We start from the raw sequence: 230686 nt of genomic DNA, 5'->3' as shown, positions 1-230686 counted from the left end.
GCGATTTATAATAAAAAGGAGTTGTTTATATTGGAAAAATTATCTAATTATTATACTAAACTTATTGTTCTGATATTAATATCAATATTTAGTATTTTTACTTATTCTAAACAAGAAATACCTGAAAATAAAACAAAAATTATTGTACATTATCAAAAATCTGAAGATAAAAATTGGGATTTATGGATATGGCCTAAAGATATGGGCGGGAAAGAATACAAATTTACAAAAAAAGATAAATTTGGAGAAGTTGCTGAAATTGAATTGGACGGTAGATTTGATAAGGTAGGTTTCATAGTTAGAATACCTGACTGGAGTAAAAAAGACGTTGACAAAGACCGTTATATAGATGTAAAAGATGGTTTTGCAGAAGTATGGTTAAAATCAGGAGATGAAAAAGTATATACGACTAATATTGATAGAGTATTAAAACCTGAAAAAGATAAGACAAAGTTATTAATCCATTATCAAAAATCTGAAGATAAAAATTGGGATTTATGGATATGGCCTAAAGGTCTGGATGGTAAAGAATACAAGTTTGATGATGTAGACAGTTTTGGATTAATTTCTGAAATAGTATTAGATGGTAATTATAAAGAAGTTGGATATATAGTAAGAACTCCTGATTGGAGCAGTAAGACTGCTGATAGATATATAAAAGTAGAAAATGGAGTAGCAGAGGTATGGTTAAAATCAAAAGATCCTAAAACTTATTATGAAAATCCTGATGCTAAACCTAAAAGTTATGATAAATTAAGTGCAGTTGTTATTTATAAAAGATATAAAAAAGATTATAGTAATTTAAAACTTAAAATTACAGGAAGTAAGAAAGTATTTAACTTTAAAAAAGTTAAAGATTATGCAAAAGCAGAAGTTGAAATTAGTGGAAAAGATTTACAAAAATTAGAATTTTCAATTTTTTCTATAAATAAAAAGAAGATAATTTCAGATTTAGATACTAGAGTTATTACTAAATTTGATGATAAAGGACATGCAACAGTTTATATAAACCAAGATGATAAAACAGTTTATTATTCAAAAGAAAAAGCTGATAAGAAAAATGAAATTCTTAGTGCTACAATAGATGATTTAAACAGTATAACAATTGAAACAAATAAACCATTTAGTTTACCTAAACAAATTAAAGTTGGAAATAAAAAAATAAAAAGTGTAACAGTTGTAAAAGGTAATAACATTCAAACAAATAAAATTAAAGTAGTTTTTGCAAAAGAATTAGATTTATTTGAGAATTTAACTGTAAAATTAGAAAATTTTGGCACTAAAAAAGTAATTTTAGGACGTGTAGTAGAAAGTAAATCATTTGACGAAAAGTTTTCATATGATAAGGAATTGGGAGCAATGTATACTGAAAACAGTACAACATTTAAAGTATGGGCTCCAACTGCTACAAAAGTAAATTTATTAATTTATGGAAATGACAAAAAAGTTAAAAATACAATTAGTATGAAAAAAGAAGAAAAAGGTGTATATAGTGTAACTCTTGATGAAAATCAATTAGGAACTATATATAACTACGAAGTATATTTTGGTGAAAAATCAAATATAGCAGTAGATCCTTATGCAAAATCAACAACAGTTAATGGAGAACACTCAGTTGTTGTAAATCCAAAACCAAGTGATATTAAATTTACTTCTTCTAAAAACCCTATAATTTATGAACTACATGTAAGAGATTTATCAAGCTATAGTGATAGTGGCATAAAAAATAAAGGTAAATTTTTAGGTCTTACAGAAAAAGGAACTAAAACAAAAGATGGTCAAATAACAGGTTTAGACTATATTAAATCTTTAGGTGTAACTCATGTTCAACTTTTACCTATCTATGATTTTAGTAAGTATTCTGTTGATGAAAATAATCAATTTGAAAAATATAACTGGGGATATGATCCTGTAAACTATAATACACCTGAGGGAAGCTACAGTACAAATCCTAATAACCCTAATACAAGAATTAAAGAGTTACAACAATTAGTAGATGAGTTACATAAAAATAATATTGCTGTAATAATGGATGTTGTATATAATCATGTGTTTAGTGTAGGAGAACATAGCTTTGACAAAATAGTTCCTAATTATTTCTTTAGACATAATGAAGATGGTACATTAACTAATGGAACAGGTGTAGGAAATGATGTTGCAAGTGAAAGAGCAATGGCAAGAAAATTTATAGTTGATAGTGTTAAATATTGGGCAAGCACATATAATTTAGATGGATTTAGATTTGATTTAATGGGTATTCTTGATGTTGAAACTATGAAAACTGTAAGAGATGAACTATTAAAAATTAATCCTAATATCATAATTCTTGGAGAAGGTTGGGATATGGGAACTTTACCTAAAGAAGAAAAAGCTGCACAATATAACGCAAATAAACTTGACAATATTGCATTCTTTAATGATGACATAAGAGATGCGGTTAAGGGTTCAACTTTTGGTAAAATAGGAAAAGGATTTGCAAGTGGAGAAAAAAATCTTGAACAAAGAGTGTTAAATAATATTAAAGGTGGAGAAGGTATAAAAACATATATATCAGCTAATCAGCTTATACAATATGTTGAAGCACATGATAATTTAACTTTATGGGATCAACTTGAAAAAACAAATTCTGATGAAAGTGTTCAAGTAAGAATTAAAAGACATAAACTTGCTTCAAGTATAGTACTTCTTTCTGAAGGAATACCATTTATACATGCAGGTCAAGAGTTTGCAAGAACTAAACAAGGAAATGAAAATTCATATAATGCTTCTGATGAAATAAATAAACTTGATTGGAATAGAGCAAAAGAAAATAACGATATAGTTGAGTATATAAAAGAACTTATTGCAATTAGAAAAGATTATGATTTGTTTAATTTAAGCGATTATAAGAAAATAAATAAAGTATTTAAAACTATAGTTGCACAAGATCAAGTTGTAGCATATAGATTAAGTGATGATAAAAATAATATATATGTAATACATAATGCAAGCTTTAATGAAAAAGAGATAAATATAGAAAATGGTAAATATATAGTTCTTGTTAAAGATAATAAAGCAAATGCAAATGGAATTGAAAAGATAAATGTTAAAAATTCAAAAATTAAAATCAGTCCTATTTCAACTTTAGTTATTAAAAAAGTAAATTAATAAAAAAGAGTTACTCTCCTTTATTTTTAGGAGGTAACTCTTTTTACTTATTATTAACGAGTTCTATATCCTAATTCTAACCCTATATTTCCTTTACCATATCCTAGGAAACCACCAATATAAAATCCGTTTCTGTATTCAACACCTGTATTTATCTTAAATATTCCACTTGTTGTAGGTAGTTTTCCGTTAGTTCCATTGTTAGTTAAATAAAAATCTTTTTGAAACTTAAGTCCTCCTTCAGCTCCAAAATAAATCTTTTTATTATAATTTAATTTTTTCTTAGCATCAAATCTTAAAGTAACTCCTGCACCAACAGATGCAAAATGAATGGAACCATAATAACCTGCATTAATATCAAAAACAGGACCAAATCCTATTTCCCAATCATTACTAAATTTTGCAGTCCATTCAGGTTGTATTCCTATAGAAGCATCAACTCCAAGAAGTGAAGACAGTCCAAGAGAACCTGAAATTTTAACATTAGGTCTTCCTGTTTGTATATTTGCAAAAGATGCAAAAGTAATTAATATAGTAGACAATAATAATAATGTTTTTTTCATTTTAACAACTCACTTTCTATGTTAGTTTGTAGTATTTTATCATACTTATAAAGTAAATTTCAATTTTGCACGCTATACACTGAAAATCAATGAATAAGCGTGAAAATACAAAATAATTATGAATTTTTTATATTTTTTTATAACAAATATATACACCATAAAAGTTGTTGATAATTAGATATTATGTTGATATAATGAAAATAAAAAAGGAGATTTTTATGTATAATTTAGTTATGTTTACCAATGACAAATACAGATTATTAAAATTTCTATATGATAATCAAATACAAGTAAAAAAAGACAAATATATTCCATTATCACAACAAGAAATTGCAGATATGTTACATATTTCAAAAATGAAAGCAAATGGAATTATTAAAGAATTAAAATTAAATGATTGTATTGGTGTATATAAATCAATAAAAGGAAAGTATATTATTACTAAAAAAGGATTAGAAATTATAAACATCATTGAAGAAAAATTAGAAAATGAATAAGTTTATAGATAAATGTAAATAAAATTGATTTTTACTTTTAAAAGTAGTAGAATAAATGTGATTTTATTAATTTAGGAGAAATAATGGAACAATTTGATGTAATAGTTGTAGGAGCAGGACATGCAGGTGTTGAGGCTGCCCTTGCAAGTGCCAGATTGGGAGCCAAAACAGCACTTTTTAGTATTTATTTAAATACTATAGCTATGATGAGCTGTAACCCATCAATAGGCGGTCCAGGTAAAAGCCATTTAGTAAGTGAAATTGGTATACTTGGCGGACAAATGGCAACGCATATAGATAAATATAATTTACAGCTGAAACACTTAAATCATACGAAGGGACTAGCAGCAAGAATAACTAGAGCTCAAGCAGATAAATATTGGTATAGAATAAAAATGAGAGAAGTTTTGGAACATCAGGAAAATCTATCTATAATTCAAGGAAATGTATCAGAACTTTTAGTTTCTGAAAATAAAGTATATGGAATTGTTGATGAACTTGGTGTTAAATATATGGCAAAAGCGGTTATACTTTGTACCGGAACATTTTTAAATGGTCAATATATAATTGGAGATGTTAAATATAGTTCAGGTCGTGTTGGAGAAGTTGCAAGTGTAGATTTACCGACATCTCTTCAAAAACTTGGAATAGAACTTGATAGATATCAAACAGCCACACCTCCAAGACTTTTAAAATCATCAATAGATTTTAGTAAAATGACAAAACTTTATGGAGAAAAAGATCCAAGATATTTTTCTTATGAAACACAGCAAAAAGAAGAAAATCCATTGCCAACATATCTTACTTATACTACAAAACAAACTATTGAAGTAGCAAAAGAATTACTTAAGTATTCTCCTATAGTAACGGGGATAGTAAGTACAAAAGGACCAAGACATTGCCCGTCTCTAGATAGAAAGGTTATGAATTTTCCTGATAAATATGATCATCAAATCTTTTTGGAACAAGAAAGTATTGAAAGTGATGAAATATATGTAAATGGATTTACAACGGCAATGCCACCATTTGCACAGGAAAAAATGTTACATACAATATCAGGGCTTGAAAATGCTAAAATTGTAAGATATGGTTATGCAATAGAATATGACTATATTCCAGCACATCAGTTAAATTATACGATGGAATCAAAAATAGTAGAAGGACTTTATACCGCTGGAACTATAAATGGAACAAGTGGATATGAAGAAGCGGCAGCACAAGGATTTATTGCCGGAGTAAATGCAGTAAGAAAAATTAAAGGTCTAGATGAAATAATAATAAGAAGAAATGAAGGATATATTGGAGTTTTAATAGAAGATATTATAACAAAAAAGACGCCTGAACCTTATAGAGTATTGCCATCAAGGGCAGAATATAGACTTACTTTAAGACAGGATAATACTTTTTTAAGACTTCTTGAAATTTCTAAAAAAATTGGTCTTTTAAATAAAGAAGAAATTGAAAAGTTAGAAAAAATATCAAAAGACATTGATGACGAAATAGCACGATTAAAAGAAATTAAAATTTACCCAAGTCAAAGTACAAATGAAAAATTAGATAAAATATTAAAAGGAGCATCTCAAAGCGGTGTAGTAAGTGCTTTTGAGTTTTTAGCAAGACAAGAAATAAACTATGATAATTTATCTAATTTTATTGAAACAAAAAAATTACATACTTTAGCAATAGAACAAATAGAAATAAATGCAAAATATAGGGTATTTATAGAAAGAGAAAAAGAACAGATAGAAAAGTTTAAAAAACTTGAAAATACACCAATACCTGAAAACTTTAATTATGATAAAATACAAGGTTTAAGTAATATTGCAAGATCAAGCCTTAGTTATCATAAACCCAAAACAGTAGGACAAGCAAATAGAATAAGCGGTGTTACATATAACGATATAGTGTTACTTGTAGCGGGGTTAAAATAATAAATTTTGAAAGGAAATTACATTATGAAGTTAAATTATACTTATACAAGAAATTTTATTAAAGAAAGTGAAATTACAGCAATTAAACCTTTTGTAGAAAAAGCAAATGAGATATTGGAAAGTGGAACAGGAGCTGGATTTGATTTTTTAGGTTGGATAGATTTACCTACAAATTATGGTAAAGAAGAATTTAGTAGAATAAAAAAAGCAGCTGAAAAAATAAGAAAAGATTCTCAAGCTTTAGTAGTTATAGGTATAGGAGGATCATATTTAGGTGCAAGAGCTGCTATTGAATTTATAAAACCTACAGGATACAACCAAGTGGAAAAACCTGAAATATACTTTGTAGGAACAAATATTAGTGGTAATTATTTATCAGATATAATAAATTTAGTTAAAGATAAAGATTTTTCAATCAATGTAATTTCTAAATCAGGAACAACGACAGAACCTGCTATTGCATTTAGAATATTTAAAAAATTATTAGAAGAAAAATATGGTCAAGAAGAAGCTGCAAAAAGAATTTATGCAACAACAGATAAATCACGTGGGGCTTTAAAAACACTTGCGACACAAAAAGGTTATGAAACATTTGTTGTACCTGATAATGTTGGAGGAAGATTTTCAGTATTAACAGCAGTTGGATTATTGCCTATTGCTTGTGCAGGAATAGATATTGATGCTTTAATGAATGGTGCAGCAGATGCAAGTTATGATATGAAAAAAGATTTTTGTAATAATCCTTCTATGCAATATGCTGCAATTAGAAATATTTTATATAGAAAAGGTAGAGAAATTGAAATATTTGTAAATTATGAACCAAGACTTCATTATATCTCAGAATGGTTAAAACAATTATTTGCTGAATCTGAAGGAAAAGATTTTAAAGGTATTTATCCAACTTCTGCTGACTTTTCAACAGATTTACACTCAATAGGTCAAGCAATACAAGAAGGTAAGAGAACTATGTTTGAAACTGTAATATCAATAGACAGTCCTGAACATGAAATAGTTATAGAAAAAGATGATGAAGATTTAGATGGATTAAACTTTTTAGCAGGAAAAACTGTTGATTATGTAAATAAAATGGCAGCTAAAGGAGTAATGCTTGCACATGTTGACGGACAAGTGCCTAATATTGAAGTATCTATTGAAAAAGCAGATGCGTATAATCTTGGATATTTATTCTATTTCTTTGAAAAAACAGTAGGAATATCAGGATATCTAAATGGAGTTAATCCGTTTGATCAACCGGGAGTAGAAGCATACAAGAAAAATATGTTTGCACTTCTTGAAAAACCTGGTTACGAAGAAGAAACTAAAAAAATATTAAAACGTTTGGAAGAGGAAAAATAGTGGAACTTTTTATTGTAAAAGATAATAAGCCATATAAAAAGGTAGATCTTGTAGGAATTAATGATAGAGATATATATAAATGGTTAAATGTTGAAAAAGGTGCATATTCTTTTTATATAGTACATGACAATAAAAGACAAAACGTTACGTATACACATACAGCACCTTTTGTAAAAAACTTTGAAGCATTTTTAGATGAAACAAATATTCCAAGAATGATAACGGGATTTCAAAATGGCATAGATATTTTAATTGAAATTAATTTAAATTTTAAAGAATTTAAACTATTTAAAACAAAGTTTACAAAATTAAATTTTAATTTGAAAAATCATATTAACAATAAAATACAAAAATTAGAAATAGCTGGAAGTTTTAATAATTGGATACCGGATGAAGAGCCTGTAATAATAAAAAATGAAACAGAAGCTGAAGTAGTATTAAATTTAAAAAACGGATATTATGAATATAAATATATAATAAATGGAATGTGGGAAGACGGGGGCAACAGAACATTAATTGTTGGAGAAAATGGTAAACTTTTTCCTAAAGGTCAATTAGGTACAGGAGTATTTTCATATGATGCTTTTGATGAAAATACTGAAATAAAAGCAATATCACATAAAATAAATAAAATATCAAATACTGAATATGAATTTACTTTAAGAACACAAATAAATGACGTTTCAAGAGCATATATAAGTATAATTGAAAATGATGGCATTGAGCAAGTAATGGAGCTTGAAAGATTATCAGATACTACAAATCAATTTGACTATTTTAAAAGACATGTAGTTTTTGATGATTCAACAGGAGATTTCAGTATTATATATATCTTAGAAGATGGAAATCAAAAAGCATATTTTAATGGAGATAAATTAAGCTATAAATGTAATATAGATAGAATAAAAGTTGATAAAATTTCAGATATGGAACTTTTTTACATACCATCTTGGACTAAAGAAGCTATATGGTATAATATATTTCCTGAAAGATTTTATAATGCTAATGTATATAATGATCCAATATTTAATGAGTTTGGACCTGAAAGTTTTGGAATAAATATTTTACATGAACATAATTTTATACAAGACTATAAGTGGAGAGTTAATAATGTCCAACTATCTAAGTTTGATAGAAACAGATGGACTTCAGATTTTAGTGATAGAACAAGTTGGGAAAAATTAGGAGAACAAGGTTTAAGCTATAGTCTTAAGTATGCTCGTATGTATGGAGGAGATATACAAGGAATAAAAGAAAAAATACCTTATTTAAAAGAATTGGGTGTAAATGCTGTTTGGCTTAATCCTGTATTTTTCTCATATCAAAATCACAAATATGGTGCAAATGACTTTAGACATATTTCACCTGATTTTGGAACTATAAGAACATCAGGAAGTAAACATAATGTTTATGTTAATGAAAATAACAAAACATATATAGATGTATTGGGGACACAAGCAAAAAATAACAGTGAATTAAAACTTTTAGAAGTAAATTTAAGTGGTGAAAATCAAGGTAAAAATGGATATTTTGAAACACAAGATCCAAAAACTTGGGTATGGACAGAATCAGATTTAATAATGGTAGATTTAATAAAAGAGCTACATCAAAATGGTATAAGAGTAATATTTGATGGTGTATTTAATCATAGCAGTGATAGACATTGGAGCTTTAATTTAGCTTTAGCACAAGGTCCAACATCTCCATATGCAAGTTGGTATAAGTTTTTATCATTTAATAATCACATACCAATAACTGCTGATATGGACGAAAAAAAAGCTTATGAAACACTTATACATAATAAAAATAACGCGGAATATATTGGTTGGGCAGGAGTACAAACTCTACCAGAATTTGACACATTTAACGTGGAATATAAAGAATATATATTTAATATTGTAAGAAAATGGATGTATGGTCCTGATGGCGTTGCAAGCGATGATTTTACTTTTGATGATGGGATAGACGGATTTAGACTTGATGTTCCGAATTGTCTTGAAAATCAAGATTTTTGGAGTGAATTTAGAGAAGTAGTTAAATCTGCAAAAAAAGATGCATACATAACGGCTGAAATATGGGGAAATGCAAGTTCAGATGTTAATAATACAAAATTTGATGCAGTAATGAATTATGAATGGTTAAAAACTACTGTTGGATATTTTATTAATCATTCAAAAGAATGGGGAACTTGTTATAAATTAAAAGCACAAGATTTTTTCAATGAGCTTCGTGAAAAAAGAACATGGTACCCTTATCAAGCATTACAAGCAATGCAAAATTTAAATGGTTCACATGATACGGATAGACTTTATTCAAGAATTGTAAATGATGCTTTAGGTAGAAATATGGAAGAAGGTAAGCAACTTGAAAAAGGATATAACGGAATAAGACCAGATCTAGCTTCTATATATCATCCAAATACGAATATAGACTGGATAAATAGTAAAATTAAACCTAAACAAATATTAAAATTAATATCTGTGTTCCAAATGACATACATAGGAGCTCCTATGCTTTATTATGGAGATGAAGTAGGTATGTGGGGAGCAACAGATCCTTATTGTAGAAAACCTATGTTATGGGATGAATTTTTATATGATAATGAAAAAAATCCGTCATATATAAATAGGGGAGAAATATATGAGCAAGAGCCTGATTTAGAGCTTTTTGCATGGTATAAAAAAATAATATCAATAAGAAAGAAAAATAAAGTTTTAGTTTATGGAAAATTCAAAGAACTATTCTTTGATAATGATAAAGATGTAATAGCCTACGAAAGATATGATAAAAATACATCTATAATAGTAATAATAAATAATTCATTCGATGAACAAAACGTTTCTTTCAATGTGTATCATAAAAATAAAGAAATGATCGATTTATTATCAAATAATAAGATAAAAATAGGTATTGAAGGTGAACTTAACATAACATTAAAAGGCAAAAAAGCAGTTATATTAAAAATAAAAAAATAGGAAGGAAGATAAATGAGTATAAATAGAGAATTAATAAAGGATGATTTATATCAAGCGGTAAATGGAGAATGGTTAAAAACAGCAGTTATACCTGACGATAAACCATCAACAGGAGGATTTAACGATTTAGTAACAGAAATTGAAACTAAATTAATAAAAGAGTTCAATGAATTAAAAAATACAGATAATGACCAAATGAACGAGTTTTTAAAATTTTATGAAATTATAAAAGATGTAAAAAAACGTGATTTAGATGGTGTTGGATCTGCACTTGATATTATTAAAAATATAGAAAATACTAATTCATATGAGGAATTGCAAAAAAAATTAAAAGATTTTATACTTATGGATTTACCTTTACCATTTAATTTTTCAATATATGCAGATATGAGTGAAGCAACAAGAAATGTACTTTATTTGGATCCAGCAGGAATAATTTTACCAGATAAAACTTATTATGGTACTGAAAATGAAAAAGTTTTAATTGACAAATACAGCGAAATGGTAAGATTGTTATTATCTAAATTTAACTATAACAAAGAACAAATTGAAAAATTGTTATCAGATACTATAAAATTTGATTCATTAATTTATCCTAACGTTAAAAGTTCAGAAGAATCAGCAGATTATGTTAAAATGAATAATCCAAGAACTCTTGAAGAAGTAGCAAACTATTCTAATGTAATTGATTTTAAAGCATTAATAAAAGAGTTAGTTGGAGAAAACCCAGAAAAAATAATAGTAACAGAGCCTGTTTTCTTTGAACACTTTAATGAAATTGTAACAAAAGAAACTTTTGAAATCTTAAAATCTTGGTTAATAGTAAAAACAGCACTTGGATTTAGTAATTTCCTTACAGAAGAAATTCGTGAAATTGGCAGCATTTATAGTAAATATTTATCAGGAATTGACAAAATTTTATCAGTTGAAAAATTTGCTTATTATTTCGCAACAAAAGTATATAGCCAAGTTATAAGTGTTTACTATGGTACTAAACATTTTGGAGAAAAAGCAAAAAAGGATGTTTATGATATGGTAACAAGTATGATTGAGGTTTATAAAAAAAGACTTGCAAATAATACTTGGTTAAATGAAAAAACATCAAAAAGTGCTATTAAAAAATTAGAATCTCTTGAAATCCTTGTTGGATATCCTGATACATATAAGAATATTTATAAGAAATTAATAGTTGATGAAACAAAAAGCTTTTTTGAAAATAATATGACTTTTACAAAAATAATGACAGAATACTCATTATCAAAATGGAATAAACCTGTTGATAGAAAAGAATGGGGTATGAGTTCAAATACAGTAAATGCTTATTATAGTCCTACAGATAATTTAATCTGTTTTCCAGCAGCAATACTTCAAGCACCTTTTTATAGCTTAGACCAATCAAAGAGTGCAAATTATGGTGGTATAGGTTCAGTAATAGGACATGAAATATCACATGCTTTTGATAATAACGGAAGTAAATTCGATGAAAATGGAAATATTAATAACTGGTGGACAGAAGAAGATTACAAGACATTTGATAATCTTGCAAAAAATATGATAGCTCAATTTGACGGATTAGATTTTGCAGGACATAAGGTAAATGGAACTTTAACTGTTTCAGAAAATATTGCTGATGCAGGAGGATTAAGCTGCTCACTTGAGGCACTTAAAAATCATAAAGAATATAATTTAGAAGAATTTTTCATTAATTTTGCTAAAATATGGTGTAGAAAAGCAAGACAACAATATATGGAATTATTACTTAAAACAGATGTACATGCACCTGGAGAATTAAGAGCAAATATTCAACCAAGAAATCTTGATGATTTCTATGAAACTTTCGGAGTAAAAGAAGGAGATAAAATGTTTATGCCGAAAGATAAGAGAGTAAATATTTGGTAAAAATAAATTTCCATAAGTAGACATGCTAAAAACAAGGCTACTTATGGATTTTTTTTATAATTTAAAATAAAACTTGACATTGAAGATGAAAATATATAAAATAGTAAAAATGAATTTATAATAAGGAGGAAGTAATGGATATATTGGAAGCTATAAAAAATAGAAAATCAATAAGACAATTTACAGGTGAACACGTAAAAGAAGAAGATTTAAAAGCAATTTTAGAATTGGCAAGTAGAGCACCAAGCTCGGTAAATGGACAACAAGTTAGTTTAGTATATACAACAGATAAAGAAAAAATCGCTAAAATAGCTGAATTAGCTGGTGGACAAGCTCAAGTTAAAAATAGTGATGTATTTATTACAATTATTGGTGATTTTTATAGAGCATCAACTTATTTAGATTCAAAAGGATTAAGTTTAAAGGATAATGAATCTGAACTTAAGAATATAGCATCTGTAGATGCTGGAATAATGGTTTATTTACTGAATATGGCAGCAATGGCATATGGTTATGGTTCTACTATTATTGGAGGTATAAAGCAAGCTTCAAAAGAAATATCTGAGTTATTAGAATTACCGGAACATACATATGTAATGGTAGGAATAACTTTAGGTGTACCAACAAAAGAATCTTTAGAAGGAACTTTAAAACCTAGAATATGTTCTAAGGCTTTTGCAATGAAAGATAAATATGATAGGGAAGCACAAAAAAATGCGATTTCAGAATATGAAGTTAAACTTGATGAATGGTTCAAGTCTATTGGTGTTTCACAACCGTTATTTGGTGATGTTATTAAAAGATTTTATAGTAAATAATAAAGACGAGTTTTATACTTGTCTTTTTTTTGAATAATTTTTAGGAGGAATTATGAGCAGTAAAAAAAGAATTATTGGAATTGAAGAGAAAGTACCGTTTAAATGGTTAGTACCACTTAGTTTACAACATACTTTCGCTATGTTTGGAGCATCAGTACTTGTCCCAATTTTATTTGGAATAGATCCGGGTATCGTTTTATTTATGAATGGTATAGGAACATTATTATTTATCTACATTACTAAAGGTAAAGCTCCTGCTTATCTTGGTTCAAGTTTTGCATTTTTAGGACCTGCACTACAGATTATAGGAAATAGTGATTATGGTTATAAATATGCATTAGGTGGTTTTTTCGTTGTAGGTCTTATAGGTTGTATATTATCGTATATAATAAAGCATTTTGGAACTGATTTTATAAACATAATACTACCTCCAGCTGCAATGGGCTCAGTAGTATCGTTAATAGGATTTGAATTAGCTGCACTTACAATAAATGGTGGAAAAATAGGTGCTGATTTAACAAGTCTTAATGGTAGAATAGTATTTGGAGTTACACTTGGAACAGCAATATTTGGTTCATTTTTATTTAGAAAATTTTTCTCAACTATATCAATACTTATTGCAATGATACTTGGATATGCTACTTCAATATATTTAGGAATGGTTGATTTTACTCCAATAGTTACTGCAAAGATTATTACTATACCACACTTTCAAATGGCAAAATTTGCCGTTAAACCGATATTAACAATATTACCTGTAATTCTTGTAATAGTTTCTGAACATATAAGTCACCAAGTTGTTACAAGTAATATAATCGGAAAAGATTTATTAAAAGAACCAGGACTTAATAAAACACTATTTGCCGATAATTTCTCTACGATGTTGTCTGCTTTAGTTGGTGGAGTTCCAACAACAACTTACGGTGAAAATATAGGGGTTATGGCAATTACAAAAGTATATAGTGTGTATGTAATTGCAGGAGCTGCGGTAGTTTCTATTATGATGGCATTTATTGGTCCTTTTTCTGCCCTTATAAACACAATACCTGGAAGTGTAATAGGAGGAGTAACATTTTTACTATATGGAATGATAGGAGTTTCAGGACTTAGACTTTTTGTTGAAAAAAATGTAGACTTTAATAAAGCACAAAACTTAATATTAACATCAGTAATATTTGTTACAGGTCTTAGTGGATTATCAGTAAATATATCATCAATAAGCCTTAAAGGAATGAATCTTGCAAGTGTTGTAGCAATTGTAATTTCATTATTGTTTTATGTATTTAATAAATATAACTTACTAAATGATTAAAAAAATATATTTTTAATAGTAAAAAAATAAGACATAGTAGGATTTTAAATATGAAAAGTTAAAATTTTTACTTGTCTTTTTATATTACATTAGTATATTATTATGTCATAAAAAAATTTTATTAATAAGGAGATAAAATGAAAAAAATATTATTTGCTATATTAATTATGTTGGCAAATTTACTTTTTGCAGCCAACAACAAAGAAGTTAAAAATATAATGGGGGGGGGGGTTATAGTAGTAAATATAATGAAATTAAACTTGGAATTAATATAGGTTTAGTTAGAGATGGTGCTTGGTATTATGACAGTATAATAAATACAACTAAAGTAAATAAAGAAGCGACACTTGAAAGATATGCAATGTCAGGAGAATTACAAGCTAAATATTTGAAAAGCTTCATATTAAAAGAAGATCTTAAAATTAAAATAGGGGTAGGTTCAAGTATATATATCCAATATGATAAACCATTAACTACAGGATTTAAACCTAAGAAAAAAGATATAAATAATGATTCTCTTGGAGATAATAATCCTTCAATACCAACTATTGGAAGTGGTGTTGCGAGTTATTTATCAGAACAAATAAATTTATTATATCAATTACAACAAGAGGAATCAGTATCACATAATACATATTTTAAAAATCTTACAGGCATGGTAAATTTAGCAAAAGGGCATTTTGATGCAAATTTTACAATATTTGGTACACTAGAAATTGAAAAAATAGTAAATCCAGATTTTTCAATTTATGTAGGATCAGATTTAGGAGTAGATATAGCACTTCATCATTGTATTGCTGAATCAGATAGCCAACCAAATACATCTTCAAATTTTAAATATGTTCTTGAAAGAAGAAAATTCGTACTTCCACATGCAAGAGGCTATTTTGGAATAGACTACAAAAATTTTGAAATTGAAGTAGGTGCAGGATACCCTAAATTTATTACATTAGGTTTTGGATATAGATTTAAATTTTAATATTATGAAATAAAACATAGTGAAATTTTCACTTGTTTTTTTTATATTATATAGGTGTATTATAAAGTGAAAAAATTATTTTATTAATAAGGAGATAAAATGAAAAAAATATTATTTACTATATTGATATTATCAGTAAATTTACTTTTTGCGTCATCTAAAAATAAAGAAGTTAGGAATAGAGAAAATATAGGTAAAAATGTAACTGGGGGGGGGTTATAGTAGAAAAGATAAAGTAAAAAAACTTGAAAAATATACGGTGTCAGGAGAACAACAATCAAAATTTTTAAAAGATTTTGAATTAAAAAAAGATAAAGAAATTAAGATTGGATTAAATATAGGTTTGGTTAGAGATGCCGCTTTATATAGCAGTAAAGGTGACACAGATAGTACATATAAAGAGGCAACTCTTGAAAGATATGCTATGTCAGGAGAATTACAATCAAAATTTTTAAAAAGTTTTGTAGTAAAAAGAGATCTTAAAGTTAAACTAGGGGCAGGAACAAGTATATATACAGTATGATAAGCCATTACGTACAGGATTTAAAGTTAAGGAAAAAATTAAAAATGATAAATTAGGAAATAATAATCCAGAAATACCAACTCTTAATCCTGCACATGGAGGTCATTTAACTAAAGAAAGAGACTTATTGAATCAATTACAACAAGAAGAACAAGCTGAAAAAACTGAAAAAAAGGAACATTTTACAAATCTTAAAGGTATGGTAAATTTAGCAAAAGGACATATTGATGCAAACTTTACTATATTTGGTACAGTTGAAATTGAAAAAATAGTAAACTCAGATTTTTCAATTTATGCAGGAGCAGATTTAGGATTAGATATAGCACTACATAATTATATTGCTGAATCTAATGCTAACAAAGAAAAAATTGGATATAGTAGGAAATATATTCTTGAAAGAAGAAAGTTAATACTTCCACATGCAAGAGGTTATTTTGGAGTAGATTACAAGAATTTTGAAATTGAGTTAGGTGCAGGTTATCCAAAATTTATTACATTTGGTATTGGGTATAGATTTAAATTTTAATATAAAACAATAATAAGGAGAGGATATGAAAAAAGTATTTTTTATTATCTTACTTTTATCGACAAATTTAATTTGTACAGCTAAAGACAAAGAAATTAAGATTGGAGTTAATATAGGGTTAGTTAATGATTCAGCTTGGTTTTATAATGGTGTAGCATGGAATAAATATATATATAGAGAAGCAACACTTGAAAGATATGCAATGTCAGGAGAGTTACAAACTAAATTTTAAAAAGTTTTTCACTAAAAAAAGAGCTTAATATTAAAGTTGGAGTAGGATCAAGTATATATATTCAATATGATAAACCATTAAATACAAGTTTTAAATCTAATGAAAACAAAATAATGATAGATAAAACAAGAGATCCAGAATTACCAATAACAAATAAGGAGCATTTATCGGGGAGTACCGATTTATTAAATAAATTAGAAACAGAATCAAAATCATCAGGTAGTTCTTTTTTTAATGTTGATGGTATGGCGAATTTAGCAAAAGGACATATTGATGCAAACTTTACTTTATTTGGTACACTTGAAGTTGAAAAGATAGTAAAACCCGATTTTTCAATTTATGCAGGAGCTGATTTAGGTGTAGATATAGCACTTCATCACTGTATTGCTGAATCAAGTAAAAAAGTTGCTACTGGTACGAGATATGTACTTGAAAGAAGAAAATTCATACTACCACATGCAAGAGGCTATTTTGGAGTAGATTACAAAAATTTTTAAATTGAAGTAGGAGCAGGATATCCAAAATTTATTACACTTGGTTTTGGATATAGATTTAAATTTTAAATATAAATAAAATAAAAACAAAGTGGGATTTTAAACGTAGACTTTGAAATTTCCGCTTGTTTTTTTATATTATCTAAGTGTATAATATAATGAAAAATTTTATTAATAAGGAGATAAAATGAAAAAAATATTATTTGCTATATTAATTATGTCAGCAAATTTAATTTTTGCGTCATCTAAAAATACACTGGGGGGGGGTTATACTAGGAAAGATAAAGAAGTTAAAATTGGAATAAATATAGGATTAGTTAGAGACGCAGCTTGGTATTATGATAGTGAAAAAAATACAAATAAAGTAAATAAAGAAGCCACTCTTGAAAGATATGCTATGTCAGGAGAACTACAAGCCAAATTTTTTAAAAATTTTTCATTAAAAGAAGATATTAAAATTAAAATCGGAGTAGGTTCAAGTATATATATACAATATGATAAACCGTTACATACAGGTTTTAGACCTAAGAATAAATATAAAAATGATACAACTGGAAAAAATAATCCTTCACTACCTAATCTGGGAAGTGGAGAGAGTAGCTACTTATTAGAAAATACAGATTTATTAAGAAAATTAAAAGAGGAAGAACAAGAAGAAAAAAGAGCAAAAAAAATATATTTTACAAATCTTGACGGTATGGTAAATTTAGCAGAAGGACATATTGATGCAAATTTTAGTGTATTTAGTACACTAGAAATCGAAAAAATCGTAAATTCAGATTTTTCGGTTTATGTAGGAGCAGATTTGGGAGCAGATATAGCACTTCATCATTGTATTGCTGAATCTGATAGTGAAAAATCAACAGGAATAGATTTAAAATTTGTTCTTGAAAGAAGAAAATTTATCCTCCCACATGCAAGAGGCTATTTTGGAGTAGATTACAAAAATTTTGAAATTGAGTTAGGTGCAGGTTATCCTAAATTTATTACTTTTGGCTTTGGTTATAGATTTAAATTTTAATACTGTATAAAATTTTTTAGTAATAATTGATAAAAACTTCACTATAATGTATAATGAACTATGTAAAAGGGGGAAGTTAAATTATGAATGAAAGATATGAATTAAATAAAAATTTGGCACAAATGCTAAAAGGTGGAGTTATAATGGACGTTTCTACACCTGAACAAGCAAGAATAGCTGAAAAAGCAGGTGCAGCAGCAGTTATGGCTTTAGAAAGAATACCTGCTGATATACGTGCAGCTGGTGGCGTGTCAAGAATGAGTGACCCTGCTATGATAAAAAGCATACAAGAAGCTGTTAGTATACCTGTAATGGCAAAAGCAAGAATAGGACATTTTGTTGAAGCACAAATATTAGAAGCAATAGAAATTGATTATATTGATGAAAGTGAAGTGTTGTCTCCAGCAGATGACAGATTACATATAAATAAAAGAAAATTTAATGTTCCATTTGTATGTGGTGCAAAAGATTTAGGAGAGGCTTTAAGAAGAATAAATGAAGGAGCTTCAATGATAAGAACAAAAGGAGAACCTGGAACAGGAGATATTATTCAAGCTGTACGTCATATAAGAAAAATGAATGAAGATATTAGAAGAGTTCAATCAATGACTGAAGATGAACTGTATTTTGCAGCAAAAGAATTACAAGTACCATATGATCTAGTTTTATATGTTCATGAAAATGGTAAACTACCTGTTGTTAATTTTGCAGCTGGAGGAGTTGCTACACCTGCTGATGCGGCACTTATGATGCAACTAGGAGCTGAAGGAGTATTTGTAGGTTCTGGAATATTTAAATCAGGTGATCCGGAAAAAAGAGCTAAAGCGATAGTTGAAGCTGTTACGAATTATAATGACCCTAAAATTTTAGCTAAAATATCTGAAAATTTAGGAGAAGCTATGGTTGGAATAAATGAAAATGAAATAAAAATACTTATGGCTGAAAGAGGAATATAATGGTAATAGGAGTATTAGCATTACAAGGAGCATTTATTGAACATGAACAAATTCTTAATAAATTAGGTGTTGATTACTTTGAAATTCGTAAAAAATCTGATATGCAAAAACATATGGATGGTATAATTTTACCAGGTGGAGAAAGTACAGCAATAGGAAAACTGTTAAGAGATTTAGATATATATGATGAACTAAAATCAAAAATAGAAAAGGGATTACCCGCTTTTGGAACTTGTGCAGGTATGATACTTTTAGCTAAAAAAATATTAAACGACGATAAAGTACATTTAGCAGTTATGGATATTGAAGTTAAAAGAAATGCTTATGGTAGACAATTAGGAAGTTTTGTAACTAGAGATAAATTTGAAGATGTAGGTATTGTTCCTATGGTATTTATCAGAGCTCCTTATATTGAAAAAATAGGAGAAAATGTAAAAATAATGTCAACAGTTAATGGTAATATTGTTGCAGCAAGACAAAATAATATATTAGTTACCTCATATCATCCAGAGTTATCTGATGATACGAGTGTACATAAATATTTTATTGAAATGATTGGAGAAAATAAATGAGTATAAGTGCAAAAATTATTACAAATAAAGGTGAAATAAATTTAAATTTAATGCCAGAAATTTCTCCTATTACAGTGGCAAATTTTGTGAGTTTAATTAATAAAAAGTTTTATAATGACATAATTTTTCATAGAGTAATAGAAGATTTTATGATACAAACTGGAGATCCAACAGGAACAGGTATGGGAGGACCGGGTTATAAATTTACTGATGAATTTGTTGAAGGTGTAGTTTTTGATACTCCTGGAATACTTGCTATGGCAAATGCAGGTCCTAATACAAATGGTTCACAAATATTTATAACACATGTTCCAACACCTTGGCTTAATTATCATCATACAATTTTTGGAAAAGTTGTATCACAAGAAGATCAAGAAGTTGTAAATAGTATAAAACAAGGCGATAAAATAGAAACAATAGAACTTTTTGGAGATGTAGATAAATATTTAGAAGAAAACGAAGAATTAATTAAAAAGTTCAATATTTAATAATATTTTGAGAGCACATTTTAAGATCTATTTCATAGGTTTAAAAATGTGTTTTTTTATATAATAAAAAGTTTTAAAAGCAAAGAAAAACAACAAAAGTTTTTTTTATTTAAGAATAATTGAAGCAATATGATGAAATGAGTTAGAGTAAAAATAGACTATACATAATATATAAAACGTTGTATAATAAATTACCTTTGGTACTTGAGTTAATCGCAGATTTTCCTGAGGAAAGTCCGAACTTCACAGGGCAAAGAGGCATCTAACGGATGCTAAAAGTAATTTTAAGGAAAGTGCCACAGAAAAGAAACCGCAATTTGTATTGTAAGGGTGAAACGGCGAGGTAAGAGCTCACCATTAGATTAGGAGACTAATTTAGATAGGTAAACCCCTCTTGAAGCAAGAATGTATTAAAGACTTATATAGTTGCCCGCTATGTCTTTGGGTTATTCGCTTGAGTTCATATGCAAATATGAAATTAGAAAAATGATTAACAAACACAGAATTCGGCTTATTAAGTGCCAAAGGCAAATAGCTTTTTAGCTATTTTTTTTATTAGAAAGGAACTTTTTGATGGTTAATAGTATATATATTCATATTCCTTTTTGTAATAGAAAATGCAGTTACTGTGATTTCTATATTTTAACAAATATGTCAAATATGTATGATAAATATGTGGAATACTTAATTAAAGAAATTAATCTTTACCCAAAATATAAATATGACACAATATATTTTGGTGGAGGAACGCCTTCGGTACTAAGTGTTTCACAAATAAAGCAAGTATTATCAAATCTTGATTATGATAAAAATACTGAAATAACACTTGAATTAAATCCAACGGACATGGACTGTGAAAAATTAAAGGAGTTAAGAAAAATAGGAATAAATAGACTTAGCATAGGTATGCAAAGTTTTAATGATGACATACTTTCTTTAATGAATAGAGAACATAATTCAAGTGATAGTATAAAAACATATTATGATGCCAGAAAAGCAGGATTTGACAATATATCAATAGACTTAATATTTGCTGTACCTAGTCAAAGTATGAAAGATTTGGCATATGATTTGGATAAAGTGAAAGAGCTTAACCCAGAACATATTTCCATATATTCTTTAATTTGGGAAGACGGGTCAAGATTTTCTAAACTTTTAAAAGAGAAAAAAATAGAAAAATTGGACGATGATACGGAAGCGAATATGTTTGTATATGTAATGGATAATTTAATAAAACAAGGTTATGAACATTACGAAATATCAAGCTTTTGTAAAAATAAAAAATATGGTAGACACAATATGAAGTATTGGAATAATGAAGAATTTATTGGTGTAGGTATTAGTGCTTCAAGTTTTTATAACAATAAAAGATATGAAAAAGAAAGAAAATTATTAAGTTATTATAAAAAAATTGATGAAAATATTATACCTATAAATGAAAGAACTGTTGAAAATGTTAATAAAAATGATTTGAAAGAACTTGAGTATATGCTTGGTCTTAGAAGACTAAATAAAGGGATAAGATATTATGAAGAAGATAAAGATAAGATAAATAAATTGATAAAAGAAGGTCTTATTGAAAAAAAAGAAGATAGAATTTATTTGACGAAAAAAGGGATATTGCTAGGTGATACTGTTATACTTGAGTTAATATAAGGTGGGATATGGATAATTTTTTTAGTCAGGATACAATTTCTCTTGCTAAAAATTTACTTGGTAAACTTCTTTTGATAAAAACAGAAGGTAAATTAATAGGTGGATATATTGTAGAAACTGAAGCATATTTAGGTATAAAAGATAAAGCTTGTCATAGTTATATGGCAAAAAGAAATAAAAAAAATGAGGCTATGTATAAAAAGTGTGGAACTATATATATTTATATTATGCATACACACAAAATGTTAAATATTGTTTCGTGTGAGGAGAATAACCCACAAGCAGTATTAATAAGGGCGATTGAACCTGTTTATGAAATTGAGATAATGGAAAAGAATAGAGGAAAAAAAGGAATTCTAATTAGTAATGGTCCTGGAAAACTTACAAAAGCAATGGGGATAACAGATGAGCTTAATATGAAGTTTATGCAGGAAAATGAGCTTTTTATTGACTTTGAAAATAGTAAAAAGCCTTTAAAAATAGATAGTTCTGCAAGAATTGGAATACCTGATAAAGGAATTTGGACTAAAAGAAAATTAAGATTTTTTGTTTATGGGAATAAATATGTTTCTAATATGAGATGCAAAGAACTAAAAACAAATACTTGGCTTGAACACTGAAAACATCTATGTTAATAGGTGTTTTTTTATTATATTCCAATGAAAAGGTTTGCATAAAAAAGATTTTTGAAAGAAATGAGAAAAATGCATTGATTTTAACTGACCTAAAGTGATATAATTTTGCAATTATATTAAAAGGGGATTGAAAAAACATGATTAAAAATTTAAAAGGAGTTCTGTATAGAAACAGAATCAGTTTTGATAGAAAAACTTTGATAATGTTTCTTATTACAGGAATGGTGTGCTTTGCACAACCCACCACTGGCAAGACTAAAGATGGAGAAGGAAATGTTCAATTTGGAGATGGCAGTAGTATAACTACGAGCACTGTCGGTGTAACTCTTGTAGGTGCAAAATCTAAAGCAACTCAAAACTATATAGGAATATTTGGATACAACTCAGAAGTAAAATCTGTATTAGGAAATGCGATGGGATATGGAGTTAGTATAGGTGAACAATCTGTATCTGCATATGCTTTGGGGACACAAGCGTCAATTGGGAATAATGCGAAAAATTCTTATGCTTTAGGACAAAAAGCAACTGTTGGTACAGGTTCTGAAAGTGCTTATGCAATAGGAGATGGAGCTTCTATAGGAAATATGGCACTTTTTTCATATGCTATAGGAACAGATACTAAAGTTAATGTGTCGAATTCATATGCAATAGGAAATTTTACAACAGTATCCGGAGAACAAACTATAGCATTAGGAAATGAAATAACAGCTACTAAGGAAAACTCAGTTTATTTAGGACATAGCAGTAGTTATACAGATACTGGATCTATTTCAAAAGGTCTGGAACAAACATATAGTAGTCAAAGTGTTGACGGATTAGAATTAAAAAACTTTGCAGGTACAACTAATGGTATAGTAACTATCGGATCACAAGGTAGCGAAAGAAGATTGCAAAATGTATCAGCGGGATTAATAGATGAACAAAGTACAGATGCTGTAAATGGATCTCAACTTTATTCTGCAACAGTTGCGTTAAATAGTAAAATTAAAGAACTTGATGAAATTGTAGTAAAATATACAGATAAAAACAAAACGAAGGTAAAACTTGGTAAAGATAATGGAGATAAAGTTACATTAAGTGGTATTAAAAATGCTACTCAAGATGATGAAGCTGTAAACTTAAAACAATTTAATGACAAAATTAATGAATTAACAGAAAAAGGTTTAATATTTGCTGGAAATACGGGAACACATAAGGTTAAATTGGGGGAGACTGTAACTATTAAAGGTGGTCATACAACATCAGATGTAGATGCTAAAAATGTGAAAACGGAAATAAGTGACGGTATTTTGACTATTAAATTTGCTAATTCTCCTGAATTTACAAAAGTAACAGCAGGGACAGGGACAAACAAAGTTGTAATTGGAGAAACAGGAGTACAATTTGGTGATTTAGTATATATTAATGGTTCTGGACTTAATGCAAATAGTAAAAAAATAACAAATGTAGCAGATGGAACGGTGGATACTAATTCTAAAGATGCCATAAATGGAAGTCAATTGGATAAGGTAAAAACAGAGTTAAGTACTAAAATAGATAAAAATGAAAAAGCTATTAAAGAGTTAAAAAATGATATAGAAGGTAATAACTCTCAAATGGAGGAAAATACAAGAGCTATTGCTGATAATAAATCAAAAATGGAAAGTAATACACAAAAAATTAAGAAAAATAAAGAAAGTATAGATAAAAATAAACAAAAAATAGAAGAAAATGAAAATGGTATATCAAGTAATAAAACGAGAATTGGTGTAAATGAACAAAATATACAAACAAATAAAGGTGATATTGTAACAAATAGAGAAGAAATAGGTAAAAATAGAACATCTATTTCAAATAACATGATAGCAGTAGCTAATAACAAAGATCAAATAGATAAAAATAAACTAGCTATTGATGAAAACAAAAAAACGATTGCTGAAAATAGTAAACAAATACAAGAGAATAAAACGAAAATAGAAGATAATACCAATAAAATAGCTAAAAATACAGAGAATATTGCTAAAAACGCAGAAGATATAAAAGCAAATAAAGAAAATATAGCCAAAAACGCAAAAAGTATAGAAGACAATAAAGCAAATATTGCAAAAAATGCTAAAGCTATTGATGAAAATAAAGCGAAAATAGAAGCTAATAAAAATCAAATAGACAAGAATAAGCAAGATATAAAGAATAACAAAGAAAAAATAGACAAAAATGAACAAGAAATAGAAAAAAATAGAAATAATATAGATGGTAATAAAAAAGAAATTGCTGTAAATAAAGAAAACATAAAAACAAATACAGACAGTATTGAAAAAAATAGAGGTGAAATAGATAAGAATAAAACTTCTATTGCAAATAATATGACTAAAATAGCTGAAAATAATGCAAAAATAGTAAATAATACATCTAAAATAAATACAAATGAAGCAAAAATTAAAAATATTGAAGAAGAAATTGCTAACAAAGGAAGTGTAAAATCACAAACATTAACGCTTTCAGGTAATAATGAAAGACTATTTGGAAGTGCAGATCTTACAATAGAGTTAAAAGATGATTCGATAGATGAGAAACATTTAAATAAAAATCTTAAAGATAAAATAAATAATGCAGCAACAAAGGAAGAACTTAAAGAAGTTTCTAATAAAGTTACAAAAAATACGGAGAAAATAACCGAAAATACAGAATCAATAAATAAAATAGAAAAAGAATTGAAAACAACAAATGAAAAGGTAGATAAAAATACAGAAAAAATACAAAAATTAGATGATATAGCTGTAAAATATGATAGTATTACAAAAGATAAAATAACATTAGGTGGAAATGGACATAGTGCTGTAAAAATAACAAACTTGGCAGATGGAAAAGAAAATAGTGATGCGGTAAACTATAGTCAATTAAAAGACATAGTAAATGGAGATATAAAAGCAGGAGAAAAAAGAGGAGTATCAGGAGATAAGATACATAAAGAATTTGTAAAAGTAAGAGAAGAAGCAAAAGAGATGTCAAAACAACTAAGTGGAGGAATAGCAACGACAATGGCAATGGCAAGTATTCCACAAGTAGGAGATAATAAATTATTTAGTATAGGAGCAGGAGCAGTCTATTACAATAAACAAGGAGGATTTGCACTTGGAATAAGTGGAACAGAGCCATCAAATACCTTTGTATATAAACTAAGTGCAGGTATAGACACACAAAAAACATTTGGAGTATCAGCAGGATTTAATTTAAACTTTATTCCAAATAAAAAAGCACTTACATTAAATAATAATACAACATATGGTGCTGATAAGATTTCAAAACTTGAGGATAAAATATCAAAACTTGAAAAAGAAAACAAGGAAATAAAAGAAATTGTTAAAGAACTTAAACAAAATGGTGGAGTAGGATTTAAAGAAAGACTGTATGTTATAGATCAGTTTGTGAATGATAAATTTATGCCAACAAAAGCTCAGATTGCAAAACTTAAGGCAATAGTAAAAGAAATTAATGAAAAATATCCTGATAGAATAATAGATATAACAGGGCACACTGATATAAGTGCTGGAGAAAAATATAATTTAAGATTAGGATTAGCTAGAGCAAATAAAGTATCTGAACTAATGATAAGTTTAGGTTTAACAAATCAACAAAATATAAGAAAAGTTTCGAGCTTAGGATTTAATAATCAAGTAAATAATGGGAATTTTGCAAATAGAAGAGTTGAAATAGTTGTTAAATAGTTTAAAATTGGAGAGTTTAACTCTTCAATTTTTTTTATTAAAAACTATTGACAATAATTAAGAAAGTGATATAATAAATTTATTAGCACTCTAGTGCATTGAGTGCTCAAAAAAGGAAAGGTGATAATTTATGAATAAAAAGTTTACAGAAAAAGCTAATTTATCTTTATCTGAAGCAACAAATTTCGCCATAAAATATTCAAATCCTGAAATAAGGTTGGAACATTTGATGCTTGCTTTAGTTGGTCAACCTTCAGGTTTAATACCAAATATACTTACAAAAATGGGATATGATATAAAGGAATTTATTGATAAACTTCAAGATGCTATAAATAGATTTCCAAAGGTTAATGGAAATGCAAATCCAAGTCCTAATGGAGAACTTAGTCGTGCTATTGTTAAGGCTGAAGAAATAGCAAGTGACATGGGCGATGAATATATAAGTGTAGAACATTTATTTTTATCTTCATTGAATATTAAAGATATGGGTGTAGATAAAAAACAGTTTATGAACGCATTAAAGAACATAAGGGGAAATAAAAAAGTAACTAGTGAAAATCCAGAAGATAGCTATGAAGTGCTTGAAAAATTTGGAAGAGATTTAGTTGAACTTGCAAAATCTGGTAAAATTGACCCTATAATCGGTAGAGATGATGAGATAAGAAGAACTATACAAATCTTATCAAGAAGAAATAAAAATAATCCTATATTAATTGGTGAACCTGGAGTTGGTAAAACAGCTATTGCAGAAGGTATAGCTTGGAGAATATTAAAAGGTGATGTGCCTGAAAATTTGAAAGACAAAACTATATTCTCTCTTGATATGGGAGCTTTAATTTCAGGAGCTAAATATAGAGGAGAATTTGAAGAAAGATTAAAAAATGTAATTGATACACTTGAACAAAGTCAGGGTAAAATCATCTTATTTATTGATGAAGTACATAATATTGTAGGTGCAGGGTCTTCTGAAGGTTCAATGGATGCCTCAAATTTACTAAAACCTATGCTTGCAAGAGGTGAAATAAAAGTAATAGGAGCAACAACTTTAGATGAATATAGAAAATATATTGAAAAAGATGCGGCTCTAGAAAGAAGATTTCAGCCTGTATTAATTAATGAACCTACAATAGATGAAACTATATCTGTTTTAAGAGGTTTAAAAGAAAAATTTGAACAATTTCATGGGGTGAGAATATCTGATAATGCTGTAGTTAGTGCGGTTACTTTAAGTGATAGATACATATCTGACAGATTTTTGCCTGATAAAGCAATTGATTTGATTGATGAAGCTTGTGCTAAATTAAAAACTGAACTTGATTCAATGCCAACAGAACTTGATGAACTTACAAGACAAGTAACTCAACTTGAAATTGAAAAACAAGCATTGAAAAAAGAAGATGATGAAGCAAGTAAAAAGAGATATGTTGAACTTGAAAAAGATTTGGCAAATAAAAAAGCTAAAAAAGATGAATTATTATCTCTTTGGGAAAATGAAAAAAAACAAAGTGAAAAATTAAAGGAAGTTCAAACTAAACTTGAAAAAGCTAAACTTGATTTTGAAGAGTATACAAGACAAATAAATTATGAAAAAGCAGGAGAGATAAAGTATAAAGTAATTCCTGAACTTGAAAAACAATTGGAAGAATACAAGAAAAACGAAAATGAAGCAATGCTTAAAAAAGTTATAACAACAGAAAATATTACTCAAGTAATTGCTAAATGGACAGGCATTCCTGTATCAAAATTAATGGAAGAAGAAAAGGAAAAAATATTAAAATTAAATGAAAATATTAAATCAAGAGTTATAGGTCAAGACGATGCAGTTGATACGATTTATAAAACAATATTAAGATCAAGAGCAGGACTTAAAGATCCTAATAGACCTATAGGTTCTTTCATATTCTTAGGACCTACAGGAGTAGGTAAAACATATCTTGCAAAAACTTTGGCATACAATTTATTTGACGATGAAAATAATATAGTAAGAATTGATATGAGTGAGTACATGGATAAATTCAGTGTAACAAGATTAATTGGGGCACCACCAGGTTATGTAGGGTATGAAGAAGGAGGACAATTAACAGAAGCTATCAGAAGAAAGCCTTATTCAGTAATATTGTTTGATGAAATAGAAAAAGCACATCCGGATGTATTTAATTTATTACTACAAGTATTAGATGATGGTAGACTTACTGATAGTAAAGGAAAAATAGTCAATTTCAAAAATACTATAATAATAATGACATCTAATTTGGGAAGTCAAGATATATTAAGTAAAAATGAACAAAATGTTCAGGAAATTTTGAAAGCACATTTTAAACCTGAATTTTTAAATAGAATAGATGATATTGTTGTATTTAGAGCACTTGATTCACAAAATGTTAGAAAAATTGTAGAATTATGTATAAAAGATGTTGCAAAATTATTAGAAGATCAATTTATTGAGCTTGAATATACAGATGCAGCATTAGATAAAATTGCTAAAGATTCATATAATGAAGCATATGGTGCAAGACCAATTAAAAGATATATTCAAAGAGAATTAGAAACTGAATTGTCTAAAAAAATATTAAATGGTGAACTTAAGCAACATGGAAAAATATTACTTGATTCAAAAAATGATGAATTAATATATATTGTTAAATAAAAAAATAACCTTATAAAGTTTAAATTAAAGGCTTTATAAGGTTTTTTTTATAAAATTAAAAACAGTTTGTTTTGATTAAAAAATAGAAATAAGTTAAAAAAAGATTAGATGAGGAAGATGTTGAATGGTCCAATTTATAGTTAATTATCAAATGTTCTTTGCGTTATATTTATTAAAATTAATATATATTTTTTGATACAATTTTTTTAACAATGTTATTAAAAAATTTAATTTTGGAGGTGATGAAATTACCCTGAAATAAATGTTATTAAAAAAAATATATACCTTTAAATTTTTTTAATCATGAAACGCAATTATTAAAGATAAGACGAAAAGAGAAAAAATATGAAGAGAAATAAAAAATTACTGCTGTCATTAGCAGCCCTAAGTGCGTCAATAATGACATATGCAAAGGTAGAAGATAAAATAAAAGCAGAAGTGACATTTGGAATTGATACCCATTTTGGAGCAGATGGGGCAGAAAAAGCATCAAGAATGGCACTTCCAGCAATGGATCTAATATTTGCCAAAAAAGTACAAGACTATGACAAAAAGAAAGAACCTAAAAATCAGAGTATAGAAAAACAAGTAGAGAAAAAAACAATAGATTATTATGTACCTAAATATCCAGAGAATAGAGACTTAGAGTTAGCAATAAGATATATATCAAAAGAATACAAGTTTAGAAAAAGACTTGGAATAAAACTTAGCGAAGATTATTTTGGATTAAGATTAGGATTAGATGTAATAGGAAAAGATAATGATTACGAAAATTTTATTGAAAAAAATGAAATAGATAAGTTAAGATTAACATTAACATCAGAGAACAAGTACTTAAATGGAACATTAAAGTATTATGTAATAGGAGAAGAAAAGAAAAAGTATGGAATAGATAAAATAGAAGAAGAAAAAGAAAAAATAGGAAACAAAGAAGTAGACTACAATGTAACATTTAATCCATTAGCAGATTATCCGATACAAGCTTTTGTAAATGTAAGAGGTCAAGGTAAAAGAGCAGAGATAAATCCAAGCTTGGGAGGCTCATACAAAGGTTTTTACTTTAACGCAGGACCGGTGTTTGCGACCAATAGAGAGAAGTTAGATATAAATGAAGAAATAGAAAATATATCATATGCAGCTCCAGGATACGATAAAATAGAATACTTTAAGAAATGGAAGAAGAAAGAAAGAGTAGATTTAAGTACAAAAGAAAAATATGATGCAGATCACGCAGATTTAGAGAAGGCAGAGGTATCGGGATACAAAGGGACATACAGACTACTTGGATATTATTCAGGCTCACTATTTGGAGACAGTCCTGTAAAGTTAGCAGTAAATACTTTTTTAGATGAGATACATAAAAATTCTGAAACTAAAAAGATTTCAAAACTTTTAGAGGAACTTGAAAACGGTATAACTCTTAGTGGACATCTTATTTGGGATGGGATAGCGTTACTTAAAAACAAAAGTATTATACAAGATGCAGTTACAGAAGGAACAAGTCTATACACTTCAAAAAAAGAAGTATTAAATGGAATACTAACAACAGTGACTAGCAAATTATTAGACAGAGCAGGAATAGGGTATGGAAGAAAGACATCACATTTAGGACTAATAAAACAAGTTCCCAATGACTTTAAACAGCTATTTCCAGGATTAACATCCAATTTTGATTTTTTTGAAATAAATCCAGGGATACTAGATCCAACTTATCTATATTTTAATGGATTTACATATAATGATCCCAATATACCAGGAACCTTAATTAATAAGCCTAAAACGCTTGGTTTAGCAAATGAAAGATCAAAAACAGAAATGCCACAAGCATTAACTGTATCTAACAAAGATTATGAACTAACAAATCGTTGGCATTATCTTGGAGAAGATTTATTTAATTATTCACTTCCAGATTTTGATAAATATTATAGACTTAGTAAGTTAAAAAAAGAGTTTCCAAATTCAAGTCCAGGTGCAAGTGAAATATTGGGATACATTTTTCGTGCGAGTAAGAGAATACTGGTTGCTGATGCAGTAACAAAAATATCAAATATATTAAAAAATCCTTATGAAATGAGAGGAATAGACCTTACAAGAGCAATGTATTTTCACGCGAGTGAAAAAGAAAAGAATATATTTAAAGTAGAAGAAACACTTGCGAAAATAAAAACAGAGTTAGATGAAATAAAAGAGTTAAAACAAACAAATAATATATCAGCAAAATTAAATGCAGGTTATGTTGGAAATGGATATAGAATTGATTTACATTCAAGAATAAATGATAGAACAGATATTAAATCATCAGATGACAAAAAATTAGACTTTACAAAAATCCAACACACAGCAGGAATAAATGTACAAGGAATGTATAAAGGCTTCATAGCTCAAACAAGCTTAGATACAACTTATACTGATGTTAGTTTAAAATATACTAAAAATGGAAAAGATAATAATGCAAAAGAAACAGTATTAAAGTATAAAGATATTAATTTAGTAAGCCAAACATATTTAGGATATAGAATAAAAGTAGGTTCAAAATGGGATATAGATTTAGGATTATCACATTATGGTGAATATGGGTATATAATGCCAGAAACATTTAAAGTGAATGGAGAAGACTACAAACTTAATGTTGTTAAAAGGGATAAAGATGGAAAACCTATAGATTTAGAAGGAAAATCCGTAGATATAAGCACAATGACAGAGAAAAAGCTTGTAGATAAAGCATTTGAGAAAAAAAGTCAAATAAATGATAAAAAAGATGAAAAATCAAAAAGAAAGTTTAATGCAGATGATGCGTTACAAAAAGAGAAGAAGCCATTAGAAAATTCATGGAGAAGCATATACAATATACTATCACCAAAAATAGGAGTAACATATAGACCATATAAAAGTTTTGAGGTAAGAAATGAGTTTCAATTACCAGTAGCATTTAATAAAAGTGAGTTTTCAGGTGTAAATATAATGTATAAGACAGAGTTTAAATATCTGTTGGGAAGCTCAGACTTTGATATATTTACAGACATGAATAAAGCATTTAACTTAAGAACAAAAGGTAAAGTAGACGCAGGAGTAGAATTAGTAGAAAGAAACGGAGTATATGCAAATTATGATATATTTGCAGATTTATCAGCAGCAAAAGTAAGCTTATACGGAAAAGATCTAGATCCCAATATAGATTTATCAATAAACCCATTAGTAGTGAATTTACCACTAAAACCAAGAGTAATAATATCAAAAGAGAATAAAGATATATACTTAAAATATGGAACAGAATTAGAACTAAATAAAGAGACAAGTATAGTAGCAGGAGTACAAAAACAAATAAATAAAGATAAACAAATCTTTAAAAATGACCTACAAAGTACAATAAAAGAAGTATTAGTACATAGAAATAAAAAAGATGAAATAACAGCATTTGATAATAAGTTAAAAGACTTTAAGTTTGAAAATAACTTAAATTACACACTGACACCATTTGTAAATGTAGATAAGATAAGTGATAATTTAACAATAAGAACAGGGTTTTCATCAAAAAGTGGAGAAGCTGTAGTTAAAACCACGAGTATAACAGATTCTGAGTATAGAATAAAAGATGAAGATTTAAAGGCATTAGGAGATTATAAAAATTCAAATTCATATATAACTTATGCACAAGATAAGAATAGAAGTTTTTGGCAAATTCTTGGTGATGCTTGGGTATATTTTGTACCATTAAAAAAATATTCTGATCATAGAGAAATAAATAAAACTGAAATTTTGTTTGATAAAAAGTATAAAGTATATCTTAATTTAGATTATGATAATGAAATTGGGTTTAATGTAAGAACAAATGTTGATTTGGAGTATAACAATGTTAAATATACTTCTAAAGCATTTGAAAAGCATATTGAAAAGATTAAACAAAATGTATATGCTTTGCAAATTAGAGCAAGTAATAAATATATTGATCCACAAGTAAAAGAACAATTTGTTGATCAAAATATTGTATCTTTTGGAAGTAGTGACAATAAACAAAATAAATATGATAAAATAAAGAAAATTATTGAAGAGAGAAATGGAAAAGATTTTGATAATTCATACAAAGATCAAATTATTAAAAAAGTAGAAGAAAAAGTTGAGGATAAAGTTATTCCTGAAAAACCTGTGAGAAATAATTTACAATACAAAAGTATAAACATTAATAGTGATATTCATTTAGGATATAATTTTAAGGTTATAGATGAGTTCTTTATTGGAGTTGGAATAAATCATAAATTAGAGCTTAAGTATGTAATGGTTGACAATGTATTACTAGATGATTTAAAATTATTTGGAAGTAATATGTTGAAAGCAAAAAATATATTATCACCAGAAGTATCGGCAAAATACAATATAATAAAAGGAATATCATGGACATCAAGTATAAATGTGCCGGTAAGTTTTGAAAATGCTAAATATAAGAGAACAAATGTAAATATTAAGACAGGATTTGAGTTTAAATGGTAAAAATAACAACAAAAAGGCTTATATTAAGACCTTTTACTTTAGAAGATTTAGATGATTTTTATGAGTATGCCAAAGTTAAAGGCGTAGGAGAACTTGCAGGTTGGGTACATCATAAGAATAAAGATGAAAGTTTAGAGATACTAAAAATTTTCATAAATAGTGAAGAATATGCTATTGTTTGTAAAGAAAACAATAAAGTTATAGGTTCAGTAGGTGTTAGAGACTGTAGTATTTATGACAATAAGTTTGGTAAAGAAATAGGGTATGTGCTTAGTAAGGATTACTGGGGTCAAGGTTTAATGCCAGAAGCTATAAATAGTATTGTTGAATACTATTTTAAGCAGTTTGATATAGAATATATTAGCTGTAATGCATATAAAAGAAATAAACAGTCACAAAGAGTTATGGAAAAAGCTGGGTTTAAATATTACAAAGATACAAATTTGAAAACAAGATATAATACGGTAGAAGATGCAATAATAACCATAAAATTTAATGTTTACAAAAATAAATAATTGTGATAGTATATATAGGATAATTTGAAAGAGAAAGGAGTCGACAAATGAAAAAAGGATTACACCCTGAATACAGATTAGTTGTATTTGAAGACACAAGCAATGGAGAAAAATTCTTAAGTAAATCAACAAAAGTTACGAAAGAAACAGAAACTTTTGAAGGTGTTGAATATCCAGTTGTTAAAGTGGCTATAAGCTCAACTTCACATCCGTTTTACACAGGAAAATCAAAATTTGTTGATGAAACTGGAAGAGTTGATAAATTTAAGAAAAAATACAATTTATAGTATTGGCAGAGTTTTTTGCTCTGCTTTTTTTTAGAGAAATTAGAAAGAAAGAGGGATTACAATGGCAGTATTTGAATTTAATCATCCTTTGATAGAGCATAAATTAACAAATCTTAGAAATGAGGAAACTGATACAAAACTTTTTAGAGAAAGTTTAAATGAAATAGCAGGACTTATGGTGTATGAAGCAACTAGAGATTTAGAACTTAAAGAAGTGGATATTAAAACTCCAATAATGCAAACAAAAGCTAAAGTTTTAAGTAAACCTGTTACAATAGTACCTATACTTAGAGCAGGTCTTGGAATGGTTGATGCTTTATTAGACTTAATACCTATTGCCAAAGTTGGACATTTAGGAGTTTATAGAAATGAAGAAACTTTTAAACCTGTATATTATTATGCAAAAATGCCAACAAATGTAGTTCAAAGTAAAGTTATAATAATTGACCCTATGCTTGCGACAGGAGGTTCAATTGTTTATACAATAGACTATTTAAAAGAATTAGGTGTTAAAGACATTACAGTTATGTGTATTATTGCTGCACCTGAAGGGATAAAAGTTGTAACTGAAAAACATCCTGATGTTTCAATATATGTAGCAGCTATTGATAAAGGATTAAATGAACATGCATATATTTATCCTGGACTTGGAGATGCAGGGGACAGAATTTTTGGAACTAAATAAAAAAATTAACTTAATACGGTGTAATTACCTAAAAATAAAGTAGGGTTTAATCCTACATTTTTTATGGTATAATATAGGGGAGATGATTCTAGGAAAGTGGAATTTAGAAATAAAAGGTTAAATTTTAATGAGATAAATGAAATTATAGATAATTTGTCTAAATTAGTGTGTGCTAATAATAAAAAGAGTTTATGTATAGCACTTATTGGTGATCTTGGCACCGGGAAAACAGCATTTACAAAAAGATTACTAAAAGGTTTAGGTATAGAAGAAAATGTTAAGAGCCCTACTTTTACATATATGATTGACTATAAAACAAAAGATATGAATATATATCACTTTGATTTGTATAGAGTATCAAATGAAGATGATTTATACAATATAGGGTATTTTGACTATATTGATCAAAAAGGATTAGTTATATTAGAATGGGCGGACTTAATTAAGGGAAATGTACCTGAAAATGCCTTATATTTTGAAATTAAACACGATGATATAGATAGCAGATATATTTCAATATATATAATGAAAGACGGTGAAAAAAGATATGTTGATATTAGCACTTACAACTTCGACTAAACTTGCGAGTATTTCTATTTTTGAAAATGATACAATGCTTGGCAATGTCAATATGAATATGCACAAAACACATTCTACTACAATAGTTGAACAAATAACTGACCTATTTGAATGGTCAGAAAAAAGTATAGATGATGTAGATGTAATACTTTTGTCTAAAGGTCCCGGCTCTTTTACCGGCGTTAGAATAGCAATGTCATTAATTAAAGGCATGTATAGTTTATCAAATAAGGTAAAATTATATACGGTTTCAGAATTAGATGCTATATACTACTTAGCTAAAAACTATGCAGATATAGTTGTTGCAGGGATCGATTCCAGAAAAGGAAAAATTTATTATAATATTCATTCAAATGGTACCAAAATAGTTGAAGACAGTATTGGTAATATATATGATTTAATTCAAGAAATGGAAAAATATGATAAAAGCATAGTATATGCCGGAGATATAGCACTTAATTATACAAAAGATATAAAGCATAATAAATTAGTGGAGATAGATCCTAATAGGTTATTGATTGATTCAAGAGTTTATTTTGAAATGTATAAAAAAAATCTATTAAAAGAAGAGAAAATAGCTGAAGTAGTTCCGTATTATTTAGAAAAATCTCAGGCTGAAAAAGATTTTAATTGAATTTAGTAGCTATTTTATAAAGCAAAAATATATAAAGAAAGGAGATGTGTGATATATATTTTATATCATACAAAATAAGATGTCTTTATTAAAACCTAAAAAAGGCTTTTTTGCTAAATTGAAAGAATTTTTTGTTGGCAAACCTATAGACGATAATTTATATGAAGAACTTGAAGAACTTTTAATAAAATCTGATATGGGTATAAAAACAAGTATGAATATTATTGAAAAGTTAGAAAATAATGTAAGTAAAAAAGGATTAAAAGATTCAAAGGAAGTTTATGAAGAAATAGAAAATATTTTAATTGAAAAACTAACAAGTTTTGATAATCAAAATCTTAATATCGAAAATGGTAAACTTAATATTATACTTGTAATAGGTGTAAATGGAGTAGGAAAAACCACATCAATAGGAAAAATTGCAAATATGTTAAAAAAACAACAAAAAAAGGTTGTAATAGGTGCAGCGGATACATTTAGAGCAGCTGCAATAGAACAACTTGAACAATGGGCTGAAAGAGTTGATGTGAAATTAATAAAACAAACAAAAGGTACAGATCCGGCAGCAGTTGTATTTGATACTTTAAATTATGCAATAAACTCAAAAGCTGATGTTGCAATAATAGATACCGCAGGAAGATTACATAATAAAGTTGATTTAATGAATGAGCTATCAAAAATAAAAAAAGTAGTTGAATCAAAACAAGATATTGCAAATATTGAGACACTTTTTGTAGTTGATTCAACAACTGGTCAAAATGGATTAGAACAAGCTAAAGTATTTAATGAAGTTACTAAACTGACGGGTATTATTTTAACAAAATATGATGGTACGGCAAAGGGAGGAATAATATTTCCGATAATAGATGAGATAAAACAACCTATAAAATATCTTGGAGTCGGAGAAGGCATTGATGATTTAAAACCATTTAATGCAGTAGAATTTGTAAAAGAAATATTTGATAAATAAAGGAGTAATAAAATGGCTAAAAACTTAATTGAAGAATTAAAGTTTAAGGTAAAGCAAAATATAAAAACAGTAGTTTTACCAGAAGCAGAAGATGAAAGAGTAATTAGAGCTGCTGCCCAAGTTATTAATGAAGGTTTTGCAAACATAATACTTGTAGGTGAAAATGAAAAAATAAATGCAGATGCAAAAAAATATGGTGTTGATATTTCAAAAGTAACAATTATAAATCCTAAAACATTTGATAAAATAGAAGAATTTTCACAAGAATTACAAGAATTAAGAGCAAAAAAAGGAATGACTTTAGAACAAGCAAGAGCAACAATGCTTTCAGAACCTAGATTTTTTGGAGCAATGTTAGTTAGAAAAGGTTATGCTTCGGGTATGGTTGCAGGTTCAAACTCTCCAACAGCTTCAGTTTTAAGAGCTGCTATACAAGTAATAGGACCTAAACAAGGATTAAAAACGATATCAAGTTCTTTTATTATGTTATTAAACGATGATACTTACGGACAAGATGGTATTTTAATCTTTTCAGATTGTGCAGTAATACCTAATCCTACAGCACAACAAATTGCAGATATATCAATATCAGCAGTTGAAAAAGCAAGAAAAATAGCGGAAATAAAAGATCCGAAAGTAGCCCTACTTACATATTCAACAAAAGGAAGTGCAGAGGGTGATGTTGTAACTAAGATGAGAGAAGCTAGACAAATATTGGAAGAAAGAAATGTAGATTTTGATTTTGATGGTGAGCTTCAACTAGATGCTGCAATAGTTCCTGAAGTTGCAATGTTAAAAGCAAAAGATTCAACAGTTGCAGGTAAGGCAAATGTATTAATTTTCCCTAATTTAAGTGCTGGAAATATAGGATATAAATTGGTTCAAAGACTAGGAAAAGCAACGGCTTTAGGACCATTTGTTCAAGGACTTGCAAAACCTGTACATGACTTATCAAGAGGTTGTAGTGTAGAAGATATAGTAGGTGTAGTTGCTGTAACTACAAGCGAAGGAGAGTAAAATGAAGATATTAGTTATAAATAGTGGAAGTTCATCATTAAAATTTGAACTTATAAATACACAAACAAAACAAAGTTTAGCAAAAGGTATATGTGAAAGAATAGGAATAAAAGATCAAATTTTTACTTATAAAAATCTAGTAAGTGGATTTAAAATAGAAGAAAAACCTGAAGATATGCCAAATCACAATAAAGCAATAGAAGTTGTACTTAAAGCATTACAATATAGTGAACATGGAGTGTTAAAAACTATTGATGAAGTTGATGCTATAGGGCATAGAATAGTTCATGGTGGAGAATATTTTGATGATGCAGTAATAGTTGATGATTCAGTAATAGCAAAATGTGAAGAATTAATAGAGCTTGCTCCGTTACATAATCCTGCAAATGTTATGGGTATAAAAGTAATGCAAGAATTACTTCCATCAAAACCTAATGTAGCAGTATTTGATACATCATTCCATCAAACTATGCCAGATTATGCATATACTTATCCTATACCATTAGAGGATTATAAAGATCTTAAAGTTAGAAAATATGGAGCACATGGGACATCTCATAAATATGTAAGTATGGAAGCAGCGAAAGAATTAAATAATCCAAATTCTAAAATTATTGTATGTCATTTAGGAAATGGAGCTTCAATATCAGCTGTAAAAAATGGAAAAGTAATAGATACTTCAATGGGACTTACTCCTCTTGGAGGTATAATGATGGGGACAAGATGTGGGGATTTAGATCCGGCTGTACCTTTATTCATTATGCAAAAAAGAGAACTAGATGCAAAACAAATGGATCATAGATTAAATAAACAATCAGGATTTTTAGGGATTTTTGGAGAAAGTTCAGACTTTAGAGATATACAAAAAGCTATGGAAAGTGGTAACAAAAGGGCAAAACTTGCATATGAAATGTTTTGCTATAGAGTAAGAAACTTTATAGGAGCTTACACAATGGCTTTAGAAGGTGTAGATGCAATCGTATTTACAGGAGGTATAGGAGAAAATGCAGCTAAGGTTCGTGAAGGAGTTTGCAAGAATTTAGAATTTTTAGGTGTAGAATTAGACTATGAAAAAAATAATCAAAGAATTTCAGGAACTGTTGAATATTCTAAACCAAACTCAAAAGTTAAGGTATACAAAATAGAAACAGCAGAAGAATTGATGATAGCTCTTGATACTGAAAGATTGGTAAAAGGACTATAAAGATAAATATATTGACAACTTTTTATATACAGTGTATTATTTATTTGAAATTTAATATTAAATAAAAAAAGCAAACACCCCAACTAATGTTTAAAAGCACAGATACGTTCTGAATAGTTGGGGTTAATCATTATTTTAATAAATTATGAAAATTAAATATATAAATAAAAATAATTTTATATCCCCAAAAAGTTTGATTTTTGGGATTTTTTATTATATAACAGTAGAAAAAAAAGCCTAAATATACTATAATATCTACATAAATTAAATTATTAGCTTAAGGAGAAAAATGGATAAAATCATAGGAATTAATCCAGTGACGGAAGTATTAAAAACTTCAAAAAATATTGAAAAACTTGAAGTGTTTAAAGGCATAAAAAAAGAATCAATAAAAGAAATATTAAGACTTGCAAGTAGTAGAAATATTAAAATTTTTTATACAAATAAAAGAGAAAATAACTCACAGGGTGTGGTTGCATATATAACAGACTATAATTACAATATAAGTCTTGAAAGTTTATTAGAAAAAGAACTCAAGAAAGAAAAATCAGTTATAGTAATATTGGATCAAATACAAGATCCTAGAAATTTTGGAGCGATTTTAAGATCGTGTGAATGCTTTGGAGTTGGCGGTGTTATTATACAAGACAGAAATAATGTTAGAGTTACTGAAACAGTTGTAAAATCATCAGCCGGAGCTATTGAGTATGTTGATATAACAGAAGTAACAAATATATCAGATACAATTGACAAATTAAAAAAATATGGATATTTTGTTTATGGAACAGCAGCAGATGGAGAGTACTTGTATTCTAAAATAGATTACCCTGATAAAGTTGCAATAGTTTTAGGTAATGAAGGTAGTGGAATGAGAAAAAAAGTAAGAGAACATTGTGATACAACGTTAAAAATACATTTAAAAGGTGTAATAAATTCACTTAATGTATCTGTTGCATGTGGAATACTTCTTTCACAAATAAGTAAATAATTAAAAGGTGGATATAATGAACGAGTATAAATCAAGTATAATAGAAAAAAAGTGGCAAGAAAAATGGGAAAAAGATAATATATTTAAAACATATAATGAAGTAGAAAATAAAAAGAATTATTATGTTTTAGAAATGTTTGCATACCCATCAGGTAAACTTCATGTAGGTCATTTAAGAAACTATACTATTGGAGATGCGATAGCAAGATACAAGAAAATGAAAGGATTTAATGTATTACATCCTTTTGGTTGGGATAGTTTTGGACTTCCTGCTGAAAATGCAGCTATTGATAATGGAGTACATCCTGAAAAGTGGACAAGTAAAAATATTGAAAATATGAAAAAACAGTTAAAACTTATGGGAATATCTCATGACTGGGATAGAGAAATAGCCACATATAAACCGGATTACTATAAATTTAATCAAAAGTTATTTATTGAAATGTACAAAAAGGGTTTAGTTTATAAAAATAAATCATATGTAAATTGGTGTCCAGATTGTAATACTGTACTTGCAAATGAACAAGTAGAACAGGGTAAATGTTGGAGACATGGGAAAACAGATGTTGTACAAAAAGAATTAGAACAATGGTATTTAAAAATAACTCAGTATGCACAAGAATTACTAGATGGACATGAAATGTTAAAAGCAGGGTGGCCTCAAGAAGTAATTGCAATGCAAAAAAACTGGATAGGTAAATCACAAGGAACAAGTATATTTTTTGAACTTGACGGTATAGATGAAAAAGTTGAAGTATTTACCACAAGACCTGATACAATTTATGGAATTACATATTTTGTTATTGCTCCAGAGCACCCTATAGTTGAAAAATATGTATTGAAAAATAAGCCAGAGTTAAAAGAAATAGTAGATTCTATGATAAATGAAGATACTATTTCAAGAGAAGCTGAAGATAAAGAAAAAGTTGGAGTATTTACAGGTCTTTATGGTAAACACCCAATAACAAATGAAAAAGTAGAAATATGGATAGCAAATTATGTATTAATGAATTATGGTACTGGAGCTGTAATGGCTGTACCGGCTCATGACAAAAGAGATTTTGATTTTGCTAAAAAATATAATTTAAGTGTTAAACAAGTAATTGAAGGAGAAGAATTACCTTACGTAGGAAATGGTAAATTAATAAATTCAGGAGAATTTAATGGTGTAGAAAATGAAAAAGCTAAAAAGCTTATTACCGATTATCTAAAAGAAAAAGGTATAGGAGGATATAAGGTAAATTATCGTTTACATGATTGGTTAATTAGTAGACAAAGATATTGGGGAACACCTATTCCTGTAATTTATGATGAAAATAACGAAATAATACTTGAAAAAGAAGAAAACTTACCTGTAAAATTACCTTTAGATATAGAGTTTACAGGTAATGGTAATCCACTTGAAACATCAAAAGAATTTAAAAACGTTGATTTAGGAAATGGTAAAATAGGTAGAAGAGAGACAGATACTATGGATACCTTTGTAGATTCATCTTGGTACTATTTAAGATACACAGATCCAAAAAATCAAATAAAACCTTTTGAAAGTTCAATAGCAAATAAATGGACACCAGTAAATCAATATATAGGTGGAGTAGAACATGCTGTAATGCACTTGTTATATGCAAGATTTTTCCATAAAGCATTAAGAGATTTAGGCTATGTAAATTCTGATGAACCATTTGAAAGACTACTTACTCAAGGTATGGTTTTAGGAAACTCTTACTATTCAAAAAATGAGAGAAGATACTTATTCTCTAAAGAAGTAAAATGGGAGAAAAATAAAGCATATAGTATAAAAACTAATGAAGAATTAGTTGTTAAATTAGAAAAAATGAGTAAATCTAAAAATAACGGAGAAGATCCGGCAGAAATTGTAGCTAAATATGGTGCAGATGCTGCAAGACTATTTGTATTATTTGCAGCTCCGCCTGAAAAAGAACTTGAGTGGAATGAAAATGGTCTTGGTGGAGCATATAGATTTATAAACAGAATATTTTTACTTTTAAATGAAACATCAAGTTTTACAGATAAAAATGAAATAGTATTAAAAAATAGAACAAAAGAAGATGAAAACTTACAAAGAAAATTACATAAAACTATAAAAAAAGTAACTCAAAGTATGGAAGATAATTTCCACTTTAATACTGCAATAGCATCACTTATGGAACTACTAAATGATATGACAACATATAAGCAAGAAGTTATTGATAAATCTAATTTTGGTACTGAATCTAAAAAGATTTGGTATGAAACATTATATAAAACAAGTCTTATGATATCTCCTTTTGCACCACACGTTGCAGATGAAATGTTAGAGGAACTTGGAGAAGTAAAAACAGCATTTGAACTTGATTATCCTATATATGATGAAACTTTTACAAAGGATACGAGTATAACACTTGTTATACAAGTAAATGGTAAAGTTAGGGATAATGTAGTAGTTGATATTAATACAGATGATGAAAAAATAAACGAAATTGCATTATCGCTTGATAAAGTTAAATCACATATTGAAGGTAAACAAGTAGTAAAAATAATTAATGTAAAAAACAGACTAGTAAATATAGTTGTCAAATAGGTTTTACTGATGTAGTCTTTGCTGCATCAGTTTTGCTTATATACCATTTTTAAGGGAGAAAGATTAATGAAAAAGGTTGCTTTAATAATGGCTGGTGGTTCAGGAACAAGATTTTGGCCTTTATCAACAAAAGATAAACCTAAACAATTTTTAAAATTAATTTCAGATAAAACTATGCTTGAGCAAACTATTGATAGAGTAGCTTTAGTTACTGAAAAAGAAAATATATATATTGTAACAAGTAAAAAGTACAGTAAAATAATAAATGAAATTTTACCAGATTTTACTAATATTATAATTGAGCCAATGGCAAAAGATACAGCAGCTTGTATTGGATATTCAGTTATGAATATACTAAAAAAATATAAGGAAGATGTAATTGTAAGTATTTATCCTTCAGATCATTTGATAGAAGATATGGATAAATTTAAAAATTATGTAAAAAAAGCATATGATATAGCTGATAATGGCTATATAGTAACTATGGGAATTAAACCCACTTATCCTGAAACTGCGTACGGATATATTGAATATAGAGGAGAAGATGTTTTAGCATTTAGAGAAAAACCTAATATAGATATTGCTGAAAGATATTTTGAATCAAAAAATTATTTATGGAATAGTGGTATGTTTTTTGTAAAAGCAAGCGTAATGTTAGATGAGATAAAAAGATATCTACCAGAACATTATTACTTACTTTATGATGATAAATTTGAACAATTAAATCCTGTTTCAATAGACATTGCAGTTATGGAAAAAACAAAAATTGCCAAAGTTATAGCTGTTGATTTTAAATGGAACGATGTTGGAAGCTTTAATTCACTTGAAAAAGTATTTGATAAAGATGATACAGGTAGTATAGTAAGAGGCGATACAAAATATGTTTCATTAAACAGTAGTAAAAATATTGTTATAAATGAACAAGAAGGTAAAATTATAGCAGTAGTAGGTATTGATGATTTAATAATTGTAAATACTGAAGATAAATTATTAATATGTCCTAGAGAAAAAGGACAGGAAATAAAAAAAATATCAGGACTTATAAATGAATAATAAAGATAGCCTTTTAAAAGGTACATTAGTTTATACAAGTGCAAATGTTATAACAAAACTTGGTGGACTTGTTTTTCTACCTATAATGACCAGAATTTTAACAGCACAAGAATATGGAATTATAGGGATTTTATCACCAATTACAACAATATTTACAATAATTTTGGGTTTAGGTTTTTATAACGTTTCCATGAAAAAGTATGTTGATTTAAAAGATAATGAAAATGAATTAGGCTCTTTTAATTTCACAATAATATTTAGTATATTTATACTTTGCCTATTTGTTATGGCAATATTATTTTTGCCAATATCAAAAAAAATATTTTTATACATAGTATCAGTAAATTATACATTAATATTAATATCAATAATGATTTCAATGGTAAATGCGTTTAATAATATTGCATTAACTTTGTTTAGAATGAAAAGAAATTACTTTAGAGTGGCTGTTGGATCATTAATATCATTTTTTACTAATTATTTTTTAGCGATATTTTTTATTAAAAAACTAGGACTTGGAGTATTTGGCAATCAACTGGCTAATTTAATAGCTGTTTTTACGTTGTTTGTATATTTTTATATTGAATATTTTAAAACAGTAAAACCAAAATTTTCAAAAAATTATTTGACTTATTCTTTGTATAACGGGATTCCGTTAATATTTATAGAACTTACAGATCAATTAGTAAATTTTAGTGATAGATTGATACTTTCAAAATTTAACATTTCACTTGCAGTTATAGGAGCTTACACTTTAGCATATACTGGTTCAAGAGTTTTAGGAATTATAACAAGTTCTTTTGTGGGTGCTTTTACTCCTGTTTTATATGAGAATATAAAAGCATCAAGTAAAAAACTTGAAAATTTCTTAGCAATATTAATGTTTTTTTGTGTAATTGGTACACTTTTTGCAAATGAAGCAATAACTTTAATATTTCCACCACACTATAAACAAGCAGTATTATATATGCCGATAGTTTTAACAGCTGTTATGGCACAAGCACTTTATGCACTTGATTATTATTTTCATTATAATGAAAAAAGTGCATATATAATATATTTTACTTTATTATCTCTTGTAATAAACGTTGTTCTTAATGTGATATTTATACCTATATATCCACAATATGCAGTAATAATTGCATCACTTACAACACTTATTGCATTTTTAATAAGGGATATATTAGAGCTTTATTTAATAAAAAAATGGTTTGATATAGAATTTAATTATTTTAATTTATTAAAATACCTATTTATTGCATTTAATCCATTAATTTGGTATCTTGCAATTGCTAAAATAAGTATAAATATTATTTTATTAAAATTAATATATATTGTAATTGCTGTTTTATTAACATATAAGGAGGTAAAATCTTGGATAAAATATTTACAATCTTTACTCCTACGTATAATAGAAAAGATAAGTTAAAAAGACTTTATGATAATCTTCTTGAGCAAACGTATAAAGATTTTACTTGGCTTATAATAGACGATGGTTCAAGAGATGGTACAAAAGAAATTATTAAAGATTTTATAGGACTTGATGTTAAGTATATTTATAAATCTAATGCAGGAAAACAAAGAGCATATAACGATGCAATAGAAATTGCCGATACGAAATATTTTATTTGTCTTGATTCAGATGATTATTATACAAGCGATGCTCTTTATAAAATAAAAAAGATACTTGATAAATCCGATGAAAAAATTGCAGGACTTGCCTATTTATCAAAATATGAAAACGGGGATATTATAGGCACAAAATTTAATGTAAAAAGAGCTAATCATTTTGATATATATAATAAATACAAAGTAACTGGGGACAAAGGTTTATGCTTTAAATTGGAAATACTTAAAAAATATAGATTTAAAGTATTTGAAAATGAAAAGTTTACAACGGAAGCATATTTATATAATAAAATAGCAAGAGATTATGAAATGCTTTGCTTAAATGAATATTTAGAAATAAAAGAATACTTAGAAAATGGTCTAACATCAAAATATGACAAACTTCTAACTTCAAATCCTAAAGGTCAAGCACTTTACTATAATGATATGTTTTACCATAGTAAAAATATAGTAATTGCCGCAAGATATATTAAATTCAGTTTAATAGCTAGATATAGTTTTTTTAAGATTTTAAAAGATTCCAATGCAAAACTATGTACTATATTGGCACTACCTGTAGGGATATATATGTATTTAAAATATAAAATGAAAAGGTAAAGGAATACAATGACTAAAAAACAAAGTTTATATGGGCATATAATAGTAATTATTTTATCAATTTTGGTATTTAATTTATTTTCAGAAATAAAACATTTAGAACTGTTGGTTTCGGCAGTATATATATATACTTTAATACATACAAAATATTATTTATCATTTCTTAATGTTTATATGATATTTTTGTATACATTAGGTTTATTTAATTTTAGCAGAATGTTTTTAGATTTATTGGGGCATTCAAGTTTTGGTTGGGCTACGAAATTTGCAAATTATTATTTTACCGAGAGTGTAAAAATTGAAATATTACATGTTTTTCTTTTAGTAATACTGTTTGTTCAACTTGGATTTTTAATATTTGTAAATACAAATGACATAAAATTTAATTTTACTATTTCAAGAAATGAAAGAGTAATAAAAATATCAAAATTAATATTTTTAATATCAATGCCAATGCTTGTTATTAAACTTTTAATACAGTTTAGATACATATTAAGTTTAGGTTACAGTGCATATTATACAGGTGTTTTAAAAAATATAGAATATCCTATTTACACAATGGGTAGTGGAACACTTATGACTATAGCATTTATCCTATTTTTAACGGCTATCCCTACCAAAAACGAATTTAAAATATATTCTACTATATATTTATTGGTAAAATTTGTAGATTCCTTAAAAGGAGCAAGAGCCATATTTTTAACTCAACTTTTATTTATACTTTGGCTATATAAAAGACAGTATGGAATTAAAATAAATTTTAAATACATGTTAAAATTATTTTCATTTGTTGCTATATTTTCACAAATATTAGTAAATTTTAGAGAAAAAACAATATTTTCTTTTAAACTTATACAAGGATTTTTAGATTTTCTTTTTTCACAAGGAGTAAGTTATTTAGTTTTAGGTTATACAATAGATATACATGAAAAAATACCTAACAAACCATATATATTACAGGGGTTATTCGGATTTAAAGGTCAAGGTTTTGAAGCATTAAATACGACAAATTCTCTTGCAGATGTACTGACATATAATTTGGATAAAGTATCATATTTAAAAGGTGAAGGGATAGGTTCAAGTTTTATAGCAGAATCTTATCTTTTAGGTTATGTTGCTATGATCCTAATATTTATATTATTAGGATATTTTATAACTTACTATGAAACTAAAGTAGGTCAAAATAGATATTTACTTATGTTATCTGTGTATATAGTGCCAAATATTTTCTATATACCTAGAGGTTCTCTTTTTGGCGGTGGATTACTTATGTTTTTATTAACTTATTCAATAATATATATAATATTTTATAAGGTGGTGTATAAAAATGGAAACAATACCTAAAAAAGCTTATTATGTTTGGATAGGAAATGCTAAAAAACCTGAAATTTTTAATAAATGTTATGAGTCATGGAAAATGTATCTAAAAGACTATGAAATAATAGAAATTAATGAAAGTAATTTTGATATTGAGTATCATAGAAAGAAAAATAAGTTTTTTAATGAATGTTTTGAAAAAAAAATGTGGGCATATTGTAGTGACTATATACGAACAGTGGTACTTTATGAAAATGGAGGTATATATTTAGACATAGATATGCAACTTTTAAAGCCTATTGATGAATATTTAAAATATGATTTTTTTATAGGATATGAAAGTGATGAATATTTAGGTGTTGGATTATATGGTGCTAAAAAAAATAGTGAAATTTTAAAAGAACTACTTAATTTTTATAATGATAAAATATATAATTTTGCACTTTGGACCATACCTAAAATATTAACTACAATTATCAAAGAAAATAATTTTGATAAAAATGAAAAAATATTATTGTTTGAAAAAGAATATTTTTATCCATTTGGATTAAATGAAATATTTACGCCTAATGTTATTACAAATAAAACTGTAGCAATACACTGGTGGAATGCGAGCTGGAGTAATTTAAAAAATAAATTGTTTTTAGAAACCAAGCATTTAAAAGGTATAAAAAAAGTTTTAAAAAAAGCAAAGATAATACTTAGAGTATGGATAAAAGGGTATTAGAGTTTATGAAATAAAAAAAAGAGAGCACCATATATTTGGATTTGAAGATAAATATAACAAAAAAATTATTTAGAAAATGAGAATGTACATGTTATACAATGATAAAATTTTGGCGAGATTATTCTCGCCATTATCGATTTATCTAAGCTAAATTTGATATAATGGCTGCGATAAAAGGAGAATGTCATAAGGATATAGATGTGTACTAGACATTATATATGAAAATTATGACTACATAGTAAACTTTACTATTATTGGAAATGGCCGTTTAACAAAATATATTAAAATAAATTAATCAAAATGGTGCAAGCTATTGAAAAAAAATTTACACAGTGTATAATATAGTAAAATAAAAAGGACGGGATATATAATGAAAATTTCACTTATTTTACCTACTCTTAATAGAACAGACGATTTAGAGTTATTTCTTGATAGTTTACTTTCTCAAACATATAAAAATTTTGAATTAATTGTAATTGATCAAAATAAAAGTAATGAGATAAAGGAAATAATTGATAAATATTTAGGTAAAATAGAAATAAAATATATAAAAAGTGATGTATTAGGAATAAGTATAAATAGAAACAAAGGTTTATTTTATAGAAGCGGAGAAATAATAGGTTTTCCTGATGATGATTGTACTTATGCTCCCGATACACTGCAAAAAGTAGTAAATTATTTAATAGATAAACAAAGGCATATTTATTCTTGCAGAACTCTTGAAAAAGGTAAAAATTATGGTACAGGAGTAATGTTTGAAAACGACTGTGAAATAAAAATAGGAAATGTTGAAAAGACTGTTAAATCAATAACTTTTTTTGTGAATATAAAAGAAGATGATATATATTTATTTGACAATAAATTGGGAGTAGGCTCTATTTTTGGAAGTGGAGAAGAAACAGACTATATTTTAACTCTACTTCATAAAGGATATAAGGGAGAGTATTTTGCAAATGATATAATTTATCACCCTGCAAAAAAAGGAAATTATGATGATTTAAATAGAGCGTATAACTATGCAAGAGGCTATGGAGCTCTTTGTAAAAAAGAAGTTATTTACAGAAAAAATTATTTATACATTTTTAAATTTTTAAATAAGATAATTAGAAGTATAGGCGGTTGTTTAATTTCAAAACATGGTAAATATCACGGAGAAGTTTTAAGGGGAAGGCTATCAGGCTTTTTTGGTTATAAAAATGATTAGAAAAATATTTAATATGATACTTGCATTTGTCACTTATCCTTTTTGTAAAATTAAAGAAGATATTTGGCTTGTAGGTGGAAATGCTGGTCAACTTTATGTTGATAATGCCAGAGCAATTCACGAGTTTTTATTAAAACGTAGAAAAAATGTTTACTGGATTGTAGAAAAAAATAGTAATTTAAGAAATTATTTTGAAAAAAATAATATACCTTATTTAATTAAAGGTTCATATAAATCTTATTTATACTTTATGAGTTCAAAGGTAAGTTTATTTTCTCATTCAATATCAGCGGATATAGTACCATATTTATGTGCTGTTCCTTTTATTAATTATTTTCATTATAAGAATTACAAAGTATTTTTAAATCATGGAACTGTTGGGCTAAAAAAAAGAGCTGCAATGAATAAAAAATATGAAAAATTAATAGATAAATTACTTAAATCATATAATCTTAATCCTTGTGACAGCAAACTGGAAAAAGATATAAAAGTAAACGATTGGAAAATGAATGAAGAAACTATGTATGTTTGTGGTTATCCAAGATATGACAGATTATATGGAAAAATAAATGTAAATTCTGATATTTTATATATGCCTACTTGGAGAAATTATAGTGATATTAGTGGATATATTAATAAAATAAATGAGTTTATTAATAATAAAAAATTACTAAATTATTTAAAAACTAATAATAGATATTTAAAAGTATATATACATCAGTTAATGCAAGATAAAATAGAGATTTTAAATAATAATGACAGAATAGTTTTACTTGATAAAAATGAAGATGTAACAAATTTATTGAAAAAATCAGATATTCTAATAACGGATTATTCAAGTGTTGCTTATGATTTTTATTTTATGAGAAAAAAAGTTATTTTTTATCAGTTTGATCAAAAAGAATATTTAGAAAAAATAGGTTCTTATGTTGATTTAAATAATTTATTCGGTGAAGTTGTGTTTAATGCTGACGATGTAGTTGAAAGTATTATTAGTAGTAAACAAATAGAATATGGAAAGTATTTTTCATATGTAGATGATAAAAATTGTGAAAGACTTTATAAGAGAATATTAAAGGATGTGTATAATGGAAAAGGTTAGTATTATAACACCCGTATACAATAGTGAGAAATATATAAGAAATACAATAGAAAGTGTTTTAAATCAAACATATAAGAATTTTGAACTAATATTAATAAATGATAAATCAAGTGATAAAAGTCTTAAGATTTGCCAGTCGTATGATGATGAAAGAATAAAAATAATAGATTTAGAAAAGAATGTTGGAGTATGTCGTGCAAGAAATATAGGAATTGAAAAAGCTTGTGGAAGATACATTTCTTTTCTTGATTCAGATGATATTTGGTCTGAAAATAAGCTTATGGAACAAATTGAGTTTATGAAAAAAAATAGTGCTGAAATTTGTTGTACAGAATATGAAAGAGTAAATGAAAATTTAGAAAAAATAGGATATATACATATTAAGGAAAAAATCAGTTATCAAGATATGTTAAAAAATAACTATGTTGGTTGTTTAACGGTAATATATGATACATTTTCAATTGGAAAAATGTATTTTGATGAAATAAACAAAAATGAAGACTATTTATTATGGCTTAAAATAATAAAAAAAACAGGATATATTTACGGTTTACGTAAAAATCTTGCAAAATATAGGGTTATTACCGGCTCAAGATCAAGTAATAAATTTAAAGTTATACTGGCAAGATGGGAAATATATAGAAAGTATGAAAAATTAAATATACTTTCATCATTTTATTACATAATAAATTATGGTATAATTGCAGTAGTTAAAAATAGGAGAATTAGCAAATGAAAAAGACTATTGATAGAAAAAGTTTTATGTATTTATATGTTATACTTAATATACTAATTTTTGTTTTAGGATTGGTTGTAGTCAATAAACCTTTGAATTATAAAAGCTTTATGCTGCTATCTATTTCTTTTGTTTTTTATTATATATTTAATGTATTTAACATGGATTACTTAAAATATAGTTTGAAGCAATTATTGGTAAATATAGTTTTAAATGTTTGTCTATTTTTCATGAGTAATTTAATATTTTTTAGACAAAATGAGGGGATTATATTCTTCGGTCTTATGATGTTTTATCAAATTGTTGCAAAATATTTAATATTAAATTATTCAAAATTAAGACCAAGACTTTTATTTGTCGGAGAAAATGAATATAAAGAAGAAATAAAAGAAGAGGTAATTAAATCAAAATTATTTCATTTAGCTTTAGAATTAACAGAAGATCAAGATATTCAAAATTTAATTGAACACATAGAAAAATATAGAATAGATGTAGTTGTAGACTTTGATTCAGGTATACTTAAAAATGAATTAATAGCAAACTATTTATTTAATAAAAAATTAGAAGGATTCAAATTTTTTAATTTTAAAGGTTTTTATGAAAAAACTTTATACAAATTACCTATAAAAGTATTGAAAAAAAAATATTTTTTATTGGAAGACGGCTTTATTTCATATCAGGATCAACTTAAGAAAAATCTTAAAAGATTATTTGATTTATGTTTTGCAATAGTTATACTTATACCTTCAATTCCTATAATGATAATAGCTGCAATAATAATTAAATTGGAATCAAAAGGACCTATTATTTATTCTCAGGAAAGAATAGGAGAAAATAATAAGGCGTTTAAAATATATAAATTTCGTTCTATGAGAGTAGACTCTGAAAAAAATGGTCCTGCTTGGGCTAAAGAAAAAGATAATAGAGTTACAAAATTTGGTAATATAATGAGAAAAACAAGAATTGATGAATTGCCACAATTGTATAATGTTATAGTCGGAGAAATGAGTTTTGTAGGTCCAAGACCTGAAAGACAATTTTTTATAGATACTTTAGAAAAAGAAATACCTTACTATAATTTAAGACATATTGTAAAACCTGGATTAACGGGTTGGGCTCAAGTTAAATATCCATATGGTGCAAGTGTTGAAGATGCTTATAGAAAATTACAGTATGATTTGTATTACATAAAAAATTATTCTTTGTCATTTGATATATTAATAATATTAGATACTATAAAAATAGTAATATTTGGAAAGGGAAGATAATGAAAGAAGTTCTGATTTTAGGTGGAGCAGGATTTATCGGTTCGCATATAGCGGATGTTTTTTCGCAAAATGGGTATAAGTGTATAATAGTTGATAACTTAAGCAAAGGAAATCTTAAAAATATTGAAAGTGTTAAGAATAAAGTTTTTTATCAAATAGATATATGTAATAAAAAAGATTTAAAAGAAGTTTTTGAAAAGCATAATATAGAATTAGTTTATCATGAATCTGCACAAATAAGTGTAACTGAGTCTATAAAAGATCCATATTTTGACGCAAAGGAAAATATAATGGGTCTTATAAACGTTCTTGATTTATGTGTTGAATATAAAGTAAAAAAATTAGTATTTGCTTCTTCAGCAGCAGTTTATGGAGTGCCTTCTTCTGAAATTTCAAAAGAAAACGATAGTTTATGTGCATTATCATTTTACGGACTTACAAAAAAAACTGGAGAAGAATATATTAGGTTATATCATGATATATTTGGACTGGATTATGTAATATTTAGATATTCAAATGTATTTGGACCTAGACAATCAGTTGAGGGTGAAGCTGGAGTTGTAGCAATATTTAGTAACAATATGATAAACGGACAAGATGTATATATAGATGGAGATGGTCTACAAACAAGAGACTTTATTTATGTAAAAGATGTAGCATATGCAAACTATATTGCCGGTATAGAAAATATTAAAAATAATACTTTCAATTTATCAAATAATAGTAAAACTAGTATATTGGAATTATATAATATTATGAAAGAAGCATTTTTATTTAAAGGTAAGCTTATATTCCGTGAAGCCAGAAAAGGTGATATAAGAGATAGTAGACTTGATAACACTAAATTACTTGAAAATACATCATATAGAGCAGAATATAGTGTAAAAGAAGGTATTAACGAATATGCAAGGAGTATAGAATGTATTTAAAAGGATTGGAATTAAATGGATTTAAGTCATTTTCCAATAAAGTTTGTTTGGATTTTACAAAAGGTATAACAGCTATAGTAGGTCCCAATGGTTCAGGAAAAAGTAATATTTTAGATGCGATACTTTGGGTTTTGGGAGAACAAAGCTATAAATCCATACGTGCTAAAGACAGTACAGATGTAATATTTTCAGGTGGTAAAAATAAAAAAGCAAGATCATCTGCAACTGTTAGTCTAATAATTAGTAATGAAGATAGATTTTTAGATTTAGATAGCGATAATATCGTAATTAGCCGTACTATAAATAGAAATGGTGAAAACGAATATAGTTTAAATGGAAAGAAAACAAGATTAAAAGATATAAATGCTTTGCTTATGGATACTGGTATAGGTAAGCAAGCTTATTCTGTTATAGGTCAAGGTAAAGTTGAGAGAATAATCGCCTCATCTCCTGCTGAAATTAGGGCTGTAATAGATGAAGCTGCCGGTATAAAAAAGGCAAAAACTGAAAAAGAATTATCAAATAAAAAACTAGAATCTGTTCAAAATGAAATAGAAAAAATAGAATTAGTTGAAGAAGAATTAAAAAGACATTTAGACAGATTAGAGCAAGAATCAAAAAAAGCAAGAACATATATGGCATATACAAAAAAGATAAATGTATTGAAATATATGCTTTTTTGTTATGTAAAAAATAGTGTTCAAACAAGACTTGATAATTTAAATGAAAATAAAAAAAATCTTGAAAAAGAATTAGAAACACTAAATAATGATTTAGATAATCTTTTAATGGAATTAAAAAATATTAATGAAAGCAAAAATAAAATAGAGCAAGATATAAAAGAATTAACTCTTGATAATGAAAATCAGACACAAAGAGTTAAGCAACTTCAACAATTAGAGTTTGAATATATAACGAAAAAAGCAAATTTTAATGCACAAATAAGTTCAAAACAAGAAAGAGTAAAAGAACTTGAAGATAAAAAAACGCAATTATCAAAAACTTTGGAGCAATATGATGCAGAGCTTAAAAGTAAAAAAGAAGAAATAGATGGATTAAATTTACAAAGAGAAAAATTGGATAGAGTCATTAATCTTAATATTGAAATGAAAAAAGATTATAACGAAAAAATAAAGCTTTGTGAAGAAAACTATAAGAAATATGATGTAGATAAATTAAGGCTAAAGTTTGAAAATGAAGATTTGGAAAAAAGAATAGAAAAATCAAAAATAAAACTTGAGCAAGTAACAAAAGAAAAAGAAGAAAGCATAAAAAAATTAGATAGTATAGGTTCTGAGTTCAGTGAAAAAGAAAATCTTTTACAAAAAGAACAAGAATTTGAAATTTTAAAAAATACGATAGAAGATTTAAAAAAACAAAAGCATAATTTACAAGTTCATTATGATGAAATAAGTAGTAAATATACCAGCTTATATAGCATAATTGAAAATCAAAAAAATATGAGTGCGGGTATACAATTTGTTTGTAAAAATTCTAAAAATGATAAAAAAGTTTTAGGTCCATTAGTAAATATGTTAGATATACCTAAAAAATATCAGATGGCATTATCGACTATAGGTGCATATTCATTTAATGATATAATTGTTGAAGATAGTCAAACTGCAAATAAGTACATATCTTTGTTAAAAGAAAGTAAAATTGGGACAGTTTCATTCATACCTATTGATAATATAAAGGTAAAAGCTATAAATACTAAAAAATATGATGGTAGTATAGACTATGCAAGAAATTTGGTTAAAAATATTTCTGGTAATAAAAATGTTGATAAAGTAATAGAATATGTATTTTCAAATTCTTTAGTCGTTGAAAAACTTGAAAATGGTGTTAAACTATCTAAATTTGTTAATGATAGAATTGTAACTTTAGATGGAGATATTATTTCTGCGACAGGAAGAATGACCGGAGGTTATAACACAAGAAAAATTGATAATTCATTACTTAAAAATACACAGTTAAAAGAACTTGAAACAGAAAAAGAACAAAGTTTTAAAAATCTTGAAAATATAAATAGTAAAATAGCTGAAAATCAGGAAGTTTTAGAAAAATTAAGAGTTATACTTGATGATTTGAAATCAAATTATGAAACATATAAGTATGAAAAACTAAAAATTCAAAGAGAGCAGGACACATATACTTTTGAAATAGAAGAAAATGAAGAGTTTATTAAAACAAAAACAACAGAAATTGCCGAAAATGTTAAATTAATTAAAGCAATTGAAAAAAATATAGTTGATAATGAAAAACATTTAAAAGAATTAATTTCTAAATTAAATGGTATTGAAGAAAACGAAGAGTATGAAAAGCAATTAAAAGAGATAGATATTGAGCTTGCAATATTAAATGAAAAACAATTATCAAAGTATGCAAGATATGAAGAAATAAATGAAGAATATGTTTTAGTTAATGATGAGTACAATACAATATCAATATTTTTAGATAAAAAAGATGAATTATACAATGATATTGAAAATGAGATAAACAAGATAAAAAATGAAATAGAAAAAATAGAAAGTAATGATATTAAGTTAAAAGAAAATATAAAAAATCTTAATGATCAACATAAAAAACTTTCTGACGAACATATAAGTTCATTATCTAATAAATCTGATTTAGAAATTAATATAATGTCTATTGAAAATAATCTTAATAATATATGTGAAAATATAAGAAGAGATGAAGAAAAATTAAGTTCAAATAATGAAAAATTATCAGAACTTGAAGATGAAAAAGAAAGTATTATAAGTAATTATGAATATCAAGAAATTTTAGATGAAACACAAGCAAAATCCGTTGAGAAAAATATAAACCTTAACGAAAAAAGTAGAGCTAATATTGGAAGTGTTAATTTAGAATCAATAGAAGAATTTGAACAAGAACAAAGCAAATATGAAAAATTAACAAATGATAAATTTGATTTATTAAGAAGTAGAGAATCAATTTTAGATTTAATTAATGAAATAAATAATGATATTATGACTAAATTTAGCGATGCAATAACAAATATTACAAGTAATTTTGAATATATGTGTAAGGAATTACTTCAAAATGCCAAAGGAACAATAAAATTACTTGATAAAGACGATTTATTAGAAACAGGTGTTGAACTTAGTATAAAATATAAAAATAAACCGGAACAAACTCTTACATTGTTATCAGGTGGAGAAAAATCAATGTTGGCTTTATCGTTTATAATGGCAATATTCATGTATAAACCATCACCATTTACATTTTTTGATGAAGTTGAAGCAGCACTTGATGAAGCAAATACTAAAAAAATAATAAAGGTTTTAAAGGAATTTATAAACAAATCACAATTTATATTAATAACTCATAATAAGGAAACTATGAAAGGTTCAAATAGGCTTTATGGAGTAACTATGAATAAAGAAATTGGAGAATCAATGATAGTAAATGTAGATATTTAAAGGGAGGAAAAATTTTGAAAAAATTATTTTTAATGTTTTTTGTTTTCTTATACACATTTTCATATTCAATTGAGTATATAGAAAAATTTAGTGATGAAAGATCAGAACACATAGATTTTAATTTTCAATTTGATAAGTATGTTCCAAAAGATAAAGATCATTATGTGTTTGCTAAAAAATCAGTAAATTTAAGAGCTAAACCAACTGTAAAATCAAGTATAGTATCAAAACTAAATTTTCATAAAACAATAAAAGTAACAGCATTAGTTGAAAATAATAAAAAAGAAAAGTGGTATGAAGTTACAACTGAAAAAGGGAAAGTTGCTTATGTAAGAAAAAATTTAGTTATAAAAAGAGAATTTGATTTTAAAAAAGCTGTTGAAAGAGCCGAACGATTTAATAAATTTATTGAAAAAAACTTAGGTAATATAAAAGTTGTAAATAAATATACTCCCCTTTCAGAAGAGGTTGTATCATTTAAAAAAGATAAATTTGGTAATAGAGGTAGTCAAAGTATACAAATATATACTGATAAAGATTTTAAGGATTTTATATACCTTCCCGATAGATCTTTATTTGTAATATTAAATGAAACTGATAAATATTTTGAAATAATAACAAGTGCATATGGAGAAAAAATATACTATATGCCAAAAACAAATGCAAAATATATAAGAAATAGTGGTATAATAGATTATATAAATAAATTTGTATTTGTAAGTAAACATAGCCAAAATCAAATAACTTATGAAAGAGATACTCAATCAGGAAGATACAATATGCTATCCGTTGGTTATGTTACTACAGGTAAAGACAGTGAATTTGGATATGCTACACCAAAGGGAGAATTTTTAGTAGCTATATCTAAACCTACAATGTTGTATACTTCAGATATTGAAAAAGATACAATAGTAGGGGATGCTCTTTATGCAATAAGGTTTTCAGGAGGTGCATATTTGCATGGTATACCATCAATGTATGAACCGAAAGAAAATAGAGAAGAAAGAAAAAAAGTAACTGCATCTAAACTTGGGACTTATCCGTTATCTCATAAATGTGTTAGAAATGAAGATGACAGCATTAAATTTATATATCAATGGATAGGGTCAAAATCAGTAAATAAAGCAGGGCACAGAACGCCGCAAGAACCTGTGATTGTTATAGTAGATTAAAAATATATAAAGTAATTGGAGGAACACATGGAAACTTATATGACCAAATATACCAATTGGTTAAATTATGGGGGGCTTGATGAGGATTTAAAAGCTCAATTAGAAAATATAAAAGGAGACGAATCTGAAATAAAGGACAGATTTTATCAAGAATTAGTATTTGGTACAGCTGGACTTAGAGGAAAACTTGGAGCCGGAACAAACAGAATGAATAGACTTGTTATTGCAAGAGCAACAAAAGCCTTAGCTGAAGTAATAAAATCACATGGAGAAGAAGCAGTAAAAAAAGGGATAGTAATTGCATATGATTGTAGAATAATGTCTCCTGAATTTGCAAAAGAGGCAGCTACAATAATGGCTAGTGAAGGAATTAAAACATATTTATTTGAAAGTTTAAGACCTACTCCTGAATTATCTTTTGCAGTTAGATATTTAAAATGTACATCAGGTATTAATATTACGGCATCACATAACCCCAAAGAGTATAATGGATATAAGGTGTATTGGGACGAAGGTTCTCAAATAAAAGATGACATAGCAAGTCAAGTATTAGAACAAATGCAAAAATTAGACTTATTTTCAGATTATAAAAAATTATCTTTTGAAAAGGCTAAAGAAAGTGGAATTCTTGAAATCATTGGAGCAGAAGTTGACAGAGCATATTATGAAGAAGTAAAAAAACAATCTTTAAGATCTGATGAATTATTAGATAAAAGTATAAGAATAGTATATACTCCACTTAACGGAGCAGGAAATAAAGGTGTAAGAACAGTATTAGATGAAATGGGATATAAAAATATTTTTGTGGTTCCTGAACAAGAAAATCCGGACGGACATTTTCCTACAATAGGATATCCAAATCCTGAATTTGTTTCTGTTTTTGAATATGCAGATAAACTTTGCGAAAAAGTTGATGGTGAAGTAATAATTGCAACAGATCCTGATTCAGATAGACTTGCAGTTGAAGTAAATCATAAAGGGGAAATTATACCTTTAAATGGAAACCAAACAGGAGTTTTATTAATTCATTATTTAGTTTCATCTCTTGCAGAAAATGGACAAATGCCTAAAAATCCAATAATAGTTAAATCAATAGTTACAGGTGAAATGGGAACTGCTGTTTGTAAAAAATACGGTGTTGAAATGGTTAGCGTTTTAACAGGATTTAAAAATATTTGTGCATTATCAAATCTATATTCAAAAACTAAAGAAAAAACATATATATTTGGGTATGAAGAAAGTGTAGGATATAATATAGGGACATTTGTAAGAGATAAAGATGGAGTTACAGCATCATTAATTCTTGCTGAAATGGCTGCTTTTTATAAAAAACAAGGTAAAACACTTATTGATGTTTTATATGAATTATTTGAAGAATTTGGATATTATAAGGAAAAAGGAATTTCAATAGTTCTAGAAGGTGTTGAAGGTCAACAAAGAATATCAAGAATGATGAAAGAATTTAGAAATATTTATCCTAAGCAAATACTTGATACTCAAGTTAAAGAAATAACAGATTATGAAATGCAAGTAGTAATAGACTATAAATCAGGAACAAAGAAAGCTATTGACACTGAAAAACAAAATGCTTTTAAAGTTACTTATGAAGATGGAAGTTGGTATACATTAAGACCATCAGGAACAGAGCCAAAAATCAAACTTTACCTTTATGTCAAAGATGAAAAGGAAGAAGTTTCTCAACATAAATTAGAAGAATTTGAAAGGGTTGTACTTGAAGTAGTACATTCAATTAAATAATGGATATAATAAAAACAATCAAAAAAAATATACTTAAAATTTTAATTTTATCAACGATATTAACAGTATTAGCTTATTTAGTAGTAAGTTATATACAAGTACAAAAAATAACTGTAAATATTTATGTAAATGAAAAATATATAAAGGAAATGAATGATGATGCAAAATATATTTTAAGTTCACATAATTTTAATTCGTATCTTATAGCTAATTCAAAAATGATTAATAAAGTATTTTCTAAGGTAGATGAAAATGAATTATCAAAAAATATTTTAGTTGAAAAACCTATTAGCAATGAAAGTACATTAAAAATTACTTTTACAACTAAGGATAAACAATTAGGAAAAGAATTTGCTTATGAACTTGTAAACTTATCTAATTCATATATTAAAGATATTCAATTTTCTTACTTTTCAAAAATGAGTGAAAATCTTGAAAAACAATATAATGAATTGAACAAGAGAACAAATATTATAGAATATAGAGATGCACAAGCAGACACAACTATATCAAAATTAGTATTCTATAAACAAATAAAAGAAGATAAAAATGATGTTGTAAGACTGACAAATGTAATGAATAAAGGGAAATACAACAAAAAAATTATACTTTTAGCAGCATTTTTACTAGGTTTTGTATTAATAATTTTTAAAGAAGAAATTGAAAAATAGAAAATACACGACAAATTGATGCAATTTTTTGTAAGAATTAAAGCCTTCTGTGGTAAAAGAGATTATCATAGAAGGCTACTTTTATTTTTTACGAGTTTTAAGTTAGCATAAAAGTTTTTGACTTTATAAAAAATGTTACATATGATATAATAATATTGCTAAAAAAAGTATAAAAATAGGGAATAAATATGTATTTTAAAGTACAAATTAATAAAAATAATATGACGTTTACTTACTCTTATCCTACTGAAATTCTTAAAGGAACATTTTGTGTAGTAAATTTTAGAAATAAAGAAACCATTGGGATAGTTGTAGGAAAAGAAGAAAATATAAGTACAGATTATGAAATAAAAGAAATTCTTAAAGTACTTGATAAAAGATTAGATAGTACTCTTTTTGATCTTATAACTTGGATGTCTTCTTATTATATGGAACCTTTTGGTTCTCTTATTCCTTTAATTACTGAACCGGAGGATAAGGAAACAAAACCTAGAAAAAATACAACTGAGAAAAAATATATACAAAAAGAAGAAATAAAATTGACTGAAAATCAAATGCAAGTTGTAAATGATATAGAAAATTCTACTCAAAAAATTCACTTAATAAATGGTGTTACAGGTTCAGGTAAAACTCAAATATATATATCACTAATTAAAAAAGCAATTAAGGAAGATAAATCTTGTATTATTTTAGTTCCTGAAATATCTCTTACGCCACAGTTAGTATCAAAATTAGAGGAAGTTTTTGGTAATAAAGTTGCATTATGGCACAGTAAACTTACAGATTCTAAAAAGAAAAAATATTATGATGAATTAGTATGTGGAGAAAAAAAAGTTGTTTTAGGAACAAGATCTGCTCTATTTTGTAAACTAAAGAATTTAGGGTATATAATAATAGATGAAGAACAAGAAAGTTCATATAAACAAGAGGAATCGCCAAGATATCACGTAAAAAATGTAGCAATCAAAAGAGTATTACTTGAAGATGCAAAATTAATACTTGGGAGTGCAACACCATCATTTGAAACATATAATCAAGTTAAATCAGGTTTAATAGTTGAGCATAAACTTACAAAAAGATATAATGATTATAGTATGCCAAGCTTTGAAATTGTTGATTTAAACAATGAAAAAGACTTATTAACACCGACTTTAATTGAAAAAATAAATGATAGAATTATTAAAAATGAGCAAGTAATAATATTATTAAATAGAAAAGCTCATTCAGTAGTTATTAAATGTGAAAATTGTAATAACGTTTTAGAGTGTAATAATTGCAGTACCAAACTTGTTTATTATAAATCGGATATATTAAAGTGTAATCAATGTGAAACTAAGTATAAATATAAAAATGCTTGTGATAGTTGTGGTGGAAGTAAATTAATAAAAGTAGGAATGGGAACCGAAAAGCTTGAGGATAAACTTTGTGAATTATTTGATGAAGAAAAGATTTTAAGAATGGACTCTGATTCAATGAATACAAACAAAAAATTGAATAAAGCTTATGAAGAATTTTTAGAAGGTAAATATAATATACTTATTGGTACTCAAATAGTCGCAAAAGGATTTCATTTTCCCAATGTAACATTAGTTTGTGCAATAAATGCAGAGGGGATAAATATAGTTCCGGATTATAAATCAATTGAAAAAACATATCAACTAATAGTTCAAGCATCAGGTAGAGCAGGAAGAGAGAGCAAACATGGAGAAGTTTTAATTCAAACATTAAATCCTAATTCTACGTTGATCGAATCAATAGTTAATAATGATTATGAAAAAATTTTTGAAGAACAGATGAATTTTAGAAAAATTTTAAATTATCCACCATATTCAAAGCATATAAAAATATTAATGACAGCATTAAATGAAGAAAAACTTACCAAAGCTTCATATGATTTGTACACAAATATAGATAAATATTTAAAGGATTTAGCAACAGTTTATCCTGTAGCTCATTCTGGAATATACAGGATAAGTAGACGATACAGAAATGTTATAAACATAATTTTTGAAAGAGAAAATGAAAAAAGAGTAAAAAGTAGATTAAAAAAAATATTAGATAATATAAATTATGGCTCACAAATCAGAATACTAGTTGATGTAGATGCCAATTCAATGTTTTAGAAGGAGAGAGAAATGGAATTACAAATATATGGAGCAAAAATATTAAGAACGGTAACAAGAGCTTTGGAGCCAGAAGAAATAAATGATGATTTAAGAAAAGTTTTAGATGACATGGTAAGAACTATGCGTCTTGCAAATGGTGTAGGGCTTGCTTCAACACAAGTTGGAATAGATAGAAGATATTTTGTTATGGAAATAGATGAGATAGTAAAAAAATGTATAAATCCTGAAATACTTGAAATACTTGATAAAAATGTATCAGTAGATGAGGGATGTTTATCTATACCAGGAATTTTTAAAAAAGTTTCTAGACCTGATAAAATAAAAGTTAAGTATTTAAATGAATATGGAGAAGAAGTTATTGAAGAGATGCAAGGATTATGGGCTAAGGCATTTCAGCATGAAACAGACCATATAAATGGTATGATGTACATTGATCGTTTAACGCCTGTAAATAGAAATTTAATTAGAAAAAAATTAGAAATAATAAAGAAAAACAGTAAACCCAAAAAATTTGATTAGGGAGTGTAAAATGATAAAAACAGTATTTATGGGAACACCTGATTTTGCAATACCAAGCCTTAAGGTGTTAAAAGAAAATACAGATTTAAAATTAATATTTACTAAAGAAGATAAAGTAAATGCAAGAGGAAAAAAGATTCTTTTTTCACCGGTTAAGCAGTTTGCTTTAGAAAATGAAATAGAATGTATACAACCTACAAGTTTAAAAAAAGATGAAATTTTAGATAAAATAAAAGAGATTAATCCTGATTTAATCGTTGTTGTTGCATATGGTAAAATTATACCTAAAAGTATAATTGATATACCAAGACTTGGAATTATAAATGTACATTCATCAATACTTCCAAAGTATAGAGGGGCCTCACCTATACATTCTGCCCTTATAAATGGAGATAGTGAAACAGGTATAAGTATTATGTTTATAAACGAAGGTCTTGATACAGGAGATGTACTTGAAGTGTTAAAAACAGAAATACTTGAGGAAGACAATTTGGGTACACTTACTGACAGATTATCTAAGCTTGGAGCACAAGGGTTAGAAAATACAATACCTAAATTAATTAATAATACATATATAGCAACAAAACAAGATGATAGTAAAGCAACATTAGTAAAGCCTATAAAAAAAGAAGAAATGCAGATAGATTTTGATAAGACAAAAGAACAAATTTTTAATTTAGTAAGAGGGCTTAGTCCAAGTCCTTGTGCATATACAATTAAAAATGGAGAACATATTAAAATATATAGTGTACAAAAATTAGAAAAAAAATATGACCTAGCCAATGGAGTAGTTGCAGAACTTACAAAAAAAGGACCTGTAATAAGTTGCGCGAATGGTTCAATTCTTATCAGCTCTGCTAAATTTGAAGGTAAAAAGTTAATGACCGGACAAGATATAGTAAACGGTAGAAAACTTTTAGTAGGAGATATTATTTATGATAGAAAATAGTGGTATAAATGAACAGTATATGTTAAATGACATATCAAATATGATGATTGCAAGACTTACACAATATCTAAGTATTTTACAGGAAGTACAAAAACAAAAAGAAAATATTAATTCAGGTGAATTAGCTACTAAAATGAAAAGTACATCTGCTCAAGTAAGAAAGGATTTATCAACTTTTGGAGAATTTGGAGTTAGGGGTAAAGGGTATAGTGTAAAGAAATTAATACAAATAATAGAACATATTTTAGGTGTAGATAGCGAAAATAATGTAATACTGATAGGGCATGGAAAAATGGGAGCCATGATCAGTAATAATATGGCAGTTTTGGGAAAAGGATTTAAAATAATAGGTGTTTTTGATAAAGATTTATCAAAGGTTGGAAAAAAGATTAATTCACTTGGGTTAACAGTAAATAATGTTGATATGCTAGAAAGTTTTATACATGAAAATAAAGTAGATGAAGTAATATTAGCTGTAACTAGAGAATATGCTCAAGAAATGGCTGATGAATTAATAAGACTGGGTATAAAAGCTATATTAAATTTAACTGCATATAAATTAGATGTTCCAAGTAATGTTGTTGTTATAAACGTAGATATATCTGCAAAATTACAAGAACTTAATTTTTGGAAAAACCATATTTCAATCTGGAGCGATGAAGAAAAAAATGACTAAAATTATAGACGGAAAAAGTATTTCGGAGAAAATACTTAGTAATTTAAAAAATCAGCATGATGAAATAATAGAAAAGCATAATACGCATGCAGGTTTAGCAGTAATATTGGTTGGAAATGATAAAGCATCTCAAGTTTATGTGAGAAATAAAGAGCGTGCTTGTAGTAAAGTTGGAATTAAAACAATCACTATAACAATGCCTGAGACTTCTACAAAAGAAGAGATTATAAATAAAATAAAAGAATTAAACGCAGATGAAAATATAGATGGTATTTTACTTCAAATGCCATTACCAAAACATTTAAATAGTGTTGAAATAATAGAAAATATTGATTTTAGAAAAGATGTAGATGGACTTACAGCTAAAAGTTTAGGGAATTTAGTATTAAATCTTGATGGTTTTAAACCATGTACAGCACAAGGAATAATAAAACTACTTAAAGAATATAACATAGAAATAGAAGGAGCTAATACCGTTATTGTCGGAAGAAGTAATATAGTAGGTAAACCACTTGCAAATATGCTTATTAATCTTTCCGCTACAGTACAAGTTTGTCATACTAAAACAAAAAATTTATACGAAAAACTAGAAAATGCTGATATAGTAATAGTTGCAGTTGGAGTAAAACATTTAATAAAAGCAGAGCATTTAAAAAAAGGTGCAGTAATTATTGATGTAGGTATCAACAGAGTTGAAAGTAAGTTATATGGAGACGTTGATTTTGAAAATGTAATACAAAAAAATGAAGTTTCATATATCACTCCTGTACCTGGTGGAGTAGGACCAATGACTATTGCTTGTCTTATGGAAAATATAATAAATAGTAAATTGACAAGTATTAATAAATATAGTAGGATATAATGTACTAAATATTAAAGGAGAATGATTAATATGAACGGGGAATTAGTCCTCTTGTTTATAGCAACCTTACTTTTAATTGTTTTTAAGATAATTGAAGAACAATTAGATAAAAAATATAAAGAAATAGTAATATTATACAGATATATATTTATATCTAGTATTTTATTTGCTTTAAAGGATTTTCATATAAATGCGATAATTTCTACAATATTATTGCTTTTAATTTGTGAATATATACCAAGAATTATAAAAAATAAATATAGTGAATTGGTATATGAATATGTAAAATGGTTAATTATCTTACTTTCTTACATAATATTTCCGGTTTATTACATACTAAAATTAATATTTAGAGAACAGGTAGAACAATTTTCCGAAGAGGAAATTTATGAAGAACCTGAAGAAGATCAATTTTCACAAACAACAGTAAAAGAAATAATGACTCCAAGAACATCACTTTTTGCACTTAACATGGAAGATACAATAGGAGCACATTTATCAGAAATAGCCGAGCAAGGATTTTCAAGAATACCTGTATATACTGAAAGTATAGATAATATTGAAGGAATATTGTATATTAAAGATATACTTACTGCAAAGCATAGTACTAAAATAAAAGATTTAGCAAGAAAAGCAGTATATGTTCCTGAAGCAAAACCTATTGAAAAGATGCTTGAAGAATTTAAACTTAACCAAAGCCATATAGCAGTAATAATTGATGAATATGGTGGAACATCCGGAATTGTAACTATAGAGGATATTTTAGAAGAAATTGTCGGTGAAATAAGGGATGAGTACGACATTGAAGTTGATAATATAATAAAATTGACAGATAATATATTTGAAGTCATGGGTGAGACATCTGTTGAAGAAATAAATGAAGAAATAGGAATTGAAATACCTTTATCGGAAGAGTATGAAACTATTTCAGGATTTGTTCAATATAAGCTTGGAAAAGTTGCACAAGAAAATGATCAATTAAATGAACCTTTATATATTATTAGGGTAATAGAAGTTGAGAATAAAAAAATAATTAAATTAAAAATTATTTTATTAGATATGGGAGGAAGTAAACAATGAATAAAATAGATAAAGAAAAAGTTGATAAACTAATAAGAACAATTCCTGACTTTCCTGAAAAAGGTATACTATTTAGAGATATAACAACAGCATTAAAAGATAAAGAAGGATTAAAATTAATTATTGAAGATTTTACAAATAGATATAAAGATAAAGGTATTGATTATGTATTAGGAGCAGATGCCAGAGGATTTATATTTGGTGCAGCAATAGCATATAATATAGGTGCAGGTTTTGTTCCTGCAAGAAAAGTTGGTAAATTGCCAGCTGAAACTATAAAAGCAGAATATTCATTAGAATATGGTAAAAATACTATTGAAGTGCATAAAGATGCTTTTCATAAAGGAGCTAATGTACTTATCGTTGATGACTTATTAGCTACAGGTGGAACAGCACAAGCCATGGTTCAATTAGTTGAAATGATTGATGCAAAAGTACATGAACTTGCATTTTTAATTGAACTTGAAGATTTACACGGTAGAGATTTATTAAAAGAATATGAAGTATATTCAATCTTAACATATTAGAAAGGGTCAGTAGTGATAAAAGAGTACAATCATTCAACATTTTCATTACATTATGAATTAGTATTAGTTAGTAAAAATAAAGCACCTATATTTACAGATGAGATAGCACAATTTGGTATAAATATTTTTAAAAATATTTCAAGTCCTTATCAAGTTACTTTAAACGATGTGCATTATGAAAAAGATCATATGCACTTTAAATTTGAAGCTTATCCTACAACTAATTTATATAAGTTTATAAACGCATATAAAAGTGCTAGTAGCAGAAAGATAAAAAATAATTATCAGCAAGTAGTAGATATGTTAAATGGAACAGCTATGTGGGAAGGTAGTTATTTTTTAATGACTGTAGGTATAAGTTCAAAAGATTTAGTGTTACACTATATTGAAGAGTACATTAAATGTGATGAAATACATCATATACACCAAGAAGGCTGCTTAGAATGATAATAGGATTAACTGGTAGTATCGGTGTGGGGAAATCTAAAGTTTTAGAAATTTTAAAAGAACTTTCATACGATACACTGGATTTAGATAGTATTTCTCACAAACTTTTAAAGCAAGATGATATAAAAAAAAAATTATGTGATAATTTTTCATATAATATATTAACAGATAATGAAATTGATAGAAAAAAGCTTAGAGAAATAGTATTTGAAGACAAAGAAAAAATAAAAATATTAAATAGTATAATGCACCCAAAAATTATATCTGAAATGAAAAAATATATTGAAAATAACAAATCTGATATTTTAATAATTGAAGTGCCATTATTATTTGAATTAAAACTTGAAAAATATTTTGATAAAATATTACTTGTTTATGCTGATCCTAATATACAATTAAAAAGAATTATGGAAAGAAACAATATTAATAAAAAAGATGCGTTAAACTTAATAAATGCACAGATTGATATTAGAGAAAAAGCAAAAAAAACAAAGTATATAATATTTAATGAAACGAATATGAAAGACTTAAAAAATAACGTTTTGAAAGTTATGGGAAATATAAAATTAAAATAATAAACCTTTTATGGTAAATTATATTATCATAAAAGGTTATTTTTATTTGTAAAAAATGACTATAACAAGTATCATTTTCATGATAAAATAATATAAAAAGTAACTAGGAGCTAAATTATGAAAATAAATAAAGCAGAATTTTTAAAATCTGTAGTTCAAAAAAAAGATTATCCTGAAGTTTTTAATAAAAAAGAGTTTGCATTTATAGGAAGATCAAATGTAGGTAAATCTTCTTTAATTAATTCATTAACAGGAAGAAAAAATCTTGCAAGAACAAGTAAAACACCAGGTAGAACACAACTTATTAATTTTTTTGTAATAAATGATAATATGTTTTTTGTTGATTTACCTGGATATGGATTTGCAAAGGTTCCTGCAAATGTAAAGAAAAATTGGAGAAATATAATTGAGACATATTTATCAAGTGACAGAGATAAAATAGTATTTTTATTACTTGATATTAGAAGAATACCAAGTAATGAAGATATTGAAATGTTACAGTGGTTAGAACATTATAATATAGACTATTACATTATATTTACCAAAACTGATAAACTATCAAATAATGAAAGGTTTAAAGCCTTAAAAGATATAAAAAAGAAATTAGAATTTACAAATGACGACGTATTTTTTTATTCATCTTTAACTAATAAAGGCAAAGATGAATTGTTAGAATTTATTAGTGAAAGGGGATAATATGAAAAAGATATTAATAACTATATTTTTAATATTTTCAACTTTATCTTTTTCAAGCAAAATAGATCTTTTTGAATATAGTGTGTCACTTAATAAAGACAAGAGTATACATATTAAAGAACGTATAATTTTTAATACTTTAGGAGAAAAAAAGCATGGAATTATACAAGATATAATAACAAAATCAGCAAATTCAAAATTTTTAAAATTTGAAGATAGAACATCAATAAAAAATTTTAAAGCTAATTTTGATTTTACAACTAAGAATTTTAGTAACTATGTGAGATACAAAATAGGTGATAAATATAATTACTTAGATGAAATAACTGAATTTTTAATAGAATATGATATATACAATGTAATAAGAACTGATGAAAAAAATACTCAAATATACTTAAATGCCATAGGTCAATATTGGGATATGCCAATTGAAAAAGCTAGAGTAATTTTAAATTTTGATGTTGCTTCATTTAATAAGTTAGAGGTATATACTGGTTCTTTAGGTCAATCTGGAGATAACTATGAAATAAATTCTAATGTAATAACTACACGTAATACTTTATTAGCTGGTGAAGGTCTTACATTTAAATTAAATTTAGATAAAAATAATTATCCTTTTACAACAAATGATAAAATACATAATATACTACAGGCTTATCCAAGTTTAATTGTTAATATAGTTGTAATAATACTATTAATATTATTTCTTTTAATTACCTTAATATATAAATCAAAACAAAAAGATAGGAAAGCAGTTATACCTGAATTTAAAATTGATGATAAGATAAGTCCTGCACTATGCTATGAAGTTTATTTAAAAGATATTAAAAAACTTTCTTTTAGTGAGTATAATGTTTTGACTATAATATTTTTAAGTTTAATAACAAAAGGTATTATTAAAAATGAGAATGAAAAATATGTTTTAGCAGATAATATTGACATATCAAAAATGTCTCCAGAAGAAAAACAAGCATATCTAGTATTAAAAAAATCAGAAGAAGATTTACTTGATGATGAAGATATTGTTTATGAAGCAAGTAATGTTTCAAATGAATATTTACATAGAATATATAAGTCAAATGTTGGTTCTGAAATTTTAATACATAAAATTATAGCGATAATGTTTATAGTAATTACATTAATTTTTGGAATAACGCCGTTTATTTTTTCTTTATTTCAAGTAATTCTTATACTTTCTATTATAATTTTTATGATAAAAATAAAAAAATATAAAGAAAGTGGAAGAGAAATAATAAGAAATATTAAAGGATTTATTATGTATTTTAATACGGCTGAAAAGAATATATTTAAAAGCTTTACGACACAAAAAGAAATTCTTGAATATTCAAAACAAATGTTACCTTATGCAGTAGCAGTAGGTGTTGAAAAACAATTTATAGATAAATTAGATAGTGAACTTACTATAAGAAATTATGACAAAGAATTTGTGTATTCATATATTTATTATGATTTTTATACTAGAAGAAGTATTATTAATAATGCGATAAATTCAAATGTTGAAAATTACTATGAAAAAAACTATAAATCAGATTCTCATTCATCAGGTGGAGGTTTTTCAAGTGGAGGCGGATTTTCTGGTGGAGGATTTTCCGGTGGTGGAGGAAGTAGTTGGTAAAATACTATTTCAATAATTTAAGAATAAAAATAAATTTCAATAAATTTTTAATAATTTATGATATAATATTATTGATATTTTGAACAAAGAAAGGTATAGGTATGGCAAAGAAAAAGGAAGATACAAATACTAATGCAAATGAAGAAAAATTAAAAGTTTTAGATGGTACGATTAAAAATATACATAAGCAATATGGAGACGGTTCTATTATGAAACTTGGGGAAAATCAAGGAATGAATATTAGTGCTATCTCAACAGGAAGTATGAATCTTGATATGGCACTTGGAGTAGGAGGAGTTCCAAGAGGTCGTATAATTGAAATTTATGGTGCAGAATCTTCGGGAAAAACAACAATAGCATTACATATAATAGCACAGGCACAAAAAAGTGGAGGAATAGCTGCGTTTATAGATGCCGAACATGCTCTTGATCCTGTATATGCAAAAGCACTAGGTGTTAATATTGATGAACTATTAATATCACAACCTGATAATGGGGAACAAGCACTTGAAATAGCAGATATGTTAGTTAGAAGTGGAACTTTAGATGTAATAGTTATAGATTCAGTTGCTGCATTAGTTCCTAAGGCTGAAATTGAAGGAGAAATGGCAGAACAACAAATGGGACTGCAAGCAAGACTTATGTCAAAAGCCTTAAGAAAATTAACAGGGTCAATTGCCAAAACTAATACTGTTATGATATTTATAAATCAAATAAGAGAAAAAATAGGAGGATTTAGTTTTACTCCTGGAGTTCAAACAACAACATCAGGAGGAAGAGCATTAAAATTCTTCTCAACAGTAAGAGTTGAAATAAAAAGAGTTGGACAAATAAAACAAGGTGAAGAAATAGTTGGAAATGATATAGTGGCAAAAGTAACAAAAAATAAGGTTGCACCACCATTTAAAGAAGCAAAATTCAGTATAATGTATGGTAGTGGTATATCATCTACAGGAGAAGTACTTGATTTAGCAATAGAGCTTGGAATTTGTAGTAAAAGTGGTTCTTGGTTTAGCTATGGAGAAACAAGGCTTGGTCAAGGTAAACTTAATGTTGAAAAATCACTAAAAGAAGATGAAAAATTATTTGAAAAAATAAAAGAAGAGGTTTTACTTAAAATAAATGGAAAAAATGATAATACAAAGGCTTAATAGTAATAAAATGTATTTATCAGATAATGAAATAATTGATATTAGTCCTGATATTATACATGAATATAAGTTAAAAGAGGGTATGGATATTAGTAATATTTACAGTGATATACTTTTTGATTCCATAAAGCAAAAAGCATTTTTCTATTTGTATTTAAAATCAAGAACAAAGTATGAATTAATATCAAAATTAAAATTAAAGTATAAGAATACTGAGATTATCAAAGAAGTAATAAATTATCTTGAAACTGAACTATACATAAATGATGTAGATTATGCAACAGCATATATATTATCGCATAAATATAGTAGACAAAAACAGTATTTAAAACTTATGCAAAAAGGTATAATAAAAAAAGATATTGATTTAGCATTTGAAAATATACCTAATGATTTGGAAGAAGATCTTATTGATAAAGAAATAATAAAAATGCTGGAAAAAAACATTGAACCACCCCAAATAATAATAAAACTTACTAGAAAAGGGTATGAATATACAAAAATTGTAGAAGCATTAAACAGATTGAAATAATTGCACACCCATTGTGGTGTGTTTTTTAAAATATACAATATAATAGGAGAAATCATGAAAGAATACATATTAGCCACTACTAATAAAGGTAAACTGGCAGAATTTAATGAAATGGGTAAAAAAATAGGTATTAAGTTTATAACAATAGACATGCCTGAAATTATAGAAGATGGAGAAACTTTTGAAGCAAATTCATTAATAAAGGCTAAAGCTATAATGGAACTTACTAATATGCCTGTTGTTGCCGATGATTCAGGGCTTTGTGTTGACTGTTTAAATGGAGGACCTGGTATACATACAGCAAGATTTATGAATCATTTGCCAGATTTTAAAGATCGTTGTATGGCTTTAGTACAAAAAGTTGATGAAAAAAATAGTACAAGGGTAGCTCATTTTGTATGTGTAATAACATTAATTTTTCCTGATGGAAAATATTATCATTTTAGAGGAGAAACATACGGAAGCATTATAAAAGAATGCATAGGAAATAATGGACATGGATATGACCCTGTATTTTATAGTGATGATTTACAAAAAACTTTTGGTCAAGCAAGTATGGAAGAAAAGGATAGTGTAAGTCATAGAGGAAGAGCATTTAAAAAATTCGAGGATTTTTTTTATGATAAGTTATGAGTTACTGTATTCTGATATAGATGATTTAAAAATAAAAGGACTTACTCAAAATTTAAAAAAAATATTAAAAAAACTTGGTATAAAAAATATTTATGATATTTTGTACTACTTTCCAAGAACATATGAAAATAGTGCTAAATTAAAAGGCATATCTCAAGTTAAACATGACGAAAATGTTGTTCTTTATGGTAATATTGTTAATATAACAAGAAAAATGATAGGGCCTAGAAAAGTCATGGTAACTGCCTATCTTCAAGATGATAGCGGTATAATTGAGCTTATTTGGTTTAATAATAATTATGTATATCATTCTATTAAAATGGGAGATAACATAAGTGTTTTTGGAAAAGTAAATAAAAAATTAAAGCTTCAAATAATAAATCCAAGTTATAGAAAAGGCAAATTAGAAATATCAAGCGGATATGAATTGGAGCCTGTTTATCCACTTACTAATGGCATAACGCAAAAAAAATTAAGGGATTTTATATCTAATATAATAGATAAATATGGATATCTACTTTTTGAAAATATGCCGTCTGAGTTTATAACTTCAAATAAGATTGTTGACAGATTAACTGCAATATCAAATATTCATTTTCCTAAAAATAAAGTGGCACTTGATATGGCAATAAGAAGATTTACGTTTGAGGAAATAATAATTCTTGAAATGTGCATATTAAAAAATAGATATTTTATAGATAAATTAAACAATAATATATATAAATTAGAAGGTAACAAAGAACTTGTAAAAAAATTTATTAAAAGTTTACCTTATGAACTTACTAATGCACAAAAAAAAGTTATTACAACAATATATAAAGAAATTAATAGTGGTAAAGTAATAAATCGTTTGATACAAGGAGATGTAGGTTCAGGAAAAACAATTGTTGCACTTATTATTCTTTTATATATGGCTGAAAATAAATATCAAGGTGTAATAATGGCACCAACTGAAATACTTGCAAAACAGCATTATATAAATGTTGCTAAAAGTTTTGAAAATTTAGATATAAGAGTTGAACTTTTGACAAGCTCTGTAAAAGGTAAAAAGAAAGAAAAACTATATCAAGATATAGAAAATGGAAATGTTGATGTAGTAATAGGAACGCATTCATTAATAGAAGATGGAATCACTTTTAAGAAATTAGGTTTAACTATAATTGATGAACAACATAAATTTGGAGTTGATCAAAGAAATAAAATGCGTGAAAAAGGAACAATAACTAACCTTATAGTTATGAGTGCAACGCCTATACCACGTTCTTTAGCATTAACAATTTATGGAGATGTTGATGTAAGTATAATAGATGAGTTGCCAACAGGTAGAAAGAAAATAATAACAAAATGGGTTTCTAATAAAGCTCAAGAATATGAAATGTATAAATTTATTGAGAAAAAATTGGAAAAAGGTGTTCAAGTATATATTGTAGCTCCGTTAATAGAAGAAAGTGAAAAATTAAAGATTTCATCAGCAATTGAAGTTTTTGAAAAAATAAAACAAAAATTTCCAAAATATAGTGTAGGACTTCTACATGGAAAGCAAAAATATAAAGAAAAAGATGAAGTAATGCAAGATTTTAAAAATAGAAAAATAAATATATTAGTATCAACAACAGTTGTTGAAGTTGGAGTTGATGTACCTAATGCAAGTATTATGTTAATTAAAAATGCAGAAAGATTTGGACTTTCATCACTTCATCAATTACGAGGAAGAGTAGGAAGAGGAGATGCTCAGAGTTATTGTTTTTTAGAATCATATACTGAAAATGAGTTGTCTTCAAAAAGACTTGAAATAATGGAAAAAGAAACAGACGGATTTAAAATAGCTGAAGAAGATTTAAAGCTTAGAAATGTAGGAGAAGTTTTTGGTACAAAGCAAAGTGGACTACCTGATTTTAAGATATTAGATATAGTTAAAAATATTAAACAAATAGAGCAAGTTAAAAACTATGTTCAAAAATATTTAAAAATGAATGATGGAGAAATAAAAAATAAGTATTTGTTAATTGACATGAAAAATAAAGTTGGACAGGAGAAAAAATGAAACGAATAACAGCAGATTTTGGATTAATTTTAATAGGTTTTTTATGGGGATTTGGATTTATTGTAACTAAACTAGGTCTAAATTCTGGGTTTGGACCTTTATATATGGTATCATTAAGATTTTTAATTGCTTCAATAATATTATCAATAATATTTTTTAAAGATTTAAAACAAATAAATGTGAAAAATATAAGAAAAATGTTATTAATTTCAACAATATTGTTATTTGCTTACTTATTTCAAATAATAGGAAGTAAATATACAACAGCTTCAAAATCTGCTTTTTATACAGGTGTCAATGTAGCGTTTGTTCCATATATTTCTTGGATGTTAAATAGAAAAGCACCTGATATATATACTTATATAGCGACGTTATTCTGTCTTTTGGGAGTAAGTATAATTTCGTATACTCCTAGTGATAATTTATTTATGTTTAACATGGGAGATGCATTAGTCATACTTTCAGCAGTATTTTTTGGAGCACATATTGCACTTACAGGCTATTATTCAAAAAAATATTCAATTGAAAAAATGCTTTTAATACAAAATTGGTATGTTGCAATATTTTCAAGCATTATTTTTATATTTTCTACATTTATCCCAAATTCAGGTGAAACTTTAAGGTTTTTAAATGGTAAGGAAATTATGACTATACTTTATTTAGGAGCAGTAACAACGGGAATATGTCTTTATTTACAAGCACTATTTCAAAGATATACCAGCTCTGTGAGAAGTGCGATTTTTCTTTCAACAGAATCACTTTTCGCACCGGTATTCGCTTATTTTGTGCTTAAAGAAGATTTAAGCTCTAAAATATATATAGGAGGATTTTTCATATTGCTTGCAGTAATTTTATCTGAAAGTGGTTTAGAAATAACAAAATATTTAAAAAGAAAAAAATAATTATTTATTATTAAAACATAATATGGTAGAATAATGTGTATTTTAATATAGGAGGTTATAAAAATGAAAAAAATAATAGGACTTTTTGTTGTATTAGCTACAATAGTGTCTTGTTCAAGTACATCAAAAGATCAAAAATTTTCATGTAAGAGTGGGGTGTATTATAAAGTAAGTGAAAGTGATTTAAATGGTAAATCATTCAGACTTAAAAATACTGCATATTCTAATGATTATGTAACTTTAAATTTCAAAAATGGTAAAGCTTATGGAAACAGCGTAGTAAATAACTACTCAGGTAAGTATAACATAATAGATGGAAATAGAATAATAATTGACAATATATCACTTACTCTATTAGCTGGAACAAGTGACGACCTTAGAAGAGAAAATGAATTTATAAACTTATTAGGTTCAGCTACTAAGATTAGTTACTGTACAGGTAAATTAGTTCTTACAACATTAAATAATAAAGAATTAGTATTTGTTGAAGTTGAATAATAAAAAATCCCCGTATTGGGGATTTTTTTTAGAATAAATCTTGATCAGATAAATCAGATAATTTCATTTCTTTTTGTTTAAACATATTTAATAATTTTTCAACAGTTAATTCTTCTTTTTCTTTACCTTTTATATCAAATATAATTTCACCACCATGAAGCATTAGAAGTCTGTTTCCATATTTTATAGCATCTTGCATATTATGTGTAATCATAAATGTTATAATATGATGTCTTTTAATAACTTCTTCTGTTTTATCAAGTATTATTTGTGATGTTTGTGGATCAAGTGCAGCTGTATGTTCATCTAATAATAAAACTTCAGGACTTCTTAAAGTAGACATTATAAGTGAAAGACATTGTCTTTGTCCACCTGATAGAGAACCAACTTTTGTATATAATTGGTTTTCAAGTCCTAATCCTAAATTTTTTAGTTCTTTTTCAAATAAATCGATATGCTTTATATCAAGTCCAAATCCTAAATTAAATTTTTTCCCCTTGTTCATAGCCATTGAAAGATTTTCTAAAACAACCATTGATGGAGCAGTTCCAAGTGTAGGATCTTGGTATACTTGAGAAATCCATTTAGATCTTTTATATGCTTCAAGTTTTGTTATATCTATTCCATTTAATTCAATACTTCCTTCATCAGGAATTATTTTTCCGTTTATTATATTAAATAAAGTTGATTTACCTGCACCGTTACTACCGATTATAGTTATAAAATCTCCTGGATTTGCTTCAAGATTTAAATTTTTAAATACTTCTTTTGTTGTTCCTAAATCTGTATAAAAGGTCTTTTTTACATTTTTAATTTTAATCATTATTTCACCTTCTTAATTTTTTTCTTGTGTTCAAATCCAAGTATAACTGCAAGTAATAGTGCTGTTATTATCTTAACATCAGTAGGTTTTATAGAAAGTATATTTATTGCATTTTGCGATAAACCTATAAATTCATAAATTGAATTAGTTATTTCGCCTGAGTTTAATGCAAAATTAATTATAATATAATAAATTATTGACCCTATTATAACTATTGATAAATGATTTATAACTCTTGATTTTTTTATTATCCCCAGTCCAAATATTATAGAAGCAAGTCCAATAACCATAGTACCAAGTGATGATGATAAATCAATTACTTTTATATATTGAGTAAATAACCCACCTGAGACAGCAACTAATGAGTTTGCAATCATAAGTCCATATAATTTTAAAACTTTTTCATTTACTCCTAAGCTTGTAACTATTGTTTCGTTGTCTCCTAAAGCACGTAGTATAAACCCGAATTTAGAAGTAAGAATATAATCCATTATTAATTTTATTATAAAAACAATAAATGCTGTAATCATTAAAGAAATATCTTCAGTATAATAAGCATAGTATGTAAGTATTATAAATAACACAATGTATATTGATAAACTAATTATTACATATTTATTCTTTTTGATATTATAGTCATATATAACTTTTAATAAAAGTGCAATAATAAATGCAATTATGAAAAATATAAAATGTTTATCATATGTTAGTTTTCCATATATGCTTTTACTTGCATCAATAAATACACTTGGAGTACCAACAATTCTTGCGTTTATACTATATAGTCCTATCATGATAAGTATACCGGAAAGTAATTTATCTATTCCAAAATATACATGTAATATACCTGTAAATAAACCAGCTATTGCACCTGCAATTGCTACAATAATCATTGAAATATATGGATTACTAGCTCCTATTAATGTAGCAGACATAGTAGCAAAAACAAAGCCTCCTAAAGGGAATGAACCATCAATTGTAAGATCTGGAAAATCTAATATCTTATATGTGATATAAACTCCCATTGCCATTATTGAATAAATAAGTCCAATTTTTATTGATTCAGGTATTATTTTTATAAAAATACTTAGTTCTTCCATATTACTCCTTTTTTGTATCATCAAATGTTACATTTAGTTTTTTTGCCGTATCTTTATTAAAATATAATTTTGTTTTTATTATTGCTTCATACGGAATTTGACTTATATCTTTTCCATTAAGTATTTCTTTTACAAGTTCGGCAGTTCTTTTACCAATTTCATAATAATCTACACCATATGCAAATAATGCACCTAATTGAACTGAAACATTTTCAGATACAATTAAAGGTTTAGATTTTTTATTAGCTATATCAATTACATATGAAATATTAGAAACGACTAAATTATCAGTTGGAACATATATGGCATCAACTTTTTCAATTAAAACGTTGGTAACTTGAACTAAATCATTTGCGTTTGAAGCAGCACCTTCAATAACTTTTAAGTTTAAATCTTTCGCTGCCTTTTTTATATTTTTCACTTGAACTGCTGAATTTAATTCAGAGCTTGAAAAAAGAATACCTATTGTTTTAGTGTTTGGAAATTTTTCTTTAAGTAATTTTAAACTTTTATTTACATCTAAAATCATATCACTTACACCTGTTATATTTTCAGCCATTAATCCTGCTTCTTTAGGATCACTTACAGCTGAAAATAAGATTGGTTTGTCAGTTATATTATTTTTTAAAGCCTGTGCAGCTCCTGTTCCAACCCCAATTACAATATCTTTATTTTTATTAAAATTACTTGCAATAAGATTTGCAGTAGCAAGTTCCCCATTAGCAACCATTACTTGTATATCAACATTATCATTTTTTAAAGTTTCGCTAATTCCTTTAATTACTAAATCCAGTGAAGGATGTGATGTAATTTCAGATATTCCAATAGAATAAGTATAATTTGTACTAATTTTAGTTTCCTTTTTTTCTTTTTTTAATGAACATGAAAGCATAGTTATAAATAGTAAAAATAAGGTTAAATGTTTTTTCATATTATTTATACTCCTCTATTTAATTGAATCGTTTAATGTAATTTTTAGCTTATTTAAAGTATTCTTATTAATTTTAACATCTGTTGCATTAAGTGTTAAATATGGTATTTGTTCCGGCTTTGTTTTTTCAACTAGGACCTTAATTGCCATTTCACCCGCAACTTTACCCATTTCATAGTAATCAATACCTTTTGAAATTAATGCCCCAAGTTCAACATGTGAAGCTTCAGCACCAATTACTATTTTTTTGCTTTCGATAGCATTAGAAGTAATTAAAGGCATTACAGATGCTATTAAATTATCAGTAGGTGTGTATAGAGCATCAGATTTATCTAAAAGATATTTTAAAGTTTGTAAAACTTCATTAGCTTGTGTAACACTTTTAGAAACAATTGTTAAATCTAATTCTTTTGCAACTTTTTCTATTTCTTGTAATTGTGATACAGAATTTTTTTCAGATGAATTATATAAAAATCCAACAGTTTTAACATCAGGTTTTATTTGCTTTAAAAGTAATAACTGTTCTTTGACATTTATTTTATCACTAACACCTGTTATATTTTTGCTTTTTAATCCAGCATCTATAGGGTTTGTAACAGCAGAAAAAATAATAGGTATATCTTTTGTAGCATTTAAACTTGCTTGTGCACTTGTTGTGGCAATTGCATAAATTAAGTCAACATTTTCATTTACAAAAGTATTAGCAATAAGATTTGCAGTAGCAAGTTCACCGTTTGCATTTTTTTCTTTAAAGCTTACTTTTATTCCTTTTTCTTTGAAAGCATCTTCAAAACCATTTCTTGCTTTATCAAGAGCAGGGTGAGCAACAAGTTGTAAAATTCCTATGTTAAACTTTGTTTTATCCTCTTTTTTAGGTTTTTTAGCACAAGAAAATATAAGTAATATTATTGTAATAATGATATATAATTTTTTCATTTATATTTACTTCCTGTTATTTTATTTTTCTTAATATTATAAAGTTTAAAGATGTCACATCAATACTTTTTCTTACACGTACATCATCTTCAATTTGTTTAAAATTATTAAATATTACATTATATTCACCATTAAAATTAACTTTAATTTTTGATGTTGACGCATTGGCAATAATAATGTATTTTTTGTGTGATCCTAATGAATATACAAGGACATTATTTTTATGTTCTAAAACTGTAAGTTTTTTTTCAATTTCATCATATGTTTTCATTCTGAATAATTTTTCACTTTTTCTTAAACTAATTAAATCTGAAACATACTTAATATATTTTTTATTTTGTTTTGCTAAATTCCAATCAAATTTATTTATTTCATCAGATGATTTATATGAATTTTCAACACCTTGTTTTGTTCTGAAAAATTCTTGTCCTGCATGTAAAAATGGGACACCTTGTGAAGTTAAAACCAATGATGTTGCAATTAAATGTCTTCTTTTAATGAATTTAATATTAAGTTTAGTTAGATGGTCAAACATAGTATAATTATCGTGAGCTTCAACATATTGCACAACTTGTTCTGGACCTGTGTAAGAATATAGTCCGTTACCACCTTTTATTGATTTTATTACGTCATCATTTTTTTTCCTAGAACCACTTATAAATCCTTTACCTACAGTTTCAAATGTGCTTCCTTTTATACTGTCTCTAAAGTTATCACTGAAAAAGGCTATTCTTTCCATTTGAATTGCATTACTTTGTTTTGCTTTTTTATCATCAGGTAAAGTAGTGTTAAGATCCCAACCTTCACCAAGGATTATAATCCCTTTATCTATTTTATCTAATTCTTTACGTATTTCATTCATTGTAGTTACATCTAATATACCCATTAAATCAAATCTGAAACCATCAAGTTTATATTCTTTAGCCCAATAAACGACACTATCTACAATGTATTTTCTAATCCATTTTTTTTCTGATGCTACATCATTTCCACAACCTGTACCATTTGAATAAGTTTTACCGTCCTCATTCATTCTAAAAGCATAATTTGGATTTAATTTATCAAAACTATGACTTTTAACATCATAAACATGGTTGTATACAACGTCCATTATTACACGGATATCATTCTCATGTAATTTTTTTATCATTTTTTTTAGTTCCATTATTCTATTTTCAGGAATATATGGATTACGAGAATACGAACCTTCAACTGCGTTATAATTTACAGGGTCATATCCCCAGTTATATTTTTCAAATATATCAGTTTCATCTACTGATTCTTTACTATAATCAAATATTGGTAATAATTGTAAATGAGTAATTCCAAGAGATTTTAAATAGTTAATACCATGTTTTTCAATAAGTCCCATAAAAGTTCCCTTATTTTTTATCTTAGAACTTTTATCAATTGAAAAATCTCTAACATGTAATTCATATATCACTGCATCAGTTGGATCTGTAAAACTTGGCATTCTTTTAAAATGTATTGGATTAGTTTTTTTTAAGTTAATTACTACACCTCTTTCACCATTTACTGTAACAGCTTTTGCATATGGATCCACAGCTTCATTTACAGTATCTCCAAAATGAGCTAAATATGTATATTCTACACCTGCTAAATTGCCTTCAATTTTTATATAATGAACACCATTTACTTGTTTTTTCATTTCATATATTTTATTATTTGTATAATCTTTTAAACAAACCTTATCAGCATCTGGTGCCCAAACTTTAAAGATTGTTTTTTTTGTTGTATATAACGCACCTAATCTCATTTATTTTATAACCTTTCTATAAACTACTAATAATGGATTCCAAACACTTGAATTTGTTGGTGAATAACAAAAATCAATGTTTATAAATTCCTTAATAGGCATTTTGCTATATGCTACTATTGAAATTTGATCAATAAATTGTGCCACACTTTCATAACCTACAGCAGTAGCCCCTAAAACTATTTGTTTATCTTTATCATAAACTACTTGCATTTTTATAGGTTTAAAATCTTTAAATCCTGAATTTTTAGTTTGAGCAATTAATTCAATAACATCAGCATTATGTCCTAGTTCTATTGCTTTTTTTAATGTAAGTCCGGTACCTGCAAATTTAATATCAAAATATGAACTTGCATAGCTACCCATAGTTCCTTGCCATTTTGTTTTTATACCTGATAAGTTTTTAGCAAGGATCATTCCGTGTTTATTGGCAACATCTCCAAAAGGAGAATAAATATATATATCTTCACCGTTATATTTATTATATACACAATCTCCGATAGCATATATATTTTCACATGAAGTTTCAAATACATCATTTACAATGATTTTACCGTCTTTAGTTTCAAGTTGATTATCTAAAAAGTCTATATTAGGTCTAATTCCTATACTTGTTAATAAAATGTCATATTCTAATTTTTCATCGTTATTAAGTATTAAATATTTTTCATTGTATTCTTTTATTGATGTGTTTAAGTGAACATTTAATCCGCTTGATTTTACTTTGTTATAAAATTCTTCTTTTAAATTTTCAGGTATATTTGGAAGTAATGTATCACCAATTTCTATTATATCAACGCTGATATTTTGAAGAAGGAAAGATTCTGCCATTTCAAGACCTATAAATCCACTACCTATAATAACTGCTTTTTTTGGTTTTTCATTTTTTATATATTCTTTTATTTTTTCTGCATCAACTGCGTGAGATAATGTAAATCCATATTCTCCTTTTGATTTTGCTCCACATGCAATAACAAGCTTGTCATAATACACTTTTTGATTATTAACTACAACATATTTATTTTTAGTATCAACTGAAGATACGAGACTATTAATATTTACATTTATCCCTTTTTTTTCAAAACTTTCAACAGTTCCAAGAACAACATGTGAAAATGATAATTCATCAGCAATATAATACGGAGTTGGACATCCTGCCCAAGAAACATATTTGGTTTTTTCAAAAACAATTACTTCATCATTTGGATTTTTTCTTTTATATTGTGTAGAAAACATCATTCCTGCTGCTCCACCACCAATAACAACTATTTTCATAATTGTGCCTCCTTATTTTATGTATTTTTCTAAAGTAATTAACCAGTTTTCAATTCTTTCTTCAGTTTTTTCAGGTTCATTCATGTGATCTATTGCAAGACCTAAAAATTTATTATCTAAAATTGCAATAGAATCTGCAAAGTCATAATCTTGTGTAGGAACTTGTCCTACTATTTTTGCACCTGCTCTTTTACATTTATCATATAATAATTTTAATCCGTCAACAAATGTATCTGCAAATGCAATACAATCTCCTGTTCCAAGAAGAGCAACAGGTTTTTCAGCAAGTTTTGGAAGGTCATCAATTACAGCCATCCAATCATCTTGAATATCTCCTAATCCCCAAGTTGAGGCACATAAGATTAAAAAATCAAATTCTGACATGTTGTCTATTCCGTCCGCAACATCAAATATTTCGGCATTAGGTATTTTATCTTTTACTATTTGTGCCACTTCTTCCGTAACACCCGTTGTTGTTCCATAAAATATTCCAACTGACATATATTTTCCTCCTATAAGATATCAATAATGCTTTTATCAGCATATATTATTTCTCCATTTTTAATTTTTTCCATTATTTTAATTTTTTCATTATTTGGTAAAGATTTAATAAATACATTATCTGTATTTATATCAGTTACTTTTTCTTTTGATAAAAGCCTTACATTTTCAGGTAACTTTATTTTATGTATAACACTTTCAAAATTTTGAGTATCACTATTATTGTTATCAAACATTATTATTTTGCTAAAAATAGAAAAATTCACATCATTAAAATATGTATTTTTGTCAATTATAAGGAAAGAAGATGTGTCATTTGTAATTTTAAAATCAAAATAATATTTTATGTATGAGTTATTTTTAAATAATTTGTTTTTTGTTAAAAATAAAGCTTTTTTATTAAGTTTTTTCATATGATACATACCAAAAGTAAGTATTAAAGGTATGTATGCGTTTTCAGTTATTGGTACATCGCTTTCAATATTTTTATCACTTATTAAAATAGATTTATTTTCTTTGAATAATAAAGAGAGTATTTTTTTATTTAAAGAGCTGTATTCTAAGTCTTGAATTAATTCTTTTTTTATCTTTTTAAATAAATTTATGTCATTTTTGTGATAAGATTCAAAATCATAATCCCTTTTTATTATTATTTCAACAATATTTGTGTTTTCAAAATTAGTAATTTTTTCAATTTTTATTTTAAATTTAAAGTTATAAAAATCTTTAGTTTGAATTAAAAGTCTTGAAATACCAGAATCTAATCTTGCAATATATGTTCTGTTATTGTAAACTGAAACTCTTTCATAATCAAAGTTTAAATGAATATCTGTATTTATATCAATATCTTGAGTGGTGTAAAATATTGATTTCATAGGAAAGCTTGTTTCGTAAAGTGAGTTTAAGTATGAAAACTTATCTTCCTTTAATAAAGAAACTTTTGCATCATCTATCATAACTTTGGTATAAAATTTCCCTTTATATTGATTAACGTTAATTTTATACACAATATCATAAAATAGATTATTATTTATTTCATTTAATTTGTTAGCATTTGAAAACCAAACAGCCCCCTTATTGAAATAACCTTTTTGAGATATATCAAAACTTAGATGATTTTTATTTTCTCCAATTAATCTTGCATTTTCAATTAATACATTTTTAGTTAAGAACACAGGAGTAGGGTTTCCAAATCCAAAAGGTTTCAATAATTCAAGTGTTTTATAAAATTCATATGAAATTTTTTGTATAGGTATAATTTTATCAATTTCTATAAGTTTATAAAAATCTTCCTGTTTTAATGTTTCTTTTGCATAATCATTTATATCTTTTGAAAAGTTTTTTATATTTTCAATTTTTATTGTAAAACCTGCTGCACCCGCATGTCCACCATATTTAACCAAATGTTTTTCACAAAATTGTAATGCTTTTGTTATATTAAAACCTGGAATACTTCTACAAGAAGCAACAGCAATTCCTTCTTCAGGTTTTTCTTCCATTATTATTGATGGTTTATAATAAGTATCAACTATTTTTGAAGCAACAATACCTATTACTCCGTGATGATAATTTTGGTTACTGTCAATTAAAATATAGTCATTTTGTTTTTTATCTAAATTATTTTTACTTTCTTCAAATATACTGTTTTGAATGCTTTTTCTTTGTGTATTTTTTAGTATAAGTTCATCAATTATGACAGCTATTTCACGTTCATTATTTGAAATTAAAAGCTTAACAACCATTTTTGCATCTTGTAATCTACCAGCAGCATTAAAAACTGGACTTATTAAAAATCCTATATCTCCTGTGGTATATTCATAGTCTTTGCCTTTGTCACTAAATAATCTTTCACATAATTTTTTAAGTCCCAAATTTTTAGTATTTTTTAATTTTTCAAGTCCAAATTTAACTATAATTCTATTTTGACTTATTAAAGGAACAATATCAGCTACAGTTCCTATAGCAACTAAATCTAAAAAATCAAAAGCTTCATGTTTTTTTCCATATTCGGTATATAACTGTAAAAGAAGCATAAAAGCTGTCCCAACACCTGCAAGTCCATCAAAATTATATGTATTTTCCAGTCTTTTTGGATTTATGACGGCATAAGCATTAGGGACCTCAGGTCTAAGTAGAGTATGATGGTCGGTTATTATTGTTGTAAGCTCTAATTTATTTGCATATTCAATTTCGTTATATGATGTTATACCGCAATCAACTGTAATGATTATGTCAGTACCTTTATCTTTTATACTTTTTAGTGCCTCATTGTTTAAACCGTATCCTTCATCTCTAACAGGTATGTAATAGTCTACATATTTTGCACCTAGATTTTTTAAGCCTATATATAAAATAGATGTAGATGTAATACCATCCACATCATAATCACCATATATACAAATCTTCTCATCATTTTTTATAGCGGACATAAGTCTTTTAACCGCTTTTTGCATATCATAAAGTTTATTAGGCTCAGTTAGTTTTTCTAAATCTGGGTTTATAAAATCTATTATATCTTGTTTATTTATAATAGATCTACCTGCTAAAATACTAAGAATATCTTTGTCTATTGGTAAATCTATATTACCGGAAGCGACATTTTTAAGTTTCCATTTAGTATTTTGCATTTTAAATTTTCTCCTATTTTATAATTCCAACTAACTCTTGTATTACAAATGGTAAAAATGCAATTTTATCACCAGTTTGTGTAGCTTGCCCTTTATTAAATATTACAGTAACCGTAGTATCAGTTAAATAAAACGGTTGATTACGAGTAACACCTTTAAAATTAGGAATAGCTTGTAAACCAAATTGTTGCATTCTTTCTTTAATTGCTCCGTTAAAAGCATCTTCATACCCTGAAACAAATAAATCTGATAGATTTAATGTGCTTCCTGTTTTAGTATCAACATTTATAGTACTATATTCAATATTTTCCACTTCTTTTGTTTGAGTATTTATTCTAAGAATTGTAAATATTATACTTTTAAAATAACTGTTATCTGCTTGTATGTTGTATAAAACAATATGATTTTCAGCTCTTCTTTTATATTTTAAAAGTAGTTTATCAACTTCTTTATTTAAGGTTTTTATTAATTTAGTATTTCCTTCAAATACAGGATAAGATATATTATCGCCAATTTTTTTATCAATTACTTTTGTTTGTTCAGTTGCACTATTAGGAACAAAGCCTTGAAATGTAAAATTTCTACTAGCTGCATAAGAATTAAACATAATACTTATTGCAGTTAAAATAAATAAAACTTTTTTCATTTGTCAACTCCTTTTTTGTTTAAATTATATTATAATTTTAAGATTTTGTCTATTTTTTTATAAGCTCATATAGCTTTTCAATATCTAGTTTTTTTGCTTCAATATCTTTAAAATATCTATATGTTTTAAGCTTTAATTCAGAAGCAGCATCTTCATCAATTACAATGATTGCTTTTTTATGAGTTTGTAGCATTGAAACAGTCCACATATGGTTAATACCCATTTCTATTGCATGTCTAACAGCAACGGCTTTTTTATAACCATTAGCCATTATCATAACTTCATCACTATCCATTATAGTGCCAACACCGACAGTTAATGCAAGTTTTGGAACTTTATTTATATCTCCATCAAAAAATCTAGAGTTTACTATTATAGTATCTTGTGTAAGCTCTTTATCACGAGTACGTGATGCAAGAGAAGATCCTGGCTCATTGAAAGCAATGTGACCATCTTCACCGACTCCACCTAAGAAAAAGTGTATTCCTCCGTAATTTTTTATTTTTTCCTCATATCTTTGACATTCTTTTTCTAAATCATCAGCTAAACCATCAAGTATATTAATATTTTCTTTTTTTATGTCAATGTGGTTAAAGAAGTTTTCATTCATAAAGTAATGGTAACTTTGATTATGTGTTTCGCTTAGTCCAACATATTCGTCCATATTAAAAGTAACTACATTTTCAAATGAAACTATTCCTTTTTTGTTAAGATTTATTAATTCTTTATATGTTATAAGAGGAGTTGAACCTGTTGGAAGCCCTAATACAAATGGTCTTTCTTTTGTAGGTTTAAATTCATTTATTCTTTTGGCTATAACATAAGCACTCCATTTACCGATTTCTTCTTTATTTTTTAATATTATTACTCTCATTAAAATACATTCCTTTCACATGACTATTAATACATGTATTATACATTATTTTTACTTGGAATAAAAGGAAAAATATAGGTTTTCAAAAAAATCAAAAAAATATGATATGTAAAAAAATCAATATTTATGGTAAAATAATCAAATATGAGGTGATTTTTATGAGAGTGTTAGGAATAGATCCTGGAACTGCTATTGTTGGTTATTCAATACTTGACGTTGATAATGGAAAATATAAGCTAATTGATTATGGGTGCATATTTACAAATAAAACAGATGATATGCCTGTAAGACTTGAGCAAATATATAATAAACTAGATACTATAATTAAACTTTATCAACCAACAGAAATGGCAATAGAAGATTTATACTTTTTTAAAAATCAGAAAACTGTTATAAAAGTTAGTCAAGCAAGAGGTGTAATAAATTTGGTTGCAATAAAAAATGGGTTATCAATTTATGATTATACACCACTTCAAGTAAAAATGGGCGTTGCTTCATATGGTAGAGCTACAAAAAAACAAATACAAGAAATGGTAAAAATGATATTAAAACTTGATGAAATACCAAAACCTGATGATGCAGCTGATGCAATAGCAATTGCTATAACACATTTTAATAGCAAAAAAGGCTTTGTAGTACCAAAAATGAGTGTGTCAAAAAGTAATATTACAAATTTAAAAAAAATAAGTCTTGAAGAATATAAGAAAATGTTTAATAAATAGGAGCTAAATATGAATATTGTATTGTACGAACCGGAAATACCATATAATACCGGTAATATAGGAAGAACTTGTGTATTAACAAACACAACATTACATCTTATAAAACCATTGGGATTTGATATAGATGAAAAAACAGTTAAAAGAGCAGGTTTAGATTATTGGAAAGATGTTAAACTTGTCATATGGGAAAATTATGATGAATTTAAAAATGCAACAAAGGGGAAAAGAATTTTTTATTCAACAACAAAAACAAAAAATAAATATACAGATGTTAAATTTTCTAAAGATGATTATATTATGTTTGGCCCTGAAACTAGAGGTATACCTGAACATATTTTAAAAGAAAATGAAAATACTTGTATAACAATACCTATGATAAATTTGGGAAGATCGTTAAATTTATCAAATTCAGCAGCTATAGTATTATTTGAAGCTTATAGACAAAATGATTTTAACTTTTAGGGGGAAAAATGAAAACAAAATATATAACAACACCAATCTATTATCCTAATGCGAAACCACATATAGGAACAGCGTATACAACAATAATTTGTGATGTACTTGCAAGATTTGAAAGACTTTATGGAAATGATGTAGTTTTTACAACAGGAGTTGATGAACATGGTCAAAAAATACAGGAATCAGCAGAAAAAAATAATGTAACACCTCAACAATGGGTAGATAAAATGAGCGATGATTTTACATCACTTTGGAAACTTTTAAAAATTTCAAATGATGATTATGTAAGAACAACTCAAGAAAGACATTTATTTACTGTAAAAGATATTATAAAAAAAGTGTATGAAAATGGCGATATTTATGAAGGTGAATATAAAGGAAAATATTGTGTTTCTGAAGAAACATTTGTTACTGAAAGTCAACTTGTAGATGGAAAATATTTAGGAAAAGAAGTAATAGAAGTGTCAGAACCAACATATTTTTTCAGACTTTCAAAGTATGCTGATAAATTATTAAAATATTATGATGAAAATCCTGATTTTATACTTCCAAAACATAGAAAAAATGAAGTTGTTGCGTTTATAAATCAAGGTTTACAAGATTTATCAATTTCAAGAACAACATTTACTTGGGGGATACCTCTTGAATTAAATGATAAACATATAATATATGTATGGTTTGATGCACTAAATTCATATCTTACAGGAGCAGGTTACGGAGATTTAGAAAATTTTGATAGAATTTGGAACAATGCAACTGTTTCACATTTTATAGGAAAAGACATATTAAGATTTCATGCTATAATTTGGCCGGCAATGTTAATGTCAGCAGGTATAAAATTACCAGATCACATTGCAGCTCATGGTTGGTGGACTGTTGATGGTGAAAAAATGAGTAAATCATTAGGTAATGTGGTTGATCCTATTGAAGAGGTAGAAAAATATGGAGTTGATGCATTTAGATATTATTTAATAAGAGAGTCAACTTTTGGACTTGATGCAGATTATTCTCAAAAAGCTGTTGTTATGAGAATAAACGCTGATTTATCAAATGATTTAGGTAATTTATTAAATAGAACTATAGGTATGCAAAAAAAATATTTTGGAGATATAGTTTTAGAACCAAAAACATATGAAGAAATAGATAATGAAGTGAATGAATTATATAATTTAACCGTAAAAGAAGTCTATGAAAAATTAGAAGAATGCAATTTTTCTGAAAGTTTAAAAATAATATGGAAATTAATATCTCGTATGAATAAATATATTGATGAAACAAGTCCTTGGTTACTTGCAAAAGAAGATAACAAGGATAGATTACAAACTGTAATGTATACTTTATTTAATATGATATATAAAATAGCATATTTGGTTTCGCCTGTGTTAGTTGATGCAAGTCAAGAAATACTTTATCAATTAGGAATAAATGATGATATACATTCTAAGGTTATTTATAATATAGGTGAGTATAAATGGGGAACAACAATAAAGGAAGCAAAACCAATTTTTCCTAGAATAGAAATCAAAAAATCAGAATATGAACAAGATTTAAAAATACAAAATCCTATAACTATAGATGATTTCAATAAGGTTAAAATTAATGTAGTTGAGATACTTAGTGTTTCAAAAGTAGAAAACTCATCTAATTTACTTAAATTTATTGTAAATACAGGAACTGAAAAAAGGCAAATTTTATCAGGAATTGCAAAATATTATGAAAATCCAAGTGAATTGGTATCTAAGAAAGTATTGGCAGTTTTAAATTTAGAACCTGTTAAACTTGCAAATGAGTTATCTCAAGGAATGCTTCTTACTACAGAAGAAAAGAAAAAAGTAAGACTTGTTATTGTGCCGGAAGATGTTAAAATAGGAGCAAAAGTAAGATGAAAAAAATACTAATCATTATAGTGATTATTTTAGTATCTATTTTTTCAATCATCTATTTTATATCTATTAGAGAAAATAATCAGTCATATTATGATAATATTGAAAGTGCAATAGTTTCATATTATACAAAAGATGATGATACTTATTTGAAATACTTTAATAAAGCATATAAAATGGATAAAAATAATAAATTACTTTTTAGAATCATAAATTCTACTTTAGATGAAGAATCAGCTAAAAAATTTTATGAAAATAAAAAGGATAATAATCAAGGATATGAAGACTTATTTTATGCAAATTTAGATTATGATGGAAAAGCTGGAGAATATTTAAAAAAATCTGTTGAATCTGGAAATGAAGATGCTTCAAGACGTTTATTTTACGAGTATTACACTAAATTTGAATTTGAAAATGCAATTAATGTATTAGAAAAATATAAATTGCAAGAAGACAGTGAAGAATTAAAAGATATAGTTAATAAGAAAAAAGAATTTTTAGAAGTTGAACATTTATATAAAAAATATAAAGAGGGAACTATAACTAAATCTGACAGATATATTTTAGGAGTAAAACTATTAACACAGCTTAATTATCTTTTTCCAAAAGAAATTTACGATATATTAAAAATTTTTATTGAAGAAAAAGATAATTATGCACTTTATTCAAAATATTTAATTTTAGATAGTAATACTAAAGAAGCAAAAGATATTTTAACGTATCTACTTAACAAAAAGTTTAGGCTAGCTATTTTATCTGATATAGAAAAGAATAAAAATATAAGTTATGAGTACGAAAAAGATGATAATGAAATGAAACTTGCAATTGCTAATGCGGCTTATCAAAAAGATATGTGGGATATTTCTACAAAACTTTATAATGAACTTACAGATTATAAACCATCATATTTTTATGTAGCACATATGTATTATGATAAAGGTGCACTTGAAAAAGCTTATGAAGAGTATAAAAAATCATATTTATATAATAAAACAAGTGATCAAACTTTAGATAAACTTATAGGGCTTTCACAAATATTAAATAAAGAGGACATATTAGAATTTACTGATGATTTTAATGGAAACAATAATGAAAAAAGACAATTATTAAAATATAAAAAAGCTGATTTGAAAAATAAAAAAGCTGTAGCACTTGAAATGTGGAATATAAATAAAAAAGTAGCTTGTAATTTATTACTTGAACTTTCAAATAAAAAAGAAAAGGAAAAAATACAATTTTATACTAATGTTATCAAGCAAGACAATTAGAAGGAGGAATGTATGAAGAAAGTAATTAAATTTTTTGCAATATTTTTAATAATTATTTCTTGTAGTAACTCAAAAGCTGAATGTAAAGGCGATTGCAAACTTAATAATGGCAAAGAAGTTGCTAAAACTATAGAAGAAGAATATAAAACAGCAACATTAGATATGTTTAAAGATAATTATGCAGTTTATTCAGCTGTATGGTGTCCACATTGTCAAGCTCAATATGAGCATTTACAAAAAATATATGATAAATATAGAGATAATTACCATATATTAACTGTTATTGCAGGAACGGATACAAGAGAATATATAAAAGAGTTTATGACAGAAAAAAAATACAACTTTCCTATTGTATATGATGAATCCGTTGATGGTAATTTAAATCTTGCTTCTAAACTTGAAATAGAAACTATACCTGCAATATATTTTAATTTAAATAAACTTGATATAACAGGAATAAGTGAAAAAGTATACTATGAAAAATATAAAAACGAAATAGATCAAACAGCTAGAAAACAGATAGAAAATGTGATAGTTTTAGATAAATTTGGTAAAGAACACAAGGCATTAAGCATTGTAAAACCTAATTCTATAATTATATATGGAGCTCCTTGGTGTTCTGATTGTGTAAAAGAACTTGAAAGACTTTATAAAATAAAAGGTAAAAGAAGTTTAATATATATTATAGATTCTAATAAGTTTACGTATAAAGAATATCTTTCATATGTATCAAATAATAAATTAAATATTGACATTTATTATACAAAAACTAGAATGAATGATGTGAAGTGGATACCAACAGTTTCAGAAGTAAAAAATTCAAAATTTTTAATAACTTTTAGACCAAATAATGAATATTTAGTTAAATAAAATTAATGGAGACAAATTATTTTAGTTTGCTCCTATTTTTTTATTAAAAAATTGGCTTATTTATTATTTTAAAAAAATAGATTTATTCTAAAAAATGATTGTTGTTTTTTAGAATATTTTTTATTTTTTAACTAAAATTAAAACTTTAAAAAATTTAAATTTTTTATCATTTTTTCATCATCTTTGTTATATATTCGTATTACAAAAAATAAGGAGGCAAAAATAAATTGGAAATAGATAAGAAAGAATTTTTAGAACATACTAAAGTTTTTGAAAATCATATAAGTAATACATTAGAAAATGGACTTTTAAATTTGGATTATAAAATACTTTCACAAAATAAGGATAGTCCATGTATTTACACAGTTTTATTAAGTAAAAGTGAAGCCCTAAAATATGATTATTTCTTAAAGGAAATAGTTGAAGATGAAAATATATCAATATATTCAAAGTATCTTGATACTGTATACATTGATAAAAATTATTATGATTTATTAGAAATGGAAAATAATACATATATTGGAGAATTTATATTAAAAGAAGAAAGGTATGTATTTAAATATATACTTATTAAAGATGAAAGATATGATGTTTGTATAAATAAGCTTTATGACTCTTTTATGCTAAATAATTTGAAATGGTACAGTATTGATAAAAGAGATATAAATAAGATGTATAGGGTTAAAGTTATAGAATATGTAGATGATATAACCCTTTTAGAAAATATACCATTTGAAGATATAAAAATAGAATATAATTTTGACAATACAATTTCAAATTATAAGAAAGTATATTGGAATATAGGATTTGAAACAAAGCTTCTTAATAAAGAAATTACAAGATTTAATGATATAGTTGCATATAAATATATATTGGATAAAACAAAAAAGGATATCTATTTATTAAATGAGAACAGTTCTAAAATTGATGATGTTTGTATATATGATACAAGAATAGACGTTTATTCAAAATATGACAATATCTATATTTTTGATATGTTTCATATTTTTGAATTTGATTTTAGATTTAATTTTAAGTATTGTAAAAGTATTTGTGGTTTTAATAACAAAATAGTTGGAATAGAAAGTATAAAGAAGTTTTTATATCAAACATACAAACTAAAACTTACGGATTTTAAAATAACTAATAAAAATATTGGACATTTAATTATACCTAATTATGATAATCAAATAATTACATATAATTTAGGTTATTTATATCTTAAATTTGAAAAAATATATTCATATGAAGATTTATTTCATGCAATAAATTTATTAAAGCTTAATATAAATGGATATGAGATAAGGGTAATAGAATGAGTATAAAATTTTATCCATATTTATGGTACTTGAGTTTTATTAAAAAGGATTATTTGTTAATTTTTGATGAATATAATCCCTATCTTATTTTAAGTTCAACATATATAAATGATAGTACAGATTTAGTTTTTTATATTAATTTATCATTAATTGGTATTAATTTTGATGAACATATGAATAAAGAATTAATAATTTCATATATTTTAATTTTATCAAAGTTACAATATATTTTCTTTCAAAGCCCGATTAGTTATATTACAAGAAATAGTGAAGCTAGCACTGTTATTAGAAAATGGGAGTATAAGGCATCATATATAAATGATTTTATGTATATATTTAAAAATTGTATTAAAGAAATATTTCCAAATAACATAATATATAGACATAAAGATACAATACTTGTTTATTTAGATTATGAAAGAAATGATAAAAATGAAAGTTTAATAAAAATTATTATTGAGAAATTTATGTATTTTAGTATTAAGACAGAATATATTTTTTCACATTTTTATATCTTAAACATTGAGCAGTTAGGAGAATTAAATGAATGGGAATTACTGTAAACAGGCAGGTGCTATATGAAGTATTATGCAAAAGTAGATGATATAGAGATTAAACATGATGAAATCAAAAAAATTAATATAAATTTAATGCAATTGGGTATAGATACTTTAAAAAATGATAGAAATCGTGTTGAAGTTGAACTTTACGTAAATATATATGAAATGAAATTAATTGAAAGTATTTTTTCTAAAAAAGATAAATATTTTGAAACTGTAATTAAAATAGATGGCATATTATATAAAATACCTAAATTGTATATTTATTCTTTTAAAAATTTATATGAAAATGGTATTGGAGTTTTTATACTTAATTTAAAACAAGGTTTTTTAGGTTTGGAACCAGAAATTGTGGTACAAATATGAAAATACTGATTGATGGTAAACCATTAAATGGATACAAGATACAAGAATTTAACATTTTAAGCACATTAAATACACATTCAAAGCTAATTATAAAATTTAAAATTTCCAAAATAGAATCATTATTTAACAAAACAATAGAAATAATAAAAGACAAAAAAATTTTTAAAGGTAAAATTACATTTTTTGAACAAACTGGATATGAAGATATAGAAATAGTTGCCTATAGTTTAACATATGAACTTGATAAAATAACTAATTTTAGAATATATCAAGATGAAGATGTAAGTTATAAACAAATAATTGATGAAATTATGAAAGAATATAATTTAAGATACACTGTTTCTCAAAAATTAAATAAAAAAATAGGGAGAATGTATGTGCAATATATGGAAACAGATTTTGAGTTTATTAAAAGAATATTATCAAATGAAAAAGAAGTAATTTTATCAACATATGAAGGCATAATTTTATTTGGAATGCAAAATTTAGTTAATTCAAATATAAAAAATATTTTAAATAAGGGTCATATTGTTGAAAATGACTGTGAATACGTAACTTTTTATACAAAAGATGAGGCATATATAACAGGAGATAAAATATCATCATTACATATAATAAAATCTGAGATAAGTATGGAAAAAAATATAGTAATAAATAAGCTATATTGTTGTAGTAAATATTTTACCAAACAAAAGTATATAAGCAAGTTACAAGGTTTACATTTAGAAGCAAGAGTTGTAGAAGTTATAGCGGATAAAAATATTGCAAAAATGAAAGTAGATTTTTCTAATGTTTTAGGTTTTAAAGATAAAAGTAAAAATAAGAAAAAAATTCCATTTACAACATTTTATTCCAAAACAAATACAGGATTTTTTCCAACACCTGAAGTTAATGATAATGTAGATGTATATTTTCCAACCTATAATGAGGAAGATATTAAAATAGGTTTAAGTATAAATAATGAAGAAAGTGGAAGATTTTGTGATTACAATAAAAGGAATTTTGGAAATAAAAATATATTAATAGAATTAACGGATAATAGATTTTTTATAGATAGTAGTGAAATAGTATTACAAACTAAAAAGGATTTTAATGTAGTTAGTGGTCAAAACTTTAAATTAGATGTAAATGATAGTTATACACAATATTCTAAAAAAATTATTCAAGTTTCAAAAAATGGAGATATTGAAATTAACAGTAAAAAGAATATTTTGCTAAAAGCTTTAAAAATACATAATAATTAGGTGATATTATGCTTTTAAAAAAATTTGAAAATGAAAATATACCTAATGAAGTAAAAACGTTTTATGATGATTTGTCAATAAAGTACCTAAAATCAGAAGGATATGATTATGGGAAGGAAATTCAAGGACCTGTTATAGCAGAAAAAATTGGAAGATATTTGCTATCAAAAGAAAATATAAACTTAATTGATCCATCTATAGATTTAGGATTTTTAATTTATACTGGTGAAGGACATGAAAAACAAGATGAGCTTGTAATATATTATCATAAAAATATTTTATTACATGATTTAAAAGATATAATGGAACTACATAATAACTCTTTTTTTGATATTTCAGATATTCCATGCACTAATGGAAAAAAGACAATAACTAAAGAAGAAGTTTTAAAGAATTTAGAAAAAATAAATTATACACTTAATAATTTAATAAAAGTAACTCCGGCAGGAATTTTAATTGCATCACATATATTTGGTACAAGGAAAGTAAAAAAACTATTTAATAAAGAAAGTAATTTTTGTGATGAAAATAATATACCTATAAGTTATTTTATTGACGATAAAACTTATGATGTTGAATTTATAACTGGACAGCTTAAAGAAAATAAAGTTATACCGAAAGTTAATGAAAAAAATGAAAATGAAATAAATCTAGGTGAAAAATTTATAGGACAAAACAGCACAAATTTATTTGACCAACTAAAAAAATTTGCAAAAGACAATAAAATACTAGAAAAAATATTAGATAATTTAAAGACAAAAGATAATAAAGAAATAATTAAAAATGTTGAAAAAATAATAAATCCCAAATCTAATTCATATGTTGCAAAACCAAGTGAAAAGCTTAATATAATACTAAATGAAAAATTTGAAAATGAATATCAAGGTAATAAATTTAGAGAATATTTTGAAGATACAACAAATAAAACAATAGATGAAGAAAATAAAAATACATTTAATGAAGTTTTAAAAGCAAAGGAAAAATATGAACCAAAAAGCATAATAGAACAAAATGGATTTGATAAATATAGAAATTTTGGAGAAAATAAAATAACCACTTTTGAATATATATATGATGAATGTATGAAAAGTATAGACCCTCTTGATAAATTAGAAAAATTGCTTAGCTTTTTTACGTGTAAGTATCAAGATGAGAGTAAATTTAGTTTTGCAAAAAATATTACAGTTAAATTTTTCAAATCAAAATTAAAGAATAAGCTTATAGATAAAGTAAATGAGGTTACAGGAGCAAAACTACCAAAAGAAGAAATAAACTATATATCAAACTTTGGGATTTGTGATGTAGACGATATAAAATTTAATATAAAGCGTAAAAGTATGAATGATTATCCTAAAATAAAAGAATATAAATTTTTAAAAATGTTTAAAGAGCAAAATTTAGTTAAACGAAGTTTTGGAACTCACAGTAATGGAAAAAGGATATATAAGAGAGCAAGAAGATTTTTAGATAATTTACAATTAGCACTAATATTAAAAATGACTAATTTTAATAAAGATAATATTGATGGTCATGCTAAAAGGAGTACAAATATTGTAAATAATTATATTGTATTTTTTGATGAGTATTTAAGTGGTTACAGTTTTGATGATTATAAATGGTTTTATGACATAAAAAAAGAATTTAATGTAACAAATTTATTTATAAGATTATTAAAGACACATTTAGATTATAGAGATATTGCAATATCAAAATTATCTGATTTTATGTATGAACTAAAATATGAGACATATACAGATAATAAAAATATGGCAAATGACAAAAGTGAAATAAAAAAAATTTTTAAAACTAAAGACAGTCTCGAATATAATATGAGACTTAGAAACTCATATAATATAGCAGATTTTTATACATCATTTTATCAAAATAAAGATGAGGCTGAAACTGAAAAATTTGTATGTGAAGGAGCTAAAATAAGTTGTAGTTTTGCTCCAGATATAACAAATTTAATAGTTACCAAAAGTGAAAAGAAAATAAATGGTCTATATGTTGCGACAATAAATGATAAAAAAATTATTCCGTTTAAATCATGTAGTGTCAATAAAGTTTGTGTTGCAAAACTAAATAATTGGAAAAAGAAAAATAATATACTGATAGGAAATAACCCTGTTCTTATGAATACATCAACTTGTAACTGTTCTATTGGAGGATTATTAACTATAGTTGATAGTAATCAAAATATTGAAAGTATAAGAAAAATCGAAAAAAGAGATACTAAAAGAAAATTTATGATAACGGATTATAAGTCCATTAACCTTTTATATGATTTTACAAAAAAAGATTATTTTTCATCATTTGCATTTTATTTATATACAGATAAATTGTTTATAAATAATTTAGATGTTTATTATCTTAGAAAATTAAAAAGATTATTAAAACCTTCATTTGATGAGAAAAAGTTACAAAAAGAAGATGTTATTCCTGTAGTAGATACAAGCATTAATTCTATACTAAATGCTTATCCTATGGGGAAAATTTTAAAAGGTTATTATTATGGAAAAATAAGAAGTTTAAAAACAGGAGATAAATATATTGATATAGGTATGAGTTTATCAAAAGAAAGGAATTTTAATAATTTTTTTGATAAAGCTAAAAGGCAATTAGATGTAATATTTGCACCGTATAAATTACAAAGTTTTAAAAATGAAAAACCTTATTGGATGGATAAAGCCTTTGGTGAATATAATAAAAATTATAGTAGAGAAGGATTAAGAAAAGCAGTAATAAAGTATCATAAGTACGGTGGTGGAATAAATGCAGATATAAGAACTGCATGGTGTGCATCTTTTGTTAATTATATTTTAAATACTGGATTTCAATCTGCATCTTCTCAGGGTTTTTATACTCAAAAAGGAAAACAGTATTTTAATAAAATAAATGATGCTAAATATGGAGCAATTTTAGTTTTAAGAAATAAGAATAAGATAAGTGGACATTGCACATTTATTTTAAATGAAACTGATAAAGGATATTTTTGTCTTGGAGGTAACCAAGGAGGAAGAATAAAGAAGAGCTTTTATCCTAAAAATAGTAAATTTTATGGCATATTTTGGCCGAAATAGGAGAGAAAAAATGAAAAAATATTTAATATTTATAATGTTTCCTAGTTTTTTGTTAGCAGGAACAATTGATTATAATAGATTGTATGAAAGAAAAAAAGTATTTATGAAACTTAATGATACTCAAAAAGATTATAAAATGGAAAGTTTAATTTATGAAGCAGATATTTATGAAGGCATTATGGAGAATAAAACAAGTGGAGAAAATTATATTAATTTTTTAAATAATAAAAAAACTAAAAATATGTTTGCTAAAGTTTATGCTTATTCGTTTGGAAATAAAGAAAAATATTTTATTTCTTCTAAAATAGCTATAAATAAACCTTTTACTCTTTATGGAAATGAAGCAAATATTGGTGCAGTTTTAGGTTATAATCACCTAAATAATTTAAATGATGTAAGCAATGGAATTAGTATAGGTATAAATGCAGCATATACTGTTCCTGATTTAAAATTACAATTATTTACACAACATGAATTTAATTATAATTTTCAAAAGTTTGATGTAGGATTTAGTAATCATTATTTTGGTGTAAGCGGAGTTATTAATGCTCGTTTTTTACTTGGTAAAAAATTTTTTATTGAACCAAATGTTAATCTTGCCTATAACTATAACTTTAAAAGAAGTGTTTTAGATCAAAATAAAGATAAAATTACAATGATGCCTGCTATGAATATAACTGTTGGAGGTAGTGTAAAAATTGGATATAAGTTTGGAGAAAACCCAAAAGTTAAGTTATATGCTTCATATGGATTAAATAAAAAGCTTAATAATGTAAATAAGTATACAATATATGGAAAAGATGTAATTATGTCTAAAAATAATTATATGTCTCATTATTTTGATATAGGTTCAGATATTTTAATAAAAGATACTCATAAAATTTCATTGTCATTAGGAATATTAACTCAAGGATATAGAGGTGGAGCATCATATAAGTTTGAGTGGTAATAAAAAAAGCTGAGAAAATTTTTCTCAAGCTTTTTTATTTAAACTATAATTGACAAGTTGAATATGTTTTTTCAACTAATTTATATAATGTTTTAACATGTATTCCTGTTGCACCTTCAGGTAAATAACTATATGGTTTTGATAAGAATGCAGTACCTGCTATATCTAAATGAACCCAAGGTAAGTTATTTACGAATTCACCAACAAACATTCCGGCAGTTATAGTACCTGCAAGTCTTCCACCAGTATTTTTTATATCTGCAACTCTTGATTTGTTTTGTTTAGCAAATAATGGATCAATAGGTAATTGCCATATTTTTTCTCCAGCTTCAACAGAAGCAGCTTTTACTTCATCAAAGAACATTTGATTGTTAGTAACACTACCTGTATAAACTTCACCTAAAGCAATTAAGCAAGCACCTGTTAGTGTAGCAAGATCTATAATTCTTGTTGCTTTCATAACAGAAGCAGTATAGTAAACGGCATCAGCAAGAGTTAATCTTCCTTCAGCATCTGTGTTATCAACTTCTATTGATTTACCTGATAATGATCCTATTATATCTCCTGGTTTATAAGCATGACCTGAAACTGCATTTTCACAAGCAGCAACAACACCAACTACGTTAGCTTTCAGTTTTCCTTGTGCTATTGCACGTATTGAACCTATAACAGTTGCAGCTCCTCCCATATCACAGAACATAGTTTTCATACCATCACTAGGTTTTAATGAATAACCGCCTGAATCATAAGTTATACCTTTACCAACTAATCCAAGTTTTTCATCACTTTGACTATCTCCGTTATATTCCATAACTATAAGTCTAGGGTCATTATCTGAACCTTTACCAACTGATAAGAATGAAAGTAATCCCATTTCTTCAATTTGTTTTTTATCGTAAACACTAACTTTAACTCCTAAAGGGCTAAGTATGTCAACTGCATGTTTTGCAAGTGTTTCAGGATATATATAATTTGATGGTAAGTTTACTAGATCTCTTGTGATAAATATTGAATCAATTAAGATTTTTGCTTCATTAATACCTTCTTGAACCTTATGGTGTTTTGAAGGATCAGCAGTAGAAATATAGTTTACTGTAAGTTCAACTTTTTCCTCTTTATCTGACATAAATCTATCAAATTTATATTCAGCTTGCATAAGTCCTTCTGCAATTGCACTTGCTGTTTTCTTAACACATAAACCGTCAAATTTAGGTATTTCCATTTCAACTTCAGTTATTTTTTTTGCCATTAATTCTTTTGCTAATAAGAAAAATGCATCACGAGCTTTATCCAAAGTAAATTCTTCTTTTTTTCCTAAACCTAAAAATATAGCTTTTTCATAAGTGTTTACATATAATTCATTTAATTTAGCACTATAAAGTTTATTTTCTTTTAAGTGATTGAAAATATCACAAGTAACATTTTCAGTTTCAAATACTAAGTGAACGTAAAGTCCGCCTTTACCATTTAAATTAATTTTCATTTTGTTATTTTATCCTTTCTTTATAATTGATCGTTAATTACTTTTTCTACAATATTTCTAGCATGATCACAAATTCTTGTGAAATGGCTTATAGTATCAACGTAATATAAACCAGCTGTTATTTGACATTCTCCTTCATTCATTCTTGAAATGTGTTTTTTTCTGACTTTTTTCTCATACTCATAAATTCTATTGTGATAATCAAGGGCCTCAATAGCTTTGATTTTATCATTTTCAATTAATGCTTCATAAGTTAATGATAACATTTCTTTTGTTATTTTACTAAGCACAAGAACCTCAGATTTTGCATAATCTGAGAATATTAAAGATTTCTTTATTTGATAATTTACATCTTTAACTATTCCAAATGCGTGATCTCCTATTCTTTCAATATCACGTGTTATATCAAGTAATGCAGAACCTATTTCACCCTCTTTTACAGATAAGTGTTCTCTAAATATTTGAGTTATATATTTTGTTATTTCTTGATCTAATTGGTTTAATTCTTCTTCTTTTCTTTCAATTTTTGAGCTTAATTTTTCTTGTCTAGTTTGAAAAAATTCTGAAGCTAAATCAAAGTTTCTATTTGCTTTAGTAAGCATAACGCCTATTTCTTTTTTTGATTGTCCTAATGCAACCGAAGGAGCTTTATGTATTAATAAAGCATCAAGATATTCAGGCTTATATGTGATTTCTTCTTCAGTTATTGGGAATATCTTAGTAACTATATATGCAAGTCCTGCTATAAATGGAAACTGTATAATTGTATTTGCAACATTAAAGAATCCGTGAGCAAAAGCTATTGTCATTTTTGGTGGCAAACTGAAAAACGTTTGAATTAACATCGTAAATTTAGTAAACGGTGCTAGGAAAATTAAAAATATTATTGTTCCTATAATATTAAATAGCACATGTGTTAAAGCTACTCTTTTTGAAGCAGTTGAAGCTCCAATACAAGCAAGGATTGCTGTTATGGTAGTTCCTATATTGTCTCCGAATAAAACCGGAAGTGTTGCTTTTAATGTTATAAGGTTATCTGCGTATAAATTTTGAAGTATACTTATTGTTGCAGAAGAAGCTTGAATTAACATCGTAAGAACAGTACCTATAAATACTCCTAAAATAGAGTTGTTTCCAAGTTTTAACATTAAATCAGTAAACCAAGGTTCAGATTTAAGCGGAGACATTGCAGCAGCCATAAGGCTTAATGCGTAGAAAATTCCACCAAATCCATATAATATTCTTCCCATATTATTTAAAAATTGTTTTTTGGTAAAGAATAATAAAGCTGCCCCTATAAAAATTATTGGAAGAGCATATTTTGATAAATTAAAACCTATAATAAATGTTGTAAGAGTAGTACCTATATTAGCACCCATTATTATACCAATTGCTTGTCTTAATGTTAGTAAACCGGCTCCTACTAGGCCTACAGTTATTACAGTTGTTCCAGAACTTGATTGTATAAGAATTGTTACGAATATACCTGTAAGAACTCCTAAAAATGGGTTAGTTGTATATTTATCTAAAATGTATCTTAATTTTTCTCCAGCAGAAAGTTGTAGCCCATCACCCATGTATTTAATACTAAATAAGAATAATCCTAAACCACCTAAAAATTGGAAAAGAATTTGCCTATAGATCATTAAAGATTGACCTCCCTTTTGATTTTTATTTAAACATATTTTACACTATTTTTATTTTCTAATCTAGCACTATTTATTGTTGTATTTTGACATTATTTTTTCCGTAGTTGTACCATTTAATACATCTTTTATTAAATCAACGATATATTTTTTCTTTTCATTTAAAATATTCATTTCATCAGTGGTAAAGTTGCCCAATACATGATTTATTGCATTATTTTTTTTTGAGCCTATACCTATTCTAATTCTAACAAAATCTTTTCCGCAATGAGATATTATTGATTTTATTCCGTTATGTCCACCGGAACTGCCCTGTTTTCTAATTCTTATTTGACCTACTTCTAAATCCATATCATCGTATATGACATAAACATCTTCTATTTTTAATTTATAATATTTCATAAGCGATGCTATTGCTAAACCACTATCATTCATATATGTTAAAGGTTTTTGATAAAAAGCATTATCCGTTTTAATATATTCTGAATTAAAATCATTTTTAAAATTGTTTCCTAAATTTAGTGAAGACACAATTTCATCTAGGAATATAAAACCGATATTATGTCTTGTTTTTTTGTATTTTTCTCCGGGATTACCAAGACCTACAATTAATTTCATCATTACTCCTGTCTATTTATTTTTGTATGCTTATTATATCAAAAAAAATGGGGCTTGAATAGTTGAAAATAGATTTATTAAGTAAAAAAAGAGTATAAAATCTATACTCTAATTTAATCTAGAGGAGTTCCTCCAAATAGGCCTAATTCTTTTTGCTTTTGAAGTAATTTATCATAATATTTTGCAAGTCCGCCTTCAGAAGTTTCTCTATAAGCAGGACATAAATCTTTTCCTGTTTCTGCCATAGTTATTATTACATCATCAAAACTAATTAAATGATCTGAACCGACTGATAGAACATAATTTGCTGTATTTAAAGCTTTTACAGCAAAAACTGCATTTCTTTCAATGCAAGGAACTATAACATACCCGCCAATAGGATCACAAGTCATACCTAAGGCATGTTCCATACCACTTTCAGCAGCATATTCAATTTGATCTAAGTTACCACCTAAAAGATAGGTGGCCATAGCTGAAGCCATGGAACAAGCAGATCCTATTTCAGCTTGGCAACCGCCTTCAGCTCCTGAAACTGTTGCATTTTTTTTAATTAATGCACCTATTAATCCGGCTATAGCAAGACCTCTTAAAGCCTCTTGTTTTTTAATATTAAATTCTTCAACCATACTTATTAAAACAGCAGGAATTACTCCACAGGCTCCACAAGTAGGAGCAGTAACCACTTCTCCAGCACTCGCATTTTCTTCAGAAGTTGCAAGTGCATATGAAAAAACTTTTTTTGTTAAACTTAAAGATGCAGGAGCTATTAAAGATTGTTCGTACATGGTTTTAGCTTTTCTAGCATATCTTAATTTTGCAGGAAGAAGTCCGTCTTTTTGAATACCTCTTTTAATGCAGTTATACATAGCGTTGTATATACTTTCCAAATAGTCCCAAATATCAGAATCTTCATAGTATTCAACGTATTCCCAAAGTTTTTTATTATTTTCATTACACCAAGATATAATATCTTTTAATTTAAATAGTTCGTAAGGATCTTTTTCTTTTGGAGCCATTACAATTCCATCTTTCATTTCCCTTATACTTCCGCCACCGATTGAAAAAACTTCCCAAGATGCAAAGTCATTATCGTTTTCATCAATAGCTACAAACTTAAGATAATTTGTATGATAAGGGTGGACATATAAATGATTCCATAAAATGTCGGTATGTTTAGGTTTTAGTGTTTTTATAATTATCCAATCTGTCATATGTCCTTTTCCTGTTGCAGCAAGACTACCGTATAATTCTACACGATACTTAGAAGCATTAGGATACATATTCTTAAATTGTCTGGCAGCTCTTTCAGGCCCCATGGTGTGGGAACTTGAAGGACCGCAACCAATTTTAAAAACTTCTTTTAAACTTTCCATATTGTCCCTTTCTATTTAAAATTTTTAAAAATATCCTTTAATTTAGGATATGATTTCATAAGCCTTTTATATTTCTTTTCATACTGTATAGTAATGTCTGCTAAATTTTTACCTATTTCGTCAGAGACTACTCTAAATTTTTTACTTAATTTTTCAAGTTTTTTTCTGTCTTTTTTTAGACTGAATAATTTAAGTATTGAGATTAGAAAGTCAAAAAATACAACTAAAATTAACATTATTAGTAGGATATTACCTATTTTATTATTAAAAAAATTGACTAAAAATATAGTTTTAGGGTGAATAACATACATTAATATAAGGGCAGCAATTCCCCATAATAATGAAAATTTTAAACAAATATAACCACTTAAATTAAAATGTTCATTTGTATAATCCCACCATAATAATCCAAATATTTTCTTTAGTACAAAACCTGTAATATACTCAATTATAGATGTTATTACAACAGCTAAAGCATATAAAATAATTGGATTGTTTACTGTACCTTTTAAAAGATAAATAACAAAAACAGCACCAAAACCATAAATTGGGCAATATGCTCCATTTAAAAAGCCTCGGTTAATAAATTTTTTGTGCGTAAGTGCCTGATAAATAACTTCAATGCACCAACCTAAGAATGAGTAAATAATAAAATACCATATATATTCAAACATAATTAAAACCTCATTTATACTATAATATATGATAATTATAACCTAAGTTTTAATCGTTGTAAACAGAATATTTATGTGGTATACTTATTCTATAAAATGAATGGGGTGTGAGTTGTTATGACTTTTTTTGATATTTCAGGTAATGCTGTGCTAAATGGAGAATATAAAGAAATAAAAAAAGAAAAAGATGAAAATATATTTTTAAGTATATCTTCTTATGTAAATGGAATTTTATCGGGTCAAAGTAGAAAATTTGATAGAAGTGGAATACTTACAGCGATAATTACATATGAAAATGGTATTGAAATTGAAAAAAGAGAAAATGTTAATTCAAGTGGGTATGTTGAATATATAGAAGATGAAGTTACACAAAAAAGACAAGAAGGTAAGTATATAATTTACACAGAAGATGAAGTGAAAATAATAGAATACAAAAATAATAAGTTACAAGGTGAATATTATACTTATGTAATAGATAAAAATAATGATAAAGCAATACTTACAACAATGGGAACATATGATAACGGATACTTATATGGTATACAAACATATTTCAACTCTTTAGGTAAGGCTGTATTAATTGAAACTTATGAAAAGTATACAAATATTCCTACAAAAGCAACTTGGTTTGAATACTATCCCGGAACAGAGTCATTAAGATCTGAAAAAAATTATATAGGTAGCAAAATAAATGGAACAGTTACATATTATTATGAAAATGGTAAAATAAAGGAACAGTTAAATTATAAAAATGGGTTATTACATGGAGAAGCAACTAAATATGACGAAAATGGTGCTAAGACAGAGTACAAGTATGAATTCGGTTCTCGTGTATTAACTACGACACCAGATGTGTTATAAGGGGCAAATGCTCCTTTTTTTATTTTGATAATCAAATTTTTTATTGAAAAAAACAATCAAAGGTGATATGATTTTTTAACAGAATGGGTGGTGATTTTTATTAAAAATGAAATTATAGAACCAGCAAGTTCTAAAAAAGAGAATATGGCTATTTTAAGTATAATAATACTGTTAATATTATTTGCAGGAATACTTTTAAAATTTACAATTACTAAAAAGGAAAGTAAAAAAATAGAAAATACACAAATATTAAGTACAAGTTTGAATACTACTGAAAATACTATTTTTACTGAATTACAAATATTTGGCTCGGATTTTCAATCTATAATGGAAGAGTTCAAAGAGGCACCTACACCTGAATTTTTAGATAAAGAACAAGCATATCCACCATTTGTTAAAGATGCTTCATGGGAAGCAAAGGGAGAACATAAATGGTATATGTTTTTTAGTCCTAAAACTAATGAAATTTATTATTTAGGCATTAGTTTACATCGTTATGTTGCAGGAGATTTTGCAATAATTATTAATGTTAAAACAAACAAGTCAATTATTAAATATTCAAAAGATGAAATAAAAAATATAACAGGAAAAGAAAATGTTAGGGAAATATCTGAAAAAGTAAAGCTTATGAAAGAAATTATAGCTTACACTGGTGAAGATTTAATAAATGATGCGAAAGGAAAATAAAATGAAAAAGTATATATACATTCTGGTTTTAATGATTTTTAGCAATTTAAGTTTTTCAAAATTATCAGTAGGAATTACTTTAATACCGTACTATTCATATGTTGCTAATATAGTTGGCGATAAAATGAATGTAGTTCCGATAATACCTGAAAATATGGATGTTCATTCTTATAGACCTATAGCAAAAGATGTAAAAAAATTAGCAAATGTTGATATTTTAGTAGTAAATGGTATAGGACATGATGAGTTTATAAATCCTATGATTAACATAGTACAAAAACAAGGGAAAAAAATTAAAGTTATTAATGCAAATGCAAGAACAACAACTATGATTGCTGCTGGTCAAAAAAAAGCAGGGCTTAAAAATCCACATACATTTATATCAATCACACAAGCAATACAACAAATAGGTTATATTGCATCAAAATTAGGAGAAATTGATCCTGCAAATAAGGCGTTTTATATCAAAAATGCAAGAGCTTATGATAAAAAATTAAGAGAATTAAAAAGAGAAGCACTTGAAAAAGTTAAAGGTAAAGTTCATAATGTTAAAATAGCAACAACACATGCAGGTTATGATTATTTATTGGCTGAATTTGGACTAACAGTATCATCTGTTGTAGAACCTGCACATGGTCAAAATCCTTCAGCTGGAGATTTAAAAGTTATAATAGACAAAATTAAAAATAACAATATAAGTATATTGTTTGATGAAGATACAGGAAATCATAGAAATGCACAAATAATACAAAATGAAACAGGTATAAAAATAGCTTACTTATCTCATGCTACAAAAGGAAAATATACTAAAGATGCTTTTGAAAAATTTATGAAACAAAATTTAGAAAGTGTTGCTAATTCAATAAAATAAGGTGGAATATATGGTAAATGGAGTTCAGATAAAAATATGTAACTTGTTTTTAGAACTGGGAAGCACAAAAATATTAGAAAATATAAATATGACTATAAAAAAAGGTGAAATACATTGTTTAATAGGTCCTAACGGTGGAGGAAAAACTTCGCTTTTAAGATGTTTATTAGGACAAGTACCTTATGAAGGAGTCATACATCTTGAGTATGAAGATACTAAGATATTTGGATATGTTCCACAAGTACTAGAGTTTGAAAGAACTTTACCTATAACAGTTGAGGATTTTTTAGCAATATGTTATCAAAAGAAACCTTGTTTTCTTGGTGTTTCAAAAGATAAAAGAAAATATATAAATGAAATTTTAGATGAAGTCGGTTTACTTGATAAAAGAAAAAGACTTTTAGGAAATTTATCAGGTGGAGAGTTACAAAGATTATTGCTTGCACAAGCAATAAACCCAAGACCTAATTTATTAATACTTGATGAACCGTTTACAGGAATTGACAGTATTGGAGAGCAATATTTCTTAAATGTAATAAAAAAATTAAAACAGGAAGGTATAACTATACTTTGGATACATCATAATATTAAACAGGTGAAAGAAATGGCTGATACGGTAACTTGTATAAAAAAATCAATTCAGTTTACAGGAGACCCTGCAACTGAATTAACAGATGAAAAAATATTAAGCATATATGTTTAAAAGGGAGAATTATGTTTACAAATATATTAGATATGATTAGAAATTTTTTTATTAATTTAGCATATCAAGGGATATTACCTGATTATTTTAAATATGCTTTTGTTATAAATTCCCTTATATCAGCCTTATTTGTAGGTCCCATATTAGGGGGACTGGGGACTATGGTAGTAACTAAAAGAATGGCATTTTTTTCAGAATCAATAGGACATGCAGCCTTAACGGGTATAGCACTTGGAGTTTTATTAGGTGAACCATATGATTCTCCATATATAATGCTGTTTACGTATTGTATAATTTTTGGAATACTTATAAACTACACAAGAAATAGAACTAAGATGTCATCTGACACACTTATAGGTATTTTTTTATCAATATCAATATCACTTGGAGGAACTTTAATAATAGTTGTATCATCAAAAGTTAATTCACATATGTTAGAAAGTGTGCTTTTTGGTTCAATATTAACTGTTTCTGATAAAGATTTATTTGTTCTATTCATTACAACTATATTACTTTTAATAATTGTTATACCATATTTTAATCAGATGTTATTATCAAGTTTTAATAGTAATATAGCAGTTGTAAAAGGTGTTAAAGTTAAAATTATGGAATATTTATTTATTTCCCTTATAACTATTGTTACAGTTTCATCTATAAAAATAGTTGGAGCATCATTAGTTGAAGCCCTATTTTTAATACCAGCAGCTTCTGCAAAAAATTTATCAAAATCAATTAAAAGTTTTTTCTTTTACAGTATATTTTTTGCATTAATAAGCTGTATACTTGGAATATTATTGCCATTATACTTTGACATTACTATTCCGTCTGGTGGAGCTATAATATTGGTTGCATCTTTTATCTTCTTTATAACTGTAGTTATAAAAAATATAAATAAAAGATTTACGGAAGGAGTTTAATATATGAAAAAAATATTGATATTTTTTATGCTTGTATTTACTTCTATATTGTCTTATACTAAGACAGTAATAACAGGAACACAAGCAATGTATACATTTACATCAATGTTGACGAAAGATACTGATATTAAAGTAAAATCTCTTTTTGAAACTAATGCAAGTATGAGCTATGATCAAATACAGGCATTAAATAATGTTGATAAAAATGAATATAAAGATGTAGTAGCAGTTGTTGATTTACAAAGAGTTTGGGTTCGTGATTCATTATATGAATTTGCAAGACGTGAGAATATAAGAACAGTGGAAATAGATGGAAGTTATTCTTATCAAGATAACTCAAGTTTAGCACTTTTAATCAATAACTATAATTTTGGAACAGAAAAAGATCAAACTAATCCTTACGTATGGCTTGATTTGACAAATGCTTCAAAAATGATTCAAATTATAGGGCATGATTTAGCTAAAATTTTTCCTGAAGATGCTATAAAAATAAATGATAATTTGCAAAAAGCATTAACACAAATTGAAAAATTAGCACAAGAATATAACAGTATTAATACTTTAGATGGAGCTATTGTTCTATCGGAAGATTTAAATTATTTAGTAACATATTTAAACATTTATAGTACTTATGTTGATATTTCAACTTTAAATGTTAAAAATATTAAAAAGATAATGAAAGATACAGATTTGAAAGTATTTTTAACTGATAAAGCTTTAAAAAGAGAAATAGAAAATGAAATTAAGAAAAATGGTGGAACTGTAGTAGTTCTTAGAACAGGTAATTTACCTGTTGAAGATGAAAATGATGATGAATTAATGGCTAAAGACGGATTAATTCAAATCTACAATGATAATTTAACTAAACTAAAAAATATTAAATAGTTAAGAAGGAGAGAAAAAATGAAAAAAATATTATTGTTTTTAATGAGTGTTTTTACTTTTGTATTTGTTTATGCTCATGATCCAATTTTGACAGTTGAAGATTTAAAAAATGGAAAAATCTTAATTCAAGGTGGATTTTCAAATGGAGAATCAGCAGAAGATGTTGATTTATACATTCTAAAAGATAAACCTTATGGTGGATCTGAAGAAACATATGAAGGGAAATTAGTATTATTTAAAACAACTTTTGATAAAACTAATGAACTTGAAATACCAAAACCTAAAGCTTCAAAATATGTTATAGTTTTTGATGCAGGTCCTGGACACGTAAAAGAAGCAAGAGGTCCTAAATTAACAGATGAAGAAATGGCAAATTGGGAAAAATTAATGAAAGAAGAAAAAATCTTTAAAGAATTTAAAGAAAAAATGATGAGCAAATAAAATTTGATTATGCCTTTATGTTTAACATAAAGGTATTTTTTATTAACTAAATGATTATAAAAGAAAAGCAGAAAAAATAAGGGTAAATTATAAAAAAAGAGAATGAAAAAATAAAGAGGTTAATAAAAAACTAATGCATTAAAAAAAATATTATACAATAGTTTTTAGAATAAGTGAAAACGAAGTAAATAAATAATTATGAAAAAGATTATGAAGTTATTTATCCAAAAGTTAATTAATGATATACTTACTCTATAATGAAAAAAGTTTGTTGAAAAATAAAAGGGGGATTTAATGAAAATTATAATCGCAGGTACAGGGGCTATGGGAGCAACCTATGGATCAATGTTACAAAAAAGTGGCAATGAAGTTGTATTCTTAGACTTATGGAAAGAAAATGTAGATGCGATTAATTCTAACGGTATTAAATTTAATAATTTAGGAACAGATGAATTAATTAATGCAAAAGCTTATTTACCACAAGACTATAGTGGAGAAGCAGATCTTATTATAGTATTTACTAAATCAATGCAACTTAAGGAAATGTTAAAAGATATTAAACATTTAATTTCTGAAAAAACAGCAGTTTTATGTATGTTAAATGGTCTAGGACATATAGAAACATTAAAAGAGTTTGTAGCTGAAAGTAATATATTAATGGGTGTTACAGTTTTAACAGCAGGTATGAAAGCAGCAGGAGAATTTTCTGTTAGTGGCTATGGTAAAACTGAAATACAAAACATTTCAAAATGTGGTGAAGAAAAAGCATTGAGCATTGTTGAATGTATTAATAATTGTGGTTTACCAACTGTATATTCAGAAGATATTTTATTTTCTATTTGGAGAAAAGCTTGTATTAACGGAACAATGAATGCTTGTTGTGCTCTTTTAGATTGTAATATGTTAGAACTTGGCTCAGTACCAAATGTAAGAAAATTACTTGGAACTATTGTAGAAGAGTTTGCAGCAATTGCAAAAGTTGAAGGAGTTACAATAGATGTTAAAAAAATTACGGACTTAGTTTGTTGGTTTACAACAAAAGAATTTCCAGGAGTTAAGCATTACCCTTCAATGCACCAAGACTTAATACAAAAACATAGAAAAACAGAAATTGATTATTTAAACGGATATGTATCAAGAAAAGGTAAAGAGTATGGAGTAGATACTAAATTCTGTGATTTAATTACAATGTTTGTTCATGGAAAAGAGAGAATATTAATAGGAGAATAGAGAAATAACATGTTAGGTGAGATGAAATTTAAAGAATTTATAATGAAAATATTAAACGGAATGGCAATAGGTATAGTTGTAGCATTAATACCTAATGCAGTTTTAGGTGGGTTATTTAAATATTTAGGAAATTATTACGATGTATTTAAAACTTTAGCAACAGTTTGTGCTAATATTCAATGGATAGTTGCACCAGTAATAGGATTTTTAGTTGGTTTACAATTTGGATTTAATCCAATGAAATCTGCTATTATAGCATCAGCTGCGTGGATAGGGTCAGGAGCATTGGTTATAATGCCTGATGGAGCTTTAAAAATAGGCTTAGGAGATTTAATAAACGTAATGATAGTTACAGGAATAGCAGTATATGTAACTTTATTGTTAGGTGAAAAATTAGGTTCTCTTACAATAGTATTACAACCTATAATAGTTGGTACAGGTGTTGGGTTCTTAGGACTTTTATTACTACCATATGTTAGATTTATATCAACAGCTATAGGAAGTGGAATAAATTCATTTACAAGCTTACAACCTATACTTATGTGTGTGTTAATAGCAATGTCATTTTCTGTATTAATAGTTTCTCCTATGTCAACAGTTGCCATAGGAATTGCAATAGGTTTATCAGGACTTGCCAGTGGAGCAGCTAATATAGGGGTTGCATCAACAGCAACTGTATTAATAATTGGTTCATTAAGAGTAAACAAAGCAGGTGTTACAATAGCAGTTGGAATGGGTGGAATGAAAATGATGTTACCTAATATTGTTAAACACCCTATAATGTTATTACCTATTTTAACTACATCTTTATTTTCAGGTGTTGGAGTTAAAGTGTTAGGAATAATGGGAGATAAAATAAGTTCTGGATTTGGATATGTAGGACTTGTAGGACCAATAAAAGCATTATCTATATATGGAGAACAAAATATACCATTTTCAACAGGATTAATTTATGTAATTATTGCTTATGTTGTTATACCTTTTGGTGTAGGAATAATATCTCATATAGTTTATACAAAAGTTTTAAAATTATATACAGCAGAAATTTATAAATTTCAAAGTTAATAAAATGTGATTATTTACTATTTTACTACAAATAATATTTACGGAGGTTATTTATTTGATGAAAAAAATTATTTTAGGGCTAATGTTTATATTTTATGGTGTTATATCAATGGCTTACGATTTTGATGCAACCTTAAAAGTAGGATATGATTTTTTCAGAGCAGATACAAATTTTGCAGATAAATATGATGTTAAAAATTACTATTGGGGATATTATAATATTTATAGAGACAATAAAGCGAATATATCAAATACAACATCTTATGGAAGAGGATTTACTATTGGCCTTGAACTTTATCCCTTACAATTTCTTGATAGAAGAATAAAATTAGGTGTTGGTGCAGACTATAACTTTGGTGAAACATCGGCAATGTATACATTTGATCCAAAAGGGCATGCAGAATTATTTTATAGAAATATGAAAGGATTAAATTATACAGATAAGCCTTTAACTTCTTCGCCTTATATTTATTATCCTTATTCTTATGCAAAAAAAGATTCAAAAACAACTTTTATACCTATATATTTGACATCAAAAATTGAATTGTATGAAAATGAAAATGCAGACTTTAAGGTGTATTCATTATTAAGAGCAGGATATGCATTTATGCAAACTAAATATAAATTTCACTATGGATGGTCTACTACAAAAGAAGCAGAAACAACAATTAATTTAAGTGGAATTTATTATGGATTAGGTTTAGGAATACAAAAAGATTGGTTCTCAGCAGAAATCCTATATGATGGTCGTTACACACCATATACAAGTAGATTTTATGATTGTTATTGCTGGACTTTATATGAAAATAGTATACACTTTAATTCATTCCATCATAAAGTGGGAGTAAGACTTGGATTACAACTTGGAACTAAAAAAGCCCCAAAAATAGAGTATCAAAAAACAGAAATAAAGAGAACAATTAAATTAAAAAAATATAAATAAATTAAGATGTATGACAAAAAAGGTTTTTAGAAATAATGAAAAGTTTTTAAAAATCTTTTTTTGTTAAAAGTAAATTGTCAAATATCAAAATTATGTGGTATACTTTAATAAATGAAATTGATAGGAGACTGTGTGATATGAAAGGTTACTTTAGTTTGATACTTCACGCACATTTACCTTACGTGCGTCATCCGGAGTATGAGGAGTTTTTGGAAGAAGATTGGCTATATGAAGCTATAACTGAAACATATATTCCCTTAATTGTAATGTTTGAAAATTTAGAAAAAGATAGAGTTAATTTTAATATAACAATGACAATATCAGGAACTCTAGCAAATATGTTAGAAGATGAACTTCTTTCAAATAGATACTTACATCATCTTGATAAAATGATAAAACTTTGTGAATTGGAAAAACAAAGATTAGCAAATGATAATAATATGATTGAAGTAGCAGAACATAATTATTATGTATTTACAAGAGCAAAAGATTATTTCTTAAAATATGATAAGAAATTACTAAAAGCATTTAAATATTATCAAGATAAAGGTAATCTAGAAATAATACCTGTTACAGCAACTCACGGAATGCTTCCTATGATGAAAGACTTAAAAGAAGCCGCAAATGCACAAGTATTGCAAGCAAAACTTGATTATATGAAACATTTCAGTGTAGAACCTAAAGGTATATGGCTTGCAGAATGTGCGTATTATAAGGGGCAAGATAAATATTTAGCAGAACACGGGATATCATATTTTATAGTTGATTCTCATGGTATACTTCATTCAAATCCTAGACCTGTATATGGTGTTTTTGCACCTGTTTATACTGAAAATGGAGTTGCAGCTTTTGCAAGAGACTTGGAATCATCAGAACAAGTGTGGAGTGCAGAAGTTGGATATCCAGGAGACGGTCTTTACAGAGAATTTCATAAAGATGCAGGATATGAGTTAGATTATGACTATATTAAAGAATTTTTACATAGTGATGGTGTAAGAAGAAATATAGGTGTAAAATATCATGCAATTACAGATAAAAAAGGAACATATAAAGCTATATATAGCCCAAGTAAAGCATATGACAGAGCAAAACAACATGCGTATGATTTTGTATTTAACAGATCAAAACAATTAGAATATTTATCAACTAAGATGAAATATAAAAAGCCTGTAATAGTATCTCCATATGATGCAGAATTATATGGACATTGGTGGTACGAAGGACCTATATTCTTAGAACATGTGTTTAGAGCTATCCAAATATCTAATTTTGATAGTATAACACCTTCAAAATATCTTGAAAAATACCCTATAAATCAAGTTGTTGATGTTAGTATGTCAAGTTGGGGAGCAAATGGGTATTATGATGTTTGGGTAGATGGATCAAATGATTACATTTATAGACATTTACATAAAGCAGCAGAAAAAATGATAGAACTTGCAAAAATAGAACATAAAGATCACTTGGAATATAGAGCTTTAAATCAAATGGCAAGAGAACTTATGATGGCACAAACTTCTTGCTGGCCTTTTATCATGTTTACAGGAACAATGGTAGGTTATGCACAAAAGAAAATTTCTGACCATACAAACAGATTATTCAAGCTATATGAAGACATAAAGCATGGTAATATAGATGAATCTTGGTTATCTGAAATAGAATACAGAGATAACATATTTAAAGATATAGATTATAGAATATATAGAGGTTAAGTGAATATGAAGTTCTTTTTTGAACTTCATTTTCATTTATTGAAAGGTAGTATATGATTTATTTAGATAATGCTGCAACAACGAAAGTAAGACCTGAAGTTATTGATGAAATGGTAAATGTAATGACTAATTATTATGCAAATGCAGATTCAACACATGATAAAGGTATTGAAATTGCTAAATTAATAAAAGAAAGAAAAAAAATATTTAAAAAATTACTTGGTATAGATTGTGATAATGTATATTTTACATCAGGTGGTGGAGAAGGAAATAACTTAATATTAAATTCTTTAGTTAAAACTCATAAAAGTGGTAGAATTATTTCAACCAAAATAGAACATCCCAGTGTACTAGAAACAATCAAAAATTTAAGTGAAATTTATGAGATTTGTTATGTAGATGTTGATGAATATGGATTTGTAGACATTAATCATCTTCAGTCACTTATAACATCAGATACCATATTAGTTAGTATTGCCACTGTAAATAGTGAATTAGGTACAATTCAGGATATATCAAAAATAGTTAGAGTAGTAAAAGAAAAAAATAAAGATACATTAGTTCATACTGATTTTGTACAGGCTTTAGGTCATATTTCATTAAATTTTAGTAATATAGATATAGATGCAATAACATTTAGTTCACATAAGATATATGGACCAAAAGGAATTGGAGCGGTGTATATAAAAAAAGGAGTGAAAATAAAACAACAAAGTTTTGGTTCAAATGTAGAAAATAAGTTTACAAAAAGAACAATGCCAAATGAATTGGTATTTGGTTTTTTAAAAGCTATGGAGCTATTATCTGAAAAAGATATAGAAAAACTTGCGGAAATTAAAAATTATACAATATCAAAGTTAGAAGAAATAAAAATATGTAAAATAAATGGTCCTTTAAATAGTTCACCAGGAATTTTAAATGTTGCTTTTAAAAATGCAAAAGGAGAAATTATTTTAAACTATTTATCAAGTCAAAATATATTTGTTTCAACAGGTTCAGCTTGTTCTTCAAAAAAAGGTAATAGTGAAATTGTAAAACAAATAGGATTGCCAAAAGAGTATCAAGATGGTGTAATAAGAATTAGTTTTGGAATAGAAAATGATATTTCACAAATAGATATATTTATTAAAGAATTAAAAAGTGTGTTAAATCTTATGGGTGTATAAAATAATGTTTGCGAAAAATTTAACATTATGATAAAATCTATATTAACTTTTATAAAAGGATTGGAAAGAACATGAAAAAATATTATATATGTATACTATCAATCATATTTGTAAGTTGCAGTTCAGTCGGAAACTACGAAGCACATACATATTTACCACAATCTAATTCAGGAAACGGGCAAGCACTTAAAATAGAAAAATTTGATAGTTTTGAAACATATAATAAAGAACTTGAAAATTTAGAAAATAAAAATAATGTGTATATCTTTGAAGCTGGAAATGTTACACAAAAGGGTATAGAACTTATTAAATCATATTTAAACATAGATTTTGATAATATAATAAATAATAAGGGTTATTATTTAACAGCAACTAACCAACATGCTACAAATGTAGCTTTATCTTTTTTAGATGATAAATATGATTTTAATAAAGATAAGAAAAACGAAAAAAGTGAAGAAAGCTTAAAGAATGAATTAAAAAATAATTTAAAATTTGGAAGTTATCGTAATTATCTTGAGAGACAAAATGCCGTAGGTATAATAAATATGAGTTACGGTATTACGGACAATCAAAGTAAAATGAAATACTTATCAAGCAGTGCACCATACATAGATAGTTTTAGTGAGAACAATATTAGAGATGGAATTGATGCTTTTTCAAACTTACTGTATTTTAAAGATTATAAGCAAAATTTACAATTAAAAGTAATGAGTTTAGGTAATATTGAAAGTTCAGGATTTACTGAATATTACTCAACTAAAAGGCAACATGCATTTTATCAAATAATGTCTCCTGAAATACAAGAAGCTTCAAGAAGTGAAGTCATATTTGCTAAAAATATGATGAGTGAAAAAGTAAAAGAAAAATTAAAAGAACATATAGATAAATTAGGTAATAAAGAAAATTTTAAAATAATTTTTGATAACAATACTTATACAACAGAAGCCAATAATCAAAAATATTATGAAGTAGATGTTATTGATAGTCAGAATCAAAGACATTATAACGCGAAACCTTTACTTTTAAGAGCAAACACAGTTGTTGAAGAAGGAAGTATAATAGATAGAAATGGGAACATGGAACAGGGTTCAAGCTTTTCAGCTCCTAGAGTATCAAGACTTGCTTATGACCTAAAGAAAAAATACCCATTTTTAACTTATCATCAAATAAAAGAAATAATACTTACAACAGCAGATAGAGATAATTCAGGATATTTAAGTAATATAGCTGGTTGGGGAGTTGTTAATAGAGAAAGAGCATTAAAAGGAATTAGCAACTTAAATGCAGGTCTTATTGAGGAAACAAGATTTTTTGTTGGTCAATGGGATAAAATATATGATAAAGAAAAAAATGTATATTTTTATGCTGATGTAAAAGGCAAAGATAAAAGTTACGAGTTTGAAAATGACATCGATACAGGTTTAAATGGTAAACTTAATTTGGATAGCGAAGATAACCTTGAAATTAATGGATCTTATGAAGAAGAATACGAATATAGCCAAAAATTCCATTTAAGAGTACCCAAAATACTAGATAGTGAAAAGAATTTTTATAAAGAAAGCAAAAAAGCTGGACTTAGAAAAGCAGGAGAAGGGACATTAGTTCTTAGTGGTAAACAATTATACGATACGAAAACACAGGTCTTAGAAGGAACTTTAGTTTTAAAAAATGAAAGTAAATCTGAATATGAAGTTTTTGATAAAGGAACTTTAAAATTAGAGCAAAAACAAGGCATTACAGATATAATAAAATTAGAAAAAAGTATAACTAATGATGGTACAGTTGATTTTAATGCTAAGACAGATTTAAAATACTATAAAGCAAGTAAAAACTCAACAACTTTAATACATGTAGGAAAAGAAATAAATATAGATACTTTTTCTTCTACAGGTAAATTACAATTTTATTCTGATGAAAATACTAAAACAGAAATGGAACTTGATAAAATACCTGTATTAAAAGTAAAAAATAAAATGGAAATAACACCAGACGTTAAAAATCTATATTTAGAAGTTGTTAAAAGTGATGATAAGAAAGTTTTAAATGTTAAGTTTAAGGATATGACAAGTTTATATAGAAGTCTTCAAGATTTAACTGAAGAAGAAAAAAGAAATATCGTGAGTTATAACAAAAATGAAAAGAGATTTTTTGATGAATACACCAGATATTATCAAAATATGGGTAGAAGCAACAGTAGAAATTATTTATTAAATCTTGCAAGTGATAACCATGAAAAAACTAAACAACAATTATTCACTGATACGTATTCAAGTTATATAAGTACAATGTTTAATATAAGGGAAGTTATAGAAAATAATACAAAAAATATAGAATTTGAAACAAAAGATAAAAGTGTATATTTTAATAATTTAATAAGTACAAATATATTTAAAAACAAGCAATATAATGCTTTTTCTACAAATACAATAGGAAATACTTTTGGTTTTGATAAAAAGTTAGAAAATGGATATACACTAGGTGTTTTTGCAAGTGTATATAATTCATTTTATAACTTTGATACTGATGCTAAATTTCAATCAAATAACTATTTGTTAGGTGGAAAATTAAAATATGAAAAAAATAGAGGTGGTTTCAGTATTATATTAGATGGGACTATAAGTAACACAAATGTAAATAGAAAACTTGATGATGAAATTATAAACGGTAAGTTTAATTCATTTTTCGTAAATACTGGAATTAATTTCTTTGGTGATATATTGGTGAAAAATAACACAATAACACCATTTGTGGAATATAACTTTAATTATTTAAATATACAAAGTTTTAAGGAAACAGGATCAAGTTATGGATTTTCAGTTGGAAATCAAAGTATATTAAAACATAAAATGGGACTTGGATTAAGTATTAAAACAGATATAAATGAAATTATAAGTGTGTATAATAAAATTAAAGGAAGTATGTATACTGATGAAGAAATAAGTTTTAATGCAGAATTAATGGGTATAAAAACTTCGTTTACAGGAAAAAGTCTTAATAAATTTAATTTAGAATACCTTTTTGGTTTAGGATTTAAATTCAAAAATGGTTTAAAATTAAATGTTAATAGTAGTTATAATTTACAAAATAAATTAGGATTATCAACAACGCTTAAGTATGAATTTTAACATATATCCTCTTTACTGAATGGGCTCAGTAAGGAGGGTATTTTTTTTACTTTTTTAATCTGAAAAAAGAAATGGTTAAAAAAGGAAATGTGAATAACTGAATGAGAAAAACGAAAAAATCACACATTATGCAACGCATAAACTCTTTATTTTACAAGGCTTTTAAATGTGAATATAAAAACTTGGGGGGGGGGTACTACTAACTGAAGTATTTAGAACAAAAAGTTTATATTTTCGCCGATGAAACTAACGAAAAAACTTTGAGTTTCAATGGGAAAATAGTAATATAATTAAGCTAAAAAAATTATAAAATATATTATATAAGGAGAAACAATGCAAAGTGTAAAAAAGTTAATGAAATCTAGGAGAAAAATTCAAATTTTATTTTTGATTACTACTTTTTTTGTAAGTAGCGTAAGTATAATGGCACAACGAATATATATAGGAGAAGATTACAATATTGAAGTTGTAATAGATAGATTTCCCAATAAATCCATATCGAGTCACTTAATTATAATACCAAAATATAAATCATACCAAAAACAAATTAATAAAAATAAAATAGGTATAATAAAAAATGAAATTTATAATTTAATAAATGCATATAACATAGATCAAAATAGAAGCAATATTAAAAAAAATACAGAGTCAATAAAAGAAATAAAAGGAGATTTGAAAACAACTAAAGAAAAAGTAGAAAAAAATACAAAAGATATAAAAGAATTAAGTGATATAGCTGTAAAATATGACGATAAAAATAAGAAAAAAATAACTTTAGGGGAAAATTTAAATAATGTACCTGTAAAAATATCAAATTTAGCAGCTGGAACAGAATATAATGATGCAGTAAACTATAAACAATTAAAAGATACAGAAAGACAACTAAGTGGAGGAATAGCTTCATCAATGGCAATGGCAAATATTCCACAAGTAGGAGATAATAAGTTATTTAGTATAGGAGTAGGAACTGCTTACTATAATAAACAAGCTGGATTTGCATTTGGAATAAGTGGAACAGAAAATACAAATACATTTGTATATAAATTAAGCGTAGGGCTAGATACACAAAAGGGAATGGGAGTAGCTGCTGGATTTAATATTAACTTTATAGGAAATGGTCAAAAATCTTCATTTGCAAGTAGAAGTAATGCGGTTTATGTTGGAGATAATAAACAATTACAAAATGAAATAAATAATTTAAAAAATGAAAACAAAGAAATGAAAGATATGATTAAAGAGTTAAAAAATAGACTTGATAATATGGTTGTAACTTCATCAAACTTTAAAGAAAAATTATATGTAATAGATCAATTTATAAATAATAAATATATTCCTACTAATTCGCAAATGGAAAAATTAAAAGTAATAGTTAAGGAAATAAATGAAAAATACTCAGATAGAATAATAGATATAACAGGACATACAGATACAAATGCAAGTGAAAAATACAACTTAGAGTTAGGATTACAAAGAGCAAACAAAGTATCAGATCTATTAATAAAATTAGGACTTAAAAATCCACAAAATATAAGAAAAGTATCAAGCTTTGGACTTAATAATAAAGTAAATGAAAATTTAGCTTCAAATAGAAGAATAGAAATAACAATAAAATAGTTAATCCCTAAAATAATTTATAAAGGACTCAAGAGAATTAATCATAAGAGTCCTTTTTATTTTTTTTGTTTCACAATGTGAAAAAATGATGTTTTCTTTGTAGATTGTGAAAATTAGAACATATAATTTGATATTTAAAAAAAAGTTTGATTTTGCTTGACTTTTTTCGGGGGGGGGATATAATCAGTTAAATTTATTTAGGAGTTGTAAAAAATATGAAAAAAATTATTTTAGGATTGATGACCTTAATATGTATTGTTACTATGTCATACGACTTTGAGACAAATATAAAAGTTGGATATGACTTTTTTAGATATGGTACAAACATAAAAAATAAAAAAGATAGTCTAGGAGTTAGACAGTCATTTCCATATGACAGAGGATTTGTAATTGGTGCTGAAGTTTATCCACTACACTTTTTAGATAAAAAACTTAAACTAGGTGCTGGTATTGAGTATAATTTTGGAGAAACAACATTAAGATATAAAAATTTAAAGTCAAATAAAAATTACCAAGCAACAATGGCACCAATTTATGCAACATTAAAATATAATTTATATAAACACAAGAGTGGTTTAAATCTTTACACGTTTGGAAGAATTGGATATGCTTTTGCAAAAGAAAAAACTAATCAACGTTGGAATAATTTAAAAAATACAGGAGGTGTTTACTATGGTTTAGGGTTTGGGCTAGATTATAAATATTTCTTAGCAGAAATTTTATACGATGGAAAATATTACTCTAGAACAAGGTTACCTAAAGATTTACCATTGGTTTTACCTAAAGCAGCACCAAAAGATTACACATCACACTATTTTCATCATAAAGCTGGTATAAGATTAGGTTTAAGATTAGATACAAGTGACTTTAATAAACCGCAAATTCAAAATTGTATAAAATGTGAAGAAAAGGTAGTTGAAAAAATCGTTAAGGTTGAAAAAATAGTAGAAAAAATTGTTGAAATACCTATTGAGCAAACTAAAGAAGAAACACCAAAACAAGTATATATAAAAAAACAACTTAAAAAGAATAAAAATAAAATTAAAAAACCAAGAAAAACAAATGTAATTAAAATTTGTGAATACGTACCAATTAAGAAAAAGTAAATTTTTATCTTAATTTATTTTATATAGGAGAAAAAATGAAGAAGATTATTTTAGGAATTATGACTTTAGCCAGTATTAGTGCGATGTCGTACGATTTTGAGGCTAATATAAAGGTTGGATATGATTTTTTTAGAAATAGTACAAATGTAAAATCTGAAAGAAAAAAAATAATGCATAAAGATCCAGATGTAGTAGATGTTCCATATAGTAGAGGTTTTGTAATAGGTGCTGAAATTTATCCAATGCATTTTTTAGATAGAAAACTTAAACTAGGAGCAGGTATTGAATACAACTTTGGGGAAACAACATTAAAATATAGAAATTTAAATACGCAGAAAAATTATTCAGTAACAATGATACCAATTTATGCAACATTAAAATACAATTTCTATAAACATAATAGTGGTTTAAATCTTTATACATTTGGCAGAGCTGGATATGCAGTTGCAAGAGAAGTATATAATAATGGAGGGAAACCATATTATGCAAATAGATTTAAAAATACTAGTGGTATTTATTATGGTTTAGGATTTGGATTAGACTATAAATATTTCTTAGCTGAAATATTATACGATGGTAAATATTTTCCTAAAACAAAAATAAAACAACAACAAGATATGGGTAGATATTTAGCGTCAATAGAAATACCTGCTTCATCATCAAGACAACAAGAATTAAAGTATACATCACATTATTTCCACCACAAAGTTGGTATAAGACTAGGCTTAAGATTAGATACAAATGATTTTAATAAACCGCAAATTCAAAATTGTCCAAAATGTGGAGAAAGAGTAGTTGAAAAAATAGTAGAGGTTGAAAAAGTAGTAGAAAAATTTGTTAAAGTGCCAGTAAAACCAAAAGAAGAAGCACCGAAGCAAACACCAAAACAAATGCCTAAAACACCTATTAAGAAAAAAGCTAAAAAGAAAACTAATAAAGTTAGAAAAGCAAGAAAAACAAACGTGATGCAAGTTTGTAGATACATACAGATTAAGAAAAAATAAATATTAAAACCTTAAAAATTAAAAGAAGTAGTATCAAAAATAAATTTAATTAAGAGATTTAAATTTTTTAGATCTCTTATTTTTATTGATGTTTTTTAATTGTGAAACAATAAATATTGTGATATAATTAAATACTAAATATAGTAACAAAAGGAGTTCATTATGGAATTAAGAGAATTTATGAAAAATATAGATAAATACCTTAACAAAGAAGTAGAGCTTGATGGTTGGGTTAGGAAAAATAGAGATCAAAAGAATTTTGGATTTATAGAATTTAACGATGGAACAAACTTTAACAGTATTCAAGTAGTATATGGAGAAGAATTAGAAAATTTTGCCGATATAGCTAAACTTAATGTTTATTCATCAATAAAAGTAAAAGGGCAAGTAGTTAAATCACAGGGTAAAGGGCAAGAATATGAAATAAAAGCAACAAAGATTGAGATATATAATAACTGTGACTTGGAATACCCATTACAAAATAAAAGACATAGTTTTGAGTTTTTAAGAACAATAGCACATTTAAGACCTAGAACAAATACATTTAATGCAGTATTTAGAGTTAGATCGCTATTATCTTATGCTATACATAAATTTTTCCAAGAAAAAGGATTTGTGTATGTTCAAACTCCAATTTTAACAGGAACAGATGCAGAGGGTGCAGGAGAAATGTTTCAAGTAACAACGTTAGATATGAATAGTGGTAAAAAAGTAGATTTTAAAGAAGATTTTTTTGGAAAACCTGCTTATTTAACAGTTACAGGACAATTACATGTTGAAGCATTTAATTCAGCTTTTAGAAATACATATACATTTGGTCCAACATTTAGAGCTGAACAATCAAATACAACAAAGCATGCAGCTGAATTTTGGATGGTAGAACCTGAAATAGCATTTGCAGACTTAAATGTTAATATGGACATAATAGAAGAAATGATTAAGTATATAATAAAATATGTTATGGATAATGCAGCAGCTGAAATGGAATTTTTCAATAATTTTATTGAAAAAGGGCTTTTTGATAAATTAAATAATATTTTAGATAATGGATTTGCAAGAGTAACATATACAGAGGCGATAGAACTACTTAAAAAAGTTGAAAACAAATTTGAAATAGCTGTTGAATGGGGAATGGATTTAAAAACAGAACATGAAAGATATTTAGCAGAACAAATTTTTAAAAGACCTGTATTTGTTACAGATTATCCAAAAGACATAAAAGCATTTTATATGAAACTTAATGAAGATAACAAAACAGTTAGAGCAGTTGACTTATTAGCACCTGGTATTGGAGAAATAGTCGGTGGAAGTCAACGTGAGGAAAATTATGATAAACTTATGGAAGTTATAAACGAAAAAGGATTAAAATTTGATGAATATTCTTGGTATTTAGACTTAAGAAAATATGGTTCAGTGCCACATTCAGGATATGGATTAGGTTTTGAAAGAATGCTTATGTATATAACAGGAATGGCAAACATTAGAGATGTGCTTCCATTTCCTAGAACAACAAATTCACTTGAATATTAAGGAGCCTTTATGAAAAAAATATTAACAATATTAGCTTTAGTATTTTCAACAGCAGTTTTTGCTGAATTTATTGATGATATAGCAAAGATAGATGAACAAATACAAAATAACAATTATGAAAATGCATTAAAATTAAGTAAAGAATTAATGAAAACAAATCTTAGTGCAGCTGATAGGGCAACACTTGAAGCATTAATTCAAGATATAGAAGCAAAAAGAAAAACTCCAAGTATAGATGAAGCATTATCAGCACTTGGAGACGGAACTTTATTTACATCAACAGAAACAATATCAACTGCATCAAAATTTGAACAATATAGACAATATGAAAAACAAATTTTAAGTACAAATAATGAAGATGCTATTCATAGATTAGCTTTGTTATATGTAAAAGAAGGGCTTTATGAAAGTGCTATGAAATTAGCATTAAAAGATAAAAGTAAATCTGTTAAAAATCTTTATTTAGCGGCAACATCAGCAAGAATGATAGGTAAATATGATATGGCAATTAATTTATACAATCAAGTGTTATCAAGCGGGACACATTATAAGTCATATTTAGGACTTGCTATGGCATACAGAGGTAAAGGAGATTTTGAAAAGGCAGAAAGTTACATGCAACAATACAACAATGTTACATATTAATTTAAAATAATGGAACTCTAGGAGAAAAAGTGAAGAAGTATTTAGTAATAGTTGAGTCGCCTTCAAAGGCAAAGACAATAGAAAAGATATTAGGAAAAAATTATGAAGTATGTGCATCATATGGACATGTTATAGATTTACCTAAAACAAAATTAGGTATTGATGTAGAAAATGGCTATAAACCTGAATATAAGACCATAAAGGGTAAAGCACAAATTTTAAAAGAACTAGCTAAAAAATCTAAAAGTAGTGATTTAGTATATCTTGCGTCGGACTTAGATAGAGAAGGTGAAGCTATTGCTTGGCATATATCAAACTATATTTCTTGTCCCAAAAAATCAAAAAGAATAGTATTTAATGAAATTACAGAAAAAGCTGTTAAAAATGCAGTTGCAAATCCTAGAGAAATAGATGCAAATCTGGTTGATGCACAACAGGCAAGAAGACTTTTAGATAGAATAGTAGGGTATAAAATAAGTCCTCTTTTATGGAAAGTTATTAATAAAAATGCAAGTGCAGGTAGAGTACAATCTGTTACACTTCGTATGATATGTGATTTAGAAGATGAAATAAAAGCATTTGTTCCAAAAAAATATTGGGAAGTAAATGCAAAATTGGAAAACAATATAGAATTTTCTCTATCTAAGATAGCTAATGAAAAAATAGATAAAATATATGACGAAAAAATTGTAAAAAAATTAGAAAAAGATTTATTAGATAAAAAATTAGAACTTGTACAATTAAATATAAAGAAAAAAACACAAAAACCACCTTTAGTTTTCAAAACAAGTACATTACAGCAAAGTGCTTCATCATATTTAGGCTTTTCAGCTTCTAAAACAATGAGAATAGCACAACAATTGTATGAAGGACTTGAAATATTTGGTCAAACTAAAGGTTTAATAACATACATGAGAACAGATTCAACAAGAGTAGCACAAGATGCTCAAATGGCAGCAAAAGAATATATTACAAAATTACTAGGAAAAGAATATGTAGGATATTATGTTACAAAAAATAAGAATGCACAAGATGCACATGAGGGAATAAGACCCTCTTATTTAGACTTGGAGCCTGAAAAAATTGCCGATTATTTGTCAAGAGATCAATACAAGCTATATAACTTAATTTGGAAAAGATTTATAACTTCGCAACTTGCAGCTGTAAAGTATGACCAAATGCAAATAGTAGGAAAACATCAAGATTATGAATTTTCAGGAACATTAAATAAAGTAACTTTTGACGGGTATTACAAATATCAAAAATCTGAAGATGATATAAAAACACAAGAATTTCCTAATTTAAATGTAGGGGACAAGTTACAAATAGAAAAACTTGATATAAAATCACGTATGACAAAAGCCCCTAATAGATTTACAGAAGCAACACTTGTAAAAAAATTAGAAGCTGAAGGTATAGGAAGACCTTCAACTTATGCTTCAATAATAGATACACTAACTACAAGGGAGTACATAATTATTATTGATAAAAAAATACAACCAACAGTTTTGGGTTATGCTGTTAAAAATGAACTTGTAGATCATTTTGAAAATATAATGAACATTAAATTTACAGCAAATATGGAAACTGATTTGGATAAAATAGCAGAAGGTTCAGAAAAGTGGACAGATATTTTAGATAAATATTATGTAGCTTTGGAAAAAGAAATAAATGTATATGAAAAAGATATAAAAGAAATAGAAGAGCTTAGAATAGAAACAGATGTATTAGATAAACAAGGAAAACCTATGATATTAAAAAATGGTAGATTTGGTAAATATCTTGTTTCTGAAACAGATGAAGCTGAAAAAGTTTCTTTAAAAGGTATACAAATATCAAAAGAAGAAGTAAAAACAAGTAAAATAATGATTAAAGAAAAACTTGAAAAAATTCTTGAGCAAAAAAGAGGTATACCAACAGATTTATATACTAAAGATAATAAAAGATATTATCTAAAAAAAGGTAGATTTGGTGATTATCTTGAAAGCGAAGATTATGAAAATGATAATAAAAGATTATCACTTAGTTCTGAAATTAAAACAAAACTAAAAAAAGATCAAATTAAAATTGAAAATAATGAATTAAAAATAAAGGAATTAATAAACAAAGAAATAGATGAAAATTCAAAACTTATTGAAAAAGCAGGCGTATGTGAAAAATGCGGTTCTATGTTTATTGTAAAAAAAGGAAGATTTGGTAAATTTTTAGCTTGTTCAAATTATCCGGAATGTAAAAATATAAAAAGTGTAAAAGGTAAATAGTATGAGAAAAAGTGTAGATGATTATTTATATTACAATGAAATAATATTAGGTAAAAGCTATAATACTATAAGATCATATAGAAATGATTTAGTTCAGTTTATAACTTACCTTAGTGAAAATGAAAATATTAAAGATTTAAAAGATGTTGAGTTAATAACATTTAGATCTTTTATTGCTTATTTAAATTCACAAAAAAAGATTTCAAAAAGAAGTATAAATAGAAAATTATCTGCAATTAGAAGTTTTTTTGAATACTTGGTGAAAAATAACAAACTTGAAGAAAATAAAGCTATATATATAAACATGCCTAAATTTGAAAATAAATTACCTAACTTTTTATTAAAAGATGATATGAATAAAATAAGAGAATGTATAGATACAAGTAATATCTTAGGACTAAGAGATAGAGCTATAATTGAGCTTTTATACTCAAGTGGAATAAGATCTGCTGAACTTCTTGATTTAAGTGAAAATATGATTAATATGAGTGATAGAGAGCTTCGTGTAATAGGTAAAGGTAATAAAGAGCGTATAACTTTTTTTAGTAAAACCGCACAAAAATATTTAAATGATTACATAGATGCAAAAAAAAGTAAGACATATTATGATAAAAATATAGTTTTTGCAAATTCAAAAGGTGGCAAATTAACAACAAGATCTTTAAGAAGATTAATAGAAGGGTATAATAAAAAAAGCGGTATTGAAAAAGAACTTACACCACATGTTTTTAGACATACTTTTGCAACACAGCTTTTAAATAGTGGGGTTGACATTAGATATGTTCAAGAATTATTAGGTCATACAAGTATAGCAACAACACAATTTTATACACATGTAAGTAAAAAGGCGTTAAGAGAAGTGTATTTAAAAACACATCCTTTTGCAAATGAAAAAGAGGGAGAATAATAAGTATGATTCAAAAATATTGCACAGGATGTGCTTTATTATTGCAAACAGAAAATGAAAATGAATTGGGCTATATACCACTTGAAAAATATCTTACAGGTTCACAATTAATATGTAAAAGATGTTTTAGACTTAAAAATTATGGTGAAAAACCTAGTGATAATGAGAATAAGTCAGAATATATAAAAATTGTTAAAGAAGCCGTAAAACAATCTGACATAGTTATGCCAATATTTGATGTTATAGACCTTGAGTCTTCATTTACTACTGAAATTTTAGATATTTTGGAAGATAAAAAATCATATATAATTTTAAATAAACTGGATTTATTGCCTGATTATTTTACTGCAACTGAAATTGCTAGATGGTTTAAAAATAGACTTGTAGATGAAAACATTTTTGCCCAAGACATGTCTTTTATATCAGCAAAAAGCAAGTTTGGTATAAAAGGTATACTTAAAAAGATTAAAAATATGGCTGAAGATAAGAAAAATATTAAAGTTGCTGTAATAGGTGTATCAAATGTAGGAAAATCATCGGTTTTAAATTTACTTTTAGATAAACCTAAAATTACTACATCTAAATATTCTGGAACAACAAAAGGAAGCATAAAAAACAGTGTAATGTTTAAAAATACTAAAGTTACATTTATTGATACACCCGGACTTATACCGGATGGAAGAATAAGTGATTTATTACCTGATAAAGCGGGAGTAAAACTTGTTCCAAACTCAAGTATACCTAGAAAAACATTTACTTTACAAGAAGGACAAGTATTTATGTTATCAAGTCTTATGTATTTTAAAGTAAATAAAAAATGTACCATCCAAGTATTTACATCTAAAAATATACAATTTCATGTTACAAATGAAAATAAATGCAAAGAACTTATGGAAAATGGTTATTTCAAATTATTGACACTTGAGCAAGAAAACGAATATCTTAAAAATGAATTTGAAACTAAAAATATTATAGTTGATTACGGTTATGATTTGTGTATATCAGGTCTTGGATTTATAGAAATAAAAAAAGGACCACTTGATATTACAGTGTATAAACCAACATATGTAACAATTAAGATAAGAGAAAGTATTTCTAAAATAAAAAAAGTCACTTATGAGGAAGAAGAAATATGGTAAAAAAAATTTTGAAAAGACTGCTTCTTTTATTAATATTTTTTACTGCAACATATATAATTACAATAAACTTGACTGAAAAAGAGGTAATTAAAATTGAAAATATCAGTATTAGGTAGCGGTAGTGCTGGGAATTGCAGTTTTATTGAAGTGGGCGGCAAAAAAATATTAGTTGATGTCGGTTATAGTTTAAAAAAAATAGAAGAAAAATTAGAAGTTATAAATCAAAAAATTGAAGAAATAGATGCGATTTTTGTTACACATGACCATAGTGACCATATAAAAGCATTCGGTACAATTTCAAGAAAATATGATATCCCTTTATATGTACATGAAGATTCAATAAAAAAAGTATATAAAAAACTGGGAAAAGTAAATATGGATAATGTGAATTTACTTAATGACAGAAAAGTTTTTTTAGATAATATATTAGTTGAAAATTTTGATGTTATGCATGATTCCGCTCATAATTTAGGATATAGTTTTTATTATAAAAATGAGAAGTTAAGTTATGTAACAGATATAGGTAAAATAACAAATATTGTAAAAAAAGCGTGTATAGATAGCGACTTTTTAGCGTTTGAAAGTAATTATGATATGGACATGCTATTAAATGGTTCTTATCATTGGAATTTGAAAAATAGAGTTAAAAGTAATGTAGGACATATTTCAAACGAAGAAGCAACAAAGTTTTTAACAAGTATAGCTAACAATAGATTGAAAAAAATAATTTTATTACATTTAAGTGGAGAGAATAATACACCTGATTTAGCATATAATGAACTTAGACCTAAAATTGATAAAAGAATTAGTATAGAACTTTCAAGTCAGGCTCCAACAAAAATATTTGAATTTAAAAAGTAGGAAAAATGTGGAATGAATTAGAATTAAAAATAAAAATAGACATTAAATGTAATCCGTTAAAGTCAAGATTGGAACCGTTTGTAGGTGAAGGTAATAAAAACGCTGATATATTTGTAGTTTTTGACAGTATTACTAAAAGTATGTCAGCTTGCAAAAGCATAATACCAAGTGATGAATGCAAAATGTTAAAAACAATATTTGAATTTTCAAAAATAAATTTTGATGATTGTTTTTTTACAACTTTAAATAGGTATTATAATCCGAATATAATAGAATATGAGGAAAGAAATACATGTATGAAGTTTTTACTTGAAGAAATATATTTGGTAAAACCTAAATATATAGTAGTAGTAGGGGAAGAAATATTTAATTTTATGTACATGTATTATACGAAGAAGAAAAAAAATAAAAAATATGTAGATATAGTAAAAAATGTAGGAACTGTTTTTGATTTTTACGGCATACCACTTATACCAATATATGATATGAGCTATATTTCAAAAGCAAAATTAGAAGAAAAAAGAAAATTAGTACAAGTTTTAAAGGAGATTAAAAAATGATAGGAATAGGTATAGTTGGATTACCAAATGTTGGAAAATCAACATTATTTAATGCTTTAACAAAAACACAAAATGCACTTTCTGCAAATTACCCTTTTGCAACAATAGAGCCTAATATTGGTTTAGTTGCTGTACCGGATGAAAGAATAGATAAATTAGTAAAATTGATTAATCCTAAAGCAGTTATAAATGCAACAGTTGAATTTGTTGATATTGCTGGACTTGTTAAAGGTGCATCAAAAGGTGAAGGATTGGGGAATCAATTTTTAAGTAATATAAGAAACACACAAGCTATATGTCAAGTTGTTAGATGTTTTGAAGATGAAAATATTATACACGTTGAAGGCAATGTTGACCCTATAAGAGACATAGAAACTATTAACCTTGAGCTTATATTTTCAGATATAGAGACTATAGATAGAGCATTGTCTAAAAATATGAAACTTTTAAGAGGTGGAAATAAAGAAACTAAGGCTTTAGTTGAAGTACTTGAAAAATGTAAAAAACATCTTGAAGATGAAAATTTATTAAATAGTCTTGAACTTACAAATGATGAATTTGAATTAATCAAAGTTTATCAATTTTTGACTATAAAACCAATGATGTATGCAGTTAATATATCAGAACAAGATTTAAGTTCACATAATGATAATGAATATGTAAAAAAAGTTAAAGAGTACGCAAAAAAATCAAATAGTGAAGTTGTAAGCTTTTCAGCTAAAGTTGAATCTGAACTTGTTGAAATAGAAGATGAAACTTTACGTGCTGAATTTATTGAAAGCTTAGGAATAACAACGCCAAGTTTAAATAGACTTATTACGGTTGGTTATAAGATATTAGGATTAATAACATATTTTACAGCAGGAGAAAAAGAAGTAAGAGCATGGACTATAGCTTCTGGTACTAATGCACAAAATGCAGCTGGAGAGATACATACTGACATACAAAAAGGATTTATTAGAGCAGAAGTTGTAGATTTTGATAAATTTATACAAAATAACGGTTGGCAAGGCTCAAAAGAAAAAGGAGATATGAGACTTGAAGGAAAAGAATATATAGTAAATGACGGAGATCTAATGTTCTTTAGATTTAACGTGTAAAGGAGTTTTATGAACTATATAAATTTAATTACAAAAGCATTGCAAAGAGCTGATATTTTTTCTATAACAATAGGAATACTTTTAATAATTTTTTATAATAAAATAAGACTATTTTTAGATAAGATAAGTGGAAAAATATTTTTAAAATCTAATTTAGAAGAAAGCATAAAAGTTTTTATTAAATCAATAATAAACATAGGTGTTAATATAATTTTAGTAATCATAATTGTAAAGCAATTTGGTTTTGATTTAAGTGCAGTAACATCTTTAGTTGCAGGACTTAGTATATTTTTAGGATTTGCCTTTAAAGAAATAATAGGAAATTTTGGTGGTGGACTTATCCTTATAATTTTTAAACCATTTAAAATTGATGATATAATTGAATATAAGGGAATAACTGGTGTTGTAAAACAAATAGAACTATTTTACACAACTATAGTAAATTTCCAAGGTGATATGATAATAATGCCAAATGGACTTGTTATTAATACTGAGATAAAAAATATAACAAGAGATCCTAAAAGAAGATTGGATTTAGTAATATCAGTAGGGTATAATTCAAATATAGAAAAAGTCAAAAATATACTAAATGAAATTGCACAAGATTGCCCTTTATTATTAAAAGATACAAAAGCTATTATAGGGATTAGTGCACTTAACACATCAAGTATAGATTTTGCTTTTAATGTTTATGTATCAAGTGAAAATTATGCAAATGCTAAATTTTATCTACTTGAAACAGTAAAAATGAAATTTGATGAAAATAATATTGAAATACCATATCCACAGTTAGATCTTCACATGAGAGGAGATAATAATGGAAGTAAAACTGTTTTATGATGAAATAACATATTGTAACAGTTATTTGGTTATACGTGAAAATAAAGAATGTGCTATTATTGATTCAGGTGGAAAGGATATGAGTAGATTAATAGAGTATATTAAATCAAATAATCTTGATTTAAAATGCATATTAATAACTCACGGTCATTTTGATCATATTATTGGAACACCACAAGTTTTAGAATATAAAAAGGTTCCGGTTTATGTAAATGAAAAGGATAAGGAATTTTTCTATAATCATATACTGTCATTATCTTACTGGATAGATGAACAATTTAAACTTGATGATAAGTACGAACTTAGTTTATTTAATGATAAAGATATGATATTTGGATTTGAATGTATTTCAACACCTGGACATACAAAAGGAAGTACTTGTTTTTATGATAAGGAAAATAAAGTTATGTTTACAGGAGATACTTTATTTAATATGGCTTATGGAAGAACGGATTTTCCAACAGGAGATGCAAGACAATTAAGAGATAGTTTAAATAAAATATTATCAATGGAAAAAGATATTACGATATATCCGGGACACGGGGAAAATTCAACAATTAATCAAGAGTATATCAATTATTTCGGTTGTTATTAGGAGATTAGAAGATGAATAAAATGTCAAATATAATAGTGGCAATAGTATTAGCATTAGGTGCCATAATATCTATGGCAATAATTGCAAATGCAATAGAAAGAAACAATACAAGTAATAAAACTATAACAGTAAGAGGAAATGCTGTTAAAGAATTTAAAATTAAAGAATATAGTTTTGATGTAAGTATTTACGTTAATTCAAAGGATATAAATAAAGCTTATGATGAATTATTTGAAAAGGAACAAAATATAAAAAATGTTCTTGAAAATGGTGAAACATATACTGAAAGTAATGTAAAAGCTAAAGCAAACTTTAAAGAAGGAAGTAGTAGTGTAAAAGACTATGAAATATATAAAACACTGACATTTAATAATGTAAGTATTGAAAAATTAAATAAAATTAAAGAAAGTTTGGATTTATTAGCACTTCAAATAAAAGATATAACAGTTTTGGATATAGTAAATACATATGAGAGTGAAACTGATGATGATAAAAAGGAATTATTATCACAAGCAATGAAAGATGCTAAAAATAAGGCATATACTTTAGTTAAAGCTAATAATCATGACTTAGGCGATGTTAGAAAAATATTACAAGGTAGATTTTTTAAGGAAAAAAATAAATTATCAGTTATAGTAACTGTTGTATATGAGATAAATTAAGGAGGATAAAATATGAAGCCAGCAATGGAACTAAGACAAGGAAGTACATACAGAAAGGACGGAGTACCATACATAATATTAAAAGCTGAGAGACATCAATCTACATCAGGTAAAAAAGCAAGAGCAGCTGAAATGAAATTTAAAATAAGAGATTTAATTAGTAATAAAGTACAAGAAATAACAGTATTATCAACAGAAATAATGGATGATATTATACTAGATAGATTCCAAATGCAATTTTTATATCAAATGGACGGAGAATATAATTTTATGAACCAAGAAACATTTGAACAAATAGCACTTGGAGAAGAAGAACTAGGAGATGCTGTAAATTACTTAGTAGAAGAAATGGTAATACAAGTATTAATGTATGAGCAAACTCCAGTAGGTGTTGAATTACCTAATACAGTTGTAAGAGAAGTTACATACACTGAACCTGGATTAAAAGGGGATACAATAGGTAGAGCAACTAAGCCAGCTACTATAAATACAGGATATGTATTACAAGTACCATTATTTGTAGAAATTGGAGATAAAATAAGAATTGATACAAGAACTGGCGAATATATGGAAAGAGCAAATTAATAAGGCACGACTAAGTGCCATTTTTTACAATGGAGTTTTGACAGTGAAAAAAATTTTTATAATACTACTATTTTCATTTATTACATTTTCAGAAAAAATAAGTATAGCAAGTTTTAATATTGCAAGACTTGGAGAATCAAAAAAAGATTATAAAGCCTTAGTTAAAATAATAAAAAAATTTGATATAATAGCATTAGAAGAAGTCATGAATGAAGATGGTATAATTACTTTAAATGAGAAATTAGGAAAAGAATACGATTACATACTTTCAAAAGCAGTAGGAAGCAAGAAATATAAAGAGCATTATGCTATAATTTATAAAAAATCAAAAGTAAATGAAATAAAAAATATTGGAGTTTACAATGATAAAAAAGATGATTTTATAAGGGAACCATCAGCTTTTTATATTAAATCAAATAAATTTGATTTTGTTTTAATTCCGGTTCATTCAATATTTGGAGATGACCCGAAAAAAAGAATGATAGAAGCTTCTAAGTATGTAGAAGTATATGATTATTTTTTAGATAAAACAAATGAGGAAGATATCATAATTTTGGGTGACTTTAATTTACCTGCAAATGATAAGGCTTTTTTGAATTTAAAAAAGAAAAATATGGTAAATATAATAAATCCTGAAAAAAATAAAACTACTTTATCTAAAAAAGGTTTAGCAAATTCATATGATAATATGTTTTTAAATTTAGAAAAAACCAAAGAGTTTACAAATACTTTTGGAGTATATGATTTTACTAAAAATAATTATGAAGATATTAGAAAATATGTTTCAGATCATCTTTTAATTTTTGGTATTTTTGAAAATAGTGAGGATATTGATGAAAAATAATACTTGGTTATATAGAAAGATTATGTATCTTTCTATACCGGTTGCTTTAGAAAATTTGGTATATAGTTTAATAAATTTTATAGATATTTTTATGGTAGGTAAAGAAAATCCTGCACTTGGTCTTGGTGCATCTGCAATAAGTGCATTAGGAGTATCAAATCAGATTTTTTTCTTATTTACCGGAAGTTTATATGGAATTTTAAGTGGTTCTAATATTTTAGCAGCACAATATTTTGGTTCAAAAGATTACAAGAGTCTTAGAAAAATTATGGCAATTACTTTAATTGTAGGTCTTATGTTTTCTCTTCCTTTTATAGTACTAGGAATTATAATGCCTGAAAAAATAATTGGTTTTTATACACAAGATGTAACTGTAATAAAACTTGCAAAAACATATTTTAGACTTATAATTTATACTTTTCCTTTACATGCAATAGGATTTTCAATTGCAATGATGTTTAGAGCTACAAATATGCCAAAGTATTCGTTATATGCTTCTATTACAGGTTTAGTTATAAATATAAGTTTAAATTTAATTTTAATACCTAATTTTGGAGTATTAGGTGCAGCAACAGCAACCCTTATTTCAAGAATAATAACAGTAATATATGTAATTATTATTATTTTATACAAAAAAATACCGATTATTCCATATAAAAATGAAATAAAAGAGATTAGTTTCAATTTTATTTCAAAATTAGTAAGTATTTCATCTTTAACATTTGTACATGAAGTATTTTGGTCTTTAGCATTTTCGATTAAAGTTATGTTATATGGTAAACTTGGTACAATTGCTTTCTCAAGTGTACAAATAGCAACAAATATAAGTGGTTTAATATTTACATTATTTATTGGTATTTCAAGTGGAACAGCAGTTATTATAGGAAATGAGATTGGTAAAAATAATAAAGATAAAGCATATAAATATTCAAAGGAATGTTTAAAATTATTTTCTATACTATCTGTTTTAATATTTATATCAATAAATGTATTTGCTCCAATATTTTTAAGATTTATGAAAGTTAATAGTGAATTATATACTACTACTTTAAGTGTAATTCGCTCAGAATCGTTTGTAAATTTATTTAAGGGATATTCAGTTATATTTTTAATTGGTATATTAAGAGCTGGAGGAGATATATTTTATCCATTAATAATAGAATTAGGATTTATGTGGATTATAGGAATACCTATTACATATTTTGCATTGCTGTATAAACTACCTATAGCAATTGTTTATTTGTTGTCTTGGCTTGACGATTTATTTAAACTATATCCATGTGTAAAAAGATATTTAAGTAAAAAATGGATAACTAATTTGACAAAGGAAGTGAAACAATGAGAATGAATTGGAAAGACTTACTTTCAACAGAAAGTCAAAGAACTAGAAGTAGCGTAAAAGCATCAGATATTAGAGATGATTTTGAAAAAGATTTTCATAGAATAGTAAGTAGTCCATCTTTTAGAAGACTACAAGATAAAACTCAAGCTTTTCCACTGGAAGAAAATGATTTTGTAAGAACAAGATTAACGCATTCAATAGAGGTTTCATCTTTTGCCAAGGCATTAGCAACTTCGATTGGAAATAGAATAATAGGTGAAAAATTAGATGAAGATTTTGGTTATAATGAACTTAATTTTATTGTATCAATACTTTCTTCTGCTGCATTAATGCATGACATGGGAAATCCTCCTTTTGGACATTTTGGAGAAGATAGTATTAGAAGTTGGTTTAAAAATAATGTTAGTAAAATAGAAGTTATAGATTTTTATGGAAATAAAGTGAAACTAAATAAATTATTAAATGAGCAAATGTTACAAGATTTTTATAACTTTGAAGGTAATGCACAAACTTTAAGAATAGTTTCAAAACTTCATTTTATAGTTGATGAATATGGAATGAATTTAACATATGGGCTTCTTAATACAATAATAAAGTATCCTATTTCATCACTTGAAATTGATAAAAGTAAAAATGATAGTAGATACAAAAAAATGGGTTATTATTTTGCTGAAAAAGAATTATTCGGTAAAATAGTTTCAAGTACTAAGTGTTATAATAAAAAAAATCCTCTTACATATTTACTTGAAGCAGCAGATGACATTGCTTATGCAACTGCTGATATTGAAGATGGATTTAAGAAAAAACATATAAGTTTTCAGAATTTTGAAGAAAAATTAGCAGAATTTGGTTTTAAAAAAGGAAATGTGTACTATGACAGATTTTATAAATACTATGAAGATGCTAATAAAAAGGATGTTTACGATAAAAAAGAATATGCTGTTCAAAGATGGATAATATCTATACAAGGTCTAATTATTAATGATGTTGTAAATACTTTTATTGATAATTATGAAAAAATAATGAATGGGGAATTGGAACAAGATTTATTTTATTATGCACCTTGTAATAATTTAGTTAAAATGTTAAAAAATATGGCTAAAGTATATGTGTTTGACTCAAAGATAATAAGTAAAACTGAAATATCGGCAAATACAATTATACATTCTTTGCTTGATAGTTTTATACCAGCTATCGTAAATTATGATACTTTATATGATACAAATGATTCTTTATTTAAAAGATACAGAATAATACTATCTGATAGTCATCAGTATATTTATAAAATATATGCAAAAAAATATGAAAATGAAAATAAAAATAGAGTTGAAGAAGAAAATATATATAATTATAAGCTATATTTAAGACTTCTTTTAGTAACTGATTTTATATCTGGAATGACTGATAATTATAGTAAAACTTTATATCAGGAATTAAAATCTATAAAATAAACGGAGATTATAATGGATGTAATTGAAAAATTAAAAAAAATAGGATTTAGTTTAGCAGAAGCACAAATATATATGGAATTGCTTAAAAATCCAGGTTTAAATGGTACTCAAATATCTAAAGTTACACAATTGCCAAGAACCACCGCTTATCAGGCACTAGATAGTTTAAGTAGCAAAGGAATAATAAATCTTATTCCAACACAAACGGATAAAAGAAATTATATACCTGTAAATCCTAAAGATATAATTAATGATATAAAAAAAGAATATGAAAATATACTTGCAAATATTGGTTTAGAACTTGAAATGATATATAAACCAAGTAATTTCTTTGAAGTGTATAATATAAACGGAAGACTTAATTTAATATATAAAATGCAGGATATGATAAGTGGTGCAAAGTCAAACATAGTTGTTGTTGGGCTTACAGAACTTGATTTATTGCCAAAAACTCAAATAAATATGCAGATTGAAGATAGTGATAACGAATTTATCGTTTTGGTAGATGATAGTGAAATTTTAATTGGAAATATAAATGATAATTACGCAAATGGAATATATACTAAAAATATGTATGTAGTATCACAATATTTAAGAAGAAGGAATGATAAATGAAAATTATAATAACAGTTATAATACTTGGAATAGTAATTTTATTACATGAATTAGGGCATTTTTTGACAGCAAAATATTTTGGTTTAAATATTAGAGAATTTTCAATTGGAATGGGGCCTAAAATTTGGTCTTATGGTATATATAAATTGAGATTATTGCCTTTGGGTGGTTATGTTAGTATTGAAGATGAAGAATTTGATAAAATTACAAATTTAAAAAAGTTAATAATATTAAAAGCGGGTATATTTATGAATATTCTTACTTGTTTTATATGTATGGGTCTTTTAAATATATCAAAAGTATTTGTTAATTTTTATAACTTAATTTATTTAACTTTTAAAGGATTAATATTAATATTTTCAAAAGGTGCATCAATGTCTGATTTTGTAGGTCCTGTAGGGCTTCCTATTTTAGTTGGTAATATTGTAAATAATGCAGGTTATTATAAAGGAATAATAGTTTTTACAGCAATAATATCACTTAATTTAGCAATAATGAATTTACTTCCTATACCGGCACTTGACGGAGGTAGAATACTTTTTACCTTATTAAATATGTTGGGATTAAAAATAAGTAAAAATGTTGAGCAAATTGTTCATTTGATAGGAATGATTATATTATTAATATTTATGATTGCTTTGATTTATAATGATATATTCAAATATGTGTCAGGTGGTATGTGATGTTAAAAAAAATAAAAGAACAAATTGATAATGCAAAAAATATTGTAATAGCAGGACATGTAAATCCTGATGGAGATGCAATTGGAAGTGCTATAGCACTTAGTAAAATGATAAAACAATATGGTAGTAGTAAAAATGTTAAGGTTTGCTTTAATGATGAATTACCTGAATATACAAAAGAATTATTAAAAGATATTAATATTTATAAAGAAGTTACAGATGACATTGATTTATTAATATCTGTTGATACAGCAAATCTTGAAAGGCTTGCTGTAACAAAAGAAATGATAGAAAAGGCTAAAAAAACAGTGTGTATAGATCATCATATAAGTAATACTGGTTATTTTGACATTAACTATATTAAAGATATTTCTTCAGCAAGTGAATTAATTTATGATTTTTTAGATGTGTTAAATATAAAATTAAGTAAAGAAATTGCTGAATTTATGTATCTTGGCATAATAAACGACACAGGCAATTTTAGACATTCAAATGTAACAAGCAATACATTTAGGATTTGTGCAAATTTACTTGATGAGGGTATAAATGCAAGTTATATTACACAAGTTCTATTTTCAAAATCAAATAAAAAAGCTGAAATTTTTTCAAAGGCTATAATAGATAAAATTTATTTTGAGGACATTAAATTTGCCTATTACTATTTAAAATACGAAGATATGTTAAAATTAGGAATTACAAAAGATGACACAGATGGAATAGCTGAATATTTACTAACAATAAAAGAAAATGATATTACTTTATTTTTAAGAGAAGAAGCAGATCATAGTATTAAAGGAAGTTTTAGATCTAAATTTGTTAATGTAAATTATATAGCATCATTTTTTGGTGGTGGAGGGCATATAAAAGCGGCAGGTTTCAAAACAAATATGGCAGTAGACGATATAATTGGAAAGGTAAGGGAATTATTGAAATGAAAAAATCATTAATTTTATTATTATTTTTTATGGTATCATGTAGTGCGGTAACAGTTGCACCAAAATTAAAAAGAGAAACAATTTATAAACTAAGTCAAGAATATGTAGAAAAAACATACGGAGAATATGTGCCTTTAGATAAAATAGGGTTTTATAGAAGAGGTCCAAAAAGACCTTGGTATGTCAATTTATATGGAGAAGAAGGACTTTATTTGCTTGATATATCAGAAGATGGAGAAATTATTAAAGCCAAAAAAGTCATTGAGTATACAAATAAAAGTGTTTATAGAAGATAAGATAATATATTTGGTATATTTATTACAATGTGATATAATTGTTTAAAATATACAATAAGGAGATTAACTAAAATGTTTTTATGGATATTATTTTATATAATTACAGCGATTGCTATAATATTATTCTTTGTTAATGAAAAATTTGTTACAAACAATATAAATAAAGTATCTGATTTTATATATGAAAAAGTTAATATGGAAAAATCAATTAATGATAATATTATTAAAGGAATAAATATACTGTCAGCACTTTCTATACTTGCCGTATACTTATTTTTTATGGATAAAACTAAAAGTGAAGTTATACCTATAAAGTTTTACGCATTGCATTTTATTGTTATTGTTAATATATTAGGATTTTTATTTAATAAATATAAAGAATATTTATTTTTATTAAATTTTGTTATGTTTATAGCAGCAGTAGGATTAGTTGGTATAGATGATATATATTTCAAATATACTATGCTTGCGACATTATTTGTGATAGTAATTTCGTTATTTCTTGAAAAAGATAAGTTTAAGGAAAGTTTAAGAAAATTATTAAATGGATTATTCCTTATTTTACTTGCTTCAATAATACAACTTCATTATTTAGGAAATTATATTATACCTACTCAATCAATGGAACCTACTATACAAGTGCAAGATAGAATATTTTCTAATAATATTTTATATAAATTTAAAAGTCCTATGCTAAATGATATAATCTCATTTAGTGAACCACTTGATAATAAAGTAATGTATACAAAAAGAATAACAGGTGTAGCAGGAACTGTATTTAAAATTGAAAATGACAGAGTATACAGTGATAATAAACTTATAAATGACAGATATTATTCTCTTGGAACAAGTTCTGTTTATAGTATGTTAAATCAAAGTATATACATACCTAAAAAAGGTGATGAAGTAAGTATAAGTAAAATAGTTTCAGTAAATATATCAGATGGGACACTACAATTAATAGAACCTAAAGAATTTATTGAAATTGCAAAAGGGCTTGATTATAAAAGATTGATAGGTCTTTATAATTCAAACAATTATGAAAGTAAATATAGATATACATTCTTACTACAAGCCAAAGGGCATAATGAAATGATGCTTCCCATAATGGATTTTAAATATGATAAAGATTTATTTGATAAATTATTAAATGGAGGTTCAGTTACATTAACAGACGATTATTATATGGCTATGGGAGATAATACAGACAATAGTCAAGATTCAAGATATTTTGGTTATGTAAAAAAATCAAGAATAAAAGGAAAACTATTTTTCAGATGGTTTCCTATAAATAGAGCTGGATTAGTAAAAGATGAAAAATAATTTTATTACTGATATACATAATATGGTATTTAATAATAAAGTTACAAATAAATATTTTGATGATTTACAAAATATATATAATATTTACTCTATAAATGACGAGGCATATTTAGTTTTAATAGACAGTATAGATGTTTATGAAATATTTGAGATAGCTGTACACCCGTTATTTAGGAGAAAAGGGTATGCCAGTGAATTGATTAACCAAATTCCTAATGATAAAGATATTTTTTTAGAAGTAAACGAAACAAATAGTGCTGCAATAAGTTTTTATTTGAAAAATGGCTTTAAAATTATATCAAAACGTAAAAATTATTATGGAAAAAATAGTGCTATAATCATGAAAAGAAATAAAAATTAATAAATTTAAACTAGGTAAAATAGGATATTTTAACCTAGTTTTTTTATTTGTTAATAAAAAAAGGTATATTTTAATACTAAAATTTGTTTTTTTAAAAATAAAAGGGTATATATTTACTATGAAAGAAAATAATAAGTTGAGAACAAATGACTACATACTATTAAATGCTGTGTTTGAAAATGGAGATATGACAGCATTAGAACTTGCAAAAAAACTTGATTTAACACCTGCGGCTATATCTAAAACATTAAAAAAATTAAAACAAAGAAATTATATTATAGAAGATGAACCAAAAAAAGGTACAGGAAGAGGAAGACCAAGAAATGTTATTAAAATAAATGGTGATTTTAAAAATATAATTGGAGTTAATTTTGGAGCAGATTTCATAGATATTTGCATAGGTACATTAAATGGAGAAATAATAGAATCAAGAAGAAAAAAATTTTTTTTAAAAACACAAGAAAGTTTGGTTAATTTATTAATATCTGAACTTGATGAATATATAAATAAGTATAAAAAAGAAAGTATAATAGGAATAGGTTTAGCATTAAATGGAGTATCTGATGTAAAAAAAAGAATTGCTAAATTTTCACCATATTTTAAATGGAAAAATTTAAAAATAGGAGAGCTTTTAGAAGATAGGTATAATTTACCTGTTGTAATAGATAATGATGTTAGAGCAATGTTAAATGCAGAAAGAATGATAGGAAACGCCAAAAATAAGTCAAATGTATTTTATATTTATATGAAAAACGGCATTGGTGGAGCAATGATAATAAATGGTAATATGTATTATGGTTCTAATAGTCAAGCAGGAGAGGTAGGACATTTTATTATCAATAAACATTCAAATTTTGTCTGTAAATGTGGTAAGACAGGATGTCTTGAAGCAGAATTTTCTGAAAAATCAATAAAACTAATGATTATATCAGAATATGAAAAATCTACATTAACATCATTTGATAACAATTATACGATAAAACAAATATATGAAAAAGCAAAAGATGATCCTTTTATTATGCAGACTGTATCTGTGGTTTCATATAAAATTGGAGAAGCAATAGGTAATTTAATGAATGTATTAGATATTGGGGATGTAATTGTTTCAGGAGATATAATTTATTCGGGAAATGTATTTTTAGAAAATTTTCAAAAAGGTATAAACTCGTCATTGACATATGATTTTGGCAGTAAAATAAGAGTACATATAACAAAATTAGGAGATAATGTAGAAAAGTACGGAGCATTATCACTAATAATGTCTAATTTATTTTCAAATTTAAAGTTAATAAAATAATAAAAAATATAATTGGGAGGAATTATGAAAAAAATTTTAGTTTTCTTAGTATCATTACTATTTGTATTTGCTTGTGGAAAAAAAGCTGATACTACAGCCGCTGAAGGTAAAAAAATCAAAATAGGTGTAACTATTTACAAATATGATGATAACTTCATGGCAACATTTAGAGATGATTTAGTAAAATTTGCAGCAGAACATCCAAATGTTGAATTAGCATTAAATGACTCACAAAATCAACAATCAATTCAAAATGATCAAATTGATACGCTAATATCAAAAGGTGTAGATGTTTTAGCAATAAATTTAGTTGATCCATCAGCAGGTCCTACTATAATTGAAAAAGCAAAAGCAGCCAACATACCTATCGTATTATTTAACAAAGATCCAGGTATAGAAGCTTTAAAATTATATGATAAAGCATATTATGTAGGAAATAATCCTGAACAATCTGGAGAATTTCAAGGTGAATTAGTAGCTAAACACTGGAAAGCAAATCCTAAATTAGATTTAAATGGAGACGGAATAATTCAATATGCAATGCTTAAGGGAGAACCTGGACATCCAGATGCAGAAGCAAGAACAGAATATGTTATTAAAAAATTAAATGAATTAGGATATAAGACTGAAAAAGTATTTGAAGATACAGCTTTATGGGATGCAGCTCAAGCTAAAGATAAAGTTGATGCTTGGTTATCTTCTCCTAAAGGAAATGCAGTAGAAGTTATACTTTCTAATAATGATGGTATGGCATTAGGTGCATTAGAAGCAACAAAAGCACACAATAAAAAATTACCTATATATGGTGTTGACGCTCTTCAAGAAGTTTTATTATTAATTGAAACTCAAGAAATTTTAGGAACAGTATTAAATGATGGTAAAAATCAAGCTAAAGCAACTCTTGATTTAGCAATAAATCTTGCAAATGGTAAAGATGCAGTAGAAGGAACTGAATGGAAATTAGTAGATAAATCTGTAAGAGTACCTTATGTTGGTGTAGATATTGATAATTATAAAGAATATAAAAAATAAGTTTTATAACCATTTAGAAAAAGATACCTTAAATGGGTATCTTTTTCTTAGCAAGGGAGAAAAATAATGACAAAATATGTGCTGGAAATGGAAAATATATCAAAAGAATTTCCCGGAGTTAAGGCATTACAAAATGTTCAACTTAAAATAAAGCCAAACAGTGTTCATGCACTTATGGGTGAAAATGGTGCTGGTAAATCAACTCTTATGAAATGCTTATTCGGAATATATATAAAAGATACGGGAACAATTAAATTAGAAGGGCAAGAAATAGCTTTTATAAATTCAAAAGATGCTTTAGAACACGGAGTTTCTATGGTTCATCAAGAACTAAATCAAGTTGTTCAAAGAAATGTTATGGATAATATCTGGCTTGGTAGATATCCTAAAAAATATGGATTAGTTGATGAAGATAAAATGTATAAAGATACTTTAGAGATTTTCAAAAAGTTGGATATAAAAATAGATCCTAGAGAAAAAGTTGAAAATTTAAGTGTATCTCAAATGCAAATGCTAGAAATAGCAAAAGCTGTGTCATATAATTCTAAAGTTTTAATTCTTGATGAACCAACATCTTCTTTAACTGAAAATGAAGTAGGGCATTTATTTAGAATAATAAAACAGCTGCAAGGAAATGGAGTAGGAATTGTATATATTTCACATAAAATGGAAGAAATAAAAGCGATTTGTGATGAAATAACTATTTTAAGAGATGGTCAATGGATAACAACAAGAACAGTGGCAGACTTATCAACAGATGAAATAATAAATTTAATGGTAGGTAGAGAACTTACTAATAGATTTCCAGCAAAAGATAATGTGCCAAAAGATGTTATCATGGAAATAAAAAATCTAAATTCAAAAGTATTAAAAGATATTAATTTTGATTTGAAAAAAGGTGAAATACTTGGTATAGCAGGATTGGTAGGTTCAAAAAGAACTGAAATAGTTGAAACTATATTTGGAGTTTTACCTAAAGATGAAGGACAAATAATATTACATGGTAATGAAATAAATATAGAAGAGCCTAAAGATGCTATAAAAAATGGAATAGCACTAATAACGGAAGACAGAAGAAGAACAGGTTTATTTTCAATGTTGGATATTAAATTTAATTCAATAATATCTAATGTAAGAGCATATAAAACAAAATATGGACTTTTAAATGATGCTTTAATAACAGATGAAACTAAATGGGTTATAGATAGTATGAAAGTTAAAACGCCATCTCAAAAAACAAATATAGGTAACTTATCTGGTGGGAATCAGCAAAAAGTAATTATTGGAAGATGGCTTTTAACTCAACCTGAGGTTCTTCTTATGGACGAACCTACAAGAGGTATAGATGTTGGAGCAAAATATGAAATATATCAACTTATGATAAATCTTGCAAAAAATGATAAGGGTGTAATAATGATATCATCAGAAATGCCTGAATTATTAGGAGTTACAGATAGAATTTTAGTAATGAGTAACGGTAGAGTTGCCGGAATTGTTGATACAAAAACAACATCACAAGAAGAAATATTAAGATTAACAGCAATGTATCTATAACGGGAGGAAAAATGAAAAATCAAAAATTAAAAAATCTTCTACTTGATAGAGGAATATATCTGGTATTGATAGTATTAATATTTGGAATAATAGCAAAAGATCCTACATTTTTAGGTATAATAAACTTTAAAAATATATTAGTTCAATCATCAGTAAGAATGATATTAGCACTTGGTGTTGCGGGTATAATTGTTACACAGGGAACAGATTTATCAGCAGGTAGACAAGTTGGACTTGCAGCAGTTGTAGCAGGTTCATTACTTCAAAGATTTGGAGTTTCAACAAAGGTATATCCTAGTTTATCAACTCCTAATCCTTTATTGGTTCTTTTATTAGTAATGGCTATTGGAGCTGTAATTGGATTATTTAATGGTATTATAGTTGCAAAATTAAATGTTGTTCCATTTGTTACAACTATGGGAACTATGACTATTGTTTACGGAATAAATTCACTATATTATGAATATATTGGAAATAAGCCAGTTGCAAGTTTTGATATGAAATATAGTTCAATATCACAATTTATTGAAATTGGCGGTATGCAAATACCAAAATTAGTAATATATGCAATAATTGCAGTAATATTTATGTGGATACTATGGAATAAAACAGTATTTGGTAAAAACTTATTTGCTGTTGGTGGAAATCCAGAAGCTGCTGTAGTATCAGGAGTTAATGTAGTTAAAACACTAATACTTGTATATGTTTTATCAGGAATAATGTATGCTACAGGTGGATTTTTAGAGGCTGCACGTGTAGGTTCAGTTACAAATAACATGGGATTCATGTATGAAATGGATGCTATTGGAGCTTGCGTTATAGGTGGAGTATCATTTTCAGGCGGTGTTGGTAAAATTTCAGGTGTAGTTCTTGGGGTTATAATTTTCACTGTTATAAACTATGGTCTTTCATATATAGGTGTAAATCCTTACTGGCAATATATTATTAAAGGTTTAATAATAATTTTTGCAGTAGCAATAGATATGTTGAAATATAAAAAAGGTAGATAATATGAAAATAACTAGCTTTAATATATCGGACAATATTGTAAGATACAATATAAAAAAAGATAATGGCTTTGAAGTGAGTATATTAAATTTAGGTTGTATAATAGAAAAAATAATTTATAATAGTCAGAATATGGTTTTATCGTATTCTGACTATTCTTGCTACATAAATAATCCATCATATATGGGAGCTTTAGTAGGAAGAACAGCAGGTAGAATTAAAGATGCAAGTTTTAATATTGGAGATACTACATACAAACTTGATAAAAATGATGGAAACAACAATAATCATGGTGGTATAGACGGCTTACATAATAAAATATTTAAAGGAACCATTTTAAAAAATGGAATTAAATTAGAATATTTTGATGAAAATAATAGTAAATATCCTGGAAAAGTTATGTTTACAGTGATATATACAGTTGATGAAAAAAGTGATAAAATAAAAATGGAATATTTTGCAACAACTAATGAAACTACATATATAAATTTAACAAGTCATTCATATTTTAATTTATCTGGATTAAAAGAAACAGCACTTAATCATTATATAAAAATTAATTCTGACAAATATTTAGAGCTTGCAAATGATATGATTTCAGAAAATATAAAAAGTGTTGATAATACAGTTTTTGATTTTAGAGCTGGTAAATATCTTAATGAAGATATTAATTCAAATGAAAAACAATTTAAAATTAGTTATTATTTTGATCACTGTTTTTCATTAAATAAGAAAAATAATGAATATGATATTTTATTGAAATCTAATGTAAATGGAATTACTATGAAAATTAAAACAAATCAAAGAGCAGTTGTTATGTATGTAGGTAATTTTTTAGATGAAGTTGAACCGGTAGATAATATAGAAAAAAATCCTAAGCATTTAGGTGTAGCACTTGAAACGCAAGATTATACAAACGGAATAAATTTAGGAAAAGATTTTCATAATTTAACAACAAAAGATAAACCATATTATTCTTTTACTGAATTAATATTTGAAAAAGGGGAAGAAAAATGAAAAATATTTTAGTTATTGGTGGAGCAGGATACATAGGATCACATACTGTTAATCTTTTGAAAAAACAAGGCTATAATCCAATAATATATGATAATTTATCAAAAGGACATAAAGAAGTTGCTGATATATTAGATGTAAAACTTATAATTGGAGATTTAGGAGATAGAAATCACTTAAAAGAAGTATTTGAAAATGAAAATATTGATGCTGTAATGCATTTTGCTGCATTTATTGAAGTTGGAGAATCAGTTATAGAACCTGGTAAATATTATGAAAATAATGTAGGAAAAGTAATAAATTTACTTAATCAAATGGTTGAAAGTAACGTAAAATATTTTGTATTCAGCTCAACAGCTGCAACTTTTGGTGAGCCTATAGAATCAAAAATTAAAGAAACTCATCCACAAAATCCTATAAATCCATATGGGATGTCAAAATTAATGGTAGAACATATGTTAAAAGATTTTGAAAGAGCATATGGATTAAAAAGTGTAGTTTTAAGATACTTTAATGCTGCCGGTTCTGATGAAGATGGTCTTATTGGAGAAAGTCATAATCCAGAAACGCATTTAATACCACTTGTTGTAAAAACTGCAAATGGTGTTAGAGATAGTATAAAAATATATGGAACAGATTATCATACTTTTGATAAAACTTGCATAAGAGATTATATACACGTTTATGATTTAGCAGTGGCACATATAGTAAGTATGGAGAAAATGCTAAACGAAAATGTTTCTCTTGATTATAACTTAGGTAATGGAACTGGATATTCAGTTAGAGAAATAATAAATACAGTAAAAGATATTACAAAAGTAGACTTTAAAGTTGAGGAAACTGATAGAAGAGCTGGAGATCCTGCAATACTTATTGCAGATCCTGAAAAAATAATAAAAGAATTAGGATTTAAGCCTAAGTATAACTTAGAAGATATAATATCATCAGCTTGGAAATGGGAGAAAAATAAAAAATATTAAGGATATAGAATGAACATATACGAAGAAATAGAGAAATTAATTTTATACTCAAATATAAATGGTCTTATTGATAATGAAGACAAAATTTTAGTTAGAAATAGAATACTTGATTTACTTAATATAGAAGATTTTGAAGAAACTGAAATTGATGAAAATGCAATAAAAAATATGATTTATCCTGTTGAAATTTTAGATAGTATTGTAAATTGGGCAAAAATGAATAGAAAACTTAAAGAAAATATACTAGCATATGAAGATTTACTTAATTCTAAAATAATGGGACAAATAATAAAAATGCCAAGTGAGATTAATAAGAAGTTTTGGTTAGAATATGGTAAAAATCCTGAGTTTGCAACAGAGTATTTTTATGATTTGTCAAGAAAATCTAATTATATTAGAACTGACAGAATAGAAAAAAATGTATGTTATAAGTATGAAAGTAAGTATGGTCAATTAGACATTACTATAAATTTATCTAAACCTGAAAAAGATCCTAAACAAATAGCATTAGAAAGAAATGCACCTATGGCTTCATACCCAAAATCAATGCTTTGTAAAGAAAATGAAGGATACAGTGGACGTATTAATTATCCTGGAAGACAAAATCATAGAATTATAAAACTTAATTTGAGTAATGAAGATTGGTATTTTCAATATTCACCATATACATATTATAACGAACATTCAATTGTATTTTCATCTGAAATTAGACCTATGAAAATAGATAAAAATACTTTTGAAAGACTTATAGAATTTGTAAAAAAATTTCCACATTATTTTATTGGTTCTAATGCTGATTTACCAATAGTTGGAGGATCTATTTTAAGTCATGATCATTTTCAAACAGGAAAATATACTTTTGCAATGGAAGTTGCTAGTAAAACTAAAATAAAAACTATAGGAAATGTGGATATAAGTATAGTTAATTGGCCTATGTCAGTGATAAGATTAAACAGTGCTGATGAAAAAGAAATAGTAAAAACTGCAGATGAAATATTGGCAAGATGGATAAAATATAATGAAGAACCTATTGTAAGTCATACAAAGGAGCTAAGACATAATACTATAACTCCGATAGCAAGATTTAAAAATAACGAGTATGAACTTGATTTGGTTTTAAGAAATAATTTAACAACAGATGAGTATCCTCTTGGAATTTATCACCCACATAGTGAGTATCACAATATAAAAAAAGAAAATATAGGACTTATTGAAGTTATGGGACTTGCAGTACTACCAAGTAGACTTAAAACTGAAATGAGTGATTTAAGCATTATTTTAAATAAAGTAAATAATGTAAATGAATTAGAAAATGAAATGAAAAATAACGAAAGTTTAATTAAACATATTGAATGGATAAAAAGATATGTAAATGATGAAAATATTAAAAATGTTGATTTATATTCATGTATAGGTAATACTTTTGAAAAAGTTCTTGAAGACTGTATGGTGTTACCATATGAAAAAATAAAAGAATTTATTGACAAAATGTAGTATTTTATACTACATTTTTTATATAAGGGGGCGATTAAATGAATGAACAAAAAAAAGAGTATTTAATTATATCAATATTACCTATAATGATGGTTATTTTTGCATTTTATTTAGAAAGTCCTCAAAAGATTTTTATTGGTATGATAAATATCTTTAGATCTAATGATATTTTGATATCCGATTATTTTATTATAGGAAATATAGGAGCAGCATTTTTAAATTCAGCTTTAATAACTCTTGCAAATATATTTTTGATATATAAATTGAGGTTAAGACTAAATGGACTGCTAATAATGTCATTATTTATTATACTTTCATTTGGATTTATGGGTAAAAATGGAGTAAACATTATACCTTTTTATATAGGAACATATTTATACGCTGTTTTGTTTAATAAAAGATATAAAACTGTAGTTGCAATTTCAATGCTTTCTACAACACTTGCTCCAGTAGTAAGTTCATTAGGAATTTATGGTATATTTATAGGAATAATAGTTGGATTTATAATGCCAGTTATATCTAAACAAGCTTTGCATTTTCATAATGGATACAGTTTGTATAATAGTGGGCTTTCTGGAGGACTTTTAGGAATTGTAATATATTCAATAATAAGTGCTTATGGAATAAATTTTGATATAAATACTGTTTATTATATGAAGTTTGATAATAGAGTTTTTTATTTTTTTATAGTATACTTTTTAATACTGATTTTTATAGGATTATTTTACGATAAAAAAATAAAAACGAATATGATTTCAATATATGGGCATACTGGAAGATTAGTTACGGATTTTGTACAAAAAGAAGGCTTTTATGCCGTTATATTAAATATGGGAACTTTAGGTTTAATATCAGTTTTAATTTCAAAATTATATGGAGTTTTAAATGGACCTGTAATTTGTTCAATGCTTACAATTGTAGCATTTGGAGGATTTGGAAAACATATTAAAAATGTATTGCCCTTGATAATTGGTGTATCTTTAGCTCCATATTTATTTAAAATACAAATAGAACCTACAATATTACTTATGACAATGTTTTTTTCTACAACATTAGCTCCAATTTCTGGAAAATTTGGAATAACAGCCGGTATAATAGCTGGAATATTACATTACGCTTTAGCAGTTAGAATAGGCGTTATACACGGGGGAATAAACTTGTATAATAATGGACTGGCAGCAGGCATTTTAGCCTCTGTATATGTTCCTGTAATTGAAGAAATAAAAGGAGGAATTTTAGGTGCAAGAGCAGAAGATGAAATTAGTCAAAATGGCAGACGAAGTTTTAAAGTTTTTACTAGAAAAAAAGGGAAAAGAGATTAATATAAATATATCTGAAAAAGAAAAAGTATTTGAAATATCAGCAAAGTCAAAGATAAATATTAGTGAAAAAGAAATGGAATATATAACTTCTAATTTTGCAAGACATAAAGATTTAGAATACGATTTTTATTGGGAATTAATGGGTGAAAATAGTGATGAAGATGAATTAGAACTTCTTTTTATCCTTGCTGATGACATAAGGATTTATTATGAAAATGATGAATTTCTTATGATAATTGAATTAAAAAAGTAAAAAAATAATAAGCTGTGAAAAATTAAATATATTTCAACAGCTTATTTTTATTAGTTATAGTTCTTTAAAGCTTGTTACAAGACCAGCTAATGATTGTATTTCACTAGGAATAATAATTTTTGTAGCTTTACCGTCTGCTACTTCAGTTAATGTTTTTAAAGCTTGTAATCTTAAAATTTTGTCTTCAGGAACATTTTCATTTAGTAATTTAATACCGTCAGCTTCAGCTTTTTTAAGTTCTAATATTGCTCTTGCTTGTCCTTCAGCTTCTTTAATTCTAACTTCTTTCTCAGCTTCAGCTTTTAATATAGCAGCAGTTTTTTCACCCTCTGCAATAAGTATAGCAGCTTCTTTAGTGGCTTGAGCTTCTAACACTGTTGCTCTTTTAACTCTTTCAGCTTTCATTTCTTTTTCCATTGCTTCCCTTATTTCTTCAGGAGGTAAAATACTTTTTAATTCAACACGATTTACTTTAATTCCCCAAGGGTCAGTAGCTTCATCAAGTTCCATTCTCATTTTTGAGTTTATTGTGTCTCTTGAAGTTAATGTTTGGTCTACTGTTAAATCCCCAATAATATTTCTTAAAGTAGTTGCTGTTAAATTTTCAATAGCAAGTATTGGATTTTCAACGCCATAAGTGTATAATTTTGGAGCAGTTATTTGAAAATAAACTACAGTATCTATTAACATAGTGGCATTATCTTTTGTTATAACAGGTTGAGGATCAAAATCTTTAACTGTTTCTTTAAGGCTTACTTTTTTTATAACATTGTCTAAAAATGGATTTATAATATGAAATCCTGCATTTAATTGAACATGATATTTTCCTAATCTTTGCACAATAAAAACTTTTGATTCCGGTACAATTTTAATACCATTAATAATTAATGAAATTAAAATTCCAAAAACTATAATGATTAATGATGGTAAAAACATACTATTCACTTATCCTTTCTATATTCACTTTATTTCCTGTAAAGCTTTTTATTTTTATAATATCTCCTACCTCAAAAACATCATTTGATATTGCTGTCCATATAGTACCTTTATACCTTATATTGTATTCTTTTATTTCAGTTTCAGTATTAACAACAGCAATTATTTTAATATTTATATTTTCTTCAACACTACTTTTTATTTTTTTCATAACTAGCGGTCTAGTTATAAAAATAAAGATACAAGTAAGTGTTAAGAATATTAAAATCTGGATATTAGTATCTTTTAGTATGAATGAGATAAATAATAAAATGAAAGATGCTAAAGCCATCCAAATTGAAATAAGCCCTGGGATTATAACTTCAATAATCAAAAAGATTCCAGCAGCTAATCCCCAAAATAGTGCATTCATTTTTCCTCCTAATTAATATATAAATCCAAATTATTTTTTAGTTTACTAATTTTTGAACTAAGTTCATCTTTAATCATGTTTTCTTTATCAATAACAGCTTTAGGTGCTTTTGAGATGAACGCCTCATTATTTAATTTTGCCATAACTCTATCAAGTTCTTTTTGAACCTTTTCAATTTCTTTATTAATTTTTTCGATTTCTTTATCTTTATCAATTAAATCTGCTAAAGGAACAAATATTTGAGTTTCACCACAAACTCTTGAACCAACCAGACTTGGTACATCAGTATCTGAAACTTTTTCAATATTAGCTAATTTGTTTAAAATTTTAGGATTATTTATTAATATTTGTTTTTCTTCCTCATTTTGTGTTTTATAAATTATTTCAATTTTTTTAGCTGGTGATACACCGGCTTCTGCTCTGATATTACGAACATTAGATATTACATTTTGTAAGAACGAAAATTGTTTTTCGATATTTGTGTCAACTAATGTTTTATCAAGAGTAGGATAATTTTCAAGCATTATTGTTTCACCATTTATTTTTATAATTTGCCAAATTTCTTCTGTTATAAATGGCATAAATGGATGAAGAAGTTTTAATGCGTTATCTAAAACATATCTTAAAACCCATTGGGCTGTTTTTTTATCTGTTTCATCTGTTGCGTTGTATATTCTTGTTTTAGCTATTTCAACATACCAATCGCAAAAATCTCCTTTGAAAAATTCAAATGCAAGTTTACAACTTTGGTCTATGTTATATTCTTCCATATTTTTATTAATTAAAGCAGAAGTATTATTAAGTCTTGATATTATCCAAGAATCTTCAAGTTTAAAATCTAAATCTATTATACTTATATTATTATCAAAATCTTTTAAATTTGATATTACAAATTTTGAGGCATTCCATACTTTATTAGCAAAGTTTGAGCCCATTTCAACTAATGAATCATTAAATTTAAGATCTTGACCTTGAGTAATGTTAAATAATAAACTAAATCTTAGAGCATCTGCACCTTTATTTTTTATAATTTCTAAAGGATCAACAGAATTTCCAAGAGATTTACTCATTTTTCTTCCCATTTCATCACGAATAATACCTGTGAAATATACATAATTAAATGGTACTTTATCTGTTATGTATAAGCTCATCATTATCATACGAGCAACCCAGAAAAATATTATATCTGCTGCTGTAACAAGTGTATTTGTAGGAAAGAATGTACTCATATCAGCTGTTTTACTAGGCCAACCTAAAGTTGTAAAAGGCCAAAGAGCTGAAGAAAACCAAGTATCAAGTACATCAGTTTCTTGTGTAAGTATTTTATCTTCTCCTGCTTTTTGTTGTGCTTCTTCAAGTGATTTTGCAACATAAAGTTTACCATTTTGATCATAGTATGCAGGTATTTGATGTCCCCACCATATTTGTCTTGAGATACACCAATCTCTAATATTTTCTAACCAATTATAGTAAATTTTTTCCATTCTTTTAGGAGTAAATGTTATTTCTCCATTTTTTACAACTTCTAAAGCTCTAGTTGCAAGGGGTTTCATTCTAACAAACCATTGTTTAGATATACGAGGTTCAATAATGGTATTACATCTATAGCAATGACCTACTGAATTTTTGTGGTTTTCAGTTTTAACAAGTAAACCTAATTCTTCAAGATCTTTTAATATAACTTTTCTTGCTTCAAATCTATCTAATCCACAATACTTTCCACCATTTTCATTTATGTGAGCATCAGGAGTTAATATATTTATATATTCAAGATTACATCTTTTAGCAACTTCAAAGTCATTAGGATCGTGAGATGGAGTCATTTTAACGCAACCTGTTCCAAATTCCATTTCGACATATTCATCAGCAACTATAGGTATTTCACGATTAATTAATGGTAAAATCGCAAATTTACCTATAAGATGTTTGTATCTGTCATCATTTGGATTTACAGCAACACCGGTATCACCTAATATTGTTTCAGGTCTTGTAGTTGCAACAATTAATTTTTCATCGCTATCTTTTATATTATAAGTAATGTGCCAAATAAAACTATCTTTTTCTTCATGATTAATTTCATCATCTGCAAGTGCAGTTTTATCTTTTGGACACCAGTTTACTATGTATTCGCCTTGATAGATTAAATCATCATTATATAATTTAACAAAAGCTTCTTTAACTGCCTTTGAAACATCTTCGTCCATAGTAAATTTTTCTCTAGTCCAATCAAATGATGATCCAACTTTTCTAAATTGTTCAGTTATTATATTTCCGTATTTATGTTTCCATTCCCAAGTTTTTTTGATAAATTCTTCTTTACCTATTTGTTCTTTTGATGTACCCATATCATGTAGCATTCTCTCAACTTTATTTTGTGTTGCAATACCTGCATGATCTGTTCCTGGTAACCATAAAGCATTATATCCACTCATTCTTTTATATCTTATAACGGCATCTTGAACGGACATGTTCATAACGTGCCCTATGTGAAGTATACCTGTAACATTAGGTGGGGGTAGTATCATTGAAAATGCAGGTTTTTCACTATTTGTATCTGCATTAAAATATTTATTATTTTCCCATGTTTTATATAATTTGGTTTCAAATTCGGCGGGATTATAGTTTCCGTTTAATTCTTTCATTTTTGTGTTGTATCCTTTCTACCATTTACTAAATAATTTTAGTATGTACTTGTATTCTACATATTCGCCTTTAATCCATTTTAAAGTATATCTAAGTTGCCAGATCATAGAGCATACAAAAGTAATGACTAAAAAAGCTATTGATCTAAAGACGACACTTTGATTATTCCCTGTTGAAACAACTCTTAAAAGTCCAACAAAAACGGCATAATATAGTAGGGACATACTTACTTGCTTGTTAAGTAATTGCCAAACAACAAATCTACTTCTTTTAGATAAAAATTTTGGCTGAAACGCATATATGACGACTGGTGCGAATATCGGTATAACCCAACAAAGCAAAAGTACAAATTTAAAACTTTTGTCTTCACTTTTCATACTCAAAAATCTCCTTTTAGTTATTAAATAATTATAACACTTAAATTTTAATTTATCAATATATTGTATTTTTTTAAAATATGGATATAATGTAATACAGGGAATAAATGAAAGGGGAAAATTAATGAAAAAGACATTTGTAATATTATCAGCAGTATTTTCAATAATTTCTACTGCTATAACTATACCTCAAATACAAGGTGAAGGTATGGTATCAGCTTATGCAGGTAAAGAAGTAGATAAAGTTGAAGGTGTGGTAACAAATACATTTAAAAGCAAATATAATCAAGGATTTTATATGCAAGATAAAGGTGATGGTAACGATAAAACTTCTGATGCTATTTGGGTAGAAACAAAAGAAAATGTAAAAGTTGGAGATAAAGTAAGTGTAGATGGGCTTGTTAAAGAAATACAATTTAGTAAATTTAATAAAAGTAATCCTACAGAAACAAGCATACAAGCAACAAGTGTTACAGTTATTTCAAGTGATAATAAAGTTGAAGCAGTAACTTTAAAAGAGTTTTCAAATATACCTGATATAGTAAATTATTTTGAAAGTTTAGAAGGAATGCTTGTTAAAGTTGAAAAACCATTAGTTACAGCTATTGATTATAAGTACTCAAATGTGTATTTAACATATGGTAAAATTGAAAATAGCAATATATATGGTGGTGGAGTTTATTCATATGATAACGAACAACCAAATAGAATTAAGTATATGCAAGGATTATCAGAAAAATTTTCTGAAGATGAGTTAATGGTACATACTTATGATAAAGTAAAAGATTATTTAACAGGAAATGTAAGTTTTGATTATGATGTGTGGGCTTTAAGAGGTCAAAAATTAAATAAAGATATGTTTATATTAACAAATCATAAACCTGAAACTTTAAAATATAATTACGATAAATCAAAATTAAATGTAGTTTCATACAATATTGAAAACTTTCATAGAGATATGATACCTGGAAGAGTTGAACAATTAGCTAAAGAAGTTGTTGAAACATTAAAAAAACCTGACATTTTAACTTTAATAGAAGTAATGGATGATAATGGACCTGAAAGTGAATCAAAAGAGACAACAGCAGTTGAAAATATAAATGCAATAATAACTGCAATTGTAAAAGCAGGAGGACCAAAATATGAGTATATGACTGTAAATCCTGAGCATTTACAAGATGGTGGTTGGCCTAATGCAAATATAAGAAACGTAATTTTATACAGAAAAGATAGATTAAAAGCTGTTTCAGTAAATCAAGGGACAACAAAAGTAGATACAGATGTTATTAAAAAAGGTTCAAAAGTTAGATTAACATATAACCCTGGAAGACTTGGAAATAATGATGAAAACTTTAAGGAAGTAAGAAAACCTATAGTTGCACATTTAACTTTCAAAGGTAAAAATGTATTTGTAATTGCAAATCACTTAAAATCAAAGAGAAGCGATGATAAATTATGGATAAATGATAAAGCTAAAGTTAGAAGATCTGAAATAGTTAGAATACCTGAGGGAGAAGTTATAGGTAAATTTATGGATAAGATATTAAGCTATGATAAAAATGCAATAATATTATCTATGGGAGATATGAATGATTATGAATTTTCACCAACAATGAAGAAAATGGTTGGAAAAAACTTTATATCTTCTGCATACTTAGTTCCGCTTAATGAAAGATATTCATATGTTTTCCAAGGAGTAACTCAAATTCTTGATCATATTGTTTTAAATAAAAAATATGCGAAAAATTCAAAAGTTCAATATATACACTTAAATTCTGAATTTACAGAAAAACAAGGTAGATTCTCAGATCATGACCCTGTATTTATTCAAATTTCAGTGAAATAATATATAAAAATTATGCACCCTTAATTTCGGATAACGAAATTAAAGGTGTATTTTTTATAACAGCTTTGTAAAAAGTTTTATTATTTTGCTTTACATTTATAAAAAAAGTGATATAATATGTTAAGAATTATGTAAACGATTACATAGATTCAGATTACAAATTAGGAGGATAAAAATGAAAGAAAAGTTTATTAAAAAAATACTTGTATTCATGCTACCTAAGTCAAATTTTAATACTGGAAGTGGAGAAGAAAATCAAAAATCAAATACAGAAGATAGTACTAAAAAAATAACTCTTGGAGAACAAGCAAATAATATTGTAAACGCATTTGGGGGAAGAGAAAATATAACGAGCCTTGAAGCGTGTTCAACAAGACTATTTGTTAAAACAAAAGATGAAAATGTAGTTGATGAACAAGCACTTAAAGATAATAAGGCAATAGGAGTATTGAAAAAAGACGGGATAATACAAGTTGTATTTGGACCAAAAGTGAGTGTTATAAAAGAAGAACTTGATAAATTAATGTAATGCTTATGAATTGAAAAAAATATATATGAAGCAGGGAAAATGCCTGCTTTTTTTGTTTTACATCTTTACATTTTAAATATTTGTGGTATACTCTAATAAAATTGTAATCGTTTGCGTTATATGCAAAAAATATATAGGAGGATAAATGAAAGATAAAGTATTAAGCAAAATACAAGCATTAGGTAAGGCATTTATGTTGCCAATAGCTGTACTTCCAATAGCAGGTTTATTTTTAGCAATAGGAGCTGTATTTACTAATCCAGTTAATATTAAGTTATATAAAATGGAAAGTGTTTTAGGAACAGTTTTATATGAAAATGGTGTTTATTCAATGACAACTAAATTACCACTATATCATATATTTAGTACTATCAGTAAAGCGGGTGATATAATATTTTCAAATCTTCCACTTATTTTTGCAATAGCGGTTGCAATAGCCTTTGCATTTTCAGAAAAAGAAATATCTGCTTTTTCATCAGCAATTTTCTTTTTAGTAATGCACAGAACAATATCGTCATTATTAGAAGCATTTAACCCAGTTTTACCTGCGGGTTCAAAGACTATGGTTTTAGGAATTGAATCACTTCAAATGGGAGTTTTTGGTGGAATAATAGCTGGTTTAATTGTGGCGTATTTACATAATAAGTATTATAAAATACAGTTGACTGAAATGTTAGCATTTTTTTCAGGTACAAAGTTCGTTCCTATAATATCTGCAATTACTGCAATTTTAACTGGAATTATCTCATATTTTGTTTGGCCTTATATTCAAATTGGAATTTTAAGTATAGGTAGTTTAATAAATTTATTAGGGTATGCAGGTACTTTTATATTCGGGTTCACAGAAAGAGCATTAATACCATTTGGGCTTCACCATGTATTTTATTTACCATTTTGGCAAACAGCAGTTGGTGGAAGTAAAGAAATAGCTGGTAGATTAGTAGAGGGAGCACAAAACATATTATTTGCTGAATTAGGAGACCCAAATTTTGTAGGTCCGTATTCAATAGAGTATGCAAGATTTATGTCAGGTAAATTCTTACTTATGATGTTTGGTTTACCAGCAGCAGCACTTGCAATGTATACAGTTTCAAAGAAAAATAAAAGATCAAAAGTTAAGAGTTTACTATTTTCTGCTGCCTTTACAGCAGTATTAACAGGAATTACAGAGCCTATAGAATTTACTTTCTTATTTGTTGCACCCTTTTTATACTTCATACATTGTATATTTGCTGGTATTGCTTTCACGTTAATGCACATATTTAATATTCCTATTGGATTAACGTTTTCAGGTGGATTAATTGACTTTTTCTTATTTGGAATATTACAAGGAAACTTAAAATCTCATTGGCTTCGTATATTACCTTTAGGTATAATATACTTTACTGTTTATTATTTCTTATTTAGAGCAGTAATTTTAAAATTTGATTTGAAAACACCTGGAAGAGAAGATGACGATGACGAAAAAATATCATCAAATGAAAATAAAACAAATATAACTGAGCAATCAAAAATAATATTAGAAGCTTTAGGTGGAAAAGAAAACTTATTAAATGTTGAAGCTTGTATAACAAGATTAAGACTTGAAGTTGTAAATTCAAATATAATAGATGAAGCAACTTTAAAAGAAAACGGAGCTAAAGCTGTTATGAAAGTAGGAACAAGCGGAGTTCAAGTTGTGTTTGGACCAAAAGTTACAGTTATAAAATCAGAAATTGATGAATTAAGAAAAAAGTAGTAAAATAAGCTATAAAACATAAAATATAAAATGTCTTTAAAAGAATATTGATTTTTTTATTTAAAAATGTTACTATACGTAGGTAACTAAAGATGAATGGTAAAAGGAGGAAGAATGGCACATACTAAATCATCTAAGAAAAGAATTGTTTTAGGAGAAAGAAACAGACTTAGAAATCAAGCAATAAAGAGTAGAGTTAAAACTTTCGTTAAAAAAGTTATCGCAGCTGTTGAAAGCAACAATGTCGACGAAGCTAAGGCAGCATTATCTGTATCATTTAAAGAACTTGATAAAGCGGTAACAAAAGGTGTGTTAAAGAAAAATACAGCATCTAGAACAAAGTCAAGATTGTCTCTAAAAGTTAAAAAATTAGGATAGTAGTAAATTTTTATAAAAATTTATTAAAGTGTACTTTCTGTGCACTTTTTTTATGTTTTAATTTGACAATAATTATAAAATATTATATACTCTATCTATAAAAATTCCTTTCCCACAAAGGAACCGTTATTCACGTTTAAATTATTAGGAGGAAAAAAGTGAATAAGTACACAGTAATGCAAAAAAAAGAATTAGTTGAAAGAAAATGGTATGAAGTTGACGCTGAAGGTAAAGTGTTAGGAAAATTAGCTACTGAAATAGCAGTAAAACTTATGGGTAAAGATAAGCCTACATACACACCACATGTAGACAGTGGAGATTATGTAATAGTTACAAATGCTGATAAGATTGTTGTTACAGGTAAAAAATTAACTGATAAAAAATATTACAGACACAGCGGATATCCAGGGGGACTAAAAGTTAGAACTTTACAAGAAATGTTAGACAAGAAACCTACTGACGTAATAAGAAAGGCTGTTGAAAGAATGTTACCTAAAAATAAATTAGGAAGACAACAAATAAACAGACTTAAATTATATGTTACAGCTGAACATAATAATGCAGCACAAAAACCAGAAAAGTTGGGTAAATAGTAGGAGGAAAGAATAAATGAGTAAAGTACAATATTTAGGAACAGGTAGAAGAAAAACTTCTGTAGCTAGAGTTAGATTAATTGCTGGAGAAACTGGTGTAGTAATAAATGGAAAAGACATGAGAGAATACTTTGAAGGAAGAGAAATCTTAGCTAAAATAGTAGAACAACCATTAGAATTAACTGAAACTTTAGGAAAATATAAAGTTGTAGTTAATGTATACGGTGGGGGAAACTCAGGTCAAGCTGGAGCTATAAGACATGGTGTTTCAAGAGCATTACTAGAAACAGATGGAGAATATAGAGAAGCTTTAAAAGAAGCTGGATTCTTAACAAGAGATTCAAGAATGGTTGAAAGAAAGAAATATGGTAAGAAAAAAGCAAGAAGAAGCCCTCAATTCTCAAAGAGATAAAATTTGCAAGAACATATGGAAGTCAGAAATGGCTTCCATTTTTTTTAAAATGAAAATATTTAAATTGAGCAGAAAAATTTATAATACATATGAAATTTATAAGAATCCAGAAGAATTGTTAGATAGAAATAATATATAAATAGATTTGATAATATATTAGAACTAGAATGAAAAATTAAAAATACCAATATATAAAATTCCTTTTATAGTATATATAATTGTATATCAAAGAGGAATTTTTTTTTGTTAAACTTTATTATTCCTTTGATAAAGTAAAGATGTATAATAATAATGGTATATGTAAAGGGGTGAACTATAATAAAGTTTGAAGAATTTAATAAAAATAATAATATACATACAATAGAATTTGAAGGTATAGAAAAAGGAAAATGGTTTATAGGTTCTGCTATTATGGCTCATGATTTTAAAAATTTAAAAGATGGCAAATATTATTATAATCAATCAACAATTTGGTCAAAAGTAATAAATATTGAACCAATAAATCCTTATTGGGAAATTTATAATAATATAGATAGTTATTTATTTAAAAATTTAGAATATGAAAATTTAAAAGAAATGTATTTTAATTTTTTTGATTTTTTACTAAAAAAATTAGAGTTAAATAAAAATGATTTTATTTTTATATCTTCTGATAATGTATTTATAAAAATTTTAGAGGAATATGAAGTTAAAAACATTAATGAAATTATAAATTTTAAGTTTAATGATGTAGTTGTAGGAACATACAGTAAATTATACTATTGCAAAAATGGGAAATATATTTTGTTATTAGATTTTGCACATTTTAATATTGATGAAAATAATTATAATGAAATTTCAATAAACAACTATTATTTAGAAATGTTTGACTACATTAGTAGTAATATAAAACCTAAGAAAATTAGATTTTATGAAACAATTTATAATGATGAAATAAAATATGAAAATTTAAACGATTTAGATTTATATAGATATATATCATTTATGGATACTATTAATTTTTTAAAAAAATATAATATAAAAATATCGTCAAGTTATAAAGGACATACATTAAAGATTATTTTAAAGCAATTACTTATATATTCTTATATAAGTGGAAAAGATATAAATCTATTTTTAAACTTGTTACCTGAAAATTATAAAAGTTATATTTTTAATGAAATTGATAACATAGAAAACAATTTATTTAAATATATTGATAAATACGATTTTAAAACTTTAAAAGAAACATATGGATTTAACCAAAATATTATCTTATTAAAAAAAGGTAATTATAAAAAAAGTATTTTAAATATACAAAAAATAATATAAATTATTTTACAGATTTTGCTTTTTTGAAAGAAAATATTGATGTAAATGATTTTAAGAAATGCATATGTGAAATAATAGAAAGGAAAAATAAATGATAATTTTACTTCATCAATTTTCTCCATATTCAATAGGTCTAGAACATGTAAATAATGAAAATATAATTGTCATAGCTCCGATATATCAAAAAAATAAATATGACAATTATGGTAAAAAACTACCCAAAGTTATATTTTTAGAAGATTTTACATTTGAAAAAATTTTAAATGAAATAACTAAAATTTCAAAAGAAAATGTAATTGAAAAAGTTTATACTTTAAATGAGGATATTATAGAATGGGCAGCATTAATATCAGAATATTTTAATAATAAAGAATCAGAATTAGTGAAAAGTTTATTATTTACAAATAAATACTATATGAGATCTTTTTTAGCAGGTGTTGTAAATCAACCATATTTTAGATTATTAAAAAAAGTTGAAGACATAGATATTTTCTGGGAAAATACAAAAAAGGATAAAGCTATTATCAAACCAGTAGTTGGTATGTCAAGTGAAAAAATGTTTATAATAAATAGAGATGATAATAAAGTAAAAGAAGAATTTTATAAATACAATATGAAATTCTTGATAGAGGAATACTTGGATATTACATATATGCTAACAGGAGATGGTTATAGTATAGGTAATGACACTATTTTATTTTCATCTCATGAATACGAAAAACCTTTATTAACAGTTTTAAATGGAAATTCTAAAGAATATATTGTTAGAACAAATCCAAATTATAATAAAAACTCAGATGTAATAAAAGGGGTATTAATAGCATCTAAAAAAGTTTTAGAAAGATTTATTAATGATAATTCTGTTAATGCATTTCATTTTGAATGGTTTTATGATTTTGAAACTCAAAAATATTATTTATGTGAAGTTGCTAAAAGATTTGGCGGAGCAAGTTTGCCATTTTTAGTAAATTATGCTTTTGCCATAAATTTAATTGGAAATTTTTGGGAATCATTTATTAAAAATGGAAACGATAAGGGAAATAAAGAAAATAAAAATGAATTAATTTTTCCAAAAAGAATAGCAGCTTGCTATACGCAAGGACTAAAAGGAAATAAAAAAATTATAAAAGGTTTAAATAGAGATGATTTTGATTGGACTAAAAACACATGGATATTTATAAAAGAAAATCAAGAAGTAGTAAATAGTCATAGTACATCAGATGTAATTAGTTTATCAGAAATAATAGCAGAAACAGAAAGTGATTATGAAAATCAAATAAAAAAATTAAGAAAATTAATGGAAACAATTATTTATGAAAAATAAAATTAAAGTCTCGGAAACTTCATGTTTTTGGGACTTTTAAATTTATCTTAATTTTTAAAATTTTAGTTGTAATTTATATATGAAAACCTAGGAAAATAGTATTAAAAATAAGAATTGAAACAAAATTAAAAATATATTATACTAATGTGATAATATAAAAAAGTAGAGGTTAAAAAGTTGAAAAAATATTTAAAATATATGTTAATTTTAATTTATATTATAAATTTTAAAATATATGCACAAGATATAAAGGAAAGAAATTTTTTAGCATATTATAGAATATGGAGAGATAAAAAGGTTAAACAAGATAACACAAACTTAACCGGTGAAAACTGGATGAGTATGAAAGATATACCAAGTGGTGTTAATATTGTAAATGTTTTTGGTTATAACCCTGATTTATCAGCTGATGCAAATAAGAAATATGAAGAATATCTGGAAACGTTGAAAAAAGAATATGTACCTCATCTTCATAAAAATGGAGTTAAAGTTGTATTTGGAATAAATTACAAAAAGATAATAGATGTACCAAGAAAAAATAAAGATGTAGATCCAACTGATGAAGAAATAAAAGAATATGCAAAAAAAATAGTTGAGGAACATGTAAAAAAATATGGTTTAGATGGCTTAGATATTGATATGGAAATGACATATAAGGAAAATCCAACTAATCCTTCTAATCCTGACCAACTCACCAAAAAAAAGGTTGAGATAGGTAATAAAATGATAAAAGCTTTATCAGAATATTTAGGCCCTAAAGCTAAAAATGGAACTTTATTAATTTATGATACGAATAATTTAGGAAAAGAAGCAGTTAAAGATTTAAATGGGTATTTTGATAAAATAGCTTATCAACAATATGGTAAAACAAAATCTCAATATACTGAAGGTGAAAGGCATATAACTAAGAAAGCATTAGAAAATTTTAAAGATATATTTTCAAAGGAAAATTTTATGCCAGGACTTACATTTCCTGAAGAAAATGCAGGAAAAAACAATCAATTTACGGATTTTCATATAAATGATTATAAACGATCTAATTTTTACAAATTAGCAGATTATGTAAATAAAAATGATTTAGGTGGTATGTTTATCTATGCATTAGATAGAGATTCTAGAACTTATACTTCTGCTGATTTAAAAACATTGGTACGTTCAAACTTTATATGGACTAAAACTGCAATACAAGAAGCAAATGGTTGGTCTTTAGAAAAATCAAGAGAAGTAGCTAAACATAATTTAAAAAGAATTAAGTATAGTAGATCATCACAATTAACCGAAGAAAAAATAAAAGAAATTGAGCAAAAATTAGACGCAGCTACTAATTTATTTGATATTAATAAGTATATATTAGGATTTTTTACAGATGGTACTCAAATGGAAAAATCTGTAAATGAAGACTATGATCCAACTTTAGAGAAAAAATTAATGAATATAGACATAAGTAAGGCAATGTATTTATTGGACAAGTTTAAAAATAATAAATATGGGGAATTAAAACAATCATATGAAAATCTTTCAACGATATTGGGAGGAAAGCGATATGATAAAAAGCAAATTGAAGATGGAATAAATGGCATTTCTTATTCAATTTTTAATAAAATAGAAACAGATTTAATAAAAGATGGTGCCTTAAGTGCAATAAAATTTACTCATCATAATGAATTAACTGATAAAATAAATATAGGCTATACCCTTATAAAGCAAGGAAATAAATTTTTTCATAATATAAACGCAGGAAGTTTAGTCTATAAAAATTTTGGTTTACGTGGAAATATTGCTTTTACTACAAAAGACGTAAATTTATTATTCGAAACTTATTATAACTTATATGCAAAAATAGGTAAGAATATAAGTGGATTAGGTGTTGTTTATTCATTAACAAACAGTAATTTAGAAGACATTAAAGTAAAAACAGACTATGTAGCTTTAAGAGTAGATAATAATTTTAAATTTAATGGTTGGTCAGGATATGGTTTTAGTATAAGTCCTGATATAAATGTAAATTTAGAATTAGGAACATATAAATTAAAATTAGTAGATGAAGAAGGCATAGCATCAGCCAATAAATTTATATATAATCACAGAATATCTCTTGGGTTAGAGTTAGGGTATGTGTATAAAAAATTAAGTATTGGTGCAAAAGTTTATGGATATAACACAGTTACTCTTACACAAAAGCAAAAAGAATATAATTTTGGTGTAAGTGCAATTGGAAAAATCGGATATATAATAGATGACAAGTCAAGTATAAATATTAAAGCAGGGTATTCAACTCAAGATGTATTAAGGGTTGGATTGGAATATAACAGAGAATTTTAAAAATACGATAGACAAGTATTTTTAGTGATTTTGTATTATTTAATAAATATGGTATAATCATATAAATTAACAAATTAACCATTTTCAAATATAGGAGGAAAAATGGGAATAAAGTACATAGATGCGAAAAGGCTACGTAGAGTCTTAATCGGTGGTGGAAAATGGATACAAAAGCATGAAAATTATTTGAATGAATTGAATGTGTATCCGGTTCCTGATGGAGACACTGGAACTAACATGTCTCTTACATCAAAAACTATGATAACTGAAATAGAAGAAAAAACAACTGATAAATCAAGTATGAGTGATATAAAAGAAATAGTAGAAGATGCTGTTTTACTTGGAGCACGTGGAAATTCAGGAACAATATTATCACAAATAATAACAGGATTTTTAAATGGAATAGATGACGATAAGAAAAAGCTATATCCAAAAGATGTGGCAAAAGCTTTAAACAGTGCAAAAGAGTTAGCGTATAAGGCAGTAGATACACCTGTTGAAGGAACAATGCTTACTGTTATAAGAATGATAGCAGAAAGAGCAACTCAAATTTGTGAACAAGAAAATATTGAGCTTTTCAATGATTTTATAGAAAAAATAATAGAAGTTGCAGATGAAGCTGTTGAACTTACTCCAAGTTTACTTCCAAAATTAAAAGAAGCAGGAGTTGTGGATTCTGGTGGTAAAGGGTTATACTATTTTTTTGTTGGAATGGGAAAAATTTTAACAGAAATAGAACTTCTTACACAAACAAAACTTATAGAAAATGAATTTGATAAAACTGTTCTTAATATAGATCATAATTTAGGAGATATAAAGTATAAGTATTGTACTGAGTTTATAATCCTAAATTCTTCTTTTGATATAGAAGAGTTTAAAAAAGAACTTCTTGAAATGGGAGATTCTGCGGTTTTTGCACAAACAAGTAAAAGATTTAAAACGCATATACATACTAATAATCCTGGACTTGTTATTGAAAAAGCAGGTAGTAGAGGTGATTTAGAAAAAATAAAAATAGAAAATATGAAACTTCAAAATGAAGGTGTGCTTGAAAACGAAAAAGATAGGGCAAAAATATTTGAAAACAAAAATAGAGAAAATGATAAGAATGTAGTGTATGTAGTACTTTCAGATACATTAGAATTAAAAGATGAATTTATTAGAATGGGTGCAGATTTTGTTATTTTAGGAGGACAAGGTAAAAATCCAAGTGTAAATGATATTTTATCTGTAACAGATAAAATTGAAGATGGAAAAACCATTTATGTGTTACCTAATAATAAAAATGTTATATCAACTGCAAATCTTGCAGCGGAAAAATCTGATAAAACAATAGTAGTATTACCTACAAAAACAATGCTTGATGGAATGTTTTATTTACAATATCCAAATGACAGCATAAACAGAAGAAAATTATTAAATGAATTTAATTATTCAATTGAAATAACAAAAGCAGTAAGAGAGGCAGTTATAGATAATATAAGTATTGAAATAGGAGATTATATGGCTCTTGTTAATGCTAAAATTAAATATGTCTCAAAAGATATAAATCAAATATTTGATAAAATTATATCTGAATTAATAAGTACAAATACATTGTCACTTACTTTAGTTTCAGGAATTAATAAGCATCAACATATAGTTGACAGAATTTTAGACTTGAAATATAACTTTAAATCAAAAACAAAAGTTATTGATGGTAATCAAGAAGATTATGATTTTTATTTATTCATAGAAAATAAAGACCCTAATATGCAAAAAATAGCAATTATAACTGACTCTTCATCAGATCTTGATGAAAAAGATATTGAAAATAAGCATATAAGTGTATTGCCAGTTAGAATGGAATCAAACGGTGTCCATTATAAAGCAGGGATTAATCTTAGTAAACAACAATTTTGGAACATGTTGGTAAATGAGAATGCAACATTTAAAACAGCTCAACCATCTCCTAAAGAAATGCTTAATTTATATGAAGAGTTATTTAGAAAAGGTTATGAAAAGATATTATTTATAGGAATTTCAAGTAAACTATCAGGAACGGTACAAGTTGCTAAACTTGCAAAAGGAATGACAAAAAGAGAAGAAGATATCGAAGTATATGATTCTAAAGCTGTATCAGTATTACTTGGATATATGGTTATTGAAGCCGCAAATCGTGCCACTAAGGGTGAGAGCATAGAAAATATAAAAAGAGTTCTTACAAATATATGCGAAAAAAGTAAGCTTTTAATATCTGTTGAAACTTTAAAATATTTACAACAAGGTGGAAGAATTAGTAAAACTGCTCAAACTATCGGAGACTTTTTAAATATGAAACCTGTAATTACTATGGTAAATGGGGCATTGATATCAGAAAAAAAAGTATTTGGTGGAGACACAGGAGTATTAAATTACTTTGAAAAAGTTATAGCAGAAAAAACAAAACAACAAAGTATATATTTAATAACAGCATTTGGAGGTACATCTAGACAAGAAGAACAAGCAAATAAAGTTTTAAAATATGCTAAATCTAATAGAAAAGTTAATGTATTTTGGTCAAATAAGGAAATTGGACCAACTGTAGGTACTCATGCGGGACCTGTACTTGGAGTTTTACTTGTTCCAAGATTATTGTAGGTAATTATGAAGATATATAAACTTGATAAAACAACAAGTAGAATGAAAATATCACAGTATTTAAGAGAACATCAGTCATACTCAGGTAGAAGTCTTAGAATGCTTGAAATATATTTAAATGGTAAAAGAGTAAAAACAACAAAAAAATTACCAAGTAGTGGAGTACTAAAAGTTCTTGAAAAAGAAAAATCAACTAATATTGAACCGATATATATGAAACTTGATATAGTATATGAAGATGAAGATTTATTAATCGTTAATAAACCATATAATTTAGTAACTCATCCTACTTTAAAAAAAGTTGATATGACACTTGCAAATGCAATTGTATATTATTTGAAAACAGTTCCCAGATTTTATAACAGACTTGATATGAATACAACTGGTTTAATAATTATAGCTAAAAATAGTTATGCACAGGCTTTTTTACAAAATAAAGGACAAGTTAAGAAAAAATATTTGGCATTAGTAGAAAATGAATGTAATAAAGAATATATTATAGAAGCTAAAATATATAAAGATGGAGATAATCTTGAACGTATTATAGATGATAGGGGTCAGGAGGCTAAAACAGTTGTAAAACCTGTAAAATACTTTTCTGATAAAAATGTAAGTCTTGTTGAATGTGAACTTTTTACAGGAAGAACACATCAAATACGGGTACATTTAAAGCATATAGGGTACCCTATAATTGGAGACACTTTGTATAATCAAAATGGTATAAAAGCACTAAGACAAATGTTACATGCATATAAACTATCATTTATGCATCCAAGAAAATTGGAAACAGTTAATATAGAAATAGAAGCATACGAAGATATGATAGCGTTTACAAACGATAAAAAATAAAAAAAGGTATTTAAAAACCAAAATAAAAGTGGTATAATAAGATTGTTAATAAAAACACAAGTAAAAATATTAGGAGGTATAATAATGTCAGTAAAAGTGGCAATTAATGGATTTGGAAGAATAGGACGTCTTGCATTAAGATTAATGATAAATGATCCTGAATTTGATGTTGTTGCTGTTAATGATTTAACAGATCCAGCAATGTTAGCACATTTATTCAAATATGACTCAGCTCAAGGAAGATTTGACGGAGAAATTTCTGTTAAAGAAGGAGCATTTGTTGTAAATGGTAAAGAAATAAAATCATTTAGCAATGCAAACCCAGAAGAATTACCTTGGGGAGAATTAGGTGTAGATGTAGTATTAGAATGTACAGGATTCTTCACTAAGAAAGAAAAAGCAGAATCACACATTAAAGCTGGAGCTAAAAAAGTTGTTATTTCAGCACCTGCAACAGGAGATTTAAAAACAGTTGTATTCAATGTAAACCATGAAATATTAGATGGTTCAGAAACTATTTTATCAGGAGCTTCTTGTACAACTAACTGTTTAGCACCAATGGCTAAAGTATTAGAAGATTCATTTGGTATTGAAGTAGGTTCAATGACAACAATCCACGCTTATACTGGAGATCAAAACACTTTAGATGCACCACATAGAAAGGGAGATTTCAGAAGAGCTAGAGCAGCAGCTGTAAATATCGTTCCTAACACAACAGGAGCAGCTAAAGCAATTGGTTTAGTTATACCTACATTAAAAGGTAAATTAGATGGAGCAGCTCAAAGAGTTCCTGTACCTACTGGTTCATTAACAGAATTAGTAACAGTATTAAAGAAAAAAGTTACTGTTGAAGAAATTAACTCAGCAATGAAAGCAGCTTCTAATGAATCATTTGGATATACTGAAGAACCATTAGTATCTTCAGATATAGTTGGAATACACTATGGATCATTATTTGATGCAACTCAAACAAAAGTTATTGAAGCAGGAGATAAACAAGTAGTTAAAACTGTTGCTTGGTACGACAATGAAATGTCATACACAGCTCAATTAATAAGAACATTAAAATATTTTGTAGAATTATCAAAATAATCAAAAATAATTTAGAGGCTTCCTTGCAAATATTTGCCGGAAGCCTTATTTTCAGGAGGAACAATGAATAAGAAAACTATCAAAGATATAGAAGTATCTGGGAAAAAAGTTTTAGTAAGAGTTGATTTTAATGTACCTATTAAAGAAGGCGTAATAAAAGATGATAACAGAATAAAAGCTGCACTTCCAACTCTTAAATATTTACTTGAAAAAGGTGCAAAAGTTATTGCATTTTCTCATTTAGGAAGAGTTAAAGTTGAAGAAGACAAAGCAAGCAAAACATTAGCACCAGTTGCAAAAAGATTAGAAGAATTACTTGGTAAGTCAGTTAAATTTGTACCTGCTACAAGAGGAGAAGAATTAGAAAAAGCTGTAAATGAACTTTCTAATGGTGAAATCCTTATGTTTGAAAATACAAGATATGAAGATGTAGAAGGTAAAAAAGAATCTAAAAATGATCCTGAGTTAGGTAAATACTGGGCTAGTCTTGGAGAAGTATTTGTAAATGATGCATTTGGTACAGCTCATAGAGCACACGCATCAAATGTAGGAATTTCTCAAAACTTAAAAGGAAATACAGCTGTAGGATTCTTAATGGAAAAAGAAATAGAATTTTTAGGAGGAGCAGTAGAAAATCCTAAAAAACCATATGTTGCAATATTAGGTGGAGCTAAAGTTTCAGATAAAATTGCAGTTATAGAAAACTTAATTGAAAAAGCAGATAAAATTTTAATAGGTGGAGGAATGATGTTTACATTCCTAAAAGCTAAAGGATTATCTGTTGGAAATTCACTTCTTGAAGAAGATAAAATTGAACTTGCAAAAGAATTAATGGAAAAAGCAGAATCTAAAGGTGTTAAATTAGTATTACCTGTTGATACTGTTGTTGCAAAAGAATTTAATAACGATGCAGAACATAAATCAGTATCAGTTGAAAATATTGAAGAAGGATACATGGGTCTTGATATAGCTGAAAAAACAATAGAACTATTTTCTAAAGAATTAGAAGGAGCTAAAACTGTTGTATGGAATGGACCAATGGGAGTATTTGAAATGAGTAACTATGCTAAAGGTACTATTGGTGTATGTGAAGCAATAGCTAACTTAAAAGATGCTATTACTGTAATTGGTGGAGGAGATTCAGCAGCAGCAGCAATAGAATTAGGATACAGTGAAAAATTCTCTCATATTTCAACAGGTGGAGGAGCATCACTTGAATTTTTAGAAGGAAAAGTATTACCAGGAGTAGATGCAATAGATAATAAATAGTTAAAATAAAAATAGAATATGTATAAATCGAATACATATTCTATTATTTTTTTGCCATATAAACTCTAAAGCCATTTTCTATTGAGAGACAAATAACATGAGAGTATATTTGTTCTAATTTCTTTTGAGTTGATTTTGCACCATGTTTAGTCATAATAACACATAAAAATATACCATTATCATTTAAATGCTCAAAACTTTGTTCATATAATTTAAAAATATTTTCTTTTCCTGTTCTAATGGGAGGATTTGATATGATTATATCAAAATTTTCTTTTATATTTTCAAATAAATCAGACTTATATATTTTATAATCAGTTATATTATTTAAATTTAAATTTTCTACAGTTAATTCTAATGACCGATTATTAATATCTGAAAAAGATATATTAATATTTTTTTTGATTGTTTTAAGTATTATACCCACTACACCATATCCACAACCTAGATCTAATACATTTAAATTATCAATATCAATGTTTTTAAGTGTATTTTTTATTAATATTTGTGTTCCCTCATCAACGTGATCTTTTGAAAAAACACCATTATCTGTAATAAATTCGCAGTTTTTGTCATTAAAGGTAAATAAAATATTTTTTCTTTTTGATTTAATATTAGGATTTTCTGAAAAATAGTGTTCCATTAAAGCTCCTTTCTAAGTAAATATCTTGGATTATCATCAAAATATTCATTTTCAAGACATTCAATATTTTTAAATCCCATTTTTGCATATAATTTATTAGCAATTTCATTTTTTGTTTCAACTGTAAGTTCAACGTATTTTATATTATCATTTTTTAAATTATTAATAGCAAAATTAAGAAGTTTTGTAGCATATCCTTTAAATCTATACTTTTCATTTGTTGATACACCATATATATATGCCATGTCATGATTTTTTGAAAATATTATTTCTACCACACTAATAATATCTACATCGTTATAAATTGCAAAAGTTTTCCCATATTTAGTAAAAGGGCTTATATTATATCTGCCAACACCAGATTCTCCAAAAACTTCATTTTCATATTTATATATCCTATAAAGAACATCACGGTCTTTTTTTGCATCTAATAATTTAATCATAAGAAACCTCTTTTAAATACAAACCATTAGGTTGTAATATTTTCTTAAACTTTTTATTTGATTTAAGATTTAGTTTATCAATGATTTCTTGTTTAGTTTCATATAAACAAGAAGCTGTTATCATTCTTACCATTGATCTTAAAAAACTGTTCCCTTTTATGTTAATAACAAAATTGTCATTAACTTGTTTAATATAAGCACCATATATTGTTCTAACAGTGTTTTTACTTTCTTTATCCTTTTTTGAAAACATTAAAAAATCATGTTCCCCAATAAAAAGAGACAATTTTTCATTTACTTTTTCTATATCTATATTAGTTTTTATTGATGTAATATAATTAGCTTCAAATGGACTTATATTTTCCTCATATTTTAAATAATATACATATGTTCTTGACTTTGCATCAAATCTTGAATTGAAATTATTACAATACTCAATCTCGTTTATTTTAATTTTTCCATAAAGCGATTTGTTAAGTTGTGTTTTTATTGCAGATAAGGGTATATTTTTAGATATAGAAAAATTAGATACTTGTTCTATTGCATGAACATTAGTATCTGTTCGCCCTGATGAAATTAAATTAATTTTTTCATTAAAAACAGTTAAAAGAATACGTTCTATTTCACCTTGTACAGTTATTTTATCTTTTTGTCTTTGTAGTCCGTAAAATTTAGAGCCGTCATAACTATATTTTATTTTTATATCCATTTATCTATCCATTTAGTTTTATTAGGTAAGCCTTCTAAAACTTCTCCTTTTTTATTAATTGTATATTTTCTTTTGGCTATATCGTATAAAGGTTTATCTGAAATACTATCTGAATAGAAAGCAATTACATCAAAATCGCCTAAAAGTTTTAGTCTATTTAATTTTTCTTGATTTTTACAATTTTTAGATATCATAGTATATTTTTCATATTTTGTAGCAATTAATATATCAAATCCTAAATCTTTGTATATGTCTTGTAATAAAAAGTCAGGTGATGCTGAAATTAATATTAGTATATCAGCTTCTTTTTTATTTTTTTCTATTTCGTCTTTAAAATATGAAAAAAATTTATTTTTATTTTTCTCCCAAAATTCTTTTATGTCTTCTTTTAAATTATAATTTTTTAAAACTTTAAAAAAAAGATTTTTAGTTTTTGTTAATGAATTTAAATTAAATAAAATAAGGAAAGAAAAGAATAAAAATTTGAAAATAAGAATTGGCTTCTTTTTTAAAAAGAATATCATAAAATCAATGGAAGTTTCGCCATTATATATAGTTTTATCAAAATCATAAATTATAGCCTTTTTCATTTAAGTCTTCCTCCATCGTTTTAAATTCTATTTTTTTTAATTCACTTAAAATTTCTGATTTTAAATTATATTTATTAAAAATGTCTTTTACTTTACTTGTCATAAGTAAAGCTTCATTTATTGCAAGCCGATTAACTATATTTTTATTATCATTTTTAGTTAATAATCTTTGTGAGATTATAAGGTTTATAGAATCAAGAAGTAAATATTTAGGAATTTTCATATCAATAAGTCTTACAAAAGTTGAAATACTGTCATTTGTATGTAAAGTTGCAAGAACTAAATGACCTGTAAGTGAGGCTCTTATAGCTATTTCAGCAGTTATTTCATCTCTTATTTCTCCAACAATTATTATATCAGGATCTGCTCTTAATGAACTTCTAAGAACAGTAGGAAAATCAAGACCTATATTTTCATTAATTTGAACTTGAATTATACCTTGTACCTTATTTTCAACAGGATCTTCTATTGATATTATTTTTCTTTTTCCATTATTTAACATTTTAGTAAGTGATAATAGTGTTGTAGATTTACCACTACCGGTAGGACCAGTAATTAATACTAAGCCATATGGTTTGTTTATGCCATTTAAAATTAAATCAATATTTTTTTCATTAAAACCTAAACTTTTTAGTGATATATCATCAAGTCTACTGTTTAATATACGAATTACAGCACTTTCACCACTTATGGTAGGTATTACACAAACCCTTAGATCAAAGTTATTGTAACTTATACTTCCATCTTGAGTAAGTCTTTTTTCAGCAACATTCATTTTAGCCATAATTTTAATTCTAGCTATAATTTCGCTTGAAATATATGAATTATCTTCTAATCTTTTTAAAATACCATCTACCCTATATTCAACAATACATTTTCCGTAGTAATCTAAAATGTGAATATCACTTGCTTTTTGTAAAATTGCATTATCTATAATATCATTTACAATTTTAATTGTATTTTTATTGATAAAGACATTGCTATTAGCAATGTCTTTATTTAATATATTGTTTATCATTTTATACCTTATTTACGATTAAGCAATTCATCAAGTAAAACCTCATTTTGAGTTTTTACAGAAGAATAAAGTACTTTTTTTATAAGATTATACCATTTTAATTCAGCTTTAATTTTATCTATTTCTTTTATAGTAGATTTTGCTTGCATAACAAGATAATCTTGTTCTTCATAAGAAAGTAAAACTTTTTTTTGTTTTTCTCTTTTTTGACCTTTTTCAACATGGACTTGTTTTTTTAAGTAGTCAAGAAATTCAAAAATATTTCCCATTTGAGCTTTGTATTGATTCATTTGTTTTTTTAGTTCATCTATCATTTGATCTAAATATTTTTGTGAATTTTTTGAAAGACTTATTTCAACTTTTCTTTTTCCTTTACCAATTTTTTGAAGTAACATAGCTACTTTAGCTTGGTTTTTAATATTAAACATTTCCATATCGTTTATTTTATTTGCATTTATCATTTTACCTTTCAAGAATAGGACCTCCTAAATTAATAATTTCGTTAAATGGAATTTCACCCTTTCTTAAAAGGGTATATTTTTTGTCTATATACGATACTATTGTTGAGGGTACACCTGATAGTGGACTATCTGCAACTATAGTGTATTTAATATTTGATAATAAATTTTTAGAGATATTTTCAAGTTTAGTAGCCGGAGGTTCACCTGAAATATTGGCACTAGTGGTCATTAATATGCCACCAACATATTTTAGTAATTCTAAAGCTAATTCATTATTTGGAATCCGAACTCCTATTGTATCTCCAACAATATCACGCATACTATTTTTTGCTTTAAATACTATAGTTAAAGGTCCAGGCATAAATTTTTTTACAACAACATCATCAACATCATCAGCTATTTGGTGTATCATATCAATTCCTGAAACTAAAGCTATAATCTTTTTTTCAGCATCTCTTTGTTTTAGTTCATAAATTTTTTTTATAGATTTTTCATTTGGTAAAGCTCCTAATCCATAGACTGTATCTGTAGGAAATATTATAGGGTGACCGTCCTTTAATATTTGGTATGCTTTTTCAAAATTGGTGGTACTATTACTTAATTTCATCTATTTCATGTGGTAATGCAAAAAGGTCACTTATAGGCTCTTCATTAAATATTCTATTTATTGTTTCTGCAAACATACTACTACTTGACACTGTAACCAGTTTATCAAATTGTTGTTCATCTTCAAGTTCAATACAATCGGTAACCACAACTTTATTGAAAGCAGAGTTTTTTAATCTTTCAATAGCAGGTTCTGAAAATACAGGATGAGTGGCACAAGCGTAAACTTCTTTAGCACCAAATTTAATTAATGCTTCAGCCGCATTACAAATAGTACCGGCAGTGTCGATTATATCATCAATTAAAATTGCTTTTTTTCCTTCAACATTTCCAATTAAATTCATAACTTCAGAAACGTTTGCTTTTGGTCTTCTTTTATCTATGATTGCAAGTGGTGTATGTAACCAATTAGCAAGTCCTCTAGCTCTTTTAACTCCACCTATATCAGGAGAAACTACAACAGTATCTTCTGAAGTAAATCCATTTTGTAAGAAATATTTTGCAAATATTGGTAATGCTTCCATATGATCAACAGGAATATTGAAAAATCCTTGTATTTGTCTAGCGTGTAAATCCATTGTAACAACTCTTGTTGCTCCGGCAGTTGTTAATAGGTCAGCAACTAATTTAGCTGTAATTGGCTCTCTAGGATTTGCTTTTCTATCTTGTCTTGCATATCCATAGTATGGTATAACTGCAACAATTTCGCTTGCAGAAGCTCTTTTTAGCGAATCAATAAAAACTAATAATTCCATTAAACTTTCATTAACAGGTTTAGAAGTAGATTGGATTATGAAAACTTTACAACCTCTAACTGTAACATTAGCTCTTGCAAAAGTTTCTCCATCCGCAAAATGAATAATATCTCTGTCTCCAAGATTGATGTTTAATTTTTTTGCAATTTTTTCCGCCAGTTTCATACTAGAAGATCCGGCAAAAATTCTAATTTCGTGATTAACCATTTTTTACACTCTCTTTCCTATTTAATTTTATCTATTGTAACTTGTCTTGCTCTACCAAAAGCAAGTTTATTGTCATCTACATCTTTTGTTATTACACTTCCTGCGGCTGTAAGTACATTATTACCTACATTAACAGGAGCAACTAATATGGTATTGCTTCCAATAAATGAATTTTCACCTATATTTGTTTTATGCTTGTTTATTCCATCATAATTACAAGTTATAGTTCCTGCACCAATATTAGTATTTTTTCCTATTTCACTGTCACCTATATATGTAAGATGTCCAGCTTTTACACCATCATTTAGTGTTGAATTTTTTATTTCAACAAAATTTCCAACATGAACACTTTCTTTAAGGTTTGCCCCTTTTCTAAGATGTGCAAATGGTCCAATAGTTACCTTATCTTCTATTGTAGCGTATTCAACTACGCTATTATCTATTTTTACATTGTCCTTTATAATACTTTCCTCAATTCTTGAAGAATATATTATACAATTTTCACCTATATTTGTATTACCTGTAATTATTGTATTAGGATAAATGACACTATCTTTTCCTATTATAACATCATCTTCAATATAAGTAGTGTTTGGGTCTATTATTATAACCCCATCTTCCATTAAAGAATTTAATTTTCTATGACGCAGAATATTTGATGCAATAGCTAAATCTTGTTTTGAATTTACTCCAAGCATTTCATTAACATCATCAAGTAGCATACTATCTACTTTATATCCATTATTATGTAATAATTTTATCGCATCCGTTAAATAATATTCATTTTTTAAATTGTTATTGTCAATTTTGTCAATTATATTTAAAAGAGCGTTATTATTAAAAATATATACTCCTATATTTATTTCATTTATCTTTTTTTGTTCATTATTTGCTTCTTTTTCTTCTACTATATCAATTACTTTATTTTCTTGTTTTATAATTCTACCATATCCTGTGGGATTGTCCAATATGCAAGATAAAACTAAACAATCAAGTTTATCATGTTCAAATTTTTCTTTCATTTTTGATATCGTTTTTGAAGATAGTAAAGGACCATCTCCGTATGTAATTAATACAGGTTCATTTATTTTTTCTATATATTCTTTTGCAATCATTACTGCATGAGCAGTACCTAATTGCTCTTCTTGAAATACATATTCAAAATTTGAAAAACTTTCCAGTATTAAATCTTTTTTATCACCTAGTACAAGTAATATTTTACCAAAGGGTTCACAAACTTGTGTAACTTTTTTTAACATAGGTTTTCCGTTTACTTTGTGCATTACTTTAGGTATATTTGATTTCATTCTAGTACCTTTACCGGCAGCTAAAATTAAAGATAACATTATTCCTCCAAAAACCATTTTTATAAATTATACCATTTTTACAGGTAAAAAACTATATAAAAGTGATTATATTTACAATGAATTTTTTTTACAATAATGCCAGAAAATTCTTACTTATATCAAATTATTGCTTTTAGGATATGCAAAATTTTAATTTTTCATTTTTTTTCATTTTTTTTCAAAAAAAATCTTGACTTAATTTAAAATCGTGGTATTTTAGTATAGAGGTGAAAGATTTATGATTGAAAAAGAAAGACATGATATTATATTATCTCTACTTAAAAATAGAGAATATATAACATATGCAGAATTATTTCAAAAAATAAATTTATCTGAATCAACAATTAGGCGTGATGTTGATAAAATGAATAAGCTTGGAATTATTAATAAAATAAAAGGCGGAATTGAGAACATTGAAAAATTAAAATATGACATTAGTTTTAATCAAAGAATTAGTGAGCATAATAAAGAGAAGAAAAAAATATGCGAAAATGCGAAAAAATATATTAAAAATGGAGATTTAATATATCTTGATGCAGGTTCAACAACATATGAATTAATAGAATATTTAAGGGATAAGGACATTTGTGTAGTAACTAATGGACTTATGCATATTGAAAAATTACTTAGTTATAATATAAATACAGTTATAATTTGTGGGAAAATCAAAATGAGTACAAAGGCAATTGTAGGTAACGAATGTTTATCATTTCTTGATAGGTATATATTTGACGTTGCATTTTTAGGAGTAAATGGAATATCTGAAACATATGGACTTACTACACCGGATATACAAGAAGGACTTATAAAAGAAAAAGTGATAACACAATCTAAAAAAACGATAGTTTTAGCAGACAGTAGCAAATTAAATAAAGTGTCAAATATTAAATTTGGAAATTATGATGATGTACTGATTATAACGGAAAATGGAGAAATAAAATGATATATACATTAACTATTAGCCCTGCTATTGATTATGACATATATGTAGATAAAAAATTAAATGTTGGGGATATAAATACAGCAGTAGAAACTAATATAAGAGCAGGTGGAAAAGGAATAAATGTTTCACGTTTATTAAATAATTTAGGTGTTAAATCTGTTGCTCTTGGGTTTATTTCTGGATTTACAGGAGATTTCATAGAAGATAATTTAAAAAAACAAGGAATACAAACTGATTTTATAAAACTAAAAAAAGGAATCACTAGAATTAATACAAATATAAATGATGGGAGTAAAGAAACTTCAATTAATGGAAATTCTCCTTATATAAGTAAAGATGATATTAATGAATTAATAGAAAAAATAAAAAAATTAACTAAAGAAGATATTTTAGTTTTAGCTGGAAGTATACCTGAAAATTTAGATAAAGACATATATTATCAAATATCAAAAAATGTTCCTAAAGGGGTTAAAATCGTTCTTGATACAAGAGGAGAAATACTTGATATGAATATATATGGTAATTATTTAATAAAGCCTAACATACTTGAACTTGAAAAAACTTTTAATAAAAAGTTTGAAAATTATGAACAAATAAGTAAGGCGTGTAAATATTTTCTAGATAAAGGAGTGGAGAACATAATAGTATCAATGGGAAGTAAAGGAGCTTTACATATAAATAAAAAAGGATACAAATATGTAAATATTCCTAAAGGGGAATATATAAACTCAATAGGATCAGGAGATTCGGTTGTAGCAGGATTTATTGTAAGCGAAAGTTTAGAATTTGCAGTAGCTTGTGGAAGTGCAAGTGCATATTCATATGATTTAGCAAGTAAAGAAAAAATAATGGAATTATATCAGGAGGTAAAAAATGAAAATAAGTGAAATTTTATCTAAAAATAGAATAATAACATCACTTGAAGCCAATACAAAAGAAGAAGCAATCAATGAAATGGCATTTGTATTACAAGAAGAGGGCATTTTAAATGATTATGCATTATTTGTTGAAGATGTCTTAAAAAGAGAAGAACAAGCTTCAACAGCACTTGATGATGGAATAGTCACACCACATGCTAAAAGTGAATATGTAAATAGTTTTGCAATTGTTATGGGAATTTCAAGAAAAGGAATAGATGTACAAGCAGATGATGGTAAATTAGGAAAAATTTTCTTTTTGATAGCGGCTCCTAAAAATTCAGCAAATGAACATATAGATGCACTACAATCATTATCGCAAATAGTTTTAGAAGAAGGAAATATAGAAAAAATATTATCAATACATAATGAAGAACAATTACTTAAATTTATTGAATCTGTAGAAAATAAAGAAGAAAAAACAGAAAATGATAATATGTCTGATAAATATATAGTGGCGGTTACAGCATGCCCTACAGGAATAGCTCATACATATATGGCAGCAGAAGCATTAGAAAAAGCAGCAAAAGAATTAGGTGTTACAATTAAAGTTGAAAAAAATGGAACAGCAGGTAGAGAAAATGAGCTTAGCAAAAGTGAAATAGAAAAAGCTTATGGTGTTATACTTGCAGTAAATAAGGCTGTAGATGAAGGCAGATTTTATGGTAAAAAAATCATAAAAGTTGGAGCAAAGGATGCGATAAATCATGCAAAACAATTAATTTTAGATATTTTAGATGGCAAAGGAACTATAAGTAGTGTAGTAGATGATAAAAAACAAGAAGTACAAGGACAAGGTATATACAAGCATCTTTTAAATGGTGTTTCATATATGCTTCCTCTTGTAATAAGCGGAGGTATACTTATAGCTTTAGCTTTCTTATTTGATAGTTTATCAGGATATTCAAATGTAGGTTATGAATTTGGATCTAAGAGTCAGTTAGCTAAAATATTTATGAATATTGGTAAGGCAGCATTTGGTTTATTTGTTCCTGTATTGGCAGGATTTATTGCTTATAGTATATCTGATAAAGCTGCTCTTGCAGCAGGTCTTGTAGCAGGTTCTATTGCAAGTTCAGGAGGTTCAGGATTTTTAGGGGCTATAATTGGAGGTATACTTGCAGCTTATGTAATAAAACTTTTAGAAAAAATATTTAAAGATTTACCTAAATCATTAAATGGAATGAAACTAATATTGATATATCCTGTATTATCTGTATTAATTACAGGAGTTCTTATGATTATATTGTTAAATCCTGTAGTTAGTCAAATAAATGCATCACTTAATAACTTCTTATTAAACTTATCTTCTTCAAGTAGAATAATATTAGGAATAGTATTAGGAGCCATGATGGCATTAGATATGGGAGGACCGGTAAATAAAGCTGCATATGTATTTGGAACAGGGACACTTGCAGCAGGTACAGGTTCAAGTGCAATGGCTGCTGTTATGGCTGGAGGAATGGTTCCACCTTTAGCAATAGCACTTGCAACAACGCTTTTATTTAGAAATAAATATAGTAAAGAAGAAAGAGAAGCTGGAGTTTCAAACTATATAATGGGGCTTTCATTTATTACAGAAGGAGCTATTCCATTTGCAGCTTCAAATCCAGGAAAAGTTATACCTGCAACAACAATAGGAGCAGCAATTGCTGGAGCTTTAACAATGTTTTTCAAAATAACAATACCTGCACCACATGGAGGAATATTAGTAATGTTTTTAAGTAATAATTTCTTATTATACTTATTAAGTATATTAATAGGTTCATTTGTAGGAGCAATATGTTTAGGACTTTTGAAAAATAAATAAGATTACAAAAAAAACTTGGAATTTTCTAGTTCCAAGTTTTTATTTTATATATTTAAAATTAATTTTTTCTTTTCACTTATATCTTTACAAAGCATAATGTTTTTAATATCTACATTAAATTTTGAAAAATAAAATTTTAAGAATTTATTTATTTGCATGCAAGCTATAGTTTGACCTTTATCATTAGAAAGTAATTCAAGATGTTCTAAAACTAGACTTTTTACTTCATCAAGTGTAGCAAAATATTTTTTATTTTCCTTTATTTCCTTAATTAAAAATGGATTTCCAATAATTCCTCTTGCAAGCATTATACCATCAATATTAATGTTTTTAATTTTATTAAAATTTTCAAGAGAGGATATATCGCCATTACCTATAAAAAGAAAATTTCTATCTAATTTTGATAAATTTTCGATTTCAGACCAATTAGCAACTTCTTTAAATAATTGTTCTTTTGTTCTTGGATGTAAGCAAAAAAAGGACTACTATATTTATTTGCTAATTCAAAATATTTCAAAGTATTTTCAGATAGTCTTATTTTTAAACTTATACGTATATTTTTCTTGTATAAACTTTCTAAAAGTTCATTTATTTCATCGTATCTATTTAACATATTTGCACCTGCACCACGTTTATATATTTTAGGTTGAGGGCAACCCATATTAAGACACAAATCTTTTATACCCATATCATTTAAAGTTATGAAACCAAAATAAAGTTTTTGTATATCTGATCCGAAAAGTTGTACCCCTGTATGTTCTTTGTCAGACATTTTAATTAAGGCACTATCATTTATATCTAAATTAACATTTATCATTTCACAAAACATTAAATCAGGATTAAATTTATTTAATATTTGTCTATATGAATAGTCAGTATATCCTGACATTGGTGATATATATACTTTCATTACATATTCTTTGCAATCTTACAAGCTAATTTAACATTGTTAAATACAAGTTGTATATTAGAATTTAAAGAATCTCCTTTTGTTACTTTTTGAATTTCGTCAAGTAAAAACGGTGTAGTATCTTTTCCTTTTATTCCAAGTTTGTCAGCTTTTTCAACAGCTTTAGATATAACTTCTTCAATTAATTTTGCGTCCATTTCATATTCTTTTGGAATAGGATTTGCAATTACAACTCCTCCTTCAAGACCTATTGCCCATTTTGTTTTTAATAAATCTGCAATTTCTTTTGAACTTTTCATTTTATAATCTAAATTAAATCCTGATTTGCTTGTATAAAATGCAGGTAATTCTTTTGTTTTATATCCTAAAACGGGAACACCTTTAGTTTCTAAATATTCAAGTGTTAAACCTAAATCAAGTATAGATTTAGCACCTGCACAAACAACAGCAACACTTGTTCTACCTAATTCATCAAGGTCTGCTGAAATATCCATAGTAGTTTGTGCATTACGGTGAACACCACCTATTCCTCCAGTTGCAAAAATTTTAATTCCTGCAAGTTTTGCTCCGATCATTGTACTTGCAACAGTAGTTGCTCCATTTAATTTATTTGATAATACATATGGTAAATCTCTTCTACTTACTTTTGGAACATCAAGTCCTTGTTTTCCTAAAAGTTCAATTTCATCTTTTGATAAACCTATTTTAATTTTTCCATTTATAATCCCTATAGTTGCAGGTATACAACCATTTTCATAAACTAAATTTTCAACATACAATGCTGTTTCTACATTTTTTGGATAAGGCATACCATGAGATATTATTGTAGATTCAAGTGCTATAACTGGTTTTCCTTGAGCGATTGCTTCTTTTACTGTTTCATTGATTTCTAAAAAATTATTTAAGTTCATTTTATTTCTTCTCCTTTAATTTCATATATTCATTAATAAGTTTTTCTTTTGTAAATGATTTTGGCACTGTTCCTTTTTCTTGAATTTTAATAATTGAAGCACATTGAGCTATTTTTGCCATTTCGCATATATTAAATCCTAAACTATATGCATATACAAGAGTACTTGTAAATATATCACCTGCTCCGGTAACATCAACAACATCAACAGGTGGATTAGGAATATATCCGCATTTAGTTTTAGAATAATATTTAACTCCGTCTTTACCTAATGTTAAAAATAGCATTTTAACACCGTTATCTATTAAAAATTTACAAGCTAAATCAATATCATCAATTCCTGTTAAAGATTTAATTTCTAATTTATTTGTTTTTAAAATGTCAATACTTTCAAGAATACAATTTAGATTTTTAGCCTTTTTTACTGAAACTGTATCTGATACAAAAATTTGATTTTCCTTTTTGATTGAAGCTAAAAACTGAAGTGTTGTTGTATCTAAATTAGTATCAATGACAATAATTTCTGAATTATTTATTACATCAATTTTAGTTTTTAAAAAATCTAAAGAAAGAAATTTTAAAATTTTCATATCCGCTATTGCAGCAATCATTTCTCTTTTTTCATTTAAAATAGAAAGGTATGTTGATATAGGATAATCACAAATTAAGCTATCACTAATATCTATCCCTTTATTTTCCAGATCTGTTTTAATACTTTTACTATATTCATCATTTCCTAAAACAGTAATCATTTTGACATTTGGTATAAGCTTATTTAAATTATCTGCAATGTTTCTACCTACGCCTCCAAAGCCTACATTGATATCTCCAATATTAGAGTCATTCGGTATAAATATAGAAGATGATACACCCTGAATATCAATATTACATGCCCCAATAACAAGAATTTTGTTTTCCATATACACCTCCTAAAATATATATATACCCTATTTTACAACTAATTAAATATTATAGTCAATTACTTTGTGAAATAAGAAAAATATGATATACTTAGAATGGTCAAAATAATTAAGGAGATAAGCTATGAATAAGTTCTATTATACAGGTTATAAAAATAGTGAAATTCCATATTATGAGTTCAGTCATAAAGATGATAAAAACAGAAAACATATTTTAATAATTCATGATATATTTGAGCCGTGTACAAGATATATTGAATTTGCTCAATTTTTATATCAAAATGGATATAATGTATATGTGCTTGAATTGAAGGCACATGGAGAATTAAGAAAATCAAATATAGCTGATTTTGGAGAACATGGAATAGAAGGTGTTTTACAAGATATTAATATGTTTATACATACAAAATTTTTAAATTTAAATTACAGAGACGTGGTTTTATTTGGACATGGATATGGAAGTTTAATTGCAAGTTATTTAGCAATAAATAATTCGTTTAAAAATTTAATATTATCTTCTATGCCACTTGAAAAAATGTTAGTAATAACAAGTGGAATAATAAAAAATCAAGTGGAAAATAAACTAGGGTTAGAAGTTGCTTCTTTTAATAAAAATATAGAAATATTTAATTCTAAATTTAAAAATGAGAGTAAGTATGCTTTTGTAACCAGAGATTTAGCAGAACAGAAAAGGCTTTTAAAGGAAATAGACGGATATCAAGGAAGTCCTAAATTCTTTTTAGATATATTAAGACTTATGAGATATGTTAAAAGAAATATAAAAAATGTTAGAGAAGATATTAGTATTTTAGCCATATATGGTTCAGATGATACATCTATATCACAAGAAAAATTTAAAAAATATATGGTTAGAATAAATAACAAAGCAAGAAAAATTAATTTTATTAAAAATCAAAATGGTAGACGTGATAGTTTACATGAAATAAATAAAGCAAAAATATTTGACGAAATACTTAGTTGGCTTAATGTTCAAGACTGATAGAAAGGATAAAAATGGACGATATAAAAATATATTCGCCGGTAGATAATAGTTATTTAGGAAGCACAAAATCAATGTCAACCGATGAAATTGAAAAATCTATACAAGAGCTACTTGAAGCATTTAAATCATACAGTAATATAAGTATAACTGAAAGAGTAAAATGTTTAAAAAATGTAGCAAAAGAATTGGAATCACAAACGGAAGAACTTTCAAAAATTCTTGCTATGGAAATATCAAAACCATATAAAGCCTGTGTTGATGAAATTAAAAGATCAGTTGAAATGATTTATTATACAATAGAAGAAGGTCTTAGAATAGAGTCTAAAGTTTATGAAGGAGATAGTTACGGTGTAGATGGGAAAATAGCTATAGCTAAAAGAGAACCTTTAGGAATAGTTCTTTGTATAGCACCATTTAATTATCCTATAAATTTATCTGTATCAAAAATAGTTCCTGCATTAATAACAGGAAATGTTGTATTATTCAAACCACCTACACAAGGGTCAATAAGTGCTACAAAATTAGCTGATATTTTCATTAAACATATGCCAAAAAATACGATTAAACTTGCTACAGGTAAAGGAAGTGTTATAGGAGATTTTATTAATCAACATGAAGATATTAAATATATTAATTTTACAGGTAGTACACAAATTGGGAAACAAATATCATTTCAAGCAGGTATGAAAGGTATAATGCTTGAACTTGGCGGAAAAGATGCAGCAATAGTTTTAAGTGATGCAGACATTGATAAATGTGCTAAAGACATAGTTTCAGGAGCATTTAGTTATTCAGGTCAAAGATGTACGGCTATAAAAAGAGTACTTGTAGTAAATGAAGTTGCTGACGAACTTACAGATAAAATACAAAAACATATACAAAATTTAAAAGTAGGAAATCCATTAAATAATTGTGATATAACACCATTAATAGATTCAAAGTCTGCTGATTTTGTTGAAGGTTTAATAGTTGATGCTATAAAAAAAGGTTCAAAACTTGTTATAGGTAATAAAAGAGAAGGAAATATAATATACCCAACATTACTTGATAATGTTACCCTTGATATGAAAGTAGCTTTTGAAGAACCTTTTGGTCCAGTACTTCCAATAATACGTGTAAAAGATGAAATGGAAGCAATAAAAATTGCAAATATGTCGCAATATGGTTTACAAAGTTCTGTTTATACAAAAGATATGAAAAAAGCATTTGAAATTGCAAAACAACTTGAAGTTGGTACAGTTCAAATTAATAATAAGACACAAAGAGGTCCTGATAATTTTCCATTTTTAGGAATAAAAGATAGTGGTATTGGGGTTCAAGGTATAAGAAACAGTATAATAAGTATGACAAAAATAAAAAGTATAGTATTTGATATGTAAGGGGAGAAAAAAATGAAGTATTATGGTGGTATAGATTTAGGTGGCACAAACACTAAAATTGGTTTACTTGATGAAAAAGGAACTATGATTTTTAACACAAGTATAAAAACTAATTCACAAGAAGGTGTTGAAAAATCAGTAAAGAGAATATGTGACACTTTACTTGCCAAAATGCAAGAATACAGCATAGATATTGAAAGCCTTAATTCTGCTGGAGTTGGTATTCCCGGACCTGCTGTAAATAAAAGAATTGTAAAAATGTTTGCAAATTTTCCATGGCCTAAAAATTTAGATTTAGCAAAAGAATTTGAAAAATGTTTAGGAAAACCTGTATATGTTGAAAATGATGTTAATGTAATAACATTAGGTGAAGTATGGGTTGGAGCAGCAAAAGGGTTTAACGAAGTTTTTGGAATGGCAATAGGTACAGGTATAGGTGGAGCTGTTGTGTCAAATAGTAGAATAATACCTGGTAAAATTGGTGCAGCCGGAGAAGTTGGACATATAAAGTTATATCCAAACGGTAAATTATGTGGATGTACTCAAAAAGGGTGCTTTGAAGCATATGCTTCAGCCACAGGGATAATAAGAGAAGCAAATTCAAGACTTATGGTTAATAAAAATAACTTATTGTATGAGATGACAAAAGACAGAGAACTTGAAGCAAAAGATATATTTGATGCTGCAAAACAAGGAGACAGATTTTCTCTTGATATTGTTGAAGATATAGCAGAAATTATATCATATGGTTTAGGAAACATATTAAATATTTTAGATCCTCAAATAGTAGTTATAGGAGGAGGAGTTGCTTTAGCAGGAGAAATGCTGTTTAGTAAAATAAGAGAGAAATTACCTAAATATGCATTAGGACCTATATTAGAAACTCTTGAAATAAAAGAAGCTATCCTTGGAAATGATGCGGGAATTTACGGTTCAGCATATTTAGCTATGATAGAAACAAAATAAGGCTTAAAGATAAATAATAAAGGAGTATTGAATTTCACAATACTCCGATTTTTATTTATAATTCAACTTTTGAAATTATGTCTTTTAATACTTTTTTAGAATTTTCAAGTTTTTGTTTTTCTTCTTCACTAAATTCAGGACATATTTTCATTATTTGTCCATTTCTACCAACTATATTTGGTACTGAATAGTAAACATCATCTATAGGGTTGTATGTAGAAATAGTTAAAATTGATTTTTCATCTCTTAATATAGCTTCAACAATTCTTTCAACTGCAAGTCCTATTGCATAGTTTGTATAACCTTTTTTGCTTATTATTTCATAAGCTGCATTTTTAACTTTAGAACTTACTGTTTCTTTTAATTCATCTAACTCAACATTTTCTCTTGAGCAGTATTCTTTTATTGAAAGAGGTCCTACACTAAGAGAAGACCATACAGGAAATTCACTGTCTCCATGTTCTCCAATTATGTAACCGTGTATATTTCTTGCATCAAGGTCAAATATTTTTGCTATATTATATCTAAGTCTTGATGTATCTAATACTGTTCCACTTCCAATAACTCTGTTTGCAGGAAATCCTGATAATTTATATGTAAAATATGTAAGTATGTCAACAGGATTTGCAACAACAAGTAAAATACTATTTGGAGAATATCTTACTATTTGTGGAATCATTTTTTTAAATATTGAAAGATTTTTATTTATCAAATCAAGTCTTGTTTCACCATTTTTTTGATTTGCTCCGGCAGTTATAATTACTATATCTGAATCATATGTATCTTTAAAATCTCCTGAAGTTATTTCACTTGATTTAAGAAATGCAGCACCGTGAGCTATATCAAGAGCTTCTCCTTTAGCTTTATCGCTGTTTATATCAACAAGCACGATATGTGAAGCTAGTCCTGATTGTGCAACGGCAAGAGTTGTAGCAGATCCTACAAATCCTGCTCCAATAATTGAAACTTTGTTAGTTCTTTTCATTTTTTATTCCCTCCATGGTATATATTCTATTTGATATATGTTTTACTAAAAATTTATCATGTGATATGAATACAAAAGCAGTATTATATTCTTTATTAAAAAATTTAATTAAGTTAATGATTTGTTCTTGTATAGTTAAATCTAAAGAAGCTACGGGTTCATCACAAACAACTAATTTAGGTCTTAATATCATAGCAGCTCCAACTATAACTCTTTGTCTTTGTCCACCAGATAAGTCACAAGGATATTTGTTTTCAAAATTTTCTAATCCAAGAAATTTTAACATTTCATTTACTTTTTCATCAACATTATCGTATTTATTAACGATAAGTGGTTCTTTTAAAATTTGTCTGACAGTCATTGCTTCATTTAAAGCACTATAGGGATCTTGAAATATCATTTGGATATCAGAAATTTTTCTATTTTCTAAAGGCTTATTTAAAAATAGAATATTACCACTATCTTGTTTAATAATACCTAATATGATTTTACCTATAGTTGATTTTCCTATACCGGATTTACCAACTATTGAAAAAATTTCTCCCTCATTCACTTCAAAAGATATATTTTTAAAAATATATTCAGAATCAAACTTTTTAGAAATATTTTCTAATTTTAAAAGCATAATTTACCTCTTTTGTTTTTATATAATTATTATATCATTAAAGTAAAAAAACTTCACTTAATTAGTGAAGTTTTCTATAAATATATATAGATAAATTAAGTATTATACTTGTAGTTACAACAGGCATATAGTTAAAATACAGTGCATAAGTCCTATCTCCTGTTGATAAGAATAATAAAATAACACTAACCATATTAATAATTAAAGGTGGTAAATAAAGTTTATCTGTAGTTCTATTTAATAAAAGTGTTACGAATAATGAACCAAGTATATATAATTTACTGTAATAAAACCACGCTATAAATATTATCATCCTTTAACAGCTCCTAATGTAACACCTTGAGTGAAATAACTTTGGAACATTAAGAAAACTATTATCATAGGTAATGATGCAAGAGCTGCACCAGCCATAAGAAGTCCATAATTTAGTGAAAATTCAGCTTGTTGTGCCATTGCAGCAACTCCAAGTGGTAAAGTTTTCATTTTATCACTATTTGTAAATATTAGTTGTGAAAAATAATCATTCCAACTTGAAATAAATGTAAATATAGCAAGGGCTCCAATTCCTGGTTTTATAATAGGTAAAACTATATTTGTAAAAGTTTTAAATTCATTACAACCATCAATTTTAGCAGATTCTAGTAATTCGTTTGGTACAGAATGTGAAAACTGTTTCATTAAAAACACTCCGAAGGGCCAACCTACAGCAGGTAGTATAAGGGCCTTGTAAGTGTCAATCCAACCTAGTTCAGTTATAAATTTTAAAAGAGGTATTAATATAACTTGTTTAGGTAGTGCCATAGCTCCAACAAATATTATAAACAATATACTTGCACCTGGAAAATGTTTTTTAGCAAGGGCGTATCCACCAAGAGATGCAGTTGTGCATACAAATATAGTTGTAAATGATGAGATTATCACTGAGTTTATAAACCATCTATATGTTAATGGAATAAGCAAAGTTTCATAATTTTTTAAAGTTGGAGATAAAGGTATCCATTCAGGTGGAATTGTAATTGCGATTTCTTGTAATTTAAATGAACCACTTAGTATCCAATAAAAAGGGAAAATGAAAAATATTGTAAAAACTATTAATATTATCATTGATATAACAGCAAAAGCTGATGTTCTTTTTACTTCCATAGTTACTCCTTAATCAACATCATGTGATAAAATTTTAAATTGAAATATTGATATAACTCCAATAATTATTGCAAGAATAACTCCCATAGCAGAAGAAGCCCCATATCTACTTTCAACAATTGCCTTTTGATATACAAGATACATTATAGTTGAAGTAGCATAGTTTGGTCCTCCAGCAGTAAGTAACTGTATAAGTGCAAATATTTGGAAACTGTTAATAGTTGTTACAACTACTATATATAAAGTTGTGGGTTTAATCATAGGCCAAATTATATGAGTAAATGTTTTTTTGTCTGTTGCCCCGTCAATTTTAGAAGCTTCAATTAAGTCTTTGGGAACATTACCTAAAGCGGCTACATATAAAATTATAGGCTGACCAACGCTTGTAGTTATAAGTATAGCTATAATTGCAAATATAGCAGTTCTAGGATTACCAAGCCAGTCAACATTTGTTTTAGTTATATGAGCAGTTTGTAAAATATAGTTTAATATCCCATATTTTGGGTGATAAATCCAGTTCCATACAACAGTAACAGAAACTACAGATGATATGGCAGGAATATAAAAAATACCTCTAAAAAATGATCTTATAAAAGCATTTTTTTCATAAATATTTATTGCTACAAAAATAGAAAATGCAACAACAATAGGAACAGCTATTACTGTTATAAGTAGCGTATTTAACGTTGATTTAATAAATATTTCATCTTTAAATAAATTAATGTAGTGTGATAAACCTACAAAACTAATGTTTCTACCTCTAAATCTAAATAATGAAAGGTAAATACCTTTAATCATTGGATATAGGACAAATGAAGTAAAAAATATAAGTATAGGTAATATAAATAAATAAGCACTGTAATCAACTTTTTTCCAGTTTATTTTTTTTACATTAGCTAACATAAAAGATCCTTTCTTTTTTTGAGAAAGGAGTAAATACCCCTTTCTCATTAATATTTTTTATTTTGCATCTTCAATAGTTTTATTTGCATCATTTACAAATTTATCAAGAGCTTCTTTAACTTTTTGTTGACCATTTAAAATTGATTGTACCATGTTAAACCAAAGTGGTCTCATTTGAGCATAACCATCTATTGTATTATAATATGGACCAAATTGTGCACTTAAGCTTTCTAAGAATTTGATTTCTTTATCTTCACCATATAATCCAGATTTACCTGTAGGTGAGAAGTTTTTAGTTGCTTTAAGTGATCTTTCACCCCATACAGGATCGTTAATAATAAAGTCTACAAATTTTTTAGCAGCAGCAACTTTAGCAGCATCTCCATTATCAAATACAGCAGCACCAGCTAATAAAAATTCAAATTTAGCTTTACCGCTTTCATTAGGGAATGCAACAAATACAGGATCTAATTTACCACTTGCCATAGCTTGAGCATCTTGACCTTTTAATCCAGGAGAATATAAAATTGTACCAGCAGCCTTACCACTTCTAAATGCTTCTAGAGCATCTTTTGCTTCAGCAGAAACACCTTTACCTAATAATTTATTATCGTAAGCTTTCTTTATCCATTCAAGAGCTTTAACCCCATTTTCATCGTTAATAGTATATTTACTTACGTTTTCATCAGTTATCCAAGAGTTAAATAGATTAGAAACAAATGCTCTAGGTCCTTGGTCTCCGGCTTGAGATTTAGTATAGAATAAAATAGGATCTATGCTACTATCTTTTTTGCTTATTTCTGTAAGTAACTTTTCAAATTCAGCAACTGTCCAGTTTCTTCCTTCTTTATTTAAAGGTAATAAATCAGTAACACCTAATTTATCGGTAATAACTTTATTAAATGCCATTAAAAATGGAGCAGTTCCTAAAGGGTATAAGTATAATTTACCTTCATAACTTGAAGCACTTAAAATATTTTTTGAATATTTGCTTTGGTCAACTTCATCAAATGAAACTAAATAACCTTTTTTAGCCCAATCTATTATACGACCTGGTGCATCTATAACAACATCAGGATTTGCTTTTGATTGTATAGCTGTTTCAATTTTTGCAGGACCGTCAGTAAAGTCAATTTTTTGATATTCAACTTTAATGTTAGGATTTTTTTCTTCAAAAGCTTTGATTAACGCTTGATCATATTCTTCAGGTGTTTTAAATTCACTGTCAGAAGTGAAATTAGGGAAAGACCAATATTTAATTGTAACTTTTTCAGAAGCAGTTGAATCTGCTTTTTTAGTACCACAAGAAAGTAACGAAAATGCTAATGTAGAGCAAATTGCAAAATTTTTAAAAAAATTTTTTTTCATAATAACTCCTCCATATATATTAACAATAATTTTTAATTGTTTCATTTATCATCTTATCAAGTTTTATGCAAAGATTTATGTCTTCTTGTGATTTAATAGGTAACATAGGACCTCTTGGTTGACCTGTTTCAATGCCTCTTAAATGTAAAATATATTTTGTAACACCATATAGAGAAGGACCTGAAAGTAAACCGACAATTATTTCATTAACTTTATTTTGAAGTTCACGAGCTTTTTGTATTTCATTGTTTTTAACTAATTCATCAAGTTTTAAAAATAGTTCAGGCATCACACCGTAAGTTCCACCAATACCTGCATCTGCCCCAATCATACGTCCTGCAATAAATTGTTCGTCTGGACCGTTAAATACTAAAAATTCTCCGTTTTTAACTTGTTCTCCTATGTATTTGAATTGTTGCAGTTCAAATGTACTTTCAGATGAACATTTAATACCTATTACTTGTTCCATAGCAGCCATTTCTTTAAATAAATAAAGTGGCAAATTAAATCTTGTAGTTTGTGGAATATGATAGATTATAAATGGTAAATCAGTAGCTTCTATCATAGCTATCCAGTGTTCTTTAATAGCTTTTGGAGAAAATCCGTAATATACACAAGGAATTGAAGATATAGCATCAACACCTACTTCTTTAGCATGTTTTGCAAGTCTAACAGATTCAGTAGTTGAATTAGCTCCTATATGTGCGATGATTGTCAATTTTCCACGTGCTTCTTCCATAACAGCTTCAAGCATAAGTTTTCTTTCTTCTTCATTTTGAAGAACACCTTCACCTGATGAGCCTCCAACATAAAGACCTTTAACACCTTTTTCTATGTAGTATCTTGTAAGAGCTTTTGCTCTTTTGGCACATACATTTCCATTTTCATCGTATGTAGAATACATAGCCATAAAAATTCCTTTAAATTTGTCTAAGTCGTATTTCATTTCAATTCCTTTCTGATAATATAGTAAATACCAAATAGCCCTGCATTATTTTCAAGTGTAGCTAATTCTATTTTCGTACTAAATTTTTTATTTATTATTTTTTTATTTACGTTTTTAATAATAAGAGGTTCTAAGTATTCTTTTTGTGCTGTTATTCCTCCACCTATTATAATTTTACTTGGATTTAAAGTATAAATAACATTTAAAATTCCATGAGTTAAATTTTTTACGAGAGTATTTATAGCATTTTTGCAAATTTTATCGCCTTTTTTTGCATTTTCAAAAATGTATAAACCATCAACTTTTTTTTCTAATTTTTTACTTACATATTCAGTTAAAAATGAAGTTGAAGCAAAATCTTGAAAAATTCCTTTTTTAAAAGGCATATAACCAATTTCACAAGCCATGAAATTGTTACCTTTGTAAATTTTATCATTTAATATGAATGCTCCGCCTACACCTGTTCCTATTGTCATGCAAAACATATTATCAGGTGAATTTGTATAAATATATTCTCCATAAGCAGCACAATTAACGTCATTTTCAACAAAACAAGGTATATTAAATTTTTCTTCTATTATTTTTTTTATTTTTGTCCCTGTATATCCTGGAATTGTTGGACCTGAAAAAATAATTTTGCCTAAATCACTGTCAACAACTCCTGCTGTACATACACCAATTGCATCAATTTTTTTATAATTTGTACATATAGATATAATATCATCTAAAATATTATTTGATGTTTTTGTTTTTCTTGTGGGAATACTACTTATTTTTCCTATTTTGTTATTTTCTATAATAGCGTATTTTATACTTGTTCCACCTACATCAAAACAAAGACATTTCATTTTAATCCCATACCTTTTATAAATCTTTCAGTTATTTCAAGAGGTCTAGTTATAGCTCCACCTACAACAACTGCATAAGCTCCTAAATCAAGCATTTTTTTTGCTTGTTCTGGAGTATGTATTCTACCTTCTGCAATGACAGGAATAGGGATACTTTCAACTAATTGTTTTATTAAGTCAAAATTAGGTGCAGGATCATTTTTTGTATAAGGAGTATAACCGCTAAGAGTAGTACCTACAAAATCAACTCCGGCTTTATATGCATTAATTCCTTCTTCTAAAGTTGATATATCTGCCATTAAAAGGATATTTGGATATTTTTTCTTTATTTTTTCTATGAATTCATTTATTGTAAGACCATCAAATCTTTCACGAAGTGTACAATCAAGAGCAATTATATCTGCTTTAGCTTCAACTAATTCATCAATTTCGTCTATACCAACTGTTATATGTTGTGGAAAGTTATCATATTTTTTCTTAATCAAACCTATTACAGGAACACTTACAGCTTCTTTTATTTTAGATACATCACGAAAACTATTAGCTCTAATACCGCAAGCTCCACCTAAAATAGCAGCTTTAGCCATTAAAGGCATGATTGACATTTCTTCAAGATACAAAGGTTCATGTGAAAGAGCTTGACAGGAAACTATTAGTTGACCTTTTAAAATTTTTAGTATATCTTCTTTTTTCATATTTATATCCTTTCATTCTTTGTTTTTATTTGCAACGGCAATGGCAATTTTCTCTTTTGCATTTGTTGCATTTTTCATGTTTTTTATAGCATAAGCAGTAGCGATTATATCAATTAAATATAATTGTGAGATTTTTGCAATTAATGAACCACCATTAAGGGGAGTTTCTTTACCGGCTGTTAATAGACATATATCAGCCATTTTTGCAATGGGTGACATAATATAATTTGTGATTGCTATTATTTTGCAGTTGTTATTTTTGGCTACATTTAAAGGATATATTAAATCTATGGTTTCTCCGGATAGACTAATAACTATTATTAAATCATTACTAGTTGTAGTTGAAGAATACATTATTTGAAAGTGACTATCAGTTATTGCAGTTGAAAATTTACCATATCTTAAAAATCTGTTTTGCATTTCAATAGCTGCAACTCCTGAAGCACCAAGACCATAAATATATACTTTATTAGATGTTTCAATTAATTTTATAGCTTTATTTATATCTTCTTTATTTATCAACTCTTTAGTGGAATTTATGGTTTTATTTATATTATTATGTATCACTTCAATAAAATCATCACTATTTTCAGGGTTTTCTACCATATTTTCTTTAGCAACTTCTAGTTTAAACTCTATAAATCCTTTATAGCCAAGTTTTTTTACAAAACGAACAATAGTTGCTTCGGATACTTTTATTTTTTTAGTTATTTCTTGTAAAGACATATATGAAACTAAATTTGATTGTTCTATGACAAATTGAGCTATTTTCTTTTCTTGTTTACTAAATGATGGATAAAACGACTGTATCAATGAAATATGCTTCATAACTCTCCTTTAAATACTTCGGGACTTCTAAATCCCGGTTTTATTTCGCCCATTATTAAAAATACGCTATTTCCTATTTTTATTAGTCCTGAACCACAGGTTGCACTGTTTTCATCTTCTCCTATATATTCAAAACTTTCATTAATAAAATTATATTTTAAAATTTTATCATTCCATTTAAAATCTTTTCTTTTGGTTTTAAAATAGTTAATTTTAAAATCGATATTTTCAAGATTTTTAACTGCGTTATCATAAACTTCTTTATTAAATCCACCCATTATTAATAAGGTATTGTCATTGATTTTTGTAAATGCACTACCTGTTAAAGAAATAGGAATATCATCTAATCTATACCATTTATCTTCTGTTATACTATATTTATATGAATCCATATGACATATGTTGCTTGCTCCACCAAATATGTATATATGTTCTTTAAATCCTGCGAACACACATTGTTGACGAGGGATACCTATAAATTTTGCTTTTTTTGTAAGCTTTTTAGTTTTTAAATTTAATTCATATACAAAGTCATTTCCAAAGTATAAGTTATCTTTTAATAAGTATGCAAAGCCACAAATTATTTCAAATCCTATATCATATATTTCGTTTATTATAATCTCATTATTTTCTATGATATATTGATATATTTTTGTATTGCCAGCTCCACCTATAAAGATTATAGAGTTTTTTAAAGATATACTCATACCTCTATCACAAAATATTCCTGATTTTTTATGAGAAATTATATTAAAATTTTCATCTAAAAGATAAATATCATCGTAAACTTTTCTTGTTCCTTCATGTGGAAGTTTACAAGGAAAATTAGAACCTCCAGATATTATAACTTTATTATCAATTACTCCGTACATAAATGATGATACACCTTCATATTTAGGATTTTCAATGTTGTCTATTTGTGTAGGTATTAAACTGATTTTTTTCAATATCATTTTTATCACTAATATAGTATACCCAGATTTTTTTCAAAGTCTAGATGTGAAAATAAAAAAAAATTTCAAAAAAATAAAAAAGTATTGTAAAGTAAATATTATAGTGTCTAAAAAAATTTTTGATTAAATAAAAATAAAATATTTTATAAATTTTTGTTAAATTTTTTTGCTTTTTTTAAATTTCGATGTATACTATGTTTGTAATAAGAAAAATAAATGTTTTTTAGTGATAAAGAATTTATCAAAATTTGAAAGGAATGAGAGTATTGGCAGAAGTAATTTTAAAGAAAGTTGAAAAACAATATCCAAATGGATTTAAAGCAGTACATGGAATAGATTTAGAGATTAAAGATGGAGAGTTCATGGTATTTGTTGGTCCATCAGGTTGTGCAAAATCAACAACACTTCGTATGATAGCAGGTCTTGAAGAAATTACAGGCGGAGAAATTTACATAGGAGATCAATTAGTAAATGATGTTCCACCTAAAGATAGAGGAATAGCAATGGTTTTCCAAAATTATGCACTATATCCTCATATGACAGTTTATGAAAATATGGCATTTGGTTTAAAACTTAGAAAAACTCCTAAAGAAGAAATAGATAGAAGAGTTAAGGAAGCAGCTGAAAAATTAGAAATAACAGAACTTTTAGATAGAAAACCTAAAGAAATGTCAGGTGGACAAAGACAAAGAGTTGCACTTGGACGTGCTATTGTAAGAGAACCTAAAGTTTTCCTATTTGACGAACCACTTTCAAATCTTGATGCAAAATTAAGAGTTTCAATGCGTGTTAGAATAACACAATTACATAAAGAGTTAAAAACAACAATGATATATGTTACTCATGATCAAGTAGAAGCTATGACTATGGGAGATAGAATAACAGTATTAAAATTTGGTAGAATAATGCAAGTTGACACACCTCTTAACCTATATCATAGACCTGCAAATAAATTCGTTGCAGGATTTATTGGATCACCTACTATGAACCTTATAGAAGCAACTTTAGTTGAAAAAGATAATAAAGTTTATGTTAATATTGACGGGGTAGATATAGAATTAGTTGAAGAAAAAGCTCAAAAAGTTAAATCATATGTTGGTAAAAAAGTAATATTTGGTATAAGACCTGAATCAATAACTGTAGGTCAAGGTATAGAAGGAGATATAAGCGTTGTAGAGCAAATGGGAAATGAAGAATACATATACTTTAATTTAGGTAATGCACAATGGACTGCAAGAATTAATGTTGAAGGTATAGATCAAGTTAAGAAAACAGGAAAATGCTTATTCGGATTTGATACTTCAAAATGCCATATATTTGATATAGAAACAGAAGAGAATATCAGCCTATAATGAAAGTTAAAATAAAGGACATTGCAACAAAATTAAACTTGTCATCGTCTACGGTAAGTTTAGTTTTAAACAATAGACCTTCAAGAATTTCTGAAAAAACTAGATTAAAGATATTATCTATGGCAGGTAAATTAAATTATAGTAAAGATATAGAAACAGATATTGAAGATAAAATAAATATAAATACTATAGGAATTTTAATTACAGACCTTGATAAGAGATATGATTTAGAACTGGTTATGAATATCAGAAAAAAATTAAAAGAAAAAATGTATACTTCTTTTATTATTGAAACTACTGACAACATAGATGAAGTATTAAATTGTTTAGATAATCTAATGGCTAAGGGTATAGATGGAATAATTTTAATAGCTCCAAAAGATGTTGACAAAATTTTAGATAGTTATTTTGATATTTTTTCAATACCTGTTGTAATATTTAATAAAAATGCATATACGGGTAATTCCAATTGTGTTTATATTGATTATGATGAGATAAAAAAAGAGATACAAAATAAAGGTGAAAAAATAGTAGAAATTAATAATATAGAAGATGCGATGAATTATAAAAAAGGCATTTGTCTTGAAGAAACCGATATTACGAAAGCCTTTCATATTAAAAGTGTTTTTATAGATAATAGCTATATAGCAAAAAAAATAACTGATTTACTGATACAAAATATAGAAGATAAAGATATGAAAACAAAAGAAATTATAATTTCTCCAAAAATATAAAAAAAGTACCGAAGTTTTTTGGTACTTTTCTTTTATAATTAATATTTATCAAGTATTGCCTGTGTACTATGCCAAGATAAAGTAGCACATTTTATTCTTGCAGGCATATCTTTTGTCATTTCAAGTATTACAGCATCTTTTAATAAATCTTTTTCATTTTCAGTTATTTCATCACCTTTTATCATTTTAAAGAAGATTTTTAGTATATTTTTCGCTTTTTCAATATTTATTCCTTTAATTGCTTCAATTAACATTGCGGTAGAAGCCGTTGAAATAGCACAACCATTTCCAATAAAAGACATATCTTTAATTATACCGTTTTGTATATTTGCCATAACTGATAAATCATCTCCGCAACTTGGATTATGTCCTCTTTCAACATCTGTGGCATTTAAAATATCTTTTTTTAAATCATTTCTATTTGCATATTCAAGCAGTGTTAATTGATATACTTTTTCAAGTTCCATTTTATCTCCTGTAAGTTATATTTTAAATATTTCTTTTACCTTGTAAAGTGCATTAATAAGCATATCTATATCTTTTGATGTATTATATATCCCAAGACTTATTCTACAAGTTGAGTTAATACCCATAAAATTTAATAAAGGTGCAGTACAATGTTGCCCTGAACGTACAAAAACTTTGCATTTATCTAAAATGAAAGCTGTATCATGAGAATGCACGTTTTTAACATTGAATGAAATAACACTTACTCTGTCTGTATTTTCATAATAAAGTTCAATAAAATCTAAATTTTTTAGTCTAAATAAAAGCTCCATCATTAAATTATTTTCTATTTTTTGTATTCTTGAATATCCAATATCTTCTATATAGTCAATGGCTTTTGAAAGACTTAATATAGCGGGTGTATCAAGTGTTCCTCCTTCAAATTTTTGAGGAGGTAGTGCATATGTTGATATATTTTCCTCAACATATTCTATCATATCCCCTCCATATAAAAAAGGAGGCATTTCATTTAAAATATCTTTTTTTGCATAAAGTATTCCAACTCCAAAAGAACTAAACATTTTATGACCTGAAAAAACTGCAAAATCAACATTCCAAGTAGAAAAATCATGTTTAAAATGTGATATTGATTGAGCACAATCTAGTAGAACTTTAGCGTTTTTTGTATGTGATAATTCAATTATAGTATTAAAATCTTGTATTATACCTGTAGTATTCACAACAGCAGATAAACAAACAAGTTTAGTATTGTCGTTTAATTTATATTTAAAATCTTCAATATCTAATTGACCGTCATTTTTAAGATAGATATATTTTAGTTTTGCTTTTGTCTTTTTTGCTACAAATTGCCACGGAACTAAATTTGCATGATGATTTGAAATAGCAATTAAAATTTCATCATCTTTGTCAAAAAAATTTAGACCGTAACTATATGCCAGTATGTTTATAGCTTCAGTAGTATTTTTAGTGAAAATAACTTCATAGTCTTCATTTGCATTTACGAAACTTTTAACTTTTTTTCTTGTATTTTCGATAATTGATTTACTTATTATTGAAAGTTCATAAGAACCTCTACCTGCGTTTGCATTAAAATTTGAGTAGTATTCATTAATAGCATCAATTACTATTTTAGGTCTTTGACTTGTAGCACCAGTATCTAAGTAGCTAAAATCATCTTTTAAAAATATTGGAAAGTCTTCTCTTAAATTATCACTTAACATAAAACTCCTATAACATTCTTTTGTTTAATTCTGTAAACATTTTTTCTTTAATATCATCGATTTCAATTTTTTCAAAGATAGGTCTAAACGCAGATTCTACTATTATTTTCTTTGCTTCTTTAGGATTAAATCCTCTTGACATTAAGTAAAATAGTCTATCTTCGTCAACTTTTCCTACAGATGCAGCGTGAGCTCCAACAACATCATCTTCATCGCAAAGCATAGCAGGTATAGCATGTATAGTGATAGTATCATCAAGTAATATTGAAAATTCTCCTTCACTTGCTGTTGATTTACTGCAACCTTTATAAAAATAGATATTACCTCTAAATATTTTATGACCGAAATCTTTTGTTGCACCTCTTGCTTCAATATTACCGTTACCATATTTTCCGTGGAAAAGTAAAGAATATTCATAATCTGCTTTTCTGTTTTCATCAACTAAATATGCTGGTAAAAATAATATATCAGCTCTGTCTCCAAGTAATCTTGATTTTGCAGCTACTGCATTTATTTTTGAACCAAGTTCAAGATCATAATATTCAACTTTACTATCATTATAATTTAAAAAATCAGTTTGAGTAAAGTTTTTAGAATTTTTGTTTAAATTTTGTAAATTTATTATTTCTAATTCGGATCTATCTTTTGCATTTACTCTTAAATATCCGTTGTGATAACCGAAACTATCATCAAAGCTTTCATAATATATTAGTATTTTTGCTTTGGCATCTTCTTCAACATCTATTTCTATTCCATTAATTAGTATATTATTTTCTTTATTTAAAGTATATTTGATAACTATCATATTTTCAACATTTTTATTAATTTTAATGTGTAATTTATGATTTAATCTTTGTTTATTTTCAATTTCAAAATACTCACCTAAACCTCTATATGGTTTTGGTCTTGCTAGTTCAGGTTCATTTGAAATTATTATTCCGTCTTGTTCTATATTTTGCATGCTAACATTAAAATTGCTAAATTCTTGTATTGGAATTTCATCTACAACTTGATAGTCCATTCTTTTCCAATATGGTTTTTTAATATCTAAATAATTCATAATTCACCTACCCTATTGTTCCTTCAAGTTCTATTTCTATAAGTCTATTAAGTTCAACTGCATATTCTAATGGCAATTCTTTAGATATAGGTTCAACAAATCCTCTAATAATCATAGCTTTTGCTTCATCAGCTGTTAAACCTCTTTGCATTAAGTAAAAAATAGCATCATCTGAAATTCTACCTATAGATGCTTCATGTCCTATATCAATATCATCAGTATTAACAACAATAGTAGGTATAGTATCGGATTTCGACATGTTATCAAGCATTAATGATTCACATTCAGCAGTAGATTTAACTCTTTTTACACCAGGTACAACTTCAAGTAAACTTCTATAGCCAGCCCAACCGCCATTTTTTGATATTGATTTAGAATTAACTTTTGAACTTGTGTATGACGCTGCATGAATTGTTTTACAACCTGTATCAAGATATTGACCTGCTGCTGCAAATGTAACACCTGTGTATTCACATCTTGAATGTTCACCTTTTAATATACTTAATGGATATAACATTGAAACCTTTGAACCGAATGAACCTGAAATCCATTCTATGACACCGTGTTCTTCAACAATAGCCTTTTTTGTATTAAGGTTATACATATTTCTTGACCAGTTTTCTATTGTAGAATATCTAAGTCTTGCTCTTTTACCTATATATAATTCAACAGCTCCTGCATGTATCACATTTTTATTATATTTTGGTGCAGAACAACCTTCTATGAAATGCACATCTGCATCATCTTCAACTATTATTATTGTATGTTCATATTGTCCAGCCTCTGGAGCATTAAGTCTAAAGTATGATTGTATAGGTTTTTCTACTTTAACTCCTTTGGGGATATATAAAAATGTACCTCCTGACCAAACAGCAGCATGTAGTGCTGCAAATTTATGATCATCTATAGGTATAAGCTGCATAAAATATTTTTGTACTATATCAGGATATTTTTTTATCGCAGTTTCAATATCTGTATATATTATTCCTTGTGCTTCCAATTCTTTTGATAACTTATGGTAAACTACAGATGAATCATATTGAGCTCCAACTCCACCTAGAGATTTTTTTTCAGCTTCAGGTATACCAAGTCTATCAAATGTGTTTTTTATATATGAAGGAACATCGTCCCAATTATCTGACATTTGTTTTGCATTTGGTTCTAAGTAATTTATTATATCATCAATATCAAGATCCGATAAATCTGCACTCCAAGTAGGCATAGGTTTACTGTTAAATACTTTAAGACCTTCTAAACGTATATTTAACATCCATTCAGGTTCTTGTTTTTTTTCTGATATTTTTCTTACAATATCTTCATTTAAACCTTTACCTGTGGAATATTTTGCGTCTACTTCATCTTTAATATCGTAAACTCCTCTTTCAATATCGGCAACGTAAGTTCTTTTTCTTTCTTCCATAGATATACCTTTCTATTTCTTGAATTGTTCAAATCCGTTTTGTTCAATAAAGTTAATTAATTCTTTACCACCACTTTTTACAATTTTTCCATTAACTAATATGTGTACAAAATCAGGTTGTAAATATTCTAAAACCTTATCATAGTGTGTAATTATTATCATTGACGAATCATCTCTTTTAAGAGATCTTATACCTTCAAATACAGTTTGTGTAGCATCTCTATCAAGACCTGAATCTGTTTCATCAAGTATTGCGATTTTTGGCTCTAAAACTGCCATTTGTAGTATTTCATTTTTCTTTTTTTCACCACCTGAATAACCAACATTTAAGTGTCTGTCACAGTATGAAGGATCTATGTTTAATTCTTTCATTTTATTTACTAAATATTTTTTAAATCTTGTAAAATACTGTTTTTCTCCACTTACAGCTTCTTTTGCTGCTCTTAAAAAATCTTCTAAAGTTAATCCAGGTATTTCTTCAGGATATTGAAATGATAAAAATATACCCGCTCTAGCTCTCTTATCAACACTAAGTTCTGATATATCTTCACCATCTAATATTATTTCACCTTTAGTTACTTCATAATTAGGATGTCCTACAAGTACACTTGCAAGTGTTGATTTACCTGCACCGTTAGGTCCCATTATTACATGGATTTCACCACGATTAATTGATAAATTTATACCTTTTAATATTTCTTTTTCTTCTACTCTTGCATGTAAATCTTTGATATCTAATAATTTCATATAAATGTAGTATGATAAAATACCATACTCTCCTTTCTTATACATCTAATTTAGTAGTATTTATATATTTGTAATGATTACAATTAAATTATATAGTTATATACTTTGATTGTCAAATAGTTTTTAAGTTAAAAATGTAGTTTATAAAATGAGTAAATAATCAGTAAAATTAGTGAAAAAATATATTTGTGAAATAGGCTCATTTATTTAATTTTATAGATGGAAATAAAAAAAGTGGGCAAATAAAAAAAAGAGAAAATAAAAGGCATTGTAACTTATAAGAAAGTCCATTTTGAAAAGGTCTTGACACACACACACACACACAGTGATATTATAAAAAAATAATGAAATAAATTAAATATTGGGAAGGTAAATGTATGTGGGTAGTAATTTTTTTGCTTGCAATAATATTTTTATTATGTAAGGTACTTGTTGAAAATCAAAAAAAATTAAAAATTAAACAAATAATAGAAGAATATGATTTGAAAATTGAGAATAAGTTAAAGCCATTAATTAAAATATGTGATAAGAAAAATATTATATTATTACATGAAAATAAAATTATAATATATGATTTTAATTTTAATGAAATATTTGCACACCCTTATAATACAGTAATAGAAATAAATAAAATAATATCAATAAAAATTTCAATGTTTTTTGAAATTGTTTATGAAGATGAAAATGGTAAAGAAAATAATGTAAAAGTAAAATTATTTAATAATGAAAATTTTTATAAATGTCAGACATTAATTTATGAGACAGTCAAACAATATGGTGAAGCAAATATCTTATATTATATAAATGAGGAATATATTAAATTATATGATGATAAACTTCTAATAAAAACAGGTAATAGAAAAATAAAAAATATAAAATTAAATGAATTAGAAAAATTTCAAATAGTAGAAAAATCATTTATGTATGAATTGTACATTTATTCAAAGAATGCAAAGGATGTATTAAATATTTTAATAGGGTATATTCCATATATTAAATATTTAGAAAATAAAATTTTTAATGAAAAAAATAAATACAATTTGATAAATAATGATTTAGTAATGGTATTATTGGGTATTGATAATTATTTAGCGGTTTATAAATCAGAAATTCATATAAAAAGTAGAAACAACAGTTCATATGTAATAAAAATACCATTAATCAAAATAGTTAAATTAGAAATAATCGAACAAAAATTAAAAAAATATTTAAAGATCATTTGTAAAAATGAAAATAGTGTTTATGATCTTGAAACATTTGAAGAATATACTGTATCTTTTAATAACTTAGCTGTTATAAATGAATTACTTATGGAATTAAAACAAAAAATTGAGAATAAAGATCAAAATTTTTATGATGTAAATTATAACGTAAATCAAGAATCAAATGAGTTAATAGAATCTGAAAGTTTGAAAGAAAATTTCACATGGGAATTTGATGAATTGATGCAATCTGAAGAAAATGACAATAATAATGAGCAGACTTTTTATGATATAGATAGAGAGTTAGAATTGGAATCTGATGAATCAGAACATTTTGAAACAGATGAAGAAGATGATGATGATTTTGAAACAGGAGTTAGACAGGAAATAGAAGATAATAAGAAAGATATTAAAATAGAAATATTAGAAGTAACTTTAAAAAAATTAAATTTAGAAATAGTTAATTATAATTTAAATTATGATGAAGATTCTATTTCATTTATATTTGAAATATGTTCAACATCTAGTGAAATTGACAAGAAAACACTTGATTATTCTGTGAAAGTTAATTTATATGATGTAAGTGGCAAAATCATTGATTCATCAAGTGCATATATAGGTGATAGTTTTGAAGGTTATGATGTATTTAAAGTTGATTTTTATAATGTAAAAACAAGCAGAGTAAATAATGCAAAAGTATACTTTAGTAAAGGATATTGATAGTAGAAATAAAATGGAAAATAAAGAAAAAGCAATTCATTTATTTGAATTTACAAAACAACTATATAAACAAAAATATTCTCAAATATATGTAATTGAAAAAGAAGAATGGTATGAATATATAAATAATAAGAATAATGAATTAATAAATTTTAATTTTGAAGATGATATGATAAAACCTATAAAATTAGCTGAAGAACCTCCAGTACCAAATGAATTAAAAAAATATGGAATAAAAACTCCAAATGAAACAATAAATTCAGATTTATATAAAAATAATGGAATATTGAAAGCTATTTTTGCCAAATGGAAATTGGAATATAATAATTGGGAAAGTAAGGTAAAAAATCAAAAAAAATGTTTGTATTTTTTTAATAAATTAAAGGAAAAATATAATTTTTTAGAAAATGAGTCTGAACGTTTTGAATTAGTTGTGGGTAATTTATTTATAAAGTATTATGATAAGATAGAATATCCTTTATTAACAAAAAGAATTTTAATAGATTTTGATGCGAAAAAAAGTATAATTAGATTACAACAAACAAATTCAAATATTGAGTTTAATGATGGGATACTACAAGAATTTGATATCATTGATAATGTAAATAATTTGAAAAAATTAAAAGAGGACATAAAGGAAAATTTAAATAATATTTTTGATCAAAACTTAGTAGATTATATCCGTGGTTTAAAAAACATATTAAGTGAAAATTGTGAAATATATTTAAAGCCAGTACTTTTTATAAAAAAGAAAAACCAAGGTATAATACGCTCACTTGAAAATATTATAGAAGATATAAAAAATAGAAAAGATTTACCTAATCCAATACAACGTTTAATAGAACCAAATGTTATTAGTAAAGATGATGATTATGAAGAAAAAACTTTAAATCAAAAGCTGTTTGAAATTGGTGGAGAATCACAAGAAATTTTATTATATAAAGAAGCAAATAGAGAGCAATTGGAAATAATAAAGCAAATAGAAAAAAATGATGCAATTGTTGTTCAAGGACCGCCAGGTACTGGGAAAACACATACTATTGCAAATCTTATAGGATATTTTTTATCACAAGGGAAAAATATACTAGTTACTAGTTATACCAAGAAAGCTTTAAGTGTTATAAAAGATAAGATACCAAGTAATATACAAAGTTTGTGTGTTTCATTAGTGGATGACAATAATGATGAAATGGAAAAATCAATTAATGGAATAAGTGACTATGTATCTAGACATAATAAAAGAAAATTAATTGAAGAAATAAAAGAGCTAGAAATTATTAGAAATAATACATTTAAAGAAATACAAGATATAAGAAATAAAATTTATTCAATTAGACAAAAAGAAAAACAGACTATAACTTATTTAGGGACAGGGTACAGTCTTCAAGAAATAGCAAAATTTATAGGTGATAATGAAAAAAATGTACGTCATATTATACCTGGAGAAATTAAAGAAAAAGACATACCTATTCCAGTAACGTTGGAAGAACTAGAATATGTTTATTCTTTAAGTGATGGTAGTGAAGAGTGTTCATTACCTGATATTAATTATGTCATATCTCCTGAAAAATTTGAAGAAATACAAAATAATATTCAGAATTATGAAAAAGTGAAAAACGAATTTAATAACAAATTAAGTGAAATTTTAAAAACTAAAGTCAATTTAAAGTTACCTGATTTGACAAAATATAAAATAGAATCAATGGTTAAGTTAAAAAAACTTGTTAAAATGTTTGACTATAATAATCAGCAAAAATGGGAATATAATTTAATAAGAGATGGCTTTAATTTAAATGGATTTGGTAAACACTGGATAGATTTAATTTCTGATATAAAACAAATATATGAATATACTATTAATAATTCTAAAGTGCTTATAAATAACAATTTTGAACTTTTGCAAAAAGAGATAAATTATACAGAGCTTATAAAATCATTAGATGACAAATTCAATTTTTTTAATTTACTGAATAGTTCTAACAAAAAATGGTCTAAAATAATAAAAATTAATGGAAAATCTCCAGAATTACCAAAAGATAAAGAAAAAATAAAAATATATCTAAACTATAAAATGAATTTAGATAAGTTAAATTTACTATGGACAAATAATATAGCAAATAATGGAGGACCTGATTTTGAAAGCTTAGGAGTAAGACCTGAAGAAACAACTTACAATTATATTGCACTAATTGAAAAATATTTATATTGGTATGAAAATGTAGTATTACCGCTTATTAAGGAATATAAAATAGATTTTAGTTTTATAAGAAAAAATATTCCGGATAATAGTGTTTTTTGTGAGATTTTATTTGAATATATTCATAGTGTCATATCAAAATATATTGATTTTGTATATTCAAATAAGGAAATGGGAAAAAGTAAAGGATTGTTATCAAATTATAAATCCTTAAGTTGTAATGAGCTTTTTGATAGTTTAGTATCATTTAATATTGAAAAATATAAAACAGATTATGAAAATTTAAAAATTAAAAGCGAAAAATATAATAATGTTAAAAGAAAAGAAATAATATCAAAAATAAGAGAATATGCACCTGATTGGGCATATCAAATTGAAAAAAATGAAAATAAAAAACAAGAAATATTAGATAATTTTGAAATAGCGTGGAAATGGAAGCAATTTTGTAAAATTTATGATGAAATTGAAGCTGAAAATGAGCAAACGTTATTAGATGAAAGTAATAAAAAGAGCATAAAATTAAGGAAAATAACATCAGAATTAGTTGAGAAAAAATCTTGGTTATGTTTAATAAAAAATGCTGAACAAGATTATGCAAAATTTTCTGCTTTAAATTCTTGGAAAACTACAATAAAAAAAATTGGTAAAGGTACAGGGAAAAAAGCTGCATCATTAAAAATAGAAGCTCAAAAATTAATGGTAGATTGTCAAAAAATTGTTCCAGTATGGATTATGCCAATAACAACAGCTTTAGAAAATTTAAAAGTTGGTGAAAATAAATTTGATGTTGTAATTATTGATGAAGCGAGTCAAGCTGATATTTCAGCTCTTTCAATTATGTATTTTGCAAAGAAGATAATTATTATTGGTGATGATGAACAAGTAAGTCCAGATGCTGTTGGTGCAAAAGTGGAATTATCTGAAAAAATATCTAATTTACATTTAAAAAATATAATCCCCAATAGTCATTTATATGACTTAAAAACATCTATATATACAATAGGTAGTCTATATTTTAGAACATTAAAATTAATTGAACATTTTAGATGTGCTCCAGAAATAATAGGGTATAGTAATATGCTGTCATATAATGGAGAAATAAAACCATTAAGAGATATAAGTGATTTAAAAGTAAAACCAGCTACGATAGCATATAGAGTAAATGGTAAACGTAAATTAACTCAAAAAATAAATGAAGAAGAAGCATATAATATAGTTGCATTAATGATGGCGTGTTCAAATCAAAAAGAATATGAAAATATGACATTTGGCGTTATATCTTTATTAGGAGATGAACAAACAACATTAATTCAGAAATTAGCTGATCAGTATATGGGATATGAAGAATGTTCGAAAAGAAAATTATTATGTGGAAATCCATCATATTTTCAAGGTGATGAAAGAGATATAATTTTTATTTCTCTTGTAGATAGTAACGCTAGTGAAGGACCAGTAAGAAAAACGACTGAAGGGACAGAAAATAGTACTAAAAAACGATACAATGTTGCTGTAAGTAGAGCAAAAAATCAAGTGTGGGTTGTACATTCTTTTGATTCCAAAAATGATTTAAAAGAAGGTGATTTAAGAAAAAGTTTAATAGAATATATGGATAATCCAATCAATAGTCTAGTAAAACAAAATGAAATTAAAATAAAATCTGATTCACCTTTTGAGGAAGAAGTGGCAACAAATTTATATACAAATGGATATAACATAGTACAGCAATATGAAGTTGGAGCTTATAGAATTGACATAGTTGTAAAATATAAAGATAAAAAAATAGCTATTGAATGTGATGGAGAAGCTTATCATAGTGGTGAACAAAAGTTGTTAGAAGATATGGAAAGACAAACTCTTCTTGAAAGATTAGGCTGGACTTTTATTCGTATAAGAGGAAGTGAATATTACAGAAATAAAGAATTAACTTTAAAAAGAGTTAGAGAAGCATTATCTGGTTATGGAATAAATCCAGAACTTTTAAGCTCAAATGAAAAAATAGAAACTCAAGAATTAAAAAATAGAGTTATATTTTCAGCAAGCCAAATATTAAGAAAGATAAGTATAAATAGAAGTTATTCAGATATTTAATATGTTATAGGGTAAGATAAATAGTCTTACCTTTTTTATTTTAAAATTTAAAAATTTTTTCTTGTATTTTTACAATATCAAGGTATAATACAAGTGTAACGGTTTCTAAGAAAAGGAGGAATGCTTAATGAGTGTTACAATAGAAGATGTTGCAAAGAAAGCTGGTGTATCAAAAACAACAGTTTCAAGATATCTGAATGGAAAATATGAATTTATGTCAAAAGAAACCAAAAACAGAATTGAATGTGTAATAGATGAATTGGAATATGTACCTAACAGTATGGCAAGAAGTTTGAAAAACCAAAATAGCAAAATAATAGGTTGTACAATTGCAGATATTGAAAACCAGTTTTCAAGTTTCATATTTAAAGGTGTTAGTGAAGTTTGTAAAAAACATGGATATAGGGTTTTAGTTGCTGAAATAAATGATAATGAAGATGATGAAAGAGAAGCGATAGAATCGCTTATGTCATATAATATTGATGGATTGATAATAAATACAACGGGAAGTAATGATGAATATTTAATAAATTTAAAAAAATCAAATAATATTCCTATAGTTTTAGCAGATAGAAGTATTGCTGAAAATAATGTTCTTGATACGGTAACAAGTAACAATTATGAAGCGACTTATGAATGTATGAAACATTTAAAAAAACAAAATTATACAAAGGTAGCGTTTTTCACATATGACATGACAAATAATAGCGTTAAAATAAAAAGATATGAGGCATATTGTCATGCTATGAAAAAACTATTTAATTTAAATCCAAAAGATTATACATATATTTTAAAAAATAAAAGTTTGGTTAATTATGATAAAGCATTAAAAGATTTTATAGAAACTAATAAAAATGAAAATATAGCGATATTTACAGTAAATGGAGTTATTTTACTTGAAGTTTTAAAAAGTTTAAAAAAATTAAATTATGATATAGAAAAAGATGAAATAGGTATTTGTAGCTTTGATGATTGGGGTTGGGCTGAGTTAATAGATAAAAAAGGGATAACTACAATTAGTCAAAAATCATATGAATGCGGTGTGAAATGTGCAGAATTGGTTTTTGAAGGAATAGAGTTTCCAAATAAACAAGTTGATTATTTAGAAATACCAGCAAAATTAATTGCTAGAGGTTCTACAAAAAAAAGAGAGGTTAAGAAAAAATGAAAAAGGTAATGCTTATTGGAGAGCCTTTGACATTGTTTATAGCAAACAAGGTTGGAAATTTAGAAGATATTACTGAATTTACTAGAAAAGTTGCCGGAGCTGAATTAAATGTTGCAGTTGGGCTTACAAGATTAGGGTATAATGCGAAATATCTTACAAATTTAGGTGAAGATCCATGTGGGAAAAGTATAATAAAATTTTTGAAAAAAGAAAATATAGGTACTGATTGTATAAAGGTTTTAGATGGTGAAAAAACTGGCGTACAATTAAAAGCGAAAACAACAAGCGGAGATCCTGAAGTTTCTTATTATAGGACAAATACGGCTGCTTGTAAAATATCTGAAAAAGATATAGAAACTGTAGATTTTAAAGAAATTGATTTACTACATATAACAGGGATACCTCTCGCAATATCAGAAAGTTTTAAAAAAGCGATTATCTATGCGATAAAAAAAGCAAAAGAAAACGGTGTTATTGTAACATTTGATCCTAATATTAGAATTAGTATGTGGAAAGATAAAGATCAAATGAAAAAAACAATAAATGAAATAGCTATAATGTCTGATTATTTTATACCAGGGATATCGGAATGTGAGTATTTAATTGGTGAAAAAGAGATAGATAAAATTTCTGAAAAATATTTTTATATGGGTGTTAAAAGAATTATAGTAAAAGATGGCTCAAAAGGTTCATATTATATTGATAAAAATAGTAAAATATTTGAATCTGGTTTTATAGTTGATGAAGTGGTTGATACTGTAGGTGCAGGAGATGGATTTGCAGTTGGTATAATAAGTTCAATATTAGAAAATTTAAGCGAAAGTGATATGCTTATAAGAGCAAATGCGATAGGTGCAATTCAAGTTATGAATGAAAGTGATAATGAAGGGTTGCCTACATATGATAAATTACAAAAATATATACAAAATACAAAAAGGAGAAAATAGATGAAGGAAGCAGTTTTAAAAAAAATAAAAGATAATATTTTAGTTGCAGTAGTTCGTGGAAAAGATGATGAAGATGCTTACGAAATATCTAAAAAAATTATAGCAGGTGGAATAAAAACAATAGAAGTTACTTTTTCAACACCCTATGCAGACAACGCAATTGAAAAATTAAGTAAAGAATATTTAAAAGACAATGATGTAGTTATTGGTGCTGGAACTGTATTAGATGAAATAACAGCAAGAATAGCTATATTAAGAGGGGCAAAATTTATTGTATCTCCACATCTTAATACAGAAATTTCTAAAGTTTGTAATAGATATGCTATACCTTATTTACCAGGTTGTGGAAGTGTAACAGAAGTTTTAAATGCAATTGAAGCAGGTTCAGATGTTGTTAAATTATTTCCAGGAGCATTACTTGGACCTTCATATATTAAAGATGTTAAAGGACCTATACCTTATGCTAAAATGATGCCTTCAGGAGGAGTTAGTATAGATAATATAGATGTTTGGCTAAAAAATGGAGCATACGCTGTAGGTATAGGAAGTGCTTTGGTAAAAAATGGGCATGATAATATATCGATTGAGACAAAAAAATTCGTTGATAAAATTAAAAGTTTAAATTTATAGTTGACATATTTAAAAATCAATATATACTTACAATGTAAAACGGTTTATAAAAAAATATATAAATTTATGTAAGGTTTTAAAATATGGATTTAGAAATAATTAGCAAAAGAAAAAAGTATTTAATAGATGAAAAATCAATTTTGACAGATAAATTAGAAAATAATGCACAAATAGCAATTGAAAATCTTAAAAATCTTGATAATTTATCTGTTAATGATATGAAATTGAAATATAACTCAATACTTGATGTATGTAAAGCTTATAGTTCTTTTGGAACGAAATATTTTAATAAAGAAGAAATTTTAAAATATATAGTTGATAAAATTAAGACTATGAGAGTTAGATATTATAACTTATCATCTGTAGAACATACAAATTGGTGGCAATGGGAAATAGGAATACCGTTACTTTTAAATGATATTTTTGTTTTAATTGGAGATAAATGTATTGATGAAATGAAAAAGAATTTGGAAGTTTCACATTATTTTCAAAGTGATGAAAGATATTCAGGTAATAATCCTGTTGCGATACATCCGACAAATAATCCGTTTAGAGAATCTACTGGAGGTAATAGAGTAGATACAGTTAAAATCTCTTTTTTAAGAGCAGCTCTTTTAAAAGAAGATTTGAAAAAACCACTTAAAGCTTTGTCTGTTGTTTGGAATTATAACTACGAAAACGGTACACTAAAAGATGGGTTTTATAAAGACGGTTCATTTATACAGCATGATACAGTACCATACAACGGGACATATGGAAATGTGCTTTTAATGGGAATCAGTGAAATTTTATATCTTATATCCGATACACCTTTAATAAGTGAATTATCATATATTGATGAATTGATTAATATAATTTTTAATTCATTTGAACCATTTTTCTATAATGGAATTTTTCCAGATATGTTAAGCGGAAGGGCAATTGATAGAAAAGATAGTAGTGATTATAAAATTGGACATATGATAATATCGTCTCTACTTATTTTTAATGAATTTTTAAAATCTGGTGAACATAAAGAGAAACTTGAACACTTTATAACCAGAGAAATAAAAAACAACAAAGTATATGATTTTTTTGAAAATGAAAATTCAGCATTTATTTATGAGCTAGGGAAAAAACTTTTAGACAAAAATATAATTGTGAAAGAATATGAAGATAATATCAAAATTTCTAATACAATGAGTAGAATATTTATAAGAAATGAAAATTTTTCAATAGGAATAGCAATGCATTCAGATAAAGTTTCCAATTTTGAAACTATGAATGGTGAAAATGAAAAAGCTGGTTTTACCGGTGATGGAATGTATTATTTATATACAAAAGATGGTGATTTAACATATCTTAATTATTGGAATAATGTAGATCATAAATTTATAGCAGGAACTACTGAAATATTTGAAGATGAAATACCCACTACTGTAAGACTTTCAAAAAACACAAAATTTGCAGGTAGTATAAAATATGGATATAAGTCATTAACATATATGGATTATTACAATTACAATGATAAATTGCATTCAAATAAGTTATGGATATTTTTAGAAAATAAATTATTATTTTTAGAATATGGAATAAATAATATTAATAATACATATACGACAATAGATAACAGAAAGTATACAAAACTTCCTGATATATACATAGAAAATGAAAAAATTTCATATGAAATTAATAAAAAATATGTTTTGTCGGGAAATATGATAAGAGTAAATGATATAATTTATGAATTTATAGAAAAAGATTTAGTGTATTTTACTGTTTTTAAAAGAGATATATATTATTTTGTAACTATATATAATGAATATACAAATAAAAATAAACTTGTTTGGTTATTAAACTTAACTAAACAAAAAAATGATGAAAATATAGAAATAGAATATATTGATAAAGGTGTAAAAGTAAAACATTTATGTGATACTTTTATACTTAAAGAAAATGAGTACATAAAAATAAATGAGAATAAATTAAATTTTTAAATAAAAGGAGGACTATGTATGACTGAATACTTAAAAGACTTATTTTCATTAGATGGTAAAATTGCAATTGTAACTGGTGGGAATACAGGTTTAGGACTAGCATATTCAAAAGCTTTAATGGAAGCTGGAGCTAATATATTAGTAACAACATTTGATGATGATATAAATGAAATAAAAGAATATGCAGATAAATTAAATAAAAAAATTGTTTTTGTGAAAGGTGATTTGACTAAAAAAGAAATTAGAAATCAAGTTATAGATACTTGTTTAAAAGAATATGGAAAAATTGATATTTTAGTTAATAATGCAGGAACAATAAGAAGAGCACCTTTACTTGAATATAAAGAAGAAGATTGGAATGCTGTAATTGATATAAACTTAAATTCTTTATATTTCCTATCACAAAGTGTTGCAAGAGTAATGGTTGAACAAGGTCATGGAAAAATAATAAATATAGCATCAATGCTATCATTTCAAGGTGGAAAATTTGTACCGCCATATACAGCAAGTAAGCATGGTGTAATGGGACTTACCAGAGCATTTGCAAATGAGTTGGCACAACATAATATACAAATAAATGCAATAGCTCCTGGATATATAAAAACAGCTAATACAAAGCCTATAAGAGATGATGAAAAGAGAAATGCGGAAATACTTGGAAGAATACCGGCAGGTAAATGGGGAGAAGTATCAGATTTAATGGGAGCAGTAATATTTTTATCAAGTAAAGCATCAGATTATGTGAATGGGCATACATTAGCGGTAGATGGAGCTTGGCTTGCAAGATAAAATAAGGAGAATTATAAAAAATGAAAATTGAAGTTAGACACAGTGTACATCCTGAAGACTCAAAGGGATATACTACTGAAAAATTAAGAAAAAATTATTTAATTGAAAAATTATTTGTTGCAGATGAAGTTAATTTAACTTACTCTCATATAGACAGAGTAATAGTTGGAGGAATAACACCTGTTACTAAAGAACTTGAATTAGGATATACAAAAGAATTAGGAACTGAATATTTTCTTGAAAGAAGAGAACTTGGTGTAATAAATATAGGTGGAAAAGGGAAAATAATTGTTGATGATGAAGAATATGAAATGAAATCAAGAGACGGGATATATATAGGTCAAGGAAATAAAGTTATAAAATTCGTTTCAGAAGATAAAGAAAATCCTGCTAAATACTATGTTGTATCAGCATCAGCACATACTAAATATCCAACAGTAAAAATAGATATATCAACAGCAGAACCTTTAAAATTAGGAAGTCCTGCAACTTCAAATGAAAGAACAATTTACAAATATATAAATCCAGCTGTTTGTAAATCATGTCAATTACAAATGGGAATGACAATTTTAGAACCAAATAATGTATGGAATACTATGCCTTGTCACACTCATGAAAGAAGAATGGAAGTTTATTTATACTTTGATATGGATAAAGATTCAAGAGTATTTCATTTAATGGGAGAACCTAATGAAACAAGACATATAGTTATGGAAAATGAACAAGCTGTTATATCACCTTCTTGGTCTATACACTCAGGAGTTGGAACATCAAATTATACATTTATATGGGCTATGGCAGGAGAAAATCAAGAATATACAGATTTAAAAAATATTAAAATGGAAGAATTAAAATAAGAGGGAAAATATATAATGTCGAAAAAAGTTAAATTTAATAGAGATCAAATAGAACTTTATTTAATACTACTTCCTTTTGCTATTTGGTACATATTATTTATGTTTAAACCTATGTATGGTTTAGTAATTGCGTTTAAGGATTACAATTTATTTAAAGGTATATCAGGTAGTGATTGGGTTGGATTATTAAATTTTAGAGAATTTTTAACAAGCCCAGAATTTTATCAAACGCTAAAAAATACATTAATGCTGAATTTATATAGTTTAGTATTTGAATTTCCTTTTGCTATATTGCTTGCATTAATGTTAAATGAAGTTAAAAATAAAATATTTAAACTGTTTGTACAAACAGCATCATTTATTCCGTACTTTATAGCAATAGTTGTTGCAGCAGGGATAGCAATAAATATTTTATCTCCAAGTACTGGGGTTATAAATGTAATGCTTGAAAAAATAGGGTTACAAAAAGTATATTTTTTATCAAAACCTGAATATTTTAGAGGTATTTTTACAGGTCTTAATATGTGGAAAAATACAGGGTTTAATGCGGTTATATATTTAGCAGCTTTAACATCTGTAGATGAACAACTTTATGAAGCAGCTAAAATAGATGGAGCAGCTAAATTTGATCAATTATTACATATAACATTACCAAGTATATTACCTACAATAATTGTTATGTTGATCTTAAAAATAGGAAGTATGCTTAATATAGCATTTGAAACAGTATTATTATTATATCAACCTGCAACATATTCAACTTCAGATGTAATAAGTACTTATGTATATAGAACCGGTGTATTACAACAAAATTTTGGACTTGCAACTGCGGTAGGAATATTTAATGCAGTTGTAGCGTTAATATTAGTTTATTCTGCAAATAGAATAAGTAAAAAAATATCTAATTTGAGTTTATGGTAAGGGGTATAAATATGAAAATTAAAATGAGTACAGATGAAAAAATATTTTATACTATAAACTATATTTTATTAACAGTATTAGCAATAATGTTTATATATCCAATACTTTTTGTGTTTTCAGCGTCAGTAAGTAATCCATATTTGCTTGAAATAGGAGAAGTAACTTTTTTACCTAAAGGTTTTAATTTTAATTCTTTCTTTGCAGCAGTTAAAATTTCAGGTATATGGAGAGCATATGGAAACTCTGTGTTTATTACTTTAGTTGGAACAATAGTAAATATGCTTTTTACGGTGAGTGGGGCCTATGTTTTATCAAAGCCTGAATTAAAATATAGAAAAGTAATAATAATGTTAGTCGTAATGACTTTATGGTTTGATCCAGGATTAATACCTAGATATTTGAATTTTAGAGATTTAGGATTAATAAATACATACACTGGACTAATAATAGGTTTTGCAGTTAATACATTTAATGTAATAATATTAAAATCGTTTTTTGAAAGTATACCAAAATCACTTGAAGAATCTGCAAAAATTGATGGAGCATCACAATTAAAAATACTTACAAATATTTATTTACCGTTATCAACAGCAGCACTTACAACAGTTTCATTGTTTTATGCTATATCAAGATGGAATGGGTATTTCTGGGCGATGGTTTTATTAACAGATGATAATAAAGCACCATTACAAGTATTTTTGAAAAAACTTATAGTTGAAAAAAATACAGCAGGAGAGGCAGCACAATTAATATTACCTGAAAGTTTAACATCTCCTCAAAGTGTTATTTATGCTGTCATTGTTTTATCAATAGTTCCTGTGTTAATACTATATCCATTTATACAAAAATTCTTTAGAAAAGGTGTAACTTTAGGAGCAGTTAAGGGTTAAGAGTAATAAAAATAGTAAAAAAATAAAAGGTTAAAATATTATAGGAGGAGAAAATTTATGAAAAAAGTCTTATTAGTTGGATTATTTTCAGTTTTAGCAGTTATCGGTTGTAGTAATAAATTGGGAGCAAATAGTGAAAGAGAAACTACAATTTTTGCAATGCACTTAGGAAAGGCATTAGATCCTGAGTTACCTGTTTACAAAAAAGCTGCTGAAAAAACAAAAATTAAATTAGTAAATGTGGCTTCAAAAAATCAAACTGATGAAGTTCAAGCATTTAACTTAATGTTATCATCAGGGAAATTACCTGATATTATCGCATATGAATTAACAGCAGATCTTGAAAATTTAGGAATACAAGGTGGATTAATTCCTTTAGAAAAATTAATTGATAAATATGCACCAAATATAAAGAAATTCTTTGAAGAAAATCCTAGATATAAAAAGGATGCTGTAGCTGTTGATGGACACATTTATATGATACCTAATTATTATGATTACTATAATTTAAGAGCATCTCAAGGAAACTATATTAGAAAAGACTGGTTAAAAAAATTAAATTTAGAAGAACCTAAAACAGTTGAAGATTTATATAATGTATTAAAAGCATTTAGAGAAAAAGATCCTAATGGAAATGGTAAAAAAGATGAAGTACCTATTTTCTTTAGAGCAAATAATGTAAGAAAAGTTTTAATGCCACTTACAGATTTATTCAAAGCTAAAGTAACTTGGTATGATAAAAACGGTGTACCTGCTTATGGACCTGCACAAGAAGAATATAAAGATGCTATGATACAACTTGCTAAATGGTATAAAGAAGGTTTAATTGATAAAGAAGTATTTACAAGAGGTATGACTTCAAGAGACTATATGCTTTCTAATAATTTAGGAGGATATACTAATGACTGGTTTGCAAGTACAGGAGCATACAATGGTAAATTAGCAGATAAGATACCTGGATTTGATTTTTCTGTAATTTTACCTTTAGTTTATAAAGGAAATAATAAAACTACATTTAGTAGATCAACTCATTTAGGTGGTTGGGGAATATCTTCAAGTGCTAAAAATCCTGAAGAATTAATCAAGTATTTTGATTTCTGGTTCTCAGAAGAAGGAAGAAGATTATGGAACTATGGTATTGAAGGAGAAGATTATACTTTAGTTGACGGTAAACCAATATTTACTGATAAGATATTAAAAGATTCTGAAGGAAGAAATCCTTTATCTGTATTATATACAATAGGAGCACAATTTAGATTAGGTATGTTCCAAGATGCAAATTATGAAAAACAATGGGCATCTAAAGAAGCATTAAGTGCGATGAACTTATACATGGAATCAAATGTTATAGAAGATTTATTCCCTGAATTAAAATACACTCAAGAAGAATCAAAAGAATTATTAAAAATAGAAGCACAAATGAGAGCTTATGCTGAAGAAATGTCTCAAAAATGGATACTAGGAACTTCAAGTGTTGAAAAAGATTGGGATTCATACATTAAGAGATTGAATGAATTAGGTTTAGGAAGAGCAAATCAAATAATGAAAACTGCTTATGATAGATTTAATAAATAAAAATATACATAAGGCATCAAATTATTGATGCCTTTTTTAAAAAGTATACTTTAATATAATCGATGGAAAGGTTTATTATGAAAAAAATTTTATTTTTCAGTTTTATATTCAGTACTTTAGTTTTATTTGGTACTGAAAATAAGAAAATAGATATTTCTATAACTAAAAATGAAAAAAGTACAAATGTTAGAAGTAATGCTAAAATAAGCGATGTAGAGCATATTAGACTTAAATTTAAAGAGTTTATTACTAAAAATCCAGAAGGTATAGTTTTAAAAAAATTAACAGAAGAAGAAGCTGAGGAACAATTAAGACTTTTAGATAAAAAAGTTGAAGATTTATTACTTAAACTTGACATAAATAGCAACGAATATGTTTTTTCACACTTGAAAAACTTAAAAAATGAAGCAGTGTTAAGAACTAATTTTCTTGAAATTGTTAATATGTGTAAAGCTTATGAGTTTTTAGGTAGTAAATATTATAAAAATTCTGAACTTAAAGAAAGAATTATAAAAGCACTAACTATACTTAATAAAAATTACTATTATGTAGGTGGAAAAGAAACTGGAAACTGGTGGCAATGGGAAATAGGTATACCAAAAGCTATAAATGAAATATTTGTAATAATGGGTAATGAATTGCCACAAGAACTAAAAATGAAACTTTTAAATGCTTCATCATACTTTCAACCTGATGCTAGATATTCAGGTGCATCTGAAGGGGCAAAATATTCAACCACTACTGAAAAAAGATTAAGCACAGGTGGAAATCGTGCTGATACTGTACATATTTCATTTTTAAGATCAGTTTTATTAAATGATGAACAAGGTATAAAAGATGCTACATCTGCCATGTCACCTTTATTTGAATATGTGAATGAGGGAGAAGGATTTTATGATGACGGTTCATTTATTCAACATGGATCAGTAGCATATAACGGAACATACGGGACTGTACTGTTGTCAGGTTTGAGCCAAGTCATATATTTAAGTGGAGGAACAAAATTTGAAATAAAAAATGAAAAAATTTCAAATATATATGAATCAATAGTAAATGGATATAATTATTTATTAATTAATGGTGGAATGAATGACTCTGTAAGTGGAAGAGCAATATCAAATGACACTGACTTAGAAAGAGCAGTTAATTTTTTACAGGCTATAGCATTAATTTCAGAAGGTGCTGATAAAGAAGACAAGGGGAAAATACAATCATTAATAAAAAGAGTTTTAATTGAAAATAATAGTTATAATATACCGGAAAAAGTAAAAAATATAGTTACTAGAGCAATACTTGTAAATATATTAAAAGATAAAAAAATAAAAGCTGAAAAACTAGTTGGTAGTAAAATATTTAGTAACATGGATAGAGCAGTTCAATTTGGAAATAAAGGTGGTAAGGTTCTTATATCCATGCATTCTAATAGAGTAGCTAATTATGAAACTATGCTTAATGAAAATGTAAAAGGCTGGCATACAGGTGACGGTATGACATATATTTACGGGAATGATTCAAAAACATTTAATGAATACTGGCCTACAGTAGATATGCTTATGTTACCTGGAACAACAGAAAGTGATAAAGAAAGAGAATTAAAATCAGGTGAAAGAAGAGCTATACCTGCTCTTAATACTTGGGTAGGTGGAGCAAGTAATGGTAAATATTCTTTTATAGGTATGGATTTTATCTCACATAATGATAAAACAAAAGCAAAAAAATCTTGGCTTATGTTAGGTGATGAAGTAATAGCAATAGCTTCTAATATTACAAGTGAAGATGGAAAAATTGTTACAACTATAGATAATAGAATATTAAATCATAATAAAAAAGTGTTTGTAAATGGACTAGAAGTATTTGAAACACAAAGCATACCAAGTGTAAAAGGAACATGTATAATATTTAAAGATGAATATTTAAATGAAACTATAGGATATAAATTTATAGATATTCAGAATGCACAGGTATCATTTGAAAGTAGAATAGGTTCATATAAGGATATTGGTGGAAAATCAAAGGAAAAAATTGAAAAACAATATTTCAAACTATCTATAAATCATGGACAAAATCCACAAAATATGAAATATGCATATACTATTTTGCCTATGTTTAATGATTATGAAATAGAGGACTATAATTTAGAAAATATTAATATACAACAACTAGATGAAAATATTCATATTGTTAGAATTAAAAACAAGAATTTATTAGCAATAAATATGTGGAATGATGAAGCAAGTTTAAGTACTGATGGGATGCATATAAAAGGGCATCTATCAGTTTTAAAAGTTAATAAAAAAGACGGTATAGAACTTACTTTAAGTAACCCTACACATTTAATGCCAAATACAAAGGTAATATTAGAAGGTAAGTATAAATTATCTAAGGCTAATGAGAATGTTAAAATATATTCAGAAGATAATAAAACAATTTTAGAAGTTTATTTAGGAACAAATGGGAAATCAGTAGTATTAAATTTGAGAAAGGAAATGTAATATGAAGTTAAGCGAGGAAGCAAAGACGAAATATTCAAAAGAATATGTACTTGAAAATGAAATAATATATTCTGCATTACATAATGCTTTAAGTAAAATTGATAAAAATTTAAGCTCATTTATAAATCAATTTCCAAGACCTGCAAGTGTTAATAATATCTATCCTGGAATTTTAAATGGTGGAGAATGTGATGACTGGACAAGTGGATTTTGGACAGGAATATTATGGTTAGCTTATGAAATAACAAAAGATGAAAGATATAAAAGCGTTGCAGATTTTCAACTTATTTCATATAAAGAAAGAATAGAAAATAAAGTTGCAGTAGATCACCATGATTTAGGATTTTTATACACTCCATCAGTTGTTGCAAATTATAGAATAACGAAAAGTGAAGTTGCAAAATATACAGGAGTTCTAGCAGCACAACATTTAATTACAAGATTTAGAGAAAAGGGTGAGTTTATACAAGCTTGGGGAAAATTAGATGAGCCAAATGACTATAGATTAATAATAGATTGTAATTTAAATGTACCTTTACTTTTCTGGGCATCAGAAGCAACAGGAGATAATAAATATAAAGAAATTGCACAAAAACATTTAAATACAGCTGCAAATGTTGTAGTTAGAGAAAATGGTTCAACTTTCCATACATATTATTTTGATTATGATACAGGTAAACCTAAAAAAGGAGTAACGGCTCAGGGAAAATCTGATGATTCAACTTGGGCAAGAGGTCAAGCATGGGGAGTATATGGATTTGCATTAGCATATAAATACTTAAGAGATGATAAATTTATTGATTTATATAAAAAGGTTACAAATGTATTTTTAAGTAAATTACCTAAAAATAATGTTTGTTATTGGGATTTAGATTTTGATGATAGTTCAAATGAACCAAGAGATGCTTCATCAATTCCAATTGTTGTTTGTGGAATTTTAGAAATGGCAAAATATCTTCCTAAAGACGATGAAGATCAAAAAATATATATGAATGCAGTAAAAATTATGATGAAATCGCTTATCGAAAACTATACTACAAAAGACATGGACTATTCAAATGCCTTACTTAAGGAATCAGTTTACAGTAAACCGCATAATATAGGTGTTAATGAAAGTTGCATTTGGGGAGATTACTTCTATATGGAAGCTCTTGTAAGACTTTTAAAACCTGATTGGGAGGTTTACTGGTAATGAAAAAACTGATATTTTTACTACTAATTCCTTATGTATCATTTGCAAGTGGTTTTGTAAAATATACCGGAGAAGGGCAATTTAATTCTTTTAAGCCTGACATATTAAAAAATCATAAACAATTTCATAATTTTGATTTTAGATATGATATTAATAAAGATATTTATGTAGGTGGAAGAACAGATTTATTTTTTAATAATATATATGCTTTTGGTGAATACAAAACAAAGAGAGTAGGAATTAATACAGTTGGAATAAAAGCTGTTATACAACTTGCGGGTAAAAACGGATCAGAATATAACAATACAATTGGTAGAAATGCAGGAGACATAACTCTAGCTGTTAAAGACTATTTTGCATTAAATAATACATATAATGTTGTTGATGTATATTACAAATCTCATTATGGTATATATCCTAAAGAAATTGGAGCTCAGATTTATTCAAAAATAGATAAGATAAAAAATATAAGCTTTGAAGTAAAAGCAAATGCTTTTTATGAGTTTAAAAATAATTTTGATGAATCTTATACTAAGTTTAAACTTGAAACTAAAGCAAAAAAAGAACTTGATAAAATAAAAGCAGATAATAAAATAGCTAAAGCAAAGAATGCTGAAATAAAAAAAATATCTAATGGTAATAATAATACCGATATAAAATCGCTTATTGATGAATGGAAAAGTAAAGCGGAAAAATATCAAGGAAGCGAAAAGGAAATATATTTAAGTTTCTTAAATGATACAAAAGAAATAAAGAAAAAGTTATGTGAAAAATTACCAGATGATTTAAAAAAATATAAAGATGATGACTTATTTTTAAATGAGGCATTAAAAGAATTATTGTATTCTACATATAGCTCTTGTACAAACCAAGATGCACTAAAAAAAGCTTTGCTAAACAGTACTGATAAATTATATAAAGTTGACTCGAAAGATTTTATTAATAATAAATCATCATATGGTGCAGGTGTAGAATTTAAGATGACGTATAGACCTATTGAAGCTTTAAGTATTATTTCTGGAATGAAAATGAAATTTAAAAATGTAAATTATTATGCTAAATCTAATTTAGTTGAAGTTTCAGGAAAGGAATTTACTTATTCGATAGAACCTAATATAACTTTTAAACATACAGCCAGAGTTAATTCATTTACTTTTGACAATTCTGTTTATTTTTCATATGAATATAATGGTAAAAATAATTTTAAAATGATACCTGAATCAAGCATAAAATATGATTTTTTAAGAAACTTTATGCTAAAAGTATCTGCAAAAGCAATAGTAAATAATTTAAGAGTATCAACATTTAATGTTAGTGGACAAATGGAATATAAATGGTAATAATATCACTACCTAATTTTGTTAGGTAGTGTTTTTGTTATAAATACTTGAAAAAATGGGAGTAAAATTGTATAATGTAAAATAAAATTAAAAAAGGAGGAGCTTATGAAATTATTAATTAATCAAGTTTTTGATGTGCTTAATGATAATGTTAAAAGAATATTTAATTTAGAGCTTGATTTAAGCGATATTCAAAATTCTACAAAACCAGAATTTGGAGATTTTCAATCAAACTTTGCAATGACAAAATCAAAGAAATTAGGTCAAAATCCACGACAAATCGCTACTACTTTAATTGATAGCTTCAACGGACAAGATATTATAGAAAAAATAGAAGTTGCAGGACCGGGATTTATAAATATATTTGTAAAAAGTGAAGTATTAAATCAAAATATAGATAAAATAGGTAAAGAAAATTTTGACTATGGAATTGATAGTAAAAAAACAGTTGTAATTGATTACTCATCTCCAAATATTGCTAAAAGAATGCATGTTGGGCATTTAAGATCAACTATAATAGGAGATGCACTAAAAAAAATATATAGAGAACTAGGATTTAAGGTATTAGGTGATAATCATATAGGAGATTGGGGAACTCAATTTGGCAAACTTATAGTTGCATATAATAAATGGCTTGATAGAGAGGCGTATGAAAATAATGCAATTGAAGAACTCGAAAGATTGTATGTTTTATTCTCAAATGAATCTAAGCTTAATCCAAGTTTAGAAGAAGAAGCAAGAGAAGAACTAAGAAAAGTTCAAATTGGAGATCCTACAAATCTTGCATTATGGAAAGAATTTATAACTTATTCAATGAAAGAATATGATAAAGTTTATAGTAGACTTGATATTGAGTTTGAATTAGTAAATGGTGAATCATTTTATAATGATATAATGCCTCAAGTTTTAGATTCGCTTAAAGAACAAAAAATAGCAGTTGAAGATAAAGAAGCTTTAGTTGTGTTCTTTAATGAAAAATATAATTTACCACCTTGTATAGTTCAAAAGAAAGATGGAAGCTTTTTATACTCAACATCTGATTTGGCAACTATAAAATATAGAAAAGATGCACTTGATGTAGATGTAGCCTTATATGTTGTTGATGAACGTCAACAAGGACACTTCAAACAAGTATTTGCAATATCTGAAATGATGGGTGAACCATATAATTATGAAAAACATCATACTTATTTTGGAATAATGAGATTTGGAGATGGAGTAATATTTTCATCAAGAGGTGGAAACGTAATTCGTTTAATAGATTTATTAGATCAAGCTAAGTCAGAAGTTAGAAAAGTTGTAGATGAAAAAAATCCAGATTTAAGTGAAGCAGAAAAAGATAATATATCTGAAATTATAGGTGTAGGTGCAATTAAGTATTTTGACTTAAGTCAAAATAGAACATCTCCTATATTGTTTGATTGGGATAAGGTGCTAAGCTTTGAAGGAAACACGGGTCCATATTTACAATATACATATGTTAGAATTAATTCTATAATGAATAAATTAGAAGATTCATTCGATAAAGGAAATAAAGTGCTAGTTGATGGTTCTACAGATATTGAAAGAGAGTTATCTTCAATGATACTTAAGTTCCCTACAGCAGTTATAAAAGCATATGAAACAAATAAACCAAATCTTATTGCAGACTACATATTTGATTTAGCTAAAAAGTACAACAGTTTCTATAATTCAACAAAGGTACTTACTGCTGATACAAAAGAATTAATACAAAGTCGTGTACTTTTATCTGAAAAGGTAGGTATGATTTTACAAAAAGGATTAGCATTATTAGGAATAAAAACAGTAAATAAAATGTAAAATGGTGAATTTTTTCGCCATTTTTTTATATGAAAAGATAGATTGTTATAAAACATGTAGAGTTTGAGTAAATACAGTATCTAAATGCATAAATGCTCTAGATTCAGCGATTCTAAAAGCTAATATTTTTTTAATATTAGAATTTTGTTGATCGAATAGTAATTTTTTAGCTGCTAAATCAATAGCTGCTGCTTCAGTTCTTTGAGAAACTATTTATGCTTATTATATTTTCCACT

207 protein-coding genes, 1 other RNA gene and 1 pseudogene are annotated in these 230686 nt (G+C 26.4%); 159 read left to right on the top strand and 50 right to left on the bottom strand.

The window, feature by feature from the left end; genetic code table 11:
• Window positions 1-30 precede the first annotated feature (30 nt).
• Window positions 31-3147, top strand: a complete 3117-nt coding sequence (pulA, locus tag AWT63_RS03090; RefSeq protein ID WP_068268373.1) for a type I pullulanase — start codon at window positions 31-33, stop codon at window positions 3145-3147.
• A gap of 53 nt (window positions 3148-3200) precedes the next feature.
• On the opposite strand, the gene AWT63_RS03085 is transcribed toward pulA (AWT63_RS03090), so the two are convergent.
• Window positions 3201-3710, bottom strand: coding sequence for a hypothetical protein (locus AWT63_RS03085; RefSeq protein ID WP_068268372.1), 510 nt, complete (start codon window positions 3708-3710; stop codon window positions 3201-3203).
• 218 nt (window positions 3711-3928) lie between these two features.
• On the opposite strand from AWT63_RS03085, the gene AWT63_RS03080 reads away from it, so the two are divergent.
• The 65 genes from AWT63_RS03080 to AWT63_RS02770 all read left to right on the top strand — a co-directional run bounded on the left by AWT63_RS03080 (window position 3929) and on the right by AWT63_RS02770 (window position 76338).
• A complete protein-coding gene (locus AWT63_RS03080; protein WP_068268371.1) occupies window positions 3929-4207 on the top strand; it encodes a cyclic nucleotide-binding domain-containing protein in 279 nt (92 codons plus the stop codon).
• 83 nt (window positions 4208-4290) lie between these two features.
• Window positions 4291-6138 (top strand): tRNA uridine-5-carboxymethylaminomethyl(34) synthesis enzyme MnmG, encoded by a 1848-nt coding sequence (mnmG, locus tag AWT63_RS03075; protein ID WP_068268370.1) that lies wholly within the window; start codon window positions 4291-4293, stop codon window positions 6136-6138.
• A gap of 24 nt (window positions 6139-6162) precedes the next feature.
• On the top strand, window positions 6163-7494 hold the full coding sequence (locus tag AWT63_RS03070; protein ID WP_068268369.1) for a glucose-6-phosphate isomerase: 1332 nt from the start codon (window positions 6163-6165) through the stop codon (window positions 7492-7494).
• Entirely contained in the window at window positions 7494-10469 is a 2976-nt protein-coding gene (locus AWT63_RS03065) for an alpha-amylase family glycosyl hydrolase (RefSeq protein ID WP_068268368.1), read from the top strand. Before AWT63_RS03070 ends, AWT63_RS03065 begins: the two co-directional genes overlap by 1 nt.
• Before the next feature lie 12 nt (window positions 10470-10481).
• Window positions 10482-12368 carry a M13 family metallopeptidase gene (locus AWT63_RS03060; RefSeq protein ID WP_068268367.1) on the top strand — a complete coding sequence of 629 codons (1887 nt, stop codon included), beginning with the start codon at window positions 10482-10484 and terminating at the stop codon, window positions 12366-12368.
• Between the two features lie 134 nt (window positions 12369-12502).
• Window positions 12503-13186, top strand: coding sequence for a nitroreductase family protein (locus AWT63_RS03055; RefSeq protein WP_068268366.1), 684 nt, complete (start codon window positions 12503-12505; stop codon window positions 13184-13186).
• 52 nt (window positions 13187-13238) lie between these two features.
• The gene (gene uraA, locus AWT63_RS03050; protein ID WP_068268365.1) at window positions 13239-14498 is read left to right on the top strand and encodes a uracil permease; all 1260 of its coding nucleotides are present in this window, start codon (window positions 13239-13241) and stop codon (window positions 14496-14498) included.
• A gap of 137 nt (window positions 14499-14635) precedes the next feature.
• Window positions 14636-14773 carry a hypothetical protein gene (locus AWT63_RS06230; RefSeq protein WP_156414493.1) on the top strand — a complete coding sequence of 46 codons (138 nt, stop codon included), beginning with the start codon at window positions 14636-14638 and terminating at the stop codon, window positions 14771-14773.
• An 86-nt stretch (window positions 14774-14859) separates the two neighbouring features.
• Window positions 14860-15477, top strand: coding sequence for a hypothetical protein (locus tag AWT63_RS03045; RefSeq protein WP_068268364.1), 618 nt, complete (start codon window positions 14860-14862; stop codon window positions 15475-15477).
• Window positions 15478-15576: 99 nt separating this feature from the next.
• Window positions 15577-15699 (top strand): hypothetical protein, encoded by a 123-nt coding sequence (locus AWT63_RS06510; RefSeq protein ID WP_269431476.1) that lies wholly within the window; start codon window positions 15577-15579, stop codon window positions 15697-15699.
• Window positions 15700-15736: 37 nt separating this feature from the next.
• The gene (locus tag AWT63_RS03040; protein WP_068268363.1) at window positions 15737-16000 is read left to right on the top strand and encodes a hypothetical protein; all 264 of its coding nucleotides are present in this window, start codon (window positions 15737-15739) and stop codon (window positions 15998-16000) included.
• Between the two features lie 127 nt (window positions 16001-16127).
• Window positions 16128-16526: a hypothetical protein gene (locus AWT63_RS03035; RefSeq protein ID WP_068268362.1), complete on the top strand. Its 399-nt coding sequence runs from the start codon at window positions 16128-16130 to the stop codon at window positions 16524-16526.
• Window positions 16527-16551: 25 nt separating this feature from the next.
• Window positions 16552-16758, top strand: coding sequence for a hypothetical protein (locus tag AWT63_RS03030; protein ID WP_068268361.1), 207 nt, complete (start codon window positions 16552-16554; stop codon window positions 16756-16758).
• Window positions 16759-16871: 113 nt separating this feature from the next.
• Window positions 16872-17255 (top strand): hypothetical protein, encoded by a 384-nt coding sequence (locus tag AWT63_RS03025; RefSeq protein WP_068268360.1) that lies wholly within the window; start codon window positions 16872-16874, stop codon window positions 17253-17255.
• A gap of 184 nt (window positions 17256-17439) precedes the next feature.
• Window positions 17440-18273, top strand: coding sequence for a hypothetical protein (locus AWT63_RS03020; RefSeq protein WP_068268359.1), 834 nt, complete (start codon window positions 17440-17442; stop codon window positions 18271-18273).
• 83 nt (window positions 18274-18356) lie between these two features.
• The gene (pdxS, locus tag AWT63_RS03015) at window positions 18357-19229 is read left to right on the top strand and encodes a pyridoxal 5'-phosphate synthase lyase subunit PdxS (RefSeq protein ID WP_156414492.1); all 873 of its coding nucleotides are present in this window, start codon (window positions 18357-18359) and stop codon (window positions 19227-19229) included.
• Window positions 19229-19801, top strand: a complete 573-nt coding sequence (gene pdxT / locus AWT63_RS03010) for a pyridoxal 5'-phosphate synthase glutaminase subunit PdxT (RefSeq protein WP_068268357.1) — start codon at window positions 19229-19231, stop codon at window positions 19799-19801. The genes pdxS and pdxT overlap by 1 nt, the downstream gene beginning before the upstream one ends.
• Window positions 19798-20289, top strand: coding sequence for a peptidylprolyl isomerase (locus tag AWT63_RS03005; protein WP_068268356.1), 492 nt, complete (start codon window positions 19798-19800; stop codon window positions 20287-20289). Before pdxT ends, AWT63_RS03005 begins: the two co-directional genes overlap by 4 nt.
• 197 nt (window positions 20290-20486) lie before the next feature.
• Window positions 20487-20818: RNase P RNA component class A (gene rnpB, locus AWT63_RS03000), an RNA gene on the top strand.
• A gap of 44 nt (window positions 20819-20862) precedes the next feature.
• The gene (hemW, locus tag AWT63_RS02995; protein ID WP_068268355.1) at window positions 20863-21945 is read left to right on the top strand and encodes a radical SAM family heme chaperone HemW; all 1083 of its coding nucleotides are present in this window, start codon (window positions 20863-20865) and stop codon (window positions 21943-21945) included.
• Window positions 21946-21953: 8 nt separating this feature from the next.
• Window positions 21954-22565: a DNA-3-methyladenine glycosylase gene (locus tag AWT63_RS02990; protein WP_068268354.1), complete on the top strand. Its 612-nt coding sequence runs from the start codon at window positions 21954-21956 to the stop codon at window positions 22563-22565.
• A 152-nt stretch (window positions 22566-22717) separates the two neighbouring features.
• Window positions 22718-26284, top strand: coding sequence for an OmpA family protein (locus tag AWT63_RS02985; protein WP_068268353.1), 3567 nt, complete (start codon window positions 22718-22720; stop codon window positions 26282-26284).
• A gap of 130 nt (window positions 26285-26414) precedes the next feature.
• On the top strand, window positions 26415-28931 hold the full coding sequence (gene clpB / locus AWT63_RS02980; protein WP_068268352.1) for an ATP-dependent chaperone ClpB: 2517 nt from the start codon (window positions 26415-26417) through the stop codon (window positions 28929-28931).
• A gap of 345 nt (window positions 28932-29276) precedes the next feature.
• Window positions 29277-33416 carry a hypothetical protein gene (locus AWT63_RS02975; protein ID WP_068268351.1) on the top strand — a complete coding sequence of 1380 codons (4140 nt, stop codon included), beginning with the start codon at window positions 29277-29279 and terminating at the stop codon, window positions 33414-33416.
• Window positions 33410-33931: a GNAT family N-acetyltransferase gene (locus AWT63_RS02970; RefSeq protein WP_068268350.1), complete on the top strand. Its 522-nt coding sequence runs from the start codon at window positions 33410-33412 to the stop codon at window positions 33929-33931. The genes AWT63_RS02975 and AWT63_RS02970 overlap by 7 nt, the downstream gene beginning before the upstream one ends.
• 47 nt (window positions 33932-33978) lie before the next feature.
• Window positions 33979-34218 carry a type B 50S ribosomal protein L31 gene (locus AWT63_RS02965; protein ID WP_068268349.1) on the top strand — a complete coding sequence of 80 codons (240 nt, stop codon included), beginning with the start codon at window positions 33979-33981 and terminating at the stop codon, window positions 34216-34218.
• A gap of 61 nt (window positions 34219-34279) precedes the next feature.
• Window positions 34280-34903 (top strand): uracil phosphoribosyltransferase, encoded by a 624-nt coding sequence (gene upp / locus AWT63_RS02960; RefSeq protein WP_068268348.1) that lies wholly within the window; start codon window positions 34280-34282, stop codon window positions 34901-34903.
• A 96-nt stretch (window positions 34904-34999) separates the two neighbouring features.
• Complete coding sequence (tsaE, locus tag AWT63_RS02955; RefSeq protein ID WP_068268347.1) at window positions 35000-35482, top strand: tRNA (adenosine(37)-N6)-threonylcarbamoyltransferase complex ATPase subunit type 1 TsaE; 483 nt, start codon at window positions 35000-35002, stop codon at window positions 35480-35482.
• A complete protein-coding gene (gene tsaB / locus AWT63_RS02950) occupies window positions 35451-36116 on the top strand; it encodes a tRNA (adenosine(37)-N6)-threonylcarbamoyltransferase complex dimerization subunit type 1 TsaB (protein WP_068268346.1) in 666 nt (221 codons plus the stop codon). Before tsaE ends, tsaB begins: the two co-directional genes overlap by 32 nt.
• A 79-nt stretch (window positions 36117-36195) precedes the next feature.
• A complete protein-coding gene (gene ftsY / locus AWT63_RS02945) occupies window positions 36196-37086 on the top strand; it encodes a signal recognition particle-docking protein FtsY (RefSeq protein ID WP_068268345.1) in 891 nt (296 codons plus the stop codon).
• A 12-nt stretch (window positions 37087-37098) separates the two neighbouring features.
• On the top strand, window positions 37099-38103 hold the full coding sequence (gene pta, locus AWT63_RS02940) for a phosphate acetyltransferase (RefSeq protein ID WP_068268344.1): 1005 nt from the start codon (window positions 37099-37101) through the stop codon (window positions 38101-38103).
• Window position 38104: 1 nt separating this feature from the next.
• Complete coding sequence (locus AWT63_RS02935; RefSeq protein WP_068268343.1) at window positions 38105-39307, top strand: acetate/propionate family kinase; 1203 nt, start codon at window positions 38105-38107, stop codon at window positions 39305-39307.
• 289 nt (window positions 39308-39596) lie between these two features.
• Window positions 39597-40295, top strand: coding sequence for a 23S rRNA (guanosine(2251)-2'-O)-methyltransferase RlmB (rlmB, locus tag AWT63_RS02930; RefSeq protein WP_068268342.1), 699 nt, complete (start codon window positions 39597-39599; stop codon window positions 40293-40295).
• A 16-nt stretch (window positions 40296-40311) separates the two neighbouring features.
• On the top strand, window positions 40312-42876 hold the full coding sequence (gene leuS / locus AWT63_RS02925) for a leucine--tRNA ligase (RefSeq protein ID WP_068268341.1): 2565 nt from the start codon (window positions 40312-40314) through the stop codon (window positions 42874-42876).
• Window positions 42877-42942: 66 nt separating this feature from the next.
• Complete coding sequence (locus tag AWT63_RS02920; RefSeq protein WP_068268340.1) at window positions 42943-43929, top strand: mannose-1-phosphate guanylyltransferase; 987 nt, start codon at window positions 42943-42945, stop codon at window positions 43927-43929.
• Complete coding sequence (locus tag AWT63_RS02915) at window positions 43922-45358, top strand: oligosaccharide flippase family protein (RefSeq protein WP_068268339.1); 1437 nt, start codon at window positions 43922-43924, stop codon at window positions 45356-45358. The genes AWT63_RS02920 and AWT63_RS02915 overlap by 8 nt, the downstream gene beginning before the upstream one ends.
• Window positions 45304-46155, top strand: a complete 852-nt coding sequence (locus tag AWT63_RS02910; protein WP_082680424.1) for a glycosyltransferase family 2 protein — start codon at window positions 45304-45306, stop codon at window positions 46153-46155. Before AWT63_RS02915 ends, AWT63_RS02910 begins: the two co-directional genes overlap by 55 nt.
• A gap of 9 nt (window positions 46156-46164) precedes the next feature.
• Window positions 46165-47499, top strand: a complete 1335-nt coding sequence (gene wzy, locus AWT63_RS02905) for an O-antigen polysaccharide polymerase Wzy (protein WP_068268338.1) — start codon at window positions 46165-46167, stop codon at window positions 47497-47499.
• Window positions 47483-48199, top strand: coding sequence for a glycosyltransferase family 32 protein (locus AWT63_RS02900; RefSeq protein ID WP_068268337.1), 717 nt, complete (start codon window positions 47483-47485; stop codon window positions 48197-48199). Before wzy ends, AWT63_RS02900 begins: the two co-directional genes overlap by 17 nt.
• A gap of 370 nt (window positions 48200-48569) precedes the next feature.
• Entirely contained in the window at window positions 48570-49403 is an 834-nt protein-coding gene (locus tag AWT63_RS02895; RefSeq protein ID WP_068268336.1) for a glycosyltransferase family 2 protein, read from the top strand.
• Window positions 49396-50505, top strand: coding sequence for a CDP-glycerol glycerophosphotransferase family protein (locus AWT63_RS02890; protein ID WP_068268335.1), 1110 nt, complete (start codon window positions 49396-49398; stop codon window positions 50503-50505). The genes AWT63_RS02895 and AWT63_RS02890 overlap by 8 nt, the downstream gene beginning before the upstream one ends.
• On the top strand, window positions 50492-51241 hold the full coding sequence (locus tag AWT63_RS02885) for a glycosyltransferase family 2 protein (RefSeq protein ID WP_068268334.1): 750 nt from the start codon (window positions 50492-50494) through the stop codon (window positions 51239-51241). The genes AWT63_RS02890 and AWT63_RS02885 overlap by 14 nt, the downstream gene beginning before the upstream one ends.
• Entirely contained in the window at window positions 51238-52509 is a 1272-nt protein-coding gene (locus AWT63_RS02880) for an exopolysaccharide biosynthesis polyprenyl glycosylphosphotransferase (protein WP_082680423.1), read from the top strand. Before AWT63_RS02885 ends, AWT63_RS02880 begins: the two co-directional genes overlap by 4 nt.
• Window positions 52509-53438 (top strand): NAD-dependent epimerase/dehydratase family protein, encoded by a 930-nt coding sequence (locus AWT63_RS02875; protein WP_068268333.1) that lies wholly within the window; start codon window positions 52509-52511, stop codon window positions 53436-53438. The genes AWT63_RS02880 and AWT63_RS02875 overlap by 1 nt, the downstream gene beginning before the upstream one ends.
• The gene (gene smc / locus AWT63_RS02870; RefSeq protein ID WP_068268332.1) at window positions 53429-56884 is read left to right on the top strand and encodes a chromosome segregation protein SMC; all 3456 of its coding nucleotides are present in this window, start codon (window positions 53429-53431) and stop codon (window positions 56882-56884) included. The genes AWT63_RS02875 and smc overlap by 10 nt, the downstream gene beginning before the upstream one ends.
• Window positions 56885-56898: 14 nt before the next feature.
• The gene (locus tag AWT63_RS02865) at window positions 56899-58056 is read left to right on the top strand and encodes a L,D-transpeptidase family protein (protein WP_068268331.1); all 1158 of its coding nucleotides are present in this window, start codon (window positions 56899-56901) and stop codon (window positions 58054-58056) included.
• 27 nt (window positions 58057-58083) lie between these two features.
• Window positions 58084-59814, top strand: coding sequence for a phospho-sugar mutase (locus AWT63_RS02860; protein WP_068268330.1), 1731 nt, complete (start codon window positions 58084-58086; stop codon window positions 59812-59814).
• Window positions 59814-60485, top strand: a complete 672-nt coding sequence (locus AWT63_RS02855) for a YveK family protein (RefSeq protein WP_068268329.1) — start codon at window positions 59814-59816, stop codon at window positions 60483-60485. Before AWT63_RS02860 ends, AWT63_RS02855 begins: the two co-directional genes overlap by 1 nt.
• A 188-nt stretch (window positions 60486-60673) precedes the next feature.
• Entirely contained in the window at window positions 60674-62608 is a 1935-nt protein-coding gene (priA, locus tag AWT63_RS02850) for a replication restart helicase PriA (protein WP_068268328.1), read from the top strand.
• Window positions 62609-62620: 12 nt separating this feature from the next.
• The gene (def, locus tag AWT63_RS02845; protein ID WP_068268327.1) at window positions 62621-63130 is read left to right on the top strand and encodes a peptide deformylase; all 510 of its coding nucleotides are present in this window, start codon (window positions 62621-62623) and stop codon (window positions 63128-63130) included.
• Between the two features lie 13 nt (window positions 63131-63143).
• Window positions 63144-64079 (top strand): methionyl-tRNA formyltransferase, encoded by a 936-nt coding sequence (gene fmt, locus AWT63_RS02840; protein ID WP_068268382.1) that lies wholly within the window; start codon window positions 63144-63146, stop codon window positions 64077-64079.
• The gene (locus tag AWT63_RS02835; RefSeq protein ID WP_231723212.1) at window positions 64066-64755 is read left to right on the top strand and encodes a redox-sensing transcriptional repressor Rex; all 690 of its coding nucleotides are present in this window, start codon (window positions 64066-64068) and stop codon (window positions 64753-64755) included. Before fmt ends, AWT63_RS02835 begins: the two co-directional genes overlap by 14 nt.
• A complete protein-coding gene (locus tag AWT63_RS02830; protein WP_231723211.1) occupies window positions 64736-65617 on the top strand; it encodes a bifunctional 5,10-methylenetetrahydrofolate dehydrogenase/5,10-methenyltetrahydrofolate cyclohydrolase in 882 nt (293 codons plus the stop codon). The genes AWT63_RS02835 and AWT63_RS02830 overlap by 20 nt, the downstream gene beginning before the upstream one ends.
• A gap of 30 nt (window positions 65618-65647) precedes the next feature.
• Complete coding sequence (locus tag AWT63_RS02825) at window positions 65648-66697, top strand: hemolysin family protein (RefSeq protein ID WP_068268326.1); 1050 nt, start codon at window positions 65648-65650, stop codon at window positions 66695-66697.
• Window positions 66694-67224 carry an adenine phosphoribosyltransferase gene (locus AWT63_RS02820; RefSeq protein ID WP_068268325.1) on the top strand — a complete coding sequence of 177 codons (531 nt, stop codon included), beginning with the start codon at window positions 66694-66696 and terminating at the stop codon, window positions 67222-67224. The genes AWT63_RS02825 and AWT63_RS02820 overlap by 4 nt, the downstream gene beginning before the upstream one ends.
• 12 nt (window positions 67225-67236) lie before the next feature.
• Window positions 67237-67671 (top strand): IS200/IS605 family transposase, encoded by a 435-nt coding sequence (gene tnpA, locus AWT63_RS02815; protein ID WP_068268323.1) that lies wholly within the window; start codon window positions 67237-67239, stop codon window positions 67669-67671.
• Window positions 67668-68246: a dephospho-CoA kinase gene (gene coaE / locus AWT63_RS02810; RefSeq protein WP_068268321.1), complete on the top strand. Its 579-nt coding sequence runs from the start codon at window positions 67668-67670 to the stop codon at window positions 68244-68246. The genes tnpA and coaE overlap by 4 nt, the downstream gene beginning before the upstream one ends.
• Window positions 68247-68363: 117 nt before the next feature.
• Window positions 68364-68942, top strand: a complete 579-nt coding sequence (gene yihA, locus AWT63_RS02805; RefSeq protein ID WP_068268319.1) for a ribosome biogenesis GTP-binding protein YihA/YsxC — start codon at window positions 68364-68366, stop codon at window positions 68940-68942.
• 1 nt (window position 68943) lies between these two features.
• Window positions 68944-70578, top strand: coding sequence for a DUF2207 domain-containing protein (locus AWT63_RS02800; RefSeq protein ID WP_068268317.1), 1635 nt, complete (start codon window positions 68944-68946; stop codon window positions 70576-70578).
• 101 nt (window positions 70579-70679) lie between these two features.
• Window positions 70680-71729, top strand: a complete 1050-nt coding sequence (recA, locus tag AWT63_RS02795) for a recombinase RecA (RefSeq protein ID WP_068268315.1) — start codon at window positions 70680-70682, stop codon at window positions 71727-71729.
• Window positions 71701-72261 carry a regulatory protein RecX gene (locus AWT63_RS02790; protein ID WP_068268314.1) on the top strand — a complete coding sequence of 187 codons (561 nt, stop codon included), beginning with the start codon at window positions 71701-71703 and terminating at the stop codon, window positions 72259-72261. The genes recA and AWT63_RS02790 overlap by 29 nt, the downstream gene beginning before the upstream one ends.
• Before the next feature lie 54 nt (window positions 72262-72315).
• A complete protein-coding gene (rdgB, locus tag AWT63_RS02785; protein ID WP_068268312.1) occupies window positions 72316-72894 on the top strand; it encodes an RdgB/HAM1 family non-canonical purine NTP pyrophosphatase in 579 nt (192 codons plus the stop codon).
• The gene (gene recG / locus AWT63_RS02780; RefSeq protein WP_068268310.1) at window positions 72881-74938 is read left to right on the top strand and encodes an ATP-dependent DNA helicase RecG; all 2058 of its coding nucleotides are present in this window, start codon (window positions 72881-72883) and stop codon (window positions 74936-74938) included. Before rdgB ends, recG begins: the two co-directional genes overlap by 14 nt.
• Window positions 74935-75840, top strand: a complete 906-nt coding sequence (locus AWT63_RS02775; protein WP_068268308.1) for a DMT family transporter — start codon at window positions 74935-74937, stop codon at window positions 75838-75840. The genes recG and AWT63_RS02775 overlap by 4 nt, the downstream gene beginning before the upstream one ends.
• Before the next feature lie 63 nt (window positions 75841-75903).
• Window positions 75904-76338 (top strand): META domain-containing protein, encoded by a 435-nt coding sequence (locus AWT63_RS02770; protein WP_068268306.1) that lies wholly within the window; start codon window positions 75904-75906, stop codon window positions 76336-76338.
• 28 nt (window positions 76339-76366) lie between these two features.
• On the opposite strand, the gene AWT63_RS02765 is transcribed toward AWT63_RS02770, so the two are convergent.
• From AWT63_RS02765 to nagB, 10 genes are read right to left on the bottom strand one after another with little or no spacing between them, the layout of a single operon-like run.
• The gene (locus AWT63_RS02765; protein ID WP_068268304.1) at window positions 76367-77161 is read right to left on the bottom strand and encodes an ABC transporter ATP-binding protein; all 795 of its coding nucleotides are present in this window, start codon (window positions 77159-77161) and stop codon (window positions 76367-76369) included.
• Window positions 77161-78261, bottom strand: a complete 1101-nt coding sequence (locus AWT63_RS02760; RefSeq protein WP_068268303.1) for an ABC transporter permease — start codon at window positions 78259-78261, stop codon at window positions 77161-77163. Before AWT63_RS02760 ends, AWT63_RS02765 begins: the two co-directional genes overlap by 1 nt.
• 1 nt (window position 78262) lies before the next feature.
• Window positions 78263-79192 carry an ABC transporter substrate-binding protein gene (locus AWT63_RS02755; protein WP_068268301.1) on the bottom strand — a complete coding sequence of 310 codons (930 nt, stop codon included), beginning with the start codon at window positions 79190-79192 and terminating at the stop codon, window positions 78263-78265.
• Window positions 79193-79207: 15 nt separating this feature from the next.
• Window positions 79208-80128: an ABC transporter substrate-binding protein gene (locus tag AWT63_RS02750; protein WP_068268299.1), complete on the bottom strand. Its 921-nt coding sequence runs from the start codon at window positions 80126-80128 to the stop codon at window positions 79208-79210.
• Between the two features lie 16 nt (window positions 80129-80144).
• The gene (pulA, locus tag AWT63_RS02745) at window positions 80145-81905 is read right to left on the bottom strand and encodes a type I pullulanase (protein WP_068268297.1); all 1761 of its coding nucleotides are present in this window, start codon (window positions 81903-81905) and stop codon (window positions 80145-80147) included.
• On the bottom strand, window positions 81906-83180 hold the full coding sequence (locus AWT63_RS02740; protein ID WP_068268295.1) for an FAD-dependent oxidoreductase: 1275 nt from the start codon (window positions 83178-83180) through the stop codon (window positions 81906-81908).
• A 12-nt stretch (window positions 83181-83192) separates the two neighbouring features.
• Entirely contained in the window at window positions 83193-83681 is a 489-nt protein-coding gene (locus AWT63_RS02735; RefSeq protein ID WP_068268294.1) for a flavodoxin, read from the bottom strand.
• An 11-nt stretch (window positions 83682-83692) separates the two neighbouring features.
• A complete protein-coding gene (gene recJ, locus AWT63_RS02730) occupies window positions 83693-86308 on the bottom strand; it encodes a single-stranded-DNA-specific exonuclease RecJ (RefSeq protein WP_068268293.1) in 2616 nt (871 codons plus the stop codon).
• Between the two features lie 13 nt (window positions 86309-86321).
• Window positions 86322-86954: a DUF3298 domain-containing protein gene (locus AWT63_RS02725; RefSeq protein ID WP_068268288.1), complete on the bottom strand. Its 633-nt coding sequence runs from the start codon at window positions 86952-86954 to the stop codon at window positions 86322-86324.
• Between the two features lie 49 nt (window positions 86955-87003).
• Complete coding sequence (gene nagB / locus AWT63_RS02720; protein WP_068268286.1) at window positions 87004-87828, bottom strand: glucosamine-6-phosphate deaminase; 825 nt, start codon at window positions 87826-87828, stop codon at window positions 87004-87006.
• A 158-nt stretch (window positions 87829-87986) separates the two neighbouring features.
• Between nagB and ruvC the strand changes: the two genes are divergently transcribed.
• From ruvC to AWT63_RS02665, 11 genes are all read left to right on the top strand, one after another.
• A complete protein-coding gene (ruvC, locus tag AWT63_RS02715; protein ID WP_068268284.1) occupies window positions 87987-88550 on the top strand; it encodes a crossover junction endodeoxyribonuclease RuvC in 564 nt (187 codons plus the stop codon).
• A gap of 9 nt (window positions 88551-88559) precedes the next feature.
• Entirely contained in the window at window positions 88560-89012 is a 453-nt protein-coding gene (locus AWT63_RS02710) for a tRNA (cytidine(34)-2'-O)-methyltransferase (protein ID WP_068268282.1), read from the top strand.
• 8 nt (window positions 89013-89020) lie between these two features.
• Window positions 89021-90895 (top strand): methionine--tRNA ligase, encoded by a 1875-nt coding sequence (gene metG, locus AWT63_RS02705; RefSeq protein ID WP_068268280.1) that lies wholly within the window; start codon window positions 89021-89023, stop codon window positions 90893-90895.
• A complete protein-coding gene (locus AWT63_RS02700) occupies window positions 90892-92160 on the top strand; it encodes a hypothetical protein (RefSeq protein ID WP_068268279.1) in 1269 nt (422 codons plus the stop codon). Before metG ends, AWT63_RS02700 begins: the two co-directional genes overlap by 4 nt.
• A gap of 12 nt (window positions 92161-92172) precedes the next feature.
• A complete protein-coding gene (locus AWT63_RS02695) occupies window positions 92173-93030 on the top strand; it encodes a redoxin domain-containing protein (protein ID WP_068268277.1) in 858 nt (285 codons plus the stop codon).
• Between the two features lie 227 nt (window positions 93031-93257).
• Complete coding sequence (locus AWT63_RS02690) at window positions 93258-94349, top strand: hypothetical protein (protein WP_068268275.1); 1092 nt, start codon at window positions 93258-93260, stop codon at window positions 94347-94349.
• A complete protein-coding gene (locus AWT63_RS02685; RefSeq protein ID WP_068268273.1) occupies window positions 94346-94912 on the top strand; it encodes a hypothetical protein in 567 nt (188 codons plus the stop codon). The genes AWT63_RS02690 and AWT63_RS02685 overlap by 4 nt, the downstream gene beginning before the upstream one ends.
• A gap of 15 nt (window positions 94913-94927) precedes the next feature.
• Window positions 94928-95275 (top strand): hypothetical protein, encoded by a 348-nt coding sequence (locus AWT63_RS02680; protein WP_068268271.1) that lies wholly within the window; start codon window positions 94928-94930, stop codon window positions 95273-95275.
• Window positions 95272-96519, top strand: coding sequence for a contractile injection system protein, VgrG/Pvc8 family (locus AWT63_RS02675; RefSeq protein WP_068268269.1), 1248 nt, complete (start codon window positions 95272-95274; stop codon window positions 96517-96519). Before AWT63_RS02680 ends, AWT63_RS02675 begins: the two co-directional genes overlap by 4 nt.
• 8 nt (window positions 96520-96527) lie before the next feature.
• On the top strand, window positions 96528-99599 hold the full coding sequence (locus tag AWT63_RS02670; RefSeq protein WP_068268268.1) for a PAAR-like protein: 3072 nt from the start codon (window positions 96528-96530) through the stop codon (window positions 99597-99599).
• A 10-nt stretch (window positions 99600-99609) separates the two neighbouring features.
• The gene (locus AWT63_RS02665) at window positions 99610-100548 is read left to right on the top strand and encodes a hypothetical protein (RefSeq protein WP_068268266.1); all 939 of its coding nucleotides are present in this window, start codon (window positions 99610-99612) and stop codon (window positions 100546-100548) included.
• A 43-nt stretch (window positions 100549-100591) separates the two neighbouring features.
• Here the strand turns inward: AWT63_RS02665 and AWT63_RS02660 are convergent, their stop codons facing one another.
• The 5 genes from AWT63_RS02660 to AWT63_RS02640 form a co-directional block, all read right to left on the bottom strand.
• Window positions 100592-102031 carry a leucyl aminopeptidase gene (locus AWT63_RS02660; RefSeq protein WP_068268264.1) on the bottom strand — a complete coding sequence of 480 codons (1440 nt, stop codon included), beginning with the start codon at window positions 102029-102031 and terminating at the stop codon, window positions 100592-100594.
• Window positions 102032-102051: 20 nt separating this feature from the next.
• Window positions 102052-103677 carry a Na/Pi cotransporter family protein gene (locus AWT63_RS02655; RefSeq protein ID WP_068268262.1) on the bottom strand — a complete coding sequence of 542 codons (1626 nt, stop codon included), beginning with the start codon at window positions 103675-103677 and terminating at the stop codon, window positions 102052-102054.
• A 69-nt stretch (window positions 103678-103746) separates the two neighbouring features.
• Entirely contained in the window at window positions 103747-104295 is a 549-nt protein-coding gene (gene pth, locus AWT63_RS02650) for an aminoacyl-tRNA hydrolase (RefSeq protein ID WP_068268260.1), read from the bottom strand.
• Between the two features lie 113 nt (window positions 104296-104408).
• Window positions 104409-105668 (bottom strand): L-serine ammonia-lyase, iron-sulfur-dependent, subunit alpha, encoded by a 1260-nt coding sequence (locus AWT63_RS02645; RefSeq protein ID WP_068268258.1) that lies wholly within the window; start codon window positions 105666-105668, stop codon window positions 104409-104411.
• 11 nt (window positions 105669-105679) lie between these two features.
• Window positions 105680-106342, bottom strand: coding sequence for a putative ABC transporter permease (locus AWT63_RS02640; RefSeq protein WP_068268256.1), 663 nt, complete (start codon window positions 106340-106342; stop codon window positions 105680-105682).
• 117 nt (window positions 106343-106459) lie between these two features.
• On the opposite strand from AWT63_RS02640, the gene AWT63_RS02635 reads away from it, so the two are divergent.
• The 46 genes from AWT63_RS02635 (at window position 106460) to AWT63_RS02410 (ending at window position 154164) form a co-directional block, all read left to right on the top strand.
• The gene (locus AWT63_RS02635) at window positions 106460-107203 is read left to right on the top strand and encodes a toxin-antitoxin system YwqK family antitoxin (RefSeq protein WP_068268254.1); all 744 of its coding nucleotides are present in this window, start codon (window positions 106460-106462) and stop codon (window positions 107201-107203) included.
• Between the two features lie 90 nt (window positions 107204-107293).
• Window positions 107294-107890 carry a DUF6162 family protein gene (locus tag AWT63_RS02630; protein WP_068268252.1) on the top strand — a complete coding sequence of 199 codons (597 nt, stop codon included), beginning with the start codon at window positions 107294-107296 and terminating at the stop codon, window positions 107888-107890.
• Window position 107891: 1 nt separating this feature from the next.
• Window positions 107892-108761 (top strand): metal ABC transporter solute-binding protein, Zn/Mn family, encoded by an 870-nt coding sequence (locus tag AWT63_RS02625; RefSeq protein ID WP_068268250.1) that lies wholly within the window; start codon window positions 107892-107894, stop codon window positions 108759-108761.
• A 10-nt stretch (window positions 108762-108771) separates the two neighbouring features.
• Window positions 108772-109464 (top strand): metal ABC transporter ATP-binding protein, encoded by a 693-nt coding sequence (locus AWT63_RS02620; protein ID WP_068268248.1) that lies wholly within the window; start codon window positions 108772-108774, stop codon window positions 109462-109464.
• Between the two features lie 23 nt (window positions 109465-109487).
• Window positions 109488-110381, top strand: a complete 894-nt coding sequence (locus tag AWT63_RS02615) for a metal ABC transporter permease (RefSeq protein ID WP_068268379.1) — start codon at window positions 109488-109490, stop codon at window positions 110379-110381.
• Between the two features lie 3 nt (window positions 110382-110384).
• Window positions 110385-111266 (top strand): metal ABC transporter solute-binding protein, Zn/Mn family, encoded by an 882-nt coding sequence (locus tag AWT63_RS02610; protein ID WP_068268246.1) that lies wholly within the window; start codon window positions 110385-110387, stop codon window positions 111264-111266.
• Between the two features lie 18 nt (window positions 111267-111284).
• Window positions 111285-111707: a hypothetical protein gene (locus AWT63_RS02605; protein WP_068268244.1), complete on the top strand. Its 423-nt coding sequence runs from the start codon at window positions 111285-111287 to the stop codon at window positions 111705-111707.
• 294 nt (window positions 111708-112001) lie between these two features.
• Complete coding sequence (locus tag AWT63_RS02600; protein ID WP_068268242.1) at window positions 112002-112937, top strand: 2-dehydropantoate 2-reductase; 936 nt, start codon at window positions 112002-112004, stop codon at window positions 112935-112937.
• Between the two features lie 9 nt (window positions 112938-112946).
• Window positions 112947-114002 carry a PTS transporter subunit IIC gene (locus AWT63_RS02595; protein WP_068268240.1) on the top strand — a complete coding sequence of 352 codons (1056 nt, stop codon included), beginning with the start codon at window positions 112947-112949 and terminating at the stop codon, window positions 114000-114002.
• A gap of 58 nt (window positions 114003-114060) precedes the next feature.
• Window positions 114061-114945 carry a hypothetical protein gene (locus tag AWT63_RS02590; RefSeq protein WP_068268238.1) on the top strand — a complete coding sequence of 295 codons (885 nt, stop codon included), beginning with the start codon at window positions 114061-114063 and terminating at the stop codon, window positions 114943-114945.
• Window positions 114946-115082: 137 nt separating this feature from the next.
• Window positions 115083-116657: a glycoside hydrolase family 57 protein gene (locus AWT63_RS02585; RefSeq protein ID WP_068268236.1), complete on the top strand. Its 1575-nt coding sequence runs from the start codon at window positions 115083-115085 to the stop codon at window positions 116655-116657.
• 53 nt (window positions 116658-116710) lie between these two features.
• Window positions 116711-117823, top strand: coding sequence for a cysteine desulfurase family protein (locus tag AWT63_RS02580; protein WP_068268234.1), 1113 nt, complete (start codon window positions 116711-116713; stop codon window positions 117821-117823).
• 71 nt (window positions 117824-117894) lie between these two features.
• Entirely contained in the window at window positions 117895-120951 is a 3057-nt protein-coding gene (locus AWT63_RS02575) for an autotransporter domain-containing protein (protein WP_068268232.1), read from the top strand.
• Window positions 120952-121284: 333 nt separating this feature from the next.
• Complete coding sequence (locus AWT63_RS02570) at window positions 121285-122565, top strand: OmpA family protein (RefSeq protein ID WP_068268230.1); 1281 nt, start codon at window positions 121285-121287, stop codon at window positions 122563-122565.
• A gap of 215 nt (window positions 122566-122780) precedes the next feature.
• A complete protein-coding gene (locus AWT63_RS02565) occupies window positions 122781-123671 on the top strand; it encodes a hypothetical protein (protein WP_068268228.1) in 891 nt (296 codons plus the stop codon).
• Window positions 123672-123706: 35 nt separating this feature from the next.
• Window positions 123707-124675: a porin family protein gene (locus tag AWT63_RS02560; protein ID WP_068268226.1), complete on the top strand. Its 969-nt coding sequence runs from the start codon at window positions 123707-123709 to the stop codon at window positions 124673-124675.
• 159 nt (window positions 124676-124834) lie between these two features.
• Window positions 124835-126205 carry an asparagine--tRNA ligase gene (asnS, locus tag AWT63_RS02555; RefSeq protein ID WP_407921934.1) on the top strand — a complete coding sequence of 457 codons (1371 nt, stop codon included), beginning with the start codon at window positions 124835-124837 and terminating at the stop codon, window positions 126203-126205.
• 9 nt (window positions 126206-126214) lie between these two features.
• The gene (locus tag AWT63_RS02550; RefSeq protein ID WP_068268220.1) at window positions 126215-126850 is read left to right on the top strand and encodes a CDC27 family protein; all 636 of its coding nucleotides are present in this window, start codon (window positions 126215-126217) and stop codon (window positions 126848-126850) included.
• 29 nt (window positions 126851-126879) lie between these two features.
• A complete protein-coding gene (gene topA, locus AWT63_RS02545; protein ID WP_068268218.1) occupies window positions 126880-129111 on the top strand; it encodes a type I DNA topoisomerase in 2232 nt (743 codons plus the stop codon).
• Window position 129112: 1 nt separating this feature from the next.
• Complete coding sequence (gene xerA, locus AWT63_RS02540) at window positions 129113-130018, top strand: site-specific tyrosine recombinase/integron integrase (protein ID WP_068268216.1); 906 nt, start codon at window positions 129113-129115, stop codon at window positions 130016-130018.
• Between the two features lie 5 nt (window positions 130019-130023).
• The gene (locus AWT63_RS02535) at window positions 130024-131157 is read left to right on the top strand and encodes a GTPase (protein ID WP_068268214.1); all 1134 of its coding nucleotides are present in this window, start codon (window positions 130024-130026) and stop codon (window positions 131155-131157) included.
• A gap of 93 nt (window positions 131158-131250) precedes the next feature.
• Window positions 131251-132018, top strand: coding sequence for an MBL fold metallo-hydrolase (locus AWT63_RS02530; RefSeq protein WP_068268212.1), 768 nt, complete (start codon window positions 131251-131253; stop codon window positions 132016-132018).
• A 5-nt stretch (window positions 132019-132023) separates the two neighbouring features.
• On the top strand, window positions 132024-132578 hold the full coding sequence (locus AWT63_RS02525) for a uracil-DNA glycosylase family protein (RefSeq protein WP_068268210.1): 555 nt from the start codon (window positions 132024-132026) through the stop codon (window positions 132576-132578).
• Complete coding sequence (gene ychF / locus AWT63_RS02520) at window positions 132575-133678, top strand: redox-regulated ATPase YchF (protein WP_068268209.1); 1104 nt, start codon at window positions 132575-132577, stop codon at window positions 133676-133678. Before AWT63_RS02525 ends, ychF begins: the two co-directional genes overlap by 4 nt.
• A gap of 9 nt (window positions 133679-133687) precedes the next feature.
• Window positions 133688-134518 carry a mechanosensitive ion channel family protein gene (locus tag AWT63_RS02515; RefSeq protein ID WP_068268208.1) on the top strand — a complete coding sequence of 277 codons (831 nt, stop codon included), beginning with the start codon at window positions 133688-133690 and terminating at the stop codon, window positions 134516-134518.
• Window positions 134496-135113, top strand: coding sequence for an MBL fold metallo-hydrolase (locus AWT63_RS02510; protein ID WP_231723210.1), 618 nt, complete (start codon window positions 134496-134498; stop codon window positions 135111-135113). Before AWT63_RS02515 ends, AWT63_RS02510 begins: the two co-directional genes overlap by 23 nt.
• A gap of 11 nt (window positions 135114-135124) precedes the next feature.
• Window positions 135125-135775, top strand: coding sequence for an SIMPL domain-containing protein (locus tag AWT63_RS02505; RefSeq protein WP_068268204.1), 651 nt, complete (start codon window positions 135125-135127; stop codon window positions 135773-135775).
• A 12-nt stretch (window positions 135776-135787) separates the two neighbouring features.
• Entirely contained in the window at window positions 135788-136360 is a 573-nt protein-coding gene (gene efp / locus AWT63_RS02500) for an elongation factor P (protein WP_068268202.1), read from the top strand.
• A gap of 43 nt (window positions 136361-136403) precedes the next feature.
• Window positions 136404-137204 carry an endonuclease/exonuclease/phosphatase family protein gene (locus AWT63_RS02495; RefSeq protein WP_231723209.1) on the top strand — a complete coding sequence of 267 codons (801 nt, stop codon included), beginning with the start codon at window positions 136404-136406 and terminating at the stop codon, window positions 137202-137204.
• Complete coding sequence (locus tag AWT63_RS02490; RefSeq protein WP_068268199.1) at window positions 137194-138546, top strand: MATE family efflux transporter; 1353 nt, start codon at window positions 137194-137196, stop codon at window positions 138544-138546. The genes AWT63_RS02495 and AWT63_RS02490 overlap by 11 nt, the downstream gene beginning before the upstream one ends.
• Window positions 138543-139997, top strand: a complete 1455-nt coding sequence (locus AWT63_RS02485) for a deoxyguanosinetriphosphate triphosphohydrolase (RefSeq protein WP_231723208.1) — start codon at window positions 138543-138545, stop codon at window positions 139995-139997. The genes AWT63_RS02490 and AWT63_RS02485 overlap by 4 nt, the downstream gene beginning before the upstream one ends.
• A gap of 12 nt (window positions 139998-140009) precedes the next feature.
• Window positions 140010-140612 carry a TrmB family transcriptional regulator gene (locus AWT63_RS02480; RefSeq protein ID WP_068268198.1) on the top strand — a complete coding sequence of 201 codons (603 nt, stop codon included), beginning with the start codon at window positions 140010-140012 and terminating at the stop codon, window positions 140610-140612.
• Window positions 140609-141295, top strand: coding sequence for a site-2 protease family protein (locus tag AWT63_RS02475; protein ID WP_068268194.1), 687 nt, complete (start codon window positions 140609-140611; stop codon window positions 141293-141295). The genes AWT63_RS02480 and AWT63_RS02475 overlap by 4 nt, the downstream gene beginning before the upstream one ends.
• Window positions 141295-142230, top strand: a complete 936-nt coding sequence (locus AWT63_RS02470) for a DHH family phosphoesterase (protein WP_068268192.1) — start codon at window positions 141295-141297, stop codon at window positions 142228-142230. The genes AWT63_RS02475 and AWT63_RS02470 overlap by 1 nt, the downstream gene beginning before the upstream one ends.
• Window positions 142227-142526 carry a hypothetical protein gene (locus tag AWT63_RS02465; RefSeq protein ID WP_068268190.1) on the top strand — a complete coding sequence of 100 codons (300 nt, stop codon included), beginning with the start codon at window positions 142227-142229 and terminating at the stop codon, window positions 142524-142526. The genes AWT63_RS02470 and AWT63_RS02465 overlap by 4 nt, the downstream gene beginning before the upstream one ends.
• Window positions 142527-142598: 72 nt before the next feature.
• Complete coding sequence (lepB, locus tag AWT63_RS02460) at window positions 142599-143849, top strand: signal peptidase I (RefSeq protein ID WP_068268188.1); 1251 nt, start codon at window positions 142599-142601, stop codon at window positions 143847-143849.
• Window positions 143839-144210: a GNAT family N-acetyltransferase gene (locus AWT63_RS02455; RefSeq protein ID WP_068268185.1), complete on the top strand. Its 372-nt coding sequence runs from the start codon at window positions 143839-143841 to the stop codon at window positions 144208-144210. Before lepB ends, AWT63_RS02455 begins: the two co-directional genes overlap by 11 nt.
• A gap of 118 nt (window positions 144211-144328) precedes the next feature.
• Window positions 144329-145507 (top strand): ROK family transcriptional regulator, encoded by a 1179-nt coding sequence (locus AWT63_RS02450; protein ID WP_068268184.1) that lies wholly within the window; start codon window positions 144329-144331, stop codon window positions 145505-145507.
• A 24-nt stretch (window positions 145508-145531) separates the two neighbouring features.
• Complete coding sequence (gene mglB, locus AWT63_RS02445) at window positions 145532-146539, top strand: galactose/glucose ABC transporter substrate-binding protein MglB (RefSeq protein WP_068268182.1); 1008 nt, start codon at window positions 145532-145534, stop codon at window positions 146537-146539.
• Window positions 146540-146605: 66 nt separating this feature from the next.
• A complete protein-coding gene (gene mglA, locus AWT63_RS02440; protein ID WP_068268178.1) occupies window positions 146606-148093 on the top strand; it encodes a galactose/methyl galactoside ABC transporter ATP-binding protein MglA in 1488 nt (495 codons plus the stop codon).
• Between the two features lie 11 nt (window positions 148094-148104).
• Window positions 148105-149103: a galactose/methyl galactoside ABC transporter permease MglC gene (gene mglC, locus AWT63_RS02435; RefSeq protein WP_068268174.1), complete on the top strand. Its 999-nt coding sequence runs from the start codon at window positions 148105-148107 to the stop codon at window positions 149101-149103.
• A 1-nt stretch (window position 149104) separates the two neighbouring features.
• Window positions 149105-150118, top strand: coding sequence for an aldose epimerase family protein (locus tag AWT63_RS02430; protein WP_068268172.1), 1014 nt, complete (start codon window positions 149105-149107; stop codon window positions 150116-150118).
• Window positions 150115-151095 carry a UDP-glucose 4-epimerase GalE gene (gene galE, locus AWT63_RS02425; protein ID WP_068268169.1) on the top strand — a complete coding sequence of 327 codons (981 nt, stop codon included), beginning with the start codon at window positions 150115-150117 and terminating at the stop codon, window positions 151093-151095. Before AWT63_RS02430 ends, galE begins: the two co-directional genes overlap by 4 nt.
• Window positions 151096-151104: 9 nt before the next feature.
• Entirely contained in the window at window positions 151105-152589 is a 1485-nt protein-coding gene (locus AWT63_RS02420; protein ID WP_068268167.1) for a UDP-glucose--hexose-1-phosphate uridylyltransferase, read from the top strand.
• 38 nt (window positions 152590-152627) lie between these two features.
• A complete protein-coding gene (locus AWT63_RS02415; RefSeq protein WP_068268165.1) occupies window positions 152628-153911 on the top strand; it encodes a DUF1576 domain-containing protein in 1284 nt (427 codons plus the stop codon).
• Complete coding sequence (locus tag AWT63_RS02410) at window positions 153859-154164, top strand: hypothetical protein (protein WP_197407850.1); 306 nt, start codon at window positions 153859-153861, stop codon at window positions 154162-154164. The genes AWT63_RS02415 and AWT63_RS02410 overlap by 53 nt, the downstream gene beginning before the upstream one ends.
• A gap of 54 nt (window positions 154165-154218) precedes the next feature.
• On the opposite strand, the gene AWT63_RS02405 is transcribed toward AWT63_RS02410, so the two are convergent.
• Genes AWT63_RS02405 through AWT63_RS02390 form a run of 4 tightly spaced genes read right to left on the bottom strand, consistent with a single transcriptional unit; the run spans window position 154219 to window position 158532 of the window.
• Window positions 154219-155100, bottom strand: a complete 882-nt coding sequence (locus AWT63_RS02405) for an SPFH domain-containing protein (protein WP_068268161.1) — start codon at window positions 155098-155100, stop codon at window positions 154219-154221.
• A 1-nt stretch (window position 155101) separates the two neighbouring features.
• Complete coding sequence (locus AWT63_RS02400) at window positions 155102-155512, bottom strand: NfeD family protein (protein WP_068268159.1); 411 nt, start codon at window positions 155510-155512, stop codon at window positions 155102-155104.
• Window positions 155513-155520: 8 nt separating this feature from the next.
• Window positions 155521-158154 (bottom strand): valine--tRNA ligase, encoded by a 2634-nt coding sequence (locus AWT63_RS02395; protein WP_068268155.1) that lies wholly within the window; start codon window positions 158152-158154, stop codon window positions 155521-155523.
• Window positions 158155-158172: 18 nt separating this feature from the next.
• Entirely contained in the window at window positions 158173-158532 is a 360-nt protein-coding gene (locus AWT63_RS02390; RefSeq protein WP_068268153.1) for a hypothetical protein, read from the bottom strand.
• A gap of 124 nt (window positions 158533-158656) precedes the next feature.
• Here AWT63_RS02390 and AWT63_RS02385 point away from each other — a divergent pair, with 124 nt between their 5' ends.
• The 13 genes from AWT63_RS02385 to AWT63_RS02325 all read left to right on the top strand — a co-directional run bounded on the left by AWT63_RS02385 (window position 158657) and on the right by AWT63_RS02325 (window position 174814).
• Window positions 158657-160378, top strand: coding sequence for an endonuclease/exonuclease/phosphatase family protein (locus AWT63_RS02385; RefSeq protein WP_068268151.1), 1722 nt, complete (start codon window positions 158657-158659; stop codon window positions 160376-160378).
• A 175-nt stretch (window positions 160379-160553) separates the two neighbouring features.
• The gene (locus AWT63_RS02380; protein WP_068268149.1) at window positions 160554-160907 is read left to right on the top strand and encodes a glucose PTS transporter subunit EIIB; all 354 of its coding nucleotides are present in this window, start codon (window positions 160554-160556) and stop codon (window positions 160905-160907) included.
• Between the two features lie 145 nt (window positions 160908-161052).
• The gene (locus AWT63_RS02375; RefSeq protein ID WP_068268147.1) at window positions 161053-162645 is read left to right on the top strand and encodes a PTS transporter subunit EIIC; all 1593 of its coding nucleotides are present in this window, start codon (window positions 161053-161055) and stop codon (window positions 162643-162645) included.
• Window positions 162646-162759: 114 nt separating this feature from the next.
• Window positions 162760-163023: a 30S ribosomal protein S20 gene (rpsT, locus tag AWT63_RS02370; RefSeq protein WP_068268144.1), complete on the top strand. Its 264-nt coding sequence runs from the start codon at window positions 162760-162762 to the stop codon at window positions 163021-163023.
• Window positions 163024-163181: 158 nt separating this feature from the next.
• Complete coding sequence (gene rplM, locus AWT63_RS02365) at window positions 163182-163616, top strand: 50S ribosomal protein L13 (protein ID WP_068268143.1); 435 nt, start codon at window positions 163182-163184, stop codon at window positions 163614-163616.
• 16 nt (window positions 163617-163632) lie between these two features.
• A complete protein-coding gene (gene rpsI, locus AWT63_RS02360; protein ID WP_068268141.1) occupies window positions 163633-164028 on the top strand; it encodes a 30S ribosomal protein S9 in 396 nt (131 codons plus the stop codon).
• A 411-nt stretch (window positions 164029-164439) separates the two neighbouring features.
• A complete protein-coding gene (locus AWT63_RS02355) occupies window positions 164440-165339 on the top strand; it encodes a hypothetical protein (RefSeq protein WP_068268138.1) in 900 nt (299 codons plus the stop codon).
• 91 nt (window positions 165340-165430) lie between these two features.
• Window positions 165431-166663 carry an ATP-grasp domain-containing protein gene (locus AWT63_RS02350; protein WP_068268136.1) on the top strand — a complete coding sequence of 411 codons (1233 nt, stop codon included), beginning with the start codon at window positions 165431-165433 and terminating at the stop codon, window positions 166661-166663.
• Between the two features lie 198 nt (window positions 166664-166861).
• Window positions 166862-168985, top strand: coding sequence for an EndoS/ChiA family endoglycosidase (locus AWT63_RS02345; protein ID WP_197407849.1), 2124 nt, complete (start codon window positions 166862-166864; stop codon window positions 168983-168985).
• A gap of 102 nt (window positions 168986-169087) precedes the next feature.
• Window positions 169088-171604, top strand: coding sequence for a DegV family protein (locus tag AWT63_RS02340; protein WP_068268133.1), 2517 nt, complete (start codon window positions 169088-169090; stop codon window positions 171602-171604).
• 6 nt (window positions 171605-171610) lie between these two features.
• Window positions 171611-172453 carry an RluA family pseudouridine synthase gene (locus tag AWT63_RS02335; RefSeq protein WP_068268132.1) on the top strand — a complete coding sequence of 281 codons (843 nt, stop codon included), beginning with the start codon at window positions 171611-171613 and terminating at the stop codon, window positions 172451-172453.
• Window positions 172454-172537: 84 nt separating this feature from the next.
• Window positions 172538-173545 carry a type I glyceraldehyde-3-phosphate dehydrogenase gene (gene gap, locus AWT63_RS02330; RefSeq protein WP_068268131.1) on the top strand — a complete coding sequence of 336 codons (1008 nt, stop codon included), beginning with the start codon at window positions 172538-172540 and terminating at the stop codon, window positions 173543-173545.
• A 63-nt stretch (window positions 173546-173608) separates the two neighbouring features.
• On the top strand, window positions 173609-174814 hold the full coding sequence (locus AWT63_RS02325) for a phosphoglycerate kinase (protein ID WP_068268129.1): 1206 nt from the start codon (window positions 173609-173611) through the stop codon (window positions 174812-174814).
• 43 nt (window positions 174815-174857) lie between these two features.
• Here AWT63_RS02325 and AWT63_RS02320 read toward each other — a convergent pair whose 3' ends face one another.
• Genes AWT63_RS02320 through glmU form a run of 9 tightly spaced genes read right to left on the bottom strand, consistent with a single transcriptional unit; the run spans window position 174858 to window position 181592 of the window.
• Window positions 174858-175457 carry a class I SAM-dependent methyltransferase gene (locus AWT63_RS02320; RefSeq protein WP_068268127.1) on the bottom strand — a complete coding sequence of 200 codons (600 nt, stop codon included), beginning with the start codon at window positions 175455-175457 and terminating at the stop codon, window positions 174858-174860.
• A complete protein-coding gene (locus AWT63_RS02315) occupies window positions 175457-175900 on the bottom strand; it encodes a GNAT family N-acetyltransferase (RefSeq protein WP_068268125.1) in 444 nt (147 codons plus the stop codon). The genes AWT63_RS02320 and AWT63_RS02315 overlap by 1 nt, the downstream gene beginning before the upstream one ends.
• Window positions 175893-176609, bottom strand: coding sequence for a tRNA pseudouridine(38-40) synthase TruA (gene truA, locus AWT63_RS02310; protein ID WP_068268123.1), 717 nt, complete (start codon window positions 176607-176609; stop codon window positions 175893-175895). Before truA ends, AWT63_RS02315 begins: the two co-directional genes overlap by 8 nt.
• Window positions 176600-177199: an HAD family hydrolase gene (locus tag AWT63_RS02305; protein ID WP_068268121.1), complete on the bottom strand. Its 600-nt coding sequence runs from the start codon at window positions 177197-177199 to the stop codon at window positions 176600-176602. The genes truA and AWT63_RS02305 overlap by 10 nt, the downstream gene beginning before the upstream one ends.
• Complete coding sequence (locus tag AWT63_RS02300) at window positions 177177-178217, bottom strand: GspE/PulE family protein (protein ID WP_068268119.1); 1041 nt, start codon at window positions 178215-178217, stop codon at window positions 177177-177179. The genes AWT63_RS02305 and AWT63_RS02300 overlap by 23 nt, the downstream gene beginning before the upstream one ends.
• Before the next feature lie 8 nt (window positions 178218-178225).
• Window positions 178226-178690, bottom strand: a complete 465-nt coding sequence (locus AWT63_RS02295; protein ID WP_068268116.1) for a viral A-type inclusion protein — start codon at window positions 178688-178690, stop codon at window positions 178226-178228.
• Window positions 178680-179285: an L-threonylcarbamoyladenylate synthase gene (locus AWT63_RS02290; RefSeq protein WP_068268114.1), complete on the bottom strand. Its 606-nt coding sequence runs from the start codon at window positions 179283-179285 to the stop codon at window positions 178680-178682. The genes AWT63_RS02295 and AWT63_RS02290 overlap by 11 nt, the downstream gene beginning before the upstream one ends.
• The gene (locus AWT63_RS02285) at window positions 179272-180246 is read right to left on the bottom strand and encodes a ribose-phosphate diphosphokinase (protein ID WP_068268112.1); all 975 of its coding nucleotides are present in this window, start codon (window positions 180244-180246) and stop codon (window positions 179272-179274) included. Before AWT63_RS02285 ends, AWT63_RS02290 begins: the two co-directional genes overlap by 14 nt.
• Before the next feature lie 17 nt (window positions 180247-180263).
• Window positions 180264-181592 carry a bifunctional UDP-N-acetylglucosamine diphosphorylase/glucosamine-1-phosphate N-acetyltransferase GlmU gene (gene glmU / locus AWT63_RS02280; RefSeq protein ID WP_068268110.1) on the bottom strand — a complete coding sequence of 443 codons (1329 nt, stop codon included), beginning with the start codon at window positions 181590-181592 and terminating at the stop codon, window positions 180264-180266.
• Between the two features lie 238 nt (window positions 181593-181830).
• Between glmU and AWT63_RS02275 the strand changes: the two genes are divergently transcribed.
• Genes AWT63_RS02275 through AWT63_RS02265 form a run of 3 tightly spaced genes read left to right on the top strand, consistent with a single transcriptional unit; the run spans window position 181831 to window position 185262 of the window.
• Window positions 181831-182535 carry a DeoR/GlpR family DNA-binding transcription regulator gene (locus AWT63_RS02275; protein ID WP_068268106.1) on the top strand — a complete coding sequence of 235 codons (705 nt, stop codon included), beginning with the start codon at window positions 181831-181833 and terminating at the stop codon, window positions 182533-182535.
• Window positions 182532-183422 (top strand): 1-phosphofructokinase family hexose kinase, encoded by an 891-nt coding sequence (locus AWT63_RS02270; protein ID WP_068268104.1) that lies wholly within the window; start codon window positions 182532-182534, stop codon window positions 183420-183422. The genes AWT63_RS02275 and AWT63_RS02270 overlap by 4 nt, the downstream gene beginning before the upstream one ends.
• Window positions 183409-185262 carry a PTS fructose transporter subunit IIABC gene (locus AWT63_RS02265; RefSeq protein WP_068268102.1) on the top strand — a complete coding sequence of 618 codons (1854 nt, stop codon included), beginning with the start codon at window positions 183409-183411 and terminating at the stop codon, window positions 185260-185262. Before AWT63_RS02270 ends, AWT63_RS02265 begins: the two co-directional genes overlap by 14 nt.
• Before the next feature lie 44 nt (window positions 185263-185306).
• Here AWT63_RS02265 and AWT63_RS06505 read toward each other — a convergent pair.
• From AWT63_RS06505 to AWT63_RS02245, 4 genes and pseudogenes are all read right to left on the bottom strand, one after another.
• Window positions 185307-185681, bottom strand: a pseudogene (locus AWT63_RS06505) (tRNA-dihydrouridine synthase); the annotation flags it as partial.
• Window positions 185657-186151 (bottom strand): tRNA-dihydrouridine synthase, encoded by a 495-nt coding sequence (locus AWT63_RS06500; protein WP_331456595.1) that lies wholly within the window; start codon window positions 186149-186151, stop codon window positions 185657-185659. The pseudogene AWT63_RS06505 and the gene AWT63_RS06500, both read right to left, overlap by 25 nt.
• Before the next feature lie 20 nt (window positions 186152-186171).
• Window positions 186172-187083, bottom strand: coding sequence for a pseudouridine-5'-phosphate glycosidase (locus tag AWT63_RS02250; RefSeq protein ID WP_068268095.1), 912 nt, complete (start codon window positions 187081-187083; stop codon window positions 186172-186174).
• Between the two features lies 1 nt (window position 187084).
• Window positions 187085-188002, bottom strand: a complete 918-nt coding sequence (locus AWT63_RS02245) for a carbohydrate kinase family protein (protein ID WP_068268092.1) — start codon at window positions 188000-188002, stop codon at window positions 187085-187087.
• Between the two features lie 124 nt (window positions 188003-188126).
• Here AWT63_RS02245 and AWT63_RS02240 point away from each other — a divergent pair, with 124 nt between their 5' ends.
• Genes AWT63_RS02240 through AWT63_RS02230 form a run of 3 tightly spaced genes read left to right on the top strand, consistent with a single transcriptional unit; the run spans window position 188127 to window position 191350 of the window.
• Window positions 188127-189002, top strand: coding sequence for a serine aminopeptidase domain-containing protein (locus AWT63_RS02240; RefSeq protein WP_068268090.1), 876 nt, complete (start codon window positions 188127-188129; stop codon window positions 189000-189002).
• 14 nt (window positions 189003-189016) lie between these two features.
• Window positions 189017-190384 (top strand): aldehyde dehydrogenase family protein, encoded by a 1368-nt coding sequence (locus AWT63_RS02235; RefSeq protein WP_068268089.1) that lies wholly within the window; start codon window positions 189017-189019, stop codon window positions 190382-190384.
• 12 nt (window positions 190385-190396) lie between these two features.
• Window positions 190397-191350: an ROK family protein gene (locus AWT63_RS02230; RefSeq protein ID WP_068268088.1), complete on the top strand. Its 954-nt coding sequence runs from the start codon at window positions 190397-190399 to the stop codon at window positions 191348-191350.
• 55 nt (window positions 191351-191405) lie between these two features.
• On the opposite strand, the gene AWT63_RS02225 is transcribed toward AWT63_RS02230, so the two are convergent.
• The 11 genes from AWT63_RS02225 to AWT63_RS02175 all read right to left on the bottom strand — a co-directional run bounded on the left by AWT63_RS02225 (window position 191406) and on the right by AWT63_RS02175 (window position 200644).
• Entirely contained in the window at window positions 191406-192335 is a 930-nt protein-coding gene (locus AWT63_RS02225; RefSeq protein ID WP_068268085.1) for an L-lactate dehydrogenase, read from the bottom strand.
• Entirely contained in the window at window positions 192322-192960 is a 639-nt protein-coding gene (locus tag AWT63_RS02220) for an ABC transporter ATP-binding protein (protein ID WP_068268083.1), read from the bottom strand. Before AWT63_RS02220 ends, AWT63_RS02225 begins: the two co-directional genes overlap by 14 nt.
• A gap of 61 nt (window positions 192961-193021) precedes the next feature.
• Complete coding sequence (locus tag AWT63_RS02215; RefSeq protein ID WP_068268081.1) at window positions 193022-193273, bottom strand: hypothetical protein; 252 nt, start codon at window positions 193271-193273, stop codon at window positions 193022-193024.
• The gene (locus AWT63_RS02210; RefSeq protein WP_068268079.1) at window positions 193270-194103 is read right to left on the bottom strand and encodes a carbohydrate ABC transporter permease; all 834 of its coding nucleotides are present in this window, start codon (window positions 194101-194103) and stop codon (window positions 193270-193272) included. The genes AWT63_RS02215 and AWT63_RS02210 overlap by 4 nt, the downstream gene beginning before the upstream one ends.
• 9 nt (window positions 194104-194112) lie before the next feature.
• Complete coding sequence (locus AWT63_RS02205; protein WP_068268077.1) at window positions 194113-195006, bottom strand: carbohydrate ABC transporter permease; 894 nt, start codon at window positions 195004-195006, stop codon at window positions 194113-194115.
• Between the two features lie 57 nt (window positions 195007-195063).
• Complete coding sequence (locus AWT63_RS02200) at window positions 195064-196374, bottom strand: ABC transporter substrate-binding protein (RefSeq protein ID WP_068268377.1); 1311 nt, start codon at window positions 196372-196374, stop codon at window positions 195064-195066.
• Between the two features lie 19 nt (window positions 196375-196393).
• Window positions 196394-197320, bottom strand: a complete 927-nt coding sequence (locus AWT63_RS02195) for a dihydrodipicolinate synthase family protein (RefSeq protein WP_068268076.1) — start codon at window positions 197318-197320, stop codon at window positions 196394-196396.
• Window positions 197317-198168, bottom strand: coding sequence for an ROK family protein (locus AWT63_RS02190; protein ID WP_068268074.1), 852 nt, complete (start codon window positions 198166-198168; stop codon window positions 197317-197319). The genes AWT63_RS02195 and AWT63_RS02190 overlap by 4 nt, the downstream gene beginning before the upstream one ends.
• On the bottom strand, window positions 198165-198863 hold the full coding sequence (locus tag AWT63_RS02185; RefSeq protein WP_068268072.1) for an N-acetylmannosamine-6-phosphate 2-epimerase: 699 nt from the start codon (window positions 198861-198863) through the stop codon (window positions 198165-198167). Before AWT63_RS02185 ends, AWT63_RS02190 begins: the two co-directional genes overlap by 4 nt.
• A gap of 12 nt (window positions 198864-198875) precedes the next feature.
• Window positions 198876-199691 (bottom strand): MurR/RpiR family transcriptional regulator, encoded by an 816-nt coding sequence (locus tag AWT63_RS02180; protein ID WP_068268071.1) that lies wholly within the window; start codon window positions 199689-199691, stop codon window positions 198876-198878.
• A complete protein-coding gene (locus AWT63_RS02175; protein ID WP_068268069.1) occupies window positions 199688-200644 on the bottom strand; it encodes a hypothetical protein in 957 nt (318 codons plus the stop codon). Before AWT63_RS02175 ends, AWT63_RS02180 begins: the two co-directional genes overlap by 4 nt.
• A gap of 266 nt (window positions 200645-200910) precedes the next feature.
• On the opposite strand from AWT63_RS02175, the gene AWT63_RS02170 reads away from it, so the two are divergent.
• Together AWT63_RS02170 and AWT63_RS02165 are read left to right on the top strand one after the other, a co-directional pair.
• Window positions 200911-201996, top strand: a complete 1086-nt coding sequence (locus AWT63_RS02170; RefSeq protein ID WP_068268067.1) for an ABC transporter ATP-binding protein — start codon at window positions 200911-200913, stop codon at window positions 201994-201996.
• Window positions 201996-202730 (top strand): LacI family DNA-binding transcriptional regulator, encoded by a 735-nt coding sequence (locus AWT63_RS02165; protein WP_068268065.1) that lies wholly within the window; start codon window positions 201996-201998, stop codon window positions 202728-202730. The genes AWT63_RS02170 and AWT63_RS02165 overlap by 1 nt, the downstream gene beginning before the upstream one ends.
• Before the next feature lie 38 nt (window positions 202731-202768).
• Here AWT63_RS02165 and sufU read toward each other — a convergent pair whose 3' ends face one another.
• The 5 genes from sufU to sufC are packed head-to-tail and all read right to left on the bottom strand — an operon-like array spanning window position 202769 to window position 207690.
• A complete protein-coding gene (gene sufU / locus AWT63_RS02160) occupies window positions 202769-203197 on the bottom strand; it encodes a Fe-S cluster assembly sulfur transfer protein SufU (RefSeq protein WP_068268064.1) in 429 nt (142 codons plus the stop codon).
• A 15-nt stretch (window positions 203198-203212) separates the two neighbouring features.
• Window positions 203213-204418: a SufS family cysteine desulfurase gene (locus tag AWT63_RS02155; protein ID WP_068268062.1), complete on the bottom strand. Its 1206-nt coding sequence runs from the start codon at window positions 204416-204418 to the stop codon at window positions 203213-203215.
• Between the two features lie 7 nt (window positions 204419-204425).
• A complete protein-coding gene (sufD, locus tag AWT63_RS02150) occupies window positions 204426-205478 on the bottom strand; it encodes a Fe-S cluster assembly protein SufD (protein WP_068268060.1) in 1053 nt (350 codons plus the stop codon).
• A gap of 7 nt (window positions 205479-205485) precedes the next feature.
• Complete coding sequence (gene sufB / locus AWT63_RS02145) at window positions 205486-206898, bottom strand: Fe-S cluster assembly protein SufB (protein WP_068268058.1); 1413 nt, start codon at window positions 206896-206898, stop codon at window positions 205486-205488.
• 12 nt (window positions 206899-206910) lie between these two features.
• Complete coding sequence (gene sufC, locus AWT63_RS02140) at window positions 206911-207690, bottom strand: Fe-S cluster assembly ATPase SufC (protein ID WP_306459960.1); 780 nt, start codon at window positions 207688-207690, stop codon at window positions 206911-206913.
• Between the two features lie 332 nt (window positions 207691-208022).
• Between sufC and AWT63_RS02135 the strand changes: the two genes are divergently transcribed.
• From AWT63_RS02135 to argS, 15 genes are all read left to right on the top strand, one after another.
• On the top strand, window positions 208023-209567 hold the full coding sequence (locus AWT63_RS02135) for a hypothetical protein (RefSeq protein WP_068268053.1): 1545 nt from the start codon (window positions 208023-208025) through the stop codon (window positions 209565-209567).
• On the top strand, window positions 209536-213852 hold the full coding sequence (locus AWT63_RS02130; protein WP_068268049.1) for an AAA domain-containing protein: 4317 nt from the start codon (window positions 209536-209538) through the stop codon (window positions 213850-213852). The genes AWT63_RS02135 and AWT63_RS02130 overlap by 32 nt, the downstream gene beginning before the upstream one ends.
• Before the next feature lie 127 nt (window positions 213853-213979).
• Complete coding sequence (locus tag AWT63_RS02125) at window positions 213980-215020, top strand: LacI family DNA-binding transcriptional regulator (RefSeq protein ID WP_068268047.1); 1041 nt, start codon at window positions 213980-213982, stop codon at window positions 215018-215020.
• Window positions 215017-215967, top strand: a complete 951-nt coding sequence (locus tag AWT63_RS02120; RefSeq protein WP_068268046.1) for a sugar kinase — start codon at window positions 215017-215019, stop codon at window positions 215965-215967. The genes AWT63_RS02125 and AWT63_RS02120 overlap by 4 nt, the downstream gene beginning before the upstream one ends.
• Entirely contained in the window at window positions 215968-216597 is a 630-nt protein-coding gene (locus tag AWT63_RS02115) for a bifunctional 2-keto-4-hydroxyglutarate aldolase/2-keto-3-deoxy-6-phosphogluconate aldolase (protein ID WP_068268044.1), read from the top strand.
• An 83-nt stretch (window positions 216598-216680) separates the two neighbouring features.
• The gene (locus AWT63_RS02110; RefSeq protein ID WP_068268042.1) at window positions 216681-218573 is read left to right on the top strand and encodes a polysaccharide lyase family 8 super-sandwich domain-containing protein; all 1893 of its coding nucleotides are present in this window, start codon (window positions 216681-216683) and stop codon (window positions 218571-218573) included.
• Between the two features lie 18 nt (window positions 218574-218591).
• Window positions 218592-219362, top strand: a complete 771-nt coding sequence (gene kduD / locus AWT63_RS02105) for a 2-dehydro-3-deoxy-D-gluconate 5-dehydrogenase KduD (RefSeq protein ID WP_068268040.1) — start codon at window positions 218592-218594, stop codon at window positions 219360-219362.
• A 20-nt stretch (window positions 219363-219382) separates the two neighbouring features.
• Window positions 219383-220219 carry a 5-dehydro-4-deoxy-D-glucuronate isomerase gene (kduI, locus tag AWT63_RS02100; protein WP_068268038.1) on the top strand — a complete coding sequence of 279 codons (837 nt, stop codon included), beginning with the start codon at window positions 219383-219385 and terminating at the stop codon, window positions 220217-220219.
• Window positions 220220-220234: 15 nt separating this feature from the next.
• The gene (locus tag AWT63_RS02095) at window positions 220235-221140 is read left to right on the top strand and encodes an ABC transporter permease (RefSeq protein WP_068268036.1); all 906 of its coding nucleotides are present in this window, start codon (window positions 220235-220237) and stop codon (window positions 221138-221140) included.
• Between the two features lie 11 nt (window positions 221141-221151).
• Complete coding sequence (locus AWT63_RS02090; protein WP_068268034.1) at window positions 221152-222030, top strand: carbohydrate ABC transporter permease; 879 nt, start codon at window positions 221152-221154, stop codon at window positions 222028-222030.
• Between the two features lie 57 nt (window positions 222031-222087).
• The gene (locus AWT63_RS02085; RefSeq protein WP_068268030.1) at window positions 222088-223605 is read left to right on the top strand and encodes an extracellular solute-binding protein; all 1518 of its coding nucleotides are present in this window, start codon (window positions 222088-222090) and stop codon (window positions 223603-223605) included.
• 77 nt (window positions 223606-223682) lie between these two features.
• Complete coding sequence (locus tag AWT63_RS02080; RefSeq protein ID WP_068268028.1) at window positions 223683-226097, top strand: polysaccharide lyase 8 family protein; 2415 nt, start codon at window positions 223683-223685, stop codon at window positions 226095-226097.
• A gap of 1 nt (window position 226098) precedes the next feature.
• The gene (locus AWT63_RS02075) at window positions 226099-227289 is read left to right on the top strand and encodes a glycoside hydrolase family 88 protein (RefSeq protein WP_068268027.1); all 1191 of its coding nucleotides are present in this window, start codon (window positions 226099-226101) and stop codon (window positions 227287-227289) included.
• Window positions 227289-228629: a hypothetical protein gene (locus AWT63_RS02070; RefSeq protein ID WP_068268026.1), complete on the top strand. Its 1341-nt coding sequence runs from the start codon at window positions 227289-227291 to the stop codon at window positions 228627-228629. The genes AWT63_RS02075 and AWT63_RS02070 overlap by 1 nt, the downstream gene beginning before the upstream one ends.
• 105 nt (window positions 228630-228734) lie before the next feature.
• Window positions 228735-230450, top strand: a complete 1716-nt coding sequence (argS, locus tag AWT63_RS02065; RefSeq protein ID WP_068268024.1) for an arginine--tRNA ligase — start codon at window positions 228735-228737, stop codon at window positions 230448-230450.
• A 45-nt stretch (window positions 230451-230495) separates the two neighbouring features.
• On the opposite strand, the gene AWT63_RS06090 is transcribed toward argS, so the two are convergent.
• Window positions 230496-230663, bottom strand: coding sequence for an arginine deiminase family protein (locus AWT63_RS06090; RefSeq protein ID WP_269431477.1), 168 nt, complete (start codon window positions 230661-230663; stop codon window positions 230496-230498).
• Between the last annotated feature and the right edge of the window lie 23 nt (window positions 230664-230686).

It is taken from the genome of Caviibacter abscessus (assembly GCF_001517835.1).
GTDB lineage: Bacteria > Fusobacteriota > Fusobacteriia > Fusobacteriales > Leptotrichiaceae > Caviibacter > Caviibacter abscessus.
The sequence above is the reverse complement of the archived record's forward strand: the minus strand, read 5'-3'. Positions and strand labels throughout refer to the sequence as shown.

Bases quoted from the DNA above. Each gene is read 5' to 3' on its own strand.
- AWT63_RS03085 (WP_068268372.1), bottom strand. From the start codon at position 3,710: ATGAAAAAAACATTATTATTATTGTCTACTATATTAATTACTTTTGCA.
- AWT63_RS03080 (WP_068268371.1), top strand. From the start codon at position 3,929: ATGTATAATTTAGTTATGTTTACCAATGACAAATACAGATTATTAAAA.
- mnmG (WP_068268370.1), top strand. From the start codon at position 4,291: ATGGAACAATTTGATGTAATAGTTGTAGGAGCAGGACATGCAGGTGTT.
- AWT63_RS03070 (WP_068268369.1), top strand. From the start codon at position 6,163: ATGAAGTTAAATTATACTTATACAAGAAATTTTATTAAAGAAAGTGAA.
- AWT63_RS03060 (WP_068268367.1), top strand. From the start codon at position 10,482: ATGAGTATAAATAGAGAATTAATAAAGGATGATTTATATCAAGCGGTA.
- AWT63_RS03055 (WP_068268366.1), top strand. From the start codon at position 12,503: ATGGATATATTGGAAGCTATAAAAAATAGAAAATCAATAAGACAATTT.
- uraA (WP_068268365.1), top strand. From the start codon at position 13,239: ATGAGCAGTAAAAAAAGAATTATTGGAATTGAAGAGAAAGTACCGTTT.
- AWT63_RS06230 (WP_156414493.1), top strand. From the start codon at position 14,636: ATGAAAAAAATATTATTTGCTATATTAATTATGTTGGCAAATTTACTT.
- AWT63_RS03045 (WP_068268364.1), top strand. From the start codon at position 14,860: ATGTCAGGAGAATTACAAGCTAAATATTTGAAAAGCTTCATATTAAAA.
- AWT63_RS06510 (WP_269431476.1), top strand. From the start codon at position 15,577: ATGAAAAAAATATTATTTACTATATTGATATTATCAGTAAATTTACTT.
- AWT63_RS03030 (WP_068268361.1), top strand. From the start codon at position 16,552: ATGAAAAAAGTATTTTTTATTATCTTACTTTTATCGACAAATTTAATT.
- AWT63_RS03025 (WP_068268360.1), top strand. From the start codon at position 16,872: ATGATAGATAAAACAAGAGATCCAGAATTACCAATAACAAATAAGGAG.
- AWT63_RS03020 (WP_068268359.1), top strand. From the start codon at position 17,440: ATGAAAAAAATATTATTTGCTATATTAATTATGTCAGCAAATTTAATT.
- pdxS (WP_156414492.1), top strand. From the start codon at position 18,357: ATGAATGAAAGATATGAATTAAATAAAAATTTGGCACAAATGCTAAAA.
- pdxT (WP_068268357.1), top strand. From the start codon at position 19,229: ATGGTAATAGGAGTATTAGCATTACAAGGAGCATTTATTGAACATGAA.
- AWT63_RS03005 (WP_068268356.1), top strand. From the start codon at position 19,798: ATGAGTATAAGTGCAAAAATTATTACAAATAAAGGTGAAATAAATTTA.
- hemW (WP_068268355.1), top strand. From the start codon at position 20,863: ATGGTTAATAGTATATATATTCATATTCCTTTTTGTAATAGAAAATGC.
- AWT63_RS02990 (WP_068268354.1), top strand. From the start codon at position 21,954: ATGGATAATTTTTTTAGTCAGGATACAATTTCTCTTGCTAAAAATTTA.
- AWT63_RS02985 (WP_068268353.1), top strand. From the start codon at position 22,718: ATGATTAAAAATTTAAAAGGAGTTCTGTATAGAAACAGAATCAGTTTT.
- clpB (WP_068268352.1), top strand. From the start codon at position 26,415: ATGAATAAAAAGTTTACAGAAAAAGCTAATTTATCTTTATCTGAAGCA.
- AWT63_RS02975 (WP_068268351.1), top strand. From the start codon at position 29,277: ATGAAGAGAAATAAAAAATTACTGCTGTCATTAGCAGCCCTAAGTGCG.
- AWT63_RS02970 (WP_068268350.1), top strand. From the start codon at position 33,410: ATGGTAAAAATAACAACAAAAAGGCTTATATTAAGACCTTTTACTTTA.
- AWT63_RS02965 (WP_068268349.1), top strand. From the start codon at position 33,979: ATGAAAAAAGGATTACACCCTGAATACAGATTAGTTGTATTTGAAGAC.
- upp (WP_068268348.1), top strand. From the start codon at position 34,280: ATGGCAGTATTTGAATTTAATCATCCTTTGATAGAGCATAAATTAACA.
- tsaB (WP_068268346.1), top strand. From the start codon at position 35,451: ATGTTGATATTAGCACTTACAACTTCGACTAAACTTGCGAGTATTTCT.
- ftsY (WP_068268345.1), top strand. From the start codon at position 36,196: ATGTCTTTATTAAAACCTAAAAAAGGCTTTTTTGCTAAATTGAAAGAA.
- pta (WP_068268344.1), top strand. From the start codon at position 37,099: ATGGCTAAAAACTTAATTGAAGAATTAAAGTTTAAGGTAAAGCAAAAT.
- AWT63_RS02935 (WP_068268343.1), top strand. From the start codon at position 38,105: ATGAAGATATTAGTTATAAATAGTGGAAGTTCATCATTAAAATTTGAA.
- rlmB (WP_068268342.1), top strand. From the start codon at position 39,597: ATGGATAAAATCATAGGAATTAATCCAGTGACGGAAGTATTAAAAACT.
- leuS (WP_068268341.1), top strand. From the start codon at position 40,312: ATGAACGAGTATAAATCAAGTATAATAGAAAAAAAGTGGCAAGAAAAA.
- AWT63_RS02920 (WP_068268340.1), top strand. From the start codon at position 42,943: ATGAAAAAGGTTGCTTTAATAATGGCTGGTGGTTCAGGAACAAGATTT.
- AWT63_RS02915 (WP_068268339.1), top strand. From the start codon at position 43,922: ATGAATAATAAAGATAGCCTTTTAAAAGGTACATTAGTTTATACAAGT.
- wzy (WP_068268338.1), top strand. From the start codon at position 46,165: ATGACTAAAAAACAAAGTTTATATGGGCATATAATAGTAATTATTTTA.
- AWT63_RS02900 (WP_068268337.1), top strand. From the start codon at position 47,483: ATGGAAACAATACCTAAAAAAGCTTATTATGTTTGGATAGGAAATGCT.
- AWT63_RS02895 (WP_068268336.1), top strand. From the start codon at position 48,570: ATGAAAATTTCACTTATTTTACCTACTCTTAATAGAACAGACGATTTA.
- AWT63_RS02890 (WP_068268335.1), top strand. From the start codon at position 49,396: ATGATTAGAAAAATATTTAATATGATACTTGCATTTGTCACTTATCCT.
- AWT63_RS02885 (WP_068268334.1), top strand. From the start codon at position 50,492: ATGGAAAAGGTTAGTATTATAACACCCGTATACAATAGTGAGAAATAT.
- AWT63_RS02880 (WP_082680423.1), top strand. From the start codon at position 51,238: ATGAAAAAGACTATTGATAGAAAAAGTTTTATGTATTTATATGTTATA.
- AWT63_RS02875 (WP_068268333.1), top strand. From the start codon at position 52,509: ATGAAAGAAGTTCTGATTTTAGGTGGAGCAGGATTTATCGGTTCGCAT.
- smc (WP_068268332.1), top strand. From the start codon at position 53,429: ATGTATTTAAAAGGATTGGAATTAAATGGATTTAAGTCATTTTCCAAT.
- AWT63_RS02860 (WP_068268330.1), top strand. From the start codon at position 58,084: ATGGAAACTTATATGACCAAATATACCAATTGGTTAAATTATGGGGGG.
- AWT63_RS02855 (WP_068268329.1), top strand. From the start codon at position 59,814: ATGGATATAATAAAAACAATCAAAAAAAATATACTTAAAATTTTAATT.
- priA (WP_068268328.1), top strand. From the start codon at position 60,674: ATGTATTTTAAAGTACAAATTAATAAAAATAATATGACGTTTACTTAC.
- def (WP_068268327.1), top strand. From the start codon at position 62,621: ATGGAATTACAAATATATGGAGCAAAAATATTAAGAACGGTAACAAGA.
- AWT63_RS02835 (WP_231723212.1), top strand. From the start codon at position 64,066: ATGATAGAAAATAGTGGTATAAATGAACAGTATATGTTAAATGACATA.
- AWT63_RS02830 (WP_231723211.1), top strand. From the start codon at position 64,736: ATGAAGAAAAAAATGACTAAAATTATAGACGGAAAAAGTATTTCGGAG.
- AWT63_RS02825 (WP_068268326.1), top strand. From the start codon at position 65,648: ATGAACGGGGAATTAGTCCTCTTGTTTATAGCAACCTTACTTTTAATT.
- AWT63_RS02820 (WP_068268325.1), top strand. From the start codon at position 66,694: ATGAATAAAATAGATAAAGAAAAAGTTGATAAACTAATAAGAACAATT.
- coaE (WP_068268321.1), top strand. From the start codon at position 67,668: ATGATAATAGGATTAACTGGTAGTATCGGTGTGGGGAAATCTAAAGTT.
- yihA (WP_068268319.1), top strand. From the start codon at position 68,364: ATGAAAATAAATAAAGCAGAATTTTTAAAATCTGTAGTTCAAAAAAAA.
- AWT63_RS02800 (WP_068268317.1), top strand. From the start codon at position 68,944: ATGAAAAAGATATTAATAACTATATTTTTAATATTTTCAACTTTATCT.
- recA (WP_068268315.1), top strand. From the start codon at position 70,680: ATGGCAAAGAAAAAGGAAGATACAAATACTAATGCAAATGAAGAAAAA.
- AWT63_RS02790 (WP_068268314.1), top strand. From the start codon at position 71,701: ATGGAAAAAATGATAATACAAAGGCTTAATAGTAATAAAATGTATTTA.
- rdgB (WP_068268312.1), top strand. From the start codon at position 72,316: ATGAAAGAATACATATTAGCCACTACTAATAAAGGTAAACTGGCAGAA.
- recG (WP_068268310.1), top strand. From the start codon at position 72,881: ATGATAAGTTATGAGTTACTGTATTCTGATATAGATGATTTAAAAATA.
- AWT63_RS02775 (WP_068268308.1), top strand. From the start codon at position 74,935: ATGAAACGAATAACAGCAGATTTTGGATTAATTTTAATAGGTTTTTTA.
- AWT63_RS02770 (WP_068268306.1), top strand. From the start codon at position 75,904: ATGAAAAAAATAATAGGACTTTTTGTTGTATTAGCTACAATAGTGTCT.
- AWT63_RS02765 (WP_068268304.1), bottom strand. From the start codon at position 77,161: ATGATTAAAATTAAAAATGTAAAAAAGACCTTTTATACAGATTTAGGA.
- AWT63_RS02760 (WP_068268303.1), bottom strand. From the start codon at position 78,261: ATGGAAGAACTAAGTATTTTTATAAAAATAATACCTGAATCAATAAAA.
- AWT63_RS02755 (WP_068268301.1), bottom strand. From the start codon at position 79,192: ATGAAAAAACATTTAACCTTATTTTTACTATTTATAACTATGCTTTCA.
- AWT63_RS02750 (WP_068268299.1), bottom strand. From the start codon at position 80,128: ATGAAAAAATTATATATCATTATTACAATAATATTACTTATATTTTCT.
- pulA (WP_068268297.1), bottom strand. From the start codon at position 81,905: ATGAGATTAGGTGCGTTATATACAACAAAAAAAACAATCTTTAAAGTT.
- AWT63_RS02740 (WP_068268295.1), bottom strand. From the start codon at position 83,180: ATGAAAATAGTTGTTATTGGTGGTGGAGCAGCAGGAATGATGTTTTCT.
- AWT63_RS02735 (WP_068268294.1), bottom strand. From the start codon at position 83,681: ATGTCAGTTGGAATATTTTATGGAACAACAACGGGTGTTACGGAAGAA.
- recJ (WP_068268293.1), bottom strand. From the start codon at position 86,308: ATGCAAAATACTAAATGGAAACTTAAAAATGTCGCTTCCGGTAATATA.
- AWT63_RS02725 (WP_068268288.1), bottom strand. From the start codon at position 86,954: ATGAAAAAAGTTTTATTTATTTTAACTGCAATAAGTATTATGTTTAAT.
- nagB (WP_068268286.1), bottom strand. From the start codon at position 87,828: ATGAGAGTAATAATATTAAAAAATAAAGAAGAAATCGGTAAATGGAGT.
- ruvC (WP_068268284.1), top strand. From the start codon at position 87,987: ATGAGAGTGTTAGGAATAGATCCTGGAACTGCTATTGTTGGTTATTCA.
- AWT63_RS02710 (WP_068268282.1), top strand. From the start codon at position 88,560: ATGAATATTGTATTGTACGAACCGGAAATACCATATAATACCGGTAAT.
- metG (WP_068268280.1), top strand. From the start codon at position 89,021: ATGAAAACAAAATATATAACAACACCAATCTATTATCCTAATGCGAAA.
- AWT63_RS02700 (WP_068268279.1), top strand. From the start codon at position 90,892: ATGAAAAAAATACTAATCATTATAGTGATTATTTTAGTATCTATTTTT.
- AWT63_RS02695 (WP_068268277.1), top strand. From the start codon at position 92,173: ATGAAGAAAGTAATTAAATTTTTTGCAATATTTTTAATAATTATTTCT.
- AWT63_RS02685 (WP_068268273.1), top strand. From the start codon at position 94,346: ATGAGTATAAAATTTTATCCATATTTATGGTACTTGAGTTTTATTAAA.
- AWT63_RS02680 (WP_068268271.1), top strand. From the start codon at position 94,928: ATGAAGTATTATGCAAAAGTAGATGATATAGAGATTAAACATGATGAA.
- AWT63_RS02675 (WP_068268269.1), top strand. From the start codon at position 95,272: ATGAAAATACTGATTGATGGTAAACCATTAAATGGATACAAGATACAA.
- AWT63_RS02670 (WP_068268268.1), top strand. From the start codon at position 96,528: ATGCTTTTAAAAAAATTTGAAAATGAAAATATACCTAATGAAGTAAAA.
- AWT63_RS02665 (WP_068268266.1), top strand. From the start codon at position 99,610: ATGAAAAAATATTTAATATTTATAATGTTTCCTAGTTTTTTGTTAGCA.
- AWT63_RS02660 (WP_068268264.1), bottom strand. From the start codon at position 102,031: ATGAAAATTAATTTAAATGGTAAAGGCGGACTTTACGTTCACTTAGTA.
- AWT63_RS02655 (WP_068268262.1), bottom strand. From the start codon at position 103,677: ATGATCTATAGGCAAATTCTTTTCCAATTTTTAGGTGGTTTAGGATTA.
- pth (WP_068268260.1), bottom strand. From the start codon at position 104,295: ATGAAATTAATTGTAGGTCTTGGTAATCCCGGAGAAAAATACAAAAAA.
- AWT63_RS02645 (WP_068268258.1), bottom strand. From the start codon at position 105,668: ATGGAAAGTTTAAAAGAAGTTTTTAAAATTGGTTGCGGTCCTTCAAGT.
- AWT63_RS02640 (WP_068268256.1), bottom strand. From the start codon at position 106,342: ATGTTTGAATATATATGGTATTTTATTATTTACTCATTCTTAGGTTGG.
- AWT63_RS02635 (WP_068268254.1), top strand. From the start codon at position 106,460: ATGACTTTTTTTGATATTTCAGGTAATGCTGTGCTAAATGGAGAATAT.
- AWT63_RS02625 (WP_068268250.1), top strand. From the start codon at position 107,892: ATGAAAAAGTATATATACATTCTGGTTTTAATGATTTTTAGCAATTTA.
- AWT63_RS02620 (WP_068268248.1), top strand. From the start codon at position 108,772: ATGGTAAATGGAGTTCAGATAAAAATATGTAACTTGTTTTTAGAACTG.
- AWT63_RS02610 (WP_068268246.1), top strand. From the start codon at position 110,385: ATGAAAAAAATATTGATATTTTTTATGCTTGTATTTACTTCTATATTG.
- AWT63_RS02605 (WP_068268244.1), top strand. From the start codon at position 111,285: ATGAAAAAAATATTATTGTTTTTAATGAGTGTTTTTACTTTTGTATTT.
- AWT63_RS02600 (WP_068268242.1), top strand. From the start codon at position 112,002: ATGAAAATTATAATCGCAGGTACAGGGGCTATGGGAGCAACCTATGGA.
- AWT63_RS02595 (WP_068268240.1), top strand. From the start codon at position 112,947: ATGTTAGGTGAGATGAAATTTAAAGAATTTATAATGAAAATATTAAAC.
- AWT63_RS02590 (WP_068268238.1), top strand. From the start codon at position 114,061: ATGAAAAAAATTATTTTAGGGCTAATGTTTATATTTTATGGTGTTATA.
- AWT63_RS02585 (WP_068268236.1), top strand. From the start codon at position 115,083: ATGAAAGGTTACTTTAGTTTGATACTTCACGCACATTTACCTTACGTG.
- AWT63_RS02580 (WP_068268234.1), top strand. From the start codon at position 116,711: ATGATTTATTTAGATAATGCTGCAACAACGAAAGTAAGACCTGAAGTT.
- AWT63_RS02575 (WP_068268232.1), top strand. From the start codon at position 117,895: ATGAAAAAATATTATATATGTATACTATCAATCATATTTGTAAGTTGC.
- AWT63_RS02570 (WP_068268230.1), top strand. From the start codon at position 121,285: ATGCAAAGTGTAAAAAAGTTAATGAAATCTAGGAGAAAAATTCAAATT.
- AWT63_RS02565 (WP_068268228.1), top strand. From the start codon at position 122,781: ATGAAAAAAATTATTTTAGGATTGATGACCTTAATATGTATTGTTACT.
- AWT63_RS02560 (WP_068268226.1), top strand. From the start codon at position 123,707: ATGAAGAAGATTATTTTAGGAATTATGACTTTAGCCAGTATTAGTGCG.
- AWT63_RS02550 (WP_068268220.1), top strand. From the start codon at position 126,215: ATGAAAAAAATATTAACAATATTAGCTTTAGTATTTTCAACAGCAGTT.
- xerA (WP_068268216.1), top strand. From the start codon at position 129,113: ATGAGAAAAAGTGTAGATGATTATTTATATTACAATGAAATAATATTA.
- AWT63_RS02535 (WP_068268214.1), top strand. From the start codon at position 130,024: ATGATTCAAAAATATTGCACAGGATGTGCTTTATTATTGCAAACAGAA.
- AWT63_RS02525 (WP_068268210.1), top strand. From the start codon at position 132,024: ATGTGGAATGAATTAGAATTAAAAATAAAAATAGACATTAAATGTAAT.
- ychF (WP_068268209.1), top strand. From the start codon at position 132,575: ATGATAGGAATAGGTATAGTTGGATTACCAAATGTTGGAAAATCAACA.
- AWT63_RS02515 (WP_068268208.1), top strand. From the start codon at position 133,688: ATGAACTATATAAATTTAATTACAAAAGCATTGCAAAGAGCTGATATT.
- AWT63_RS02510 (WP_231723210.1), top strand. From the start codon at position 134,496: ATGGAAGTAAAACTGTTTTATGATGAAATAACATATTGTAACAGTTAT.
- AWT63_RS02505 (WP_068268204.1), top strand. From the start codon at position 135,125: ATGAATAAAATGTCAAATATAATAGTGGCAATAGTATTAGCATTAGGT.
- efp (WP_068268202.1), top strand. From the start codon at position 135,788: ATGAAGCCAGCAATGGAACTAAGACAAGGAAGTACATACAGAAAGGAC.
- AWT63_RS02490 (WP_068268199.1), top strand. From the start codon at position 137,194: ATGAAAAATAATACTTGGTTATATAGAAAGATTATGTATCTTTCTATA.
- AWT63_RS02485 (WP_231723208.1), top strand. From the start codon at position 138,543: ATGAGAATGAATTGGAAAGACTTACTTTCAACAGAAAGTCAAAGAACT.
- AWT63_RS02480 (WP_068268198.1), top strand. From the start codon at position 140,010: ATGGATGTAATTGAAAAATTAAAAAAAATAGGATTTAGTTTAGCAGAA.
- AWT63_RS02475 (WP_068268194.1), top strand. From the start codon at position 140,609: ATGAAAATTATAATAACAGTTATAATACTTGGAATAGTAATTTTATTA.
- AWT63_RS02470 (WP_068268192.1), top strand. From the start codon at position 141,295: ATGTTAAAAAAAATAAAAGAACAAATTGATAATGCAAAAAATATTGTA.
- AWT63_RS02465 (WP_068268190.1), top strand. From the start codon at position 142,227: ATGAAAAAATCATTAATTTTATTATTATTTTTTATGGTATCATGTAGT.
- lepB (WP_068268188.1), top strand. From the start codon at position 142,599: ATGTTTTTATGGATATTATTTTATATAATTACAGCGATTGCTATAATA.
- AWT63_RS02455 (WP_068268185.1), top strand. From the start codon at position 143,839: ATGAAAAATAATTTTATTACTGATATACATAATATGGTATTTAATAAT.
- AWT63_RS02450 (WP_068268184.1), top strand. From the start codon at position 144,329: ATGAAAGAAAATAATAAGTTGAGAACAAATGACTACATACTATTAAAT.
- mglB (WP_068268182.1), top strand. From the start codon at position 145,532: ATGAAAAAAATTTTAGTTTTCTTAGTATCATTACTATTTGTATTTGCT.
- mglA (WP_068268178.1), top strand. From the start codon at position 146,606: ATGACAAAATATGTGCTGGAAATGGAAAATATATCAAAAGAATTTCCC.
- mglC (WP_068268174.1), top strand. From the start codon at position 148,105: ATGAAAAATCAAAAATTAAAAAATCTTCTACTTGATAGAGGAATATAT.
- AWT63_RS02430 (WP_068268172.1), top strand. From the start codon at position 149,105: ATGAAAATAACTAGCTTTAATATATCGGACAATATTGTAAGATACAAT.
- galE (WP_068268169.1), top strand. From the start codon at position 150,115: ATGAAAAATATTTTAGTTATTGGTGGAGCAGGATACATAGGATCACAT.
- AWT63_RS02420 (WP_068268167.1), top strand. From the start codon at position 151,105: ATGAACATATACGAAGAAATAGAGAAATTAATTTTATACTCAAATATA.
- AWT63_RS02415 (WP_068268165.1), top strand. From the start codon at position 152,628: ATGAATGAACAAAAAAAAGAGTATTTAATTATATCAATATTACCTATA.
- AWT63_RS02410 (WP_197407850.1), top strand. From the start codon at position 153,859: ATGGCAGACGAAGTTTTAAAGTTTTTACTAGAAAAAAAGGGAAAAGAG.
- AWT63_RS02405 (WP_068268161.1), bottom strand. From the start codon at position 155,100: ATGTTTTTACCATCATTAATCATTATAGTTTTTGGAATTTTAATTTCA.
- AWT63_RS02400 (WP_068268159.1), bottom strand. From the start codon at position 155,512: ATGAATGCACTATTTTGGGGATTAGCTGCTGGAATCTTTTTGATTATT.
- AWT63_RS02395 (WP_068268155.1), bottom strand. From the start codon at position 158,154: ATGAAAGAATTAAACGGAAACTATAATCCCGCCGAATTTGAAACCAAA.
- AWT63_RS02390 (WP_068268153.1), bottom strand. From the start codon at position 158,532: ATGAAAAGTGAAGACAAAAGTTTTAAATTTGTACTTTTGCTTTGTTGG.
- AWT63_RS02385 (WP_068268151.1), top strand. From the start codon at position 158,657: ATGAAAAAGACATTTGTAATATTATCAGCAGTATTTTCAATAATTTCT.
- AWT63_RS02380 (WP_068268149.1), top strand. From the start codon at position 160,554: ATGAAAGAAAAGTTTATTAAAAAAATACTTGTATTCATGCTACCTAAG.
- AWT63_RS02375 (WP_068268147.1), top strand. From the start codon at position 161,053: ATGAAAGATAAAGTATTAAGCAAAATACAAGCATTAGGTAAGGCATTT.
- rpsT (WP_068268144.1), top strand. From the start codon at position 162,760: ATGGCACATACTAAATCATCTAAGAAAAGAATTGTTTTAGGAGAAAGA.
- rpsI (WP_068268141.1), top strand. From the start codon at position 163,633: ATGAGTAAAGTACAATATTTAGGAACAGGTAGAAGAAAAACTTCTGTA.
- AWT63_RS02355 (WP_068268138.1), top strand. From the start codon at position 164,440: ATGGCTCATGATTTTAAAAATTTAAAAGATGGCAAATATTATTATAAT.
- AWT63_RS02350 (WP_068268136.1), top strand. From the start codon at position 165,431: ATGATAATTTTACTTCATCAATTTTCTCCATATTCAATAGGTCTAGAA.
- AWT63_RS02345 (WP_197407849.1), top strand. From the start codon at position 166,862: ATGTTAATTTTAATTTATATTATAAATTTTAAAATATATGCACAAGAT.
- AWT63_RS02340 (WP_068268133.1), top strand. From the start codon at position 169,088: ATGGGAATAAAGTACATAGATGCGAAAAGGCTACGTAGAGTCTTAATC.
- AWT63_RS02335 (WP_068268132.1), top strand. From the start codon at position 171,611: ATGAAGATATATAAACTTGATAAAACAACAAGTAGAATGAAAATATCA.
- gap (WP_068268131.1), top strand. From the start codon at position 172,538: ATGTCAGTAAAAGTGGCAATTAATGGATTTGGAAGAATAGGACGTCTT.
- AWT63_RS02325 (WP_068268129.1), top strand. From the start codon at position 173,609: ATGAATAAGAAAACTATCAAAGATATAGAAGTATCTGGGAAAAAAGTT.
- AWT63_RS02320 (WP_068268127.1), bottom strand. From the start codon at position 175,457: ATGGAACACTATTTTTCAGAAAATCCTAATATTAAATCAAAAAGAAAA.
- AWT63_RS02315 (WP_068268125.1), bottom strand. From the start codon at position 175,900: ATGATTAAATTATTAGATGCAAAAAAAGACCGTGATGTTCTTTATAGG.
- truA (WP_068268123.1), bottom strand. From the start codon at position 176,609: ATGGATATAAAAATAAAATATAGTTATGACGGCTCTAAATTTTACGGA.
- AWT63_RS02305 (WP_068268121.1), bottom strand. From the start codon at position 177,199: ATGAAAAAGGCTATAATTTATGATTTTGATAAAACTATATATAATGGC.
- AWT63_RS02300 (WP_068268119.1), bottom strand. From the start codon at position 178,217: ATGATAAACAATATATTAAATAAAGACATTGCTAATAGCAATGTCTTT.
- AWT63_RS02290 (WP_068268114.1), bottom strand. From the start codon at position 179,285: ATGAAATTAAGTAATAGTACCACCAATTTTGAAAAAGCATACCAAATA.
- AWT63_RS02285 (WP_068268112.1), bottom strand. From the start codon at position 180,246: ATGGTTAATCACGAAATTAGAATTTTTGCCGGATCTTCTAGTATGAAA.
- glmU (WP_068268110.1), bottom strand. From the start codon at position 181,592: ATGTTATCTTTAATTTTAGCTGCCGGTAAAGGTACTAGAATGAAATCA.
- AWT63_RS02275 (WP_068268106.1), top strand. From the start codon at position 181,831: ATGATTGAAAAAGAAAGACATGATATTATATTATCTCTACTTAAAAAT.
- AWT63_RS02270 (WP_068268104.1), top strand. From the start codon at position 182,532: ATGATATATACATTAACTATTAGCCCTGCTATTGATTATGACATATAT.
- AWT63_RS02265 (WP_068268102.1), top strand. From the start codon at position 183,409: ATGAAAATAAGTGAAATTTTATCTAAAAATAGAATAATAACATCACTT.
- AWT63_RS06500 (WP_331456595.1), bottom strand. From the start codon at position 186,151: ATGTCAGGATATACTGACTATTCATATAGACAAATATTAAATAAATTT.
- AWT63_RS02250 (WP_068268095.1), bottom strand. From the start codon at position 187,083: ATGAACTTAAATAATTTTTTAGAAATCAATGAAACAGTAAAAGAAGCA.
- AWT63_RS02245 (WP_068268092.1), bottom strand. From the start codon at position 188,002: ATGGAAAACAAAATTCTTGTTATTGGGGCATGTAATATTGATATTCAG.
- AWT63_RS02240 (WP_068268090.1), top strand. From the start codon at position 188,127: ATGAATAAGTTCTATTATACAGGTTATAAAAATAGTGAAATTCCATAT.
- AWT63_RS02235 (WP_068268089.1), top strand. From the start codon at position 189,017: ATGGACGATATAAAAATATATTCGCCGGTAGATAATAGTTATTTAGGA.
- AWT63_RS02230 (WP_068268088.1), top strand. From the start codon at position 190,397: ATGAAGTATTATGGTGGTATAGATTTAGGTGGCACAAACACTAAAATT.
- AWT63_RS02225 (WP_068268085.1), bottom strand. From the start codon at position 192,335: ATGAAAAGAACTAACAAAGTTTCAATTATTGGAGCAGGATTTGTAGGA.
- AWT63_RS02220 (WP_068268083.1), bottom strand. From the start codon at position 192,960: ATGCTTTTAAAATTAGAAAATATTTCTAAAAAGTTTGATTCTGAATAT.
- AWT63_RS02215 (WP_068268081.1), bottom strand. From the start codon at position 193,273: ATGATAATATTTATAGCGTGGTTTTATTACAGTAAATTATATATACTT.
- AWT63_RS02210 (WP_068268079.1), bottom strand. From the start codon at position 194,103: ATGGAAGTAAAAAGAACATCAGCTTTTGCTGTTATATCAATGATAATA.
- AWT63_RS02205 (WP_068268077.1), bottom strand. From the start codon at position 195,006: ATGTTAGCTAATGTAAAAAAAATAAACTGGAAAAAAGTTGATTACAGT.
- AWT63_RS02200 (WP_068268377.1), bottom strand. From the start codon at position 196,374: ATGAAAAAAAATTTTTTTAAAAATTTTGCAATTTGCTCTACATTAGCA.
- AWT63_RS02195 (WP_068268076.1), bottom strand. From the start codon at position 197,320: ATGAAATACGACTTAGACAAATTTAAAGGAATTTTTATGGCTATGTAT.
- AWT63_RS02190 (WP_068268074.1), bottom strand. From the start codon at position 198,168: ATGAAATGTCTTTGTTTTGATGTAGGTGGAACAAGTATAAAATACGCT.
- AWT63_RS02185 (WP_068268072.1), bottom strand. From the start codon at position 198,863: ATGAAAAAAGAAGATATACTAAAAATTTTAAAAGGTCAACTAATAGTT.
- AWT63_RS02180 (WP_068268071.1), bottom strand. From the start codon at position 199,691: ATGAAGCATATTTCATTGATACAGTCGTTTTATCCATCATTTAGTAAA.
- AWT63_RS02175 (WP_068268069.1), bottom strand. From the start codon at position 200,644: ATGATATTGAAAAAAATCAGTTTAATACCTACACAAATAGACAACATT.
- AWT63_RS02165 (WP_068268065.1), top strand. From the start codon at position 201,996: ATGAAAGTTAAAATAAAGGACATTGCAACAAAATTAAACTTGTCATCG.
- sufU (WP_068268064.1), bottom strand. From the start codon at position 203,197: ATGGAACTTGAAAAAGTATATCAATTAACACTGCTTGAATATGCAAAT.
- AWT63_RS02155 (WP_068268062.1), bottom strand. From the start codon at position 204,418: ATGTTAAGTGATAATTTAAGAGAAGACTTTCCAATATTTTTAAAAGAT.
- sufD (WP_068268060.1), bottom strand. From the start codon at position 205,478: ATGAATTATTTAGATATTAAAAAACCATATTGGAAAAGAATGGACTAT.
- sufB (WP_068268058.1), bottom strand. From the start codon at position 206,898: ATGGAAGAAAGAAAAAGAACTTACGTTGCCGATATTGAAAGAGGAGTT.
- sufC (WP_306459960.1), bottom strand. From the start codon at position 207,690: ATGTATAAGAAAGGAGAGTATGGTATTTTATCATACTACATTTATATG.
- AWT63_RS02135 (WP_068268053.1), top strand. From the start codon at position 208,023: ATGTGGGTAGTAATTTTTTTGCTTGCAATAATATTTTTATTATGTAAG.
- AWT63_RS02130 (WP_068268049.1), top strand. From the start codon at position 209,536: ATGCAAAAGTATACTTTAGTAAAGGATATTGATAGTAGAAATAAAATG.
- AWT63_RS02125 (WP_068268047.1), top strand. From the start codon at position 213,980: ATGAGTGTTACAATAGAAGATGTTGCAAAGAAAGCTGGTGTATCAAAA.
- AWT63_RS02120 (WP_068268046.1), top strand. From the start codon at position 215,017: ATGAAAAAGGTAATGCTTATTGGAGAGCCTTTGACATTGTTTATAGCA.
- AWT63_RS02115 (WP_068268044.1), top strand. From the start codon at position 215,968: ATGAAGGAAGCAGTTTTAAAAAAAATAAAAGATAATATTTTAGTTGCA.
- AWT63_RS02110 (WP_068268042.1), top strand. From the start codon at position 216,681: ATGGATTTAGAAATAATTAGCAAAAGAAAAAAGTATTTAATAGATGAA.
- kduD (WP_068268040.1), top strand. From the start codon at position 218,592: ATGACTGAATACTTAAAAGACTTATTTTCATTAGATGGTAAAATTGCA.
- kduI (WP_068268038.1), top strand. From the start codon at position 219,383: ATGAAAATTGAAGTTAGACACAGTGTACATCCTGAAGACTCAAAGGGA.
- AWT63_RS02095 (WP_068268036.1), top strand. From the start codon at position 220,235: ATGTCGAAAAAAGTTAAATTTAATAGAGATCAAATAGAACTTTATTTA.
- AWT63_RS02090 (WP_068268034.1), top strand. From the start codon at position 221,152: ATGAAAATTAAAATGAGTACAGATGAAAAAATATTTTATACTATAAAC.
- AWT63_RS02085 (WP_068268030.1), top strand. From the start codon at position 222,088: ATGAAAAAAGTCTTATTAGTTGGATTATTTTCAGTTTTAGCAGTTATC.
- AWT63_RS02080 (WP_068268028.1), top strand. From the start codon at position 223,683: ATGAAAAAAATTTTATTTTTCAGTTTTATATTCAGTACTTTAGTTTTA.
- AWT63_RS02075 (WP_068268027.1), top strand. From the start codon at position 226,099: ATGAAGTTAAGCGAGGAAGCAAAGACGAAATATTCAAAAGAATATGTA.
- AWT63_RS02070 (WP_068268026.1), top strand. From the start codon at position 227,289: ATGAAAAAACTGATATTTTTACTACTAATTCCTTATGTATCATTTGCA.
- argS (WP_068268024.1), top strand. From the start codon at position 228,735: ATGAAATTATTAATTAATCAAGTTTTTGATGTGCTTAATGATAATGTT.